We start from the raw sequence: 230,686 nt of genomic DNA, 5'->3' as shown, positions 1-230,686 counted from the left end.
TATATTGAGGCATGTATCTGCCTACTTGCCGTAAAAACCATACAGGTGGACGTGAGGCTTTGGGTTTTATCACGTCGTAAAATTTCGACATTGAGCCTCCTTAACGAGGGGTTTTTAGAGGAAATGCTTTCTTTATAGATTCTAATACTTCGGATACCAGTAGTTCTGGGGTGGGGGATAAAGAATAGGGTAATGTTTTTTTTATTTGCTCGGTTTTTCCATGACATTGTTGAATATACAAAGCATTCCCCGTGCCTTTAATGCTAGAAATGTTGTGTTGTAGAGCAAATAGACGTACGTGAGCTAATGCAAATAACCATAAAACCTCTTCGGGTAGAGGCCCGAAGCGATCGCGCATCTCTTCTTTTATAAAATCTAACTGTTCGGCATCTTCAGCGCCACCTATTTTCTGATAGAATTCTATACGCAGAGACGCCAAATCTATATAAGTATCAGGTATGCGGGATTTATAAGGAAACTCTATTTTTACATCGTCGTTGAATAATAAAGGAGAAGAGTTGTTCTTTAAAGCAGCGACCGTTTTTTTCAATAACTTACAGTAAAGGTTGAATCCAATAGCACTGATATGCCCTGATTGATCGGTTCCTAAAATATTTCCCGCACCACGAATTTCTAAATCATGGAGAGCAATTTTCATTCCGCCTCCATATTCTTGTTTATTCAAAGCTTGTAAACGTTTTGCAGCAGGGCCAGATAATCTATCTAAATGGGAAACTAAAAAATAACAGTAGGCTTTTCTATTCCATCTTCCTACACGACCTTTCATCTGATACAGATCGGCCATGCCAAATTTATCTGCTTGGTCGACTAAAATAGTATTAGCATTAGGAATATCGATACCATTTTCTATAAGTGCTGTTGCTACAAGGATATTAGTTTCTTTATCCTTAAATTTTTGAAAAATAGAAGCTAACTCATCTGAAGACATTTGGCCATGAGCAACAGCAATACGTGCTTCTGGCACTAAGGTCCGTATTGTATTCCCTAATCTAAAAATGCTCTCAATACGATTATGAATTACGTACGCTTGACCACCTCGCAATAATTCGTGCCGTAGGGCTGCAGATACAGTTTCTTCATTGTGTTCTAAAACAAAAGTAGAGACAGGCAGTCTATCTAATGGAGGCATGGTAATCAAAGAGAGGTCTCTGGCTCCCGATAAAGACATGTATAATGTTCTCGGAATAGGTGTAGCTGATACTGTGAGACAGTCTATCGTAGGGTAACGCTCCTTGAGAAAATCTTTAACTTTAACACCAAAACGTTGTTCCTCATCAATAATCAATAAACCAGGATTTTTGAATTCTAAGTTTTTATTTATTAGTTTATGTGTGCCGATTAAAATATCAATATTGCCTTGAGCCGTATCCTCAAAGATTTTTTTTAGTGCTTTCCCTTCAGAAAAGCGTGAAAGAACAGCAATATTTATTGGTAACCCTGCCATACGTTGGGTGAAGGTTTCATAATGTTGATTTGCTAGAATGGTTGTGGGGACCATAACAATAACCTGTCGCTGACCATCACAAACAGCTTTCACAGCGGCTCGCATAATGACTTCCGTCTTTCCGAATCCTGCATCACCGCAAATTAAACGGTCCATTAGCTTATCGGACATCATATCGGAATAAATTTGTTCAATAGCTTTCAATTGATCTGGAGTTTCCTCATAAGGAAAGCTATCTTCGAATTTAATCACCTCTTCTCCGTGGGGAGGATAAATAAATGAAGGAGTCGTAGAGCGCTGTGCTTCGAGCTGAAGGAGTTTCTCAGCATATAATACAAGAGACTTTTCAGAGAGATCTCGAGATCGTTTCCATTTAGAGCCATTTAGATTATGAAGGTCAGGAGTTTTGTCAGAAATTCCTACGTAACGTGAAATCAGATAGGCTTGGTCTGAAGGCACATATAGCCGTGCTTTGTCGGCATATTCAAGAACTAGATAGTCAGTTTCAATATTTAAATGGTTTGGTTTCTTTTCCATTCCGATAAATTTGCCAATACCATTGTGTAAATGAACAACTGTCTCTCCAGGAATAGGTACGAATACTTCTTCAGTAGTTACAGAAAAATAATTTCTCTGTTTTTGTCTTCGCAATACTTTTGTAGAAGCAAATTCCGATAGGGAAATAGCAGCAAATCTTTCGTTTACAAGAGCAAAGCTAGAAGAGAGATTTCCAGATTTTTCATAGATTTGTATAGAGTTCTGGCCTAGAGTTTCTATTAGGGCACGAGCTTCTTTTAAAGATTTTGCTTTTGTATTGTAGAAGGCTACATTAAAAGGTTGTCCTTTGTTAGGAATATATTCTTGAAGCTTTTGTAGAAAACCCAGAAGGGGATTTTCTTGTTCATCGATAATTTCGTTAGGATAGATAAAAGGAGCAACAAGTCGGGAAGCTTGAACATCGCAGTGGAAGACTTCAATATTTACTTTGTTATTTTTAATTGTACGAACATTAGGAAAGTTTTTCTCTTCAAAGAAAATCGTCTGAGATTGAAAGGCGCGTCGACATAAATCTTGGATAGGTAGAAAACGGTTAGGTAGCGAAGATAAAGTCCCTGAAATATCAGAGAAATCATCTTCTAACATTGTTAAATTATCGAAGAGAAATGCTGGGGGTGTATCAAAATAATCTAATAGGCAGTGTGATAAAACTTCTGTTCCCGAATCTTTTGTTGCAGGGGATATAGACAGCTTGGAAACTTTCCCTGTTGAGAGTTGATCAGAAGGATTAAAAGGACGTATTGAGATGATCTTTTCTCCCCAAAATTCTATCCGGAAAGGTTCTTGAGAAGATAGAGGAAAGATGTCGATAATCCCTCCTCTATAAGCAAACTCCCCCTTATCGCTAGCAAGAGTTTCATGGCGATAACCTAAATTTTTACATAGATCGATCATGATATCAGGATCAAGAACATCCCCAACTTGGATATCTAAATGTTGGTGAGCTGTATCTTTTGGTGATCGGGTTTTCTCCAGTAAAGCTTTTAGTGTTGTCACACAAAATATAGGAGCTTTCTTCTCATATAAATCGTAAAGAATCTTATCACGTTTCCCAACAGCATCGATATTAACAAGCTTTGGAGATAAGTCAATTTCTGATGAAGGAAACTCCACAGGAGGGAACCCTAAAAACGAAGCAAGATCTTCAAAAAGATCGTCAATACGAGAGCGCGTGGTGATCATTACCACAGACTCTTTCCTCTCGTAGAAAAACTTAGCAGATAAGAAACTACGAGCTCCAGGAAGGATATTTTCTATTAGTAATGGAACCGAGGTGTTAGTTATTTCAGATAGAATAGATAGGTTTAAATTAACTGGGTCGAAATCCATTGGCATAAAGTGTTATTTAATATGTCTGCTTGTGGGAGACTATCAGCACTACCTTGTGCGAATATATCTTTCCCTCCCCAACGACCACTACAAGGTGTGAGTAATATTTTTAAAAGATCTTTAGCTTGTAATCCTTGTTTAACCAGATCGTCAGAAATTCTTGAAAATATGATATACTTCCCGTTTCTCTGAGTAGTCCATAAAGAAACTAGACGTGCTGGTATTTTTTGATGTAAGCAGTTGGCGTACTGTTGTAAGCGATGACTTTCCGATTCAGGCAAATGATGAATGAAATAAGAAACATCTTTAATTTGCTGACAACGGTCAATAACTTTATCCAATAAAGAATAGATAAGCTTGTTCTCTAAATCAGAAATGAGTTTAGTTTGTTCTTTTTTCTCATCTAAAATGTTTTGTAATTTATTCAGAATTTGATCTCGAGGAGATTGTAAAATAAGCGCAATTTCATTGAGATCTTGATTGTCTTGACGTGCTAAAACTTCAGCTTCTTTTCCTGTTACAGCCTCTATACGACGGATCCCTGTTGCTACAGCATGCTCTTTAAGGATGCGGAAATAACCAAGGTCTCCTGTAAACTCTGCATGAGTACCTCCACAGAGCTCATGAGAAAACCCTGCTGAGACTACGCGAACAACATCGCTATACTTGTCACCAAAAAATTGCTTAATTTCTTTAGAATTCATTACATCAGAGTAAGAAGCTTCTCGGGTCTCCACTCGATGATTTTCGCGGATTTTCTCATTAACTAAAAGCTCAATAGAAGCTAAGTCTTCAGGGGCGATAGCTTTTGGATGTGTAAAATCTAAACGAATCTTTGTATCATCAACAAAAGATCCTGCTTGGCGGATATGATCTCCAAGAGTCATTTCTAAAGCTTTATGTAAAAGATGACAGCCTGTGTGATTGTTGCTGATATTTTTTCTACGTAGACAATGTACTTGTGCGGTTACAGCTTGTGTTGGATAAAGTTGTCCTTGAGAGATTTCACCATGATGAATAACAATCCCTGCTTTCGGAGAGGTCGTGTGACTAACTACAAATGTTCCATCAGAACAGAATATCTCTCCAGAATCACCAACCTGACCTCCTTTTTCTGCATAGAAGGGGGTTTCTTTTAAGATTAAAATACCTTTTTCTTTTTCCTTAAGACAGGGAACTTGTTCACCATTCCTGATAATTGCTTCAATAAATGTATCGCATGAAAGGTCATTATAACCAATAAATGCGGAATTCTCTCCTAAAGAAAGCGAATCGTATACTGTATCTGTAGCATTATGAGATTTAGCTATATTTTTTCTGGAACGCTCTTTAGCTTCTTTCTCTAATTGATAAAAGGTATCTAGATCTACAGAGAAATCATAATCTTTAGCTAACAAGGCGATTTCATCCAGAGGTAATCCATACGTATCTTTTAATTTGAAAGCATCCTCTCCAGAGATGATGGATGAGGAAGAAGAAGATTTAAGGACCTGTTGAAGTAAATTCCCACCACGATGAAGTGATTTGAAATAGTTCTCCTCTTCTATGGTCATGACTTCTTGAATTTGGGACGCGGATAGACGTAATTCAGGATACGCTTCCCCCATAGCATCAACCAAAGCAGGGACGATTTCTGCTAGGAATGGTTTAGTAAACCCAAGACGTTTTCCATAGTTTACAGAACGTCGCAAAATTTTTCTTAACACGTATCCGCGTTCTGTATTTCCAGGGATCAAGCCGTCAGCTATAGCAAAAGATAAGGAACGCACGTGGTCAGCGATTACTCTAAAAGCAGCTCCTAGAGCTTCATCTGCATGGTACTTTTTCCCAGACAATTCTTCTGTTTTTGAAATCAGCAAACGTAATACATCAGCTTCGAAAACAGTGTCTGTTCCAGAGATAATAGAAACCAAACGCTCTAGACCTGCGCCAGTATCCACGTGTTTACTAGGTAGGGCTAGTAAGGAACCTTCTGCTGAGCGATTGAACTCCATAAATACAAGATTCCAGTATTCTAAAAAGCGCTCGCCTTCATTGTCTTCTAGAGGAGAGGCTGCTTTGCCAAATTTCTCACCACGATCGAAAAGAAGCTCAGAACAATATCCACAAGGGCCTGTTTCAGCCATGCTCCAGAAATTGTCTTTATCAGTTAGACGGAAAATACGTTCGGAAGGCAAATGTTGTTCCCACAGAGCAAAGGCTTCATCATCTTTTTCATGTACTGTTGCGTAGATAAGATCCGGATCGAAATTGAAAACAGATAAAGAAACCTCCCAAGCAAAAGCAATAGCCTCCTCTTTAAAGTAATCTCCAAAGGAAAAGTTTCCTAGCATTTCGAAGAAAGTAAGGTGTCGAGATGTGTGTCCAACGTTATCGAGGTCATTATGCTTGCCTCCAGCGCGGATACATTTTTGAGAAGTTGTAGCTCGTGAATAGCTCACGGTTTCTTTGTTTAAAAAAATATCCTTGAATTGATTCATTCCTGCGTTGGTAAAGAGAATGGAGGGGTCGTTATGAGGAAAGACAGGTGAGGAAGAAACAATGGTATGGTGCCGGTTAGCGTAAAATTTTAAAAAATTAGATCGGAGAGTGTTACTTAACATAAGGAATGACTTTGCAATGTCAAAAACGTTGAACTTCCTGTGATTATATGGGAGAGATGTATTTTAGTCTCTAATCCTGTCCTAAGAAAGAATCTTTTTGTCCTTAATTCATAAAAAATGTTCTATACACCTGTGAGAGCCTAAGTAAGAAATCGTCATAAAGACATTGAGGGATCTTATATTGCGAGTAGTCTTGCTTTTTGGTAATGCATGCCCTATAATTTCGGTATTTATATTCTTGTGAAGTGCTTTTAGGTCTGATAAATGGTGAACAGAGAAGTAGATATAGATATCTTGGAAAAGGTCTCAGGAACTCTTAAACAATTGAGTATAGAGATCATTCAAAAAGCTGGTTCTGGTCATCCGGGATTGCCTTTAGGTTGTGCGGAACTTGCCGCTTACCTATACAGTTCTGTTTTAAGACACAACCCAAAAGATCCTTTATGGATTGATAGAGATCGTTTTGTCTTGTCTGCAGGGCATGGTTCAGCTTTGTTATACGCCTGTCTTCATCTTGCTGGGTATGATGTCTCTTTAGAGGATCTTCAGCAATTTCGTCAGCTGCATTCCCGGACTCCCGGTCATCCAGAATTTGGAGAGACGGAGGGTGTTGAAGCAACTACAGGGCCTTTAGGTCAAGGATTAGGTAATGCTGTAGGTATGGCTTTATCTATGAAGATGCTTGGAATCCGCTTTAATCGTCCTGAGCATGAAATTTTTAATGGTAAAGTATACTGCCTGGCTGGTGATGGGTGTATGATGGAAGGCGTTAGCCATGAAGTCTGCAGCTTTGCAGGGACTTTAGGTTTAGACAATCTTGTAGTGATTTATGACTATAACAATATTGTCTTAGATGGTTTTTTAGGAGAAGTTAGTTCAGAAGATGTAAAAAAACGTTTTGAGTCCTACGGTTGGGAAGTTTATGAAGTTGATGGGTACGACTTCTTAGGCATTCATGAAACGTTTGTGAAAGTTAAGCAATCTCAGCAACGTCCTGTATTAATAATAGCACATACAGTCATTGGGCATGGCTCTCCTAAAGAAGGCAGCCATAAGGCGCATGGATCTCCTTTAGGAGAAGCTGGTGTAGAACAGACAAAACGTTTCTGGCATCTGCCTGAAGAGAAGTTTTTCATTTCTCCTGTAGTAAAGTCTTTCTTTTCTAATAAGTTGCATGAAGATCGCAAAGTTCAAGAAGAGTGGCAAGACAATTTTCGTGTTTGGTCTCGTCTATTCCCTGACTTGTATCAAGAGTTTCTTTCATTAAAATCACCCCTCTCCTCAGAGCAACTAGAGGTAATACTCGAAGGTGTAGCAATGCCAGAGAACATAGCTGGACGCGCGGCATCTAACAAGATTATTCAAGATTTAGCTAAGAATATCCCTTCTCTTATTGGAGGATCAGCAGACCTATCGAGTTCTGATGGGACCTGGATAACCGATGCTAAAGATATTAATAGCCATGATTTCTCGGGTAGAAATATTAAGTATGGTGTTCGAGAATTTGGTATGGGAGCTATTATGAATGGCCTCGCTTACTCACAAGTGTTTCGGCCTTTTGGAGGAACATTCTTAGTATTTTCTGATTATCTAAGGAATGCTATTCGCTTGGCTGCTTTAGCAAAATTACCAGTGATTTATCAATTTACCCACGACTCTATTTTTGTTGGTGAGGATGGTCCTACCCATCAGCCTATAGAACAAATTATGTCGTTACGAGCAATTCCAGGTTTACAAGTTATCCGTCCTGGGGATGCTAATGAAGTTAAGGGAGCTTGGCATGCCGCATTGCGTTATGCCGGCCCCACAGCATTGATACTTTCTCGGCAAAATTTGCCTACGCTATCGCAAACAAACAGACCCTTTAAAGAAGGTTTAGGCCGAGGAGCCTACATTGTTTTAAAAGAGACTCAAGGGAAACCAGATTATACTTTATTTGCTACGGGATCGGAGTTACATTTAGCTTTAGCTGTAGCACAAGAGCTGATCCATTTGGATAAAAAAGTTCGTGTAATTTCTTTCCCTTGTTGGGAGTTATTCGAACAGCAAGATTTTGAATACCGAGAAAGTGTGATCGGTGGCGATTTAGGTTTAAGAGTATCTATAGAGGCAGGATCTGCATTGGGTTGGTATAAATATATCGGTTCGAATGGCTTAGCTATTGCTATGGATAGGTTTGGTTATTCCGGAGCTCCCGCCGATGTAGCGGAAGCTTGTGGATTTACTGCAGATTGCATTTTGCAGAGAATTCTTTCTCAATAATCGCTATCTGAAATGCCAGAATCTTTAGGCATGGTATCATCCGCCTCTCCAAGTTCCATATGAGGCAAGCCTTTATTGGCTTTTATAGGGCGGTTTTGCAATACTGTGTCTAATCTTGAAATGACATCAATCCCTGTAGTGATGTGATCTTGTGTATATGTCTTCAACACATGATTCCCACTTTCCTTAGTTTTTATCCCCTCCCTTCTCAGGGGTAAGTCGGAAATAATCAATAAACCTCCTATGGGAAGGTTTCTTCTATAACCTGCAGAAAATAGGGTTGCACACTCCATTTCTATAGTTTGCGCTTTATTTTCATAGAGTTTCTTTCGGAACTCTTTATTGAACTCCCAAAAACGGATATTTGTGGTGTGAGTAATTCCAATATGGTAGCTTGATTTTTTCTCTTCTAATATTTCTGTGATAGTTTTTTGCACTATGAAATTTGCTAAAGCAGGGACTTCGGGAGGGAAATAGACATCAGAGGTTCCTTCTCCTCGAATACTTGCTATGGGGACAAAGTAATCCCCAACCTGATAGTGCGAGCGTAAACCGCCACACATGCCAAGCATAACTGCAGCTTTTAAGTTAGGGAGAAAAGAACATAAATCTACAGTTAAAGCTGCTCCAGGGGATCCTAATTTAAAATCCAAAATGGACGCGTTGACTTGGGGAGCGTGTGCTGCAGAAAACATAGATCCTTTTGAAATAGGTACCTGATAAGCTTCTGCAAATACGTGGGTATAGTGAGCAAAGTTCGTTAAAAGTAGGTAGGAACAAAATTCTTCAATAGACGATCCAGAATATCGCTCTAGTGTATCCTGGGCTATTTTGGCTTCATTAGTTTTCGTTTCTTTGTGCTTAAACATGCTTTTGCTCCCTAGTTTAACTAGATGTTGTCGATGTCAAATAATAACTTTCTTTATACTGCATGTAGGAAAATTGCACGTTTAAACTAAAATCAATAGATATTAATCGCTATATTTATTCTGTCTTATATAAGACATTCTTCTGGACAAAGGAGAAAATCCTAGATAACATAAATAAGAGAATTTTAAGGATAAAAGGCCACATGGTTCGTGTAAGCACTAGTGAATTTCGTGTAGGATTAAGAATAGAAATAGATGGTCAACCCTATTTGATTTTGCAAAATGACTTTGTAAAACCAGGAAAAGGCCAAGCCTTTAATAGGATCAAGGTGAAAAATTTTCTTACAGGAAGAGTCATTGAAAGGACGTTTAAATCTGGAGAATCGGTAGAAACTGCAGATGTGCGAGAACAACAGATGCGTTTCCTGTATTCAGATCAAGAAGGTGCTACCTTCATGGATGATGAAACATTCGAGCAAGAAGTCATCTTCTGGGACAAAATAGAAAATATCCGTCAGTGGTTATTAGAAGATACTATCTATACATTGGTTTTATACAACGGTAATGTTATTGCTGTAGAACCTCCAATTTTTATGGAACTTACTATTGCTGAAACGGCACCAGGTGTGCGTGGAGATACAGCTTCGGGAAGAGTATTAAAACCTGCAGTAACAAATACTGGAGCAAAAATTATGGTCCCCATTTTCATAGAAGAAGGTGAAGTTGTTAAAATAGACACACGTACAGGAAGTTATGAATCTCGTGTTTCCAAGTAGCTTCTGATTATAAGAAGTTCTATTGTGTAAAAAGTACGATTTTCTTAGATTCCGTGGTATGGGAACAAAAAAAATAAAAGAGCTATCTGCGGAAGCAGAGTTGCTGAAAAAACTACGGGATCAAGCTTTAGTTCTCGAAGAACAAAAGAAGAGGCAAGTTTGGATTGAAAAGCTTATAGCTATGCCTGAATCCACCCGTGATCTTTCTCACTGCGAAATACCCAATACTCCGGAGGTATTTCGTGCCATTGCAGAAAAAATTTGTGAAGAAGGTGTGTAGCTATTCTACACAGTTTCTTGTATTTTTAATTTTGTCGTTTGCTTGAAAAATTACCAAGACTCTAAATTGGCTTCTATAGAGACTTCTAGAGGCTCTTGCGTATTTAAGAGATTTGTTATCGCTGCAGTATATACGTGGTATCCTTGAGGATATAGGTCTATAATGTGAAAACGAGCATTAGAAGGTAACGAGACAGAGCCACTGTTTAAAATCATATTTGGTGCGTGATCTTTGAAGTTATAGACAGCAGCCTGATGATTATGGCCATGAAGGTATAAACGTACATTAGGATACTTTTTCAAAACATGTTGTAAAAGCAGATGATTAATTAGATCATGAGAAGGGTCTTTTGTAGGTAAGAGAGGATAGTGATTGGCAATGATAATGTTTTCCTGCGGAGGAAGACTGAGGATAAAGTTCTCTAAAACAGAAATTTGTGATGATTTTATCATGCCATTTGCAGAAAACCATCCGTTTAAACACGAACAATCCAGTAAGACTAACCACCAATGATCCGTGAGTTTGTTAAAGGAAATTTGTTCGTTTTGTAATTGTACATTAGGGAAGTAGTAATAGAAGGTCTGCTGATTCAATGCTTTTTGCGTATAAACGTCATGATTCCCAGGAAGTACATACACAGAGGCATTTTGTGATAGGGTATTCACAAAGTCTTGAGCTAGTAGAAATTCTGTATCTAAAGCTGTAAGAGAAAAGTCACCAGTAATACAAATACTATCGGCTTGCAGTTTTACAGCTAAATCAGGAAAACGTTTTGCTATGGTTGCAGACTGAAAGGTTACACCGCCAAATACTTGGCGTAACGCTCCTTTAAATCTCTTATTGAAACAGGTTAATGGATTTTTAGGGAAAACACAAAAATGCACATCAGAGATATGAATAATACGATGAGCTTGTGAAGGTTTATTATACATATCACCTGTTCCCCAAAAGGCTGGCGTAATTTATCAGCTCAATCAGCTGATAAAAAAGCATTCCTGTTTTCTCTATCTAACTATTCTTAAGATCTTTTACGGATCTTCAACTATTCAAGTTCTTTCTTACTAAGAAAGGCAATACAATAGTACAATTTTTATCTCCGAAAAAAATGGGAAACAGTGTTCTCATTCTAAAATATTTCCGGAATCAGTACTAAAATGGACTTATAGTACTGAGTCGGGATTTTCTTATTAACAGCTTTATTTGCAGATCTTATAGGAAGGGGCTAAAATTTTAGGCTTTTCAGTGTATCAGACGAACTGTTTTCATAAAGAAAAGATAAGAAAGAATAATTTACTTGTTGGCATTGGTAATGATTACTTTTGAGGACAGTATTTTCAATCCTGTTTCCAAGGCTAAGGAGAAAATATCCGCTATTTTGGATAGAGGATCTAGAATGCCTGAGGCAATAAGATCTTCTATTTGTTGAGAAATGACATTCATCCCTAAACTAGGTGTTGATAGAGATAACAGTTTATCTAGAACGACCTGGCTTTCTATTTTCATATTCCTGATTAGTTGTTCTAAAGGAGCTCGACAACACATTTGTAAAATCTTAATGGCGGCTTGTTCTTCTTCTGAGAGTTCTTCCTTATCACACAGATCTAAAGAAGCATAAAATAGACCAGCACCTCCACCAGGAATATAGCCTTTGTTTACGGCAGCAGTTAATGTGGAAAGGGCTAAAGAATAGAAAAGTTTATTTTCTTCGCGTACAGGGACTATAGCAACGGAACTCTGTAAGCGCTGCTTTCTCTTGATTAACATAGTTTTTTTCTCCTGACAGGAGCTCGTGCGAATTTCTTCTTCGAGTTGATGTATTTTTAATGCTAAAACTTCAGAAACACTATGCCCACGAATGATTATTGTTTCTTCTTCGGAAATTTTTATAGAAGCACATGATCCTAAAGATACACGCTCGGGCAACTGTATTGTTGGAGAAAAATCCTGAGAGAACACATTCGTTCCTGTGAATAAGGTGATATCCTCAGACAAGGTAGGGTCAAGATCAGGGTATCTACTCAAATCAACAACAACAATTTCTAGGAGATCTTCAAGTTTATTCACAGTGAATGTAGAAAGGACATCCGGATCTATGCCGTTACAAAAAATCAGTAGATGTTCTCCATTTTCACGTAACTCTTGTAATAGAGGAAGGAAACAGAGGACGGTAGTAATTTTTTTGTCAGTAACGAAAACACGAGGTTGTGAAAGTATGATTATCCTCTGTGTAGATTGAGAAATGAAGTAAGGGAAAATATAGCCACAAGGGACTTTTAATCCTTGCGTGATCTGAATATGAGACATCTCAAGTTGTGATAATGATATAACTCCATCAGAACCTACAGATGAAAAAGCCTCAGCCATTTCTGTGGCAATCGTTAAATCTGGAAGAGCAGAGAAAACAACGCCTTTGGCTTTATTACCATCTTTTAAAGGCCAAGCGTGCTTTTTCAAAGATGTTAAAAGCTTTTCTTTCATTTTTCTTAAAGCAAAGCATAGTTTGTAAAGCGATAACCCTTGATCTAAAAAAAAGTAGCTTTCCTTGAGAAGAGTATAAAGTAAAATGATACTAGTTGTTACACCATCAAGATATTTCTTATGGATTTGCTTAGCCATAGCTTTGGCAAAATCCACACCAATGTTTTCATAGGGATCCACGAGAGTTATGCGAGATAGGACAAGATAGCCCTGATTCTTAAAGAAAGAGCGAGATGAGGTTAGAGGACCATAATGATCCTTGATAGAATGAAAGACTTTATCTATACCATGGAAAAGTGTTTTATCTGTATCGTAAAGGGAATTTTCCTTGTCTAACATTGATAGTCTCCAGGAGAAACCTTAAGGAAAACTCACACTACCAAGTCGCTTTTTAGTGCACAATACATTAGATAAAAAAGGTAAAAAGAAAGGTGGCACCCGGAATCGAACCGGGGATAGAGGCTTTGCAGGCCTCGGCCTTACCGCTTGGCTATGCCACCAAGAAAGCGAAAGGAAACCCTAGTTTAAGCGAAATAGGATTTTATAGTCAGTAGGAAATCTTACCAGCACCTTACAACGTTGCTTGCATTCATGTAGTATATTTATTTATATTAACGAACAGAATATTTGAAATGCTCCAAAGCTTAATCCTAAGAACTTGTAAACGGTATGCTCGTTAGAGCACATTTGCTTGAAGAGTATATGTTTAATAAGAGAAGAAAGGCCAAGGAATGCGATCTATCTTATTAGAAGATTGGGTAACCTTAATGTTATCCAATGTAAAATACCCAAGGTCTGGGAAAAAGATTTCTGGGGTTGCCATTGATAGTCGACAGGTGCGACCAGGCGATTTATTTTTCGCTCTTTCTGGACAGTGTACGGATGGTCATCGTTTTCTCAAACAGGCGGCGCAATCTGGAGCCGTAGCCGCCGTTGTTTCTAAAGATTACCAAGGAGATTCCTTTGGTTTAGAATTAATAGTTGTTAGTGACACTACAGAAGCTTTAAAAGAAGCTGGAGAAAGTCAAAGTCACTTATTTCAAGGAACAATTGTAGGGATTACCGGTTCCATAGGGAAGACAACTACTAAAGCTTTCGCTAAAACGTTTCTTTCTTCCGTGTACCGGGTGTATGCTAGCCCTAAAAGCTATAATTCCCAACTTACAGTCCCTTTAAGTTTGCTGATGGCAGACGGAGACGAAGATTTTGTCATTTTAGAAATGGGAGTTTCTGAACCAAAGAACATGCAGGATTTACTCTCTATAGTAGAACCTGAGGTTGCTGTGATTACTAATATAGCAGATCAACATGTTATGAATTTCCCAGATCAGGGTGTGCAAGGCATTGCTGCAGAAAAAAGCCATATTTTACGCAATAGTCGTGTGCAACTTCTTCCTAAAGACTCTCCTTGGTATTCTCACTTCATAAAACAGTCTGTGTCTGCTGAGAAGTTTTCTTTTGCTTTTTATGATGAGACAGCTGATTTTTATTACAAGGCTATTCGTAAGGATAGCGTAGTTATAAGTACTCCTGAGGGGGATATAGATTTCGCTGTAGCATTCCCATACAAGCCAGCTTACAGTAATTTGTTAATTTCTCTGTCTTTAGCATGGCTGCTTGATGTCCCTGTAGATAGAATTATTCATTCCTGTTGTGATTTACAGCTTCCTCCTATGCGTTTTGAGCAAAGTGTTCGTAATGGTATTCAAATAATCAATGATGCATACAATGCTTGTCCAGAGGCGATGATTGCTGCTTTGGATGCGATTCCTAATCCTTCAGAAGGAGGGAAAGTAATACTTATCTTAGGCCATATGGCAGAATTAGGAAATTATTCTGAGGAAGGCCATACGGTGGTTGCTAATAAAGCTTTATCTAAAGCCAGTATTATTTTCTTTATTGGCGAAAAGTGGTTGCCTATTCGGCATCTATTAAAACACGGCACTTGTGAAGTTTCTTTCTACCCATCTGCTCAGGGAATAGAAGAGATTTTAAAGAAAGTCGTCCAGCAAGGGGATATTGTCTTGCTAAAAGGATCACGATCTTTAGCTTTAGAATCTCTATTGAGCTGTTTTTAATTTTCAATACTTTACTTATGAATTCTGGATTTTATCTTCATGAATCTTTGATTTTTTTTCTGTTAACAGTATTTGCTCTGGCATTTATTCTCGGGATCTTCTTAGGTAAGCCCGTGATACGTTGGCTGAAGAAACGCAATCATTATGATCAAGTACAAAAAGAATACTGTGAAAAATTAGAAGTTCTTCATCAGGATAAAAAACATACACCTACAGCTGGAGGCATTCTTTTCGTTATCGTTTTGTTATCAACAATTTTTTTTTGGTTGCCCTTAGGGAAACTCTCAACATGGTTATTTGTGTTTTTGATAATCAGTTGGAGCAGCCTAGGGTGGTACGATGATATAGTGAAAAAGAGAAAAAAGAAAGGACATGGAATCTCAGCAAAACAGAAATTTGTTTTGCAGCTTTTTATATCCGTAGTGATCACTACGGCAGTGATGTTTATATATAAAGGTACTTCTCTATTTTACACTTTAAGAGTTCCTTTTTTCGGATCTGTTTCTTTCGGGAATTCTGTTTTAGGGCAGTTTTTTTATTTTATTCTAGCAGTACTAGCTATCGTAGGAACCGGTAATGCAGTAAATCTTACTGATGGTCTTGACGGTTTGGCAACAGGCACCACGTGTATGTGTGCTTTTGGTTTGCTGGTTGTTGCTGTTTCAAGCACTACAATACCTCTCGCGACTGATATCTCTATGCTATTAGCTGCATTGCTAGGAGTAAGTCTGGCTTTTCTAAAATACAATTGTTCTCCAGCACAGGTTTTCATGGGAGATACAGGATCCTTATTGATAGGAGGCGTTTTGGGCAGCTGTGCTGTTATGCTTCGTGCGGAATTACTATTGATTGTACTCGGGGGGGTTTTTGTTGCAGAAGCAGGGTCAGTAATTTTACAAATTGCTAGTTGTCGGTTAAGGAAAACACGTATTTTTCTATGCTCCCCACTACATCATCACTACGAGTATAAAGGTATCTCAGAAACTCAAGTGGTCCAGCGTTTTTGGATGGCAGGATTTTTCTGTATGGTTTTAGGGATCATCGCAGCATTATGGAGATAATTTGTGAATAATCGACGTGTCTTAGTCTTGGGATCAGGTGTTACAGGAAAATCTGCAGCAGAGTTTCTCCGTAATCGAGGAGATTACGTTATTGGTATCGATGGATCTTTGGAGGCTCTAAATTCTTGCCACTTCTTTTGTGAACGTTATTTAGATATCGCCGAAGAATTCCCCGAAGATATAGACCTATTTATACGTTCCCCAGGGATCAAAACCTCAAACCCTTTTATAGTAGAAGCAAAACGTAGAGGGATTCCTATTGTTACTGACATACAGTTAGCGTTTCAAGATCCTGAATTTCATCGTTATCCTTCCATTGGAGTTACAGGGTCAGCAGGGAAAACCACAACAGTGTTGTTTTTAGTCCATCTCCTGCGTTCTATTGGGATGTCTGCTTGTGCTATGGGAAATATTGGTTTCCCCATACTTCAAGCAATGTATCAGAAAGGTATCCGTGTTGTGGAAATTAGCTCGTTTCAATTGGCGGAACAAGAAATAGAGATCCCTGTGCTTTCAGCAGCTACTATTTTAAATATTTCAGAAAACCATTTAGATTATCATTACACCCTACAAGCCTATAGCGAAGCAAAAAGTAATATTGTTAAATGTTTGCAATCTCCTGAATCTTTATGGGTTGGCGATGGTGTTTCTTTTGGGAAATCCTATCTAGATTCTACTAGAGAAATCAATTTAGTTTTAGATAAAGGGAGTGCATTAAAACCATTATACTTGCATGATAGGAATAATTATTGCGCTGGCTACGCTTTAGCTAATGAAGTGATTAGAATTCCTTTGGAGTCGTTTTTACAGGCTGTTCTTACGTTTGATAAACCTCTCCATAGGATAGAATATCTGGGAGAAAAAGATGGCGTGCGCTATATCAACGATAGTAAGGCTACAACTATGAGCTCAGTAGAAAAGGCTCTAATAGCTGTAAAAGAAAACATTATTGTTATTTTGGGGGGAAGAAACAAAGGGAGTAACTTTGCTTCTTTGATTCCAGCCCTTACTCAAACTGTAAAACATGTTGTGGCTATGGGGGAGTGTCGGACAGAGATTGCCCAAGCTTTATCTAGTAGTAGTCTTCCTTTAACGCAAGCTCGAGATCTACAAGAAGCGGTCAATGTAGCCCAGAGTATAGCACAGCCTGGTGACGTAATTTTATTATCTCCTGGATGTGCAAGTTTTGATCAATTTCGGAGCTTCGAGGAAAGAGGAGATTGCTTTAAGCAATTAGTAGGTGAGATGGAGGCATTAGAGATATGAACCGTAGAGATACGATTATAATCGCAACTTTAGTGAATGCTGTTTTGGTGCTAGTGCTCTTTACTACAGCAAAGCATGCAGATAAGAAGAACGCAGATGTATTATGCCCTCCCTTGCCTGCGAAACTTGTTGAATTTGTCCCTCCTCCTGCAGAAAAAGTACAAGAAAAAGTCGAGAAGATCGAAAAGCCTGTCGTAGAAGCGGTTCCACAGCGTGTTTCTAAAGAAGAATTAGCTGTGCAATTTGCAGAAAATAAGTCTGTGGTTGTCAAAGTTCATCCAACACCTAATGTTCCTCAAACAACTTCTCCTGTGCCAGTTGCAAGTCCTACACCTCTAGAACCAAACATGCAAGTTGCTAAAGAAACTCCTAAGAAGGAAGTTTACGCAACGGTTGTTGTCAAGAAGGGAGACTTCTTGGAACGTATTGCTAAGGCAAATCATACAACTGTAGCTGTGCTTATGCAGATCAATGATCTATCTTCTACACAATTGAAGATAGGTCAAGTATTGAAAGTACCTATATATGATAAGCAAGAAACAACTAAGAATCCTCAAGTGAAAGTGGCGAGTGCTGAGGATTTTTATACTGTCCAAGAAGGAGATAGCCCTTGGACTATAGCGTTACGTAATCGAATTCGTCTTGAAGATTTATTAAAAATGAATGATCTTGACGAACAAAAAGCTCGTAAACTAAGACCTGGGGATCAGTTGCGTATACGGTAGTTTCTCTCTAGGCCTAATATGAAATGGTTTATAGTTTCTTGTTTGTTGGGGATTTTTTCCCTGGGTCTAGTCATGGTTTTTGATACTTCCTCTGCAGAAATTCTCGATCGTTCGCTTCCTTGTAGTACCCATAAGGCTTTAATCCGTCAGATTACCTACTTAGGATTAGGATTAGGTCTTTCTACTTTAGTTTATATAACCGGTTGGAAAGATTTTCTAAAAATGAGCCCCACGTTATTGTTCATAGCAGGATGCGCGCTTATAGCTGTTTTGATTCCTGGCGTAGGGGTGTGTAGGAATGGAGCAAAGCGGTGGTTAGGTATAGGACAACTTACTTTGCAGCCCTCAGAGTTTGTAAAATATCTTGTTCCCTGTGTAGCTATAGAATATCTTGTATTTCGCCCTCAATATCGAGAAAATTTCAAACTGTTTCTTAAGCTCACTACTACACTGTTTCTTCCTATTTTCTTTATTGCTATAGAGCCTGACAACGGTTCCGCAGCTGTAATAGCTTTTTCTTTGATCCCTGTCTTTATTATGACAGCTGTACGTTTGCGTTATTGGTTACTTCCGTTGTTATGTATTCTTGTTGTTGGCGGTGCTCTTGCTTATAGAATGCCTTATGTGCGACATCGTTTAGATGTTTATCTTCATCCAGAATTAGACATTAAAGGTCGAGGACATCAGCCATATCAAGCAAAAATAGCCGCAGGGTCAGGGGGATTATTTGGTAAGGGCCCAGGAGCTAGCCTGCAAAAGCTTACCTATCTTCCAGAAGCACAAAATGACTATATCGCTGCAATATACGCGGAAGAATTTGGCTTCTTGGGTATGCTGCTTTTGATTTTGTTGTATATGTATTTTGTTTACGGTGGTTACGTAATTGCTATTCGAGCCTCTTCTTTAGAAGGAGCTTCTTTAGCTATAGCCGTAACGGTAATTATTGGCATGCAGGCTTTTATGAATTTGGGCGTTGTGTCAGGATTATTGCCGAGTAAAGGAGTGAATCTCCCTTTTTTTAGTCAGGGAGGGTCCTCTCTGATTGCTAATATGTGTGGTGTTACATTGCTGTTAAGGGTGTGTGATGAAGAAAATCAACAAAATAGCTTTAGCTGTCGGAGGGTCGGGAGGACATATCGTCCCCGCTCTCGCAACAAGAGAAGCATTTTGTAGAGAAGGTGTGGATGTTCTTCTTCTGGGTAAGGGTTTAGATAATCACCCAAGCCTTGGAGAACAGCAGATACTGTATAAAGAAATTCCCTCAGGATTGCCGACATTTGCGAGACCTATCACTGCTATACGGAGAGCATGTTCCCTATATGCAGGATATAAAAAGGCAAAAAAAGAACTCCTTATTTTTGATCCTGATGTTGTTGTAGGTTTCGGTAGTTATCACTCTTTGCCGGTATTGATGGCAGCGTTGAAAAAGAAAATCCCTATATTTTTACACGAGCAAAATGTTGTGCCAGGCAAGGTAAATAAGTTATTTTCACGTTTTGCAAAGGGTGTAGGTGTATCTTTCTCGCCTGTAATTAAGAAATTTGCATGTCCGGCTCAAGAGATTTCATTACCAAAAAGAGCTTTTTCTTCTTTTAATCCTATTGTAGAACGCCTAACTTCCCATTCTCCAACGATTTGTGTTGTGGGAGGATCTCTAGGAGCAAAGACATTAAATGATAATGTCCCACCGGCACTTGTTGATGTTGCCAAGGATTACCCAAATATGTATGTTCATCATGTTGCAGGACCAAAAGGTGATATAGTTTCCATACAGCATGTCTATAGTCGTGGTGGTGTGTCCTTTTGTGTAAAACCCTTTGAGCACGACATGCTTAGCGTCTTACTTTCATCAGATCTTGTAATTAGTCGTGCTGGAGCTACGATTATAGATGAGTTGTTGTGGGCACAAAGTCCTTCTATACTTATCCCATATCCGGGAGCTTATCGACATCAGGAAGAAAATGCAAAATTCCTTGTCTATAAGATAGGAGGAGGATCAATGATCCTTGAAAAACAGCTTTCTAAAGCAGTTTTAACTAAAAATATTTTGCTTGCTCTGGATTCTAAAACTATTAAAAATAGGCGAGAAGCTTTGCGAGCTTATTATCAAAACAAATCTTCTAAGTCTTTTTATCAATTTATATGTGAATGTTTATAGGGTAATCTATGGATAGGAAAATCCATTATCATTTTATAGGTATTGGTGGAATAGGAATGAGTGCACTAGCTCATATTTTATTAGACCGGGGATATTCCGTATCAGGAAGTGATTTAAATCGAGGAGACATTGTCGATAAGCTTGTGGCCAAAGGGGCACGGTATTTACAAGGGCATAATAAAAATCATATTCCTGAAGATTGCACTATCGTTTATGGATCGGGGATTACTAAGGATAACATAGAATATTTAGAAGCTGTAAGGAAACAGTTACCCATACTCCATCGTTCTGAACTTCTAGCTTTTTTGATGCAAGAACAAACAAGTATTTTAGTTTCAGGGAGTCATGGAAAAACTACAGTATCTTCGTTAATCACAGCCATTTTTCAAACAGCAAAAAAGGATCCTTCCTATGCTATTGGAGGGTTGAATTCTCTATCTTTGAATGGTTATGCAGGAAGTTCAGAGTACTTTATAGCTGAAGCTGATGAAAGCGATGGCTCTTTAAAACACTATCTTCCTAAAGTTGCTGTCGTAACCAATTTAGATAATGAACATCTTAGTAATTTTGAAGGGAGTAAGGAGAAGCTTGCTTTAACAATTGAAGAATTCACTCGTAAGGTTGAAAATCCGCGTTTATGTTTTTATAATGGCGATTGCCAAGAACTTAAAGGAAGAATCTCGGGAACATCTTATGGATTTTCTCAAGATTGTAACTTACGTATACATTCCTATTATCAGGATGGCTGGCGCTCGCTATTTTCTCTGTCTTTCTTAGGGAAAGATTACTTAGACATAGATCTTAACCTTATCGGCAAGCACAATATTGCAAACGCTGCTGTAGCTATAGGTATAGCATTAACTTTGGGCATTGATGAGGAAAGTATTCGGGAGGCTCTTAAGAACTTTTCTGGTGTTCAAAGACGTATGGAAAGAAAGAACACTTCAGAGAAATTCTTATTCTTTGAAGACTATGCACACCATCCTTCTGAAATCTCTTGCACTCTAAGAGGATTACGAGATGCTGTTGGCTTGCGTCGTATAGTTGCGATATGTCAACCACATAGATTTTCTAGATTGCAATATTGTCTGGAAGATTTTTATAAAGCTTTTCAAGATGCTGATGAGGTGATTCTTACTGACATCTACAGTTCTGGAGAAACTTCATTAGATTTACCTTCTCCTGAGAAATTAGCAGAGACTATTTCCTTATCCTCTCATGTACATTGTAGCTATGTTCCTTATGACAACATTATCGCATATCTGCAACAAGAAATACGTGTTCATGATGTTTGTATATCGTTAGGAGCTGGAAATATTTATACCGTAGGCAACGCTTTAAAGGATTTTGAACCTAAGAAGCTTTCTGTTGGAGTAGTCTGTGGAGGGAAGTCTTGCGAACACGATATTTCTTTATTGTCTGCGAGAAATGTCGTTCGGTATTTGTCTCCTGAATACTACGATGTGCAATACTTTATTATCGATCGTCAGGGATTATGGTCAAAGGTCTCTACTATTGAATGTGAAGATTATGAAGGGAAAGGTGATCACGTCTTGTCTTCAGAGATAACAGAGGCTCTTATACATTTAGATTTTATCCTCCCAATATTACATGGCCCTTTTGGAGAGGACGGCACGCTTCAAGGATTTTTAGAAATTATCAATAAGCCCTATGCCGGGCCCTCTTTGCTCTTTTCCTCAGTCACTATGGATAAGATTATGACAAAACGTCTTGCAGCTTCTGTGGGTGTCCCCGTGGTTCCTTATCAGCCATTGACTTTACATGCCTGGAAAAGAACGCCGGAGTTATGTATGCATAAGATTGCAGAGGCTTTTACTTTTCCTATGTTTGTTAAAACCGCACATTTGGGATCGAGTATCGGAATTTTTGAAGTGCATAATGAAGAAGAACTAAAAGCAAAAATATCTGAAGCTTTCCTGTATGATACAGATATTTTTATTGAAGAAAGTCGTTTAGGATCTCGCGAAATTGAAGTATCTTGTCTCGGAGACTCTAGTAGCTGTTACTATATTTCTGAACCACATGAACGTTGTGGTGAGAAAAGATTTATTAGTTATGAAGAAAAGTACGGATTAAATGGTAGAGCAAGCGCTCAAATACAATACGATTTGGATCTCTCTGAAGAATCTAAAATAAGAGTAAAGGAGTTAACAGAATGTGTTTATCGTGTTATTCAAGGGCAAGGTTCATGTAGAGTTGATTTCTTTTTAGATGATGAAGGAAATTTTTGGCTTTCTGAAATGAACCCTATTCCAGGAATGACAAAAGCAAGTCCATTTCTTCATGATTTTGTCCGTTTAGGATGGACTCTCGAACAAATCATTCATCAATTGATTATATCAGGGCTACATAAGTTTGATCAGAAGAAAAAGGTCGGCAGGACCTTGAATAAGCAGTGTCTATTAACTGCGAAGAGCTAAAAACTCCGAAAAGGGGTCTTTAGCTATTGCCAAACTCTATTTATTAAGAAGAAAAGTAGTGAATATTATTCAGAATGGTGATGATGACTGCATTCATGATGAACCGAAGATGCTTTTATATCTTCGTCATCCGTTGAACAGCAATTGCCTCGGCCGCAACATTGATGGGCCATCTCTGACTCTCTAGAGTTGTTTGAATCAAGACAAAAACTGCTGGAAACACCCTCACTTTCATCAACAGATCCTCTGCTGTCCTCGGGTTGGATCAAGTCAATTTGTATCTTCTTTTTTAGTCTCGCGCACACACGTCTAAGAATAGTTCTTAATGCGTGTATTGTATTTCCCCGTCTACCTATGATCTTCCCTATATCGTCGGGAGCCACACGTATCTCTAACTTTATAGATTCACCTGACTCATCCTGAATAGAACGAATTTCCACAGCTTCAGGATCAGCAACTAAATTCTTTACGATATATGCTACAAACTCTTCCATAAAATCCAAATTAAATTGAGATGTGGAAAAAAAGGATAAAACACTTATGTATCATTCGAAGTTCCTAAAAAGATTATACCGAATTTTGAAAAAACGTCAAGATTTATTCATTTCCTGAGATGTTTGTGGGGCAGTTTCTAGAGATAACCACTGTAAATATTCTGCATTTCCATCATCAATTTTGATAAAAATGATTTCCGGAACGTCGTAAGAGCACAAAGAACGAATGGTTTTGGATACCACAGGAAATCGTGAAGATAGTGTTTTGATTTGCATGTGGTATTCCTCAGAAACGTAGAGCTGGCCTCTCCATATGTAAGTAGATTTCCCTTTTGGGAAAACATGTACGCAAGCCGCTAACTTTTGAGTTACTAAAGTGTGAGCGATAAGTTCGGCTTCTTCTTGAGAAGGTAGTTGAGTCAAAATGATTATAGGGGTCATAGCTTACTTAATAATAGATGGCAGGGGAATCTTAAATCGTAAATGTGACAGTCTCTAGATTGCATCACAGTACTATATTGAGAGAGGTGATAATTTTTTAATCCTTCATGTATTGTGTAGTATTGAAACCTTAGAAGATTTCCAGAAGATAAGGAAACGGTTATTTCCATAGGGTATATATCCGTAAGAGACAAATCAATAATCACAGGCGGATCTTCTTTGAGTTCTTCAATTAGGAGAGATGCAATGTCTATTTTCCATAAAGGTAAAATAGAAGATTCTACATCTTTTTGTGGGAAAAAAATCTTAGGAAGTTTTTGAGTTTTAAAAAAAGGTTGGCAAGGGAAGCGTTCCCCGGAATGGTTAATTAAAGTATTTGTTTGGTTGCCTAAATAGCCTATAGGGGTGTGTAAAGCATAAAAGATGATGATTCCTTTGTTGTCTGGGACTTTTTTTATAGATACCGAAGAAAATATCCCTAGATCTTTTAACTTCGCTTCTGCTTGCTTAATTGTAAATTGATGTAGGAAAGTAGGATAGTCTGCTGATAATTGTAATGTCTCTGAAAAAATAGCCTCAGGAATTCTAGAAGGAGATGAAGAAATAAGGAAAATATTTTTAATGGGAAGAGCTTTTGTTGTGGGAAATAAAAAAGTCTCGGGAAACAAAAGCCAATGAATGGTAGGAATAAAAATTAGGATGCTAAGGAAAATACATAGGAATGCGTAAGATAGAGAATATCTTGGTCCAGGAGAAAAAAGCATTTTTATAAAGCTTCTTACCATGGGTGCGCATTGTTTTTTATTTTTATCGTAAATAATATCGCTAATATTTGCGAGATACTATTTGGAGTTGCTTTTATGGATTGGTTAACTAAACAGTATGGGGATGTTCTTGTTGTCTCTTTAGAAGGGGCGTTAGATGCTGTTTCTGTGCCTCAAGCAGAAGCATTTCTAGATAAGAAAGTTAAAGAAGGTAAGCATAAAATTGTACTCAACTTCCAATACGTGACTTATATGAGTAGCTCAGGAATCCGCCTTTTATTTTCATTGTCTAAATCTTTACAGTCTTGTCAGGGTCTTCTTTGTATTTGTTGCGTCTCTAATTTGGTTGCAGATGTTATTCGTATAGCAGGCGTCGATCAACTTTTGCCTGTTTGCCAATCAGAACAAGAATGTTTTACTAAGTTTTAACTCCGGTGCATATGCGTGCTCCTGAATTCCAAGCTAATGCGATGACATCTACAGGATGTGATGTCTGCTTAGATCCTCAAAAGTCATTTGCGAAATTGTTTAAGCGTACTGTGATTTTACTTGCGGGACCTACAGGATCCGGGAAAACTGATGTTTCTTTAAGGCTAGCGCCTATGATTGATGGAGAAATTATATCAGTTGATTCCATGCAAGTCTATCGTGGTATGGATATTGGCACAGCTAAAGTGTCTTGGGAGGATAGACAGCGCATTCCTCATTATCTGATCGATATATGCCATGTCCAAGAACTGTTTAATGCTGTGGATTTTTATTATCAGGCAATGCAGGCATGTCAGAATATCCTCTCTAGAAATAAAGTCCCTATTCTTGTCGGTGGCACCGGATTTTATTTTCATACCTTTCTTTCAGGGCCTCCTCAAGGGCCTTCTGCAGACCGCGATTTCCGCGATAAATTAGCTCTTTATATTCAGGAACATGGTTTATCGTTTTTATACGAAAACCTTTACCTGAAAGATCCTGAATACGCGCGTACGATTACTAAGAATGATAGAAACAAAATCGTGCGAGGTTTAGAAATTATCCATTTAACAGGGAAAAAAGTTTCAGACCATAGATGGACCAGGGAAGCTAGAGAATCTACGGAGTATAATTGCCGAGGATGGTTTTTATCATCACCTAAAGAGCTTCTGCGAGACACAATCCAATTGCGTTGTCAGAGAATGCTCGAAGATGACTTAATTGATGAGGTGCATAGATTACTCAAGCAGGGGATAAGAGACAATTCCTCAGCATCAAAAGCTATAGGATATAGAGAATGGATCGAATTTATTGATCAGGGTTCTCCCGCAGAATCTTATGAAGCGGTTAAACAAAAATTCATAGTAAATACTTGCCATTATACTAAAAAACAAAGGACCTGGTTTAAACGCTACCCTATATTTCGAGAATTGCCTACCTTAGGATTAACAGCAGAAACTATAGCAGCAAAGATAGCAGAGGATTATTTTCTTCATGGTTGATAAGATGGCGTTTCTATATGTTCATAGAAAGTATTCCTCTCAACAGGGATAAATCCTTCTGAAGCAATCATAGCTCGAGTTTCCTCTTCGGAACTCTTTAAAGTCCATCCCGTACATTTATGAACGCTCTCATCAATGATAGTCCCTCCAAAATCATTGGCCCCATAATGTAATCCACGAGCTCCGTATTCTTTGCCTTCCCCAAACCATGAAGCAGCGATATGTTCAAAATTGTCTAAGAAGATTCGGGCTAGTGCGAGAATACGATAATACATCTCAGGAGGTGCTTGATTAGGAACCTTGCGTCCTAAGGCGGTATTCCCAGACTTATAGCTCCAAGGAATGAAGCTATAAAACCCCGGGGTTTCGTCCTGAGCATCCCTTAAAGCTTGCAAATGCAAGAGAATATCATGAGCGTTTTCTATATGCCCAAACATCATTGTTGCTGTAGAGTAGAACCCTAAACGATGGGCAAGCTTGTGGAAATTAATCCATCCACCGGGACCCATTTTTTTGGGCGATAAAATTTTGCGCACGCGTTCGGAAAGAATTTCAGCGCCTCCTCCAGGAATAGTTCTCTGTCCTGCATTCCAAAGTCTTATTAAAGCTTCTTCATTGCTGATTCCTGATACAGAGGCCGCATGTGAAATTTCTACTGCAGAGAAGAAATGGGGGTGGATAGAGGGGAATTCTTGCACTGTGATCCGTACGAATTCTTCAAGATAGTCTATCCCTAATTGCGGATGAACCCCTCCCTGAAGAAGTACAGTTTTAACTCCCATAGCTATATATCGTTGCATTAAAGAACGAAATTTGTCAAAAGGAAGAAGAAATGCGTCAGAAGCAAGAGGTTTTCTGTAAAATGCGCAGAAGGTACAATCAATTTTACAAATATTGGTGTAGTTAGGGTTGGCGTCTAGGACATAAGTGACTTTATTATCAGGATGGCGCTGTTTGCGTAAAATATTTGCAGTCTCCTGTAGTTTTTCTAAAGGACTTGTTCTAAATAACTCCAATCCTTCGTCAAAGGAAATTCTAGTAAATAAGTTCATAAAAACGATTGACGATAATGTAGTGCAGGGGCAAACTTTATCTTCTATTCATTATTTCTTTGTCAAGCCCTACACCCTAAGTTGTTATTATGGATACTTCAGACAACAGCTTTTATTCTTCAGAAGCAAAACAAGGTTCTATAGTGGTTTCTAGTGAGGAATTGAAATTCAAAAGTGATGATATTTCTAACGCCGCGATGACTAATGAATCCTTTACCATATTTACTCAAGAGTTAACTGCATTCTCATCGATAGAAGAGCAGGTGACTTTTAGTCTAGAGAAAATGGAACAAGCCTTAAGAAACAACCAAGGAGCAAATTTAAAGCTGTTTTGGGCGATACGAAAGCACTGTCTTCCATTATTCCATCAAGTAGAAAACGTTGGTAAGCGGGCTGAATTTTGGCGGCGCTATATTGATTTAACGAAAGAAGGACGGCATATTAAATCCTTACAAGATGAAGAGGGGACTTTTGTTGTTGGACAGATTGAGTTGGCCATATCTTGTCTAGAGCAAGATATAACTAGTTTCTTAGAAGGAACTAATTCTCTAACAGTACAAGAAGAGCAGTCAGTGTTTTTAGAAACCCAGACGTTAGAGAAGAGGAAGACTTTTTATAAAGAGTTACATACCTCGTTAGTTTGGTTAAGTAGCTTTTCAGCAAGAATCATTGATTTGCGTAAAGAGCTGATGAACGTTGGCATGCGTATGCGATTAAAAAGCAAATTTTTCCAACGTTTATCGTCTCTAGGAAATCAAGTATTCCCGAAAAGAAAAGAACTCATTGAGAAAGTTAGTGACGCTTTTTCAGAAGATGTTGAGTCTTTTGTTGCTAAATATTTTTCTCGTGCAGATAAGGACGCATTAAAGCGTTCCGTTTTTTTTTTACGGAAGGAAATCAAAAATCTACAGCAGGCTGCTAAATGCTTAGCTGTTTCTTCTACTGTCTTTTCTGATACACGTTTGAAGCTCAGTAAATGCTGGGATCAACTCAAAGGTTTAGAAAAAGAAATTCGTCAAGAGCAAAGTCGTCTAAGAGTGGCATCTGCTGAAAACTCTAAAGATGTTCGAGAGCAACTCTCAGGTATAGCTCAAGTATTGGAAGAGGGAGGTGATCTTTTTAGAATTCGTAAGGATTTGGATGTTGCTTCCAAGCGTATACGGTCTCTTGATTTAATTCATGACGATGTTGTTGCCTTGAAGACAGAACTACAAGTTTTGTTTGAGAAGCTCAGAGAAAAACAGGATGCTGCCGAACAGGTATATCAAGAGCAATTAGCTAGAGATAAACAAATTCGACAAGAAGCAATAAAAGAGCTAACTGAAAGGATCAAACTGTTTTCTGAAAGGTGTACTTCCGGAGACATTCACTCAGAAACGCGATCCGAGTGGCAAGAGTTGAAGGAATCTTTAACTAAGGCAACTTTCTTATCTGCTTCAGAACGGATTTCTTTAGATAATCGATTGAATTTAACTTTACAGCATATAACAGCATATTTTGAAGAACAACTGCTGTCTTCTCCTGATTCTCGTGAAAAACTCACAAATATGCGACAAGTTTTATCCCAAAGGCAAGAACGTCGTAAGGAATTAAAAGATAAACTAGAGCAAGGTAAGAAACTTCTGGGATCTTCAGGCCTGGATTTCGATCGCGCTATGCAGTATAGTGCTCTGGTTGAAGAAGACAAACGTGCTTTAGAGGAACTGGATCAAAGTATCCTTGACTTGAAGCGCCAAATTCAGCAGTTAACATGAGACGATCTTGTATATATGCTTTTGACTTAGATGGTACGTTGCTACGAGGAAATAGCAGTATAGGGTTTTATAAATACGCTCTAGAGCGTCGCTTATTCTCTTATAAAACCCTTCCTTCTTGTTTTTTATGTTTTCTTCGTTTTCGATTTTTTTTTTAGACTTGCCTTCATTTTATTCGCAGATAGTCTCTTCATTACTCTCGTCAGTTGCATTTGAGGATCTTTCTGCTACAGCCTTCGATTTTGCACAGACGTTGGTAAAAAAAGATTTTTACGCGCCAGCTTTAGAAAAATTTTATGAAGCTTTGGAGGATTCTTCAGGGGAAGTCATGGTCTTTTCCTCCTCGCCAGATTTCATTGTTAGACCGATAGCGGAAAAGTTAGGAGCAAACATATGTTATGCTTCGGAATTTCAAGCGTTTTCTAGAGGGCAAACGCTTGCAAATCAATGCCTAACTGGAGATAATAAAGCCAGAATACTTAGCCATCTAAAAAAAATAGGACAGGCGAGAAGTCATACTTTCTCAGACCATATTCTTGACTTGCCTTTTCTTCTTCTAGGTGAGGAGAAAACAGTGGTCCGGCCTAGAGGAAGACTTAGAAAAATGGCGAGAAAGTATTATTGGAATATTATTTAACCTAAGAAAAAAAGCTCGACCTTATCTTGGATAATCGAGTATTCTCGTGCCAGTTTCTATGGAATTATTTTGCTTTGATTTATTAAAAGTAATTGCCAAAGTTATTGATAACAAAAAAGGCAATAATCCTGTTGTCTTAGATGTTCGTGCCATTTCTCAGCTCACAGATTACTTTATTTTTGCTGAAGGGAATGTTGGTGTACATGTAAAAGCTTTAGCAGATACGATTGTACAAGAATTAAAAGAACATAATGTTGCTCCTTTACATGTAGAGGGGTTAAGTCATGGTGACTGGGTAGTTATAGATTACGGATTTATTGTCATCCATTTGTTTATCTCATCCATTAGAGAACAGTATCGATTGGAAGAGCTTTGGAAGGACGGTTCCATTATTACATCCAAGCTTCTAGCTTCTTAACAGGGTAGAATAACTTTATGAGTAAAAAACGTGTAGTAGTCACGGGATTGGGCGTTGTTTCTTGTTTAGGTAACGAAATAGACACCTTTTATGATAATTTGCTTGCTGGTGTTAGTGGTGTTCATACAATCACTTCTTTTCCATGCGAGGATTATGCTACTCGTTTCGCCGGTTGGATCCCTGAATTTGATCCCGAACCCTATTTAGATAAAAAGCAAGCACGAAGAGTGGATCGTTTTATTACTTATGCAGTAGTTGCAGCTAAGAAAGCTATTGCTATGTCTAGATGGGATAAAGATAATCTTCCAGCTGATCCTCTTCGTTGCGGTGTTGTCGTTGGTTCTGGTATGGGAGGATTACAGACTCTGGACGATGGTATGGAACGTCTTATTCTTGGTAATAAAAAACTCTCTCCATTTTTCATACCCTACATTATTACTAATATGGCCCCTGCCCTTATTGCTATGGATTTTGGGCTGATGGGTCCGAACTATTCCATATCTACAGCTTGCGCGACTTCAAACTATTGTATAGATGCTGCTTATCAGCACCTTATTTCTGGACGCGCTGATGTTATAGTTTGTGGAGGCACCGAAGCTGCTGTGAATCGTGTTGGATTGGCAGGTTTTATTGCTAATCGTGCCTTATCAGAAAGGAATGATGCCCCTCAAGAAGCCTCTCGTCCTTGGGACAGAGATAGGGATGGTTTTGTCATTGGTGAGGGAGCCGGAATTTTAGTTTTGGAAACTTTAGAAAACGCTTTGAAGCGAGGAGCTCCTATATACGCAGAGATTCTTGGTTCGTATACTACTTGCGACGCTTTTCATATTACAGCTCCTAGAGATGACGGAGAAGGGATCACCTCATGTGTTCTTGGGGCTTTAGAAAGTTCTGGTATTCCTAAAGAACGCGTAAACTATATTAATGCTCATGGTACATCAACGCCTTTAGGAGATATATCGGAAGTTTTAGCATTGAAAAAGGCTTTCGGTAGTCATGTAAAAAAGCTGCGAATGAATTCCACGAAGTCACTTATAGGGCATTGCCTGGGAGCTGCTGGGGGCGTCGAAGCTGTTGCGACAATTCAAGCAATTCAAACGGGGAAATTACATCCTACGATTAATTTAGAAAACCCAATTGCGGAAATTGATGATTTTGACGTAGTTGCGAACAAAGCTCAGGATTGGGATATAGATGTCGCTATGTCGAATTCTTTTGGTTTTGGTGGACATAATTCAACGATATTATTCTCGAGGTATATACCCTAATTATGATAAAGACAAAGTATGAATACTCTTTTGGTATTATTCCCATAAAGTTTTTTGGTACTCCTGATAAAAGTACACTAAAAGCTTGTTTTATCTGCCATACCCAAGGCAAGCATTGGGGATTCCCTAAAGGACATTCTGAAGATAAAGAAGGTCCTCAGGAGGCTGCAGAAAGAGAGTTAGTTGAAGAAACTGGCTTGAGTGTAGTCAACTTTTTCCCAAAAGTTCTTGTAGAACACTATTCTTTTAATGATAACGAGGTATTTGTTCGTAAAGAAGTCACCTACTTCCTAGCAGAAGTTCAAGGGGATGTACATGCAGATCCGAATGAAATTTGTGACACTCAATGGTTAAGCTTTCAAGAAGGTATGCGGTTACTGAGCTTCCCTGAGCTTAAGGAGATTGCTGTAGAAGCAGATAAGTTTATCAACAGCTATCTCTTCTCTTTCTAAGTTGAAGAATGTAAGGAGAGGGGGGCCTCCTCTCCAGAAACATTGGTTATATGGTTGTTTTCTCTCTAACAAATTTATTCAAATAGTCTTCGTGTGCTAGTTGAATTACTTTTTGTGCTTCTTTTTTCCCGTAAATCCCTACAATTTCAATTTTTGCTGGTTTTGCATTGATCAAGTGTTCTGGAGTAGCTTTATAGGTTAGAAAATAATGCTGAATCATGTCGAGAACGGTACAAGGACAGTCAGAGATATCTTGCATCTCTGAAAATACTAAATCGTCTTCAAGAACAGCGATAATTTTATCGTCGGCTTCTCCAGAGTCAATAATGCGCAGACCACCAATAGGACGTGCTTGAAGCAAGATATTTCCGTGAGTGATATTTTTTTCTGTAAGCACGCAAATATCTAAGGGATCATCGTCACCGCGGATATTTGCTTTCAAACTTTGTTCCCCGCTATATTTTCCAGAAAGTTCACCACAATACGTTCTAGGTAATAATCCATATAAACAAGGACAGAAATTGGAAAATTTCTGAGGGCGATCTACTTTCAATAGACCTGTAGCTTTGTCTAGTTCAAACTTTACAGAATCCTGCGGCGTAATTTCTATATAACAACATAGAGATTCGTAGTTATCTTGAGTTAGTATAGGACCGTGCCAAGGATGCATGATCGATAAAGATTGTTTTTCAGACATAAGCGACTCTCGTTATACTCTTTTTTTTATTTACTAGTTTTTCTGCGTACTCTAGAGTAACACGAGAGAAATTTTAAGAGAAGGGAGAGGGTTTGGTTAATTGACTTTTAATTAAATCTATACAATACTTACGTATTGTAATTACAAATACTTCTACTTTAGATTATGAAATATCCTCTGGTGTTTAAAGATCTGCATATAGAAGATTACGAACGTGTAATCGAAGTTACGTGTGAAGATGTCCAGTTACATGCTTTAATTGCTATTCATCAGACACTAGTGGGTCCAGCCTTAGGCGGAGTTCGCGCTTTTAGTTACGATTCTCTTGACGATGCTTTGACGGATGTTTTGCGTTTATCAAAGGGTATGACATATAAGGCTGTTCTTAGTGGGACAGGGACCGGTGGAGGGAAAAGTGTGATTATTCTTCCTAAAGGAATGACGCGTCCTACTGAGGATATACTTAGGGCTTTTGGTCAGGCAGTAGATTCTCTCAGCGGACAGTATATTGCCGCAGAAGATATGGGAGTTTCTGTGAGTGATATTAATATTATCAACCAGGAAACTCCTTGGGTGTGTGGTATAGAAAGTGTGAGTGGTGATCCTTCAATTTATACAGCTCACGGTGTCTTTTTATGTATCAAGGAAACTGCAAAGCAGTTATGGGGAGATCCTTCTTTGAAAGGAAGGAAGATCGGGATTCAAGGTCTTGGTGCTGTCGGTAGAAAGCTTTTACACTCGCTGTTTTTTGCAGGTGCGGAGTTGTATGTTTCTGATGCGAATCAAACCATTCTTGATGAAGTTACCAAATTCTATGGGGTTACTGTTGTCCCTATAAATGCATTCCCCACATTAGAATGTGATATTTTTGTTCCATGTGCATTCGGGGGAGTGATTAATAGAAGTAATGTCTATAACTTGCGTTGTCGTGCTGTTGTAGGGGCTGCAAATAATCAATTGGAGCATCCTGCTTTAGGCGCTGTGCTTCATGCTCAGGGAATATTGTATGCCCCAGATTATCTAGCAAATGCTGGCGGCTTATTGAATGTAGCTCTTGCTGTTGGAAGAGCCTATTGTCCCAAAACAGTCTTACAGAAAGTGAGTCAACTGCCTTTGATTCTTAAAGAAATTTATCAGCAAAGCGAAGATACTGATCAAGATACAGTAGTTTTATCAGACAGTATAGTGGAAGAAAAACTTACAGCCTATATTTAGTAAGCTAGCAAGTTTTCTTCAGAAACAATGTTTAAGTGTTCTTGTAAGGCGTCTAACGTAATTCTGTGAATTTCTGCATTCCCGGAAGCTAGAATTATGGGATGATTTTCTAACATGAAATCTTCTCGGCGATAATTGAGCGAATTTCCAAAAATATCGGAAACTACGCCTCCCGACTCTTCTACTAAAAAAGCTCCTGGAGCATGGTCCCACGCTCTTGCTTGAGAAATAGCAAAGGGGTAGCGGATAAAAAAGTCTACAGCGCCTTCAGCAACCATAGCGTATTTGTATTGACTGTCAACTCGACAAGCTTGGGGTTGCCCTGGCAAGGAGAGGCTTAATAAGCGTGTAGCGTGGTGCTGTTGGTTACGTGCGGCTAGAGATGCTTCACAAAACTTCCCCGTTAGTGTTTCTCCGGATTTTAAATAATGCCTAGTTTCAATTGCAGTACCAAATAAAGAGACCCCATAGTTTTTAGCACCGGAATAGATTTTAAAAGTATGGCGATCTGTGCATGGGCACGCCATAACTGCGAGTATAGGCCTATCCTCATAAATTAAGGATACTGCAGAGGCAAAAAAGCGGTTTTTAATAAATCCTGACGTACCATCAATAGGATCAACGAGCCAGTATAAAGTCGAGGCTGCTCGATTTGGGCTTAGTGTTTCTAAAAGATCTTCAGGTGTTGCCTTCGAATCTAGTCTGTGAATGAATTCTAAAATACTATTAATTTTATGTTTATCGTCTACAGGGTCTAGGATTTCTTCCCCGATAAACGGAATATGTGGAAAAGTTGTTGATAGCTTTTTTTGAAGGCAATATTGGACAGCATAATCTGCAGGTGTCACAAAAGACCCGTCGGGTTTTGTCCAGAAAGGGACTAGAGGAAGGCGTTGTCGATAATGGATTAACTCGGCGATTGTTTTCTCAACTATACTTTCTGCAACTCTTTGATAGTCTAGTAAATGAGATGGCATAGCGATTTTTTTCCTAAGTATTAGTTAACCATATTATCAAAAGATAGGATTATGATAAACTTACTAGAAGGGTTGTAAGCGAATTTGTTATGAGAAAGGGTTACCTATGATACTTAAGGTATGGCGAACTATTTATGAAGCTACATATGCTTTTCTTGTTGGCTTTGCCTTGAAGTTGCGCTACAAGATAAAATTAGAAGGGCTAAAGTCTATAAATCCTAATCCTAATCAAGGGTGTCTATTTTTATCAAATCATGTAGCCGAAATAGATCCTGTAATTCTTGAATATCTATTTTGGCAGCGTTTTCATCTGCGCCCCCTTGCATTGAGTTATTTATTTAAGAATTCTGTAGTTCGTTGGTTCTTAAATTCTGTTGGCGCCATACCTGTTCCCACAGTTATTCCTGGAAGAGAGTGTAAAAAAACTGTCGAACAGATGGAACATTTTTATAATCAAACTATTCATGTCTTGGATAATAAAGGCAGCATATTGCTGTATCCTTCCGGAAGGTTATCAAGAAATGGCAAAGAAGAAATAGTTAATCAGTATTCGGCATACGTGTTATTACATAAATCTAAGGAGTGCAACGTATTTTTGATACGCATTAACGGATTATGGGGGAGCGCTTTCTCAAGATATAAAACTCAATCTACCCCCAAGTTGAGCATGGTATTCAAAGAGGCGATGAAGTCCCTGTTGCGACGGGGGGTATTTTTTATGCCAAAACGCTCTGTGAAAGTGACAATACACCAAATAAATAACGAATTCTTGAAGCAATTCCCCACGAAACAGGATTTGAATGGTTTTCTTTCTTCGTGGTTTAACGAAGATAAAGAAAGTTTTCCTATAGAAGTTCCTTATGCCTAATATAAGGGAAGGATATATGCATAAGCGTTGGAATTATTCTAAAAAGCGTCGTATCGGTTTACGTGATGGACGGACTGTTTTAGAGAAGTTTTTAAAACTCTGTTCGGAAATGGGATCAGCAGCTAGTTGCTGGGATGAGCAATTAGGGATTTTATCTTATGATGATATGCGTAAGGCGATTATTGCGTTGTCTTTACAAGTATCTAAATATACTGGAAAAAATATCGGGATTATGATGCCAGCCTCTGCTGGGGCTTATATTGCTTATTTCTCTGTGTTGTTATCTGGGAAAATTCCTGTTATGATCAATTGGAGTCAGGGACTTCGAGAAATGGAAGCATGCATTGCTCTAGCACATGTAGATCATATCCTAACTTCCAAGCAACTGGTTGAGCACTTACATGAGATTCACGGTGATGGCGTAGAGTATCCAGCAAAGTTAATTTACATGGAAAATATACGTAAACAACTTTCCCTTTGGGATAAGATGCGTATAGCTTTTTATCTATCTCTCCCGCACAACTGGTTTGTGGGTTTGTTCAATCTTTCAGAGCAGGATCAGGAAGATATTGCCGTTATTTTATTTACGTCCGGGACAGAAAAGCTTCCTAAAGGAGTTCCCTTAACCCATGCAAATCTTATAGCGAATCAAAATGCCTGTTTAAGATTTTTTGATCCTGTAGAAAATGATGTTATGATGTCGTTTCTTCCCCCCTTCCATGCTTATGGGTTTAACTGTTGTGCTCTCTTCCCTATGCTTGCGGGATTGTCCATAGTTTTTTCTTATAATCCTTTGCAACCCAAAAAGATTGTGGAGTTTATAGATAAGACGGATGCAACCTTTTTAGGTACTACACCTATCTTTTTTGATTACATTTTGAAAACAGCTAAAAAGCAAGAATCTGCTTTAAGCTCTTTGCGTTTTGTTGTTGTCGGAGGAGACGCTTTTAAAGACTCTTTAAGAGACAAGTCTGAGAGAAATTTTCCTCATATTGTTCTTCGTCAAGGATATGGTACAACCGAGTGTTCTCCTGTTATTACGATTAATGATGAGAATAGTCCCAAAAATGAACGGTGTGTTGGTATCCCTATTGAAGGTATGGACATTATGATTGTTTCGGAAGAGACTTATGCTCCTCTGTCTTGTGGAGAAGTTGGTTTAGTTCTTATTCGAGGTACCTCACTGTTTCCCGGCTATTTGGAAGCAGATCCTGATCAAGGTTTTGTACATCTTGGAGGCGCAAGTTGGTATGTGACAGGAGACCTAGGTTATTTAGATAGAAATGGTCAGTTGTTTTTACAAGGTAGACTTAGTCGTTTCGTAAAAATTGGCAGTGAAATGATTAGTTTGCAGGCTTTAGAAAATTTACTCATTGAAGGTTTTGGGTTGCCTGATGAGCAAGATGATGTTTCTTTGATCGTTTGTGGTATACCTGGAGAGAAAGTCAAACTCTGCTTATTTACGACGTTTTCTACCAATCTCAATGAAGTAAATGATATCCTAAAAAACTTAAAAACAAGTAGCATAATGAAAATATCCTATCAGCATCAGTTGGAATCTATCCCGATGCTGGGCTCAGGAAAACCTGATTACCGAGCTTTAAATTCTCTAGCACTTTCTCTGTTTCATGGGGAATAAAACGACACTTGAATAGTTAAAGATACTAGATTTCAAGGAAAAAATCTTTAATGAGTGAATGCCCAATAGATTTTGTAACTAACGATTTCCTAGGTTTCTCTCGCTCTACAGTATTAGTAAATGAAGTTGAGAGACGCTATCGTTTATATTGTGAACAATTTCCTCAAGCCCAACTTGGAGCAAGTGGTTCTCGTGCTATTGCAGGCCCTTCCCAAACTCTACAAAAACTAGAAGCAAAGATAGCAAAATTCCATCAAGCTGAGGCTGCTTTTGTAGTGCAGAGCGGCTATATGGCTAACTTAGGTTTCTGCTATCACATTTCTAAAGATACTGATATGGTCTTTTGGGATGCGTCTGTACACATATCCGTTGTACAAAGTTTAAAAGTGATATCCGGGAAACATCAATCGTTTCCTCATAATGATTTAAGCGCTCTAGAATCTCTATTAATGTCTCATAGAGCAGTCTCGTCAGGAAGAATTTTCATTTTTGTTTGTTCGGTATACTCTTTCTTAGGAACTTTAGCTCCTCTTGAAGAACTTTTAGCTCTTTCAAGAAAATATCATGCTCACCTTATTGTAGACGAAGCCCATGCCATGGGAATTTTTGGTGAGGAAGGTCGTGGGTTGTGTCACAAATGGGGATATGAGAATTTTTATGCTGTTCTTGTTACCTATAGTAAAGCTATGGGAGCTATGGGAGCAGCTATTCTTTCTTCCTTAGAAGTGAAAACAGAGTTGATGTTAAACTCCCCACCATTACGCTATACTACAGTACTAGCTCCTCACGCACTGATTTCCATAAGTGCTGCATATGATCATTTGTTTGTAGTAGGGGAGTTCGCTCGCAAACAGGTTTTTATCCTTCAAGCGTATTTTCAGAAGTATTTTGGTTTGAGTTCCCAAGGTTGTGGACAACCTATTTTCTTACAGGATTTTAATTTTGATCTTTTAGTTTCACTTCTCAATGAGGCGAACTTACGTGTAGGCTTGATGACTTTTGCCGATAAGCCTTTTATACGAGTAAATTTCCACGCTTTTAATCATCAAGATGAAGTGAATCTCTTAGTTGCCGTTTTGCATAGCTATCTAGAAAAATGTAGTTGTGGGATCGACGTCAATCATGAATTTTACTTTGGGAGACAGTTTTGCAGTTAGTAAGGCTTCATGGAGTTTTTTATTTACAGGAAGAACTTGCTTGCTTTTTATTAAAAATTGATACCGAAATACATCTTTAATTTTGAAGTGTCCACACGGTGTGATTTGCATTAATTGGGTATGAGTATCCAACTTCTCTTTAAGTATAGAGTGGATGCGTTGCGCCTCTTTCCAAGTGAGGTTGGGGCATTTTCCTATGAATATACAGCGAACAAGACGAACAAATGGCGGGTAGCTGCATAATTCCCTGCCAGGGATTTCTTGGTGGTAAAACGCTCGATAGTCCTGTCTGATGGCACAGCGAATGGTGCTATGATCAGGAAGAAACGATTGAATCAAGACTTCACCAGGGAGGTGGCTTCTTCCGGACCTTCCTGTTACTTGTGTGATCAATTGAAATACTTGTTCAGAGGCGCGGAAATCAGGAATGTACAGACCAGAATCACCATTTAAAATGATGGCTAAAGTAACGGCAGGAAAGTGCATCCCTTTAGCTATCATTTGTGTTCCAATGAGTATATCCGCTTTTCCTGTGGCAAATTGTTTTAATAAAGATTCATGACTTCCTTTAAATTTCGTGGTGTCCGAATCAATACGGATAGTGCGAACTTGTGGGAAGATACTATGCAATACCTTTTCTATTTTTTCTGTCCCCGATCCACGATATTGTAAAGTCATAGTTCCATGACATTTTGGACAAGATGTCTGAGGGTCTTTAGGGGAAGAATTACAGAGATGACAGAGGAGGACATTCGCATATTTATGGAAAGTTAATACCATATCGCAGTGGGAACATTTCAACGTATGTTTACATGAAGAACAGGACACATTTGTATGGTAGCCACGTCGATTAAAGAAAACTAAGACTTGTTCTCCAACAGCGAGCCGTTTTTCAATACTTTTAAGTGCAGCTTGAGAGAATAATGTTTTTGTCTTTGTCTTTTCTCTTTCCATATTCATATCGATAAGAGAAATCTTCGCAGGATAGGCAGCAGCAGCTCGTGATGATAATTCTGAAAGAATATACTTCCCTGATAAGGCATTGGCGTAGCTCTCCAGACTTGGAGTAGCACTGCCTAATATTACAGTAGCATTTGCCAGTTTCCCTCGCATAACAGCAACGTCTCGAGCATGATAACAGGGATGGCTTTCACTTTGTTTATAGGCAGGATCGTGTTCTTCATCAACGATGATCAGTCCTAAATTTTGTAGAGGACAAAACAATGCAGATCTTGGACCTATAATGATATGAATATTTCCGTTTGATGCTTCTCTCCAGGTTTTATTTCTATCGCTGTCATTAAGCTTGTGATGAAGAATACCCACTTCTTTTCCAAAATGAGCTTTAAATAATGTAACTGTTTGTATTGTAAGAGCAATCTCAGGAACTAAAAGGATCGCACTTTTCCCTAATTTCCTTGCCTCACGAATAGCCTGGAGATATACTTCCGTTTTTCCACTTCCTGTAACACCAAAAATAAGGTGTGTCTGAAATTTCCCTGAAGATAAGGACAAAGAAATCTTATCCACGGCATCTTGTTGTTGCGGATGTAGCACATGGGCTTCAGGGAGGAAGAAGGTTAGACGATCTTCTTGAATTTCGAGATCTGCAGCACTGGCTATTTCAATAGCCCCAAGTTTTTCTAGAGAATGGATCGGAGATTGTGACACCTTAGCCTTGTCCATGAGTTCTGAAAGACCAGGGGGAGAGCTGCACGATAATAATGTTTTTAGAGTTGCTGCTTGCGCGGGAGATTCTTTTTGAATAGCAAGAATTATCTCCTTAGTCTTCGCTTTGCTTTGCTTGAGTAGGACGCGATAATGTTGTTTTGGTTGTATGATACTAGAAGATATCCCAGGAAGTACTAAACGCAGTGTCTTACCCAAAGGCGCAAAATAATATTGACTCATCCAAAACATAAGTTCTAGAAGATCTTGAGGGAGTATAATTCCTGAATCAATAACACCTAAAACAGGAAGAACTCGTTTACATTCTGTTTGTGTTTTAATCTGATGGACTATTCCATATTTTTTTGCTCCCCGTAAGGAAATGCTAACACCAGTACCTTTAGTAATGTGTTCAAGATGATCAGGGAGTCCGTAGTCTAATACCTTATTGATATTGGAGTTTACTATGACTTCTGCGTATAGGCGAAAGGTAGTTGATTCAATATTACCCATAGATCTCGTTTCAATTGCGGATCATTTTCATAGTATACTGAAGAATAAATAGGAATCCAAGTGCACCCATCTTTCATGAAAGATTGATGATAACGTAGATTGGAGATTTTATAACGTATCATTGTTAAAGGTGCTAGACATAAAGAAAGGCCCGTATTTTTATGAAAAATATCTGTATGACTTGTTGATAAAATGAGTCGAGAAGGGAAAATTTGTTGAGTAAGAATTTTTGACAATCTATTAAAAAATAAAATTTCCTCATCTTTTTCTTCATCTACGAAGATACCACAAGGTATATCCAAAGGTGTTTTCAAACAATGTGCTTGCAAAGTAGAATAGCGAAACTTCAAGATTTCTTCTCTAGAAAGATCAGGAGGGAGAGGAATGCATTCCCAGGAAGATTTTTTTAAGCGCTCGTGAGTAATAGGTAGGGGAGGGCCTTCACTATCTTGAACTGGATTTGATAAATGCTTTTCTAATTTTTTATCAGCAATAAGCGGTTTTGCAATACGTTTTGCTTGTGCCGCAGAAGCTTTTATAGGAGCTGGGTTGTCTTCCCATTTGGGAGTTAGGGGAATAAGTTTTGACAGAGAAGGATAATAGTGCTCTGAATAGCGATCTATTATTTCTTGCAAAATAGAAGAAATATCAGGATGAGTCATATGAATATATAAATAGCAAAGATATCTACGGATTCACTATAGATATAGATGGTTTATTCATCTATGCTCTTTGTTCTCCGATGTGAAAATTTCCTTGCTTTTTGCGCGTAATAGGATAGTACACTCGGTGATTAAGGGAAAATTCTACATTATTTTTAAGAGGATTTGCATGAAACGTTGGTCGCAAGGAAGTTTAATAGCCCTCTGTTTATTACTTACACTGCCTTGTTGTGCAGCAAAAAGACGTTCTCATTACCAAAAAGGGATCGATAAGTCTACTGTGCACGTGGTTAAAACTTCTGGAGTACAGTGGGAAAGTTATGACAATGCTGTCGAACAATCCAAAAAAGATAAAAAATATATTGGTTTATTTTTTACAGGTTCTGATTGGTGTATCTGGTGTATAAAGATGCAAGATCAGATTTTAAATACTCCTGAATTTCAACAGTATGCGAATGGGAATTTACATATGGTAGAGCTAGACTTCCCACAATCTGCTAGCCAACCTGAAGATGTAAAACAACAAAATCAAGCTTTAAAATCAAAATACGGTGTAAACGGATTCCCAACATTAGTTTTCATTGATGCTAATGGAGTTGAGAAAGCTAGAATGGGATTCGAGTACGGTGGTGGTGAGAATTACGTGCAAAAAATCAAAGCTGCTTTACGTACAAAATAGCCAATTTCTTCTTAAAGAATTTTAGAGAGGAGGTCGCCCTCTCTAAAGTTCTTGTTTTCTCTTAATTAAACATTCATCTTTTTTGTTGTTTTTGAGAAAATCTCTATTTTACAATGAACTTTTAACTTTCTTTTCTTTCGATCATATATGATTTTTCATGTTTGGATTACGTGATAATTAGAACGGTCTTTAGAAAAGAAGAAATAGGCAAAAGGATTTAGAAAAACGATGTCCACAGAAGCTGAGTACCTACAACAAGAAGATTTTCTCCATAGAAGTAACAAGCTTCGGGAAATAGCTGATTTAGGTATTAATCCCTATCCTTATGAATTCCCAGGAACAAGTAGTGTTGAGGAAATAAAAAAAGAATATATATCCCAATCTCTTGGGAATAGTGAAGATGCTACTAATAAAAAAACCCCTAAGGTAAAAATCTCAGGTCGTATGGTGCTTTTCCGCTCTATGGGAAAGAACGCTTTTGCGCAGATTTTAGATAATGATCAAAAGATCCAGGTGATGTTTAACAGGGATTTTTCTTCAGTTGCAGGTCTCCCTGTAGATGCAGAGATTTCCCCAATAAAATTTATAGAGAAGAAGCTTGATCTTGGTGATATTTTAGGAATCGAAGGGTACCTATTTTTCACGCATTCCGGAGAGTTAACTATTCTTGTCGAAACCGTCTCACTATTGTGTAAATCTTTAATTTCTCTTCCCGATAAACACGCTGGCCTAAGTGATAAAGAAACTCGTTATAGAAAGCGTTGGTTGGATCTAATTTCTTCTGATGAAGTACGGCAAACTTTCTTAAAAAGAAGTCGGATTATCAAATTAATCCGTCACTACATGGATGCTCAGGGATTCATAGAGGTAGAAACTCCTATACTCCAAAATGTTTATGGTGGCGCTGAGGCAACACCTTTTATAACTACTTTGAATGCTTTGCACTCAGAAGTATTTCTCCGGATTTCTCCAGAGATTTCTTTAAAAAAAATCCTTGTTGGAGGCACTCCACGTATTTACGAAATTGGAAAAGTATTTAGGAACGAAGGGATCGATAGGACCCATAATCCTGAATTTACCATAATAGAAGCCTATGCAACGAACATAGACTATCATAGTGTCATGACCTATGTGGAGAATCTCGTTGAACATCTCGTCTGTGAGTTGAACAATGGTAGTACAGTTTTGACCTATTCACATTTAAAACAAGGGCCTGTATCCATTGATTTTAAAGCTCCTTGGATTCGCATGACTATGAAAGATAGTATCAAGACATATGGAGGTGTCGATGTGGATCTTCATGGAGATCATGAGTTGCGAAAAATTTTGAAAGAATGTTCTTCATTACCTGAGGAATCTTACGTGACAGCTCCCAGAGGCTTATTAATCGCAGCATTATTTGACGAGTTAGTCTGCGATAAATTAATTGCGCCTCATCATATTACAGATCATCCTATAGAGACGACGCCTTTATGTAAATCTTTGCGCTCAGGAGATGTGGATTTTGTCGAGCGTTTTGAAAGTTTTTGCTTAGGTAAAGAGCTTTGTAATGCCTATTCAGAGTTGAATGATCCTTTGCGTCAGAGAGTACTTTTAGAAAAACAACAGGAAAAAAAGGCTTTAAATCCAGATAGTGAATACCATCCTATAGATGAAGAATTTTTAGAAGCCTTGTGCCAAGGTTTGCCTCCCACAGGGGGATTTGGTATCGGTATTGACCGTTTGGTAATGATTCTTACGGATGCTGCTTCTATTCGTGATGTATTATATTTCCCAGCTATGCGTCGTTTAGAATCAGACAAGGGTTAATATTTTTTTACTTTAGGCCCTGATTTTGTATCTTCAATAACATAGCCGAAAGAAGCAATTTGATTTCGAAGAACATCTGCTTGCTTCCAATTTTTCTCCTTGCGGGCAATTTCTCGTTCTTCAACAAGTTGTGCAACTGCACTAGGGATGTCTAAGGATGTAGAGAGGGGAATAACACCAAGTACGGTGTTAATTTTCTTCATAATGTCCAAAACATAGTTACTATCAGCCTGTGTGAAGTTTGACTTATCAATCAGTGAGTTTGTCTGATGGATAAAATCGAAAAGGGACGCGAGCGCTGCCGCTATGTTTAAATCATTTGCAATAGCGTTTGAAAAATCTTGTAGAAACAGTTGCCCGCACTGATCTATATCTTCAGAAATAGTGGCGCTTTCAGGGTAGGGATTTTCTAATCGAGAAATGAAATCACGTAAGCGTTTTAACGCTTGACGGCAAGCAATTAGTCCTTCTTCAGTGAAGTTTAATTGCATTCTATAATGGCTTTGTAAGAGCATGTAGCGGATTTCTACTCCAGAAAATCCACGATCTAGCAAATTCCTTAGTGTGAAAAAATTTCCTAAACTTTTCGACATCTTTTTCCCATCAACAAGAAGATGCTCAGAATGGAGCCAGTAACGAGAAAAAGGCTGGTGAGATAAAGATTCTGACTGGGCAATCTCATTTTCATGGTGAGGGAAAATATTGTCTATACCGCCTGCATGGATATCAATAGAAGACCCGAGAAGTTCCATAGCCATGATAGAACATTCTAAATGCCAACCTGGGCGACCTTTGCCAAATGGGCTTTCCCAATAAATATGACCGTCTCTCTTTTTATCGTATGCTTTCCATAACACGAAATCCGAAAGATTTTCTTTGTCATATTCATCGGAAGCTATCCTAGAGCAACATTGCAAATTTTGTAGCTGTAACTGAGATAACTTTCCATAGGAAGGGAACTCTTTTATAGAAAAATAAACAGAGTTATCTTGGCCTGTATAGGCGATACCATCATCTAGGAGCTTGCGGATAGCTTCGATCATTTGAGGGATATAGTGCGTAGCGTGGGGGTAAACATCAGCGGGTAGGATATTCAGTGTGGCAACGTCTTCAAAAAAGGCTTGTATGAACGGAGCTGTATAGGTATCCAAAGAGATATTTTTTTTACATGCACCAGCCAAAGTCTTATCATCAACATCTGTAATATTCATAACATGCTTTACAGAGTATCCAAAGAACAAAAGAGCACGTTTTAATAAATCTTCAAATATATACGTACGGAAATTTCCGATATGCGCATAGTCATATACTGTAGGACCGCAGGTATACAATTTGACAGGATCGTTAGAGGGAGAAAAAAGTTCTTTTGTTCTCGATGCGGTATTATATAAATAAAGGTTCTGTCTGTTGTAGGATGATTGTCTCATGGGCAGACTCTCAAAGGTTCTAGATTTATACCGGTGAGAGCGTAGATTAGGCTTGTTTCAAGGTGCTAGACTAACGCCTCAATATGAAAAATGAATGTTTTTGTTGAAACTGTAGCACAAGATAGTTTCCCAATCCATGGTTTTCTAAGGAATACAGCAAAGGAACTAGTAAACTAGGATTATTTATAAAAAGAATTATTTTAAGGGTTTTACGCATAAATATTCCTAAGAAATACATGATTATTTAATCCCATAGAATATGTGTTTGATTGTAGAAAGAGATTAAAATTTTTAATTGGTGTTTTTTATTTCGTTTTAATAAAAAAAAGACTATACAACAAGAATAGTTGATAGAATGCCCTGAGAGCATTCTGTGACGCCTAAATAGAACGAGTTGCGTCCTATTGACTAGGAGAAGGAGAGGAAGCCCATGATCCTGTTACAGATTGTGAAGAAATGTTTTTTGAAGCAACTGAAGGTATTAACAACGTTTCTATTAGGTGCAAGTTCTGTAAGTTTGCATGGCGTTGTTCAAGAGAGTTCTTCTAAGATTTTGTGGCATCTAGATTATAACGAGGCTGTGAAAAAAAGCCGCGATTCCGAATTGCCCATGTTAATCTTTTTTTCCGGTTCCGATTGGAATGCTTTATGCATGAAGATTCGTAAAGAGGTTCTTGCTTCTACGGAATTTGCTCAAAAGATAAACGGGAATTTTATATGTTTGGAAGTCGATTTTCCTAGGCATTCTTCTCAAAGTGAAGCCTTGCATACACAAAATACATATCTAAAAACTAAGTTCAAAATTGATGAGTTTCCTTCTCTTCTTTTACTTTCTCATGATGGAAGAGAAATTTATAAAATCGGGTCTTTTGGTAATGAAACTGGAGAAAATCTAGGTGAAAGCTTATGCCATATTGTTGAAAGTGACTGCTTACTCAACAATGCCTATCCAGTTATGCATACATTGTCTATGGAAGAACTCCAGAAGTATTACCGACTTTCTGAAGAGATTTCATGCAAGGATTTCATAGCAAAAGCTTTAGAATTAGGGGTGCGCAATGATGACTACTTCTTCTTATCAGAAAAATATCGTCTTCTTGTTGAAGGCGGTAAAATGGATTCTGAAGAATGTCAAAAAGTAAAGCGTAAATTACTCAATAAAGATCCTAAAAATGAAAAACATACACACTTTACCGTGGCTTTAATTGAGTTCCAAGAATTGGCTAAAAGATCTCAAGAAGGAGTGAGTCAGGACCCTAGTCAAGTAATAGCACCTTTAGAAGCTTATTTAACAGAGTTCGGACACCAGGATCAAGAAAATGTCTGGAGAATAGAGATGATGATAGCTCAGTTTTACCTAGACTCTGATCAATGGAAAAGTGCTTTACAACACGCTGAAGTTGCTTTCGAAACAGCCCCTAAAGAAGTCCGCTCTCATATTTCTCATTCTTTGGACTACATTCGCCTCCAATCGTAGACTTGTTTTTTGAAAATTTGCTGTTGAGTGCTTCTGGAATTTGTTGAGTAAAATCTTGAAGCAACTCTTCAAATTTAGGCTGGTGTTTATTTTTGGGCATGACAACAATTTGACAAGAAGGCAAAGAATGGCGCTTTAAACGAAAGGCCTCGCGCACAATGCGTTTAAAGTAATTTCTTTTATTGGCTTTCCCAAACTTTTTGGACACAGTTATCCCTAACTTGCAACATCCAGAATATTTAGATGGAGCAACATGAAAAATAACCTGACTACCTTGGCAGTGGGATCCTGCTCGTGATATATAAAGAAATTGCCGTCTCTTTAATACACGGGCGCGCTTGGGTAAAGTTGATCGATGCACAAAACAAAATATTTTATAGGTCGATTAGATTGTGTCTGCCATGACGACGACGGCGATTCAGTAAATTTCTTCCATTTTTTGTAGCCATACGAGCACGGAAACCTACAGAATTTCGACGCTTCCTTTTACTAGGCTGATAAGTCCGTTTCACAGTACCTTCCTATTGGTTTCTAAGTTTTCTAGCCCATGGAATGATTACACTAGAAAAAACTACGCGTAAGTTTATAAAATTGGGTTAATAAATTCAAGAGAACTGAAGAGATTATCGCATTTGCGCGCGGAACTTGTAATCAGCTGAAGTCTCCTGTTGTCAAAAAGTACGGAAGGGGTTAAATTAGTCCCTTTTAGCGATATTCCATAATTTAGAGCGTCTTTCTCGGCATTTTAGAGAGGGGCCACGAGGGGATAATTTTCATGAAAGTGAGTTCATCTATTAAAGCAGATCCTTCAAAGGGAGATAAGCTTGTGCGTCGTAAAGGGCGTCTTTATGTTATTAATAAGATAGACCCTAATCGTAAGCAACGTCAAACAGGACCTGCACGTAAAAAATAATTTAATAAGTTTTAGGTAAGAACGCATGGCGAAAAAGTCAGCAGTAGCGAGAGAAAATAAGCGCCGAAAATTAGTAGAGGCGAACTACAAAAAAAGAAGTGAGCTTCGCAAAATTGCAAAAAGCTTAACCGCTAGCGAAGAAGAGAAGGAAAATGCACGTGTTGCACTGAATAAAATGAAAAGAGACACGGCTCCTATTCGTTTACATAATCGATGCTTGTTAACGGGTCGTCCTCGTGGTTATTTGAGAAAGTTCGCTATTTCTAGAATTTGTTTTAGGCAAATGGCTTCTATGGGTGAAATTCCCGGAGTCATCAAAGCAAGCTGGTAGAGAATCCTCATATCGTGCCCACGCTGATAAAAGGGGTGTTGAAGGTTTTTTATTTTACTTAAGAATTTTTAACGCCTCATTTAATTCTGGGATATTTCTTACTCTTTCCCAGTTTTCCATACCTTTTCTCCATACCCAGATGTCTTCGGGATTTGTATTTTCTTTAGCGTGTTTATTTTTGTCTCTTAAGAATACAAGTAAGTCCTCTAAGAACAAAGGACCTACACTTTCTTTTTGTGTATTTAGATAAAACCATTTTTCTGTATCCCTAGGAACTTGCATAACAGGGGGTGGAGATGAAATTACAGAAGAATCCTCTAGAATAGAGTGTAAAATGTTATTAGATGGTTCGTTTTCATCAGAAGAGGGGGTCGAGTTATCGTTCTTTGGAGGGAGATCAGGAAGGATAAGGAGAATAATGATCCCGAAGAATCCGAAACACATTCCCGCAAGAAACCAGCCGATCGGGTTGCGATTTTTTTTCACGGCCAGATAAGCGGATACAAACCCTAACAGAATGTAAATCAGAAAAAAAGAAATAGGTAGCATTGAGGGTAGCATATTAACCGGTTGACCATTAGACTAATCACTAGCGCTTATTATTTCTATAGAGTACATTTCTCGCTAGCGAAATAGGCACATAGGAGGAATATGGATAAGCAGAATTTAAAATTAGATGTGAAAGAAATTGAGTTTCCAGAGACTGTATTTAGCCGTGACATAGAAACTCGTGTAATTCAAGTAATTATTTTGCATTGTTTAGCTAAAATCAATGGAGTTTCTCTTTTAGGGGGTAATTTAATTGATACCTTATTCGGTAGAGATATCGAGAGAATGAAGGGAATCTATGTAGAACAAGATTCTAAAAATCATCTAGTAAAAGTTCGTGTCGAAGTAAACGTTGATTATGGTGTTTCTATACCAGAAAAAACTGAAGAAATACAAGGATGTATAGTTTCTGAAATATCTGAGTATACAGGTCTTCACGTTGCTTCAGTTCATGTGATTATCAAAGGGTTAACTCAACCTAAGGATCGCTCTGAATCAGAGTCAGAGGATGAAATAGAAGAGTTGTGTGTAGCAGACTTACCCTCAGCAGAGGACTTTTTAGAGGAGATAAAAGAAGAAGTTGAAGAGTAAGCCACTTTTCAGTCTTCTAGATACATATCTTCAGCTTGCTTAGCCAGCAAATGTTGAATGTCTTTTTTCGTTAGCCCAGGGATAGCTTCAAGCTCTCCTTGGGAAGCTTTCATAACTTGTTCCCAGCTTTTAAATTTTTGTAATAAACGTTTTCTTTTTATCTCGCCAATTCCGGGAATCTTTTCCTTGGGCAATAAGAAGTCTTTGTGACGTTTTTTTCGATGCCTACTAATTGCAAATCTATGTGCCTCATCCCTGAGTTTCTGGAAAAATTGTAATAGCTTTGATGTGGGAGAGAGTAGCACTCCTTGGGGAAACGTATCACAAAATAGTTTTTCGTTTTTTAATGAGCTGCTGTGGCTGCCAGCTTCTTTAGCTATCGAAACAACTTGAATCCCTGTAAGATTTAGTTCTTTTAATGTTTTCTTTGCTTGTGCGTATTGCGTACGACCTCCATCTATAAGAATCATATCGGGAATAGATGAAGTGAGCGAGATAAATCTTCGAGATAACACCTCACGGAAAGCAGCCAAGTCATTATAAGCAGAGGAGGAAATAGAGAATGTTCTATAGTCTTTGGGAGACAAGGCATCGTTTTCATAGACAATGTATACGCCAACAGCATGAGATCCTCGTAGATGCGCATTATCATAACACTCTATACGGTAAGGATAATCAGGGCATTTCAGAATTTTCTTCATCTCCTCATAAGGTAGTGCCGAGGATTGTATAGTTGTCTCTGCGTGCACCTGAGCATTATTTTTGGCTAAGTTGAGTAATTCTCTACCATAACCTGTTTTTGGAGAACGTAGCTGTGGTGGGCTATCTTTATTTAATAAACATGCAAGATCAGGAATATTTAGGGGAGTAGGAGTAAGAATTTCTTTAGGAGTTTGAGGTTGGTTTGCGTAGTACTGTAATATAAAAGAGGAAAGCAAATCTGAATCTTCTTGAGCATTTTCTGAAAACGGAAAATGACGCGCTCCGAGTAACTTCCCAGAACGTATTGTTAATATAGTGATGACAGTCTTCTGGTATTTTCGATAGAGACCAATAGCATCTATATTTTGAAAATGGAATTTCTCTACATGCTGTTTTACCATAGCTTGTTGGATAAGTTTTAATGTCCGGTAATACATCCCTGCTTGTTCAAATTTTTGTTCCTTAGAGGCTTTCTCGATAGATTTCTCTAAGTCTTGGACGATTTCCGAAATTTGGCCTTTTAAAAATAAAACAGCCTTCTCTAAAGTTTGTTCATATTCCTCATGAGAACATAAGTTCACACAAGGTGCTAAACAACGTTTCATCTCATAAAGAATACACGGACGTTTTCTTGAAGCAAATTCATGGTTAGAACAGGTGCGCAAGGGGAACCACTGACTGATAACTTCTAAAAGAGTTCGACAGGCTTCTGCACTCACATACGGACCAAAAATTATCTGCTTTTTGGAAGAGGTAACAGCTTTAGTACGAACAACATCTATTTTTGGCCAAAGATGAGTTAGAGATATGGCTAGGCAAAAAAAGGTTTTATCGTCTTTTAAAAGAACATTGTATTTCGGATGATACTTTTTTATTAGATTGTTTTCTAAAAGATAAGCTTCTGTTTCGTTAGAAACTAAAATTGTTTCTATGTCTGTTGTTTTTTTCATGAGGAAAGGAATTCTTTCTCTAGAATCCCCTTGTTTTTGAAAGTAGGTGCTTATGCGATTGCGTAAGTTTTTTGCTTTCCCGATATACAATACTTCTCCAGAGCTGTCTTTCATTAGATAAACACCTGGAGATGTTGGAATCAGTTTTGGAGTAAAATCCTTTACACGCATGATTAAAACAACGTGAGCTGCTGCTCTTTTTCTTGAGGTTGTTTAGAAGTCGCTTCCGGGCCTTCTAGTTGACGTAAGATCTGTTGCGCCCTCGATATCACACAAAGAGGAAAGCCAGCAAGTTTCGCAACATGTATTCCAAAACTTTTCTGGGAATGTCCCTTAAGAATCTCATAGAGGAACACAGGTTGACCACCATTTTCCTTCACGCCAGCATGGAAATTTTCTACATGCGGGCAGTGATTTTCTAAATCTGTGAGTTCTTTGTAGTGAGTCGCAAATAGTGTTTTTGCTTTTTTCCCTTCAGTGAATAGCAAATATTCTACGACAGATTGTGCAATTGCTAAACCATCGTAGGTACTTGTCCCACGACCAACTTCATCAAGTATAACTAAAGATCGATCAGTAGCATTATGTAGGATATTGGCGGTTTCTGCCATTTCTACCATAAATGTTGACATCCCTTTAGATAGATTGTCTCCAGCACCTATTCGTGTGAAAATCTTGTCAATCATACCAATATGGGCAGATTTCGCAGGAATAAACGAACCCATTTGTGCCATGATGACAAGTAGGGCTATTTGTCGGATATATGTAGATTTCCCTGCCATATTTGGCCCAGTAATTAAAATCATTCGCGTTCGCGTGCTGTGCATTTTTATATCATTAGGAATAAAAGTCCCCTTATCTAATAGAGTTTGGGCAACAGGATGAATCCCTCCTGATATGGATAGGGAATCGCTAGTGTCTACGATAGGGCGACAGTAATTATACTCTGCTGCAAGATCAGACAGAGAAAGGATGTAGTCGATATCCGCGATCACTTGAGACAGAGACAGAATTTCTTCGCGCTGTTGAAGAATTTGTGCACATAAATCTTTAAATAGTTGCGTTTCTAATGTCTGCAGTTTGTCTGAGATATTTAACATATCGTCTTGAAATTCTTGTAGTTTCTCTGTTGTGAAACGTTCTGCGTGTAGACGTGATTGACGACGGATAAATTCTTTGGGTAATAAAGGAGCAAAATCACTACTTACTTCTATATAGTAGCCAAGCACCTGGGAATAACAAACCTTAAGTTTTTTCACTCCTGTTTGCTTGCGAATTGTTTCCTGATATTGCCATAACCATTCCTTTGAATTTTCTCGGGTATAGCGTAGGCGTTGCAGATCAGGATGATGATTATCACAAAAAATATTACCTTCGGAAGTTCTTAAAGGTAATTCTCCTAAAAGAGCATTAGAGAGTAATTCTAATAGAGAAGTTAAACCTATAGATAAAGTAAATTTCCCTTGGAAAAATTTCGGTAGGGGTAAAGGAGAAAGGATCTCACATACACGTATACTTGCATTTAATGAGTCGCGGAGCATCCCAATATCTTTGGGACCTGCTAAAGAGGTAGTAATTTTCGTAGTTAAACGTTCAAGGTCACGGACTTGAGAAAGAAAAGATCTAAGGTTTTTTCTTAATTCTGAACGATCTAAAAGAAATTCTACAGCATCTTGACGCAGTAGTATTTCTTTTTGGTCATAAAAAGGATTAACTAATGTATTACGTAATAACCTACCTCCCATAGGAGTGCTGGTACGTTCCATAACATGAAGTAGAGAACTTTTCCCTTGAGGATCGTGAATAGGAGTCAATAGCTCAAGGTTTACCTGAGATGCAGTATCTACAAGTAGGTGTTTTTGATTTCCTTGTGTTTTAGGTATGGAAATGTGCTCTACGGGTAAGAGGAGCTTATCTTGGAGATAAGAAAGTAAGGCACCAGCAGAATTGATTGCTGGGACTAGACCTTTAAGACCAAATCCATCTAAAGATGACACATTGAAATGTAGAGACAACTTTTGAGTGGCAAATTGATGTTCAAACGCCCAATCCGCATAAGTAGATAAAGTAAGTTTTAAATGTTGTTGAATTTGTTCGATGATATCAGAATGTTTTTTATAGAACTTGTCGCAACTTAAGATTTCTGTAGGTGCTAAACGACAAATTTCGTCTACAAGATCTTTCATGTTATCATATTCTTGTAGTAGAAAGGATCCTGTAGAAAAATCTAAGCATGCAAATCCAAAAAGTGCTCCAACACGGTTGATAGATATGATGTAGTTGTTGGCTTTTTCAGGAAGTAATGAAGATGAGAGTAGTGTTCCTGGAGTAATAAATCTTTGCAACTCTCTCGATAAGGGTTCGGACTTCCCTTTGCTATCCTGTGCCTCATCAAGTTGCTCAGCAACAGCAACTTTAAATCCTTTACTCACCAAACGATCTATATATCCATTAATTGTAGATACAGGAATCCCACTCATAGGAATTCCTTGTCTTTGTGTGAGAGTAATATCCAGATTTTGAGAAAGCACAATCGCATCATCATAGAAAGCCTCATAAAAATCCCCCATACGAAAGAGAAGGAGCGACTCTCCTGCTTTCTCCTTGCATTGATGCCATTGCTTCATCATAGGTGTAGTTTTTTTTGATGTCATAGTTCTTCTTTGGGGAAAAGTATTACCTAGAGATTAACCTAGCCTAGTGGAAGAGAACGCCTAGCAATTTTGCTATTCCATAAATTAATAACTGCTGGTTAGATTAGCAAACTCTTGTAAAAGACCATAGAGATTTTGCCGGATTTTCCTATGCATTAGCCCGCTAGGTTACTATATTTATTCTTCGGGATCAAGATGGGTTTCTCTTAGAGTTTTGTTGATAGCTGATTCATAAGACGCGCTGCCTTTCTTTTAAAGCGGTGATTATGGCATAACCAAGGAACAATGAAGATTACAACCTATGTACACGGAAGAAAGTTTAGATAATCTTAGACACAGTATTGATATTATCGAAGTGCTTTCGGAACACCTCCATTTAAAAAGAAGTGGGGGTACCTATAAAGCGTGTTGTCCTTTTCATATTGAGAAAACCCCCTCGTTTATTGTTAATCCAACAGGTGCATATTATCACTGTTTTGGCTGTGGAGCTCATGGTGATGCTATTAGCTTTTTAATGAATCATCTTGGGTATTCATTTAGTGAAGCTGTTCTCACTTTATCAAAAAAATTCCATGTTGACCTTGTTATTAAGATTAAAGATGCCCAATCACCGTTTGCTACAGGGGCTAAGGATGAATTACGCCAGATTAACGCTGAGGCAGAAAAACTATTTCGTTTTTGTTTATATCAACTTGCTGAGGGTAGGGAGGCTTTACAATATTTATATCGTCGAGGATTTTCTCCTGATACAGTAGGTCGTTTTCATTTAGGCTATGCCCCAGAACAAACTTTATTTGTTCACGCGATGCGAGAAAAAGATATTTCAGAAAAACAACTGGAAGATGCAGGTTTTATAGGGAATAAGTGGTTTTTATTTTCTCGTAGAATCATCTTCCCTATACACGATTCTCTAGGGCATACTATTGGTTTTTCATCAAGAAAATTTTTGGAAAACACGCGGGGGAGTAAGTATGTAAATACTCCTGAAACAATTATCTTTAAAAAGTCTCGAGCTCTTTTTGGACTGCATCTATCACGAAGACGAATCGCAAAAGAAAAACGCGTTATTTTAGTTGAAGGGCAAGTAGATTGCTTGCAAATGATAGACTCGGGATTCAATTGTACTTTGGCCGCCCAGGGCACTTCATTTACTGAAGATCACGTAAAAGAGTTAAGTAAATTAGGGGTGCTTAAAGCGTATTTGCTTTTTGATGGTGATGATGCTGGCATAAAAGCAGCCGTGCGCGTTGGCGATATGTGTCAGATGGCGGGTATTGCTGCTATGGTATGCCGTCTGCCTCAAGGAGAAGATCCGGATTCTTTTTTGATGCATAAGGGAGCAGGGTTTCTTGGAGAATTATTAGATCAAAGTGAAGACTATCTTACTTTTCTTATCAGTCAAAAAATGCGCGTTTATCCGAATTTCTCCCCAAGAGAAAAGGCTCTAGTCATCGAGGAGACTATTACACAAATTAAAAAATGGGGGAACCCCATTGTTGTTTATGAACATCTCAAGCAATTAGCTTCTTTAATGATGATTCCAGAAAGCATGGTATTTTCTCTAGCGAAACTAGAATCGGGAATTACACCCGCCAAATCTTCTGTAGTTAATAAAGAGAAATTACCGAAAATTCATTCCGATGTGATTATTGAAACAGATGTTTTGCGTTGTATGTTATTTTGTAAAACGCACCACACTAGTATCCCGCACACAGCGAAAAATTATTTTACGGCTATGGATTTCAAACACCCTGAATGTAGGAAACTATTTTCTCGTCTCATCGAATATTACGAAAAACACCAAAGTAATCTTCCTTTTGACGAAGCTCTCTCCTTATTAGAAGATAGGGTAATCATAGAATTACTCATAAAACGCCGTATGAATACCGATTGTCTCGAAACAGTGTTTGTACAATCTTTACAAAAGCTTGCAGATCGCCAATGGAAAGAGCAATGCCACCCCTTATCAAGGCAGTCGAAAAGTGCTCAGGAAGAAAAGCTGTCCATTCTAGAGGATTACGTTCGTTTACGCAAAGATAGAGTCATAATTACTCTTTTAGAGCCACAGGTAGAGCCACAGGAATGTTAGCCTCCTATTTTATTAGTTTTCATAGGCCTAATTAATTATAAACTTTTTGTAAAGATTGAAAAATTAATAAGTTTAATATAAAATTGTGCGTTGTTAATTTGTTAATTTGTTGATTTTTATGAAAACTTTCAAGTTTCTTTTGCCGATTCTATCCTGGACTGTATGTTTTGGAGGGGTGGTCACGGAATCAAATCACACTCGAGGGTTCACTGTTTCAGAAGCTATTGGGTTAGCGGCTGCACGTCGCAGTTCTTTGGCTAGTCGTGCAGGTGAAGTTGCCAAGGTTGCTGGTTTGGGTTATGGTGCTACTGTTTTACTTCAAGAGTGGCAAAATCAGCAGGCAGTCGAGTTAGAAACTTTAATAGCCAGAAATGGGGTTATCTAGAGTTTTTATTCACATTTTGTAATAAAATTTTTACAAATGGTGATTTTATATCTCTGTTGTTTTATCTTTTCTTGAGAAGTTGGCGGGCTGTTGATTGAAAATCGCAGCCTGTTTTGCTTTCATAAATCTTGATAAGTAGGGATAAATTTTATGCGTTTTTGTTGTTTTCTTCTTTTTTTACTAACCTCTTCTTTATCTATGTGGGGGCGAGAGTTGCCTTTAAAGGATCAAGAAGATGTTGTTCCCGATAAGTTTTCCCCACCGCAATATGTGCAACTTTCTAATGGCGAAAGAGTATGTTATTCGTATCACTACGCTTATCAAGATGCTGTGGAAAAGGGCAAGTGCTGTATTTTCGTTTATTTTAACCCTAGTCTTGAAAAGATTTGGTCACCCCTAGTCGATAAGAATTTTTGTTTCCCCAAAGCTTTAGCAGATTTCTGCAATATAGTTGTCCTTCAACGAGGTCTAATTAGTTCTATTGATTATTATCCTAAAATCGATCCCATGGTGTTGTATATGGGGGATTTCCAGGATCGTTTTTGGGAGTTAGATCTTCGAGAACCTTGCGTGATTCTTATTACTATAAGTCCTAAGGGTCATGAAAAAGTACTCAGAGTTGTTCCTGCTTCCGTTTCAACTTTTATGGACCCATAATGCTAATCTGTTATGGTCTAAAATTATCAGGCGAATACCTATAAACGCCTGATAATTAATAATATAATGTTTGTTTTTCATATATTTTAATCGGATAATTGAAGTTATTACCATTTTAAAATTAAAACGCACTATGCTTAAAACTAAGGCTTTGGTATCCTAACCCTTCTTGTTTCACCGAAACTAGCAATGGAGGTGCCTTATGCACATCTTGTTATCAATACTCTCGCTGTTGTTAGTCCTACCAGCCATCGGAGGAGAAACAACCACATCATTGAAAGATGAAGAAAATGACCAACAGGTCGAAGATATTTCAATAAAACACCCTTCTATATTTCACTCTTACCCAGATTGCTTGCAATCGACAAGACAGAAGGGCTTGAGTACTTTAATTGTTCTATACAGTGATGAAAATACGGTTGCTTTCCAACAGCTATTCTCTATGGCTATAAATATGGAAGAATCAGTGCTAAGTAAATATGCTAATTTTACTGTTCTGAGTCCTACAGGCATTAATTTGTTAATCTATCCCCCTGTTCCTGATCCTATGCTTGCAGAAATAGCACGCTTTAAGGAGTTGTTCCCAGAAGTCAAAGATCTTAAGGGAACATACTTAATTACCTTATCAATTTCTGATAGAGATGAAAAAATTATGGATATAGCCCCCATAGATTTGCCTGAGGAGGATTCTGTAAAGCCAATTATTTCTATACGTTAGTGATAAAACATATTTTTCCTAAAAGTATCCCGACATCGAATTTTTAAAATCGGGATATCTTTTTTCTCTATCTCCTGCTATCGTGGTGGGCATTTTAATTATGGAAAGTAGTTTTATGCGTATTTTATTAGCTTTATTATCATGTTTCTTATTGCCTACTCAGATGGTTCAAGCAATAGACGAGCCAACTAGTACAGTGGTTTTAGAGGACTGCTGTAATTGTGTCTTCCAAGATTATGACGCAGCCTTAAAACATGCCCAAGATGAAGGTATTCCTTTAGTCATTGTTGTGATGAGCCATCAGCATAACCGACTTTTAGAAGAGTTGATTGAGGAAGGACTTGATCTCAGTAATTTCTTTGGATGTTCACTAGAGGATCTAGCAGTTATAGCAGTTTTACAACCTGAAAGCGGTGATGAAGAAAATTCATCTAAAGTTCAAGATTTTCAGAATAGATTCTCAGCTACACAATTCCCTGAGACTTCACCTGGAGTATTTTTAGTAACTATCGTTGTCGATGAATCGCAAGAAACACTTCTAGATATTACTCAACTAGAATTGTAAGATCCTATGTATTTAGAATTGAGAAAAGTGGCCATAGATAGGAACCTATCAGGCCACTTTTTTGTTGCTAAAAGCTGCTCTTAATTTTTTAGAGACTCCCAATGATACGAAGAGAATTTCTCTATAGCTACTAGTAACAGATGAATGCGTAAGTTTTGTAATTCTTCGTTGCCACTAGTAACATGAACTTCATTTAAGAACATATTAATGTTGTCTGTAAGTTCTCCAAGACAGAGGAAATAATCTTTTTTATTCTTAATATTTGCCGATGCATCAAATTGGTCGAGAGCAGCTTTTAGCTGTGCTTCCTGTAGATCAAGTTCCATTGACGTCTGTTTATTAGTAGGGAGTTTCAAAGAAGCTAAAATCTTTTTTAAGCGATTATGCGTCATTGTAATTTTTTCTAAAGTAGCTCCTTGATTTGCTTTCATTTCTTGAATGGCTGTCGCGGATTTTATAATTTCTACAGGGTTTTTCTCAGAGGTGTCAGAAAGTACAGTAGCAATTTCATCTTTGCTGAATCCTAGCGAGGCTAAGAAGGTTTTTAGTCTTCCCCATATAAATGTTAGGAGATCTTTGATAACCGCGGGTTTATCCCAGTAAGTCCCTTCAATAGTAGAAGGAAAGTTATCCGCTAAATGATAAAGTAGACTTTCAAGATCCAGAGAAACTTCGGAAGCATGTAACAGTTTAAGAATCTCTAAAGACTGACGGCGTAAGGCGTAAGGATCATGAGATGAAGTCGGTCGAAGATTTAATATAAAACAAGAAAGTAAATTATCGAAACGATCTAGCAGACTTAATAGAGTTCCTGTTTTGGAGACCGTTTGACTATAAGTAATATGACGTAAATGTTCTCCTATAGCTACCGCAGATGCATGAGATAATCCCGCATGTTTCAGGTAATACTCCCCCATGATACCTTGAAGTTCTGCAAACTCATTAACCACAGCAGAAACTAAGTCTGCTTTACAGAACTCTATTGCTGTATTTATGTCTTCTTCAGAAGATAAAGGCATGAGTGGGTAAACTATTTTTTTATGAGCTTTTAACCTTTGTACTTTGTCATAAAGTGAGCCAAGAGCTTCAAAGTAGGTTACCGATTTTAGTTTATCCACAAAAGTTGTTAATGGAGTTTTTAGATCTTGTGCAAAGAGGAAAGCTCCATCGGTGAGACGAGGAGTTAAGGCTTTTTCATTCCCTTGAATAATAATGTCATTCGGACAGTTGTCACAAACTAAAATAAACTGATTGGTAATTTGTTGAGCTATATTTTGTGTAGGGAAGTATTTTTGGTGATTTACCATTTCAGCAATGAGAAGCTCTTTAGGTAGTGAACAAAACTGAGGATCGAATTGTCCACAAGTAACAAAAGGATGCTCTGTAAGGAAAACGGTTTCCTCAAGTAAACGAAGATTGGTTATAGGTGAAACATTATCCGAGCTGTGTGATTTTAACCCTTGTTCAATAATTTCTCTTCGTTCTTTGTGAGACACTATCACACATGCATCACGTAGTGTATCTATATAACGTTCACAAGAAGGAATGCGTACTTCTCTAGGATCCAACTGGCGATGTCCCCAGGAAATATTCGAAGCAGAAACTTTCCCAAAGGAAAAAGGAAGCACAGAGGTCCCATATAGAGAAACTAACCAGCGAATGGGGCGAGCATATTCTACACCACTATCATCATAGGTCATTTTCTTAGGGAATTTCATAGACTGAATTAATTTAGGTAATTCATTGAATAGAATTACAGCGGTGTCTTTACGCACTTCAGGATAGAGAAGGAAGAGATATTGTACACCATTGATTTCACGAATATCGAACAAAGAGTATTGTGGAAGCTCCCTATAATGACGGATATCCACATTATGAGTGGCAAAGAATTGCTCACCCTGCGTAGTCACATCTCCCGAATTACTAAATAAAGAGGATAGGATAGGGCCTTTCTTCTCAATAGCTTTTTGTATGGCTGTCGGCTCTAGGTTATAAATTAATAAAGCAAGTCTTCTTGGAGATCCTAAGACTTCTAAACTGTCATAGCCAATATTGTAATCAGATAAAAGCTTCTTCGCTAAAGATTCTAACTGCTGAATCCCCATGGGGACAAAAGTTGCTGGAAGTTCCTCAGAACCAATCTCTAATAGGAAATTTTCAGGAGTTTCAATTTTAGGACATGGAAGAACTTGTGTATCTACATCCCTATAAGCCTTCCCGTTGCGAAGTAATGGGTAATTTAAAGAGGCGCGCCAATCTACATAGCCATCTGCAACAGCGCGGGCTAATTGACGAATTCTAGTAATGTAGCGGGTACGCTCTGTAACAGAAATCACGCCTCGAGCATCAAGAATATTAAATGCATGAGATGCCTTAATAACAAAGTCGTAAGCAGGAACTGGTAACCCTTTATCTAACGCAGCTAAAGCCTCTTGAGCAAAGTCTTCAAAGTGTTTTAACCACATCTGGGTATTGGCAGCATCGAAATTATATTCACTCCAAGCTTTTTCAGAAGCTCGAGTAACGTCTCCATAGGTGAGTTCATCACTCCAGAGAACATCGAAAATGGAGTTTTTCTTTTGTAGGTACATAGCAATGCGTTCAATGCCATAAGTAATCTCCCCGCTAATTGTATCGAGAGGCTTGCTTCCTATAGCTTGGAAATAGGTCAACTGGGTAATTTCCATACCATTTAGCCATACTTCCCAACCTAAACCCCAGGCGCCAATCGTAGGATTTTCCCAATCATCATGGACAAAACGAATATCATGCTCACGAAGATCCAGACCAATAATTTGCAGTGAATCTTTATATAAAGAGAGAAAATTTGTGGGGACTGGTTTAAGAAGTACCTGAAGTTGGTGGTAGTTTTGAAGGCGGTTGGGATGCGTGCCATAACGACCGTCTTGAGGGCGTCTAGAAGGCTCTACATAAGCAGTTTGATAAGGCTCCGGACCTAGAGCACGCAAAAATGTTGCAGGGTTGAATGTTCCTGCACCTACCTCTAGATCATACCCTTGATGAATCACACACCCCTGTTCACTCCAGAATTGTAAAATTTTAGCAATCATTGCTTGTAAAGTAAGAGGTTGTGACATAGTAAAACTCCAATCAAAAAAAAACGTAGAAAAATCCATGGTTTACACGATAGATAGTGTTAGAAATGAGGATTTTTCTTAAGAATAAGGGCAAAGATATCACTACAAATAAAAACAAACAATACTAAGAAAAGAACTAGGGGATGTCATGTAGCAAAAAATACTATCTTCAAAAAATAGTTTTTTAACATTATAACACTCGATACTTGCGCTCTAATTCTTATCTATTTAATTTGTCTCTTAGGCATTCATTATAGTGCTGAGGTTCTCGTTTAAGCAATTTTTTGATAGAGGTATGGGGTGGGACTGCCTAATTATCTAACTTTTTCCCGGCTATTTATAACGCCAATTTTCATGCTGCTCTATCTTAAAGGAAAGTGGCTGGGGATTACCCCTGTGGTTCTTCCCTATGTTTTACTAGCTCTTTTAGGCCTCTCGGAGCTTACTGATGCTATCGATGGCTATATAGCTAGAAAGTTTTCTCAGGTTACTGATTTGGGGAAACTTCTTGATCCTATGGCCGATAGTATTTATCGAATTTCTCTATATCTCACATTTACTCAACCTCCGGTAAATTTTCCCTTAATTCTTGTGTTCATTTTTCTCGCTAGGGACTCTGTAATTAGTACATTACGTACTGTATGCGCTTTCCGAGGGGTTGTACTAGCTGCTAGAGCGAGTGGGAAATTAAAGGCTATTTTACAGGGTATAAGCTTTTTATTGATTTTGCTCGCTATGATCCCTCATTCGCTGGGAATGATTTCTGAGAGAGATCTAGAGCTTTTTGCTTCGGTAGTTGGGTCTATAGTGGCTATCTATTCCGTATGTTCAGGAGCTGAGTATTTTTGGGTGAATAAGAATCACATGCTACAAAGGGCAAAGTCTAAGACAAACGATCACACCAAGGAATTATAGATCTCTAAGTAATGGGTAGCCATCGTTGTTAGTCCTGATGGTCGTAACATGCCCTCTTCAATAAGTTGAAACCACACGTCAGGTTCATGCCTATAGGTAGAAACTGCTTGGGATAACATATGAAAGAAGTCATTGAAGTTGTCAGTATGGGAAAAAGTAAAACCATTGACCCCCGTAGCAACGGTATCAGCAAGACCCCCAGTAGATCTAACTAGAGGCACGGTTCCATAGCGCATTCCAATAAGTTGTGTAAGTCCACAAGGTTCGAAATGTGAAGGAATGCAGATCATATCCGCAGCACCATAAATTAAGCGTACTAGGGGATCATTATAATCCAAAATAATTCGAATATTCGGAGAAGTTGTTAAAGATTCTTGTAAATTGGTAAATTGTCTTTGCGTTTCTTGATCATAGCATGTGCCTGCAATGACTAGAGCATAGCTGTTTTCCATAGCATGAAGAATAGCAGCTTTCATAAACTCAGGACCTTTTTGTTCAACAATCCTTGAGATTACACACATTAAAGGAGAGTATTCAAGAGACAGCCCTAATTTCTCATATAGGGAGATTCTGTTTTCTTCTTTCTTTGTAAATAGAATATCAGGAGACTCAAGTAAATTCGTACCATAACGCACAACCAAAGCAGGATCTGTTTCTGGATTCCAAATATTTTCATCTATACCATTCAAAATACCACGGAAAACATGACGTCTAGACATAATGGCATCGTGTATTTCATAATCCGAATAATCATTGAGTATATCCTGAGCATATGAAGGAGATACAGTAGTAATAAAATCAGAACAATATAAGGCTCCTTTGAGTAGGACACTCGTGCTCGGATCTCTAAATAATTGGTAATTGCTCAATCCGAAATCACTAATTTCAGATGCTCCAAGCAATTGTGTACTGCAATAGCCTCGATAACTAAAGTTGTGAATTGTGAAAATTCTTTTTGGATAGCTAGGAAGATTAGGTTCTTTTAACAGTCCAGCTAAAAGTCCTACGTGCCAGTCATGCATATGCACAACATCTACTTTATCTAATTTTTGAATATATGCAGCAGCAGCAGCAGAAAAAGCACTGAAACGTAGCGTGTCATCTTCGGTGTAGATAGTCGACGTTGAGAAAAGCTCCGATTGTGAGTCCAGTGTAATCACAGTAAGAGTCATCCCTTCATGTTCATAGGAGGTGGCGGTCGCATTTTGTCTTCCTAAAAAGTTATAAGAAAAAACTTGTTCATCAAGCACTTGAGAAGAAAACACAGGGAATAGAAAAGGATAGAAGGGGAGTAGGATTTCAACGTCATGGTTGATAGATAATGCTTTCGATAAACTATAAACAACATCACCCAGTCCACCAGCTTTAATAAAAGGAGCACATTCTACAGAAGCTTGTATGATTTTCATGGCTTTCTCTTTTTACAGCTTATCTACGCGTCATAGCAAGCTAAGAACAAAAATCACAAGACGAAAAGGTCTATTTTTTGCCATAACCTCTTGATGTTGTAGCAAAATTCTTAGTCACTTTGTAATTTTCTTATTTTCAAAAACTGAAGATTAGATAAACTATAGCCTTATGCTGGGGTGTAGCCAAGCGGTAAGGCAGCGGTTTTTGGTACCGTGCATCGGAGGTTCGAATCCTTTCACCCCAAGGTTTCTGTTATTTCTTTTTTTTATTCCCCTCAGCATGGTTTGTCGTTCTGTTAAGGAAAACTTCATTTTAGGGAAAAGATTGACTTTTTCCGAGATAGGGCTATAATTTTGCCTCGAAAACTGTTCAGATATATGTTCCAGACATGACAGTCAATGGTCCCTGGGAAAGCATGTTTTAACTCTGAGAAGAGGTGTTTTGCAGAGGATTCTTTTAGCTCAAGATTATGGAGAATAGCACATTATGGAGCTCGTAGTTACAAGTCGCGAGACTGATAAAAAATCTTTGCTTAAAAAAATTCGTCAAACAGGAGGTATCCCTGCTGTTATTTACTCTGGCGGAAAGAGCCTAGCAAATATTGTTGTTGATGCTCACGTGTTTAGCAAATTTTTATCTAGCCTAGAAAGCGGTGCGCTATCTTCTACAATTTTTTCTTTATCTTACGAAGGTCGTACGATTAAGGCCTTGGTTAAAGATATTCAATATCAAGTGACCTCATATAGAGTGATCCACCTAGATTTTGAAGAACTTATAGAAGATCGTGATGTGAAATTAAATATTCCAATTCGCTGTGTGAATGCCGTGGATTGTGTTGGCGTAAAATTAGGCGGATCTTTAAGACAGGTTATCCGTGCTTTACGTGTCGTATGTAAACCTAAAGATATTGTTCCCTACTTAGAATTGGATGTCCGTTCACTAGGGTTGTCTCAGACAAGAAAGCTTTCGGATATTCAAATCCCTGCAGGGCTTCGACCTATTACTCCTCTTAAGGAAGTTGTTGTAACAGTATCTAGAAGATAATTTATTTATGACTAGTCTGATTGTTGCCATAGGGAATCCGGGGCGTCAATATATATGGACGCGTCATAATATAGGATTCCTATGTGTGGATAGGCTAGTTCAACAGTTTCCCGGAGTACATTTTAAAGAAGCTCCGAAATTATTTTCTGATATTGCCAAGGTAGAATCGTCCCAAGGGTCTATGGTGTTTATAAAGCCTAGGACTTATGTTAATTTAAGTGGTAAGGCTGTTTTAGCAGTTAAGGGATATTACAATATTGCAACAGACCGCATTCTAATTATCGCTGATGATGTGAACCAACCATTTGGTAACGTTCGTCTTCGCCAAAGTGCTGGTGGAGGCGGTCACAAAGGGATAAAAAGTATCACACAAAGCCTAGGTTCGAATAACTATTGGCAGTTGCGTTTGGGTATAGGTCGACCTCAAAGAGAAAATGTAGAGTTGTCGGACTTTGTTCTCGGGCAGTTTACTGAAGAAGAACAGATTGGAATACAATCCTTATTTATCGAGGCCAGTGCGTTATTTTCTCAATGGTGTTCTGGGGCTCAAACAGCCTAGGAGGTCCCTTAAGTAATTTTTGTAGACGGGGATATCTTAGGGAAATAAACTACTCTAGCTATGTTTAGGAGTTTTTAATGAAAGAAAAAACAACCCAACTGTACGAAGGGGCGTATGTATTTAGTGTTACTCTCAGTGAGGAAGCTAGACGTAAGGCTTTGGAGAAGGTAACTTCAGGCATCACAAATTATGGTGGCGAGATTCTAAAAATTCATGATCAAGGACGCAAAAAATTAGCGTATACTATTCGTGGAGCTAGAGAAGGTTACTACTATCTTATTTATTTTACGGTAGTTCCTGGAGTGATAGCCGAGTTATGGAAAGAGTATCATCTTAACGAAGATCTTCTCAGATTCTTAACCCTTAAAACTGATGCAGTTAAAGAAGTTTTAGAATTCGCATCATTACCAGAATAATTTTTTAAGGAGAAAATATGAATAAGCCTGTTCATAATAATGAACACAGAAGGAAGCGTTTTAACAAGAAATGCCCTTTTGTTTCCGCAGGTTGGAAAACAATCGATTACAAAGATACGGAAACTTTAAAAAAATTTATTACGGAAAGAGGTAAGATCTTACCTAGAAGAATTACAGGTGTCTCTTCCCGCTTCCAAGGTATTCTTACCCTAGCTATTAAGAGAGCGCGTCATATAGGGTTTCTACCTTTTGTAGGAGAAGATTAATTTAGAGGAAAAGAGACAAAATGAAACAACAACTACTTTTACTAGAGGATGTTGAGGGTTTAGGCCGTAGTGGCGATATTGTAACTGCACGTCCTGGGTATGTTCGTAACTATCTTCTGCCTAAACAGAAAGCTGTTATAGCAGGAGCTGGAACTTTAAGGTTGCAGGCTAAATTGAAAGAAGAACGGTTGCTCCGTGCAGCTGCAGATAGAGTAGAATCTGAAAAATTAGCAGAAATTCTTAAAGGTATCGTTCTTGAGTTTCAGGTTCGTGTAGATCCGGATAATAATATGTATGGTTCCGTCACAATAAGTGATATTATTGCCGAGGCGGCTAAGAAAAATATTGTTCTTACACGTAAGAATTTCCCTCACGCTCATTATGCGATTAAAAATCTTGGAAGGAAAAATGTGCCTTTAAAACTAAAGGAAGACATAACCGCAACTTTAATAGTTGAAGTGTCTTCTGAAAGTTCGTACGTTGCCGTTCTTAATCCGCAACCGTCTCAAGAACAGACAGCTGCTGAAGAATTAAATTAGGCAAGGTGGGGAGTCTGCTCCTCGCCTATATAAAAATTGGTTTTATGGATCTTTTTTCTCCAGCAAAACTCAATCTCTTTTTAAAGCTTCACGGCAAAACATCTCATGGCTTTCACGAGATGACTACCCTATATCAAGTCATCGATTTTGGAGATAACCTGAGTTTAGAGAGTAGTAGTGAAGATTCTCTTATTTGTAATCTACCAGAATTAAATACTCCTCAAAATCTCATATGGAAAAGTGTTCAGGTTTTCAGAGACTACACTAAAATCTATAGTCCTGTTGCTTGGCGATTGTATAAGTGTATTCCTGTAGGATCTGGTATGGGAGGTGGCAGTAGCAATGCTGCTACAGCACTCTATGCTTTAAATCAACATTTCCAAACGCAACTATCTAATGATGTTCTGCGAGAGTTAGGGAAAAAGATTGGAATGGATGTCCCTCTGTTCTTCTCATTAGGATCTGCTTTAGGCATAGGATGTGGCGAGGAAATCCTTCCTTACGAAAATGATCGTGGTGATGAAAGGTATGTCCTATATTTCTCAGATCAAGCTATTTTGACTAAAGACGCTTTTTCTTATGTACGCCCTGAAGATTTTTCTAACAGGGAAGAATGCTTATCTTTATACGAGAGAAACAATGATTTAGAAAAGCCCGTATTTCGTTTTCGTAGGGATCTCGAAGAGAAAAAACACATGCTAAAAAGGATATGGAGTCCTTTTCATGCTCACGTTAGTATGTCTGGAGCTGGGGCAACGCTATTTGTAAGTTATCCCAGGGAAATCGAAACAAACCCTTCCATAGCCAGAGCTATTCATGCAACTATCCACAATAGCCAAGGTTTGCTTGTAAATAGCCTACGCAAATACGATGGATGGTTTCATTGTGATAATCTATTTACAACAACAAGACAATAAGGTTCCTTCAGCAACGGAAACTATCTTACTTGCCTCAACAGAAAGCGTACTTTCAGCTTGGCAAACTTCGTAAAGCTGATCAGCATTTTCTTGTTCATGTGAAGATCCAAGAACACATGAATAAGCTGTGGTAATCCTTTGAAGAGCTTGTTTAAGTTCTTCAGTATTGTTGTCAGTAGTCAATAGTGTAATTGTATGCGTCATAATCAGACCCTCATCTCTTTCTCTTACTTATAGAAATAAAAAATTTTTTACAATTTCTTTCCCACATTCTATTTTCAAAAGAGAGTGATTTTTTAATTACCGCCCCTCTTAGTTAGGAAAATGTTTTTGAATCTTTATTTTTACTCAAGATATCTCTATTGATAATTATAAGAATTGTCGTCTCCTAGGTTGTTTATGATTTTACCTCAATATTCTTCGTCATTGAAGACAGGAGCGGCTCTACTTTTTTTCTTTTCTATACTGCATACATTTCTTACGCCTTGGTTGTTCAGACAATGTCAACTTTATCAACATAAAAAAATGGTATTCCCAGAAAGGTGGAAGAAATATCTTTGGTTGAGTGAATTTTATCGATTAGTGAGTAGGGTAGAGCTAGTTTTCGTTCTCTGGGCAGCTCCGCTATTTTTATGGTTTCTCTATTCTGAAGGATATAGAGTGACTATGAGTTATTTCAATAGTAGGAATTACGTATTTTCCCTATTTATTGTGATTATGCTCATTCTTCTTGAATCTCGACCTATAGTATACTTCTCAGAACGTGTTTTCTCAAACATTGCAAAAATAGGTAAGCAGTCCCCACGGTGTTGGTGGTGGACGCTGATGATCGCCTCGCCATTGTCTTCCGTCCTTCTGAAAGAGACAGGAGCTATGATTATTGCTGCGACTTTGCTAGTTAGGAATTTTTACAAGTTTTCTCCAACCCCACGTTTTGCTTATGCAACAATGGGATTGTTATTTGCTAACATCTCTATCGGAGGATTAACTTCAGCATTATCTTCTAGAGCTTTGTTTATTATTTTACCCTCAGTGAAATGGGGAAATAGCTTTGTTCTAAAATATTTCTGTTGGAAAGCGATAATCGCTATCCTGTTGTCGACAACTATCTATTATCTCATTTTCAGAAAGGAATTTAATAACTTCCCTAAGGTAGTGAGAAATCCCTCTATGATGAATGAACGTGTGCCAAAATGGATTATTTGTGTGCATATCATTCTTGTGGGCTCTGTTATTCTTGCAAGATCGGTTCCACTGTTAATGGCAGCTATCCTAATCTTTTATTTGGGATTTCAGAAATTTACAATTTTCTATCAACATGCGATTAACCTTTCTAAGGTATGCTTTGTAGGATTATTTTATGCAGGTCTGGTGATTTTTGGAGAACTCCAAGAGTGGTGGGTGTTAGAGCTCATGCATAGAATGTCAGATTTTGGTTATATGATCACTTCATATACCTTATCCATATTCTTAGATAATGCCTTAGTGAATTACCTTGTGCACAATCTTCCGGTGGCTACAGATTGCTTCCTGTACCTCGTTATCGCTGGGTGTATGTCTGCGGGCGGATTGACGATTGTTTCTAATATGCCAAACATCGTGGGATATCTTATTCTGCGGCCTTCATTTTCATCGTCATCATTATCTTTAGGATGGCTATTCTTATTTGCCCTAGGCCCATCCATTATTTCTTTAATGACTTTTTGGTTTTTAAGAGATATCCCTGAATTTATTTATTGTTTCTTTAGATGAAAATCTAACACTCTTTTCCATGAATATATACAGGAATTTCTGATCCTAATTTCTGATTGAGAAATTCCTGGCAGTAAACTTTAAAATTCGTGTAGTTCATATTTTTAGCGGCGGCAATTTTTTCGTTAGGTAGTGAAAATTGTACAGACGCTTTTTCAAAGGCTAACGAAAATAATGCCGATCCCATAGATTCTAAGGAATAGGTAGGATTAGTGATATTTTTTATATAGGCGTCTTTTAAGTCAGAAAAATATGACTCTGACATACCAAAGTCCTCTACAGAGGCAGCAACATTTTGGATGAAAGCCTTTGTTTTCATTACCAACTCTTGAGGAGTATAAGCACTAGAACGGATGTACAATATCCCTGCAGGACATAGTAGAGGTTCGTGGTAACATGCCCCTATAACGTAGCCTAATTGTTGTTCTGTACGCAAATGAGAGAAGGCTATGTGATTTAGCCATTTAAACATCATTTCTGTAGCAACAACGTGATCTATGGAAGAGGAATGTCTATCTTGAAGAACTAACAACATAGCGTTTCCTGATAAGGGATAATCTATTTTTATATTGGAGATTTCTTGCTCCTGCCTTTGATAGTAAAAACAGTCGGCATCATATTGTGGATAGCAAGACGAAAAATCCTTAACTATAGATATTAGTTCCTGTTCTTGTTTTTTTGATGGCGGTCCAAGAACTAAAGCATCAACATGTAGTTGGTTAAATAGACTTTTTACGAAGTTTTCTACTTCTTCAAAATCCATTGTTTTTAGAGAGGCAAGCTTTTCTTGATAAGAGTACACATCGTGTAGTGTATAAGACCACAGTTGATCCACCCCTGCACGTATAGGACATTCTGAAATCTTTCTCTGATACATTTCTAGAAGTTGTTGCTTCTGCATATCAAACTTGTCTTTATCTATAGAAGGTTTGAAAGAAGATAAAATAGACTTCAGTAAGATAGGGGCCGTAGTATTATATCCAGTAATTTCTAAATTCAACCCATCTCCATGTAAAGAAGTAGAGAAAGAAAGGCCAGCTTGAGCTGCTAGGTAGTATTGTTTAACAAGATTTTCGTTAATAGCAAGAGAACATAAATCCGTAGCTATTAAGGAGCGGATATTTTTTCTAGAAATCTTGGGAGAACGCATTCGTAAATTTATGGTGAGCTTAGGTGTGGTATAAAAGTTGTCCTCGCAATAGTAGAAGGTAAGACCCTTATCTTGATAAGCTAATCTAGGTAAGAAAGGAAATTCTTCTGTGTCTGTTTTAGATACGTTCGCGACCTCAATATTTTTCGGAATATAAATATTCGGTTGCGGCAAAGCCATACATCCTTTTGAATCAGCCTGTTGGTAGGCTATTAGATCTGGTAAGGACTTTTCATAATAGACCATATCAAAAATCATATCATGGTGTTGTAGGGCTTCTTGCCAATTTTTAGGATTTTTTGTTGATAGCACATAACGCGCTTGGCTGGGATCTGAAAGCGTTTTTAAAATACTCTGCTCTTCTTCAGAGGAATATTTGGGATAAACAAGCGAGTGATAGGGATATGTGATTAAATCTTCGTCAATAAGATCTGAAATTTGTTCCTGAAGAGTTTTGAAAAGATTAGTTTTTGAGCTGTAGCAATACTCTAGAGTATTAATAGTAGTAATGTCTTTTAGACAGTGTTCAGGAATACCCTGTTTTTGGATTTGATGTAAGTATTCAAAAGTGTGGAGCAGTACTTTAGAGTATTCTTGTTCACCTTTCTCAGTGAGCTGATAGTATATTGTGAAACTCACTGTGTTGTCTGAGGTTTTATAAAATCCAGAATCCAACTCTGTAATGAGTTTTTCCTCTTTTAATAGATAGACAAGACTATCAGTTGCTTCATGATTTAAGATATAAGAAAGGGCGGCATAACAGCCTGTAGGAGCTTGAGAGGTATTATATAGATGCCAGTAGACCTGCATACTTGCTGTAGGCTCCACCGCAGCATTTATGTAAAGTTTCCCTGATGAGAGGTGGTCATCACCAGAAGACCGAGTATAATTTTGATAGTTTTTCTTAGAGGGAATTCGCGCAAAGATTTTGGGGAAGACTTTGATCGCCTTTTCTATAGGTTCTGCTGTATGGATGACTGCTATCATATTTTCAGGGTGATAATGCTGATTAAACCATTTGTGCATGTCCTGAGATTGAACTTGCGCTAACGTGGAAGCGTTTCCACATCCAAATCTTTGTAGAGGATGTCCTTTAGGAGCAATAAGTTGTTGAATGCGGTGTACACGACGAAGATCCTGATTGAGATGCATAGAAAATTCCTGGTGTACAGCATTTTTCTCTCTGTCAATGTCCTCTTGACGGAAAAGAGGGTGGATAAATAAATGCACAAATTGATCAATAGCTTCAATAAATGCTGAATTTTTTATAGAAAATAGGAAACTTGTTGTATAGGAACTAGTATAGGCGTTGTATACTCCATTGTTGTTACTTAGGAAGTGAGAAAACCCGTCGCTATCAGGATATTTTACATTTCCTAGAAAGATACAGTGTTCTGTTAAATGTGCTAGTCCAGGAAAACCTTGTGGATCTGAGGAATTCCCCGTTTTCACTGCTAAAGCAGCTCCTGAGTTAGAAATCCCTGGATGAGAAATTATTAGCAACTGAAGTCCGTTTGGACAGATGATTTTTGCTGTTTTTTGATTTGCTATGGAGGGGGTAAAAACTTTTAGTGGGCAATGATCAGGAAGTATCTTTGAAGATTGTTTGCACGACGTTACTGATACAGATATAAGTAAGGTAACGAATAGTGCCTTCCACTTCATTCTTATAATTCCTCGTACAACTGTGTTAGAATAGAAAATGCCTTTTTTGATCTCAATGCTCGTTGGCTATGCTTATCACTTTGGCTAAGCTCGTCTTCAGAGCATAAATGGTCTAATAAAATCTCTTCACCAAAGCTAAAACGAATCGGAGCAAAGAAAATGGCTCTGTATTCTCCAATAGTATCTTCTACTGTTGGTGGAGGTGGAAGAATGTCATAAGTTTTTAATGCAAATGGATAGAAATGAGAAGGTCTCCCTGATGCCTTGGTGAGTAATCGAAACATTTCTACACTTTCAGGTTGAAATTCGGCAGGATAAAGAAGATTGTCTCTCGTTTTCCTATCTCTACCTCCTGCAGGGGCTACATAAATAAATTTGCCTCCTTCATTGAGTAGAGTTTTCAATGTTTTCATGCTTTTCTGGTTATGATGAAGTTTCTCTTCTTTTTGCTCTGGAGGATTGTTGATATGGCGTTTGGAGTAAATGCATAATAAATCGCAGCCCATACTAAAAGGACGAGCTAAAGGATCGGAGGTTACACGATCTCCTGCTACAAAAATCATATTTTCTAGCAGTTCAGGATGGGTCTTCCCTAAGGCATAATACATCAGTTGGGGGTCGCATTCTGTTTGGTGATTGGCAAGCAAAATTACATTATCTTTACGCTTGATGAATTCTTGAATGTGATCTAAATGATGAAGGTTATAAATTTTAGATTGCTCATCATCCACAAGTACTGAAAAAAATTGTTTGCCGAAATCAAATAGGTCTACCGGTGAACGAATTTTCTTATGGTATGGAGGGAAAATAAAAGGCTCTTTGAGATCTTCGATGACAATTTTTAGCCATTGCAAACACAATTCCTCTGCTTTTTCTAAAGAACATTTCCTTGTCGCTGCATCGATATAGTTTTGATGATAAATCTGAAACTGCTGATACAAGGACTCAGGTAAGGATTGGTTGCCAAAGGCTTCTAATAAATAGGTAGAAAAATGCATAACCATGCCTATAACTCAATACTCTCTCCTGTAACTAATGAAAAGAATTGGTAGTGATTGAGGTGAAGCGAGTCTGAGGTATTGATTTGTAATTTAGCTTTTAAATGTTTGGCCAATCGGATGAGTTCATCGTCGTCTTGTTCTTGTTTCATAAAACTGGCAATTTCAGGATGAACAACTAAACAAAGGTGTGTATGCTCCTTATGATTGATGACTTTTTTGAGATCTCGTTCAATTTCAATTACCACGCTTTCTGGGGTTTTGATAATCGCATTACCACTGCAGTAAGGACACGTAGTGAATAGTGTCTGCATTAAAGATTCGCGATTTCTCTGACGGGTCATCTCGACAAGACCGAATTCACTCATACTTAAAATAGTACAGCGAGCAGCATCGTATTTCATATGTTCTTTTAGACGTTCTAAAACACGACGTTGGTTTTTACGTGACTTCATATCTATGAAATCAATAATTACCAAGCCTCCAACATTGCGTAAGCGGAGTTGTCTAGCAATTTCCTCAGCAGCCTCTAGGTTGATTTGAACCAGGGTTTCTTCAACACCACTTTCTAATTGTGTGCTTCTCCCTGAGTTTACATCAATTGTATGCATCGCTTCTGTTTTATCGAAAAATAGATAACCACCGCTTGAGAGCCAGATTTTTCTTTTCGTTGCTTTATCTATCTCTTTTTCAATGTTAAAACGTTCAAACATAGGGATGGAGTCACGATAGTATTCAATCTTTACAGAAGAATTAGGGGAGTATTTTTTGAGCATACGCTTACATTTTTGATAAGTAGAGTAATCATCTATCAATAAGCGTTTATAATTCTTATCTATACAGGTGATAACAGCTTTTTTCAAGATATCGGTCTCTTCATAAAGTAGACAGGGCTGATCGGTAGAGTGGAATTTCTCTAGGATGCCTTTCCATGTTGTAAGTAGGTCGTGAGCTTCATTTATTAAAGCGTCTGTAGAAGCAAGTACACTAGCAGTTCGACAAATTAAACCCATATCCTGAGGCATTTCAAAGGAGCGGATTAGCTGTTTCAATTGATCTCTCATATGCGGATCTTCTATTTTTCTAGACACACCACGATGAGGGGAGTTAGGAAGTAAAACTAAATAACGTCCAGGAATAGAAATGTTAGAGGTGAGACGTGCTCCTTTAGTGCCTATAGGTTCTTTAACCACTTGAACTAGTACAGGACTGTCTAATTTCAATAACTCTTCTATGGGGGCTTCTGGTTTTTCATTGTTTTCTTTGTGGAGAACATCGAAATCCATGTCAAACATTTGTTCGAACTTCTTAGAGTTTTCTAATACGTCTGAAATGTGAATGAAGCCGTTTTCTCTTTCGTCAATATTGATGAAAGCGGATTGAATGTTTCTTAAGATATTAGTTACGCGACCTCGATAGATGTTGCCCTTGAGCTGGCGAATTTTTTTTCTTTCAATGATGAGGTCGAAAAGCTGGCCGTTTTTTAGATGAGCGTAGCGAATTTCTTTGGACTCTATATTTAATAAGATGTCGTTTTCCATTGTCTTCCTTGATGCCTAGTCCGTGCTTCCCTGCTTTTTTCTGGGATGTGATTCTGGAATAGGTTTGTTTGTAGAGGCGTAGTCTTAAACTTCCTAGATATTTGTCTACTTGCTGAGGGGAAAATTATAAAAAAATTAGGTAAAAAATTCTACAGAAATGGTTTATTGATTCTTTTAATTTAAAATGATAGTTTTATTTATTGTCTCAATAGATTTAAAGCATGTCTTTGTTTTCTATAATTACCCTGTTTGGTAAACTCCTGTCTTCAAACTCGCAGAAGCTCTAAACATAGCTTTGAGATTTTTTCTTATGGGAAACATAGACGATCTAAAATTATACATTTGCCGACTAAAACTTCCCGGAGAAAGAGAGGTAATAAAATATTCTTTAAGCCCAGCAAGTATACGTGAGTTTGGTGAAGAAGAACTTTTTTCCAGCACCATTGATGTATCCGGAAGCTTAGAAAAAATAGATAACGAACAATGGATTTTGTCTTTAAACATAGCTACGGACTTAGGGTTGCGTTGTTGTATTTGTGACAAAAGTTTTTTATACTCTGTTAGTTTAATGGATGTATCTCACCTGATTTGCCATGAAGACGCGAAATCAGGTGTATTTGATTGCAAAGATTTAATTAGGCAAGAACTCCTCTTAGAGAGCGACCATTTTCAAGAATGTAATAAAGAAGGCTGCCCTGAAAGAGGAAATATCGTACAATTTTTAGAAGATAGAAAGAAAATCAAAGGGGAAACCCCTTTCGATAATTTATAAAAGGTGAGAGAGATATGGCAGTACCACGCAATCGACATAGCAATGCGCGAAAAAATATCCGAAGAAGTCATCATGCAAAACAAGCACGTCATGCGGCTGTCTGTAACAACTGCAAACAAGCTTTTATTCCTCATACAGTCTGTACTTCTTGTGGTTTTTATAACGGGAAAGCCGTTATGACTGTAGAAAAAAAATAACAAAATATTTCTGCTATGAACGTGCAAATTGGCATAGATCTGATGGGAGGAGACCACTCTCCTCTCGTTATTTGGGAAGTGCTAATCGATGTACTCAACTCTAGAGCTTCGAACTCGCACATTTCTTTTACTGCTTTTGCTTCTAATGAAGTGAAAGAGCAGATACTCAGTAATAGTACTTATAGGGGATATCCGGAGGTAATAGCTTCAGAAAGCTTTATCACTATGGAAGATTCTCCCTTGTCCGCTATTCGCAAAAAGTCTTCATCCATGGCTCTGGGTTTAGACTATCTCAAAGAGGATAAGATAGACGCGTTTATTTCCACAGGAAACACTGCGGCATTGGTTACCTTATCAAGAACTAAAATTCCTGTGTTCCCTACAGTTCGTCGTCCTGCTTTACTTGTTCGTGTTCCTACTATGCAGGGATGTGCAGTTATATTAGATGTTGGTGCTAATGTTTCTGTGAATCCTGAAGAGATGTTGGGTTTTGCTCGTATGGGTTTAGCCTACAAGCAGTGTCTTGGGGGTACAGAGCATCCGACTATAGGTTTGTTAAATATTGGTTCAGAAGAACGTAAAGGGACAGAAGCACACAGACTGACATTTCGTTTGTTGAGGGAAACATTTCAGCATGCCTTTCTAGGGAACATTGAAAGTGGTGATGTCTTTAGTGGTGGTGTGGATGTTATTGTTTCAGATGGGTTTACAGGAAACATTTTTCTGAAAACAGCAGAAGGCGTTTTTGATTTTCTAAGTCATATCTTGGGGGATAAATTAGAGTCTGATGTGAAACGTCAATTAGACTATACGATTTATCCAGGTTCCATGGTATGTGGGCTATCTAAACTTGTAATAAAATGCCACGGGAAGGCTTGTGGCAGGTCTTTGTTTAACGGAATTTCTGGATCTATAGATTTAGTTCGAGCACGTGTTTGCGAGCGGATTTTATCTAGTCTTTCTTAGTTTTTAAGTTTATCTATTTGCTATCTTTCTTTATTGACGGGATCGTGTTGATAGTGATAAACCTTTTGAAAACGAATACTGAAACATCTCTGAATTAGGTTTACGATGATCGCAAAAAAGGTATCAAGGTTTCAAAAGTCTACATTTTCCCATTCCGTAGTTTTAGCAATACTAGTTTCCACTGGGATGATCACCAATAATTACAAATTATATGGTTATGAACCAGCTTCAGAGGTGATTCTCGATACACTTTCTATGCCCAAAGTACAGTTAGAAGTGCTTTCTGCAGGTATTTTTAGGAAAGAAAAACCCATCAATGCGCAAGAACTTAGAAAAGAAGAAACAGATGTAGAGACTTCTCTTTTAGATAATACATCTACATGTGTTTACAAAGTTTTAGTTGCAGAGGATGAACAGAGACAACATTTAGAAAATACGAGCACCATATTTCAAACATTACATGTTTTATCTTGGGAAAATGTAGATGCCAGGTCTACAAATGCTGAGTCTGAGAAAGAGAAAACCTATCCACAATACGATTTAGAGGATCCTAAGCAGGGATTAGCATTTTGCTATAAAAACGCACCGGAGCATCTTGTAGATGTAAATACTCCTGGATTTTTAGGCATAGCCCTAAAGGGAACAGGGATGAAGTCTGGCCTATCTTTTACTAACTTAAAATCTACAGCTGAAGGAGCAGCTGTTTATTCTGATGAAGACGTTGTTTTCGAGAGCTTTAAGGAAAAACTCATTTTTGATAGTTGCGAGTCTCAGGCAGGTGGCGGGGCTGTTTCTGGGCGTAGTATCGCTATAAATGGTTGTCATGCTGTTACTATAGCTAATTCCAGGACAGATTTAGATCTTTCAACTGCTGCTGGAGAGACTACAGATTTTTCTATAGGGGGCGGTGCTTTTAACGCTAATCAAGTACATCAAGTTCATAAGTCTCGATGTTCTAGTGGAGAAGTTTTATTTTTAGATAATAAGGGGTCTTTTCTCTTAAATGGGAATCATGCTGACAAGGCTAACGGTGGGGCTGTAGCTTGTGGAAATTTTATTTGTTCTATAAACCATGGTGATATCCATTACATTGGTAATTATGCTTTATCTGGAGGCGCTGTATCTTCTTCAAAATCTATGGATTTTTGCGGAAATTTAGGATCCATAGAGTTTCTAAATAATCAGGCCTTGGCTTTTTCTGAAGGCTCTCAGTTTTTGGGAGGAGGAGCTTTAGCTTCTGGAGAGAGAATTATTTTTTTAAATAATCATGGAGTGCTTTGTTCTAAAAACACTGCGAAGTGCTGCGGAGGAGCTCTTTTATCTAGAAATGTAAGAATAGTAGAGAACGTTGGAAGCTCTTTGTTTAAGGAAAATTCAGCCGAAGTAACTGGTGGTGCTATTAGTTCTCAGAATCAAGTAGAAATTGGTCAAAATTTTGGAGACGTTGCCTTTGAGTGTAATACCTCTAAGTTAGGCGGTGGTGCTATTTATTGTTTGCTCCCTGAGCAACCTTATACAGATGCTAAAGAGCCATTGATTGGATCTGGTGATATTAAAATAGTGGATAATACTGGAGGGGTTCGCTTTGAATCTAATGAGAACCTTTTAGATTCTCAAGAGACCCATAGCTATCTCGGTGGTGGTGCTCTTTATGGATCCAATGTGTTGATTTCTGGAAATATCGGAGAGATTACTTTTTCTAAGAATAAAGCTGGTCAATGTGAGTCCTCTAGTACGCACATTGGTGGAGGAGCGATTTTTGCTAATGAGATGGTTACACTTTCCGGTAACTCAGGAGCAATCACCTTCTCTTACAATAAAGGGCACATTCTTCCTTTGCCTTTATCTTCAACATCTGCCGAAGAGCCAAGTGCATCGAATACTCCTATAGAATCTTCTACACCAGCAAATTTAGGGGTCCGTGGTGGAGGAGCGATTTTTGCTAAGAGTATAAGTATAGAAGATAACTCTGCATCTGTATCTTTCTCTGAAAACTCTATGGAAATTAGAGATAACAAAGCTCAAAAAGAAAATTCTTTAGGAGGGGGAGCTTTGTTTGGGCTTGATTCTGTTGGTTTGAAAAATAACGTAGATCTTGCCTTTAGCAATAACCGAGTTTTTGGGGGAAATAGTAGTGGAGGAGCTATTCTATCTAAAGAGGTTGCCATTTCTCACAACGCGAAGGTTCAGTTTATTCATAACTGTGCGAAATTTCTTGGCGGTGCTGTTTGTGCTTTAGGGGATACATTAAGTATTGAGAATAACGAATCTACTGTATCTTTTATTGGAAATAGAACAATTGCTGCTGGTGGAGCACTGGCTAGTGCCGCAGGCGATGTATCCATTTCTAAAAACTTAGGGAAAGTGGAGTTTAAGGATAACTTTGTTTTTGGGGATCCTTATATTGAAGATCTTGAAGAAGGACATATCAATTCAGAAGGGCATCATAGCGGAGGAGGAGCTATCTTTGCTAAGACATCAGTAGTTATTCGAGAAAATGGCAATAAGGTGCTTTTCTCAGGGAATTCTGCAGGAGGTTTTGGAGGGGCAATTTTAACAGGTTCATTAACTTCAACCGAATCTCAAGAGCGTTTTGCTTCTAAAGTAGAGAGCGATAATACAAAAGTCGTGATTACCGAGAATACCGGAGATGTGATTTTTGCAGGAAATAGTACTACGGCTCCCAAACACCCTGAGCATAATTTATTTGGTGGTGGCGCCATTCACACTCAAGATCTGATCATTAATAAAAATGAAGGTTCCGTAGCTTTTTATAATAACTGTGCTCCTACAGGAGGGGCTGTTCGTATTAGTGAAAAAGGTATCGTGGTTTTAGAGGCTTTAGGAGGAGATATAGTTTTCCAAGGCAATAGGAATTCTGAAGATACCTCTAATGGGCTGTACTTTTCAGGAAAAGAGTCGAAATTAGTTGAGGTTTCTGCGACTGGAGAGACTTCTGTAATTTTTTCCGATGCTATTGTTTTTGAAGATTTGACTTTAAGAAAAGGCGCAAAAGATCATGAGGATACGTTAAATAATCCTACGTTGATATTTAATTCTAAAGCTAAAGATGATTCGGGAATTACTCATTCTGGAAATATTCGTTTTTCTCATGCAACATCTAAAATCCCTCAGGTTGCTTTGTTAGAATCAGGAACCCTGATCTTATCTAATAAAGCTCAGTTATGGCTATGCGGCTTAAAACAAGAAAGAGGTAGTGAGATCTTACTTTCTGCAGGAACAGTTTTGCGTATTTTTGATCCGAAAGCAAAACCTACTGAGAAGATTGAAAGCCCTACATCTAAAGTTTATTACAGTGCTTACGAGTCTGTTAAAAATCCTGAAAAAAAGACTTTGGCAGATATCAATTCTATTGGAATTGACCTAGCTTCATTTGTTTCTAGTGATGACGAGACTCCTTTACCTCCTCAGATTATTGTGCCTCAGGGTATGACAATTGGTTCTGGATCTCTAGATTTAAATCTCTTAGATTCGGCCGGTTCTGGTTATGAAAACCATGCCTTACTAGGTAAAGAAACGGATATTACTTTACTTTCGTTTAAGAGTGCTTCCTCGGTATCAGATACTCCTGATTTGGATCAGGCTTTAGAAGAATTATGTGTTAAAGTTTCTGTTCCAGCAATAACAGAAGACACTTATGGACATATGGGCAGGTGGTCTGATCCACAAGTAGTTAATGGAAAATTAATGATCAATTGGAAGCCTACTAGTTATAAGTTAAATCCTGAGAAGAGTGGGGCTATAGTATTAAATTCCTTATGGGGACATTACGGAGACTTACGATCTTTAAAACAACAACAGTTGGCTCACAATATTACTGCACAAAGAATGGAGTTAGATTTCTCAACCAATATCTGGGGATCTGGGATGGGAACTTTTACTAATTGTGCAACAATTGGTAAGGTGGACGGCTTTACTCACCGTGCTGGTGGCTATGCTTTAGGATTGGATACACAATTAATAGAAGATTTTTTAATTGGAGGAAGCTTCGCGCAATTCTTCGGTTACACCGATAGTCAATCTTATTCATCACGTAGTGATCAAAGTGGTTATTTAGGTTCAGGATATTTGGGTATCTTTACTGGGTCGTGGTTATTTAAAGGTATGTTGATTTATAGTAACATTCATAATGACTTAAACACGCAATATCCTAAGCCGAATTTAGGTGGATCCAAAGGATCTTGGAATAGTCGCGGTATCTTGGCAGATGCTCACGTAGATTATCGTTATATTGTAAATTCACGTAAGTTTATTTCTTCTATTGTTTCTGCAGTTGTGCCTTTCGTGGAAGCTGAATACGTCTATGTGAATTTTCCTAAATTTACAGAGATAGGTAGTGAGGCAAGAACATTTGATGAAGGACATTTACAAAATGTAGCAATTCCCTTTGGTGTGACCTTCGAACATAACTATTCTCGAGGGCAGCGTTCAGAGGTTAATAGCTTTAGTTTCTCTTATGCTATTGATGTCTATCGTCAGGAATCTACTGTTCTTATTAACTTGCCAGAAGCATCTTATTCATGGAATGGCGTCGGTTCTAATCTTTCTAGAAAGTCTATAAAATCTCAGTTTAGTAATGATACCGAGTGGAATTCTTATTTCAGTACTTTCTTAGGATTTACCTATGAATGGAGAGAGCATACTATAGCCTATGATTTGAATTGTGGTATGCGTTTGATATTCTAAGGAATATTTGTTTAAGACCTGTGAAATCAAAAAAGCGTTGTGAAAGCCTCATACAGCGCTTTTTTACTGTTTAGTCTGACTGTTCTAGGTACGCTTAGGAACTATGATCTCCATGATATAGAGTAGGTAGATTATTCCTTCGGGTTTGAGTTCATAATTTTCATTATAGAAACAATCAATTACGACATCAATGTGTGCTCCTGTTTCAGGAAGATCGATAGTGCTGGCTACTATATCCAGTAGGTAGTTATAAATATAAGCTTGTATTTCTGGTGTTGATGTTACAAATGCATTGTGAAGATAGGATACAAGTTGAGAATAAGATGCTGTATAGGCTTGTTCGAAACTCTTTTTAAGAGCCTTGTATTTTTCTATATTCTGAGGAAGCCCCGAGGTTTGTCTTAGGGTTAGACCAGAAAGATTCTGATTTAGATGATGAGTGATCAAGCCAAGTTGTTTCCCATAGATATGTTTTAAGCCATTAATTTGATGCCATTCCTCTTCATGTGCAACGAGTTGTTGTTGGGTGAGCAAGTGTTCTTTAAACATTTGCAGCCACAAGAGTATCTGGTCTCTTCCAGAATTTCTTGTATTATAAAGATGATTTATAGACCTGAAAATTGCTTCGCCCCAAGTAGGTCGGCACATATTTGCATACGAAGAGATGTCATTAAGAGCAGAGCGTTTTTTTTCTGCAGAAATATTACGATCTTCTAGAGCTAGAATGAGGTGGTGCATCATGATAGGAAATGTTTGAGCATCGGGATGAGATGGATCTTCGGATAACTCAATAGTAAGATAATTCATGATGTTTCTCCAACCAGAATCCCAGCAATTCAAGTTATTAATTAGTCTTATTAACTTTTTGTAGTTACACGAAATTTTTTCACAAGATGCTGTCTCTAATGAAGTTAAAAATGGAGAAGGAATAGGAGTTAGGGATAAGATATCCTCGGATGTATTAATTTCAAATTCATTGGTTAGATTTTGGAGGATGGATTGTTTTACCTCTTCAACGAAGGCCTCTTGGGTTTCCGTTAAGGGTATAAGGACCTTTGGGGTTTCGATAAGTAAAGAGGTTTCCTGGGTCTTTCTACAGCAGGGAAGAGTTATTGCGGCAACTACTAATTTAACTGGAATAAGTAGTACGTAAAGTACTAGAGAAATAAGAGCAGATGTAAGGCATGCTAGAGCAGAAATGGCGAGGTAACCCAAGAAAGATTCTACGTGTTCGATAACCCAGTTAGAGACTATTTTTGAAAAGATGGTTGAAAATAAGGAACAGAGGCTCGCCTCTTTTATGCAAGTAGTGATATGTTGGCAACACGAGAGGGGGGAAGAATAAGATGGTGTTAGCTGTGCGTTGCTTGGGTTAAGGAACACGCTCATGGGGGTATTCTCTAAATGTAAAAAATAATTTAAGGTTTTTAATATTCTATCATCGTATTAATTTGATGCTAAACCAAATTTTGTTAGTAAAGTACTTTGACTCTGGTTTTAGATATTAATTAAAATACATGGTTCATCCACTCAGTATCGGCCTTAAAGAAGGGACTTTGGCGATTCAAGCCAAGAGAACAACTGCTCTGTATTGTAGGTTTTAAACGTGAATCGAGAACATATGAGCAACAATAGCGGGATTATGTTTTTCTAAAATATACAATAGTACTATTTTTTGTTTGGGGTAAAAGATGAAGGCAACACAACAGTGTGGTTATGTTGCCTTAGCTTCAAGGGGATATGTATTAAATTATTTCAATATTTACCGGTTATAGTTTTGAGTGGTAATAACACCTTCTTTAAGTAGTAAATAACAGATAGCCTCTCTAGAAGGTTTGTAGTCATTTTCATCAGAGAAGAAGATCTCCTCCATAATTTGAGCGCGATATGCTTCAGGAATACCGGCAGCCACTAAGTCTGCTAGGATGGTATTGGTGAGAGCTTGTATCTGATCTTCAGAGCCTCCAAGAGCCTGTTCTAGAGCAGAGTTAATCAAGTTTTCACCACTATTTCGGTAAACATCTAGGAATTGTGAGAAATAGTGGTTATGCTGATTAGCGTATTGACGACTAGTTAGTATGTTTGTATATGGATCTAGAATAATACCCACATTGTCTAATCCCAATTCAGAACCGCGAATGATCTTGAAGGCTGTCATCATGTGCCATTCGCGTTGGTTTCTGAAGATTTCTGATAAAAGCCCTTCCTTAAACATTTGTGTCCAAACAAGCACAATATTTGTTGTCTCATCGTTAGTATTAAAGACAGCTTGTAACTCCTGGCCGGCAACTCGGACCCAAGTAGGAGGACACCTATCACTGTATGAGGCTACGTTGCTTATGATGGATAATTTTTTTTCGTGCGGTATGTTAGGACTACTTATAAGTTTAAGCATATTATACATTGTAGAACGGGAAAGAGCTTGGGCCTCGTTTGAAGAAACCGACCCCGAGCTACTAATGGATAGATCACGCAATATGCTATTCCAATTCTCGAGCATCTGTTGGCTATGTGCCAATCGTGCAGTTCGAGATGCGTGGTTTTGTACTTGTTGAAGAATATGATTGTTCTCAACTTCTAGAACTTGTCTGATCTGATCTTCTAACGGTTGACGGATTGGTTCCCAGGTGTCGGGTACCTCTCTCATCAATGACTCTAGATAGAGATCATTAGCTGGAGCAAGGTGGATATTATCCTCATTTGTGAACATTGGGCCTGATAGAAGGCTTCTTAACAGTTGGATATACCCGTCTACTTCTTCAGGAGTTGCTTGAGGGGCTAAAGGAGGAAGAATTCGATTAGTAGGTGAGCTGACCCAACTGGCCGCACCCTCGGTATCGGTATCAACAAGAGTTAACTGAGGGGCTATCTCATTTTGTAAAGCGATTTCTTGTTGCATTGCTACTAAACACATTGCCACAGAGTTTGGATCATAATGAGAGGCTATGTATTTTAATATGTCTACTTTTCTTTCAATAGGAATCGCATTATTTTTTAAAATACAGTGAATTCTGAACAGGTATGCACGAGCAGTATTGTATACATCTTCTATTTCCAGTTCCTGACTGGTCTTATTAACAATCATGTCTATTATTGAGAACCACTGTCTACGCAAGTCTGCGCTTTGAGTAGAGTTAGTGATATTGGTTCTTAGTCTATTTAGAAAAGTCCAGCGCTCGGGCGTATTTGCTAGGAGATTCTGAATAAACTCGTTATTTCTTCTTACATATTCTTCGGGAGAAGTATCCCCCAACGTTTCTTGCAAATGCTCTGAAGAAATCGGCTCGTAATCTAGAGTGGGTGTCCTATAAATAAATGCTTCTAAAGGTAATTCAAGAAGATTGAAGCTTTCTTCGTCCACACCAGAAAGTGAAGCTAGTAAACGAATGTGTCTGCTGTAGTATATGGGGTCTAGTTCAGGAAAGTGGTTCTGTAGGAAAGTATATCGAGGGTCGCTGGGTGAAATTAATTCTTCACTAGGAGGGGGCGCAACAGGTTCTTCTTGTGGAGAAGCAAGGGGTGCTGGTGTGTCAGTGAGAGTTAAGGAGGAAGGACGTTCGGGCTGTCCAGCAAATAGATCTGGGAAAGCAGTGACTGCGGGAAGATTAAGAATATCATCGTCACTGTAAGGTCCAAGAATGCCTTGAAGTCTTAGGTTTACACGAGCACTGTTAATGAATCTTGCGTGATCCGTATTAGGATACAACATATTTAACAATTCTCTACCAGAGAGATGGTGGTTAACTTCTGCAACAGGAGCAGCTTCAGACGTATCAATAACTAGAGAAGTTGGTTCGGCAGCTCCGCCACCCTGATTTTGAAAATCTTCTAGATCGTCTTCTGAGTGTTCTAGAAGTGAAGGTAAAGAACCAGTTAAAGATACAGGAACCGAGTCAGCCTCGTGACCGTGACCTTGGAACAGGGGGAGTTCAGATAGGTCGCAACTACCCTCTCCGAAAAGTAGAGACACGGGGAGATCAAGAAGCGTAGTTCCTGTAGGGAGATCTGCTAATGTTAAAATGGTGATTCCTAAACTGTCTAGGGTAACGGTGTTTAAGTCGACTGTGGGGTAGTTTGTTTCCAAGAACTCTCTAAGAGTTATTTCTTGAGAAACTACTCCTCCTAAGGATTGAATTGAGGGTGGACTGGGCGGGGGAACAGGAATAAAGGAAACTGGAGAAAATCTAGATGCATATAGTCCTACAGGAGGTTGAGAAAAAGCACTTGCCTCTCTTGCTGGGGGAACTGGAGGTCTTGGGGAAGATGTAACTTGGTTTGCCTCAACCCCAGTTGTAGGTTTAGATAAGTAAGGGCAGCAACTTAATCCTAGAAGGATTAATTTCAAAGGGAGAAGGATAATACAGAGAAGAACCGTAATAATAGCAGATAAAACAAAGGCAAAGACCCATCCGGCTTTAGAATCATGCTCTGGATTTAAACAAAGACAAGAACTGATTTTATTGCCCAACGCATTAAATATGGATAGAAAAGAAATCTTTTGATTAATGGTTTTTATTAAAGAGGTTCCGAGCAATGCTGAAGAAGGTTGTGGGTGTGCAAAAGCATCCCGGAAATTATTGTTGTCTAGTGACATAGAAATTTACCTGAATGAAAAATAAGCTAAAAATTCTCCCTAAAAGGGTCTATTTTCGTGCCTTTTTGTGAAAAGCTAAAGCATTTTAGAAGAACTTGTGATTAATAGCAACTTTTTACTGGCTATGTAATTGAAGTTTAAAGATTTTTAACTCAAGGATTGTTCGTGTCTTTTGTGAAGATTTTTTTACAATTCTGCTTATTAACAGAATGTTGAACAAAGTCGTTTTTTTATTTTTTGGGTGGTTGTCCCTGGATTTGTCGTCAGGATCCCCAGCATGAGTAAAATGAACGCAACCCCAGAAGTATTCAGATCAAACTTGTCATCATAAAATAGAGAGGATAGGATAGAGGAAATTTCGTTTTCAGGGACCCTTAATGTCCTCATGGTTTCACATAGATATAGTGAAAGGGAGTTTTTTAGATCTTGAGAAGCTTCGGAGATTTGATAACGGATGTATTCGATGAGGTCTGATACGGAATCTCTATAGCTAGAAATGAATCTCTTATAGACGCGGTCATATAGGCCTTGTTTTTTCAAGATAAGGTAGCCTGTAAATTGAATCCGTGCGAGGGAATCCGTGTTCAGCCCTAGAGAATGCCCGTAATAGTGTTTAAAGCTTGCTATGTGGTGCCATTCTTGTGAAGAACGGTTCGTAATAAGCTGCAACAAATTTTCTTTGAACATTTGTACACACAATAGGATGTAGTTTACACTAGTGTCTTGTTTATTATAGATCTCGGTCAGTTCTCTAAATATGACTTCAATCCATGTGGGGGGGGGCATGCAAATGCATAAGATCCAATATAGTTTAAAAGTTGTTGTTTCCTTTGTTGTGTGATAGATGGGTCTTGTAATGCTTCTGTAAGTTTTTGTAGAACGGAATAATACAGCGATTCTTCTAAGGAGTCGTGTTGGCTAGCAAAGGAGTCGTCTTTTTTTAAAAACTTGATGTTTACATAGTTAATAATTTTGAATAGGGGATCAGGTATACCAGAATATATTTTGCATATCTCACTTTCCAAGTGGCGCAACTTCCAAGAGCGTTTCCCCGGGATTAAAAAGGATTTTAAAAAGGGAGAGGACTCAGGGGTTACATGAAGGGTATCGGAATTGATATAAAGCGTTTCATTACATATGTCCTGTAAATTACGAGAAAAAATCTTTAAGGGGGATATTGTGGTTGTTTTAGAATCTTTTAAACATAGGCTGACCCCTAAGAGAGCGAGTTTTAAAGGGTAGAGAAATAAGAAAAGAACAATACTGATAACTGCAGCAAGAATAACAGTAAGAATTATACGTAAATTTGCTGGATTTGCAGTATGCGGTGACTGCCTCAATAAGGTAGTTGTTATGAAAAGATAAAAGACGTGGTAATGGATATTTCTTGCACATGTCTGTAAGCGCTGTTTTAAAGATAGTTTAGTAACAATACTTGTGGAGTAGTTAGGAAAACAATTCAGGGTGATATTAGCCATAGAGGTAGCTCAGTCTTACAAAATTCATCAAGTCGTTATTCAATGTTGTATTAACATACGTGTGGTTAAGATTAGATGTGTTGCTCATACATAAGCAATGTATGATTCGCGAGTAAAAAGTGTTTCTGAGATTCTGTGTTTAATTACACATCTCGGATGTAGAAAGAGAGCGTCTAAGCAATAAATGTATAGATAATGGAAGTTGACATAACCATAAAAAGAAGTAATTCTAATCAAAAAAACGTCTTAATGACAAATGATGAAAATAAGCAAAACAGCAGGTAAACAAAGGAATCTCCTCAGGATTAGTGAGATAATGTTTTTTTCTGAAAATATCTTCTGCTGTTCTTTTTTATACTTAGTTTGTTTACCTCTCTAAATTTCGCATTTTCCTTCAAAAAACACACTTTTCTCAATAATTTTGCTTTTTCTTTTGATTTTAAATGAGTTAGCATAAGTTCATCTAGTAGTCAGACCAGATTTCCTAATAAGAGCTTGAAATAAAATAAAATAGAAAATACCATTTTTCAGCCGTTTATAATTTGGTTTGATTTTATATGAAATGTGTTTCTCCCTGTTTCTATTTGAAATTGGAGAACTCTGAAGATCGCTGTTGTAATTTTCCTGATTCTCGAGTTCATTTTCTTACGACTATTGTATCATTAATAGCAAGTTTATTGATTATTACCGGGGCTATAGCTGCTGTGATTCTATTTGGAGCGCAGTTAGGAGTATTGTGTTCTACCGTAATTATGGGTATATCTGTTGCTATTGGAGTATTACTCTTCAGCGCTAGTTTAAAATGTTTTTCCTGCCACGCTGTAATATCTCAGTCGCAGCGTTTTTCTGAAAATATTCCAAGATCTTATGTCAATGATTCTAGATTCTCAGAAGCCACTGCGCTCACAGAGGAAAGTGTAGAAGCCATAGAAAGAGAATTACGTACTTTGTTGTCAGAACATGAGCAAGAGCGCCTCGCCTACCAATGTTTTATAAGTCAGAGAGATCTAGCAAAAATCAGCATGGATAGTGCTAGGGAGGAGTTTGACAACGCATATACAGATTTCCAAAGGTTCCAAGGGCTTCTTATAGTCGAGGACGGTAGTAATCTAAGTAACGAATGTCAAGAGAGCTTGTCTAGATTCAGAGAAAAAAGTATGGACTATGGGCGTTCTATACGGCGTTATGAAGATCTTCTTCAGCAAATTCAATCTCATCAGGATCTTATTGATTTTCGGAAAATTGCCCCTGTATATGAGCAAGTTCGTGTTTTACTGCACGCGAGGGATGAGGCACAAACGCGTATACGTTCTTTAGAAGATGCGTTAAGTCTACGCAATAGGGAGTTCGCTATCTTGTCTAGTATGGGAAGAGATTTGCAAAGTTCAATAGAAAAGCTACAGAATACCCAAACAGTGAATCAAGGGACAATACGTGCTTTGCAAATGCGTTTAGAAGAAGTAGGGAAAAATAGAAATAGTCTTGAAGAAGCTCCATTTTTAATAATAGGCGGAGGAGCTGAAGAGCATATCAGAGAAACATTATTATCTGACAACGCCCTAAACATACATCCCCTTGAAGAGGAGAATCAGAAGCTCAAGCGGACACTAGCTCTTTATTATAGGATGATTGAAAGGATGGAAACACGTTTTGGACAGCAAGGCCATTCAATGCTTGTTGAGACTTCAACTAGTCAGGGTTTTTTGAGGAAATTTGTAGGGAATTCCGAGGAATATACTCGAGAACAAGTAGGAGCCTTGATAGCGAGTCATTTCGAAGATGAAAGAGAAAATCAACAAAGAGAAGTCATGCGATTAAGAGAACTAACTTCTCAGCAAGCTCAAGAGATAGCGGATTTGAGAAGTGAGTTTTTAAGATTAGGGGATACTGTTTTTGAAGCTACTAATCTAAATATTATCGATATGAATTTAGAAGAAGATACAGTTCACAATATAGTGATTGTTGAGGATCATTTTGCAGATCGCCGTGAATCTAGAGAATAATAAGTTAGAAGTGTCATGCACTAATTAAAATGTAAACAAAGACAAGGAGAAATTAGTACTTATCATAAATGAGCGTGTTAGATTTTGACAGAGAAACTTTTCACACTTTTTCATCGTGTTTTCTTTGGAATCTAAGGGGGAGAATACTCTGTGATGAATACTTGGCGCACTAAACAAGACTATTCTTGATTTTCTTTTCTAGTTAATCTGTGCAGCCATTCCTATCAGACGCTTGACAATATACAATTCGTAAAATACGAGCGTGTGCAAGTTATCTATTTTATTATGGGTTTCTTTATGAAATGTATGCAGACGAACTTGTTTTCTAGATTAGAGGGACAAGAGATAGTGTCTACACGTGTAGACAGAACTCGCTCTCATATTATTATCAATACGATTGCTATAGTGTCAGGGATTTTGATAATTGTTTCTAGCATAGCAGCTTGCGTTTTTCTGAGGGCGGATCTGGGCTTGTTAAGCGCTATTCTTCTAGGTATGGCTATTATCGCAGGGCTGTTACTTATAGTCGTGGGTGTTTATTTTTGTTATCAGAGCAGTTCTAAACAACAGTCAACTTCTAGTGTCATAGAACAGGAGAGAGTTTTTGAATTATCACAACAACTAGCTATCGCTAATAACGAACTAGTTTCTTTACGTTTGTTCAAGCAGGAAAATCAGAAGGGAATAGAGACAAGTCTGGTCTCTATGTCTGGGGAACAAAGAGCTCTCTTACAAGAGAGGTGTGAGCGTGTAGTACAATTAGACAGTATTATTCATCAATTAAGAAAAGAACACGCACTATTGTTAGAAAGTAAGGACAAAGAATGTTACAGAGAAATGGTAAGACAGACGGATCTACGTCTTCGACTTGATCACAAGCATCAACAAGAGATGGAATCTAAAGAAAGGTCCACAAGAGAAAGAATGCAATGTTTAGAATTAGAGTTGACGAATCAAGAAAGAGAAAAGGCTACACTATTGACCAGGTTGCGACAAACTCTATTACAAAATCAAGAAAGGTTTAGTCAAGAATTGCAAGAAAAAGATCAACAGATTAGTGATTTACGACACACTGTAAGTCAACAACAAGAAGTAGATGCGGATCATATTCAGCAGTTGGAAGACTTATTAAAAGGAAAAGAAGAGGCCATAGCGCATCTACAATCTACTGTAAATTATTATGAGAACTTAGAAACAGATATGGGAATCAGTTCTCTTACCGGCGCCTTAGTTCGTATTCGACAGCAAGAAGAACGCATAGCTTTGTTAGAAACTTTAAATTTACAACCGATTGTAAGAACACGAAACCGATCTTCAAGTATATAGACTATCCCCATCTTGTTCTAATAAATAGGCTTTGCTCCTAGTTGTGAAGCTTATTCTATTTCGTATTTCCTATTTTAATGTGCAAAGAGTGTTTCAAATCGCTCTTTTTCTCAATACAAGATCTAAACACATTTTAGGTCTTGTTGTTTTAATCGTGATATTTGTTTGTGAGATAATTATGAGATATATTTCTGCGTGTTTAACGCCAACTTTAGAAACCAACATGTGTTTAGTCAAGACTAATTCCTCAAGGGGTTGTTTGGCCATTTATGTGCTTTCCATATTCTTATCTGTATTAGTTCTTATTTCTAGTATAACCGCTCTTGTTCTTTTCAGTGTTGAATTGGGGGTTATTCCAAGTATTGTTTTAGGTATGAGCGTTTTAGTAGCATTGTTTTTTCTAGCCACGAGCTTTTATCATATAGTAAATAGAAAGCAGAATATGCAGATGGAGTCTCCACAGAATGAAAGGCTATCTCATGATTCACTTGTGCACACAGCAAATGATCAGCTTCCTGATGATAGTGTTAGCACTTTACAATGTGAAAATCAGCAAATACAGGAGTTAGAAAGAGAACGTGTACATATGTTTAAGAGAATTTCAGAGTTGGAGTCTGAGGTTTTGAGACATGAAGAAAATCAGATCAGAGAGAGTAGTTTCGAAACGAGAATGCAAGATTTAGAGAGAACTTTGGCTTCTAGTGAATCTCAATTTAGAGAACGTGTTTTTTATTTAGAAGGTCAGTTAGAGGAATTAGCACAACAAAAATTTGAGATGGAGAATCGTGTACTCTTATTGGAAGGAACATTACAACAGAGAGATAGAAATCATAGTATTGTTGTTAAAAACCAAGAGGAACTCCGAGTTAAGTTAGAAAAGCAAAGAGATGATTTGCTTATAAGATGCTTAGAATTAGGAGACAATGTTGTGCAATTGGAAGTTGTTGCAGAGAAACTGTCTGACTTATCAGAAGATCAAGCATGTTATGAATCAAAAATAACGGAATTGAATCGATCTCAAAAAGATTCTAAAGATAATATTCTCAGGTTAAAAGAAAAGATACGTCGTAAAGAAGAAGAGCTTCTTGCTAATATAACAGCAAGTCAAGAAAGACAAAGGCGTTATGAAGAGGAAATCTCACAGGTGCAACAAAACGAACCCGAGGGTTTAGCAAGAATACGCTCACTAGAACAGGAACTCGCAAATTCTGCTAAAGAGCAAGCATCTCGTGTTCAAGCTTTCTTTGAGAAACGTAGGAAATATGAGCAAGAAATAGAAGAACTAAAGAAGAAGTGCAGAGATTTTGCAAATAGAGTTAGTGATTTGCAAATAGGAAATACAGCATCTGTAGTTCAAGGAGAAGATAAGGAAGAAATAGAAGCTAAGATAGCAGACTTACAACAAGACAATCATGAAAAAGAGGTAGAGTTAACTGAAAGTAAGTCCAAGACAGAAGAATTAGCAACACAGGTCCTACGGTTACAAAATACAACAGCGGTAAATCTTTTTAATCTGCAACAAGAAGTACAAACACTGAACCAACAGATAAGCGAAAATAGGGCAACTATCAGAGAATTAGAGATGTGTAATGGCAGATTACGAGCAACTATCTTAACATACACAAATGAAAGAAGTCTGCAGTTGCAATCGGACCCTCAGAGATTAAACAGTATAGCTAAGTTAGAGGAAGCAAGAAAAGATATAAGAACAAAAATAAGTTTTGACTCTAGAGAACGTATACAGATGGCACGCCACAGAATTAGCAGAATGGAAGAACTCAGTAAGGATTCTGTACTAGAAGGCCAAGTTCAAGAACTAAGTGTGGCTTCTGAAAGCAGCATCAACCATAAAAGAATATTTGACTTAGAGACTCAGTTGTTTAATCTTTTCCGCGCGCATAACTCTGTTCCAGGAAGAAATAATGTGGATAATTTGAGGGCAATGCGTTTGCAGCAATATTGTGATGGGAATGAAGAACTCGAAGCAAAAGTACGCGAATTTAATTTCCCTCCAAATGCTCCGATTGATTCTTCAGCACTTTATGAATTGGAACAGGAAATTTTTGACATCAGAGAAGATAAGCTATTTATATTGCGAGAAAATCTAGAAGAAGCAAACGAACGTATTTCTACATTAGAAACGAAAATTCATGAGCTTACAGAAGCTCTAAGAGCTCATGAAGAAATATTCAGCCCCGCGAATGTAGAGACACGATTATTAGCAGAGCAACAACATTTACTACAAACTAATAATGATCTTCATAGGCAACTAGATGAAGCTTATGTTCAATTAGAAGATTATAAAAACCGTTTCTTTGATGTTCAAAAACAGCTGGTAGAGGCATCAAAGGAAATTCAATCGAGAGACTTAGCTCTTAGCGTTGCTCAAAATCAATTAAAACATTCTCAAGAAGAAAGTTAAAATTTCATATTTTAATTAAGGATTTTCCACAAATAGTTGAGAGTCCTTAATTTCCCTATGGCTTATGTAATGAAATACATCAAACACGCCGTTGCTATACTTGCTGAAGACATTAAGATTGCCCCCTATGTAGAACAGTAGGAGAATATTGTGTGCTTGTGGCTGCTTCTAAGGCTTGATGTGTATAGGAAACCCGCCCATGTCGGTAAATATTAGTCCCGAGGTTATTTGTCTATATTTTCACTTAAGTTTTTTTACTTATCGTTGGACATAAAGTTCTTGCATTTAAAACATTATGACCGCTTCAATGTTCTAAGTTTATGTTATTAAAAATGAGTGGTTTATGACAACTAACCCTGTGAACACTAATCCTATTGCGACATTTGCACCTACAACGCAACACACACTCTCTAACATATTATCGAGTAAATATCAACGAATTGCAACTGTTATTGCTTTATTAGCAGGCATGGTTCTTATCGGGACCTTAATAGGTGCTTTGGTTTTCTTTGCTTTACCTACATCTGTAACTCTAGTTGCTCTTGTATCTATTGCTTTACTAGCTAGCGTTATTCTGCTCTCCATGGCTATGTATAATTTAATTTCTCAATCTCGAAAAGTTCCTAGTGATGCCCAACTTGGTGAAGAGAACACACGTCTACAGGCAGAAATGATTGAGCTAAGAGAGCAGCTTATACGTTCTGAATCGAAGTTTGAGGAAGAACAGGGACGTTGTAGTGAGTTGTCAATGAAGTTGATGAGTGCCATAGGTGATTTAGAACAAGTAAATCAAGAAAAAGTTTCTTTAGAATCTAAAGTTCACGCACTGCAGGAATTAGCAGCAGGCCATCCAGCAATATCTGTAGAAGCACAAAAAATTCAAAAAGAGCTAAGAGAGAAGGTCTCAGAGCTTGCTTTGGCTAATCAAAATATAAGTATTTTAGAGGGACAAGTACAAAGTTTAGAAACACAATTAACAAAATCGTCACAACAACTTGAAGCACTTTCAAAGCAAAATAAAGAGTTAGAAACTCATTTGCAACAATTACAAGAAGAAGGAGTTAGCTCAGTAGTCGCGTTGCAAGGTAAAGTAGCAGATCTTGTCGAGAAGAGTGAAATAAAAGACAAAGATCTTGAATTGCGGAATGAGCGTATTGTTTCCCTTCTGAATCAAAATACAACTCTTTTTGGCAAGGTTGCAAGTCTTGAAAGAGAACTAGAGCAAGATCAAGAAGTTATAGACAAACTTGAAAGTCGAATTACTTTGTTAGCTCATACGAGAAATGAATTAACGGAGCAGATTAAAAATTTCCGCTGTGATCTGGAGGCCAAAGCTGAAACCATACTACGTTTAGAAGATAGAGTTCAAGAGCTGGAAAAGGAAAAGAAAGAAGTAGAAGACGAATTACATAAGGCGCAAATTCAAATCACGACATTAGAGGCTTCTATATCACATAAAGATAGTGTATCACTAAGCGATTCGGCACGTCTTTTAGGTAAGGTTGCAAAATTACAGGAGCAGCTCGAAGAGAAAAGCAAAGAGATCAGCTCTCTACTAAATGAAAAAGCAAGTCTGACAGTTGAAAGGAACAAATTACAGGAGGATTTAGCCGCATTACAAGAACAACTAGCATCAAGTGCTTCTAGTGTAAGTTCTGTAGAGCTTGCTGAGGCAGATCCAGACAGTAGTGAAGCACCAGATCCAGCTGATCATTTAGGCGGTTCTGGCAATTCGAACGATTTTGAGGGCTAATCATTAGAAAAGACTATAAACTCAGGTCAGTAGTCTATTTAAAATAGTATAACCTCGACCCTATTGGGCAAATAGGGTCGAGGTTTTTTTAGCCATTCTTTTGATTCATTCATAACCTTGCTTACGTCTCTAAGTCTACGTTTATTTGTATAGCTCATATGTATAGATGAGAATACGATGTCTTACCTCATATCATGAGTTGGATTACTTTTTTATCAGTAATAAGCTCTTTATTCCGCGGAGAAAAATGTGGAAGAATTAGAGGGTAAAGTGCAGTCTCGATAATCCTTATATTTACTGAGTGATCATATCGGGATAAAAGTTAGCCAATATATACCGGGGTTTTTTATTAAGCATCAGCAAAGGCCTTGCGTTACCTACATACGAAACTTTTGTGTTTCTCAATACATATGTATTTTTCATTTTGTTTTAGGTGAAGTTTGGACGTGGTTTCTAATTATATAGGTATGAATTTAAACAGGACTTCTGTTTGTTTGCCTGTTGGTGGATCCCAAGGCCATCGCATTATGAATGTTTCTGCGATAGCCTTGAGTGTAATTATCATTGCGGCGCAAATTATTGTTCGCGCGGCCTCTCATATTAAGGTGGGATCTCTTTACATCATTTTTCTGACTTTGACCTTAATCGCTTCTATTCTAATTATTTGTGTGGCTGTTTATAACCTTTTTCATCTTCGTGCTACTGCGCAGCATAGCCGCGAAGAACAAGAGAGATTATGTCAGCATATACATAATCTAGAAGCGGTGGAGACAGAGCTGAATAGACAATTACAAGAACAGAGAATAGAGTTGGATTGTCTTAGAGAGGAAGTGGTCTCTCAATTGGAGAGGACTCAACATATTGAAGGAAGGTGTATAGAAGATCTTAATCGATTCGAAGCAGAAAAAGAAGATCTAGAACAACAATTACTCGTTATGAAAGGTGAAGTAGTTAATCTTTCTCGAGAATTAGAGTCTCGACTAGCAGACGCTAGTATGGATATAGAAATGCCTTCGAGTAATGAAGAAGATGATGATAATGCGGATTGGTTTGAATCTAATAATCTTATAGGATCCCCATATCAGGAATCGGGGATGGTTTATATGGTGGTAGAAGATAATAATGCTGATGATGAGGAAAGTATATCTTCTGAACATGAATTTTCTAGATAATTTTATAGTTATTAAAAATGTCAAAAAAGGCTCCTTACTTATGTGTGGGGCGTTTTTTTTATGTTATCTCCGGTCAGTGTTCCATTTTCTCAACTCTAGAAATAATTAACTTGCTAATAAATACATTACATATATTGAATACTCGTAACTTATTCTATTTAGGATTAGTTGTTTATCACACTATGTTTAGGCGAGTAACTTATGAAACTTCCCCATCGCTTAGAACTTGCGGATACGCAGCCATTAGGTTCTAGTCGTTATAATATTAATAAACCGCACGTTGTTCTTATCACTTCTATAATCGCAGTTATTTTGGGTTTAGCTGTTATTGCAGCTGGGATAGCGTTACTTGTGATATTCCATGCTCAATCTTCTGCAATTTTTAACGGGATTCTTATTAGTGTAGTTCTTGGAGTTATATTGATTCTCTGCATAGGAGGAGGGCACTCCTGTATTATTTTGCAGTTAGCTCGTCTTCATAGTCCAGATGTTTCAGGATCTGAAAGTGTCATGCGGAAGTTGCAAGCGTATCCACAGGATTCACAGAACCATTTATCAGAAGAAGACAATCCTCTCCAAAGTCAACAGAATCAGGAGATTGAAGATGCTTTGCAAATGCAAGCTCTCTTAAAGAGCAAACAAGATGAACTAAACAGCCTCACACATAGGTATGCTGCGATGGCCCAAGAGCGCTCTGATTTAGAGAACATGGTTTCTCGTTTACGTGAGGAATTAGTAGAGTTGAGGCATATTCTAGAGGAAAATCAAGCTACTTCTCATGTAGTTATAGAGAGACTCCAGGCTAGTAATGAATTGCTTAATAAAGAGTCTATAATTGCTCGTCAGTCTGAACGGGCGGAAAAACTTGTATCTGGTAATCTTAGGTTTTGCTTCCTTAAGCAGAAATCCGAGCTCCAAGAACAATCCGCGTTAATTTTTCTGAAAGATCAGACAATTGAAGAATTAACGAACAAAGTCGCTGAATTAAGGGGAGAGATTTCTAGCTTACAGCTATTTCTTACAGATAATCTAGAGTACAGAGAACAAAAGCAGAGATTTGTTCGAGAGTTAAATCAAAAACTGATCACATTGAAAAGTAAGTTAAAAGATCTCGTGTTATTGATTACTGATAGCACAAAAAAAGATGAAACAACAACTCCTACAGGCAATAGATTAATAGAATTTGCTAATGAATTGTATGTCTATGCCTCTACTATTCAAGAATTTGTGGGTATTAATATAATGCCTTGTTCTGAGAATAGAAAAGAGTAAGACCTACCTATATTTTTTATTTGGAGTGTTTGAGATTATGAATGATGTAACTCTTCTTAAGAATTTAGAACAAACGTGCGTGGATATCTTGCCCACATATTCTTTTGAAAAGCAGTTATTAGTTCATACTACTTTGATAGCTATAAATGTTGTTTTCATTCTTTCTAATGTCATTGCAGTAACTGCTTTTGCTTCTCTACTCCCCTCTTTTGTTGTTGTGCTTTCTGTAACTTCAATAATTTTAGGGTTGGTTTTATTGGCGTTAGGAGTGAAGCATATTTTTGCTTATTTTGGGAAAGTCAAAACTGTAGATTTTGGTAAACGTAATGAGTATCGTTCCGCAATACAGAAATTACTTTTAGAAATTCAAGGTCTTCAAAATAAAGTTCTTAATTATAAACGCGATGCACTTGAGATAAAAAAGGAATATGATTCTCTTCTACAAACTTGTATAAAAGACAAGGCTACCTACATCGATAGTGAAGAAACTTGGCGCTTTGCAAATGATGAACTAGAATCCTGTATCGACAGGCTTAATGTGCGTATAACTGATTTGCAACAAATAAACGAAGATTGTAAGAATCGACTTCAAGAAGAACAGCAAATGCATTTTGAAAGTAGGCTAGCTTATGAAACAGAGCTTCGTAAGATGTCTGTAAGGCTCAAAGAATCTAATAACATAATTGAACGGCAACGATTACGCATAAAGGAGATAAACAGGAAATTAATGCAATCAAAAACAAGATCAAAAATATAGCCTTAAGATGGCATAGATGTGAATTTCATTAAATCGTTGCAGATTTTCATGTTTTTCCGTCACCCTGTTCCAATCTAGTTAGGAAGAAAAGCAATACCCTTTTTAGTCAACACAAATCATTGAAAGAGTTAGAAACTAGGCCTGACATCCTTCTGGACGTAGTTTTCCAAGCAATCATTTTCTGTATGAAAACGACTTTTTAATGAGTATATAGTTTGTAAACATTCTTGAATCGTCACAACATTTGTTTTCATTGTTTCAAGTAGTGTCTGACACGCACGTTTTTGCTTTTCTCTAGATTTAGGATTAGCAAGGATATCTATAGCTGCTGCTACTTCTTCAGGAGTAAAGTCAGATTTACCTCCTATAAATTCTGGGAAGATAATTGATTTTGTAATGATATTTGGGAGGGAATATGCAGAAATAAAGATCTTAAAGATATACTTTGCTAAAAAGATATCAAAAGGCCTAAGAAGACAGGTGACAATTGTAGGTGTTTGATTTAAAGCGGCTTCTAGGACAATAGTTCCACATTTTGCTAAGGCGCAATCGCAATCTCGCATAAGGTGATAACGGAACATAGCCGGGACAGTTTTACCATAACAACCTTCCTTTTCTAAGAGATCGAGGATGGTCTGATCGTGTTTTGGGTTGTAAGAAGATATCAGAAGCTGATGTGATTCTGCTAATGATGATGCAAGAAATGCACGAATTTGTACTTGTAAATTTCTGAGAATATCTCCAGGTCGGCTACCTGGAAATAGCGCAACAATAGGTTGATCAGAAATAGCGAGTGCTTGTTTCCAGGATTTACAGTGTTGGAAATTCGATATCGTCTTTACTAAAGGATGTCCTAGATAGATCGTTTTTAAAGGAGAGTTTGTGAAAAGCTCATTTTCAAAAGGAAGTATGAGCAGAAGTGTATCTAAATACTTTTCTAGGATCTTTTTTCTTTTAGGTCGCCATGCCCAAATACTCGGACAGACATAGTGAACAATTTTTCCTGTATAACCGCATTTTCTTAACTTTTTAATAAGGAAAAAATGAAAGTCTGGGAAATCTACGCAGAAGACTATCTCAGGATTTTCTTTAAGAATGGCTTTGTATAGCTTTCGGTATTTCTTAACCAGAGTAAAGACAGAGGTTAGAATTTCTAAGAATCCTGACACCTGAAACTCTTCCATGTGGATTAAAGGTTCAAGACCTTCTTTGCGCATTAAAGGTCCTCCAACACCAAAACAACGCTTATCGGGATTAAGAGCTTTGATATGGCGAAGAAGGTCACTGCCTAAAGTGTCGCCACTAGCTTCTCCAGCAGATATGAAGTAGCTTGGGTTGTGACATTCCGAAAGATGAGATTTCTTATATATAATGCGTAAATTTGCTATGGAGGGAAACAATCCACAACCATAACTAAGGATATTTACAGGATCTCCTGTGCGTATAAAATAAAGAAAGGCCAGGAAACCTCCTACAAAACCTACCTGCCAGAATAGCGCCGGTAATGTAGATTGATTACTCATTTCTAAGTGGCACCATTGAATAAAGAACCTACACGAAAAAGTGAACAATCCTAAACAACCAATAATATGCCAATAAACATTAGGTGGAGGTAGAGGAAGGTGAAAGATATTAGGAGAAGCCATCCACTGCATGTTAGGATGATAGTAAGCTTCTAAGGCAAAAGGGAATGTAGTCAGAAGCAACGTGACAGCAAGAGTGATCAAAGTTGTTTTTAAAGAGAGCTTACGGGAAGAGCTGATATTTAGATTTCTAAAATAGATAACCAGATTTGCACCGTGGAGAAGTGCTATAGGAAATTGACTTTGAATAAAGCCATGGGCAATCATCAAAACCGCCCCTATTGAAGAAAAGATCCAAAAAGCCTTAGGGACACAAGCTTTCTTGTGTCTTTCACTTAGGAACCACTGGATGGTAAATGCAAAGCCAAAAAATATATTAGCTATTAGTCCTATGGGATATAGTACACGAACCAGATAAAGAGGAAACATGGCTAGTTTAAACTCAAGAAGGAAGTTCCTTTTTAAATTGTAATGCTTGGTAATGCCTTATCCAAGCAGCAAGTATTTTATCTAGCTTAGGATAAACTAAGCTACGTATTTCTAATAGGGAAAGAGCTTCAGAAAAACGTACATGGTTTAAAAACTTACGGTTAAAGAAGTGGATTTTTTTCGTTGGCACTAATGGGGTTAACCGATATTGCATCTGCAAAATAAGAGCTGTTAAAATAAAATTTTTTTTAGAGCAACTAGTGAATGAATCTGCAAAAAATTTTCCTAAAAAATTTTTAATGTAATCAAAGACAGATGTTAGTGAAAGGCTCGGGTACTGGCGGTGCTTATAACGTACATTAAAATTTACAATAGGAAATAAAAATATTGCCATGAGCTGATGGCGGTCATAGTTATGTTTTTTGTTTAATATGTTCCTATCCAAGATATCTAAACAGGCAAAGGTTTGTTCTTGTAGGGTCTTATTTAGACGAAAAGCTTTGTCCATATAAGGGAAAAGAATTTCTAGAATCTGATATTTTGCCGTTAATTTAAAAAACTGGGAGGAAACACCCGAACCTAGCATCTTTATGAGTTCTTCAAAAACACGTGCTTGAGAACTCTTAATTAACTCATAACGGCACTCTTGAAGAGCTTCTAATGTTTTAGGATCTACGGTGAAATGAGCTCTTGCGAGTATTTTTAATAAACGCAACATTCTTACGGGATCTTGTTTAAAACGAACAAAAGGGTCGCCAATAGTCCTTAAGTATCGATTCTCTAAATCGCTCACACCTCCAGTATAATCTATGATGGTTTCTTCTGTAGGATCGTAGAACAGACCATTGATAGTAAAATCCCTCCTTAAAACATCTTCTTCGGCTGTCCCCCAAAGGTTATCTTTGGTAATGAGACAGTCTTCATCAGCACTTCCCGAACGGAATGTAGATACTTCAATGATTTGATTTGAGAAGCGAATATGCGCTAAGCGGAAGCGTTTCCCAACGAGTATACAATTCTTAAAAACGGCTTTGATTTCCTCAGGTTTAGCTGATGTAGAAATGTCAAAGTCTTTGGGAATTGTGTTGAGTAGCAAGTCGCGGATACATCCGCCAACAATATAAGCTTTATGTCCAGCTTTTCGTAAGGTCTTTACTACGGAAAGTGCGTGTGGAGAAAAGTCTTTAAGTTTTATGTTGTGGTCGGAAGCTGAGTAAATAATTGGGGTGGGTGCAGATTTAGAAATTTCTCTAAACAATTCTAAGCCTCTACGCAAGAGAGTTTTGTTGTCACAGACCATTTATTATAGATATCAGGTGTTAAAAAGTCTTGGAAGAAAAAGGGTTTATATGAGCACTCTTTTTTCTAGGGGAATTTCACCATAACAAAAACATTGAAGTTTGCAAGAACAAAATGCCTAGCAGAAAGACTCACATTTATACCTCATACAAGGATTTTTATGATTATTTATCTACGTTTCTTTATAGAATTTTCATTTTACTTTTCTGTGATTTCTAAACTACGCCGATTTTCAGATATTTAGACTAGAATGTATCTTAAGAAAAAAATAAGTGTTTTAATCGAGAACGAGGACAATTTTATAAAAATTCATAAAGAACAAGATCATAATTTTTAGAAAAATTTTACACATGTCGACAATTCCACTTAGGATGAGAGTTTGTAAGGCTCAAAAATAATTGAACAACATGATTTTTCTAATAACAATTCTAATTTTTATGATAGAAAATTTAAAAAGTATGAGGAAGAGATGAAAAGAACTTCAAATTCAATAATTGCAAACAGTTGCTGTTTAAGAATATCCTAAAAGTGTTTCTAGAGCATCTTGCCTGTTATAAACCGAAAGAGTGAATCACTCTTAATCTGTTGAGAACGAATCTTTAAGGGAATAAATGACTAAGGAAGTAAAGCAACTTTTTGGCACGGATGGGGTGCGTGGGAAAGCAAATTATGAACCTATGACTGTAGAGCTTTCTGTATTATTAGGAAAAGCTGTTGCAGGTGTTTTACAAGAAAGTAAATCTGGGAAACATCGTGTTGTCGTAGGTAAGGATACTCGTTTGTCGGGATATATGTTTGAGAATGCCCTTGTTGCGGGTTTGACTTCTATGGGGATAGAAACTTTAGTATTGGGTCCCATTCCAACTCCAGGAGTAGCGTTTATTACCCGTGCTTATCGTGCGGATGCCGGCATTATGATTTCCGCATCTCATAATCCTTATTGGGATAATGGGATCAAGATTTTCTCGTCTGAAGGATTTAAAATTAGTGATGTCATAGAACGACGTATTGAGCAAATGGTAGCGCTTAGAGAGTTTGGAAATCTCCCCGATGATTGTGCTGTAGGGAAGAACAAACGTGTCGTTGATGCTATGGGGAGGTACATAGAGTTTGCTAAAGCTACTTTCCCCAGAGGAAGAACACTAAAGGGATTGAAGATAGTTTTAGATTGTGCTCATGGGGCAGCCTATAAAGTAGCTCCTTCTGTTTTTGAAGAACTTGATGCTGAAGTGATTTGTTATGGTTGTGAACCTACGGGAAGTAATATTAATGATAGCTGTGGGGCTCTTTTCCCTTCTGTGATTCAAAAAGCTGTGATTGAGCATAAGGCAGATGTAGGTATTGCCTTAGACGGTGACGGTGATCGCGTTATCATGGTGGATGAGAAGGGGCATATTGTTGATGGAGATATGATTTTAAGTATCTGCGCTAATGATTTAAAGAAAAAGGATCTCTTGCGAGGTAATCGTGTTATAGCTACCGTTATGACCAATTTTGGTGTATTGAAATATCTTGAAAGTGTAGGAATAGATGCATTAATTTCTCCCGTGGGCGATCGCCATGTCTTGCAGAATATGTTAGAGTATGAGGTCAACCTTGGTGGTGAGCAAAGTGGGCATATGATCTTTCTGGATTATAATACTACAGGAGATGGTATTGTTTCTGCTTTGCAGGTTTTGCGGATTATGATTGAAAGCGAATCTACGTTATCAGATTTAACATCCCCGATTGTAAAAAGCCCTCAAGCACTTATCAATGTTTCAATAAAAGAAAAAATCCCCTTAGATACCCTGCCTTTAGTTCAAGAAGCACTGAGAGATGTTAGATCATCTTTAGGTGATTCTGGTCGCGTTTTATTAAGATATTCTGGAACTGAAAATATTTGTAGGGTTATGGTTGAGGGTTTAAAGAAGCATCAAGTGGACTCTCTCGCTAAGACTATCGCGGATATCGTTGATTCTGAGTTGGGAGTGGGCGTGGTAGAGTAAGGTAATGTATGTGCGGAATATTCGGATATCTAGGTTCTAAATTAGCTATTCCTGTGGTTTTAGATGGTTTGGCTAAGCTAGAGTACCGTGGATATGATTCCGCAGGATTAGCGTCTATTAATCTTGGACGCCTGTTTGTGAGAAAGACGATAGGACGTGTCGATGAGCTTAGACATTCTTTAGAACAAGAAAACATACAATCTTTATTGGCTATAGGCCATACGCGTTGGGCAACGCACGGCGTGCCTACAGTAAGTAATGCTCATCCCCACGTAGATGAGAATAGTACTTGTGCTGTTGTTCACAACGGGATTATTGAAAACTTTAAAGAATTAAAATCCTTCCTTCTTTCTGAGGGGGTTTCTTTTTCTTCAGATACAGATTCTGAGGTGATCGCCCAGCTTTTTGCATTTCATTATCAAACTACAGCAGATTTAATCCATAGCTTCTCGTGGACCTTATCTCAACTTCAGGGGAGTTTTTCGTGTGGCCTCCTTCATAAAGATCATCCTGATGTTTTGCTTTGTGCAGCTCAAGAGAGCCCATTAATTATTGGGTTGGGAGAGGGAGAAAATTTTATAGCTTCAGATAGTCGGGCATTCTTAAAACACACGCAGCGTATTCAGACTTTAGCTTCTGGAGAATTAGCGATCGTTGGTCTTGGTAATGAAGTCGAGACGTATAATTTTGCATTAAAGCGTATTTGTAAACAAGTTCGTCAGGTCACTTATACCGATGCAGGCTCGGATAAGCAAGGATATAGCTATTATATGCTTAAGGAAATCTATGAGCAGCCGGAAGTATTGGAACGTCTTGTTCATAAATATTTAGATCCTCAAGGATACATTAGTGAGAAATTCTTACAAGGTTTTCCTTTAGAAGACTTTGATGAGATTTCTATAGTTGCTTGTGGTTCTTCTTATCATGCGGGGTTTTTAGCGAAGTACATTATAGAATCTTTAGTCTCGATTCGTGTTCACGTTGAAGTGGCTTCAGAATTTCGGTATCGCAGAGCGTATATTGGACAGAAGACATTAGCGATTTTAATTAGCCAATCTGGGGAAACAGCTGATACTTTAGCAGCTTTAAAAGAGTTTCGTCGTAGACAAGTAGCTTGTGTTCTAGGGATCTGTAACGTTCAAGAATCCGCGTTAGCTACAGGTGTGGATCATTGCTTATTTCTAGAAGCGGGTATTGAAATTGGTGTAGCTTCCACAAAAGCTTTTACTGCCCAATTACTTTTACTTATCTTATTAGGATTAAAATTAACAGTTTCAAAACATACGCTAAGTTTAGCAGAACATTGTGCTTGTGGGAAAGGGTTGCTGGAACTTCCAGAGTTATGCAATCGCTTATTAGCAAATGAAAATTTGCATTCATGGGCGGATACTTATTGCAATGAGGATAGCTTCATATTTTTAGGGCGTCGCCTAATGTACCCTATTTGTATGGAAGCAGCGTTAAAGTTGAAAGAAATTGCATATGTTGAAGCAAACTGTTATCCTGCAGGTGAAATGAAGCATGGACCTATTGCTTTAATTAGAAAAGGATCTCCGGTGATTACCTTCTGTGGTGACTCTACTGTCTATGAAAAGATGGTTGGATGTATTATGGAAGTGAAAGCTCGGCAAGCACACGTGATAGCTGTGGCTTCAGAAGCACAAGAAGACATTGCTGCTGTTTCAGATTTCCAAATATATGTTCCTAATAGTCATTCTTTAGTATCTCCTATTCTTTATACGATTGTGGGACAAATTATGGCCTACACGATGGCTTTGAAAAAAGGCAATGAGATAGATTGCCCTAGGAATTTGGCGAAATCTGTAACTGTTGAATAAAGTAAAAGCTTGGTGTTTTTATTCTAATTATCGTTAATTCTAAAGTATAATACAAAATTCTAAAGGTTTTTCTATGTCTAGCAAGGTCTTAGGGGGTTCCCTTATTATTTCGGGGACAGCCATAGGTGCTGGTGTGTTAGCAGTTCCTGTATTAACAGCATATGCAGGATTTCTTCCTACAACTCTTCTTTATGTCCTCTCTTGGCTGTTTTCTATGGGGTCTGGACTTTGCCTTCTTGAAGTTATGACTTGGTTTAAGGATAAGCAACAGGTCAACATGTTATCTATGGCACAATATACCCTAGGGGATATTGGGAAGATTTTGATGTGGCTTCTTTATCTATTCCTCTTTTACTCTCTCTTGATTGCTTACTTTTGTGAGGGAGGAAATATTTTATTTCGTATTTTTGGCTGTCAAGGATTAGATATTCCCTGGATACGTCATGCGGCTCCTTTAGCATTTGCAATTTTGATTTGTCCTACTTTAATGATGGGTACAAAAGTTATCGATTATTGTAACCGGTTTTTTGTTTTTGGATTAGCTATTGCTTTTGCAGTATTTTGTATTTTAGGTGTTCTAGCATTGCAACCAGAGTTACTTTTACGTAGTTCATGGGTACGCTCCTTAGATGGGTTATCCATCCTTTTCCTTTCCTTTGGTTTCCAAAGTGTGGTCCCTTCGTTGTACTACTACATGGATAGAAAAGTTAAAGATGTTAAAAAAGCAATCGTTATCGGTAGTTTGATACCCTTAATCTTATACGTAATTTGGGAAGGACTGGTTTTAGGAGTCATCCCTTTAGATTTTCTTATGAAAGCTCAAGAAAATGGATTCACAGCTGTAGAAGCTATGAAAAATTCATTACAGTGTTCTATTTTTTATATTGCAGGGGAATTCTTTGGTTTCTTTGCTTTGGTTTCTTCATTTTTAGGTGTAGCTTTAGGAGTTATGGATTTCCTATTTGACGCTTTTCAATGGAACAAAAACAAACATGGTTTCTCTATTTTCTTTTTAACTTTTATTGTCCCTCTAGCATGGTCGATGTGCTATCCTGAGATTGTTCTCAAATGTCTCAATTATGCCGGAGGTATAGGCGCTGCTTTAATTATAGGAGTATTTCCCATACTTATGGTCTGGAAGGGGCGCTATGGGAAAAGACATTACCAAGGAAAGCATTTAGTCCCAGGAGGGAAGTTTATTTTATTGTTAATGCTCTTGGTAATAGTAATTAATTTGGCTAGCCTTTATTATAAATTTTAAATAAATAATAGCAAGTCTGTTAATTTTAAATTATATGTGAGTATAGGAGGTTAAATGGGACTATACGATCGTGATTATGCACAAGAATCTCGTTTGCCGGGAACGTTTGCATCCAGAGTATATGGTTGGATGACCGCGGGTCTCGCTGTGACGACTTTTGTATCATTAGGATTATACTTTTCTGGAATGTATAGAAGTTTATTTTCATTCTGGTGGGTTTGGTGCATCGCTACTCTTGGAGTATCGTTCTATATCAACGCTAAGATCCACAAGCTTTCTGTTCCTGCAGTTATGGGACTTTTCTTAGCATATTCTGCTTTGGAAGGATTATTTTTTGGAACTTTAGTTCCTGTATATGCCGCGCAATATGGTGGGGGTATCGTTTGGGCTGCTTTTGGATCCGCCGGTTTGATTTTCGGTTTGTCGGCAGCTTACGGAGCTTTTACTAAAAGTGATCTCACGCAGATGAGTAGCATTTTGATGTTTGCTCTGATCGGTTTGATGTTGGTTTCAGTTATATTCGCGTTGGTTTCTATATTTGTTTATATGCCGCTGTTCTACCTATTAATTTGCTATTTAGGATTAGCCATTTTTGTAGGATTAACTGTCGTGGACGCGCAAGCTATCCGTAAAGTGGCTCAAAATGTAGGCAATGATGGTGATTTAAGTTATAAGCTATCTTTAATCATGGCATTAAAGATGTATTGCAATGTGATTATGATATTTTGGTACCTTCTGCAAATTTTTTCCTCCTCAGGAAAAAGAAACTAAAATACTTTTTTGGATTAGGAAGAAGGGAAAAGCTTTTCTAAGAACCTATCTATGTGAAATTCTTCAAGATCCCCTATAAGTTCACCGTAGCCGACGAATTTTGTAGGGATCTTTAATTGTTTTGCTACACGAAATAACGTCCCACCTTTAGCAGAACCATCAACTTTAGTTAGGATGAGTCCCGATAGAGGAATGGTGTCATGGAAAACACGTACCTGCTCAATAACATTTCCTCCCAAAGTCGCATCTATAGTCATGAGTCGTTCGTGCGGAGACCCTGGATGTACTTTATTACATACCGAAACAATTTTCGATAATTCATTGAGTAGGTTAGTATGCGTGTGTAAACGACCTGAAGTATCAATAAGTACACGGTCGTAACCTCGAGACATAGCAGAAGCAATGCCGTCATAAGCAATAGCGGCAGGGTCGCCGCCAGGCTTCCCTGATACGAATCCACAACCTAGTTTTTCAGCCCAACAACGCATCTGATCCATGCCAGCACTACGGAAAGTATCTGTGGCAACGATCATAACTTTCTTGGATCGAGACAGGTAGTAGTGGGCAAGTTTAGCCACAGTTGTGGTTTTCCCGGACCCATTTGTTCCTAATATCAAAGAAACAATAGGGGCTTGTCCTTGACAAGATTCTGCAAGAGGTAAGTTGTCTAGAGTTTCACGAAGTAATGAGGAAACTAGATCTTTAACAGTAGACTCATCCGGCTTACGGCATTTGCGCAAACGAGAACACAACTCTTCAGTAAGATCTGATCCGAAATCTGCTTCGTAAAACAAACTTTCTGTAAATTCTAAAAGATCTGTGGAGAGAGTTTTTTTAAATAGAGATTGAATCTTGCTGCTAAAGAACTTGAACACGGATTAGAGCAAAGTTAGTTGAAGTAAAAGGAATGATACAAGATAAGGAGGAAAATTCAAAGGGTTATTTATGCACCTTCATGAATACCAAGCTAAAGACCTTTTAGCCTCTTATGATATAGCTATTCCTCCTTATCGTGTAGCCTCGTCTGTTGAAGAAGGTAGGCATACGCTCAATGAATTAGGAATAAGCGCAGGTGTGATTAAAGTACAAGTACATGCTGGAGGTAGGGGGAAAAACGGTGGTGTAATTGTTGCTAAATCTCCTGATGAGATTCTTGCAGCTGTTGATAAATTGTTACACATGCGTTTTATCAGTAATCAAACTTCTGGAGAAGCTTTACCTGTAGAGAAAGTTCTGATCACACCCTTAGTGAATATTGCTACCGAGTATTACCTAGCAGTAATCATGGATAGGAAAAGTCGCTGCCCAGCTATTATGCTATCGAAAGCCGGAGGTGTTGATATTGAAGAGGTAGCTCAAAAATATCCTAACCAATTGCTTACTATACCTCTGACTCCTTTTGCTCGCATATACAATTATCAACTGAGACAGATGATTAAATTTATGGGCTGGGAAGGCGATGCGGGGAAACAAGGCGTGCAGCTTATTAAAAATCTTGTCCAATGTTTCTATGACAATGATGCTTCTTTACTGGAAATTAATCCTTTAGTCCTTACTCAAGAAGGAGATCTTCTTGTGCTAGATGCTAAAGTAACTATTGATGATAATGCCCTATACCGTCATCCAAAACTTGAAGTATTGTACGACCCTTCTCAAGAAAATGTTCGTGATGTACTTGCTAAGCAGATAGGACTTTCCTACATTGCCCTAGATGGAAATATTGGTTGCTTAGTTAATGGCGCCGGATTAGCTATGAGCACATTAGACATTCTTAAGATTCATGGAGGATCTGCAGCAAATTTCCTTGATGTTGGCGGGAGTGCCACGGAACAACAAATTCAGGAAGCTGTATCTTTAGTGCTATCGGACGAAAATGTAGAGGTTCTTTTTATCAATATTTTTGGTGGAATTATGGATTGTTCTGCGGTTGCCTCAGGACTTGTTGCTGTGATGCAAACTAGAGAAAATCTCATTCCTACAGTAGTGCGTTTAGAAGGAACAAATGTAGAACTTGGCAAAGAAATTGTACAGCGTTCGGGAATCCCCTGTAAATTTACCGATTCCTTAAATACAGGCGCACAGCTTGCTGTAGCATTAAGTAAATAAGGTTAAGGAGCTCTATGTTTTGCTCATTAAGTAAAAAAATCCCGATTATCACTCAAGGAATCACAGGAAAAGCCGGCTCATTTCATACAGAGCAATGCCTTGCATATGGATCAAATTTCGTGGGAGGAGTAACTCCTGGGAAAGGAGGGACAAAGCATCTAAATCTTCATGTATATGATTCTGTATTAGAAGCAAAACAAGCAACAAATTGTCGCGCAACAATGATATTTGTCCCCCCTGCTTATGCTGCAGAAGCGATAATTGAAGCCGAGGACGCAGGCATTGACCTGATTGTTTGCATTACAGAAGGTATCCCTGTCAGAGATATGCTCGAAGTTAGCCATGTGATGCAACATAGCACTTCCCGATTGATAGGTCCTAACTGCCCAGGCATTATAAAGCCCGGTGTATGTAAAATTGGTATCATGCCAGGATATATCCACCTTCCTGGTAGTGTAGGTGTGGTTTCAAGATCAGGAACATTGACTTATGAAGCTGTTTGGCAACTAACTCAAAGGAGTATAGGACAAAGCGTATGCATAGGTATAGGGGGAGACCCTTTAAATGGGACTTCGTTTATCGATGTTCTAGAAGAATTTCAAAATGATCCTCAAACAGAACTTATATTGATGATTGGAGAAATAGGAGGTAGCGCTGAAGAAGAGGCTGCTGAATGGATCCAAGCTTACTGTACCAAACCTGTTATAGCGTTTATTGCTGGAGAAACAGCTCCTAAAGGAAAGCGTATGGGTCACGCTGGAGCTATCATTTCTGGAAATTCTGGAGATGCCAAAAGTAAAAAAGAAGCTTTGAGAAGAGGAGGGGTCTGTGTTGTTGAATCTCCAGCTTTAATTGGAGAAACTGTAGAAACCTTATTACGCCCTCTATAATTCACAAACACCTTAGCTATAATCATTTGATAATAAACCTGTTTCTATGTTTGGAAAGAGTATAGAAGTTTGTAAGTCGAGAATATGACTCTGTATTTCTTCTTGCTTTCAAATTCTTTTTAAGAAGATATAAATTCTTTCAGAAAGTTCTTAAGATAAAAATTCTTTGTAGTAATACCTTGCTACAATATAATCCGCTTTTCGTGATTATATCCGAAGCGGCATGTGAATCACTGTCCTTTAAAATATCAATTTAAAAAGTATTAGAATTCATAAGCTTTCACAAACATGAGCACGAGATCTAGACAAAATCTAGAGCCTATAGGGAAAAAGGTATGACGAAGAAGCCAGTATATTTATTATTAGCCACAGCAATGTTTTTAAGTATTTCTACGCTTTCTCCTTTAGGATTTGCTGCTGTGAAAAAAGATTCGCGGATAGCAGAAGTCCCTCAAGAGGTGCTGTTGAAGGAGATTTCTGGAGGTTTTTCTAAGGTTGCTGAACAAGCAACGCCAGGAGTTGTTTATATCGAAAGCTTTCCTAAGTGTAACCGTCCTGTACATCCTGCCCCTGGGCGTAGGGGACCTTACGATAATCCTTTTGATTATTTCAATGATGAGTTCTTCAATCGTTTCTTCGGTTTGCCTACGCAAAAAGAGCGCCCGATGTCGAAAGAAGCTGTTCGTGGTACAGGATTTATAGTTTCTCCGGATGGTTATGTAGTCACTAATAATCACGTAGTTGAAGATGCCGGAAAAATTCATGTTACCCTGCATGACGGTCAGAAATACCCTGCTAAGGTCATAGGCCTAGATCCTAAAACTGATTTAGCAGTGATTAAAATCAATGCGGAAAAGCTTCCACATCTTACTTTTGGAAATTCTGATAATTTGAAAGTAGGTGATTGGGCAATAGCGATTGGGAATCCTTTCGGCTTACAAGCCACGGTTACCGTAGGGGTGATTAGTGCTAAAGGAAGAAATCAGCTGCATATAGCCGATTTCGAAGATTTTATTCAGACAGATGCAGCTATTAATCCCGGAAATTCTGGAGGTCCTCTTCTTAATATCGATGGGAAGGTGATTGGAGTTAACACTGCTATTGTTAGCGGTAGTGGAGGTTACATTGGTATTGGTTTTGCTATCCCTAGTTTAATGGTTAAGAAGATCATCGATCAGTTAATTAGCGACGGTCAGGTAATTCGTGGGTTTCTGGGAGTTACTCTACAACCTATAGATGCTGAATTGGCAGCTTGCTATAAACTAGATAAAGTTTATGGAGCTTTGATTACAGATGTAGTTAAAGGGTCACCAGCAGATAAGGCAGGATTAAAGCAAGAAGATGTAATCATTGCTTACAATGGTAGAGAAGTAGAATCTCTTAGTGCATTCCGCAATGCCATTTCCCTCATGAATCCTGATACAAGAGTATTATTAAAAGTAGTTCGTGAAGGACAGGTTTTGGAAATTCCTGTTATAGTTTCTCAAGCTCCTCAGGACGATGGTGTCTCTGCTTTAAATCGTGTGGGTATCCGAGTTCAGAATCTCAACCCAGAAAATGCTAAGAAATTGGGAATGACTCCTGATAGTAAAGGTGTGCTGATTATTTCTGTTGAAGCAGGTTCTGTCGCTAGTTCTTCAGGTATAGCTCCGGGCCAGCTTATCCTAGCTGTAAACAGACAAAAAGTTTCTTCAGTAGAAGAACTGAATACTGTTTTAAAGGATGGAAATAATGAGAGCATCCTCCTGATGGTTTCACAAGGAGAGGTAATTCGCTTCATAGTATTAAAACCAGAAGAATAGACCTAAGTTTTTCCATCACGCAACTTTAATGAAAGCACTCTCTTAGAGAGTGCTTTTTTGTGCTTTTGCTAATTTATCTAAAAGAAGACAAATAGAAAGGAAACCGTTGCGCATTTGCTCTAGGGAGAAGTTTTCTTCTGCAGCATGAATGGCATCACTTAAATAAGATGTGCCGCAAATAATCGGTTCTGTTTTTGAGATGGAACCTAATAATGAGGCTATAGGAATAGTAGCTTCCATAAATACTCTCAGACACGGCTGGTGATAAAGTTGGGAGTAAATCTCTTGTAAAGCTAAAACAATTGGTAAATTGGGAGAGCTTCTCCATCCCGGTGAACCCTCAAAGATCTCATAGGAAAATTTTAAGGTAGGGGGAACGAGTTTTTCTAAATGCTGGATAACTTGCTTTACTGTTTTCTGAGGATCTTGTTTAGGAACTAACCTGCAAGAAAGATAAGCAGTAGCTTTATAAGGAATGACTGTTTTAAATCCCGGTCCTGTATAACCTCCGGAGATACCATTGATATCTAAAGTAGGATACACACTCAAAGCTTCTTCTACAGTTGTTGCCGGAGAATATAGAGTAGGACGAAATCCTAAACTTTTTTCCCCATCTTTTAAAAGATTGCTTTTAGGATAGTCACCGCGCTCACTCTCTTTAGGAAGAGAAACATCATCATAAAAGCCTTCTACAGCGATAGAATTATCATTGTGGTGTAGTGATGCTAGCATTTCTGCTAAAGCCCTATTTACGTTATAGGCAATACCACCAAAAATTCCTGAGTGCATATCTTTCTGGCCTTCTTCTAAGGCGATTTTCATAATTGCTAAACCTCGAGCGCCTATGCTAACAGCAGGAGCTTTTGCAGAAGAAAAACCTCCGTCAACAATTAGGAAGTAATCGGCTTGTAATTGCTCTTTCTTTTCTTGAACAAACGCCTTTAATGCTGTGCTGTCGCTTTCTTCTTCTCCCTCAATAATCCAGGTAATATTTACTGGGAATCCTTTTCTGGATTGATAATAGTGTTCAAGAGCCTTCCAGGTATAGAAACACTGCCCTTTATTATCGGAAGCCCCTCGAGCAATCAGATGCTCTCCTTTTTTTCTCATGGTAAAAGGATCGGCTAACCACCCATCTGACATATCAGCAGGTTGTACATCGTAATGATTGTAGAGAAGTAGGGTAGGGGCTGTTGAACCTGCTTCACGGTAAGTAGCATAAATTATAGGAGGGTGGCACGGTTTTTCCCATAATTCTATTGAGAATATATCTTTAAGATTGTCAACTAAGAAAGCAGCGCAGCTTTCGCAGTTGACCAGACAACTAGGATCTGCAGATATAGAACGAAAGTGAAGAAAATCTGAAAATTCCTTGAGCAATTTTTGATAATGACTTTCAAAATAATTGAGATCATTGTTCATAACTTCCCCTAGGAATTATTGAAAATAATACCCAAGGTAACTTAACTTTGTTTTGCTGAAAAGCAAGAACATTATAGTGTAATTAATTCTACAAAATTAAAAAAAGATGGAGAACACCTGATGTGTCACATTAGGTATTTGGACAGAGTATGAAAGCTGGAGATACATATAGAAATTTCGTCGTTAAGTTAAGTCAAGATCTGCCTGAGATAGAAAGCAAATTACTTGAGGTGGAACATAAACCTTCGGGCGTTTCTATTATGATGATCGTCAATAATGACGATGAAAATGTTTTCAATATCTGCTTCAGGACTTGCCCATCAACTTCTAATGGAGTGGCTCACGTTTTAGAGCACATGGTGCTTTGCGGTTCCAATAATTATCCGGTGCGAGATCCTTTTTTCTCCATGACACGACGTAGTTTAAATACGTTTATGAACGCCTTTACAGGTGCAGATTTTACCTGTTATCCTGCGGCATCACAAATCCCAGAAGATTTTTATAATTTACTTAGCGTATATATAGATGCCGTCTTTCATCCTTTACTGACTGAAAATAGCTTTTTACAAGAAGGATGGAGATACGAACTTAATCCTGAAAATGCCCTAACTTATACCGGTGTGGTTTTTAATGAGATGAAAGGCGCGATGATGTCAGGAGAGTCTCGGTTGTCAGAGGCATTAAATGCAGCTTTATTCCCTTCGGTTACCTACGGTGTGAATTCTGGAGGCGAACCTAAAGAAATTCTTACCCTCTCTCATCAAGGTGTTGTAGCGTTTCATCAGAGCCAGTACACTCTTGGACGTTGCTTATTTTATTTTTATGGAAATATTAAACCTTCTAGACATTTGGATTTTCTCGAGGAAAAGTTATTACGTCATGTAGGTAAGCTAGAAAAACAAACAATTACTGTTCCTCTGCAAAAAAGATTTAAAGAACCTGTAAGGAATATCCTTAAATATCCTTCGGATACGCAAGATGAAGACAAGGTTCTTTTTGGATTATCGTGGTTGACGTGTTCTATATTAGACCAACAAGAATTATTAGCTTTGCATGTTCTTGATGTTGTTTTAATGGGCACTGATGCGGCTCCTTTGAAATCCCGCTTATTAAAATCAGGATTTTGTAAACAAGCCGATATGGGAATTGACAGTGAGATTCGAGAGATTCCTATTACCATCGTGTGTAAAGGATGTTCTCATGGAGGAGCTCAGAAATTAGAATCATGGATTTTTGCTTGTTTAGAAGAGATCATAAGAGAAGGTATCCCGAATCATTTGGTTGAAGCTGCTGTACATCAATTAGAGTTGGCAAGAAAAGAAATAACAGGGTATTCCCTCCCATATGGCTTATCTTTATTTTTCCGTTCGGGATTGTTGCGACAGCATGGAGGACATGCTGAAGATGGGTTAAGAATTCACAGTTTATTCGCTGATCTTCGAGAAAAGCTCAAACAACCAGATTATCTTCCAAAACTTATCAGGAAGCATTTTCTAGATAATACTCACTTTGCTCGTGTGATACTTCTTCCTGATTCTGATTTGATTGCTATAGAAAATCAAGAAGAACAAGCTCTTCTTAAAGAAATTCAACAGAAGCTTTCTCCTGAAGATATTGAAAAAATTCGTCTAACTTCTAAAACTTTGGAAGAATATCAAGCTCAGAATGAAAATTTAGATAAGATTCTTCCGAACTTTTCTTTGGATAAAGTGCCCAATTCAGGAAAAGAATTTAACCTTGTTAAGGAGAATGTATCTTGTGGGGAAGTTCTCCATCATGATTGCTTTACCAATGACTTGATCTTTGCAGAATTGGTAATGGATCTTCCTCCTTTGTCTGTTGAAGAACTGCCCTGGTTACGTCTGCTTGTTTTCCTAATGTTACAATTGGGTTGTGGAGGAAGATCTTATAAAGAGCAGTTAGAATTTCTCCTAGAGCATACAGGAGGTGTCGATGTTTCATATGAGTTCTCTCCACATGCCAATAACAACACTTTGTTATCACCATCAATAGGTGTGCGTGGGAAAGCTTTAGTATCGAAAGCTGATAAGTTGTTTCAAGTTATGGGAGATACTCTCATCAGTATTGATTTTACAGACATAGAGAGAATTAAGGAATTACTGATGCAGCATAACGAGGCGTTGACAAATAGTGTGCGTAATAGCCCTATGAGTTATGCTGTCAGCATGGCTTGCATGGATAAATCTATAACAGCAACTATGTCTTATTTAGCTTCAGGTCTGCCTTACGTAGGTAAAATTCGTGATCTTACGAATAATTTTGATAAGGAAATAGACAATGTAGTCGGTATTTTACAATCCTTATATAAAAAGTGTTTCTTTGGTAAGCGTCAACTCGTTCTTAGTGGCAGCAAGGCAAATTACCAACACTTATATGAGAATAATTTCTATGGAATTTTAGATATAGAAGGTCAATCGTGTGAACCTTGGGTGAATCCTTCTATAGATAGTCTCCTAGCATCACAGGGTTTGTATATTCCTGCTCGTGCAGCCTTTAATGCTCTAGCTTTCTCTATAGGAGATTTGCCTTATGATCATCCTGATGCTGCTGCCCTTACCGTAGCGGCAGAAGTTCTTGATAACACTGTGTTGCATACAAAAATTCGTGAACAAGGTGGGGCCTATGGATCAGGAGCAGCGGTGAATCTTGGTAGGGGAGCATTTTATTGTTACAGTTATCGCGATCCTGAAATTTTTGATTCCCATCAAGCATTCCTCTATGGTATTGAGGAAGTTTCTAAAGGAAATTTCTCAAATGATGATATTCATGAAGGAGTACTTGGAGTTATCCAACATTTAGATTCGCCAATTGCTCCTGGCACTCGTGCTTCTACAGGATATTATAGATTACGATGTGGAAAAATTCCTGCTTTACGGCAAGCATTCCGTAGAGCTGTCCTGGCTGTAACTAAAGAACATATCTGTTCTGTTATGAAGAAGTACCTCCAGGATCACAAAGATAACGCAACATTCATTTCCTTTGCTGGGAAAGAAATGCTACAAGATAACGCCAGTCGCTTTGATCAAGAGTTGTTAATAAAATCAGCTTTATAGGTATTACAGCTTATCTTCTTGGAGTAAGCGATCTTCTGAAGCGATATCATTTTCTTCGCAGCCTGGAAGAAAGGATATTGCGGGATTATGAATAGGAGATGGATCCTCTACCCTGTTTAGAGAAGATGTTATCTCTAAATCTTCGAATTTCCGTAGTGTTGGTAATATCCTATGCTGCAAGCTAGACGACATATCATTATAGCTTTGTACAGTATTATTAAGATTTTTCCCAATCTTGTGAAAATAGTTAAAGACCACATGTAAACGATGGTGTAACTCTTTCCCTAATTGTCCTATTTCCTGGATTTGTGCTCTTAAGTTTTCCTGTTTCCATGTATGGGCAACAGTTTTCAATAAAGCCAGTAGTGTTAAAGGTCCGGATAGAATGACATTAGAAGTTGCTGCGATATCGATAAGTTCAGGAGCAATACGTAGAGCATCATTAAAAATACTCTCGCCAGGAAGGAAAAGAATTACAAATTCTGGGGAATAATGAAATTTTTCCCAGTAGCTTTTTGATTTTAGTGTTTTGATATGATCCTTGATTTTCCCTACCAGGTCAGATTTATCAGAAGTATCTTGGGACAAATATGTTTCTGAAAATGGAGCCTTGGAATCAATAATCAAACAGCGTTCGTGCGGGAGACGGATGATCATATCAGCTCGTACTGAACCCTCAGCATCTGTGGCTTGTGTTTCATAATCGCAATATTTAAGCATGCCTGAAAGCTCTAAGATTCTTTCTAACTGAATCTCTCCCCAACGGCCTCGTGATCCTGGATGTTTTAAGATATCCGTTAAAGCTTGAGCTTCTTTTTCAAGTTTTTTTTCTGCAGCAAGAAGATGGGAAATTTGTTCTTTTAAGGAACCACGATCTTCAGCATGCTTAGTCTCGAAAGTTTCTAAGTTTTGCTTAAAGGCAGTCAGCGTAGCTTGAACGGGCGTTAATATAGACTCAATAGTTTTAGATTTTTCAGAGAAGTAGCTCTCTGTTTCTTCTTTCATCTCTTTAATAAGAGATTGTGAAGATGCGGCAAGTTTATTGCTGAAATCTTCCATCAGTTGTTCTTGACGACGTGATAACTCTAAAGAACTTTTAAGGAGTTCATTTTCATGCTCCAAGTTTCTTCTTGCTTCGCAATGCGAAGATTCTCTCTTGCGATAATAATAAGAAGATAAAGAAATCCCTAAGCTGAGGCCGAGGAAAGCAACAATAATATGTGTTATTGAAAAGTCTATCATAACCGTTTTGTCTTTCTTTGATATGTGATCGCAAAAATAGGGAAAGCTACCAAAACATATAACCAAGAAACTAGGAAAAATACTTCGGTAAAATGATCAACAAGACCTAGGAAAAACAAACATGCTACTAAACCAGTAGTAACGACAAGTAAAAAAGAAGAAACTTTAAAACGTAGGTTTTTGAGCCCTGGGAATTTCCAAGGGGAGATCATAAGACTTCCAATAAATAGTAGACCTAAAGAAATCAAAGTAACACGTACTTGTACCGGAAGTACTGTACCAAAGTCAGAGGCTATGAATAAAGCTAAAGATACAACACATGCAGCAGCAGCAGGAATCGGCAAACCGATAAAGCATGGAAGTCGTGTTGTTTCGTTAGGTTTTTTAGAGAATAAATTGTAACGGACTAGACGTAAAACTCCACACAGGGAGTAAATTATAGAGGTTACTAAAAGTAGAGAAGAAAAAAATCCTCCAGCGTACACACCATCAAGACTCTTAATTGCAATGAGTGGAGGGGCTATACCGAATGTTACAGCGTCAGACAGAGAATCAAATTGTGCGCCGAAAGCACTTTCAGCTTTCATAATGCGAGCAATAGCACCATCAGAAAAATCTGCGATCATTGCACTGATTAACAAAAGCGAAAGCCCCTGTAAACGATGCAATAGTTCTACGGAAGATGATGTCTTTAAAACACTCTTAAAAATAATAAAAAGTCCACAACAGAGACCGAAGGCTGTGATAGCGTTAGGAGTCACGACTCGACGCTTACCTCGGATTTCTGGTTCCAATTCTGCCATGAGAATTCCGGAAGTTCGTTACAGGCGTAGCATAATATATTCATCAAAAATCAACAAGTTTTTGCCAAAAAGATCATCGTATATCTAAGTTAAAAAATGTTCCTCAGAAGGATATTTTTTTCCGGAGAATGATAGTACTTTTCAATTGCACGAAACGTTGTCTATTCCTATATATGGTATACAAGTGCATAATGTTTCACTACATATTGGGTTTTCTAGAAGAAACGTCTTCTAGGAAAGGGAGGCTTTTCTCTAAGTTTTTTGATGTTCAACTATGAGAGATCTTCCGGAATTTCCCTAAGTGTTTAGTCGAATTCCGTTATTGCTTAGAAATACTTATTTGAATCGAAAATACAGCTTTTAGGGGATGATATATGGTCGAGGTAAAAGAGAAACATTATACTATTGTAAAACGTAATGGCATGTTTGTTCCCTTTAATCAGGAACGGATCTTCCAAGCTTTGGAAGCTGCTTTTCGTGATACACGTAGTCTGGAAAATGATTCTCCCTTACCCAAAGATTTAGAAAATGCTATTTCCGATATCACTCATAGAGTTGTAAATGAAGTCGTTCAAAAAATTAGAGAAGGTCAGGTTATTACTGTTGAACGTATTCAGGATATGGTAGAGAATCAGTTGTACGTGAATGGTTTGCAAGATGTTGCTAGAGATTATATTATCTACAGAGACCATCACAAGGAACAACGGGAGGGGTCTTGGCATTGTGTTTCTGTCATACGTAGGGATGGAAGTACTGTAAAATTCAATCCTATGAAGATTTCTGCAGCCTTAGAAAAAGCCTTTAGGGCCACACAGAAAATGACAGATATTCCTGTTCAAGAGATTCTTTCTGAGATAAATGGGCTGACAAATAAAATTGTAGAAGAAATCTTAGCAGTTTGTTCTCCAGAAAAAACCATTGATATAGAAGTTATACAAGATATTGTTGAAAAACAATTAATGATAGTTGGCCATTATGACGTTGCTAAAAATTATATTTTGTATAGGGAAGCACGTTCTAGAATTCGTGAAAACAAGCAACACATAAGTGCCCAGAAAGAGCCTGTTGAAGAAGTGTATGACGTCATTAAAAGTGACGGAACTACATATTCAGTAAATAAATCTCAGCTAATTGATAAATTTACTTGGGCATGTCAAAGATTTCCTGCAACAACAGATCCCCACGTACTTGCTGATATGGCATTTGCCAATTTCTATTCTGGAATTAAAGAATCGGAAATTGTTTTGGCCTGCATTATGGCAGCGCGAGCCAATATTGAAAAAGAGCCTGATTACGCATATGTAGCAGCCGAGCTGCTCACTGATGTAGTTTATCAAGAGACTATGGGGAAAACCGCAACGGATTCTGATCTTGCTGAAGCACAAAAACAATGTTTTAAAAACTATATTCTTAATGGAGAAAAGTATCGGTTAAATCCTCGTTTGAAAGAGTATGACCTTGATGCTTTGGCCGAAGCTTTAGATATATCTAGAGACCGACAGTTCTCTTACATGGGAGTGCAAAATCTTTATGATCGTTATTTCAATCAACATGAAGGGCGTAGATTAGAAACTGCTCAAATTTTTTGGATGCGTGTTTCTATGGGGCTTGCGTTGAACGAGGGTGATAATAAAACTTTCTGGGCAATTACTTTCTACAATCTGTTGTCTACATTCCGTTATACTCCAGCAACACCTACCCTGTTTAACTCTGGAATGCGTCATTCACAATTAAGTTCTTGCTACTTGTCTACAGTACAGGATGACCTCGCGCATATTTATAAGGTTATATCAGATAATGCTATGCTTTCTAAATGGGCTGGAGGTATCGGTAATGACTGGACTGGAGTACGTGCTACAGGCTCTTTGATTAAAGGAACTAACGGAAAAAGCCAAGGTGTCATTCCTTTCATTAAAGTAGCGAATGATACAGCAATTGCTGTGAATCAGGGAGGTAAACGCAAAGGCGCTATGTGCGTATATCTAGAGATATGGCATCTAGATTACGAAGATTTCTTAGAGTTAAGAAAGAATACTGGTGATGAGCGTCGACGTACTCATGATATCAATACTGCAAGCTGGATTCCCGATTTGTTTTTCAAGCGTTTAGAGCAGAAGGGTATGTGGACTCTATTTAGTCCCGATGATGTTCCTGGATTGCATGAGGCTTATGGTGTCGAATTTGATAGGCTTTATGAAGAATATGAAAGCAAAGTAGATACAGGAGAAATCAAATTATATAAGAAGATGCCGGCTGCGGATTTGTGGCGTAAGATGTTAAGTATGCTCTATGAAACAGGGCATCCATGGATGACGTTCAAAGATCCTTCTAATATCCGTGCTGTGCAGGATCATGTTGGTGTTATACGTTGTTCGAACTTGTGCACAGAAATTTTGTTAAACTCCTCAGCGAATGAAACAGCAGTTTGTAACTTAGGTTCTGTAAACTTGGTAGAGCATATTGAAAATGGTGATATCAATGAAAAGAAACTCGAGGAAACTATCTCAATAGCTATTCGTATCTTAGATAACATCATAGATCTTAATTTTTATCCAACTCAAGAAGCGGCTAACGCTAACTTGTCTCATAGGGCTGTTGGTTTAGGAATTATGGGTTTCCAAGATGCCCTTTATAAACTGAATATTAGCTATGCATCTCCAGAAGCTGTAGAGTTTGCTGATAAGAGTTCAGAACTGGTTGCGTATTATGCCATACTATCTTCAAGTTTATTAGCTAAAGAACGCGGAACATATAGCTCTTACAAAGGTTCTAAATGGGATCGAGGTTATCTCCCACTAGATACCATAGAGTTATTGAAAGAATATCGTGGAGAAGAAAATGTTTTGATGGATACATCGTGTCGCAAGGATTGGGCTCCTGTGCGTGAAGCAATCAAGTCTTATGGAATGAGAAACAGTCATACTATGGCAATTGCTCCAACAGCAACTATATCAAATATTATCGGGGTTACTCAATCAATAGAACCAACATATAAGCACCTATTTGTGAAATCAAATCTTTCTGGAGAGTTTACAATTCCCAATGTGTATTTGATCGATAAGCTCAAACAATTAGGATTATGGGATGCCGACATGTTAGATGATTTAAAGTACTTTGACGGCTCTCTATTGGAAATAGACCGGATCCCCGATGATTTGAAAAAGATCTTCCTTACAGCCTTTGAAATTGAGCCTGAATGGTTAATCGAATGCGCTTCTAGGAGACAAAAATGGATAGACATGGGTCAATCCCTTAATTTATATTTATCGGAACCTAACGGTAAAAAACTTTCTGCTATGTATCTCACAGCATGGAAAAAAGGACTGAAAACTACCTATTACTTAAGGTCCTCAGCAGCTACCTCTGTAGAGAAATCGTTTACTGATATCAATAAACGAGGAATTCAGCCTCGATGGATGAAAAATAAGTCTGCTTCTACCAGTATAGTCGTAGACAGAGCTAAGACAACACCCGTCTGTTCTCTCGAGGAAGGTTGTGAATCTTGCCAGTAATATAAAAGAGGAGGATGGAAACAATGGAAGCAGATATTTTAGAAGGTAAATTAAAACGCGTCCAATTAAATAGCAAGCGCTTGGTTAATTGTAATCAGGTGGATGTGAATCAGTTAGTCCCTATTAAGTATAAATGGGCTTGGGAACACTATTTAAATGGATGCGCGAATAACTGGCTCCCAACAGAAGTCCCAATGGCTCGCGATATCGAATTATGGAAATCAGACAATCTTTCCGAAGACGAACGTCGAGTCATTCTTTTAAACCTGGGGTTTTTCAGTACAGCAGAAAGTTTAGTAGGGAACAACATTGTCTTGGCTATTTTTAAGCACATTACAAACCCTGAAGCACGCCAATATTTATTGAGACAAGCATTTGAAGAAGCTGTGCATACTCATACGTTTCTTTACATTTGTGAGTCTTTGGGGCTAGACGAAGCAGAGGTTTTCAATGCTTATAACGAACGCGCAACGATTAAGGCTAAGGATGATTTCCAAATGACCTTGACTGGGGATGTTTTAGACCCTAATTTTTCCACGGATTCACTAGAAGGATTACGCCAGTTTATTAAAAACTTGGTCGGCTACTACATCATTATGGAAGGGATTTTTTTCTACAGTGGTTTTGTAATGATCCTTTCTTTCCATCGTCAAAATAAGATGACTGGAATCGGGGAGCAATACCAGTATATTTTACGAGATGAAACTATCCATTTGAATTTCGGTATCGATCTTATCAACGGAATTAAAGAAGAAAACCCTGAGGTATGGTCTCAAGAACTTCAAAGTGAAATTATCGCGCTTATTGAAAAGGCTGTAGATTTGGAAATCGAATATGCTCGTGATTGCTTGCCACGTGGTATTTTAGGATTAAAATCTTCAATGTTTATTGACTATGTGCGTCATATTGCTGATCGTCGTTTAGAAAGAATTGGTTTGAAGCCTATTTATAATTCTAAAAATCCTTTCCCATGGATGAGTGAAACTATCGATCTTAATAAAGAGAAAAACTTTTTTGAAACTCGTGTAACGGAATACCAGACTTCTGCGAGTTTAAGTTGGTAGTTTTTGAAATCATTTTATACACGTACTTTAACGACTTTTGGGAATCCCAAAAGTCGTTTTTTTCTGACATAAGTCGTATTTTCTATCTTTTTTTTCTTGAAAAGAAAATTCTTAAAGAAAACCTAAAGAGCTTTTATAATTTCTTAAGTTGTAATCTCTTATTATTATTTCTAAATGAAACCACAAGATTTAAAAGCTCCTTTTTTTTGGGAAGAACGTAAAACCCAAATCAAGGATGATGTCCTTTACATTCCTGAACATTATTTCAAACATGATCAGTTTGAGATGCCTAGATGGGAAGAATTTTTCGGGAATAATCACCCCATTTTCTGCGAACTCTGTTCAGGGAATGGTGATTGGGTGGTTGCGCAAGCTAACAAAAACCCTAATATGAATTGGATAGCAGTTGAAAAACGCTTTGATCGGGTAAGGAAAATCTGGTCTAAAATGCATAATTCTCAAGTGAGAAACTTGAGGATTGTTTGCGGTGAAGCTCAAACCTTTTTCCGTCATTATATGCAGAATGAGGTTATACAACGTATTGTTGTTAACTTTCCTGATCCATGGCCAAAGTCTCGTCATCGTAAACATCGTTTATTTCAAGATGAGTTTATGAATGATATTGTTAGGGTTCTAGTAGACTCTGGCATTATTATTCTCGCTACAGATGATAAAAATTATCTTCTTCAGGCTATCAAGATTATGAAACAACGCTTACTTCCTAAATTGGAAGAGCCTTATTATTGTAAGATGCTAGAGAATTACGGAGATTCTTGGTTTGAAAGGTTGTGGAGATCTAAAGGACAGGAAATTTTTTACACAGAATTTGTAAAGAAAGTTGGGATATAGCTGACTTGAACAGCTGACCTTCACGATGTCAACGTGACGCTCTAACCAACTGAGCTAATACCCCAAAAACTAGGTCATAATGTTATCGAGAAAAGAGTATCTTTGCAATAGGCTTATTGATGTTTAAAGGAATAGGATTGCTTCAAGGAAATGTTGTCCGGTTATCTCATGAAATCTTTCAACATGTTCTTACTCCTGGAGATACTGTTGTGGATGCGACTTGTGGGAACGGTAAAGACTGCTTGATTTTAGCCCGTATACTGCAAGGAAAAGGGAAACTGGTAGCCTATGATGTGCAACGAGAAGCTTTGATGAGGGCTTCTCTTTTGTGTTCTATATCTTTGTCCAATGAAGAAAAATCTATTATAGAATTTAAAAAGATGTCTCATGAACATATTAGTGAGTCAGGAGCTAAACTATTTCATTATAATTTAGGTTACCTTCCCAATGGCGATAAGAGTATTACTACTTTAGAAAAAACAACTATTATGAGTATTCAAAAAGCGCTTGCCTTAGTAGCGCCTCAAGGAGTGGTTACCGTAGTATGCTATCCAGGTCATGCAGAGGGAGCAAATGAGATGTGTTCTGTAGAGGGATTAGCACGTAGATTAGATCCTAAGCTTTGGGAAGTGGGCTCTTTCTATATTATGAATAGATATAAGGCTCCAAGGCTTTTTGTGTTCCGTTCTCTTAGGGTAGTTGGTAAGGAATAATGCGTACTTCTTCTTCTAAGTTTATTCCCTGTGATTTTAACTTGTCTCGAACCATTTGAATAAGCTGTTTAACTTCTTGAGATGTTGCTCTGCCTGTATTCACAATGAAATTAGCATGCTTTGGAGATATTTGAGCTCCTCCTAGAGAAAAGCCTTTGAAACCAGCTTCATCGATGAGCTTCCCCGCAGAATTTCCTGGGGGATTACGGAAAATGCATCCTGCAGAAGGTTGTTGGTAGGGTTGAGAAAGTAATCTACTTCGGAGCAGGTCTTTTGCAATTTTTACGGATGAAGAATTTCTAGATAGGCGGAAAGTTGCGGAAAGAATAAACTCAGTGCAATGTTGAAAACGCGATGTCCGGTAACCAAATGCTAGTTCTTCAGCATTATATGAAAGGATTTCTCCTTTAGAATTAATGACTTCAACGCTTTCAATTACAGCGGCCGTATCTTGACTGCCGATGCCAGCATTCATAAATACAGCCCCACCAACTGATCCTGGAATGCCTACTGCAAATTCTAAACCTGAATATCCTGAAGAAGAAAGAGTTTTCCCTAAAAAAGAAAAAGAAGTTCCCGAATAGACTTTGATAGTAGTTTCAGAGACAAATTCTTTTCCTTGTATACCATTACACAAAACAAAACCATCAAACCCTCGATCATCGAATAAGCAATTCGAACCTTTCCCGACGATAATAAATGGGTAGTTGTGACTGTGTAAGAACTGAATCACTTGCTGTGCTTCGCTGGCTGAATGCACTTCTTTAAAGTAATTCGCAGGCCCCCCGATACGAAACGTAGAATACTTATTCAACCAAACACTACGGCGAACTGAAAAGGGGAAACGAATGGCAGTAGATGCTTTCACATTTAGAATTCCAGATAAGTTTAAAATAACATTAGGTCTAACAACATATTAGAGAAGTATCATGGTGTGCTATTGGCGTAGCTAAACGAAAAATATCATTTAAAACTGCATGAACAAAAGAGCAAGCTTCAATATAACTAAATTTCTTAACCAGCCTTGTGGCTTCCGCAATCAAAATAGCAGTATTGATAGGCTGCCCATGAAAGTGTTCATATAATGTTAAACGTAAAACGTTTTTCTCCATTAAAGTCAGCTTCTCAAAAGAGGTATTTTTAACTGTTTGAGCAATTAATAAATCCAATTCAGAAGACTTTGCAAGGATTTCTTTTGAAAAATGTAAGGCAGAAGAAGCGTGTTTTTGAGTAACGGCGGTCTCTGACATTAAGAGAGGGACAAGGCTCTCTTCAGACATAGGATCCATATCCAAGGCATAAAGCATTTGCAGTACAATCTCCCGCATTTTTTGTTTGGGGAGAGGACGAGGAAGTTTGACATAAGACCCTAAGGAGCTTTCGGGGGTCAGAGTAGACATTATGACACCAAAACAACAATGATTTATTAGTTACAAAAATACATTTTCAGTTTGCTAAATTAGGAACTTAGTATAGAAAGACGCGAAATGAGAAACATTGAGGTTATATTTTATAAAGTTTTAAATGCAACAAAAAATCATAAACCTCAGGATGACTTTCAACCATTTTCTATATTAGAGTATTATAAAAATAAGTTTTGAAAAGATGGGATTTCCCTATGTTAGGAGATGAAAAGTTCTCAAACAAGCTATTGGACAATGGGATTTCAATTGCTTTTCTTTTAAGGATTCTCTAAGATTCTATCTTTCTTTGTCTAGATGAAGGGAAGATTGTTTCTATAGGTTTTCTCCAGGGCAAAGTACTGGCCTCTGATCATTTAAAGAATCGTGTTAACGAGCAACTGGGATAGAGTGTGGCATTAAATTTAAAAATTAACAGACAGATACGAGCTCCTAAAGTCCGTCTTATAGGTTCTGCTGGCGAGCAGTTGGGCATATTGAATACCAAAGATGCTCTAGACTTAGCCAGGGAGTCCGATTTAGATCTTGTGGAAGTTGCTTCAAACAGCGAGCCACCTGTATGTAAAATTATGGATTATGGCAAATATCGCTATAATCTAACAAAGAAAGAGAAAGACTCTAAAAAAGCTCAACACCAAGTCCGTGTTAAAGAAGTCAAATTAAAGCCAAATATTGATGACAATGACTTCGCTACAAAGTTAAAACAAGCACGAGGCTTTATTGAGAAAGGGAATAAAGTAAAAATTACGTGTATGTTCCGAGGTCGTGAACTTGCTTACCCAGAACATGGGCACAAAGTTGTGCAAAAGATGAGTCAAGGTCTCGAAGACGTAGGATTCATAGAATCTGAGCCAAAATTAAATGGCCGTTCCTTAATTTGCGTAGTCGCTCCGGGAACGGTAAAAACTAAGAAAAAGCAGGACAAAATCAATGCCCAAGATGAAAAGCAATAAGTCCGTTGCGGCGCGTTTTAAGTTGACAGGTTCTGGCCAGTTAAAGAGAACTCGCCCAGGCAAGAGGCATAAATTATCAAAAAAATCTTCGCAGGAAAAACGCAACCTATCTAAGCAGCCTTTAGTAGATAAGGGACAGGTGGGTATGTATAAGCGAATGATGCTTGTTTAAAGATAAGGGAATTTTATTATGGTGAGAGCAACAGGTTCAGTAGCTTCCAGGCGCCGTCGTAAGCGTATATTAAAACAAGCTAAAGGCTTTTGGGGAGATAGAAAAGGCCATTTTCGTCAAAGCCGATCCTCAGTCATGAGAGCTATGGCGTTCAATTACATGCATAGAAAAGATCGTAAAGGTGACTTCCGTAGTCTTTGGATTGCTCGTCTTAACGTCGCTTCTAGAATAAACGGTCTATCCTATAGTCGTTTAATTAATGGCTTAAAGTGCGCTGGAATCGATTTAAATAGAAAAATGCTATCAGAAATGGCTATTCATAACCCCACGGGTTTTGCAGAAGTGGCTAATCAAGCTAAAAAAGCTTTAGAGGCAAATCTTTAGGAAATAAATCTCATGGCGATTCAAGAGGAGCTTGAAGCTACAAAGCAACAATTTTGTGCAGAACTAAATCAAGTTAACTCTTCAAAAGATCTTTTTGATCTAAAGGTTCGTTATTTAGGGAAGAAAGGTCTTTTCCGTTGTTTTGCAGATAAGTTAAGGGAGTGTCCTGCAGACCAAAAGGCTCTAATGGGTGCTTCCATAAATAACTGTAAAACCTATATCGAAAACCTAATCCGTGATAAAAATAATGCTATTCTTTTAGCAGAAGAAGCAGCGGAATTCTTAAGAGAAAAGATTGATATTACCTTGCCAGGAGAACCGCATTGTCCTGGAGGGAGGCACATCGTAAAAAAAGTTTTAGACGATGTTGTGGATATCTTTGTTCATTTAGGTTTTTGTGTTCGCGAAGCTCCAAACATTGAAAATGAAGAAAATAATTTTTCTTTGCTGAATTTTGAGGAGGATCATCCCGCGAGACAAATGCACGATACTTTTTACTTAGATGCTAAAACAGTATTACGCACACATACATCTAATGTTCAGGTTAGAGAACTACGAAAAGGGCAACCTCCTATAAAAGTAGTTGCTCCAGGTCTATGTTTCCGTAACGAGGATATTTCAGCGCGTTCCCATGTGATTTTCCATCAAGTAGAGGCATTTTATCTTGATCGTCGTGTAACACTTTCTGACTTGACAGAGATGCTTACTGAGTTTTACCATACGTTTTTTGAAAGGAAAATAGAGTTACGTTTACGTCACAGCTACTTTCCTTTTGTTGAACCGGGAATAGAGGTCGATGTTTCTTGTGAATGTCGACAAGCAGGATGTTCCTTATGTAAACATACTGGTTGGCTAGAAGTAGCTGGAGCTGGTATGATACACCCTCAAGTTTTGCGTAACAGCGGAGTTGATCCTGAAATCTATACAGGCTACGCTGTTGGCATGGGTATCGAGAGGTTAGCTATGTTAAAACATGGTATCTCCGATATTCGTCTTTTCTGTGAGAACGACTTAAGGTTTTTACAGCAGTTTTCTTAAGGAAGAATGGCAGAGCGGTTTAATGCACCTGTCTTGAAAACAGGAGACCTGAAAGGGTCCGGGGGTTCGAATCCCTCTTCTTCCGTTTCTTTTTAGATACTAATCTTTTAGTGTATTCCAAGCTTTTCCCCTGTTTTTATCTTCTCTTATTTTTTTGTCAGTTTTTAATTTCTTTAATTCAACACTTTATTAATTATAGTTTCATTTTCTTTTTAAATTAGTTTGATGGTTAAATTATTTTTATAATAAACTAATATAACGATTGTAAGATAATAATCTAATTTTTTGATTCGTTTAAGAGTAAATATGCGAAAGTCTTGTTATAGTTTTGAAAAAGCATTGCAGCATTTAGAGAAGTTAAAAAAGATTTCTTATAATTCGCCATCGTCTTTTATTAATAACACTAGGCCTGATGATATATTTTCTGAAGATCATTATGTTAGTGAGATGAAACAGGCGATCAAGAATATAGAGGATTATCTTAAGAAAGCGGGTTCTCTACCTAAGAGCGAAGCAAATAAGGCTTTACAAGAGTCTAATTTCCTTATAGCCGGGGTGCAGAACGTATTTTCTTTCCTAGAAAGTAGAGAGCGAGAGTTGTATCAGAGTTTAGTTCATGATTATTCTGAGCTAAGTAGGGTTTACAATAAAACGCAAGCCAATCTCAGCCGAAAGATTATTAAGGAAGAAGAGGAAGAAAACGAAGAACTCGTCGAACGGGAATTAGAAGAAATGCATGAGGAAGAGCATTTCTTAAATAACTTAGTAGAAGTGAAACGAGACCGTTCCTATGAGCTTTTCTACATGTCTGACGAGGAGAATAAGCGTTTTTATACAGATACACTCACTCAGATTATCTGCAAACAGGGGAAGATTCATGAAACAGCTCATGAAGGTGATCCTTTAATAAAAACATCGGTTTGGAATAGCGAAGAGCTTCATAATTTAGCGTCTTCGTTAGTGTTCACGAACGATATGCCTATACGGTTATTTTATCAGAAGGCTTTGAGTAATCTAAAGATCACATCTACAGAAAAAATACACAATGCTGTCATGGGGCTATTCTTATCTAGATATCAAACCACCATGGTTTCTAATAATCCTAAGAAAGATAACCTTCAATACTTTAATGATTTTCTCTATTTCTTGAGAGATGCGTGGAAAACTCAAAACAATGTTCCTGATAATCAGACGCATTATCAACATACGCACACACTAATGTCTTCTTTAAGTAGTGGGATTTTTGAAACTAAACTTACATTTACAGAAGCAGCTCGATATTTATATTTTCATATACACTCAAAAATCCAATCCGAGGAAGATAAGAAACCCCTATCATCGGGACAATACGTTTCTGAGGTGTACGAAGAATTATATCGGTTGTTTTCTAAATATCCGAATGGTCCTTTATTTAAAGCTATAGACAGAATATTAGACTCTAACTCCACAGTATTTGATCCTATTGTTTTAGGAGTATTTCCGGGATTAGAAGGAACATTGAAGTTGGGAGATAAATCAATAAATATCATAAGATCCCCAAGCCCTATAACACAAAGCTCTATACTCTATGCGAATTGTAATGAGGAATTTATAGGGTTTCTCAATGCTAAGGAAGACCTCGGAGATATCACACTAATTTTAAACATACAGAATCGTTTATCTAGGAAAGATCGTGCAAGAAGCCGTGTTATAGAAGAAAGCCTAGATAGAATTGATAAGGCACATATATTTTCATTCCCAGAACCAGAGGATCTATTAAAATATATTGAAAAAGTGTATGGAGAACAAGAAACCTTTTTTGGATTCTTTTCCATTTTCAAAGAAGAATTCAGTAAATCCGGATCTTTATCATTGTTTTCTGTTCCGAGTATATCCAAAGGCCAAATTTATGATTTTCTTGATGCTAGCCTCTCAGTTTTAAAAGAGACTTTCTTTTCGAAGAAAAAGATTTTATTTAAAAACGATAAACTCTTGCTATTGCATATTATTTCCTACCTAACAGTCTTTAAGCTTATAGAAATTATAGATCCAAATAACCTTGTAGTCATGTCTAAGGATGGGTTGGACTACGCATCGATATTCATTGCAGGATTTACTTTCTTTACTAGTGAAGAAGCTTGGGATGAGCACAGATTAAAATTGCTTATGACAAAGGTTCTTGCACCTACTTTAGTAGCTAGAGACCGGCTCATATTTGCACATCATATTGAATTGATGAGTAAATTTTTAAATTGTTTGAGGAAAAATAGACACAACCTTTCTAAACTTAAACCGTTCTACAATTATGATTTAGAAAAATGGCAGTTCTCAGGTTATCTCAATGAAATTACTGAAGCTTAGCATAAGCATAGTTTGTGAATATAGCTAAGATAATTAATGGGAATAACATTACAGGTAATATCGGTAAAACACTACTGTTAGACAGGACCATACCTGCTTTTAAGAAGATAAAAAAGGTATTTATCGTTCCTAAAGGCACAAGGTAGGCAAGAGTCACTGTAGGAACACGACTGAATCTTAAACAAAGATACGCAGAGATAATCATAGAGGATATGCAAGCTAAAGGAGAAATTAGCATATAGTAAAATGTAGACAATAAAGACAAGATTCGCTGAGGAATAGTTGTAGACAACCCTAAGCCTGTAGCATTCCAAGGAATAGCTCGGAACGACTCCGAAAGGCGATTTTTGCCTCCTGCTGTGAAAATTTTAGAAAAAGGATTATCGTAGAATCCAAATTCAATTTCAGGGAACTCTTTCATATCAGAGTATTCACTAAGCTCTATACTTCCAGATTCTGTTTCGGAAAAGCGTATAACATCAAGTCCTATAGGAAGAGATGGTGTTGTAAATGCTAGTTTTCCCATGGTATAGATAGTTTTAGGATTTTTAATCCAAAACACCTGATTAAGGGTTAATGTTTTCTGCTCAATAGAAGAATAAAGTAGAACTGTTTGATCTTTAAGGTAGAGAGCGGGGACTTTGTCTTGAACTTTATCTAGAGTGCCTCTGTCCATATGTTCTTTAGTTGTGGATATTTGTTCACATATAGGATGTAGCCATTGGAAATTCGCATATAAAAGTAGTGTAATAATAAAACTCGAGCGAATCAAAGGAGCTGTTAAAGATTTCAAAGAGAGTCCGGAGGCTTGTAGGAGAAGGACTTCACGTTTATTTTGCATTGAAAACAGAGTGATAGTAGTTGCTACAGCAACTAGCTGGGGAATGAGAAATTCTGCTTTAAGAGCTATCTGTGATAGGTAATAGAGAATAGAAAGCTTTAACGATGCCCCTGAGGCTAGAGAGGTAGTATTCCCTTTGATAGTATGAAGAGAGTGATGAATAGAGGCATAAAAAACAAAAGCTAATACAATTAATGATACTAAGGAAAACCAAAACTTGGTTAATACATAACGTTTCCAAATATACATGACTTATGCATAACCCCTATTTTCTCGATATGCTTTGATAGCAAAAACAATCCAAGAAACTACCTGAGGGAAAATAAACAACATAAGAGCAGGAAATAGAGAGGACGTGTTTTTGCCAACTATTAATAAAATCAAATCTATAACGGGGAAAATACAATAAAGAGTTATTGATTTGCGAAATCTTGGCTTATAGGTTCCTAAAACCATGCCAGAATAGGTAAGAGTAATACAGAGCAAACCTATACCGATTCTTCTTAAGGTTTCGGGTAGATATGTACGACTAAATGATTGTTTTACAAGTTGCTTCCAGGGTAAATAATCAGTCCGTGTTTTCATGTAAGATTTTCCAGCAAATAACGTTGAAGTTATCTTAGGAATTAACATTTCATCTAAGGTCTCTATATAGTATTCTTTAGAATTCGAAGAGCGTTGATCTGTCAATGTGGAGGGTAGCTTTGAGATCATAACAACACCCCGTGCTTGTACAGTATCATTAGCAACATCGGGAATGATAGTTTTAATAAGCCCAACATTAGCAATTTCTTTATCTCTTTTTAAAGCAATAATTACATTATCAAATTTACTTTTGGCACAATGATCCACAGTAATAAAAATACGATTGCTTTCTTTCTTCTGTAGTGTCTGGAGTAATAATGTCGGAGAAGTCATGGCCATATTGGCAATTTCTTTACAGGTTTGAAAACGACAAATAGAAGCTAATTCAGAACACGTGTAAAAATTTACACAACAAATGGCGCAAGAAACCATAAGAACCGGAAAAGTGATGATCACTTGGGAAGCTCCAGATGCTTTAAGGAAGGTGATTTGGTTATTATCAGACAGTCCTCGAAAAAGCGTAAAAGCAGAAATAAAGCAAGAAATAGGAAGAATAAAGGGCAATAAGTAGGGAATCTGGTAAGCTGTTAGTCGCAAAACTGTTGGATAAGGAACATCTTTTGCTATGTAACTAACGATTTCTTGAAGAGAACTAATAATAGAAATACAGATAAGGCTCAGTGTGCAAAAAGTCATAGTTTTTAAATAACGGAAAATTAAGACTTTCCATAAAATGGGCATAGCGTACCTGGTATCAGGAGTTCTTCAAGGTTAAGGACAAAGTAAGCATATATCTGTAAGTCGATAAGCCTTAAAGTATTTGTAATGAATTTATACGGACATGTATTTAGATTATGTTATCTTGTCTACTCAGAAATGATAAGCGATTAGAAGTTTTTTTTTCTGCTTTAGATATGAAAAAAAGCTATCTACTCGCTTTATCAGGAGGAAGTGATTCATTATTTCTCCTATATCTTCTTAAATCTCGCGGAGTCTCTTTTACTGCTGTTCATGTAGATTATGGATGGAGAGAGTCCTCTTATCGTGAAGCTGAGGAGCTTAAGCTTAGATGTCAAGAAGAAGGTGTTCCCCTTATAGTCAAGCATGTTCCTCCCGAATATAAAACATCAAAAGATCCAGAAAATACTGCAAGGCATTATCGCTATGTATTATTTTGTAAAATTTGTCGGGAAGACAATCTTGCAGGGATCTTTTTAGCTCATCATGCTAATGATCAAGCAGAAACCGTTTTAAAACGAGTGCTAGAGGGAGCGAATTTAGGAAATTTAAAAGGGATGACGAGAGAAGCATCTTATAATGGAATCCCTCTTTTAAGGCCTTTATTACATATCCCCAAACAGGTTTTAATTAATACTTTAGATGCTGAAAATATTTCCTATGTTCATGATGTAACAAATACTGATGAACGGTATCTACGTGCTAGAATGCGTAATAAGATATTTCCTTGGTTAGAAGAAATTTTTGCTAAAAACATCACGCAACCTTTACTAACACTCGCTCAAGATTCTGAGGAACTTGCCTGTTATATGAGACAACAAGCGCAACCCTTTCTTGAAAATATACGGCAAGAACATACAACTTGGTCTATTGAAATTCCTAAACCATTGATAGAACAAGTTTTTCTTGCTAAGTGGGTGTTTAAGGAGTTCTTTTATAAGGTTGGTATTGTTGCCTCAAGGCATTTTTTACAAATGGTTTATGATCATTTGAGCCGTAATTTGCCAGCAGAAATGCGACTTCGAGATAAAAGAGTCATCGTAAAAGCTGGGGTAGTAATGATAGAATAGAAAGTATATAATGATGGTTCTTATACTGTATTTGAAGATGATGAGTAGTAGGTCATTGTATAAGCAGATTTTCATATTTTTTATTTTATAACTTGGTTTTATAAACAAAATAATAAAAAATATGCTACATTAAATAATTACCTGTCTGATTGATTAGCTTAGTTGTGTAGTTTATGTCTAAAGATAAAAAAATGAAGCCCGAATCGAAAAAAAATTTTCCTACGGTATTTTTTTTCCTTCTATTTGGTGTAATTTTCGGCGTGATTGCTGTTCAAAATTTTCTAGTTGCCAAGAAAGCCCGGGTTAGTTTTAGCCATCAGCTAGAGCATTTAGTAAATTTAAAATTGATTTATCCTGAAGATAGTAGAAAAATTGCCCTAAATGATAATTTAGTGTCGTTTAGTGGGCGTTTTCGTGAATCTCCAACAGCTGAAAGTCAGCTGCGCTATCATTACTTAGAGTTGATAGATCAAAAACATCAATTAGAGTTTGATCTTCAGGAAGCGAGTAAGAATGTCGATCATCTTGCAAAAGAGGTGGAGAGCTCTGTTTTGTGGTTTTCTGCAATTTCTGGGTTCCCAATTCCTGAAACAGGTTATTTGATATCTCCTAGTGTGGAATTAGGAAAATCTTCTTTAGGAGCTCTTGTTATTCATGGTTCGAATAATTTCCAAATTATCAATTTGCGTTCTTTAGAGCAACGTTATCAAACACTTCCTCGATCTAGTGAAACTTTACGTACGTTTGGTTCCGATTTATATGAGCTTATTGGGAAATATCTATCCCCTGCTTTGGGCATAGGTTCTGAGAGTGTAAAGCGTGAACTAAAAGATTTTTATCAACAGGTTGAGCTTTCTCTGACTCAGTTAATAGATGCTGAACAACTAAGTGTTCTTTATGAGAAAGTTTTATCTTCTCTACAGAGGATTTCTACATCACTAGTTTTATCTGATAGAGGAGACCATTTTGGACAATTGCGTTCTGTACGTTTATATCGTGAAGAACGTAGTAAATATGAGAAACTTATAGAAGATAGTCAAATTAATCAAGCACAGTTAGATAAGCTTCGTGGCGAGCTTAGCCAGGTTGTTTGGTATTTTAATAACCAAGAGCTATCTTCTCGAGCATTGGAAAAACAAGACCCTGAGGTATTTGCTCATTGGTTTTCTGGAGCTAAACAAGAGTGGGAAGGATTCTCTAGCAACCGTGCTTTAACTTTCAAGGCTCCGGATCAGCCACGGAATTTAGTATTAGAGAAAACATTTAAGAGTGAAGAGCCTGCACCGCATTACATAGGATACCTGTTTACTTTCTTACCTATTATACTTGTGCTTGTCTTTGTCTATTTTGTCTTTTCGAGACAAATGCGTGGTATGAACGGTTCAGCAATGTCTTTCGGGAAATCTCCAGCGCGCTTGTTAATGAAGGGGCAGAACAAAGTCACTTTTGCTGATGTTGCTGGTATAGAAGAGGCAAAAGAAGAATTAATAGAAATCGTAGACTTCCTTAAGAACCCTACGAAATTTACCAGTTTAGGGGGAAGAATCCCTAAAGGCGTGTTGTTAATAGGGCCTCCAGGAACAGGAAAAACTTTAATAGCTAAAGCTGTTTCTGGAGAAGCTGACCGACCATTTTTTTCTATAGCCGGATCTGATTTTGTAGAGATGTTTGTTGGTGTTGGAGCTAGTCGTATTCGTGATATGTTCGAACAGGCTAAGAGAAACGCTCCTTGCATTATTTTCATTGATGAGATCGATGCTGTAGGTCGTCATCGAGGCGCTGGTATAGGCGGCGGCCATGATGAACGTGAGCAAACATTAAACCAATTACTTGTAGAAATGGATGGCTTCGGCACTAATGAGGGTGTTATCCTTATGGCTGCAACTAATCGTCCTGATGTTTTAGATAAGGCCTTATTACGTCCTGGACGTTTTGATCGTCGTGTGGTTATGAATTTACCTGATATTAAGGGTAGATTTGAAATTCTTTCCGTACATGCTAAGAGAATCAAATTGGATCCTACAGTAGATCTTATGGCAGTAGCACGAAGCACTCCCGGAGCTTCAGGAGCGGATTTAGAGAATTTATTAAATGAGGCCGCTCTTCTTGCTGCGCGTAAGGATCGTACTGCAGTGACTGCTGTAGATGTTGCCGAAGCTCGTGATAAGGTTCTTTATGGTAAAGAGCGTCGTAGCTTAGAAATGGATGCTGAAGAACGAAAGACAACAGCCTATCATGAATCAGGTCATGCGGTTGTGGGACTTTGTGTTCAACATGCAGATCCTGTGGACAAAGTTACTATTATCCCTAGAGGTTTATCTTTAGGAGCTACGCATTTTCTTCCCGAGAAGAATAAACTTAGCTATTGGAAAAAAGAGTTGTTTGATCAATTGGCTGTTCTTATGGGAGGCCGAGCCGCAGAAGATATCTTTTTAGGGGATATTTCTAGTGGTGCTCAGCAAGATATTTCTCAAGCTACGAAATTGGTTCGTAGTATGGTCTGCGAGTGGGGAATGAGTGAGCAATTAGGTACTGTAACTTATGATGAGCGTTCAGATACCTCTACGGGTTATGGCTCTTATCATGAGAAAAGTTATTCAGAGGAAACTGCAAAAGCTATTGACAGTGAGTTGCGTTCCTTATTGGATGCTGCATACCAGCGCGCGTTAACAATCATCAGAGAACATCGTGATGAAGTTGAATTGATGACTCAGATGTTAATAGAGTTTGAAACTTTAGACGCTAAAGATGTTAAAGAGATCATGGATCACACTTGGGATCCAGAGAAAAAACGAACACGTTTAAAAGAAGAGGGTATGATGTTTAAGAAAGTTTCTGACGATTTACCTCCTCCTCCTCCTCAAGAAGATGCTATGAAAGATGGTACGTTAAAACTAAATAACACCACTACATAATCTATAGATTAGGTAATGATATGAAAAGAAAAGCCCCTTAATTAGGGGCTTTTTTTATCTTTTCAAAAAGATCTAAAGAAAAACAACAAAGGAAAAGATGGAAATTACTCACTGAGAGTAGCTTTATGGCTGAGTTTGTACTGTCCTTTTTCGTTGATGCTTAACAGCTTAACAGTTAGGGTGTCTCCCTGTTTAACGAAATCACCAACGTTGTCTATACGTTGTTTAGAAAATTCAGAAATATGGCAAAGACCTTCTTTACCAGGGAGGATTTCAACAAAGGCTCCAAAAGGGACAATAGATGTTACGCGACCTTCGTAAATCTTACCAACTTCAACTTCACCAACTAAGCCTTCAATAATAGATTTAGCTTTCTCTATTGCTTGCGGTGAAGAAGCAGAAATACTGACAAGACCCGAGTCATTAATATCAATTTGTACTCCAGCTTCTTCAATAATTTGACGAATCTGCTTACCCCCGGGTCCAATAACAGTAGCGATCTTATTAGGCTTAATTTGCATTGTTTCAATGCGAGGAGCGTATTGGGATAAGTCTGTTTTAGGAGCCGCAAGAGCTTGTTTCATGGTTTCAAGAATATCTTGACGACCATCTTTAGCTTGGGCTAGGGCAGCTCGCATAATAGCAGGAGTAATGCCTTCTACTTTAATATCCATTTGAAATGCTGTAATTCCTTCGGTATTTCCAGCAACTTTGAAATCCATATCGCCTAAATGATCTTCTAATCCGGAAATATCTGAGAGAATAGTTACATGGTCATCATCTAACATTAATCCCATGGCTATACCAGCTATAGGAGTTTTAATAGGAACTCCGGCATCCATTAAAGCTAAACAACCTCCGCAAACAGATGCCATAGATGAAGAACCATTAGATTCAGTAATATTGGATTCTATTCGGATAGTATAGGGGAACTTCATAGGATCGGGTAGGGTGTGACTTAATGCTTTTTCAGCAAGTTTACCGTGACCGATTTCCCTTCTTCCTGGGGAGCCGATCCTTCCTACTTCTCCAACAGAGAAGGGGGGGAAGAAGTATTGTAAATAAAATTTGGCTAGTCCTTCACCATTTAAGTCTTCATAACGTTGGGCCATGGCTTCACTACCTAAAGTACAGACGGCCATAGTTTGAGTTTCTCCCCGAGTAAATAAACAACTGCCGTGAGTTCTTGGGAGGAAAGATGTATCAATAGAGATAGGACGAATAGTAGTTACAGAACGTCCATCAGAACGTACGCCTTGTTCACGTATCAAACTACGCATGAAGTCAGATTTTGCTTGCTTAAAAGCAATTTTAATATTGAACGCAGTGAAAACTTCATTTTCTTCTTGGAGTTGTTCTATGATTTCATTTTCTAATTGTTTTGAAGCAGCTTCAAAAGCTTTCTTTTCCTTAATTTTCAGGAGGTCAACAAACTTTCCTTCCACAAGTGTGTTTACAGCAGATAGGACTTCCTCTGGAAGAGAAACAATTGGACTTGTATTCTTTTCTTTACCTATTTGTTTTTGCCAATCCTTTAATGCTTTGCATATAGTGACAATGTGTTTGTGACCAAACTCAATAGCTTCGATAACCTGATCTTCTGTAAAGAAGTCACAGTGTCCCTCGATCATTAGAATAGCATTTTCTGTTCCTGCTAACACGAGTTCCATTCTGGAAATATCCATTTCAGCCTTTGTTGGGTTAACTACCCAACGATTGTTCACAAAGCCAACACGAACACCAGCTACAATACTAGTCTGAGGAACATCAGAAATTGCTAAGGCTGCAGAAACACCACAAATTGCTATAGGGTCGGGAAGAGTTACTCCGTCGTATGACCACACGTAAGATAAAATTTGAATATCCTGCATTAACCGGTTAGGTAACGAAGGACGCATGGAGCGATCTATTAGGCGAGAAGTTAAAATTTCTCTTTCTGTTGGGCGGCCTTCCCTTTTAATAAACCCACCTAAAGTTTTTCCTATAGAAGAAAACTTTTCTTGATAGTCAACTCTTAAAGGTAGAAAGTCGACAGCTTCCTCAAGGTTAGCCGCACAAACAGATGAAAAGACCCATGTTTCTTGCATGCGAGCAAGAACTGCGCCGTTAGCCTGACGAGCTATTTTCCCCGTTTCAAATACTAATGTCTTGCCTTCTTCAAGGGTAACAGAAATAGTTTCAAATGTCATGAAGGTCTCCTAATTAGATTTTTTTGTCGGGGAAAATAAATAAAAGATTATTTTCTTAGATTTAATCTTGAAATTAAATTTTTATATCTTTCGGTGTCTGTAGAGTTAAGATACTCTAAGAGCTTTCGTCTTTGTCCTACCAACTTAAGCAGGGCTAGTCGAGAATTTTGGTCTTTAGGAGATCTCTTGAGGTGTTCTTTTAGTTCTGTAATGTGTTCTGTTAATATGGCGATTTGCACATCTGCTGAACCGGTATCCTTTTCATGAAGTTGAAATTTTTTTGTAATTTCTTCTTTAGTTCCCTTATCCAAAGACATTGGATGTCTCCTTAAAATAAAATAATTGCCGCAAAAGCCAATTATACTTGAGAAGTTTGTTAATGTACACCTTTTGGTATAGTGAGACGGGTTTTTTTGATTTGAAAATAAAAATTCTACGTTTTTGATCTGATTGAAAAATGGTCGTTAAACTAATATGACGACTTTTTACTATTTCTTATTAGGGAATTTTTTTCTTATAATCCGATGCAAAAAGTAGTTTTGAGTTATCTAATATAAAGTCTATGAATATAGAAAAAGATATATTTTTTATGAATCAGGCTCTTAAAGAGGCTCGCCAGGCTTATGATGAGGACGAGGTTCCTGTGGGCTGTGTGATTGTAAAAGATAATAAAATCATTGCTCGAGGTCATAACACGACGGAAAAACTTCAAGATTCGACAGCTCATGCTGAAATTTTATGCATTGGAGCTGCGGCGCAATATTTAGAGAACTGGCGTTTAGTTGATACTGTGCTCTATTGTACTCTTGAGCCTTGTTTGATGTGTGCCGGAGCTATACAACTGGCTCGCATTCGTAGAATAGTTTGGGCAGCCCCTGATTTGCGTTTGGGAGCAGGGGGGAGTTGGCTCAATGTTTTTAAAGAAAAACACCCATTTCATCAGGTGGAGTGTTTCTCCGGAATTTGTTGTGAAGAGGCTGAGCAATTAATGAAACAATTTTTTATAGGGAAGCGAAAAGAGAAAAATGAAAAATAAAATTCATGAGTTGTTGAATCGGCTTTATGAAAATCAAAAATCTCGTTTACAAAACGTGGGGGAACAAATCATTCCTAATTTAACTTCGGATGATGTGTTGCAACCCATGGATTTTTCTTTATTGGAAGAAAACCCTTTTTTCCGTTTTGAAGAGGGGGTTCTTTCCGGATTAGGTGAAGCTAGAGCAGCAATTTTAGCTTTATTTTCTGATGAAGCTTAAAAGATTCGAGATATTCTGTAGGGGTTAGGAATTTTTTCTTTATAGCAAAACAGAATGCCCAGCATTAATGAGAGCATAGATCCGAAGAATAATGCAAAGGCTCCAGAAAATAGTAGGATCAGGAAGTAAAATGCTGCCAAAACTACAAATCCCCATTTACGCGATAGGGTAATTGGGAAGGGGTGAAGTCCAAGGCGTTTTTCAGGATCTAGGAAAACCCAAATGAGCACAAGCGCGCTAATTAAACATTCAGGTCCGAATAGGGCTTGCGAACTATGAAATAATTTGAGACATGCCCACACCACTACTCCTGTTATTAGGATTTGACTGGTAACAAGAATAAGAAAAGTTATCGATCCTAGTTTTCGAATAATGTGGTTAGTTGCTTTATAGAAAAAGGTAAAACCTAATACATTTCTCACAAGTAAACGTTGTGTTATGTCCATGCAGCCCTCTTTATCGATGCATAGAGAGTCGGCTGTAATAAGGGGATAGGTAATAAACTGCCAAAAATTATGTTTATGAATCCCTGCAGTGGACAGAGCTAGAGTTTCGATGATTCCTGGAATACCGAAAAACCTTTTCATCAGGTATGAAAGTAGAGGAGATATACACGAAGTTATTAAGATAAACGAAGGAAGCTGTCTAAGTACCTGAGTGAGAAACGGGTTTTTATTATGTTTATCTGGGAAGATAACCCTCATGGAGGTTTGACCTGATTCTTTTCTTTTTAGTAATGCCTTATATTAGATTATGGATTGTTTTATTAGAAGTCATTAAATAATTAATCAGATGGAGATGTCGTTAGATTTGCTTTAATAGTATATTCTTTTAATGAAGATAGGAGAGCTGTAGTTGCTTGCAATAACTTCATAGACTCTGTAGAAGTTGCATTCACTGCCTTTTGATTTGCTTGGGCTCTTTGTTGTGCTGCGGAAAGCTCTTGTTGGATAAGCTGTCGGTTGGCAGAGATTTGTTGGTTTGAAGTTTGGTATGCTTGGATTTCAGTTTGGTTTTTATACTCAGGCTTATCCTCATTAAAATTATCAGCTTTTTGAAGATCGGGGACTTTTAATAAGGGTAGGTTGATTAGCTCTTTTGTTTTCTTTTGTTGAGCTATCGTATTATCTTGTAACACTGCCATGATCGATTTTCCGAATTCTGTAGTCGATGTAGATAACTGTAGCATAACGGAAATACAGAAGTAGATGGCTGAGGGTTTATTAATTACAATGCTATCAGAAACAACTTTGGTCGATGGGGGAACTACTGTAGGGATTTTATCCACATCTGGTGCTATAGAATAGACGTTCATTATGCTAAGTTCCTTATAATTAAATGTTAGCTATCAAGCTCACAATTTGTGAGAATGTTTGAATTAAAGCCTGACCAACTTGTAGAGACTGTTGGATAATGTTATTATTGGTATTCAAGTTACTTGAAATCACTTGGGAGCTATTTCCTAGTCCTGAAATTTGGTTTTGTAGTGCTTGTCTAGAAGCTCCAACAGCTTGGTTCGTTGCTTGAACATCTTGCAAGAATGCTGATGAGTTATCGTTTAATTTATTTTTAGGGATAGTTGTGTATTGGTATAAAGCTTCTTGGTTGTTTAAAAAAGTTTGAGCAGAAGCATTAGATTGAAGTTCTTGAGCGATAATAGATAAGTTGTCTTGAGCGACCAATACAGATTGGTATACATAGTACACGGTAATAATCAGTGGATTGGAATCTTTAGCAAATTTTGCAATAATTTCGTCAGCTGTTGCTGTATTGGGACCGCCTGTGATAGATGTTCCTGGAATATTGATAGCGGCTCTTGGGTTAGCTTGCAGTGGTGTAGAAGATAACCACATAATTTCCTACCTATATTATCTTTAATTAACTTTAAGTTGTTTTCCTACTTGCTTATGAAGGAGGTTTATTTAATTGGTTTACTGTACTTCCAATAGAACTGGTTGTCTTTAAGAAGGAAGAATCTTGTGAGGCTAATTGTTGGATGATGTTGATATTCGTAGATGCATGTGAGAGAATAATTTGTCCATTTTGTCTAGCAGTAACCAATTCATCTTGAATATTTGATCTTTGAGCAGAGTAGTTTTGGTTTTGGTTTTGTACACGAGTAATTTCGTCTTCTTTAGCCCCAGCGCTTACCACAGCAAATTTGATTTGATTAGTTGCTTGGTTTAATTGTTGTTGGATATTAGTATTATCATTTAATTGTTGTGATTGAGTCAGAACTGTTTGTTGTCGAATTTCAATTGCTTGTAAAAGAAGCTCGTAAATGCTAAAAAGCAAAGCTCCAATAGGAGGTGTGTTTAATGGATCCAAGGGGGGAAGTTGAGTAGCCTGCGTCGCTTCTCCAGATGCTATTGAAGCTGTAGATGTAGTGCTAATGGGTTGTATTGCCATAATGGAAAATTTTTTTGTTTTGTTTAGTTTTATTTTACCAATAAACAAAACGTTTTATTAAATAATAAATTCAACAAACGCTTAGTTTGTTTATTAAGTTGTTTTCCTTTAGCGACAAATAAAATTAAAAAATTTTGCGAGGAAAGTAAAAAAGTTTTTATCTCTAAAATTTAGAGTTTCTAAAGAAAATGAAGGACTTGCTATCAATCGGTGAACACTAGGTTGCTTGATTGAGAATAGCGGCCTTTAGCTAGCGAGGAGAAGGAAGTGTCTGGAAACGAACGTGATGACGGTGCAGGAACTTTCGATGAGGATGTGAGTGCTTATGTACTGGTGACTTGCGCGCATGCGTCTTCAGACGGCAAGATGAAAGTGGAGATGACCTATGAAGGAGATCCCGCTGTAATTAGCTATTTATTAACTAAAGCTCATGACTCTTTAGAAGAGTCCTAGGCGTATTCTTGTATGGGATTTGAGGCCATGCACGTTTTTAATAAGCGTCTTTATCGAAAAGTGTACCAAGGATTTAGGTGGGGAACTTTGTTGGGAAGGTGTAGATCTTTCTCAATAGAATGGGTGTTTCTATCGTCTATGATTTTGATTTTCAGTGGATTAGGTTGTGCTTCTATAGTTGATGCCACTTTATTTCTACTGACTATGTTTTTTTCTGCTCTAGCATTAGTTGCGTCTGTATATTTTCGTTTTTGGGGATACGGTATCGTGTCCTGTTTATTTTTATCAGTATATTACTACAAATATATCAACGTAAGTTCTTCATTATTATGGGATTTAGGATTGTTTTTATCCTTTTTATTATCTTGGGGAATTTTTGTTTTTGGTATTTCCTTTGTTGATGAAGAAAATAACGAACAACAACAGAAATATGATCAACTAGCGAATGAGTATAGTGAGATACAAATATCTTATGATAAAGCAGTTCATGATAAATCTATAGCGTGTGAATTTTTAGAAAAACGTGCATATGCTTTAGAATCTGAGCTTAAAGAGTGCCGAGCTTTGCTAGATGATTCTTGTAAGAGACAAGAACATATGGCTTTGGATTTGCAAATTCTTGCTGATCAGAAAAACAGTTGGCTAGAAGATTATGCTGTTTTGCATAATGAATATGTACGTCTGGTAGCTGGAGATGAGACTACTTCTGTATTTTCTTGGGTATCTGGGAAAGACACAGTTTCAGATAGAGAGGACCAGGGAACTGAGTTATGGTTACGTGCTTTACAAGAAAAAGACGAAAAAATGACGTCTCTGGAAAATGAGCTTATCGAAGAAAAACTATTGAGGAAGAGTTTAGAAGATCGATGTGACGGTTTTAAAGCATATGTTCAGGAAGTAGAGCAATTACGATTAAAGTTAGAAGAACTGCAGAATCTTTTAAATCAAAAGGATGAAGAAATTATAAAGTTGCATGCTTTTATAAAAGAACAAGAAACTGCTATTAAAATACCGGCTGCTAACCATGAAATTAAGTCCTACAAGAATAAATACATTCAATTGCGGGGACAGTTTGCAGAAAAAACTGAAATTTTAACAGAAGTTCGTAAAGAGCTTTTCTTAGTTCGAGAAAAGTATCTTGCCCTACAAAAACAAGAGGAAAATGTCTCTAGCTTTACAGACATGAGAGACATTGAGATAATTCAGAATCTTCTAGAGCATATAGAATCTCTGGAAGAAGAGATTATTTCTCTAGAAGAGTTAGTATCTCGTAACCTGTCTCAGTAATAAGTAGGGTGTGTTCCCACTGTGCGCTAGGTTGATTGTCGCAAGTTCTTGCTTCCCAATGGTTTTTAGGATCTATAACCCCTTCTTTTTTCCCTACGTTGATCATCGGTTCTATGGTAAATATCATACCAGGAGCTAAGGGTATAGCACTACGGTTCCTGTAATGCGGGACATAAGGGTTTTCATGGAATTTTATACCCACACCGTGACCTACAAACTGATCTACTACAGAAAATCCATAACTATCCGCACAAGCTTCTATGGCTTCGCCGATTTCGTATAGAGGTACATTGGGCTTTAACCTGGCAATTGCTGCGTTCAAACAATCTAAAGATGCTTGACAGACGCGTTTTTTTATCTCGGAGACCTCTCCAATCATTACCATATTGCTACAGTCTCCGTAATACCCATCAACAATACAAGAAACATCGATATTCATGATATCGCCGTTTTTTAAGGGGGTATTGTTAGGAATGCCGTGGCAGATCACTTCATTAAGTGAAGTGCAAATCGTTTTCGGGAAAGGAGGAGAACCGTAATTTAGAGGTGCTGGAATTGCGTCACATTCTTTATGTAATTGACGGGAGAGTTGGTCCAGGTCCTCTGTAGTCACGCCTTCTTTAGATGCTTTGCAAAGAGCATCAAGTATATGCGCAGTTACTTGACAGGCATAGCGGATTTTTTCGATTTGTTTTGGAGTCTTTAAAATAATATCGTATTGCGAAGCGTAATATTGTTTTTGTTGTTCCCAAGATATTTGAGGGGTCTGGGGATGGCAATATTTCCATTTGCGTTTGCTTCCACGCCAGTAGGGATCAGTTCTTTTCATTTATCTACACTACTTAATATAAAATCCTATGTTAAATGCTATTGAAATACCCTTAAGCATGAGGTTTGCAGACATTAATAATAACGCAATGCTGAATAATCTTTCTAAGGCTACTAAGCCGGAAGATCCCAGAATGCGATTAAAAAAGCTCGAACTTAGTAAAGTAAATACTGAAAGTATCCAAGCAATTATCATAGCACTGAAAATAATTTCTTTAGATAACAAAGCTTCTTCCATATAGCTGAGTAAAGACGTGATTACAGCAGGGCCAGTGATTACAGGAAAAGCCAGGGGAAAGAAGATAGGCTCTGATTGTGGTTCAGATGAGTCTGATTCTACTGGTGGGGGTACAAGCATCATTTTCAATGAAACGGAGAATAGTAGAACCCCTCCAATAAACTGAAATGCGTACAGGGAAATGTCAAGAAATTGGAAAAATTTTCTTCCGAAAGTGACAAAAAGTAGTAGGGTAACAAGAGCAAAAATACATTCTCGGAGAATGATACGCTGTTGCCTTTTGGCAGAGAAGCGCTTTAACAGAGATACGAAAACAGGAACAGATCCAGGAGAATCAAAAAGTACGTAAAATAACAAGCTAAGATTAATCAGAGTTAGCATAAAATGTCTCTTTTATAAGAAGGCGAGTTGTAATCCGGACATGAGTAGCTGAGTACCCACGATCGTTGCGAACAGACCAAGTACTGTTTGGGTAGCAAGGAGTACCTTTGCCTTATCTTTTCCTCCGCTGACAAAAACTTGTAAGATTATAGTGGTTAGAGAAATAAAGACCCAAGAAAGAATGAGAATAAGAGAAATTGAAGCGAAGCTGTAACGTTTCCCTACCAAAATACAACAAGCTGCTAGCCAAGAAGGACCGATCATTAGAGGTAAAGCGATGGGTGTTACCATAGATAGGGCGGAGGGAGTAGTAAAGCCTTTCCAACTATTTTCTCTACTTAGATTTAAAATAGCCCTCATTCCCGTCAACGTGACGGCAAGACCTCCTACAACTTGTATTGCACATAGGGGAGTTTTCAATACATACAAGGTGCCCAAGGCTGCTTCATATAAAGCAAACATGCTAAAAAGGGCGAATATGCTTTCTCGTACTAGCAGTGACAAGCGTTCCTTTCTTGAGTAACGCGCCAGTATGTGATTTAACACTAAAACATTAGTTAAGGCATCGGCTGCTAACAATAATACACAAGCTTGAGGTAATAAAAAATAAAAAGTGTCCATGGGGAGAATTTTTATATGCTAGGGCTATTATTTTTCAAGGTAATCAACTAAAGTGTGGAGAAACATGAAAAATAGGATCGATAGCTAAAATATCTTATGATCGATAAATCGATAGTTGAAAGCATAAAACTCTATACTAAACCTTTTTCCTCCATTCTTTTATTTGGTCCTCCGGGTGCTGGTAAAGATTTATTAGGAAATTTTATAGCACACGGTGGTAGCCAAGTTTATGTTTCTTTAGGAGATATTTTCCGTTGTTATCCTATAGAGTCTCCTATTCGCCAACTTTTTCATAAATATGCAGTTTCCGGATCTTTGATCCCCGATGAAGATGTTGTTGCTGTTTGGAACTACTATGTTCAGGGGTTGATAGCTACTGGGAAATTCCTTCCAGATCGTCAGGATTTACTTATTAGTGGGCTTCCGAGAACGGTAGATCAAGCAAAGTTTCTCGATTCCTATATTAATGTACGTCATGTAATTATTTTAGAAGTGCATGAAGAAGCTAAGTTACTCGAACGCACTCAAAATTCTCTCTATAGTAAGGGAAGAATTAATGAAGTTGGTATTGAAGTATTGCAAAAGCGTTTGCAGTCCTATCAAAAAGACATAGATGCGATTATTCAACATTATCCCATTCACAAGGTGTCGCGCATTAGTGCTGAGCAGAAGCCAATGGAAGTTCTTCGAGATGTTTTATCTCGTCTTGCTCACGTTTTTTCTCATCCTGGCAGACCTGTGAATTAGATGGGTATATCTGATCTGGAGAGAAACTGACCATTTTATCCGCCAAGTTTGGATAGCGCTTTAGGATAGCTTGTAACAAGGTGTCGATTAGATTTTTATTTAATGGCTCTTGAGATTTCGACAATAGAGGGAGTGTGATTTTCCATTGAAGAAATTCGTCTTTAATGATTTTAGGTGTGTCGTGTGTAGCTTTAATATACGCTTGGAAGGATTTTTTAGGGTTTTTTTGGCAATAGTTAATGCTTCTTTGAAGAGCTATTTGTATGGCCTCAACAACTTCTGGAGATGTGGCTTTCGTATTTTTTTTTCCACATAGAAGGAGCTGAGGCCCTGTAGGAAGACCGTAGGAATCAGAGAGGAAGCAGCCTACAGGCATTCCCAATGTTTCTAGTTTCACGCCTTCTATATTGTAAAAAGCTCCATAGAGGAAATCTATTTTTTTCAATAACATTGGAGAGATTAAATCTGAGCTTATATTTCGTACTTCCGAGGGAACAACACCGTGTAGACGTAATGTCTCTAGTAAACAGGCAAGATCGCGTGAGTTGTTTAAACAGAATCCTAAAACTTTATTATTTAAATCTTCTATTTTTGAAATATTACTTTCTTTCCTATAGATAAACCCTTGTAGTGTAGAGTCGATTAAAGACCCGACTATTTGTATAGGAGCTCCTTTTAGAGAAGTTTTTATTATTCCAAGAGCGTGGTATAGGGTAAGATCTACCTGTTCAAATAGAACATGGGGAATAACAGCACCTGCATCTGTACTTTTTTGAATATGTAAATCTATACCTTGATCTCGGAAAAATCCTTTGGATACTCCTACATATAGAGGGATATGGTTAGGGTTAGGAGTCCAGTCTAAAAGTAAAGTTATAGGGGTGAGATTACTGTGGTGTACTTGCTTAGTTTTAAGCTTCCATAGAGGTAGAATGAGTAATGGGATGAGTAAACAAGCGAATTTTTTATTAGGCAGTCTATATTTCTTTGTTGTTTTTTCTATGCGAAAGAGAGCAAAGGTCAGTTTCTCAATTAGTAAAATGCTTTGAAAGAGAGTAAATGTGAGAAGGGTTAAAGCAAACAATCCTGCAAAGGTCATTTCCATATCATAGTTTCTTCGACTTTCTAGAATAAGAATCCCTAAACCAGATTGTGAAGCTACCCACTCTCCAGCTATTGCTGCAAATCCTGCAGATCCCATAGCAATTTTGAGTCCTGAAAATATATGAGGAAGAGCATGGGGGAGACGTAGCTTAGTGAAAATTTGTTGTTTTGTTGCTTGATGTAAAATAAATTGCTCTAGAAGTTCTTCAGGAGTTGATGTTATCCCTTGATAAATCGTGATTGTTAATGGGAAAAATACTGTAAGCGCTGTTGGAACAATCACGGCATTCAATCCCCAGCCAAACCATAGTACGATTAGAGGTGCTAGGGTAAACATGGGTGTACATTGCACAAATATGAAGAATGGGTTCAGGAGATCTTTTGCTGGTTTATAGGCTAGCATAAGGATTACGAGTCCTATAGACAATAATAGGGCTAAAAAGAATCCCCCTAAAATCCCTTGGAGAGTATACCAGGAGGAAGAAAAAATAAGATTTATAGAATTTAAAAAATTAACAGCTATTTTCGATGGTGGAGGGCATAAAAAGGAAAAGGAGGGATTATTTTTAGCAAAATACTCCCAAAACAAAAGTAAAAATGAAGTAGTTAGACAATAACATAAAAGTTTTTTTTTCATTTTGTAAATGTAGAGGGGAAAATAAAAGGGAATCATAGGGGAATAGAATATATGCGGCAAGAAAATGATAGTTTAGGAATCATAGAAGTCCCTGAAGACAAGTTGTATGGAGCACAAACAGCGCGTTCTCAGAAGTATTTTTCCTGGGCTCCTGAGGTTATGCCTCAAGAAGTTATTCGAGCGTTAGTATGGATTAAAAAATGTGCTGCTAAGGCAAATCGTGATTTAGGTTTTCTAGATTCAAAATATTGTGACATGATTGTTTCTGCTTCTGATGAGATTATAGCAGGAAATTTTGATGAGCATTTTCCTCTAAAAGTTTGGCAGACAGGTAGTGGAACGCAATCAAATATGAATGTGAACGAGGTGATTGCGAATCTAGCTATTCAACGTCACGGTGGTGTTTTAGGTAGCAAAACACCAATACATCCTAATGATCATGTAAATAAATCCCAATCTTCCAATGATGTGTTCCCAACAGCTATGCATATTGCTGCAGTGATTAGTTTGAAGAAGAAATTAATTCCCGCTCTGGATCATTTACAGCGAGCGTTAGATGCTAAGGTTGCGGAATTTCGAGACTGTGTCAAGATCGGCAGAACACATTTAATGGATGCTGTTCCTATGACATTAGGGCAGGAATTTTCTGGTTACAGTAGCCAAATACGTCAATGTTTAGAGAGAGTGGCTTTTTCTCTTACACACATGTATGAATTGGCCATAGGAGGAACAGCAGTAGGAACAGGATTAAATGTTCCTGAAGGTTTCATAGATAAGATGATTTACTATTTGCGTCAAGAAACAGGAGAGCCTTTTATTGTCTCATCGAATTATTTTTCAGCATTATCGAATCACGATATTTTAGTACATGCTCATGGTGTTTTAGCTACTTTATCATGTGCTTTAACCAAGATTGCTACAGATTTAAGTTTTTTGGGATCAGGTCCTCGATGCGGTTTAGGAGAATTATTATTTCCTGAGAATGAACCGGGATCTTCGATAATGCCTGGGAAGATCAACCCGACGCAATGCGAAGCTTTGCAAATGGTGTGTGCTCAGGTTATTGGTAATAACCAGGCAATAATTGTTGGCGGAAGTCGAGGAAACTTCGAACTTAATGTAATGAAACCTTTGATAATTTATAACTTTTTACAATCTGTAGATATACTCTCAGGTGGTATGCAAGCCTTTTCTGATTATTTTGTTTCGGGTTTGCGAGTGAATAAGCTTCGACTTAAAGAATACTTAGATAACTCTTTGATGCTCGTTACTGCCTTAACTCCTGTTTTAGGTTATGATAAATGCTCTAAAATCGCTTTGAAAGCCTTTCATGAAAATCTAAGTTTAAAAGAAGCCTGTATGCAGATGGGCTACTTATCAGCAGAAGAGTTCGATCGTCTTGTTGTTCCCGAATCTATGGTGGGGAAACATTAATGAGACGACTTGCTCTCTAAATTAATTAGGGCTTGAGCGAATAAGAGAGCACTCTTCGTATTCGAAAAGATGTGATCAACACCAATAAGTTCATCTAAATGATAACGTTTAAGATCACTTAGCGGTGTTTTTTTTACTCCTGCTAAAAGTAAAAGCGTTCCCTGACGATCACACTCAAGGAAGAATTCTTCTAGAGCATGCATAGCAGATGCGTCAATTGTAGGTACGCGACTCATGCATAATATGAAGATTTTAGGAGGTTTCTCTATTTCATTTAGAAGATTTTTCAATCTATCGGCAATTCCAAAGAAAAATGGGCCGTTGATTTCATAAATTTCTGTATGAGCAGGAACTTCAGATTTAGAAAAGAGATCATCATCTTTTGTCTGCTTATTTTCATCAAAGAACTTTGCTGTGGATATCACGTCAGAAAGATCACTCATTTGTTTCATAAATAGAAACGCGGCTAACATCATACCTACCTGCACTGCAGAAGTGATTGTCGTCATAACCGTAAGAATAAAAACGGTTAGGAGAACAACAACGTCTTTTTTAGGTGCGGTAAATAAATGAATGAAGTGATGAATTTCACTCATATTCCAGGCAATAAGAATAAGGACAGCTGCTAAACAGGTAAGGGGGATTTTTACTGTTAAGGGTGCTAAGGCTAAAAGAATCACGCAAATAAAAGCGGAGTGAATTAATCCTGCAATAGGAGTAGTAGCTCCAGATTTAATACTTGCAGCTGTTCTTGATAAAGAACCCGTTACAGGCATTCCTGCAAAGAAAGATGTCGCGATATTAGCAATGCCTTGAGCTACGAGTTGGCAGTTAGATTGATGTCTCCATCCAGTCATACCGTCAGCTACTACAGCAGAAAGCAAGGTTTCTATTCCTGAAAGAACAGCAATGGTTAATGCATCTGGCATGAGTTGTAAAATCTTTGTCAGACTGAGATGAGGAAATGCAGGTAAAGGTATGGATTGTGGTAGAGCCCCATAACGACTGCCAATCGTTGGAATGTCAATTTTTAGTAACCAAACTAGTGTTGAAGCTACGATAATTGCTATCATAACTCCCGGGTATCGTGGTTTGTAATTACGGAAGTAAATCATGATGAGTAGAGTGAACAGCCCTACAGCAAAAGCTTTGCTATCCCACGTCCATAGGTAATCCCAATAAGCTATCCATTTAGCAATAAAATCTGTAGGGATAGTATCCCCCATTTGTAGACCTAAAAAGTCTCTAATTTGAGAGGAGAAAATGATAACAGCTAATCCCGTTGTTAGTCCTGTGACGACGGGATAGGGCATATATTTAATAAAGGTTCCTAGTCCAGTAAGTCCAAAGGCTACTAGGAATACCCCTCCCATTAGGGTGATTGTAAATAACCCTTCAACGCCGTATTTTGCTGAAATGCAATAAAGTATAGAAATGAAAGCACTAGTTGGTCCTGATATAAGAACACGGCTACCACCTAACGCTGAGGCTATAAATCCTCCGATGATGGATGCTAATAAACCTTGTATGGGGGATACGCCGACACCGATAGCGATGGCAATGGCAAAAGGAAATGCTAATACACCTACAGTAAGTCCGGCTATGAAGTCTTTTTTAAATGTATTAAAGGTATAACCATCCTTAATACAAGTATAGAGTTTGGGGATAAGATGTTTAAACGATAAGGCGACTTTCACTAGACTCCTAATGTAGATTCAGAACTAGAGAACTTTATTATTGTTCGGTTCTTTTGTATCTTTGTCAAATAGTTCGTTATATTTATAAACGTTTTGTTGCTTCAAATCTAAGCTACAAGAATATAGAATTGTTCTATAAAACGGTGCTAAATAACAAATTTTGATTTTAGTGTGTAAAAAAACAAAAGTTTTTCTTAATCATAGAAGAATTTTTCCTACTTTACCTAACCTGTAAATAGGAGTACACTAGTTCGTAGTATTATTTTTGAGGTCATTATGTTGAAATTCCAATTGTGTGCTCTGTTTTTATTTGGATACATCGCGATTGTTTTCGAGCATATTGTGCGAGTCAATAAGTCTGCTGTAGCACTTGCTATGGGAGGTTTGATGTGGCTGGTTTGTTTTTCTCATATGCAACATGCTGATCATATGATTCTAGCTGAAGAAATTGCTGACATGGCTCAGGTCATTTTTTTCTTATTCGCGGCGATGGCCATAGTTGAACTTATAGATGCACACAAAGGGTTTTCTCTTATAGTGCGGTGTTGTTACATACAATCTAGAACTCTATTGCTTTGGGTACTTATAGGGCTTTCTTTCTTTTTATCAGCTGCTCTAGATAATTTAACTTCTATCATCATTATTATCTCTATTTTGAAACGTTTGGTTAAATCCAGAGAAGATCGGTTACTTTTAGGTGCTATTTGTGTGATTAGTGTGAATGCTGGGGGTGCTTGGACACCTTTAGGAGATGTAACAACAACAATGTTGTGGATTAATAATAAAGTGACCTCTTGGGGAATTATTCGTGCTCTATTTGTGCCTAGCTTGGTGTGTGTGCTTATTGCTGGAATTTGTGCTCAGTTCCTGCTTAAAAAACGCTCTTCGGGAATTATTTCTAAGGATGTTGAGATAGAAGGATCACCTAAAAAAAGTGGTTTAATCATTTGTATTGGTTTAGGTTCATTGTTAATGGTCCCGGTGTGGAAAGCATGTTTAGGGGTTCCTCCGTTTATCGGTGCTTTGTTAGGTCTTGGGCTTGTTTGGTTAGCTAGTGATTGGATTCACTCTCCTCATGGTGAGGATCGCTATCATCTGCGTATCCCTCATATTTTGACGAAGATTGATATTTCCTCAATTACTTTCTTTATAGGTATCTTATTGGCCGTCAATGCTCTAACTTTTTCAAATGTTCTCTCTGAACTTTCTATGAGTATGGATAGAATATTTTCTAGGAACGTAGTTGCTATTTTTATTGGTCTTCTTTCAAGTGTATTGGATAATGTTCCTCTTGTTGCTGCGACTATGGGTATGTATCAAGTCCCAATTGATGATACTTTGTGGAAATTAATCGCTTATGCGGCAGGTACTGGAGGAAGTATTTTAATCATTGGATCAGCTGCTGGAGTTGCTTTTATGGGTATCGAGAAAGTTGATTTCCTATGGTATCTTAAGAAAATTTCTTGGGTTGCCTTGGCCAGTTATTTTGGCGGCCTGTTTTCATATTTTATGCTCGAGCGCATCGCTATGTTTTTTTGATGTGGTTGTTTTTGAGTAAAAAAATTTTTTTAAAACTTTGTTTTAATAAAATCTTTGTACCTCTATCATACCACCTCCTTATAAATATTCTCTATTTGGAAGAGAGGTAAATATGAAAATAAAACAAATTACAGGCTTGATTTGTTCCCTGTTACTAGGTTTTCACTTTTCGGGTTCTGCGAAGACCTTAGTTCACCAAAGCGCATTTGCGGATTTGTGTTTTTTAGAACACTTATTGGATATTAAATACGCTCCTAAAGATTGGAAGCATAAGCTTTTCCGTTGGGATCTTAAAGATGTAACAGATCAAACACGCTTAAAGTTAAAATTAGAAGAAAATCCCTCGATAAAGTATTGCCAAGGGGTTCTTTCTGAGTATATTTCTAGTTTAAATGACTTCCACGCAGGGATAACATTCTTTGCTACAGAGAGTTCTTATTTACCCTATACACTAAAGTTAAGTAGCAGTAATAGGTGTTTTGTTGTCGACGTACATACATACCACTCCGATATATCTATAGGTGATGAAATTTTGGAGATGGATGGTGTACCAATTTTGGAAGCGATTGAAAGTATACGTACTGGTAGAGGGGCTCCTTCTGACTATGCTGCAGCTACGCGCACACTCTTTTCGCGTTCGGCTGCTTTGGGGCATCAGATTCCTGTGGGGATAGCTACGTTAAAAATTCGTCGTCCTAGTGGTTTAACGCGTACTTTAAAAGTTAAATGGCGTCATACTCCTGAGCATATTCGGGATTTATCTTTGATATCTCCTTTGGTAAGAAATCCTGTAATAGAGATGAAATCACCACGTGCTTTACCTTTACTATCCAGTGTTTCTGACAAATGTTTATTTACAAATGAAATGGTCCCTTATTTCTGGAGCGAATTACGTGAGCAATATAGACGTGGTTTCTACAGTGATTATAATATTGGAAGTAAAAAAGGCTTTCTTCCTGATTTTGGGAAAGTGATATGGAGAGCAAAAAGTGGGCCATATCATGCTTACATATTTACAGCTACAGATGACTGTGGGCAATCTCATGAAATCGGATTCCTTAGAATTTCTACATATTCTTGGACCGATATGGAAGATCGTAATGTTGAGAATATGAATTCCCCATGGGAAGACTTAAACGAGATCATCGACGTTCTTGAAGCTAAGTCAGAGGCTTTAATTATCGATCAAACAAATAATCCTGGTGGTAGTGTTTTCTATCTTTATGGGTTATTGAGTAGATTAACGGATAGGCCTTTAGAAACACCCAAACATAGAATGATACTAACTCAAAGTGAAGTTCAAGCAGCAATAAAATGGTTAGAGATGCTTGAGGGTGTTGAAACGGATGAGCAAGCAAGAAATGCTCTTGGTCAAGATATGGAAGGTTATCCAATTGATATGCATGCTGTGGGGTATCTACAAAAATTCTCACACACTATTTTAAAGTGCTGGGAAAGTGGAGATATCAATCTCACTACTCCTATACCTTTATTAGGATTTGCTCATGTACACCCGCATCCTGAGCATCGTTACTCACATCCTATTTGTGTATTGATCAATGAAGAGGATTTCTCCTGTGGAGATTTATTGCCTGCAATTATGAAAGATAATGGTAGAGCTCTCATTGTAGGAACGACTACAGCAGGAGCTGGGGGTTTTGTCTTTACTGTAGATTTTCCTAGTAGAACAGGAATTAAAAGTTGTTCTTTAACAGGATCTCTAGCAGTAAGATCAGATGGTTCATACATAGAGAACTTAGGAGTGTCTCCTCACATATTTTTAGGCTTTACAGATGCTGATGTGCAAACAGGAAAATATGGGGATTACATTAGTAGTGTAAAACATACGGTTCTTCAGCTTATTGAAAAAGAAGAAAATGCGACAGCCTCTCATATGGAAGAAAGTGGGGGCAAAATAACTGAGTCGTAATAGGTATTACAATATAAAAAATCTTCAGTTATATTAAAAAACCTTTAGAAACAAGTGCGAATGTTTTTCTAAAGGTTTTTTTATTAAGCATCACACTCATTTTGGGAGGATGTATGCGTAGAGTGATTTTAAGTAATCCTAGGGGATTTTGCGCTGGAGTAGTTCGTGCTATCCAAGTTGTGGAATCTGCTTTAGAGAAATGGGGAGCTCCTATTTATGTAAAACATGAAATTGTTCACAACCGTCATGTAGTTGATGATCTTAAGAGACGCGGGGCAATTTTTGTAGAAGATCTTAAGGAAGTTCCTTGTGGAGAAAGGGTTATTTATTCTGCTCATGGTATCCCGCCAGAGGTTCGTGAGGAGGCAAAGACTCGGAATCTTTTTGCTATAGACGCGACTTGTGTCTTGGTAACTAAGATTCATTCTGCGGTTAAGCTTTATGCGAACAAAGGTTATCAAATTATTTTGATAGGCAAGAACAAGCACGTGGAAGTCATAGGGATTCGAGGTGAAGCGCCTGAGAGTGTCACCGTAGTAGAAAAAGTAGAAGATGTTGAAAACTTACCCTTCGATGTTAATGTGCCTTTATTTTTTGTAACTCAAACCACTTTGAGTTTGGACGATGTTGCGGAGATTACCCAAGCATTGAAGGTGCGTTATCCTAATATTATTACTTTACCGAGTTCTTCAGTGTGTTATGCTACACAAAATCGTCAAGAAGCATTACGTGCGGTGCTTTCTAAGGTGAATTTTGTTTATGTTATTGGAGATGTTCAAAGTTCTAACTCTAACCGTTTACGTGAGATTGCTGAAAAAAGAAATATCCCCGCACGTCTAGTGAATAGTCCCGATCATATTTCTGATGAAATTTTAAATTATTCTGGTGATATTGCAATAACAGCAGGAGCATCAACTCCTGAGCATATTGTTCAATCTTGTATTTCTAGATTGAAAGAATTAATACCTGATTTACAAGTTGAAGAAGATATATTTGCTATAGAAGATGTTGTATTCCAACCGCCTAAAGAGCTTCGTACTTAAGAAGTCTTCATTCATATATGTATTACGGGTATTGATTTATAGAATACGGTTTTCTATTAGAGAATATATTTGTTTATCCTTATCGCTCTATATTCAATATCCAAAATTACTTTTATATGATTTAGTGAAGTTTGTTTATTCCTTATTAAAGAATCCTTACCGAAAGTTGCATCGTTCTCCACAATCTTCGTTATTAAGAGAAGGGAATGTATATGGAGAAACTCCTTGGTTGGCTTTGAATAAAGTAAGTAGGGAATTTGGGGTTACTTCTCAAGATGTTGTTTATGATTTAGGTTGTGGATTAGGAAAAGTCTGTTTTTGGTTTTCCCATATTCTTAGATGTCAGGTTGTCGGTGTGGATAATCAGCCCACTTTTATAAACTTTTCCTCTTATCTACATCGTCTCTTATCTGTACAACCTGCGGTATTTTTGAAAGAACATTTCCATGAAACACTGTTGTCTCAAGCCTCTTGTGTTTACTTCTATGGTTCTTCATATTCTTTAAAGGTATTAAAAAGTGTTTTAAAGGCTTTGGAAGAGCTTAAACCTGGAAATATGGTTATCAGCATTTCCTTTCCTTTGGATTCTTTACCTGGAGGGGATCAGTTGTTTTTCACTGAGAAAAGCTGCAATGTCATTTTCCCTTGGGGGAAGACGAAAGCATATAAAAATATAAGGAAATAAATGCTGTCTATTGGTAGAGGCTGCGAACGGCATCATGCTCTGTTTGTAGTATTTGCAAGAGAAAATTATCCATATTTTTCCAATGGTCTTTTACCTCTTCAATAGATCGGGTGATTTCATCATGTTCCATGCGGAATATCTCTTTATAGTTTTCTGAGAATGTTCTTGATGCCGTTTCTTTTAATTCATAGATTTTAGACGAGGTTTCTGTAAGTTGTGATAGGGAGGAACAAATTTTGCCAGCACCTTTGAAGAAAGTATGTGCTGTTGCTTTTTTCCACAATCCCGTATGCCGCTGGATGAGTCCAAGAATCTGTTTGCCAGAGATTTCTCCGATGATAGGAGCAGCAGCACCTATAATTCCTAAAGTTGCTGTAGCAATTCCTAACCATTGAGAAATCTTAGCTTGACTTTCATAACTTTCAATAAGTTCTTTGGCTTTTTCTAAAAGATGTTTTCTAGCTTCTAAACGGGCGAGATTTTCCTGTTCTCTGCTGTTCAACATAAGCTTCATAATTTCTGCACAGATTCTGAGAATATCTAGATTCGATACCCGCATATGCATCAATGAGCTTAGCTGAGCTTCTGTAAGGGCGAATTCAACAATCTCATTAGGTAAACTGCAAGATTGCGTATAATGAAGAGACATTTGATTAGGAAGCTCTTCAATAGCAAAGTCTTTTTTCTGTTTATGATGATGTTGCTCTTGCTCTTGATGTTCTTGTTGTCCTTTTTCTCCCTGGCTTTCTTCTTTTTCTTGAGATTTGGTATCGAGACGTGTTTCCGTAATTTCTTTTTGTACATGGCTGAATAGAGCCAGAGGACTGAGAGAAGACGTAGAAGGTTTTGGCAAAGAAGGTGAGGATTTTGCAGATTCTTCTGAAGTTTTAGTAGAGTTTTTAGAGCTATGTGATTTTATTGTTTCCTTGTCGTAGGTGTGAACTTTAACTTTTGTTGAACACAGATTAAGAGAAGACTTATCTCGAATACCTCCATCTTCTTTAGATTCTGGCAGGTTTAAGAGTAATATTGTTGTTTTTGCTATCAGACTTGCATCTTTAGGAGCTGGGCAAGAAAAAAATACTGAGCTCGATTGAGTTTTTTCTTCTTTTGCTGAGGTAAAACTAGAATACAGGCTAGCTTGTTGTAAAGAGGGGTTTCTCTCAGTTGAAGAAAATGTATCCAGTGATTCTTGTGACGATAGATTTGGTAGAGATGAAGACTTCATCAACACACCATTTTTTGCCATTAGAGTTTCTAAAGGTGCAGGTTTGTTTTGAGGGGAAAATTGCGAAAATACCGAACCTGATTGGTTTAATAAGCTTAGACAGGCATCCGACATCGAACGCAAGATAGCCATCTGGCAGCAATCAGGAACACTAACCTCAGCGTCTGTTGTTGAAGATGCTTCAGTTGCCGATTCTGTAGCTAGTAAATCGACTTCCGCACTCTCTGAAGTTGTACCGGTTGTTGCTGAACAAGATGCTGTCATAACATTCCTTACAAAAGAATTTACCTTAGAGATTCCAGAAACATTCTGTCGATTTCTCTGCACAACTGTAACACGCGCGCGAGATTTTCGAAAGAATCATGAAGACTTTCTAAGATTTCTTGAGTACGAGAGAGGTAATCATCCCTTTCTAAGTTGAGCAGTTCGATTTTTGTTTCAAGAAATACATAGTGGGACTTCATTTTGAATAATCTTGAGCGCATCCACAGCATAGCCCCGCGTAGCAGGCTTAAAGCTCCTTCTAAAGCGGGGCCTATCCCACGCAAGGCTCCTTCAGTAAGTTGAGATAGACCGAGATTTTCTATCTTTAAAGTGGCAAGGGATAATACAACTGCAATTACATAAAGAACAATTTGTACAATTTTCAGTATTTTTTGTTTTATTTGCCTATCTTTTCCTGGGATTAATTTTTCAATAGCTTCCCAACCGTTTAAAGCATCCAATAAGGTGAGTGTTAGTGTGATAAGACCGGATAGCAAACTTACCCAAGAGAAAATCCCTCCACCCATAACTATAGCAACAGTAGCGATTCCCAAGGTTGTCCAAGGCACAATCCATTCTACAATAGTTGCTAAAGAGCCCCAGCGTTGCGCTTGCTGTTCCTTTTCGATAGATTTTTGGATTTGTTGAATACGCTCTATATGTGTTGCTTCAAGTTCTTTTTGCATAGTTTCTACACAATCTTTATAGGATGCATAAGCTGAAAAATCAGAGAGTATCCCTTGTTTTGTTAGTAGGTAACCTAAGGTAAATATACCAACAGAAGGAGGATTAATAATAGGAACAACAGAAGCTGCTCGCGTTTTTTTATTTTTTTGGGATTTTTTAAAGAAACATTTTTGAGGATGCTGTTTTCCTGGATGCTCATCCTGTGATAATCCTTTGCTATATTTTTCTAGAGGCGATTTTAGAGTTAGTCGATGTTCTTCTTTATTACGCAAATCAGAATCCCGAGAAGAAAGAAATGTCTCCTCGGATAGTATTTTATATTCTGTATCTTCTGTAGATTCACAGCACGTTTTAGATCTTTCTAAATCATGTTGAGTTTTTGGTTGTTGTTTATATTGTATATGCGTGCCCGTGTAGGGAGTTTTTTCAGAAAAGACTCTCTTCTCGACAGTTGCTTCTTCAAATTTTGGCATCATTAAATCTTTGAGAAGAGCTGACATCGATTCTTTAGAATTTTTTTGTGAAAAGAGATTCCAAGGAGAAGACGATGAAGTCTGTTCTTTTTTAGGCAATTGTGATGCTAGAGAACTTCCAAATTGTAGGATTTTTTCTCTAGGACTTACTGGGGTAAGAGGTTTATTTGTGACAACTTTCTCTTCATCTTTTGTAAGCAATCTCTCACATTGCTTGTTGATAAAAATTTTTGTTAAGGATTTCCCAGAAGATTCTGTAGCTTGAGTAATCGAATACTTTATGCTCGAAGTGGCTTCAGATTGTTTAGGAGTATCTGGGATATACGGCTGTTGGTTTAAGAGGATTTCTGTAGATTGTGCGAGCCAGGAAGACATAGTCAATTCCCCATAGTTATGGGATTATGCATGGTTTTTTATATCCAAGATTTCTGCTTTTAGTTCTTGGTAAGCGCTATGATGTTTGGCGCGTTCCCATGCAAGCTCTAAAGCTTTATTTGCGTTCTCGTGCTCATCCATGAGTGTATAGCAAATGTAAGCATAGTAATGAGGATAGGGATCTTTATCTCTTAATAATGCAGTTACTGCGTAGGCATGTAAAGCTTGAGGGTAGAGCTTGCTCATATGTAAAGAAGCTCCTAAAGAAAACCAAAACTTCGAGACGAAAGGATTAAAGAACACTAGCCAACGGAAGGTTTCACTACTTACTTGATATTCTCTATTTAAGTAGGCGTTATAGCCTTCTTTATAAACACGTTCCAGTTCTTCTGAAGAGATTTTGAATAGCTTTTGGTACGTATCTAAAGGAAGATCTTGATTTGGGAAATATCCTGCAAGATAACTTTCCAAATCATCAGGAAAAGGAAAATCTTCTTTGCTAGAGGCTGCTATTTTTTCTAATAAATACGATAAATATGACATTACGGACGCAAGTTGTAAATAAAGGTATCCATGAGTTCTTTGAGGAGTTTCAATACATTGGAGCGTGCCTGGTGACATTGCGAGACTTCTTGAAGATGCCTTTGCATGTCTGTTCTTTCGAGTTGGGTGATTTTCTCCATGTTTTCTTTGCGCATCTGAATATTTTCTTTCAGAAGCTTTTTCTCTTCTTCAGTCCATTGTAACGTATCTGATATCGTGACATCGAGTTTTCTAGCTTGGTCAACAAGAGCTTTCATTTCTGAGTTATCTCTCCAATCAATGGCACCTTTCTCAGAATTAATTTTAGAAATTAATAGAGTTAAAGTGTCAACATTATCTGTACGTTCTTTAACACGAAGATAGAGTTCTTGAGCCTCGGCTTCCGCCTGTCCAAGGATCCTTGCCATCAGTTTCATAAAACGTATGAACACGTTTTCGATTTTTGGCGTTTGAATGGGAGCATACCCTTGAGTAGGAGTTGCTGAAGCAAACAACGACATCGGAGATTGTACTTTTTTCTTAAAGGTTTTTTCTTTCTCAATGTTAATTTCTCGAGATTGACGTACGTCATCGAAATACCGAAGTTGCGCTATAGATAATTGAGAAGATGTCTTTTTACTTTTGTCGACGTTAAACTGCGACTTGAATTTTTTTTCTTTCTGTTTTTCTTGATTATTCTCTTCTTGATGCTGCCCGTCACGTTGTTGATCTTGTTTTTGATCTCGGTTTTCTCGGTCTTGTTTGGACTCTTGAGATTTCGTTGTAAAGATCTGTTGTTCTTTTTTTTCTGTGGTGCAAGCAGTGTAAGATTGATAAGAAATGAGATCACTATCTTTTTCTGTTCGAGGTTGCTGAGATGGTGTAGAAGAATGAGAAGCTCGTGATGTAAATTGTTCTAAGGTATGTGGAATCTTTGAAGAGTTTGCCCAAGATCGGGAATCGGAAGTTTTTGCAGCAGCATGTCCAGAAAACGCTTTTGAGGGCTGTTGTAATGTTTTAGATGAGCCTTGGATATCTTTTGCTGATCTTGGTGCTACTTTCTGAGGTTCATATCCTTTTTGGAGTAAGTTCTGCTCTTGTTTCTGACAACTCGTTTTTTCTTCGCTAGTTGTTTGAAGATTTATCGTTTCTAAAGTTTGTAGGAGTTCGGCGATTTGTATTTCAACTTCAATTGTTTCAGGAGATAAGAATACAACATTATGAGCACAATCTTGAAATAGGTTAGCATTGTTGCTAGCAATCGCAGAAATTTGTGCTAAAGCAAGTGTAGCGAGGGAACTTAACGAAGCTGGTGTTGCTCCTTCTGAAGAAAATATAGAAAGTACAACGTCGCCAGCTGCAGTTTTTAAAATACTGCAAGATGTTGAGGCAGCGGACGAAGAAGTGGCGTCTTCCTTTAGGGTTACATTGGTAGACGGGACTGCTGAAGGCAGGGGTGTATTCATACTAATTTTCGCACGAGTAATTTATGGGGAATAGAAGCGATGAAAATTATATAAAACGTAATTTTCCTGCAAGTTTGATTATAAAAGGGTTAGACTATAAGAGAGAATAATCGAGAATCTAGGGTTTTCTGTTTACAAAAACAGTCAGAGGAATCAAAATGATTCTGCTAGTCATCATAGAGTGTTTTTCTGCCCAGGTGGTGAAATTGGTAGACACGCTGGATTTAGGATCCAGTGCTTCGCGGCATGTAGGTTCAAGTCCTATCCTGGGCATTTCAATGCTTTTTCTTTATAGACACGTCATTAAATTCCCATCCGTAGTAAAATAAAATCTAGAGTTTTAGATTTTTTTGAGGAAGTTTATGAAGAAAAAGCTTCTAGCCCTAGCATGTTTCCTAAGTGCTTGTTTTTCTTCAGCTTTTGGGGGAAATTCCTTTGCATCAGGGTCTGCATTCTTAGTAAAAGTAGTTACTGTTGCAGGATTGCAGTTCCGGGAGCAGAATGGTCATGTGCCCTACAGCTTTTACTATCCATATGAATACGGATATTATTATCCTGAGACTTATGGAGGATATACTGGAACATCACAAGGAAATGAAGATTGTTATTCTCACCTAGAGAACGGTATGTTTTTCTATCAATGTGATTAGGAGAGATTTCTCGGATGATAGGAAAGAAAGTTTTCCATTAGGGTATCCGCTGCTACATGTGTATAGACTTCCGTAGAGGCAATGCGTGCATGACCGAGCATTTCTTGAATTACTCTGAGGTCGGCCTTATTGTCTAATAAATGTGTAGCAAAGGCATGTCTTAGAGAGTGTGGTGAGACGCGTTTATGGGTGAATTGCTTTGCGTAATAATGGATTCTTTTCCATACGCAAGAACGCTCGAGTTTATGTCCGCGTATAGAGAGAAATAGGTGGTGTTCCTCAGGTTGTTTTTTTTGGAGGTTTTCTCGAAAAGGACATAGATAGGCGTCAATTGCTTCGCTCGCAAGTTTCCCTAAGGGAACAAGTCGTGTTTTAGCACCTTTTCCTGTAACGCGAAGAAAGTCATCGCTAACATCTCCTATATGTAAACCACAGAGCTCAGATACACGTATACCTGTAGAGTATAGCGTGTGAAGAATAGCCGTATCTCTAGTAGAGATTATAGAGGAGGTTTTAGTTTGCTTAGGAAGCGCTAAAAGAGTATCCACTTCTTTTGGTGTGAGTACAGTCGGTAGTCGTTTCCAAATTTTAGGATGTTCGATAAGAGGAGGGTGTTCAAGAAGTTTCGCCTCTTTGAGAAATCGAAAAAATACTTTTAAGGCGATCAGACGACGTGCTAAAGTAGCTTCAGCTTCTTTGCGTTTATGTAGCTGATGAACAAACAGATGCACACTGTCTTGAGAGATTTCTGCAATTGATGTAATGGCGTTTATTTTTAGGAATAGGGTAATGTCCTGACAATATGCGGAAATCGAATTGCAGCTAAGACCGCGATCTACTGATAGAAAAAGAGTAAATTGTTCAAGGATGGCATCGCAAAACTGGGCTGAGGTCATAAAATCTAACTTCGGCTGGTATAGTTTTTAGTATAGGTATTTAGGTAGATTTTAAGCTAGGATGAGGTAGACGATGGATAGAAAAGGCTTTTTGGATAGCCCCTCAACAAAGATATTACAAGATTTGGCTGTCGCGCCTATAGATTTAACTGCCCCTGGAATAATTTCACAAGAGCGTGTAGAAAGATTTTCGTTATCTATTGAAGGTTTCACCCTAAGTTATGCTACAGAACGAGTTGATGAAGGTGTTTTATCAGCATTGACGGATTTAGCTTCTGAACGTGGTCTTGTGTCTTCTATGCAGGCGATGCAAAGCGGGGAGGTTGTAAACTATATTGATAATTTCCCCAGTGAGTCTCGCCCTGCCTTGCACACAGCAACACGTGCTTGGGTTAAGGAAATTCCTTTAACAGAGAATGCGGAGGATATTGCTTTAAGATCTAAAATTGAAGCACAACGTTTAAAAGATTTCTTACGTCAGTATAGAGATGCTTTTACTACTATTGTGCAGATTGGTATAGGGGGTTCGGAGCTTGGTCCTAAAGCTTTGCATCGTGCCTTAAAAGGTTGTTGTCCTTCGGATAAGAAAGTCTATTTTGTTTCTAATATCGACCCTGATAATGCAGCAGAAGTTTTACAGGAGATAGATTGTTCTAAAACTTTAGTTGTGACTGTATCGAAATCAGGAACTACACTAGAAACTACTGTTAATGAAGAATTAATAGCTGATTATTTCTTAAAACAGGGGCTACACTTTCGCGACCACTTCATTGCTGTTACTTGTGAGGGTAGTCCTATGGATGACACAAGTAAGTATCTTGAAGTTTTCCATATTTGGGATAGCATCGGAGGGAGGTATTCCTCTACATCTATGGTAGGCGGTGTTGTTTTAGGCTTTGCTTATGGATTTGATGTTTTTTTTCAGCTCCTTGAAGGAGCTGCAGCTATGGATTTAGCTGCTTTGGAACCGCAAATGATTGAAAACCTTCCTATGCTAGCAGCGATGTTGGGAATTTGGAACCGTAATTTCTTGCGTTGCTCTACCTCCGTGATTGTTCCCTATTCTGCGGGTTTAGAGTATTTCCCCGCTCACTTGCAGCAATGTGGTATGGAATCAAACGGAAAAAGTATTGCTCAAACTGGGGAGATAATAGGATTTGCTACAAGTCCAATTATTTGGGGAGAAGTCGGTACCAATAGCCAACATTCCTTTTTTCAATGTCTACACCAAGGTAGCGATATTATTCCTATAGAATTTATTGGTTTTCTTGAAAATCAGAGGGGAACAGATATAGTCATTTCTGGATCTACCTCTTCCCAGAAACTTTTTGCTAATATGGTCGCGCAATCTATAGCTTTAGCAAAGGGGCGAGAAAATACTAACCCGAATAAGAGCTTTAGAGGAAATCGTCCCTCTTCTCTTCTTGTTTCCGAGAGACTTACTCCTTACACTTTGGGAGCTCTTTTGGCTTTCTATGAGCATAAGATAGTCTTTCAAGGTTTTTGCTGGGGCATTAACTCTTTCGATCAGGAAGGAGTTACTCTAGGAAAAGATCTAGCAAACCAGGTACTGCGAATTATGCAGGGGCAGGCTAAAGAGGGGGCTTGTCTTGAGGCAGAAGCATTGTTAAAGCTTTTTAACAGTGCACAGAAGAAAAACTCCTAAGGCTTTTTACCGGAGGGAAACTCATTTTCACTCAGTGTTTTAATAGTTTTTATGATATAATAGCGTCTTCATTTTTAAGCGATGGATGGAAACGCTATGTTTTTTATTCGTGTGCGTTCATTAGGTTTTTTAGATATTCACGGTGTTTTATCTACGCGTAAGGGAGAACAGGTGATGAAATCTCGTTCAGGGGTTTGGGTAGGCGCGCGAGGAGCAATTTTCTATCGTATAGCTTCCTGATCGCATTTCTTAATTTTCAACAGTTCTCAAGACACAAACGTTTTTCTTTTTATCTTTTTCTCAGCAATATTTTTTTCAGCATACTACCTTAATTTTACTCAGATATCTTTGGTATTTACCGGGTTTATGATGACAACTAGGGTTTGACAGAAACGTTAGTAAAGCATAAGTCTTGGTATAGAATTCAGATGCGGAGTATTGTGGATAGGAGCGTAACGCTTGTATTTATTTCGCCTCTTGACATGGTTTTAGCTTAGGAATTGGTTTCTCCTAGCTATCACAAAATAGACGTACTTGATTTTGTTTTTATTTAAGGATTATAGTGTTTTTTTTAGGGAGGCGTGGTTATGAAACTAACGCGTACGGTTAGCGTTGCTGTTACAGGGGGGACAGGGCAAATTGCTTATAGTTTTTTATTTGCTCTAGCTCACGGTGATGTTTTTGGTAGTGATTGTGGGATAGATTTACGTGTATATGACCTCCCTGGGTTAGAGAGAGTGCTTTCAGGTGTTCGTATGGAACTTGATGACGGTGCTTATCCTCTTTTGCAGTCTTTGCGTGTTACAACTTCCCTAGAAGATGCGTTTGATGGTATTGACGCTGCTTTTCTTATAGGAGCGGCACCGCGAGGTCCTGGTATGGAACGATCAGATCTTTTAAAGCGTAATGGAGAGATCTTTTCTCTTCAGGGATCTGTTTTAAATACTTCTGCAAAGCGTGACGCAAAAATTTTTGTGGTTGGTAATCCTGTAAATACTAATTGTTGGATTGCTATGAGCCAAGCTCCAAGATTGAATAGACGGAATTTCCATTCCATGTTGCGGTTAGATCAGAACCGTATGCATACAATGTTGGCACATCGTGCGGAAGTGCCTTTGGATGAAGTTTCCCACGTTGTCATTTGGGGCAATCATTCTGCAAAACAAGTTCCCGATTTTACTCAGGCGTTAATCTCAGGAAAACCTGCTGTAGAGGTTATTAGTGACCGCGATTGGCTTGAGAATATTATGTTACCCTCTATTCAAAATCGAGGAAGTGCCGTTATAGAAGCTCGCGGGAAATCCTCAGCAGGATCTGCTGCTCGTGCTTTAGCAGAGGCGGCACGCTCTATTTTTCTCCCTAAAGATGGAGAGTGGTTTTCTACTGGAGTATGCTCTGACTATAATCCCTATGGTATTCCTGAAGATTTAATTTTCGGTTTTCCGTGTCGTATGCTGCCATCTGGGGATTATGAGATTGTTCCTGGATTGCTTTGGGATACCTTTATAAAAAATAAGATTCAAATTTCCTTGGATGAAATTTCTCAGGAAAAAGCCAATGTATCTTTGTTATAGCACAAGTTAATGGGGTGATTTATGACTCAATCTTTTGACGTATTAAGTCAAAATGCTTTTAAAAAGATTTTTAACAAACAGCGATTTCTTTTTATTTTTTCTAGTCTGTGCTGTTTTGGTTTTGTTTTTTCTATATTTTTAAAATTATGCTCACAATTTGTTCTTAGTTTTTCGCTATCAACATTAGGTTTGGGAGCGTTTTTCTCTTCTTTTAGTATTGTGTGTGCTTCTGCTGTGGTTGTACAGGCGTTATTAAAACAAGAATCTGTTGGTAATGTAGAAAAAATCACAGCGACATTTCATAAGAATTGGAAATCTCTGTGGTTATCTTTACTTGTTTCTATGCCATTTTTTATTGCTATGGTTGTAGTAAGTACAATAATTTTGTTATCGATGTTTTTAAGCTCTTTGCCTTGGATTGGTAGAGTTTTCCATACGTTGTTAATTTTTGTTCCCTATCTTTCAGCAACAACTTTGATCTTACTATTTCTAGGTGCTTTCATATCTTTATTTTTTTGCATACCTGTGCTTAGCGATCATGAAAGTGTTGATTATATGCAGTTATTAAGTTGTTTTAAAGGTAACGTGTTGAAACAGTCTATTGGATTTATCATAGCAGCGACACCTTTAGCATTGTGCAGCTGGCTCGCCTTAGATTCGTTTTATTTGATGTCACATCTTGTGTGTTTATCAGATATGAATACAGGGTCGTTTTTAATGGAAGTCTTGGTATTGGTCATGCCCATAGCTCTTATTCTTACTCCAGCTCTTTCTTTTTTCTTTAATTTCTCTTTTGATTTTTACTTAATGAAGCAAACCTCTCAAGACAATCTGATTAAAGAGTAAATAGGAACTCTTTAGCTATATAAGCTGTAGATTGTTTTAAAACAGCTTGAGCTAGCATGTCTCCGGTAAGGCCATGATAAAGTAGACCTTTGGATCCTAGACCTCCTAGGAACCAAAGGTTTTCTTTTATCCTGCTAATCAATGGTAAACGTGTAGAGCTTGATGAACGCATGCCCGCATAATAATTTAGGATAGTAGCATCTTTAAGAGCTGGAAATAGGGAGAGAACAGGGGGCATGATTTCGTTATAGGCAACATTTTCATCAGGAACAATTTCGGGTTGATTATGTTCGAAAGTAGATCCTAAAATACAGGTATTGTTTTCTGTGTTTGCTACCATATACTTATGGCCATTGATGCTGAATTGTGGCATAGCCAGATCCTTAGGCCAGGAAATTTCTACAAGCTGGCCTTTTACATTGGATAAGGGAAGTTTTTGTAATTCGGGAAGGAAATGGGCATTAGCTCCTGGTGTAACGATAATATGCTCATAAAACTCTTCAATATCAGAGATGTTTTCTATAAGCTCATCGTAAAACTGGGTGCCAAGATTAGCGCAAGCATCCCAAAGACCATTAATATAAGCGTTATTATTTATGGTTACACCGTTCTTTATGAACAAAGCTCCGAGATTAGAAACAATACCAGGGACAGTCATCTCACAACGTGCTTTCTCCCACCACTCGAGTTCATTAGGAAATTCCTCGACACGCTTCATAAAAATCTCCGCCTGTTCATCATCTACTGCTGGGCGGATGATCCCACGGGAAAGAACAATAGGGGTATGTAATGCTTTGCTAGCTTCTGTGATTAAGCTATGAGTAGAGGTAATTCCTAAATCGGCTAGGGGTGGTTTAATGGCTTTCTTCCCAGTAAATCCGTGAAGAAGACCTGAAGACAATCCCGAAGCCCCATGACCTAGAGGAACAGGATCAAAAAGATCAATAGTTGCTGTTCCCTGAGAATGCAGTAGTAAATGCCAAGTTACAGAAAGCCCGGCATACCCTGCTCCTAAAACTGCTATACGCATAAGTTTACCTTGAAATCTAGGATCTGAATTTAGAAATTCACTCTATATCTCTCCTGAGGATAAGCAAATAATGCATTAAATAACAGAGAGGAATGTGGAAGGGAATGGAACTTAAAAAAAATGAGAGAGGCACAAAGGCCTCTCCCAAAGGGTGATTGGATCATTTGGTTATAAACGGATTTTCTCCGTTGAAAAGAGGAATATAGCTAGTAATGCTAAAAAAGCAATTAATACAATTTCTGTAACCTCTTTTTTTGCAAAAAAAGTTTTTGCATTTTTGCCTTTTTTCCCAGCATCGATGTAAAAGGGAATACCTAAAGCCAAGAGAATGATAGCCATGAGTAGATATTTTAGCCCTCCTGCATAGATGAGCCAAATAGCATAAACAGCACCAAGGAGTCCTGTAGTTTTTGCAGTACAGGCTTTGATTGGCCCCTTATTTGGGTATTTTTTGTCTTTACTAAACTTCACAAGAAAAGCAGCACTTGCGAAATAGGCAGGTAAAACCATTACTCCTGTAATGCTCAACATCGTATTCCATGCGTCGGTTGAAAAGTATACCAGAAGCATAGCGATTTGCATAAGAGCGCTAGTGATATATAACGAGACTTTAGGAGAGTGCTCAGCATTTTCGATAGTGAAAATCTCTGGGAATGTACCATTTTTTGCTGCAGAATAGGGGATTTCAGCAACGATTATAGTCCAGGATAACCAACTAGAGAGTATGGCAACAAGTAGACCTACATTCATTAAAACTTCGCCCCATTTTCCTACGAGAATACCTAATACTCCCGCGGTTGAAGGGTTGGCAATACCTGCGAGTTGATGTTGAAATAAGGAGCCAAAAGGTAAGATAGATAAAAGTATGTAAACAGTGAGACAACCAGTAAAACCTAAAATCGTAGCTTTTCCAACAGCACTAGGACTTTTTGCACGTGCGGACATAACTACAGCTCCTTCGATTCCTATGAAAGCCCATAAGGTAACTAACATTGTGCTTTTTAGCTGACTAGTCACAGATCCTAATAACGGTTGTGTTTTTGTAACCGTATCCCCCCAAAAATCTGTTTTGAAAATAGCAAGTTTGAAAAGAAAGGCTGTAATGATAATGAATACAATAAGAGGAACAAGTTTGCATACTGTTCCGATTACGTTAATGAACGATGCCTGACGGATTCCTTTCAAGACGATGAAATTGAAAACCCATATGAGTATGGAGCCTCCTATAATTGCGGGTATAGTATTTCCTCCTTGAAAGTAGGGTGGGAAGAAATAGTTTAATGCATCCATGGTCATCACGGCATAACCGACATTACCAAAGATCTGGCATAACCAATATCCCCAACCAATAGTAAACCCTATGTAGGGGCCAAATCCTTCTCGGCTGTACATATAGATCCCTGTCGTTAAGTCAGGGCGTACTAATGAGAGAATTTTAAAAGTATTGGCAATGAAAAACATGCCTACGCCTGTTAGGATCCATGCTAAGATAATTGCTCCTACTCCTGCAGATGCTGCCATATTTTGGGGAAGGCTGAAAATTCCTCCCCCAATCATGGAGCTAATTACCATACCTGCTAAAGCTATGGCTCCGAGATTTTTCCCGGATTTACTCCCATTAGAAATCATGTATTCTCCTTACTTAATTGTTGCCGGATCGGCATTTTCAAAGTTGAGAAACCCTAATGCGGTTAATGAGAAACCATATTTTTGCTTAATGTTAATGTAGTTATGGAAATATTGAAATTCACTATGTTTTACAACTGAACGAAGATCCAGTTCATGTTGAAGGGATTTCTTCAACCACATTTTAGCATGAGATTCTGCGATTTCGTCGTTAATCCATGTAGGGAAAAACTCTACGTATTCTGCTGCCCATCCACCGATAAGCTCGCCATTTTTGTCTTGCCCCCAGCAAATACCTATACCAGTAGCAATTGCATGAGTGCCTTCTGCTGTGGAAGCTCCGCGTCCAGCCATAATGACTTCTAAAACAGCACCATGTTTGAAGAATTTTACACATTGATCTACAGGAAGAATATTTCCAAAGAGTTCTTTAGGTAGCACTGATGTGTAAGGGACGATATTAAAATTCTCTATTTTCGCTTGTAATAGAGCTGAGTCATAACAGAAAGTTTCAAAAGGTTGAGGAGGCATTCCATCATCGGATTCACCGACTCCTCCGGTATGGAAAGCCAATGTGGGGTAGCGCGTTCCGTAAGGCATGTACAAACTCCTAAGAATATCAAGTTATAGGATGTTAGGTAGAGAAATTAGCTCGGACGCCGTAAACTTTAGCAGAACGTTTATCAGGTCTCCGTGCAGGATGAATATAGATTTGTAGATCTGGAGTTAGCGATATGTGAGGTCCAAATCCTATGGTTGCGAATGTTTCTATTACAGTTTCGTATTTGCGAATTTTCTTTTCTGTAACTACTTTAGGGTTGACTTTGCTCATGGAGCACGCAGCCCCTAAAAGATCTTGAGGATTGCGATTTATTGGATTTGCTGATGCTAATCCAAGAACATAAGAACGGTTGAGGTTCATCGCTGTTCCCGTGGCACCATTCCATCTTCCAAATACGTAAAGTTTCTCGCTTAAGTGCTGTCCGAAGTTTAGCGACCATCCTGTTGTTTGCGTAGGTTGTTCTGGCACCTTTCTTGTAGAATAGATTAATGCAGAATATTGCCCACTACCTAAAGTACTTTGAGGTGCCCAAGAGAAATATCCATAGAAGTTATAGCGATTTCTTGTAAGGTTATAAAGGTCGAAAGAAGAGCCTAAAACATCGTAAGCATCTTGGAAACCAACTTGAATATTTATAGAGGGGGTAGGTGTAAATTGTAGATAGGCGCCAACACTTCCTAATGAATACGTAGCACTAGCATTTTGTGATAACGCGTAACTTAGGAATCCTGATTGTTGATCGTTATCGTACAACGTCCCATCTATAGAGTATAGGCTGTATTGTCCAAATGAAATTGTAAGAATATTCCCCGGGAATGTCTGAGAAAACGTTAGCTGAGATAACGTATTAGCTCGGGTACTATAATCATTAATTCCACCCGCAAGTCCTGTAGCGTTGTTAGCATTTTGTGCGTTGTTCCTCCAGTAACGTATTAAGGTGTAGGAGAAATCGATACTCCCTATACCTGCAGTAGGGCTGTTATAGAGTTGCCAAGAAACGCTAGGACTCATGTAAAATTGCCAAGTCGGCTGCTTTTCATCAATTGCCGTTAGAGCACCTTTTTTAGGATAAAACCATTGAGGAAGAATGGTAAAATCCACAGAAATTTGAGAGTTGGTCTCTTTTTCTATTGAGTTGAACAATTTGGAGATCGACAATCCCTCGTCGCAAGGGCGATCTTCTAATACGTTACGTATTGGGGTAAGTATGTTACGACGAGGTTCTTGGCTTAAGGTTTCAGAGGATTCTAGTATCGAGGAAGAGGAAACATTGGAATCTTCCGTGTGCCTTTTTTTCAATCTTTCAGAGTATTTGTGATGGTGAAGCTTAGGGTGATTCGGATCAATAGCATAGGCAGGCATTATCATCATGCCGTAGGCACATAGAGCGGTTAATAGAGAGGAACGAAAAGACGCCATGAACTACCAAAAGAAAAGATACGCGGTTCTTTTTTGTGACTCTAAAAAAAAAAGTTTTTTTTATGCCATCATTTTTGGTGAAAATAGAGGAATTATCATCTTAATGTTATTCTATCATTTGGTGCCTTAGTAATAAAGCAGCAGCCTCGTTGCTGAGAAGTTTTTGTGTGTATGTGTATTGGATCTTAGAGATTTCAGGATGATATATTGGTGGCAAGAATTTTTTAGCTGAGTAAGTAATTCCAAGATAAGAAATTTTTTTTAATTTACATAACTCACCAACACGTACCACGTTTTCTTTGGAATTATCCACATAGATAATTTTTTCAGGACGGGCTGCGATAGTATCTAAGAAGATTTGGAGTCCTGGTCCTTTATGGAGTTCTTCTCCAAATAATACCCCAGAAGAAAAAAGGATACTTTTTGGAAGTTCATGAGTTATAACGGGGGCTGTACTTTCTAAAGATAGACCCAAGCTTTTTAGCTGTTGTAGAGTAATAGCTTTTGAAGAATGTTTACGCTCTGTATAAACAAATAGTGTTTTCTGTTTTTCCTGGACTTTTGTGATGAGGATCTGCATGGCATTTTCTATGGTTTTTACAGATCCTTTTTCTAGAAACCCTTCCCAATAAGGGTAGACAGTTTCCCAGGCTTCACTTTCAGAGAGGCCGAGTTGTTGAAATCCTTCTATTGTTTTCTGGAGCCACAATGTCTGTGTTAGGGCCTGAGCTCCTTCTAGTAACGTGTCATCAAGATCGAATATTAACCAAAAATCCTTATCATCATACAGGATATCACCTGCAATCTCGTGAATAGATTTTACCTCTACATAACGCGTGGTTTCTGTACAGTCACTAAGCGTAGGAAAAAGAAAGAAGAAAAATAGCCAGTACTTTTGCATGGGAGGAAGAATAAAAAATATCGAAAATTATAACGCAAAATAGGAATTTTTTACATAGTGTTAACAATATTCTCTACACTCAGACGGAATCTTTCTCTATTCTCTTGAGAGAGTTTATCTGGAAACCATAAGGAAAATTGCAGGAGAGCTTGCTCAGCAAACATTTCATAGCCGTAAAGAATCTGACAACCTCGATCTTTAGCTTTTTTCGTATAGAGAGATTCTTTAGGTAGTGTATTAATATCGATAATCACAGGAGGGTAGATTTCAGGTATTTCTACATCGGGAGGAAGACATAAAATTAGAATATCGATGTTGTGGTTTTCTGATAAGGAATTTAAGGGAAAAGCTTGACCATGACATAGCACAGAGAGTTTTTCTGCGTGAGTTTCCGTACGGTTAAAAATGCTAATCTGTGCTCCTGAATAAGCGAATGTAGTGGCTATTGCTTTTGCTGCACCTCCAGATCCCACTATACCCACATGCTTGTTGTGTAGAAGGATGTTCTTGCGTTTTAAAAGGTTTAATAGCCCTAAACCATCTGTGTTGTATCCTGCGATCTTATTATCATGGAAAACTAAGGTATTGCAAGACTGACACTGTTGTACAGAGGGATCAAAAATATCGATATATTCAAGAACATCGGTTTTAAAGGGCATAGTAACACTCAGACCACCAAAAGGCAGATCACGAGTTAAAGAGAAAAATTCGTTAAGTTCATAGGGGGATAGTAGCATTTTTATGTAGCTCATGTTGAGCTGTAGCTCTGAAAATAATTTATTATGGGAAAGATGACTGATGCTACGGTCTACAGGGTTACCAATCAGACCATAGATACGGGCTTCTGAAGAGAGATTAGTATAGTTGTATGCTAGTAACTCTTCTATAGAGAGCTGTCCTGGGGCTACTTTCGGAGCATTGATGCCAGAGGCATAATTAATGGCATTTTTCATTAATGGTGAAAGAATGCGCGAGGCTATGCCTGCATTTCCCATACAAAGTAATGTGGTATTTTCGGGAAGGTGTTTTTTTATTTGTATGCAGCGGAGGGTGTCTATAGACTTTGTTGACGTCATAGCAATTTTATAATGATGTGCTTGTTGCCTAAGCATTTCATTACAGAGATTAGGAATGTGTTCGGAAGTTTCGCTATGATAAGAGAGAATAATTTTTATTTTAGGATAATTCTTTTGGATTTTTGCTAAAGCTTCTTTGGGGAAGTCTTTATCAATATCTAGGTATTCAGGCTGTAACTCTGCAAGTTGTATAGTACGTTCTATCCATGCTATTTCAGAAAGGCTCTTGTGCTTTCTTAATGTAAGAATAGGTTTTTTTGCTAAGGTTATGAGATGTTTGAGTTCATTTGAAGACAGGGATAAAAGACAATCAATGCGTAACTCTATACTATCGACTAGAGGTAAGGAGTGTAAAAGTTGCTGTTTAGCTTCAGCAAAAGTAGGCCCACTAATTGTTGCACACAGCATAGCATTCACTTTTTAGAATTTCATAAAGGATATCCATTTTTGGTACTGTACAATAGACGCCATTACATGAAGCTGCTCTGCCCAAATGTTCTATCATAACCATCCTGATAGCTTTTTTGGAGAGATTTTTTTTGTCATAGCCAAGAGCATGGATGATATTTTCAGGATTGTAAAATTCATTATGAAGATGTTGAGGAATAAGATCGCGTAGTTCTTCAAGAGTTGTAGGCAAATGGAAGCGTTTAAATAGATGGTGTAATTGCTCTGGCAGAGAAAGATTTTTCATAATTCCTGATTCTAGGGAAATTTTTGTTTCTATCATCATGCCTACGCTTACCGCCAATCCGTGGGGGAGATAGCCTTGGGATAATGTTTCTATAGCGTGTGCAATTGTATGACCGAAATTGAGTATTTTTCTTAGATGTTTATCATAAGGGTCTTTAGAAACAATGGCAGCTTTAATGAGGCAGTTTCTTTTGATAAATTCACTAAGAATTTCCCGAGAAGAAAATAGCATCTCACTGTAGTTATGCAGAAACTCCCAGATATAGGCATCAGCGATACATCCGTGTTTTATGGCTTCGGAAATTCCGTAGAACCACTCTTTCTTAGGTAATGTTGATAAGAACTCAGGGCATATCCAGACATCTTTCGGGGGATAGAAAGTACCCAAGCGATTTTTTAATCCACGTAGATTAATACCATTTTTTCCTCCTATACAAGCATCTATCATTGCCGTCATTGTTGTGGGGACTAAGAATAGCGGAATGCCCCTGCAATATGTAGAGGCGAGAAATCCTGCCATATCCAAAACTACACCACCCCCAATACCTATAATGGTAGAACCTAAAGGAATATCTTGATCTACAAGTTGATTTTGCAGAGAAATGAAAATTTCCCATGTTTTATTTTTCTCTCCGGGAGGAAAGGACAAAGGAATTACCTTATAGTCTAAAGAATTTATAAAATCTAAAATAGGAGGAAGAATTTCTTTTGCAACTTGAAAATCGGTAATGATAACAATTGGATAATCTGTAGATATAGAAGAAAATAACTTTTTATTGAAGAAGTCACCTATAAGCTTGATGTTATGAGGATTGGAAATAAAGTTTTTGATCATAATCTCGCACATCGTTGTTGTAATAACAAATCAGCTAGGACAAGATTTACCATAGCTTCTACAACACCTACAGCTCTTATAGCAACACAGGGATCATTACGACTGTCTTTTTGCGTAGCATAGCTCGTAGGCTCCCCAGTTTTCGTTACTGTGCAACAGGGTTTTTTAATAGAAGATGTAGGTTTAAACACTATTCGACCATTAAGGGGCATTCCTATAGTAATCCCTCCTAAAGATCCGCCACAATTATTAGATCCCATGGAAACTATCCCGTCTTCGATGATAATAGGATCAATATATTCCGATCCATACCTATCAGCAGAAGCGAATCCTAACCCTATTTCAAATCCTTTAGCTGCCGGAATGCTCATCAGCGCGGAAGCTAACATTGCTTGTACTTTACTGAATACTGGCTCGCCAAGGCTTTCATGAATAGGAGAAGTAATAAAAGATACCACGCCTCCTAGCGAGTCTTGTTTATTTTGTAGGTCTGTTATTATTTGAAAGATGGAGTCATAGTTTAGCGGAGAAAGAAAGGGGGAGTTGTAAATACTTTGCGCAAATTCTTTAGAATATTTTGGATATTCCTCAATAGATGCCTCTCCTAATTTAGATAAGAAAGCTAAGCAATGAATATCATAATGGGCAAGAAATTTTGCTGCGATTACACCGGCAGCCACGCGGCATGCAGTTTCTCTTGCGGATGATCTTCCTCCTCCTAGAGGGTCTACAATGCCATATTTTTTCTCATAAGCAAATTGTCCATGTCCTGGACGGTAGCGATCGTCTTGTTCGCGATATGGATCGCTTTTTACATCAGTATTAAAAATTTGCAGAGCAATGGGTGTCCCTGTTGTCTTGCCTTGATAGATTCCGGAAAGAATATGAACAATATCAGCTTCTTTACGTGGAGATGTTCCAGGTCGTCCTGGGCATCTGCGCGACATGGCAGGAATAAAATCTTCAGGGGCAAGTTGTAGCCCTGCAGGACACCCGTCGATGACAACCCCAATACAAGATCCGTGAGATTCTCCCCATGTCGTTAGAGAAAATAAAGAACCAAAGCGATTTCTCATTGATTTAGTAAAGTATTAAAAGATTCACACGCAGATAATAAAGAACATTCATCTAAAAGATTTACATCATCAAGAGGGAAATGATAATCACAGATGCGTTGCATACGCCCTACACGTTGTTGTAAGATTTCTTCCATATTTGGAGCTCGTTTTAATCTTTCAGGAAGACCACGCTTTAAGAGCCTTTCACGAATCTGAGCTATAGGAAGGGATAGATAAACCAGTGGTCCTCTATTTTTAATTATATCACATGCTTTTTGATGCATGATGGTGCCTCCACCTAAAGCTGTAACACTATTATCTAGAGAGAGAGAATGGAGAGCTTCAATTTCTAATTTTGTAAACTCTTGTTCTCCAATAGCTTGGAATATTCCACAGACCGAGGAATGTAGCTTGTTGCCGTAGTTACTTACAATTAAATCATCAACATCGAAGAAAGAGATCGAAAAATATTTAGCGAGAGCCTTGCCGAACAATGTCTTGCCCACTGTGGGCAGGCCGCAGAGAAATACATTCATAATGTTCCTGGATGTTCGCATGTAAAGAATTTAGAATCTGGATGAAATTTGGGAAAGTTTTTTTTACACAACCAGTATCATAAATGATACTATCCCCAGAAGCATGCATCGCTGCTATAGACAGGGCCATAGCAATTCTATGATCGTTATGAGAATGCATGGAAGCTCCATATAATGGGCTTGGATTGATTAGTAAACCATCGTGGCACGGTTGGATACAAGCTCCCATTTTCTGTAGTTCTTGAGTGATTGCAATAATGCGGTCGCTTTCTTTATCTTTAGCGCCTTGAGCATTATATAGATATGAGGAGGATGTAGCAAAACAGCAGAGAACAGCGAGAATAGGAAGAGCATCAATAAAAAGATCCATATCAATATTTCCTCCTGAAAATGTGGAAGGGAAAATAATAATGGTGTTGTTTTCAAAAGTAATATTTGCTCCAAGTTTTTTAAGAAGGAAGAAGAGTTCCTTGTCTCCTTGGATATCGTCGATATTGAGATTTTCTAAGTAGGTGGGATGAGGGGATTGAGAGAGTAGGGCAGCAGCTGCAAGGAACGCTGCACTGCTAAAATCACCCCCCACAGTATAGGAAAATGCTTGGGGGCGAGTTTTCCCTTCAAACGAGTAAGTGTTCTCAGATTGCGAATAGGGAATAGCGAGGAAATCAAGCCACCACAATGTAAGAGCAAACCAAGGTCGTTCTTTGGGATTGATGATAGTAAATGAAAAAGGTCCTTCTGCTAAAGAACATGCTATAGCAAGAGCAGAGGCGTATTGGGAGTCATCGCCTATAACTTCTGTATATCCGGAAGAAATTGGCCCTAAAACAGAGAAGGGCAGAGAATGGGGATCTCCTTCATAGAAAAAGGTAGCCCCAAAATTTTCTAGAGCTCGGATTAAGGGAGCTATGGGACGCCGTTGTAATTGTGAAGATCCTGTAATTGTGATCTTCTCAGAAAAGATCGCTGCAAGTGCTGTAAAGAAACGAAAAACGATTCCAGAACTGCCTGCATTGATGGAGGTATTTTTGGGAAGTGTTAGCTGGGATGTTCCCGTAATTTCAAGATGTGTAGATTTTTTAAGAATTTTTGCCCCAAGCTGCTCGCAGGCTTGGATCATAGCTTCTGAGTCTGGAGAGGCGAGAGCATTATGTATTATAGAAGTACCTTGTGCTACCGAAGCCCAAAAGATAGCTCGTAGAGTATGAGACTTCGACGGAGGAACGGAAACTCTTCCAGATATAGAGGATTGAGAAATCTTATAAGCAAGCATTTTGGCTAACTTATTTTTGTTTTCCAAAAAGCTTGCCTGAACACTAATTTATCTTCCAAGAAAATATAATCTATTCTGGAAGACTAAATCATACATGTTTTCTCTACAAGTTTCTCTAAGTAAGTGACTAACTGCAAGCATAGCGTGCTTTCAATTTTGCAAGCATATGAAAGAAGTTCTTTTGCATGTGGTAATGTTGCTAACTCTGATTCCATTTCTTCTAGGTGTTCTTGTTCTTCCAAGATAATGGATTTTATTGTGACCTTGCTCCCTGCCTGTTTTAAAATGTCATGGTAGATAGGGTAGAGCTCAGCAGCGCGCATTTCTATAGCAGAGGTCACAAGTACGTAGGCCGTAGTTTTCAATGTTTGTCCAGAAAGGTGGTAGTGGTTTTTAAGTATTTTACATGTGCGCAAATCTAGAAGATGTAGGTAATACTTAACGCCATAGGAGCCGAGCATTTTTTCTAGAGAATAATCAAGAAAAGGTTGATCTGAGATTCTTGAAATTTGAGTTTTTAGATAAAACGCATGACGGAATTCTTCTGCAGCGTGTTTTAATACCTCTTTTTTTACTTGTGTAGGGTGCTCGCTAATTGAGATTTTTTTTGCCCCACAGTTTTCTAAAAACGATAATGTATTGACCCACTTGCTATGTAACTCGTTATCCGCAACGATATTTTTAAGGACTGATGACCAACGTGATGCGTAAGATACAAAGGTTGTTATTGTATTCGTAAGCATAGAATCTCCTGGAGGTAATGATAAATTCGATGCAGGTCTTCCTTGTGGATACAGTAGGGAGGAAGGACATAAATAGTATTTCCTAAAGGGCGTAGAATGAGGTGATTTTCTATAAAAAAGTTATAAAGGGTATCACGTAAATTAGAGAAATATCCTAAAGATTTGGTTGGATAATCTACAGCAAGTACCGTTCCTAAGACATCACAGCGTTGCCATTGTGCTCCGTATTGTGATTGGAATTGCTTATGACAAGTCTCTATCATTTCACGTTGCTGTCTGCACTGAGGGGATAATGTGAGATCCAAAGATGCTAAGGCTGCAGCACACCCTAAGGGATTCCCTGTATAGGTATGGCCATGTAAAAAAGATAATCTACGATCTTTAGCTACAAAAGCTTGGTAAATTTCTTCGCGCACTACAGTGACAGCAAGGGGAAGAAATCCACCTGTTAATCCCTTAGAAAGACAAAGGATATCTGGGTTAGTTTGCATGTATTCTGAAGCAAACAGTGGTCCTGTGCGTCCGAACCCTGTAAGAATTTCATCGGCTATGCAAAACACATCATAGTGTTTGGCGAGTGCTAAAATGGCATCTAATCCTTCAGGATTGTACACACGCATGCCTCCTGTACCTTGTAAGATCGGCTCGTAAATAAATCCTGCAATTTCTCCTGTGGAAAATAGAGCTTTTGCTTGCTGTAAAGAGATATCTTCTTTTCCATAGTAGGGAGGGTCTATAGTGTCCGCAGAGAAAAATAGAGATTGGAAAGGTTTATTAATATCCGCCGGGCCTGCTATGGACATAGCTCCGAAAGTATCCCCATGGTAGCCATGTTTTAAAGATACAAAACGAGTTTTTGGTCTTCCCTGATTATAAAAATATTGCAGTGTGATTTTTAAAGCGATTTCTATAGAACAGGCACCATTATCAGAGAAGAAACAACGTTCTAAACCGTCCGGAAGTAGTTCCGTAAGCCTTTGAGAAAGTTCTTCAGCAGGACTATGTGTGATATTAGAAAAAATTACATGCTCAAGTTGACATGCTTGTTCTGAGATTTTTTGCGCAATATAGGGATGAGCGTGACCGTGAAGATTACACCACCATGAAGAAATGGCGTCCAGATAAGCAGCTCCCGATTTTGTATAAAGATAAGCACCTTCTCCACGTGCAATGTGGATAGGTTCGTGATCTAAACCGGGTTGAGCAAAGGGATGCCATATTTTAGATTTTTTTTTCCCATTTTTTAGCTCTGTCAACATAACTGTATTTCTCTATATTTCCAGGTTTCTTTCCATAGATTTGCGTAGTTTTGTACTATAGCTTTGGAAATCATCTTTTCATAATTCAAACGTCCCAAAAAAGGCAGACCGGTCATATTAAGCAGCCAATCTTCTTCTTCCTTAGAGTATTGATTGAGAATTATTCCTAAGATGCTGAGGTTTCTTGCTTGCATAGCCTCAATTGTTAAACAAGTGTGATTGATACTTCCTAAATAGGCTTTGCTAACAAGCACCCAATGGCATGGCCATTTCGCAAAAACATCACCCTGTAAAGAATTATATGTGCAGGGAGAGAGGAATCCTCCTGAAGTTTCAATAATGAGAGAAGAATCTGTTTTTGGAAGAGTGATAGTTTCTTGATTAATAGTGATATTATCGATTTGAGCTGCTTGGTGGGCTGCTAGGGAATGAGAAAGTCGGTAAGATTCTGGGTGGCAGCGAGCTCCTGAGAGTTCATGAACTATGGCACTGTCAGAGTGGTTTAAGGAGCCAGATTGTATGGGCTTCCAATATTCTGCTTGAAATAGGATAGTTAAGATGGCGCTAACGAATGTCTTGCCGACTTCTGTATCAATTCCTGCTATGATAATATGCATAAGCTTTCTTGGATTTCGTATAATTTATTCAAGAATTCTGTGATTTCACTTTTGGTATTAAACGAGTGAAGACATATCCGTAATAATTCTTCTTTTTGTTTTACAGTTGGACTGACAATAGGGCGGACATCAAATCCAAAATCCTGAAGTGTTTTTGCTGCTTTGCGTACTTGAGTGCTTCCTGGTATACATAAGGACTGAATAGGCGTATTGCCATTGTCTTTAAAAATAGGTAAACGCATGTCTTGTGCTTTTTCTCGGAAATAAGAGATCAGTTGTTGGAGATTTTCTCTAAGGACATTCGCTTTTTCGTTATATTGATAGGCCAATTGGATCAATGCAAACGCATGGGGAGGTAGAGCCGTGGTATAAATAAAAGGACGGGAGAAATTAATTAGGTAGTCTTTAAGAATAGCTTTTCCTCCAACTGCTGCACCATGAATCCCTAAAGCTTTTCCAAAAGCATATACAGTTGCAGATACGTCATTTTGAAGCCCTAAAGAAGCTACGTATCCCTCCCCTATATTTCCAAAGACTCCTAGAGCATGTGCCTCGTCAACAATAAGATGCGCAGAGTATTTTTTACATAAAGCACAGATGGCTTTTAGGGGAGATACTGAACCATGAAGCGAATATACAGATTCCACGCAAACAAAGGTTTGTCCACAGTGTGGTTGTGATAAACGCTTTTCTAAATGTTGAATGTCATTATGACGGAAGGGGATCCCCTGGGCTTTCGCAAGGCGAATGCCGTCATGGATAGAAGCGTGGATATAGATATCGTAGATTACACGGTCTTCTTTAGAAACCAGTGCTGAAATTAATCCGAGATTTGCCATGTATCCAGAATTAAAAATTAAAGCGCTTTCCATATTATGATAGGCAGCAATGTATTGTTCTACACGATCTGCTAGAAGAGATTGCCCTGTGAGGAGACGTGATCCTGTAGAACCCAGGGAATGCATATAATCCCATGCGTTAGAAAATCTTTGTTTCAACTCTAAAGATCTAGCAAAGCCAAGATAATCATTAGACGTGAAATCTATAGAAGTAGAGACAGTTTTTAATGTTCGGTGAATCTTTCTATGTTTTTGTTTTTCTAATCTTTGTTCTAACAGGTTACAGATTGGCATGGTTGCCCTCTTTTCATTGAAAATGCTGGACGATGACGCATTCCAAGTAAATTCAGCATGGCGGTGTCTTCATCCATATCGTTGTTATCTACAGTGAGGAGTTTCTCACCATAGAAAATCGAATTTGCTCCGGCAATGAAACATAGAGTTTGTTGTTCCACAGAAAGGAAAGCACGTCCTGCGGCCAGGCGCACCATAGAGTGGGGAAACACAATGCGTGCTGTAGCTATCGTACGTAAGATTTCCCAAAAAGATATCGATTTCTGATTGTGTAGGGGAGTCCCTTCTATCGGCCAAAGCACATTGACAGGCACCGATTCTGGCATGCGTTCTCTACTTGCTAGGTTATGAAGCATCTCGATACGATCTTCAACAGTTTCTCCCATACCAACAATCCCACCACAACAGACATTAATTCCAGATTTTTCAACGATATCCAAAGTTCGTAAACGATCTTCATATTTGCGTGTGGTAATGATTGTCTTGTAAAAACCTTCAGAAGAATCCAAGTTGTGATTATAAGCATAGAGACCGGCCTTAAAGAGCTTTTCAGCTTGATTTGGGGTGAGCATGCCAAGAGCACAACATACCTCAGCGCCCATATTGGTAATGCCTTTGATCATTTCTAAAGTGCGATCAAATTGATGGTTATCTTTTACTTCTCTCCAAGCAGCTCCGAGGCACACGCGAGTGGCTCCAGAATTTATAGCATGTTTTGCCTTATCCAAGACTTCTGTGATTTTCATCATTGGTTCTGGTTTGACATTTGTTTGGTAACGTGAAGACTGTGCGCAATAAGCGCAATCTTCAGTACAACCACCTGTTTTTATCGAAACAAGATAACATGTCTGTAATTCGGAGTGGGGAAAATTACTTCTTAATATAGCGTTCGCCCTATGGATTAACTCAAAAACAGGAGTGTTATATACTTCTTTAATTGCGTCTAATGACCATAACTCAGAGCGTGCTTCCATAAATGATGCTTTCCTAGAAAAAGGTTGACAATGTAGACAAAGGGAAGAATTGTTAACATAGAATCCCTAGAAAGTCAATAACAACGGATTTGTGAAAGTCTACACGAATTAATAAGATACGCTTATCTTTTGTTGAAAAATGGGATGAATTTTTTAAACAGAAAGTTGAGTGATACGGTTTGGGATACCTTCCTATCACTCTATTTGATTTAGATGGATTGAATCAGTTTAAAGTCGGAAAACTTTAGTTAGTTCAGAGAGGAGGTAAAACCCCCATCCAAAAGTAGATTGACCCCTGAAATAAAAGAGGAGGATGGTGTTAGGAGAAACTCTATGGTTTTTGCTAGCTCTTCAGATTCGCAATGACGACGTAAAGGTATTTCTTCAGTCTCCTTATTATATTCTTCCATATAGCTAGATTGGTTTACTCTAGCTTTTTCTTGAATTCTATTTTTATGAAAAGGAGTGAGTACAACTCCTGGAGAGACAACGTTTACACGAATTCCTTTAGGGCCCAATTCATAAGCAAGAGCTTTAGCATACGTTGTCCACATACGACGAATAACACAGGATAGACCGTAAGCGGGTAGGCGTTGTATAGATGTCGTTCCTCCTATGATCACAATAGAACTTTGAGAACTCATATAGGGGAGAGTCGCTTGAATTAGAGCTGTCTGTGCTATAAAAGTTGTTTGTAATGTGGATTCCCAAGATTCCGGGGATTGTAAAACGCTTCCCCAAATAGGGCGAGGTGTTAAAATGATCAGCCCTTGAATAGGGCGATTGAGCTCTTTAAGAGTTTTTTTATAATCTGCAAGATATCCGGGGAAAGAATAGTCTATAGCTAGAGTTGAAGAATTGGGGTTTTGTTCGTGTAGTGTCCGAAGTTTATCGTGTTGTCTGCCTATAAGTAGTAGATAGTAATCTCGTTCGTGAAGATACAAGGTGACTGCTGAACCTAGTTGTCCTGAAGCTCCTGTAAGTACGACACACGGATGGTTTTCCTTTGTTGTTGCTAACGCAAAAGTGGAGGAAAACAAAGTGAGGATGATTATAGCGTACTGGATGAGTTTTCTGCTTGATCGCATGTAATTCCTAGCAAGTTAAGAGTGTAATCGGAAGCTTGAGTTATTGGGCGTTGGTGAATAGTTTCTAAGAATTCCTGTAAGAAATACTGAGCTTGTGTGTATCCCATTACGGGGGGCACGTAGTCGGGGTCGTCTAAGTATTTATCAAGGAATAGAGAAAGCCAAATTCCGCAAGACGAACTGTCTTGTTGTATGGGGGTTTTTATAACTTTTTTGACAACAAACGGAGAACACGCTCCATTGGCATCGGGATGAACATTTCCTAATCTAGTAGCTATCGAGTTTAGTGCTGGGTCAATTATCCGATTATCTATAAAATTCGCTAGACTATCAAAGAAAACAACCTCCCTTCTGTCTAAGTTGACGATTACCAGTGTCCAATGAGATACCCCCGCAAAACCCCTTTGTGCTGTTGATAACATCAAGGAGTTCAGTTCCTCCGCATTATTCGCACAGGGGTGGTGCCATAATGGGTAAGCGTAGATTCGGAAATTTTGACAACCCCTTTCCACTAAATGAGGATAGTCTTGGTAATTGTCTTGGTGATGACATTGAGTGCTGTCAGGGTGGTCTAAAATGCTTTGAGTAGAGAAGTCAAACATGTGTAGGTCTTCTAACACCACGCGTTCTATAGAAAAACAAGTTGACGGTGTATAAAGAGAGGACACGAATAGATTAGTATGCTTCTCAGACAGCCTGATAAGATGAGTTGAGATTTCTAGATGATCCCAGCTGCCAAATGAAATTTCCGGTTTTGAACTAAATACAGACGCGTCATACAGGTAGGGTGGGTAATAATATTCTGCGCCATCTACACAAGAACAGCGGATATCAAAGTCCAAGAGATTCTGTGTAGACATAAAACATAGAATCAACCCTAGAGTAATAATAATAAATACAGAAGCTAGTATGACTCTAGCTAATTTACTTAAAAATGAAGCGTTATCAAAGGAGCCTGGTCCGGTAATAGGTGTTTTTTTACGCATAAAACCAACCGTTCTTTCTCCGGAAGAATAAGTATTATAGGGATTATACGATGTATAAATAGATCTTTGGTAAGTAGTTGGCGGAGAAAGAAGAAAGTTAGCCATAAAACTGTTATTTTATTTTTTTGCAACGATTATAGTTTTTTTAAAGAAAAAAATCATTTTAATTTTTTATTAATGACTTACTAACTTCTTATTATTTTACATTATCTTTGCAGACGCATAAGATTTTCTTACCCCGATATAAAAGATGGGTGTGGTGAGAATGTTAAAGAAAGCTTTATAAAAATAAGAGCACATCATGATTTGTAGGGTTTTTGTAAAAGGGAGGCGCATTCCTAGGTAAATGACGCCAAAATCCACAATAAACGTGTCTATCATTTGAGAGAGCAGTGTGGAGGTATTGTTACGTAGCCAAGCAGGAGTGTTAGGAAAGTGTTGTTTGAGGAAGTGAAAGGAGACAATCTCTAGCTGCTGAGAGACTGAAAAAGAGACAAAGGACGCTATAAATACTATCGGGCTAATGTCAAAAAGGGTGTGCCATGCATACTCTACATCTGGAGAAGATGCCGGAAGAAAAGAGACAATATGAAGGAATACCAATGCGAATATGTTTCCAGCAAATGCAGACAAAACCATACGCCGGGTTTTCTCAGGGCCAAAGACCTCATTAACAATATTAGAGATTACAAAGGTTGCGGGATAGAGTATCAGCCCTCCAGGGATCGTGAAGTAGGAGGTAATAACAAGCCTAGAAGCTGCCACGAGATTTGATAGGATCAAAATCAATGAAAATGTGAGTGATAGGTTAAAAAGCACCCTATTTTTATGAAAAGACATGTTCATTTAAAAAATAGATAATATCTTGATAGTATACATCGTGTGGACCAAAGACAATAAAATCAAGTCGTCCTTGCTCTAGAAATAGGTGCATTTTTTCTGCAACGTCATTTAATTCGCTAAAATCACGAATGATGAAGAAAGTGGTTTGTAGGGATTTTGGATTGCAGGGGCGTTGTATAATGTGTTCGGTTTTAAACGGAGAAATGAATACGTTGTTGTTAAAGGTATAGGATAACTGATCTGTGGAGCTTAATATAGCAGCTCCGTATGCTTTTCTCTTTCCCTGTTTTTCAATAAGACCGTTTTCTACTGTAAACCAGAAACACCGCGAGATTGCTAGAACATTGCTGTTAAGTATTCGAGGCTGGTCTTCTATAGAATAGATTTCTTTTGCTCGTTCTACAGCTTTTATAAAGAGCTTCCCCATAGAAGAAAAAAATTTTACGAATTCTTGATGCAGTAACCATGGGACATGGCAAAATAAATCGTGAATGAGATCAGGAAGAGGCGAAAAACTTTCATCCTCCATTTTGCGTATGTGTTTAGCTATAGGAAACCGTTGCTGACTTAACTCAAATAAATAATCGTGTGGCGGGAGATAATCTTTTGTTGAGGATAATGTAAGACCTGTTTGTGACAGGATAGTATGGTTAATGTGATCAATATCTATCACTGATCCTGCAGTTAGATTTAGAGCATCTAAATACTCAAAAAAAACTTGGGGACAATAAGCCTTCCATAAAGCAAGTCGAGAATTTAACAGTGCATCTGAATAACTTTCAGAGTTGGAAAGTATTGCAGCGATGTGACGAGTCATGAATAAATAGAAGTTTATAGTTTAGGATCTACTTAAAAAAGCTTTCTACTTGTATAGACTATTACGGATTATAAAGAACAATTCGTGTTGAAAGAATCAAAGAGATTTAAATTCTAGGGTCATTTAGGATTTTTGTCGAGAGAAAGCTAATCCCTTTTAGGGATATAAAAAGTAGTGTTTTGTCTGCATTTTTAGAAGGTTGTATGCGTGTTGGTATTATCGGATGTTCGGGAAGAATGGGAACGTTATTGAGTTCTTTGTTGAGATCATCAAACCGTTTTATTTTAGGCCCAGGGTTCTCTAGACAGAGCTCTTATTCTTTAGACTCCGTTATAGAAAGTAATGACGTTCTTGTAGATTTTTCTTCCTCATCTTTTTCAGATGAACTCCTCGTTGCCTTGCTTTCTAACCCTAAACCCCTGATTTTTGCTACGACAAAGCCTGAGCCCTCTTGCTCTGTAGATGAGAAATTACAACGTTTAGCTGCTTATGTTCCTGTTGTTGTCTGCCCTAACACAAGTCTAGGAGCATATGTGCAAAAACGTTTGGCAGGTCTACTTGCTCGGGTATTTGATGATAGGTACGATATCCGAATTTCTGAAGTGCATCATCGAGGAAAAAGGGATCCAGTTTCTGGAACGGCTAAAGAACTAGCCTCTATTCTTCGCAATACTAAGCAAGAGGCCTGGCAACAGGAATATAGTATCGGGTCTCGTTGTCATAGTGTAAAAAATATTGAACTGCATGCATCGCGTGTAGGGAATATTGCTGGCGAACATGAAGTCGCCTTTATTAGTGATAAAGAACAAATCATTATACACCATAAGGTCTTTTCTAGGGCAGTGTTTGCAGAGGGGGCTTTAAGAATTTTAGATTGGTTAATCGATGAGTCTCCATCCCCTGGATGTTATGGACCTGAAGTAGGGCTAAAGGTTTCTATGTGAACGAACAGTTCTTGCTTAAAAAACAAAACGGTTATTACAATGCGGCCTCTAAGATTCTTTGATTTTTGAATAAGAAGCACGTGTTTTGGATTATCACCAACCTAAATTTCATGGCGGTTTATTGGCCTGCTTTTTTTATTCGTAATCAAGGATGATATAGTATGATTTCAGGAGGCAACACATGCGTGTGGCTGTTTTGGGAGCTACTGGACTTGTTGGACAAAAGTTTGTAGCTCTCTTGCATAAATGGTTTCCTTGGCATATTTGTGAAGTTGTTGCCTCCGAGACAAAATGTAGTCAAACTTATGGTTCTGTATGTGTGTGGCAAGAGTCGTTAGGCCCTATGCCAGCCAGCATGAGATACGTACCTGTTCGTAGGATTGAAGAAGTCGAGTCAGATGTTGTCGTGTCTTTTTTGCCAGAGATTGTAGCAGAATCATTAGAGTCCTACTGCTTGTCTAAGGGGAAGTTGATCTTTTCTAATGCATCAGCTTATAGGATGCACCCTGCTGTTCCTATAGTTATCCCTGAGGTAAATCCGGAGCATTTTCAACTTGTGAATAAGCAACCTTTTCCAGGAAGAATCATAACAAACTCTAATTGCTGTGTGTCAGGTATTGCCTTGGCCTTAGCTCCTTTAACGGAGTTGAGTATAGGTCATGTACATATTGTTACTTTGCAGTCAGTGAGTGGAGCTGGGTATCCTGGGATTTCTTCTATGGATATTTTAGGAAATACAATTCCTCACATAGTAAAGGAAGAGGAAAAGATCCTGAGAGAAACGTTAAAGATTTTAGGAAGTAGTGAAGAACCTGCGGATTTCCCTATAACGGTTACTGTGCACCGTGTTCCTGTAATTTATGGGCATACATTGACCTTACACGTGACTTTTCATAATACTGTAGCTATAGAAGACATTCTTCATATTTATCACCGTAAGAATGCAGAATTTCCCGAAACGTATAAACTTTACGATTCTCCTTGGCATCCACAGGCAAGAAAAGATCTCACAGATGATGATATGCGTGTGCATATAGGTCCCGTTACTTATGGAGGAGATTCCCGAACAATAAAGATGAATGTATTGATACATAATCTTGTTCGAGGTGCTGCGGGAGCTTTATTGATGAATATGCAGAACTACTGTTTTCAGAATGCTGGAGAATATGCATGCCCCCAGTAGTCTATAAATTTGGTGGGACGAGTTTAGGAACTGCGGAAAGTATCAGAAAAGTTTATGATATTGTTCATAAGAATACGCCGTGGTTTATTGTTGTCAGTGCTGTAGCCGGTATTACGGATCTTTTGGATATGTTTTGTTCCGTTTCTAGTGAATATCGGGAACACATCATTTTGGACATAGCAAACAAACATAATGAAATTATTCATGATCTACAACTCACATTCTCTATATCTCCCTGGATAGAGAAGTTACAAAGTTGTATGGATAAGGAAAAAATATCACCGCGTGATCGCGCAGAAATTCTTGCTATAGGAGAGGATATATCAGCCTCTCTATTTCATGCTTTTTGCTGTAGTAATGATTTCTCTTTAGAGTTTTTGGAAGCTAGAACCGTTATATTAACAGACGGTGAGTATAGTCGAGCAACTCCTGACATTTTGCGTATGCGTGAGAATTGGCATGCTCTCGATTTTCGGAGTGATGTTTGTTACATTACCCAGGGATTCATAGGAGCAAATGCTTCTGGGGAAACAACACTATTAGGTAGAGGGGGTAGTGATTATTCTGGAGCTTTAATTGCTGAAATGAGTCACGCTAAGGAAGTGCGTATTTATACGGATGTTAACGGTATTTATACCATGGATCCTAGAATTATTGAAGATGCTCAACTTATTCCCGAGTTGAGTTTTGAAGAAATGCAGAATCTTGCCACATTTGGTGCCAAGATTCTTTATCCACCTATGCTTTCTCCTTGTGTGCGCGCTGGTATCCCTATTTTTGTAACCTCAACTTTTGATTTGTCTAAAGGGGGCACGTGGATCTATGCTATGGATAAAATTATGAGTCATGAGCCACGTGTAAAAGCATTGTCTTTACGTCAGCATCAGCGTTTATGGTCGATAGACTGCAGCGGTTCAAGTACTGTGGGCTTGGATAAGATTTTACCTATACTAGAAATCCATCATGTTCTTCCTGGATTAATAACTTCTCAAGACAGCACGGTATCCTTTACAACTGATGATGATGACGTTTCTGACGATGTTATTCGAGAGCTGTATGATAAATTATCGAGCATTGGCACAGTGCATATGCTCTATGATCTGGCGTTAATCACGATGATCGGTTCCGGATTAGCTTCAACAAAGGTTGTAACGACTGTGACGGAAAAATTACGGCATTATCCTTCCCCAATCTTTTGCTGTTGCCAAAGCTGTATGGCATTAAGCTTAGTTGTTCCTGAAAATCTTGCAGGAAATGTTGTAGAACAACTCCATAATGATTATGTTAAGCAGAAGTTTTCTGTAGTATAACCGCTGATTACTATGAAATTACTCACGGCTTCTGTCACGCCTTTCTTACCTAATAATTCTATAGATTTTTTAAGCTTTGAAAATCTCTTGCGTTTTCAAGAGAGAGAAGGCAATGGCGTTGTTCTTCTTGGTAGTACAGGAGAAAGCCTATCCATGACAGCAAAGGAAAAAGAATCCTTAGTTTCCTATGCATGTTCTTTAAACTTGAAGGTTCCCATAATTGTTGGTGTACCAGGGACATCACTACACGAAGCTTCAGAGTGGATCCATACATGTCAGTCGTATCCTATTTACGGTTTTTTAATCACTACCCCTATTTATACTAAGCCTGGTATACATGGTCAGACCCTTTGGTTTGAATCTCTGTTAAACAAAACAAACAAGCCTGCAATTCTATATAACATTCCTTCTAGATCAGGAACAACGTTATATTTAGACACAGTACGAGCTCTTGCTACTCACCCTTTTTTCTATGGTTTGAAAGACTCCGGAGGGTCTATTAAAAATTGTCTAGAATACGCGCAGATTAGTTCTAACGTAGTTCTTTATTGTGGTGACGATGGCTTGTGGCCACAAATGTATGAGTGCGGGGCACAGGGGTTAATTTCAGTTCTATCTAATATCTGGCCAAAAGAGGCACGTGAGTGTGTTGAGGATCCTCGTAACAAGTATCGTGCGGGCTTGTGGCGAGAAGTTTCTTCTTGGCTTAATCAGACGACTAACCCTATTGCTATTAAAGCGCTACTTGCTTACGAGCAAGTTATAGCACATAACACTTTGCGCTTGCCTTTATCTATTAAGGACTTACAATGCGCTGAATCTGTGCCACGAATTATAAAAAAAATGTCACAATGGGAATACCCAAGTGCTCACGTATAGCTAGTGAAAAAGCACATATTTTCAGTGATTTATATAGCAGAAAATAATGGTTCTTTCTTGTTGATTTTAAATGGCTTGTGTTGCATTTTTCCTGCTTGCTGGTGCTTTCTAAATTGATTACAGATGCATCGATACACTAAAGTTCCTCTACTCCCTATTCAATCTGCGCAACGGATATGCCCACTGAAAATAGAGCATAGTTTGGTAACTTGCAAATCAGATTTTTTGAATTTCATTTTAGAAATGCTCAAGTTAGATCGATGGAATAAGTTGTTATTTAGAATAGGACTAACGCGGACGTTTACTTTCGTTTATCACGCTATGCTAATGTTTATCACGGTAGTATATATATCGGTTTCTTGTATTCTACATATTTTATGTATGTGTAGTCCCATAGAACAAAATAGTAAAAGCAGAGAAAATATATTAATTTAGAAATGTGAAAAGAAGGTGTTCTTAAGCGTTTTACCTATAAGGTAGATTGATTCATTCATATTCGTGTTAACTTCTGTAGTCTTATTTATAATAAATTTCGGGTTGGCTGTTTCGTTTTTTATTTCCTATGCTGCGCGTGAGTTTGAGTGAATTAGTTCAGATTAAAGAAGAATAAGAGTAGGTATGATTAAAAGATTGTTTATTTATAGTTTAGTCTTCGCATTTTTCCCTACATTATCCTACAGTAATACAACAGCTGAAGGTGTAGAGACTATTGCGGAAGAATCTGTTGAACATCAGAACTCTAGTATAGATAGTTGTTTTGATTCTATGACTGATGAAGATAGAGAAACTCTAGCAAGTCAGCTCGATCCTTTATTTCAAGTATTGGTAGAAGAGAGCCAAGAGTTATACCACGATCTCGTTCTTATATGTAAAAACGAGAATATAGAATTAGAAAATAGTAAACAGGCCATAAAACTAATAAAAGAGTTGCCCTCAGGTAAGAGAATTCTACAAGCATGTAGCGATATTTTTTCCTCCTTACGTGTACCTACTGATGATTTGAATAGTGAGAACCTTTCGTTTGATGCTTTACTACAAAAGCTTGATGAGATAGCTCATGTTTGGCACGCCTATCGACATTCTAAAGATATAGAATATGCTTACAAAGATCTCGAAATGCGAGAAAAAGAACTAGAATTTAAAAAAGATCTCCTTTCGTGGCAGAAAGAGAAAACAGATAGAGAACTTGCATGGAAACGCGAAAGATACGCGAGGGAGATGGTAACGCATAAAAGATAACACATACCACAGTTTGCCAAATTCATAAGAGTTTTTGGATTTTTGTTCAGATATTTTTTTATTTTGTGAATAGAGACATTTTTTAAAAAGCTCTAGATAAAATAGTTGGAATAGATCAAAACCCTGGGCTAATTGTTTTCACAGATGCGAATTACTATAATATCATGCTTATAAGTTCCTTTGTGTTAATTATCTCTTAAGAATGCGGTGCTATGTGTATGGAAGACTAAGATATTGACATGGCAACATTTCTAGGTTTGATTTACAGAATAAAGTGCGAGTCTCGGCACAGACGAAATCTGGAGAATATGACTATCTTTTTCTCTGGATGTAAGTTTATGAATACCTAATACCACTATATTGTAGTCGAATGTTTTTATGGTTGTGACTGTCAATCTTGAGAGCAGTTCGAGTTTAGAAAATATCAGTTTAGGAGATTATCACTCACCTTCTGTTAATGTTGAGGCATCATTGTCTCAACAGACTTCTGAACGAGTAAATTGTTTTATTCATGGAGGACTTGGAGCTTTTGTAACAGGACATGCAGACGTTTTTGAAGCTGTGAGTATTTTTGATCCGGATGCAGAGATACCAAGAGCTCATGAGGTTGGTGTTACCTACATTAATGGGAGTGCCCAAACTTTACTAGAGGCTCAACAAGAGTCCTTGTACCTTAGTGAGGTCCGAGGTGAGCCTGTACGTATGTTTTACAATTCTGGATGGGGAGGGTGGAGTTCTCGATTATTACGAAGACCTGTTGTTACAGGTTCTAGTTCCATATGTCAGGCAGTGATCGAATCCTTGGAACACTTCTTCTCTAATTCTGCAAACGAGAATAGAAATCATATAATTATATTTTACGGTGATGGCGGTGCTATAGTTGAGGAGGTATTGCGTCACACACAGTATGGTGACCGGATTAGGGTAATTGGGATTGCCCCTACGATATATGTTACAGGAAGTAACACAAACCATTTTAGGTTGCCAGGAGATTTTACTACTCTGTTTGACTGGGAAGGATTTACGCGTTCTAACGTTACAACTCTTAATTACTCTTCAGGGGCTGAAGGATTGTTTTTGCCAGGTATCCGTTGTCCTAGCTATCTTTGGGCGTTACGTCTAACACAATACCCTTCTTCCCATGAATCGACCTCAGAAAGCATGTTTCAACATGCTTCTAATCAGGTTTCTTTGGTAGAAATTGGTCATGGTCACGGGGCTTTTGAGAGATTAATCGAGTTATTGCAATTGGGAGAAACATCTTCTGAGGCAGAGTTTAATTTCGCTCCACGATCCCGGACTGATATTGTTTTATCGAGTATATTCAGTATATTTAGAGTTAGTGGTTTAACGCAAGAGTATATCGTTGTTTCTGTGACAGACTCTCCTGATGTTTATGTTTCTTACGTGATCATTATCGGCTATAGTATGAATCTCTTGCGCTACTTTCTTTTGTTGTTTACCAATCGTCGTTCTGTTCGCGATTCGTATAGGTCATTACGTCTTATGGCTCATGGATTAGTACCGCTGGTTTTTCTAGTAACTGTTTTGGATAATGTCAATTGTTTAAGAAGATTCGGCAATCCAAATCCGATTTTGCAAGCTATATTTGTTGTAGCATCTACATTAAGTGGTAGTGTTATCTTTATGGAGATATTAAGAAATTTTTGCTGAGGATTGCGAGGACGTATCCAAAGTACTATTTTACAAAGATTGACAGGTTCACCTCAAGAATCTAACGTCGTTGTGCGCTCTGTAGATGGGAACAGAATTGGTGCTATGCAGATGATCATTGGGGTAGCTCATGGAATATTTTTATCTACTACTGTTGGAATTCTTAATAGTATAGTTATGCAGGTCCCTAGCACATTAGGCAGAAATTCTACAACAGACGCAAATGATACAGGATTTTATTCTAATTATTTACACAATGCTTCTTTAGTATGGCAGAGCGGAGACGTTTTAGCAGTATCACAGACAATAAACTTATTTATATGCTTGATTGTGTTGATCGCTAATATCATTGTTATGGTGGATTTGGTAAGAAGAAATCGACGCCGGTAAAAAACAAAAGCTGCATAGTCTTTTTTTTAAAGTTAAGATAAACTGTGTTTCGCAAAATCTAAAGAAGATGATGGTTATGGCGACAGTAATTCCTACAGGTTTCTGTTTGCAAAATCAGGAACCGATCAATCTATGGGAAGAGTTCCCTTTGGCTGAGAGAGTATGCGTAATACTTTCTATCGTGTTTGTTATTTTTGGTGTAATTTGTAGTGTAATAGGTATGGTACTTAGTTCCATAACCACAGGTGTCATAGGTTTTAGTCTCTACATTATTAGTATCTTTTTACTTTTGCGTGGAGTTGTTATTTACAACCATTTTTCTTTGAACTACTTAGTCTATGGTTCATTAGATAAAAATTATCGTTCAAGTGAAGTTTGGGGGAATGTCTATGAAAGTCCCCGTCGACTTGTCTGTGATTAAAACATCTGGTTTTAAATTAGCAACTCAGTTTCTTCAGACAGGCGCTTCTGTTTTCTAGCTACCTTTGCCTGAGGAGTCATGATTTTCTTCACCTTCCCTAGAAAGGTGAACAGCTTGATTTTCAGAAGAATCTGGTTTTTCTTACTCTTCACTATCAACAGAATATGCAGTTAGAGAAAAAGATCATTAGGTAAATCTGTCCCCTATTTTTCTAATAGACAATCTGCAGTTTTTCTTGGCGCTATAATAAGATCGAATTTTTTAGTGAGGGAATAGATCATTCGAGATCGAATTGAGTAGTCTAGGAACGGGAGTGAGATTATTTTCAGTGTAAAGGTAAGGCGATAAATATTATGGATCCCATCGGTGAATATTTACTAGGTGAGGAGTTGAGGGAGTTAATGGCGGAGCGTCTGGTAGGGGGGATGGGTTTATGTCAAATGTGTGGTTATTTTCACCATAATGGGGGGGAGGTGATAAGTATTGTGGGGAGCAGCCTGGAGAGGGAGTTAATGGCGGAGCGTCTGGTAAGGGGGATGGATTGAGAACAGCCGAAGATATTAGGAGCAGCGTTTCAGCTGTATGTGGTGTTATGTCTTCCTCTTCTTCTCTTGGAAAATCATCGAATTTGTCTTCTTGAATAGTAGATAAACGTGGTTGACTCCATGGATTGCTATCTTTGTTTGCTCTAGGGAATTCCATGGGTTTGGTTTCCGAAACTCCTTCTTCGTCTTTGTTTAATATTATTTTCCCTAAGACTTGTTCTCGGAAGATATTCGATGCAAGAGTAATGATGTTGATTTCTCTTTGTTCAAAGAGAGTTTCTGGTTTTACCCTTCTAGCATAGGGTTGAGTATTTCTTGCGACCAAGGACAGTAGGATAATTATTTGAACTAATATACTAGGAGCTGTGTAGATTTCCTCACCATTACCCAAAGTCTCTTTTTCAAGTAGCCAATTTCTGAAACGGATATGTTTGAACATAGCTCCCAGGGTATATGTTACACTTGCAGCAAGAATGCTAGCTTGATTTTCGTCGAGTAAAAAGCTTCCTCTAAGTGGGTCGCTTGTTCTATAACAACGAATTGTTCTAGCGTAATTTAAACATTTCGCATAGCAAAATGGAGATTTACGGCCGTTTTGGGTTTGTATCCAAATGTTTTGAGCATCCTTAGGGTTTGTATCTGTCGGAGCTACATGCCAAAGGTCTAAAACTGCTCCACATCTATGTTCAAAAATATTTTGTCTTCGAATATGCTCTGCTATAACTAACATTTCTCCTGTTCTTCTGGCGATCGTATCAGCTTGTCTATCTAACCTATCTATTGAAGTAGGGCAGAATCGTTGCATTTTTTGTTTTGTTGCTCCTGGTATTATTGGGAGGCGACGTTTTAAAGTGGAACGCATATCCGATTTTAATAAAGAAAGAGCTGCACAAACGGTGCCATGGACTTGAGTGTATTCCGATACATCAATATAAAAATTATCAGCACTACTTCTAATAAATGGTACCTGAGAACGGTAGTTTTGTTGGCAAAGTGTCGCCGTTACTTCTTTGTTACACGATTTCTCTCCAGTTTCTTGAGAAAGTGAGGAGCTTTTAGGATTAGCTAAATAGCATGTGCTTGTTGGAGGAGTATGCTTGTCTAAAAAGTTCTGGATGCGTCGAGATAATTTAATAACTTTTTTCGGACCAGGATGGGAATTATCTCGAGCCTGATTTTGCTGCGGAACCGCTGTCTGCAATTCTGGTGTATTACAGGCTGAACGTAAAGATAACATATAGACTACTCCCAAAGAAAAATCAATAGGACACCTACGAACGTCTCTTAGTTATATAAAAATATTTTTATGGTTAATTTTAAAAGCGTTCGAAAGCATTTTAATATAAATTATAATTAAATATCATAGTTTTTATATTTAATTTATAATTTGTAATTAGTTAATTTTTTTATTTTCTTATTAACGATGTGTTTTCGAATTCAAAAATTGACAAGAGAGGAGGGAAACTTCAAAATAACTACGCAACCATATCTATATAGAGTTAGGAGAAGAATATGGGTTATAGCTTAGCTACAAAGTTTCATTTTTTAAGGATTTTGAATAGTCCAATAGTAAAAATATTGGAGGGATCGTTTTTCCTCGCCTTGCTAGCGAAGATTGCCCTACCCCTACCCTTTACTCCTGTTCTAGTAACTTTTCAGACATTAGGGATTTTTTGTATTGGTGTTGCATGCTCTCCATGGATAGCTGTTGGTAGCGTTCTCTCTTATCTTATTGAAGGCATGTTTTTGCCAGTATTTTATGGTTCGGGATATGGCTTAACTGCGTTTTTCGGACCAACAGCAGGATATCTTTATGCTTTTCCTATAGCTGTTCTATTTATCTCCTCATTCTATCGTCGATTTAAATCTCCCGGCGGATACGTCTTGGCCTCTATCCTTACTATCGCAGCCCTTATAATACTAGTAATGGGATCTCTCTGGCTTGCCTACTATTTTTATACGATGTCTATCACTGAATCCATAGATATTGTAAAAGGTTTCCGATTAGGCGCTGTGCCATTTATTTTCGGAGAGGCCTTAAAAATTCTTCTCGTAGTTAAAGGCAAATCTGCGGTGCAATTTTTTCAGACGCGCTATTTTTAATTAAAATTTTTTAACGTTTCTTCCCCTTGCACTTCAGAGGTTAGATGTTGGCTCTGAGATTCTAGAAGTGGATCGGTTAGATGCCTGCAAATAGTTTAACTAGGAGGTGTGCTTTTGCTAAGAGTCATTTACTATAGTCCCTATTGTAACAACTGTGCATGAGAGGATGATTACTCAGTCCCACATAGGCTTAAAGTAATACATTAGGTTTGTTTTGAGAGCTTCTAGAAAATACCAAGCTATTCATTGGTTTTAAAATAAGTTTCTTTACATTTTAGAAGTTGAGCTCCAGTGTCTTGATAAGTTAAATACTATGATTAAGCTACTGCTCTGTTGCTCAATGATGAGATTTCAGAAAGGTTTGAACAAAGACGATTGTTAATAGGAAAGAGAGCTTGGGGCAGACAGGATTCGAACCTGTGACCAACGGGTTATGAGTCCGTGGCTCTAACCGCTGAGCTACTGCCCCGTGATTAAGAGAACAGATATTAACATATAAGCTTCTGACAAGCAAGTGATATCCATCTCTAATCTGAAGATTTGAGATACTGCACAGAAATTTGTTTCATCCGCATGTACAGAGACTCACCTCCATTCACTCTTCCAAAAGATAGGTATTGACTGAGTTGATCAAAAAATACTGGCTTACAGGTTAGTATGGTAACCGGGGTTTCCCCAGAATACACTTCAGCAAATAATACTGCTATCCCAGAAGAAATCAAAGCTTCCGTATGCGTAAAAAAGAATAAACGTCCCTCTTGATATACTTCATAAAGATATAAATCACTCTGACAACCCAACACAAGGTTCTCTCTTGAAATTTTACTTTTATCAAAGTTTTTAGATTGTGATCCGAAATCTAAAAGAGTGTTATACAACATGTCTTTATGAAATTTTTCGGGAAACAGAGTTTGTAAAATGCGGTGCTGTTTTTTCAAGCATCCAGCATGCTGTAGGGGACATACGGAGGGATTCAAAATTACTCCTCAACAACACGATTAGGCTCTTGTCTTAGATGGGTTAGAGTTTGTGATAGAGCTAAAATTCTTTGATTCGCAGAGGCGATAACATAATCAGGATCACTAAAATGTAGGTGATCGCTAAATTGTGTTTTAGGTGCATCAAATACGTATGGTAAGGGCATATTCATTTGTAGTTGCAAGGTATGCAACGTATTGGTCATTTGAGGATTATTTTGTTGAGCGACAATTTCAGAAATTTGCTTCTGAATGATCATTTGATTTTTAATTAATTGGTACTGATTAATCGCTTTCTGAATGTGCGCTACCTTTTTATCAAAAGCTTGCCGATCGGCGACATAATTGTCGTCATCGCCCAAGCGGAGACCGTAGGAAATTAGAATACTGATTTGGTTGCCTATGCATGCACCAATCGTAAATCCAACAGCTTCAGGAATAGCGTAAATTAGAGAAGAAATAGAAGCAATGATTGTTGCTAAAAGAATTTGGCGGGTTCCATTGGGATCAAGCTGCTGTAACCCATAATTCATCAGATTCCACAGGCTGTTTGTATTTTTATATTTATTTTTCCTATCCAAAACATTGGCGGTAAAAATGCCAAAAAGAACACCAACACCTAATCCTATACCCAGCCAAATTGTTAATGTTACTGCCATAGTATGATGACAGGCCAATATTAATGCCCAAGCAAGGATATACAATAAAATATACTTCCAATTATCTCTTAAAAACGTACTAATTTTTTCCCCTACAGAGCGGGCATGGTCCATGCATGTTCTTGGAGCTGGTCGGTAGGGTAGAATACGCATCAAAGAGAGGGGGGGGCGAGAAGATATAGTTATTCCCTTAAGTTCGCTATTAGGTGGTTGTGAGCTCTCTATACTCGTGTCCACAGATTCACTATCGGATCCGTCGTGATCTTGCATGGCTGTCATGCTCTCCAAACCACTAGGATGAGGAGTGCTAAAAGTAACAGAAGATATCATTATATTTTATTAAAAATAACTAAACTAACACATTGTAAAGTAAATTGATTTTAATTGTAAATATTGTAGTAAAATTTCCCACTTATTCCTAAAGCAATCAATAATTTTTTTATGATATTTAGGCTATCTATGAAAGGGATTTGACTTTTTCTACATACCGAATATAATGCTGCTGCATTTATGGATAGAGCGGAAAGGGATAAGCTCTATTCTTTAAAAAGACCAAATCTGCCCGTCTGGCCAGTCTTTAATTGAGATGCCTTTGGCCGAGAGGATTTTGTTTAAGGATAATTAATACATGGCAAAAAAAGAAGACACTATCGTGCTTGAGGGTAGAGTGCAAGAGCTCCTTCCCGGGATGCATTTCAAAATATTACTAGAGAATGGCATGCCGGTCACAGCTCATTTATGCGGTAAAATGCGTATGAGCAATATTCGTTTGCTTGTTGGAGATCGAGTCACTGTTGAAATGTCAGCCTATGACCTAACGAAAGCTAGGGTTGTATACAGGCATCGTTAATTGTTTTCTATTGATGTTTTAAAATAAGTGACATAGACTAGGCAATTCTCTGAGCCGTTATGAAACGTTAAGTATAGGCCCAGATAGCTCAGTGGTAGAGCACTTGCATGGTAAGCAAGCGGTCGTAGGTTCAATTCCTATTCTGGGCAGAAGTAATGGTTGGAGTAAAACTAATTTAATGAGGATTCTGAAATGTCAAAAGAAACTTTTCAACGTACTAAACCCCATATCAACATAGGGACCATTGGACACGTTGACCACGGTAAAACTACGCTAACAGCTGCAATTACACGCGCACTGTCAGCAGAGGGGTTAGCTAATTTTTGTGATTACAGTTCTATTGACAATACTCCTGAAGAAAAAGCTAGAGGAATTACTATCAACGCTTCTCACGTTGAATATGAAACCCCTAACCGGCACTATGCTCACGTAGACTGTCCTGGTCACGCCGACTATGTTAAAAACATGATTACAGGTGCTGCTCAGATGGACGGAGCGATTCTCGTTGTTTCCGCTACTGACGGTGCTATGCCTCAGACAAAGGAGCATATTCTGTTGGCAAGACAGGTCGGGGTTCCTTACATTGTTGTTTTCCTTAATAAAATCGATATGATTTCTCAAGAGGATGCTGAGCTTGTAGACTTGGTTGAAATGGAATTATCCGAGCTTCTAGAAGAAAAAGGTTACAAGGGTTGCCCCATCATTCGTGGTTCTGCTTTAAAAGCTTTAGAAGGCGATGCAAGTTATGTTGAAAAGATTCGCGAGCTAATGCAAGCAGTGGATGATAACATCCCTACCCCAGAACGTGAAGTTGATAAACCTTTCTTAATGCCTATCGAAGACGTATTTTCTATTTCTGGTCGTGGTACAGTAGTAACAGGGCGTATTGAACGAGGAGTCGTTAAAGTTGGTGATAAGGTACAAATTGTTGGTTTGAGAGATACTCGAGAAACAATTGTTACCGGTGTGGAAATGTTCAGAAAAGAACTTCCAGAAGGTCAAGCAGGAGAAAATGTGGGCCTACTTCTTAGAGGTGTTGGGAAAAATGATGTTGAGCGCGGTATGGTTATTTGCCAACCTAACAGCGTAAAGTCCCATACACAATTTAAAGGTACTGTTTACATCTTGCAAAAAGAAGAAGGTGGACGTCACAAGCCTTTCTTCACTGGATATAGACCGCAGTTCTTCTTCCGTACAACAGATGTAACAGGTGTTGTGACTCTTCCTGAGGGTGTAGAGATGGTTATGCCAGGCGATAACGTTGAATTTGATGTTCAATTGATTAGTCCTGTAGCCCTAGAAGAAGGTATGAGATTTGCCATTCGTGAAGGTGGTCGTACAATCGGTGCTGGAACGATTTCAAAAATCATTGCCTAAATCCAGGTGGTTTTATAAGCATGATTAAGATGACGAGTCTTAATCATGCTTTTTTGGGTGTGTAGCTTAGCTGGTAGAGCAGTGGCCTCCAAAGCCGCCGGTCGGGGGTTCGACTCCCTTCGCACCCGTATAGACTTAATTTTTGATCTAGAAATTTGCTTATGAAACAACGCAATCACCAAGAGACACTCTCTAAGAAAATCGCTAAAGCTAAAAAGCAAGCTGGTGCTGGCTTTCTAGATGAAATTAAAAAAATTGAATGGGTCAGTAAACGAGATCTAAAAAGATATGTTAAAATCGTAATAGCTAGTATTTTTGGCTTAGGCTTTTCTATATATTGTGTAGATCTGGTGTTTCGTAAGCTACTTACATTGCTAAGTGGTATAACAAGCTTTTTGTTTGGTTAGTTGCATGTTTAAATGGTATGTCGTTCAAGTTTTTACGGCTCAAGAGAAAAAAGTAAAAAAAGCTTTAGAAGATTTTAAGGAATCTTCCGGAATGACGGATTTTATACAAGAGATTGTCTTGCCTATAGAAAACGTGATGGAAGTAAAGAAGGGTGAGCATAAAGTAGTTGAGAAGTTCATCTGGCCGGGGTACCTGTTAATTAAAATGCATCTAACTGATGAGTCTTGGTTGTATGTAAAAAATAATCCTGGTGTTGTTGAATTTTTAGGTGGAGGAGTGCCTCTAGCTTTATCCGAAGATGAAGTAAGGAATATTTTAAAAGACATTGAAGAGAAAAAAGCTGGTGTTGTGCAAAAACATAAGTTCGATGTTGGCTCCAGAGTTAAAATTAACGATGGTGTTTTTGTAAACTTTATCGGTGTTGTTTCTGAAGTGTTCCATGATAAAGGGCGTCTTAGTGTCATGGTATCCATCTTTGGAAGGGAAACTCGTGTTGATGATTTAGAGTTTTGGCAAGTGGAAGAGGTAGCCCTAGAACAAGAAAGTGAATAAGAGTAAGAAAATCTGTGTATTCTTATTCTCTATCTTCTTATAATTTTAGTTTTTCGTTTCTTCCTCTTTATTCATAGAGGGACGTCAAGATAGAGTAAGGTTTAGTATGTCGAATAAAAAGGTGATTAAGTTAATTAAACTACAAATTCCTGGTGGTAAAGCCAACCCAGCCCCCCCAATAGGACCAGCTTTAGGTGCTGCTGGTGTAAATATTATGGGTTTTTGTAAAGAGTTTAATGCTGTAACGCAAGATCGTCCTGGAGACCTGTTGCCAGTAGTCATTACTGTTTATTCGGATAAAACTTTCACTTTTATAACCAAACAACCTCCCGTATCTTCTTTGATCAAAAAGGCATTAAATCTAGAATCTGGGTCTAAAATTCCGAACAGGAATAAAGTTGGAAAATTGACCCAAGCGCAAGTTACAGCTATTGCCGAACAGAAAATGAAAGATATGGACGTCGTTCTTCTTGACTCTGCAAAACGTATGGTAGAAGGAACTGCCCGAAGTATGGGTATAGACGTCGAGTAAATTGTAATAGGGCTGCATAATTATGACAAAACATGGAAAACGTATACGAGGCATCTTAAAAAGCTATGATTTTTCAAAGTCATATTCTCTGCAAGAAGCTATAGATATTTTAAAACAATGTCCCACAGTGCGCTTTGATCAAACTGTCGATGTATCTATTAAATTAGGCATAGATCCAAAGAAAAGCGACCAACAAATTCGAGGGTCTGTTTCCTTGCCCAATGGCACAGGGAAAACTTTAAAAATTCTTGTGTTTGCTGCTGGAGAAAAAGCTAAAGAAGCTTTAGACGCTGGAGCTGATTTTGTAGGTAGTGACGATCTTGTTGAAAAAATTAGGGGCGGCTGGGTTGATTTTGATGTTGCAGTTGCTACTCCAGATATGATGCGTGAAGTTGGGAAGTTAGGAAAAGTTCTAGGACCTAGAAACCTTATGCCTACACCTAAGGCTGGAACAGTAACCATGGAGGTTACTAAAGCTATTGCCGAGTTGCGCAAGGGGAAAATTGAATTTAAAGCAGACCGTGCTGGGGTATGTAATGCTGGTGTAGGTAAGCTATCATTTGATGGACACCTTCTTAAGGAAAACATCGAAACTCTATGCTCTGCTTTAATTAAAGCTAAGCCGCCTGCAGCGAAGGGGCAATATCTGGTATCATTTACAGTTTCCTCTACTATGGGGCCTGGTATTTCTGTGGATACTAGAGAGTTAATGGCGTCTTAATTCAAGAGGGAAAATGAAAGAAGAAAAGAAATTACTCCTTCAAGAGGTGGAAGAGAAGATCTCCGCATCCCAAGGTTTTATTTTATTGAGATATCTTGGATTTACGGCAGCGCACTCTAGAGAGTTTCGTAATTCACTCTCCGGAGTTTCTGCAGAATTTGAAGTGTTAAAAAAGAGAATTTTTTTCAAAGCTATACAGAGCGCTGGTTTTGATATAGATTCTTCGGATACAAGCGGACACCTGGGTGTAGTCTTTGCTTACGATGATGCTGTTTCTGCAGCAAAACAAGTATTAGATTTTAATAAACAATATAACGATTCACTAGTTTTTCTTGCCGGACGAATTGATAGCGCTAACTTGTCTGGTAAAGAAGTAGAGGCTGTTGCCAAATTGCCTTCAATGAAAGAACTGAGGCAGCAAATTGTTGGACTATTAGCTGCTCCGATGTCTCAGGTCGTTGGAATTATGGGCTCAGCTCTTTCCGGTGTTATTTCCTGTATCGACCAGAAAACGCAAAAAAACTAAGAAGAATGTTAAAACTCTCAAATTAAGTAAGGGTGACAAAAGTGACGACACAAAGCTTGGAAACTTTAGTAGAGACATTAAGCAGTTTAACAGTATTAGAACTGTCCGCTTTAAAAAAATTATTAGAAGAAAAATGGGATGTCACTGCCGCTGCTCCTATGATGACAGTTGCTGCTGGTGCTGCTGGCGCTGGTGCTGAAGCTGCTCCTGCTGAATCTACGGAGTTTGCAGTGACTTTAGAGGAAGTTCCTGCAGATAAGAAAATAGGCGTTTTAAAAGTAGTTCGAGAAGTTACAGGATTGGCTTTAAAAGAAGCTAAGGAAATGACAGAAGGCTTGCCTAAAACTGTTAAAGAAAAGACTTCTAAGTCTGATGCTGAGGATACAGTTAAGAAATTACAAGAAGCTGGAGCAAAGGCTTCCTTTAAAGGCTTGTAATTTATAGGAAAGAAAAATCTGTAAGATTTTTCTTTTCTTTTTTTATCATGTATACAATTGTAGTACTCCCTTAATACGGCATACGTAGGCTTGTTTAAGGGAAGTCTTTTGGCATCACAATAGTCTTAGGAGAGCTCGCATGTTCAAATGCCCGGAGCGGGTTAGCGTCAAAAAAAAGGAAGATATCTTAGATCTTCCAAATCTTATTGAAATTCAAATTAAGTCATATAAGCAATTTCTTCAGATTGGTAAGCTTGCAGAAGAGCGCGATAATATCGGCTTAGAAGAGGTTTTCAGAGAGATTTTTCCAATTAAATCTTATAACGAAGCTACCATTTTAGAGTATTTATCTTATAACTTAGGTGTGCCGAAGTATTCTCCCGACGAGTGTATCCGTCGCGGGATCACCTATAGTGTTACTTTAAAAGTTCGCTTCCGTTTGACTGATGAAACAGGAATTAAGGAAGAAGAAGTCTACATGGGTACCATACCCATTATGACAGATAAAGGAACCTTTATTATTAATGGGGCTGAAAGAGTTGTTGTTTCTCAAGTACACCGTTCTCCTGGGATTAATTTCGAACAGGAAAAACATTCTAAGGGAAATATTTTGTTTTCTTTCAGAATTATTCCTTATCGAGGTAGTTGGTTAGAGGCTATTTTTGATATAAATGATTTAATTTATATCCATATTGATAGAAAAAAACGTCGCCGCAAGATTTTAGCTATAACGTTTATCCGCGCTCTGGGGTATTCATCTGATGCTGACATTATTGAAGAGTTTTTCCAAATAGAAGAACATTCTTTAAAAAGTGAAAAAGATTTTTCTTTCTTAGTTGGTAAAATCTTGGCTGATAATGTTTTAGATGAAGCTTCTTCTTTGGTTTACGGAAAGGCTGGAGAAAAACTCAGCACAGCTATGTTAAAACGTATGCTAGATGCTAATATCTCAACTTTAAAAATAGCTGTAGAGGCTGATGAAAATCACCCTATCATCAAAATGTTGGCTAAAGATCCAACAGACTCTTATGAAGCTGCTTTAAAGGATTTCTATAGAAGATTGCGTCCCGGTGAGCCTGCGACCTTGGCAAATGCTCGTTCTACAATTATGCGTCTGTTCTTTGACCCTAAACGCTATAACTTGGGAAGAGTAGGTCGTTATAAATTAAATAGAAAACTTGGATTCTCTATGGATGAAGAGTCTCTAGCACAAGTTACCTTAAGAAAAGAAGATGTTATTGGTGCTTTGAAGTATCTTATCCGTTTAAAAATGGGTGATGAAAAAGCTTCGATTGATGATATCGACCATTTAGCTAACCGTCGTGTACGCTCTGTAGGAGAACTTATCCAAAACCAATGCCGTTCCGGATTGGCTAGAATGGAAAAAATTATTCGAGAAAGAATGAATTTATTTGATTTTTCTTCCGATACATTGATTCCAGGAAAAATTATCTCTGCAAAAGGCCTTGCAAGCGTTTTAAAGGACTTTTTCGGTCGTTCTCAGCTTTCTCAATTCATGGATCAAACCAACCCTGTGGCCGAATTAACGCATAAGCGGCGCTTGTCAGCTTTAGGCCCTGGAGGTTTGAATAGAGAAAGAGCTGGATTTGAAGTCCGTGACGTGCATGCGAGCCATTACGGACGTATATGTCCAATTGAGACTCCAGAAGGACCAAATATTGGTTTGATTACTTCTCTATCTTCTTTTGCAAAAATCAACGAATTCGGATTCATTGAAACTCCTTACCGCATTGTTCGAGATGGAGTGGTTACTGATGAAATCGAATACATGACTGCCGATGTTGAAGAAGAATGTGTGATTGCTCAGGCTTCAGCGAATTTAGATGAATATAATATGTTTGTAGATCCTGTATGCTGGGCAAGATGTCGTGGAGAGGCTTTTGAAGCAGACACAAGTACTGTTACGCATATGGACGTGTCTCCAAAGCAATTGGTATCGATTGTTACAGGTTTAATTCCATTTTTAGAACATGACGACGCTAACCGTGCTCTTATGGGATCAAACATGCAACGTCAAGCTGTTCCTTTATTAAAAACTGAAGCTCCTATTGTTGGAACAGGTTTAGAAGCGCGTGCTGCTAAAGATTCTGGTGCTATTGTTGTTGCTGAAGAAGATGGGGTCGTGGAATATGTTGACGGTTACAAAGTAGTTATTGCAGCTAAACATAACCCAACACTTAAACGCACTTACGATCTTAAAAAGTTCTTAAGATCAAATTCTGGTACCTGCATTAATCAACGGCCTTTATGTAGTGTGGGAGATGTTATAGTCAAAGGCGATGTTATAGCTGACGGTCCTGCTACAGATAAGGGAGAACTTGCTTTAGGAAAGAACATCTTGGTTGCCTTCATGCCTTGGTATGGATATAACTTCGAAGATGCGATTATTATTTCTGAAAAGTTGATTAAGCAAGACGCCTACACCTCAATTTATATTGAAGAGTTCGAATTAACGGCTAGAGACACAAAATTAGGAAAAGAAGAGATTACTCGTGACATTCCTAACGTTTCTGAAGAAGTCTTGGCTAACTTAGGTGAAGATGGAATTATTCGTATTGGTGCTGAAGTAAAGCCTGGGGACATTCTTGTTGGTAAAATTACTCCAAAATCAGAAACGGAATTAGCTCCTGAAGAACGTTTATTACGAGCAATCTTTGGAGAGAAAGCTGCTGATGTTAAAGATGCTTCTTTGACTGTACCTCCAGGAACAGAGGGAGTTGTCATGGATGTGAAAGTCTTCAGTAGAAAAGATAGGCTTTCTAAGAGTGACGACGAGCTTGTAGAAGAAGCTGTTCATTTAAAAGACCTACAGAGAGGTTATAAGAATCAGATTTCAGTATTAAAAACGGAGTATCGTGAAAAATTAGGTGCTCTATTGCTAAATGAAAAAGCTCCAGCTTCCATTATACATCGTCGTACCGCCGATATTTTGGTTCAAGAAGGTACTGTGTTCGATCAAGAGACAATAGAACTACTTGAGCAAGAGTCTTTGGTCGATCTCCTTATGCCTCCCTGCGATATGTATGATGTTTTAAAATCTCTACTTTCTGATTACGAGACATCTTTGCAACGCTTGGAAGTCAATTATAAAACAGAAGTTGAACATATTCGTGAAGGCGATGCTGATCTTGATCATGGTGTGATCCGCCAGGTTAAGGTATATGTCGCTTCAAAAAGAAAACTGCAAGTTGGGGATAAAATGGCTGGACGTCACGGAAACAAAGGAGTTGTTTCTAAGATTGTTCCTGAAGCTGATATGCCATACCTTGCTAATGGTGAAACTGTACAGATGATCTTAAACCCTCTGGGTGTGCCTTCTAGGATGAACTTAGGCCAGGTATTGGAAACTCATCTTGGTTATGCTGCAAAAACTGCCGGTATTCACGTAAAAACTCCAGTATTTGAAGGCTTCCCAGAATCTCGTATCTGGGACATGATGATTGAACAAGGTTTACCTGCAGATGGTAAGTCTTACTTATATGATGGAAAGACTGGAGAGAGATTTGACAATACTGTGGTGATTGGCTACATTTACATGTTGAAGCTTAGCCATTTAATTGCAGATAAAATTCACGCTAGATCTATAGGTCCTTATTCCTTGGTCACTCAGCAGCCTCTCGGAGGTAAAGCTCAAATGGGGGGTCAAAGATTCGGAGAGATGGAAGTTTGGGCTTTAGAAGCTTATGGAGTAGCTCATATGCTCCAAGAGATTCTTACAGTGAAATCGGATGACGTTACTGGTCGAACAAGGATTTATGAATCCATTGTTAAGGGAGAAAACCTCCTTAAGTCAGGAACGCCCGAGTCGTTTAATGTTTTAATTAAGGAAATGCAAGGTCTAGGACTTGATGTTCGTCCTATGGTAGTAGATGCTTAAAAAATCACTTATTGGAGAAAAACAATAATGTTCGGAGAAGGTTCTCGAGACAATGTCGCTCTATCTAAAGAGGGGCTATTTGATAAATTAGAAATTGGAATTGCCTCAGATATTACTATTCGCGATAAGTGGTCCTGTGGGGAAATCAAGAAACCTGAAACAATCAATTACCGTACGTTTAAACCTGAAAAAGGTGGACTATTTTGCGAAAAGATTTTTGGTCCCACAAAGGACTGGGAATGCTGTTGTGGTAAATACAAGAAGATTAAGCATAAAGGTATTGTTTGTGATCGCTGCGGAGTAGAGGTTACTCTTTCTAAGGTTCGTCGTGAACGTATGGCTCATATTGAGTTGGCAGTGCCTATCGTACATATATGGTTTTTTAAGACTACACCTTCAAGAATAGGTAACGTCTTAGGCATGACCGCTTCTGATCTTGAAAGGATTATTTATTACGAAGAATATGTAGTTATCGATCCAGGTAAAACAGATTTAAATAAAAAGCAGCTTTTAAATGATGCTCAATATCGAGAGGTCATCGAGAAGTGGGGAAAAGATTCTTTTGTAGCCAAAATGGGTGGAGAGGCTATCTATGATTTATTGAAATCAGAAGATCTTCAAAGTCTATTAAAAGAGCTTAAGGATCGTTTGCGAAAAACGAAATCTCAGCAAGCTAGAATGAAACTTGCTAAGCGGTTGAAAATTATCGAAGGTTTTGTCTCTTCTTCGAATCACGCTGAGTGGATGGTTTTAAAAAGTGTTCCTGTTGTTCCACCTGATCTGCGTCCTCTAGTTCCATTAGATGGTGGAAGGTTTGCAACTTCTGATTTAAATGATTTATACCGTCGTGTAATTAACCGAAATAATCGTCTAAAAGCTATTTTAAGGCTAAAAACTCCTGAAGTGATCGTTCGTAATGAAAAACGTATGCTGCAGGAAGCTGTGGATGCTCTATTTGATAACGGTCGTCATGGACACCCTGTCATGGGAGCTGGGAATCGTCCGTTAAAGTCCCTTTCTGAAATGTTGAAAGGGAAAAATGGACGTTTCCGACAAAATCTTTTAGGTAAGCGTGTTGATTATTCTGGACGTTCTGTCATTATCGTCGGTCCTGAATTGAAGTTTAATCAATGCGGTTTGCCTAAAGAAATGGCTCTTGAGTTGTTTGAACCATTCATTATTAAAAGATTAAAAGATCAGGGTAGTGTCTATACTATTCGTTCTGCTAAGAAAATGATTCAACGCGGAGCTCCGGAAGTTTGGGATGTTTTAGAAGAAATTATTAAAGGTCATCCAGTATTGCTTAACCGAGCCCCCACACTCCACCGTTTAGGGATACAGGCGTTTGAACCTGTATTAATCGAGGGTAAAGCGATTCGCGTGCATCCCCTAGTCTGTGCGGCATTTAACGCGGACTTCGATGGAGACCAAATGGCTGTTCATGTGCCGCTGTCTATAGAAGCGCAATTAGAAGCCAAAGTTTTGATGATGGCTCCTGATAACATCTTCTTGCCGTCTTCTGGAAAGCCTGTCGCTACACCTTCTAAGGATATGACCTTAGGTATTTACTATCTTATGGCAGACCCGACATATTTCCCGGAAGATCATGGAGGAAAAATCAAAATCTTTAGGGATGTTACGGAAGTCTTGCGAGCATTGTATTCTGGAGGATTCCTGGATGAGCGTACGAATGGTCGTCGCGATGAAACAGGCCGTGGTATTCATATTCACGAGAAAATTAAAGTGCGCATCGATGGGCAAGTTATTGAAACTACTCCAGGAAGAGTTCTGTTTAATAGAATTGTTCCTAAAGAGTTAGGGTTTCAAAACTATAGCATGCCAAGTAAGCGTATCAGTGAATTGATTTTACAGTGCTATAAAAAAGTGGGGCTTGAAGCTACTGTACGCTTCTTAGATGATCTTAAGGACCTAGGATTTATCCAAGCTACAAAAGCTGCGATCTCTATGGGATTGAAAGATGTAAAAATTCCTGAGATTAAAAGTGAAATTCTTAAAGAAGCTTATGACAAGGTTGCTATTGTTAAGAAACAATACGATGATGGTATTATCACCGATGGCGAACGTCATTCTAAAACTATTAGTATTTGGACAGAGGTTTCGGAACTCTTGTCGGATGCTCTTTATGTTGAAATTAGTAAGCAAACCAAAAGCAAGCACAACCCTCTGTTCTTGATGATAGATTCAGGAGCTCGAGGTAATAAGTCTCAGTTGAAGCAGTTGGGAGCTTTACGAGGTTTAATGGCCAAGCCGAACGGTGCGATTATCGAATCTCCGATTACCTCTAATTTCCGCGAAGGATTAACTGTTCTTGAGTACTCCATTTCTTCCCACGGTGCTAGAAAAGGTTTAGCTGATACTGCATTGAAAACAGCTGATTCTGGGTATTTAACTCGAAGACTTGTTGACGTAGCTCAAGATGTAATCATTACGGAAAAAGATTGCGGAACATTGAATCATATCGAAATTGCTGCAATTCGGCAGGGTTCAGAAGAACTTTTACCTTTAAAAGATCGTATTTATGGTCGTACGGTATCAGAAGACATTTATCAACCCGGTGATAAAAGTAAGCTTCTGGCTAAAAATGGAGATGTTATTACATCTGCTCAGGCTGAACTTATTGATGACGCAGGAATTGAAAGTATTAAAATTCGCTCCACACTTACTTGTGAAAGTCGGCGTGGTGTTTGTGCTAAGTGTTATGGGTTAAACCTTGCTAATGGTCGCCTTATTGGTTTAGGAGAGGCTGTGGGTATTATAGCCGCTCAATCAATTGGTGAACCCGGAACACAGCTAACAATGAGAACGTTCCACCTTGGAGGTATCGCAGCTACATCTTCAACTCCAGAAATTGTTACAGATTGTGATGGTATCCTAGTATATATGGATCTACGTGTCGTTGTGGGGCAAGATGGAAATCACTTGGTCTTGAATAAGAAAGGCGCTATCCATGTTGTCCGTGATGAAGGACGTAGTTTAGAAGAGTACAAGAAACTTCTAAGCACTAAGTCTATAGAAAGTTTAGAGACTTATCCAGTAGAACTCGGTGTTAAGATTTTAGTAGGTGATGGGGAGAAGGTAACTGCAGGCCAAAGAATTGCTGAGGTCGAATTACATAATATTCCAATTATTTGTGATAAGCCTGGTTTTGTAAAATACGAAGACTTAGTAGAGGGTATTTCTACAGAAAAAGTAGTTAATAAAAACACAGGTTTAGTTGAGCTTATTGTTAAACAGCATCGTGGAGAACTACATCCTCAAATTGCTATTTATTCCGATCCCGGTTTAACAGAGTTGGTTGGAACATATGCTATTCCTTCTGGAGCAATTATTTCCGTCGAAGAAAATCAACAAGTTGACCCTGGAATGTTATTAGCAAGATTACCTCGAGGGGCAATTAAAACTAAGGATATTACCGGAGGTCTACCTAGGGTTGCTGAATTAGTTGAAGCTCGTAAGCCTGAAGATGCTGCAGATATTGCAAAGATTGATGGTGTTGTAGACTTTAAAGGAATTCAGAAAAATAAACGTATTCTTGTTGTTCGTGACGAAATAACAGGAATGGAAGAAGAACATTTGATTCCGTTGACCAAGCACTTAATTGTTCAACGTGGAGATCATGTGATGAAAGGACAGCAGCTAACAGATGGCTTGGTTGTTCCACACGAAATCCTAGAAATTTGTGGCGTTCGCGAATTGCAAAAGTATTTAGTAAATGAGGTTCAAGAAGTTTATCGTCTGCAGGGTGTGGATATCAATGATAAGCATGTGGAAATCATTGTTCGTCAAATGTTGCAGAAGGTTCGCATTACTGATCCAGGTGACACTACTTTACTCTTCGGAGAAGAAGTGAATAAAAAAGAGTTCTACGAAGAAAATAAACGTACAGAAGAGGAAGGTGGAAAACCAGCACAAGCTGTTCCAGTATTATTGGGAATTACCAAAGCTTCGTTGGGTACAGAATCCTTCATTTCTGCTGCATCCTTCCAAGATACGACGCGGGTATTAACTGATGCAGCGTGTAGTAGTAAAACTGACTACCTATTAGGATTCAAAGAGAATGTCATTATGGGGCACATGATTCCTGGAGGTACAGGATTTGATACACACAAGCGTATTAAGCAATACTTAGAAAAGGAACAAGAGGAACTTGTCTTTGACTTTGTAAGCGAATCAGAATGCGCTTGTTAGCTAGGCTTTAATGATCAAAATAGGAGGTTAAGATTAGACCTATAACCTCCTTGATAGTAATATTTTTTTTTGGTAGTCTCAGCAAAAGACGAATAGTGATAACAGGGTGCGTATGTCCAGCCAATTCGAGCAACTCAAACTCTTGAGCGTTCTTGTTTGTGACACTGGTGATCCAGAGTTAGTTAAGTCTTCAGAGTCTCAAGATGCAACGACAAATCCGTCTCTTATTCTCAAAGTTGCGCAAGAACCAAAGTATCAAGAATTGCTAACAGAAGCTATTGCTTGGGGAATTCGACAGAACGGTGATGATATTCAAACCCTTACTTTTGTGTTAGACAAGATACAGGTAAATTTTGGTTTAGAAATTCTAAAATACATTCCGGGTAGAGTTTCTTTAGAAATAGATGCTCGTCTTTCGTTTAATACAGAAGCTATGGTACAACGGGCTATTTTCTTAAGCGAGTTGTTTGCAGCCTCTGGAGGAGATAAAAAGCGTCTTTTAGTTAAGATTCCGGGTACTTGGGAGGGTATACAAGCAGTAGAATTATTAGAGAAACAAGGTATTGCTTGTAATGTCACTCTTATTTTTAATTTAATTCAATCTATCGCTGCTGCAAAAGCAAAAGCAACTTTAATTTCGCCATTTGTTGGGCGTATTTATGATTGGTGGATAGCAGCTTATGGAGATGAAGGGTACTCTATAGATGCAGATCCTGGTGTGGCTTCTGTATCGAATATCTATACATATTATAAGAAGTTTGATATCACTACGCAAATTATGGCTGCTTCTTTTCGTTCTAAAGAACAGGTATTAGCTTTGGCTGGATGTGATTTATTAACAGTTTCTCCTAAATTGTTAGACGAACTAAAGAAGGATCAGTCTCCAGTTGAAAGAAAGTTAGATCCAGCTGAAGCTAAGAAACTCGACGTTCAGCCTGTTGAATTAACAGAAAGCATATTCCGTTTCTTAATGAATGAAGACGCTATGGCTACCGAGAAACTCGCTGAGGGAATCCGTATATTTTCTGGTGATACCCAGATTCTTGAAGCTGCTGTTACAGAATTTATTAAGCAAATAGCTGCACAAGATGTGTAAGAAAAACTGCCTTAAAGTTTCAATAATCCTGTAAGGCAAATTAAAGAAGATAAGATGAACCATAACTCGTTACTTGTTTTTTCCTGCCCCTGCTGTTGCGAAGGAGAAGTTTCTTTTTCTGTATTTAGCTTGAAGGAAGTCCTAGCCTGTAGTTGTTGTTCTTCTACATATACTTTCGACCCAGCAACTCGCAACTCTATTCGTCAATTCTCAGCGTTATGTCTAAGGATTTACGAAGCCTCTCCTATACTAGGAAATGCTGCGGTTTCTGTATCCGTAAAAGATAATGCTGTAGAAATACCCTTCCAGCTACTCTTTTCTAGATTCCCCGTGGTGTTTAATTTAACCCTTGAAGGGAAACAGATAGCTGTTCGTTTTATTTTTGATGCTCTCAAAAGAGAAGTTTTACATAAAGAAAGAGCATCTTTAGTCTGAATAACTTTAGAACTTTATTCTATTTCTTCTTGTAAGGCTTGGAGAGCTTCTTTAAGGATAGTATCCCCAGAAGTAGCTTCTTTTTCTGAAAGCTTAAAGGAAGACACCGTCTTTAAGAAAATCAAAGATACATTGGGATAGTCATCCAAGGTAGCTGTGCTTGTAAAAATAAAGGCCTTGTGGTTGATGACTGCAACGCCTTGAAGGCAAAAAACCTTGCCCCACGAAGAATTCTTTTCTGTTTTGATAATTGTGAATTCCCCATTAAGAGATTGAATATGAGTGAATACAGAAGATTCTAGAGTCATGTCATTGGCTTTATGATAAGCAAGTATCTCTTCAATGTATTCAGGTTGATTCTTAGATATAATTTCTTGAGAAATATTGATAGTAGGTGTTAGAGATCCTGTCCCTTGGCCAATAAATACGACATCAAGTTTTTCAGGAAGTTGTGTTTTATCATTTATGCACTGCCAGTTATTCGGGATGCGAATAGTATACTCATCTGTAGAGTAGGCAACCCAAGAAATTAATGATTTTTCTTTTGTTTGTTGTGTTGTTCTTCGACTTTTATACGCTCTTTTTGCAACGTAGCGAGAAGCAGTTGCATTAGAAATACCAGATTGTGATTTTTTCAATGCTCTTCGTTGAGAAACGCTCAAGGGGCGTCTTTGGGCTGGTTTTTCTGTATTTTGCGTTTGAGGATTCGCGCTTATTGTAAGAGACAAACTAGTAACCAGAAAAGAAACAAGAGCGTGAAGTTTCATGAAAATCTTTTATTTAGTTTTATTTAAATGATCAAATGCTATAACCTGTTGGGTTAATTGAATTATAATCGAATTTTTTTTTAAGATAAACTCTGTTTTCTTAACGGTAGCAATAATATGGCAGATCTCGGTGCAGAAGATAAATTAAAGCAAATCTGCGATGCTCTACGAATAGAAACTTTAAAGCCTGCTGAAGATGAAGCAGACGCTATTGTGCGTAACGCAAAGGAACAGGCAAAAAGGATAATAGACGAGGCTCAAGAAGAAGCCAGTCGCATTATTGCTTCGGCTAAAGAAGAAGCTGATCACAAACTAAAACAAGGAGCATCTGCTTTAGCTCAAGCAGGCAAGCGTTCCTTAGAAAGTTTGAAACAAGCTGTAGAAAATAAAGTTTTTAAAGAGTCCTTAGCGGAGTGGCTAGACAATACTTTAGCTGATCCAGAGGTTTCTGCTAAACTTGTTGCAGCGTTGATACAGGCCATAGAAGACAAAGGCATTTCCGGGGATCTTACAGCCTATATCGGTAAACACGTGGCAACAAGAGCCGTTAATGAACTCCTAGGGAAAACCGTTTTGTCGAAACTTAAAGGTAAAGGAGTAGCAATCGGGAAGTTTGTCGGTGGTGTTCAATTAAGAGTAGAAGATAAGAATTGGGTTTTAGACCTTAGTTCAGATACCTTGCTTGATCTTTTGATGCGTTATTTGCAAAAAGATTTTCGTGAAATGATATTTCAGGGTTCCTAGTTTGTTCTCATAAACAGGATCCTAACCAATTTTAGAGTTATTGCCATGACTCAATACTACTTTTTGTCGTCGTTTTTTCTTCCTCAGCTTCCTGAGTCTCGCCCCGTTTATTCTTTTGATGATCTTGATGCTCTTCTACATTTAAACTTATCTGAAGAAGATCTAGGGTATTACGTTATCTTAAAACGTTTCTTTGATTTTGAAAATTTTGCGTTTTTCTGGTCAGGGAAGCCATTGCCTCATTCCTATGGTGTAGTAACACAAGAGAATGTTGAAAGTATGGTCAATCTCCAACAATGGTCTGATGATTGTGAATTTGAGGATTTTTTCAAGGATTTCTTGTTGCAATATAAGACTTCTCAAGAACGTGTTGAGAACTTTTCCTCATTAGTTAGGGAATTGCTATCTTATTATCAACAAAGTTCTTCTGAGTTTCTTCGTACGTATTTTACTTTTAAACAAAACTTACGTGTGATTTTAGCAGGCTTTCGTTCTCGGGTTATGAAGCTTGATGTTTCTTATGTATTAAGAGATGAAGATAGTTCTAATCCTGTTGTGCTTCAAGTGTTGATGCAAAAAGATGCACCTAATTATGAATTACCCGAAGAATTCTCAGATTTGAGTGATGTGTTACAAGACTATGGACGTTTACCTCATACATTGAATCGTACATTATCTTTGTATGAATTTCATAAGATTGAAGAGATGTGCCGAGACAAATATTTTGATACAAATGCAGTTTTGGCAAGGGTTACTGCGTATTTATTTGCTATTCGCAATAGCATGGTAGATTTAGAGAAAGGCAAAAACATTATTAATTCTATGGAAAAGGCAATCACATGGTAACAACTTCGGGACAAATGACTCAGGGATATGTTGTAGAGGCCTATGGCAATTTATTGCGTGTGCGTTTTGATGGGCACGTACGCCAAGGTGAAGTTGCTTACGTTAATGTTAATGATGCGTGGTTAAAAGCTGAAGTTATTGAGGTTGTCGGTCACGAGGTTAAGATTCAAGTCTTTGAAGACACGCAAGATGTTTGTCGAGGGGCTTTGGTCACTTTCTCTGGACATTTGCTAGAAGCGGAATTAGGGCCGGGATTATTACAAGGGATTTTTGACGGATTGCAAAATCGTCTGCAGGTGTTGGCAGAGAGTAGTTTTTTCTTAAAAAGAGGAGAATATGTCAATGCTCTTTGTAAGAACACATTGTGGGAATACACTCCCAAAGCTATTGTTGGAGATGTTCTTGTTCGTGGAGATGCTCTAGGGTTTGTTAAAGAAGGGTACTTTAATCATAAAATTATGGTGCCATTTTCCTGTTTCAAAGAGGTAACGATTACCTGGGTAATCTCAGAAGGTGCATATAGTGTTGACACCGTAGTTGCTAAAGCTCGAGATGCTGATGGTCAGGAATATAGCTTTACCATGGTTCAGAAATGGCCGATTAAGCAAGCATTTATTCAAGGAGATAAAGTTCCTTGCCATGAAATTATGGACGTGGGTGTTAGGATTTTAGATACCCAAATTCCTGTATTGAAAGGAGGAACATTCTGTACTCCGGGTCCTTTCGGAGCAGGGAAAACCGTTCTGCAGCACCATTTATCTAAATATGCTGCTGTGGATATTGTTATTCTCTGTGCTTGTGGAGAGCGTGCCGGTGAGGTAGTAGAGGTATTGCAAGAATTTCCTCACCTTACAGATCCACATACTGGAGAATCTTTAATGCATAGGACATGCATTATCTGTAATACATCCTCAATGCCTGTGGCTGCTAGGGAATCCTCTATCTATTTAGGTATTACTATAGCTGAATATTACAGGCAAATGGGTCTGCACGTACTTTTACTAGCAGATTCAACATCACGATGGGCTCAAGCTTTAAGAGAAATTTCCGGAAGATTAGAAGAAATCCCTGGGGAAGAGGCTTTCCCAGCTTACCTGGCGTCGAGAATAGCAGCATTTTACGAGCGTGGTGGTGCTGTGCGTATGAAAGATGGTTCCGAAGGTTCTTTAACGATATGTGGAGCTGTATCTCCTGCGGGAGGAAATTTTGAAGAACCTGTAACTCAGGCTACTTTATCAGTAGTGGGCGCCTTTTGTGGTCTTTCTAAGTCTCGTGCTGATGCGAGACGTTATCCTTCAATTGACCCTATGATTTCATGGTCAAAATACTTAGATCAAGTTGGAGAGATACTAGAAGATAAGGTCCAAGGGTGGGGAGAAGCAGTAAAAAAAGCTAATTACTTTCTTCGTGAAGGATCTGAAATTGGCAAACGCATGGAAGTGGTTGGGGAAGAAGGGATTCCAATGGAGGATATGGAAATTTACTTAAAATCTGAGTTATACGATTTCTGCTACCTTCAACAAAATGCTTTCGATGCTGTGGATTGTTATTGCCCCTTTGATCGGCAAATTGAGTTATTTTCATTAATGAGTCGTATTTTTGATGCGAGATTTAATTTCGATAGCCCCGACAATGCGAGAAGTTTTTTCCTTGAATTGCAAAGTAAAATCAAAACCTTAAATGGACATAAGTTTCTTTCTGATGAATATAAGGAAGGAATGGAATTAGTTCTTAGGTTGTTAGAGACGAAGATGGTATAAACAGCGTAAAAGGTTATGCAGACAATATATACAAAAATTACCGATATCAAAGGAAACTTGATAACCGTAGAAGCTGAGGGAGCACGTTTAGGCGAATTAGCAGAAATAGAAAGAGTAGATGGAAGATCTTCGTATGCCTCGGTTTTGCGTTTCGATGTTAAGAAGGTGACTCTACAAGTCTTTGGAGGGACTTCTGGATTATCAACAGGAGACCGAGTGGTGTTTTTAGGACGTTCTATGGAGGTTACTTACGGAGAATCTTTAATAGGTAGACGTTTGAACGGGGTAGGTAAACCTATTGACGGTGAGGGAGAGTGTTTTGGTGATCCGATTGAAATATCAACGCCTACATTCAATCCTGTTTGCCGTGTTGTTCCTAGAGATATGGTGCGCACCAATATTCCTATGATTGATGTATTCAATTGTTTAGTAAAATCACAAAAAATTCCTATTTTCTCGTCTTCAGGTGAGAATCACAACGCCTTGTTGATGCGTATAGCGGCACAAACAGATGCGGATATCGTAATTATTGGAGGCATGGGATTAACCTTTGTTGATTATAGCTTTTTTGTCGAGGAGTCTAAGAGGTTAGGCTTTGCTGATAAAAGTGTAATGTTTATTCATAAGGCTGTAGATGCTCCTGTAGAATGTGTATTGATTCCTGATATGGCCTTAGCATGCGCTGAAAAATTTGCCGTAGATCAAAATAAAAATGTTTTGGTCTTACTTACAGATATGACGGCATTTGCAGATGCTTTAAAAGAAATTGCTATTACCATGGACCAAATTCCTGCAAACCGTGGGTATCCTGGGTCTTTGTATTCTGATCTTGCTTTGCGCTATGAAAAGGCTGTGGATATAGCCCAGGGTGGATCGATTACCTTAATTAGTGTAACTACTATGCCTGGTGATGATATTACGCATCCTGTTCCTGATAATACAGGATTCATTACAGAAGGGCAATTTTACCTTAAAAATAATCGTATTGATCCTTTCGGTTCCTTATCTCGTTTGAAACAATTGGTCATTGGTAAGGTGACTAGAGAAGATCATGGAGATCTAGCGAATTCATTAATACGGCTTTATGCAGATTCTAGGAAGGCTAATGAAAGAATGTCCATGGGCTTTAAGTTATCCAATTGGGATAAAAAGTTATTAGCATTTGCAGAGCTTTTCGAAACACGATTAATGAGTTTAGAAGTAAATATTCCTTTAGAAGAAGCTTTGGATATTGGTTGGAAAATTCTTGCTCAAAGTTTCCATTCCGAAGAAGTAGGAATAAAGGAACAGTTGATCAATAAGTATTGGCCCAAGTCATGTCTTCACAGGTAAAGCTAACAAAGAACGCCTATCGTTTAGAAAAGGTAAAACTTTCTCGTCTGGAAACATATTTACCAACGTTAAAATTAAAAAAAGCCTTGTTACAAGTAGAAGTGACCAATGCTATTCGAGAGGCCAGTGAAAGTATACAAGCATATGAAGAATCTAGAGAAAGCATATATGCCTTTGCTGAGCTCTATAGTGTCCCTCTCTATGTTGATGCTATAGTAAATAGCTTTAAGATCGAGAGAGTTGAAAAAGAATACGAAAACATTACAGGGGTCGAAGTTCCTGTAATAAAGAATATCGTTTTAACAGAATCTTCTTATTCTGTTTTAGATACCCCAATTTGGGTAGACACTCTTGTAGCTTACTCTAGAGAGTTTGTAGTTAATAAAGTGCGCTCTGAAGTAGCTGTGGAAAAGCAAAGAATTTTAGAGGATGAGTTAAGAAATGTCTCTATTCGTGTAAATCTTTTTGAGAAAAAGCTGATTCCAGAGACAACACGTATGATTAAGAAAATAGCAATTTTCTTGAGTGATCGTAGTATTACAGATGTTGGCCAAGTGAAGATGGCTAAGAAAAAGATACAGCAGCGTAAGGAGGAATCCGAATGCGCGTAAATGTAGATAAGTATCTTTTTATTGGAAGAAATAGCTCAGAATTTCTTACTGCTTGCAGGGAACTTGGAGTTGTCGAGTTTATTTCCGATAAGAGATTCGTTACTTCAGAAAAAATGCGCCGTTTTTCTGAGTGTTTGAAAATTTTAAATAGTTTGAAAAGAGAATATCCTGCATCTGATTTGTCATTGTCAAAATCTGAGGACTTAACCGTTGAACAGATATTAGATGAGGTATTTTCTCTACACAAAGAAATCCTTGCTTCTACGGAAACTACAAAAGCTTTAAGGAAAGAGATTCTTAGGGTGAAACCTCTAGGCGCATTTTCTTCTAGTGATATTACTGAATTCACAAGAAAAACAGGATTAACCATAAGGTTTTTCTATCGAAAACATGTTGATGGGCAAGAGATAGAAGTTGATCAATCGAATGTTTTCTACTTATCTACGGCGTATAATTTCGATTATTATGCTGTAATTGGTGTGGTGGGCTTATCAAAGGACCAATTTACGGAGATTGATGCCCCACACTCTATTAACGAGTTGCAATCGAAAGAAGCTGTCCTTTTAAGGGCTATTCACCATAAAAAATCAAGAATATGCGAGCTTTATGCTTATCGTCAGGATATTCTTGAAGGACTTTGCAATTATACTAATGATCAGCAACTAAAGCATGCCGAAGATAGTGTTGAAGAGCTTTTTGATGGTAGGATGTTCGCTATTTCGGGGTGGGTAATCTCTGATCGCATGACAGAATTAGAAAAACTTTGCGAAGAATTTGATGTTTGTCTATACGAGGTAGCCCCAAATCCAGATGAGATTGTTCCTACCTATTTAGAAAATAGTGGTTTGGGGCGCATTGGGGAAGATCTAGTAAATATTTATGATACACCAGCATCTTCGGATAAAGATCCTTCGTTATGGGTATTTGTCTCCTTTTTCTTCTTCTTCTCTATGATTGTCAATGATGGTGGTTACGGACTTGTTTTTCTAGCAACCTCGTTGTTTATAACATTTAAAGCACGTCGTGCGCTTAAAGTTTCCAAGCCATTAGCGCGTTTCCTGAAGATGTTTGCTATTTTAGGATTAGGATGTGTTTGTTGGGGATTTGCTACCACTTCCTTTTTTGGCATTTCTATCAGTCCTTCAAATCCTTTGCGCGAGTACTCTCTTACGCATATATTAGCATTGAAAAAGGCAGAATATTATTTAGAAAAGCATCCTAAGGGATATAAAGAGTTAGTTAATGAACATCCTTTATTGAAAGATAAGCATACGCCAGAAGAGTTTCTCCTTGCTACTGAAGTCGCTAATGGCGATGTAGGTCAACGCGCTGTTGTCTACGATAAGTTTACAGACAATATTCTCATGGAATTAGCTTTATTTGTCGGAGTGATTCATATGACTCTGGGCATGTTGCGTTATATACGTCAGCGCTATTCAGGGCTTGGATGGATCATTTTTATGTGCGGTGCCTATCTTTATATTCCCTTATATTTACAGTCTGTATCTTTAATTCATTACCTATTCCATGTCCCCTATGATTTTGGAGGAGTTCTAGGTTATTATGGCATATTTGTAGGTATAGGTCTTGCAGTCTCTGGTGCGGTGTTACAACGTGGTATTGGTGGTATAGATGAGATTACAGCGATTATTCAGGTATTCTCAGATGTTTTATCTTATTTGCGTATATACGCATTAGGCTTGGCAGGTGCCATGGTAGGAACAACTATAGTACAGATTAGCAATCGGTTTTCTCCTGCTATAGCTTTCATTATTATTTTGTTTGGTCATTCGGTGAACATATCACTCTCTATTATGGGGGGAGTGATTCACGGTCTAAGATTAAACTTTATTGAGTGGTATCACTATAGTTTTGATGGAGGAGGAAAGCTCCTACATCCCTTAAAAAAAGTAGTATGTCATAAGGTTGTGGATTCCTAGGGATAGATTTAGGTAATAATTCTATGGTTTGGTAGAATTCGGGACCTTTGGAAAAATGAAGTTATAAGTAAGAGAATTAAAGAATTCATTCTCGGATTTTCTTGCAGTATTATTATGAGGTATAGAGGTACATAATGATTGATTTATCGGTTGTTGGTCCTGTTTTTGCCATGGGCTTAGCAATGATAGGCAGTGCCCTTGGTTGTGGTATGGCAGGGGTGGCTTCACATGCTGTGATGTCTCGAATTGATGAGGGGCATGGAAAGATTATAGGCTTGTCTGCAATGCCTTCTTCGCAATCTATCTATGGATTGATTTTTATGCTTTTGCTTAGAGATGGTATAAAAGATGGTAAAGTCAGTGCTATAGGTGGGGTTGCTGTAGGGATTTCTGTGGGGGTCGCACTATTAATATCGGCTGTAATGCAGGGGAAATGTTGTGTAAGTGCTATCCAAGCTTATGCACGCTCTTCAGCTATTTATGGTAAGTCTTTTGCATCTATTGGGATAGTTGAATCGTTTGCACTCTTTGCTTTTGTTTTTGCGTTACTATTGTTCTAGAAGCTTATGGATTCTACTATTCCCTATGGGATCTATACTGTGTTTGTCTGGATGTTCGCAGCCGTGCCTGTCCGCGTTCACGGAATTTATAGATAATGATTACACAGCTGCAGCACACCTGGGTATAGAACAAACCTGTCTGCGTGAGACTTTGGGCCAGCAGATTGTTGTTACCTGGAGTTTACCTTATCGGATGCAGTATATCCTTCCAGCGACTTTGCATCTTTGGGTTTACTATGGTGATGGGAAAATAGAAAAATTGACGTATGAGGTACGTCAGCTTTCTGGTTACCGTATTTACTGTCTAAAGGGTGAAGATTTCAAAGAGCGCCAGGGGATTGTTTCCTACAAGGTTTCTTTATCTAGTAGGGATAAGGAAATAGTCAGTAGGCGACATCATCTTTGGATGGAAGTTATTTCCATGGATGCTTCTTAAGCCAACGAATTTTAACATGACATCTAAAATATTATAATGATTTGGATAGAAAATTATGGAAGAGGATGCATTTCCTAAAGCTTATGATCCTAAAGGATTAGAAGAGAAATTATATGCTTTTTGGGAAGAGTCTAAAATGTTTGCGGCACAAGCGGCGAGTGACAAGCCTCCCTATGCTATTATTATGCCTCCTCCGAATGTTACTGGCATTTTGCATATGGGGCATGCCCTTGTAAATACTCTTCAAGATGTTCTTATTCGTTATAAGCGTATGTCAGGGTTTGAGGTGTGTTGGGTTCCTGGTACCGATCATGCCGGTATCGCTACTCAGACAGTCGTGGAAAGGCACTTATATTCTTCCTTAGGGAAGCGTCGTGTGGATTTCTCTAGAGAAGAATTTCTCGAGCATGTGTGGCAGTGGAAAGAAAAAAGTGAGGGCGTAATTCTTTCTCAATTACGTCAGTTAGGATGTTCTTGCGATTGGTCGCGCTTGCGTTTTACCATGGAACCTTTAGCCAACCGTGCTGTGAAAAAAGCGTTTAAAATACTTTTTGATAAGGGACATATTTATAGGGGGAATTATCTTGTTAACTGGGATCCTGTTTTACAGACAGCGCTTGCTGATGATGAAGTAGAGTATGAAGAAAAAGACGGTTGGCTTTACTACATCCGTTATCGCGTAGTGAATAGTTCTGAAGAAATTGTAGTAGCAACAACACGTCCAGAAACATTGTTAGGCGATACAGCGATTGCTATTTCTCCTGATGATGAGCGTTACAGCCATCTATTAGGAGCAAAGGTGCATTTACCTTTTGTTGATCGCGAGATTCCTATTATTGCGGATATGTCTGTAGATCCCTTATTCGGTACTGGAGCTGTAAAGATTACGCCTGCTCATGACAAAGATGATTATCGCACCGGAATTAATCATAACCTCCCTATGGTAAACATTCTTACTCCTTCCGGAGAAATTAACGAGAATGGAGGCATATTTGCAGGCTTAAGTAAAGAAAAAGCTCGTGAAAGTATAATTACTGCTTTAGAGACCATGGGGTTATTTGTTAAGAAAGAACCCTATAAGCTTAGAGTGGGTGTCTCATATCGTTCAGGTGCAGTTATAGAACCATATTTATCAAAACAATGGTTTGTTTCTGTAGATAGCTTCCGCGACTCATTGGGAGAGTTTATAGCTAGTGATGCAATAAAGATTTTCCCCCCAGAATTTACAAAAAACTATCTCTCTTGGGTAAATAACCTCCGAGATTGGTGTATTAGCCGGCAATTGTGGTGGGGGCATCGTATCCCTGTATGGTATCATAAAAGCGATGCGAATCGTATGTTATGCTACGACGGTGAAGGCATTCCTGAAGAGGTAGCTAAAGATCCTGAATCTTGGGATCAAGATCCTGATGTATTAGATACTTGGTTTTCTTCTGGATTGTGGCCATTAACCTGTTTAGGTTGGCCCGATATCGAATGCGGGGATTTAGAAAAGTTTTACCCCACAGCTGTTCTTATTACCGGGCATGATATTCTATTTTTCTGGGTGACGCGCATGGTATTGCTTTGCAGTGCTATGGTTGGAGAAAAGCCTTTTAGTGATGTTTTTTTACATGGATTAATTTTTGGAAAATCGTACAAGCGTTATAACGATCTTGGAGAATGGACATACGTTACTGGAGAAGAAAAATATGCTTATGATATGGGGAAAGCTCTTCCTAAAGGTGTTATAGCAAAATGGGAAAAACTTTCTAAGTCTAAAGGTAATGTTATTGATCCTTTGGAGATGATAGCTAAGTATGGTGCTGATGCCGTTCGTATGGCGTTGTGTTCATGCGCGAATCGTGGTGAGCAAATCGATCTTGACTATCGTTTATTTGAGGAATACAAGAACTTCGCGAATAAAATATGGAATGGCGCAAGATTTATCTTTAGTCATATTTCTAATTTGACAAGTCAGGATCTTGCTCGTGGTATAGATACGACTCTTTTAGGATTAGAAGATTATTATATTCTTGATGGGTTCAATCGTTTGTTAAAAGAGTTGCACTCTGCGCATCAAAATTATGCGTTTGATAAGATAACCACGATGGCATATGAATTCTTCAGGAATAATTTTTGTTCCACATATATAGAGATTATCAAGCCTACTTTATACGGTAAGCAGGGGAGCAAGGAAGATCGACTAACAAAACAGAAATTGTTAGCTGTTTTACTAGTCAATATTTTAGGTATTTTACATCCTATAGCACCTTTTGTTACTGAAACACTATTTTTAAAGTTAAAAGAAGTTATAGGAGAAGTTAAGGAAGAATGCTCTGACGCTATTACAGGACATGCTTTAGCTATGTTGCGAGCAGATTCTTATGTAGTAGCTCCTTATCCTCAGTCTATAAATATCGTTATTCCTGAACATCTTCATGAATCTTTTGCTCTCGCAGAAAGGCTAGTGTACACAGTTAGGAATATTCGTGGGGAAATGCAATTAGATTCTAGGGCTTCTTTAGAAGTGTTTGTTATTTGCCCTGAAGGAATATCTATAGAGACTTATATGCCTATGGTGTGCGCTCTTGGAGGTATATCTTCTATAGAAAATCTTACAGAAGAACCTAAAGATCGTGTATATAGCTTAGGAGTAGTTGAGGGTATTCGTCTTGGGGTATTTGTTCCCATAGAACAAATTGCTAAAGAAAAAACACGCCTAGAAAAAGAGAAAACACGTTTGGAGAAAGCTATCGAAAGTGCCTCACGTTTATTGAGTAGTGAGAGTTTCCGTGCGAAAGCTAATCCAGATCTTGTATGTGCTAAGGAAGAAGCTTTAAAAAATAATCGTATCGAATTACAAAGTATTCTTGATAAGCTAGCGTCGTTTTCTTAGAACTAAAGGACTAAGCACTTTTGCAGCGTTACGATATTATCAGAATGATTGGTAAAGGGGGAATGGGTGAGGTTTATTTAGCCTATGATCCTATATGTTCGCGTAAGGTTGCACTTAAAAGAATCCGCGAAGATCTTTCTGATAATGAGTTATTAAAGAAGCGTTTTCTTAGGGAAGCTAAAATTGCTGCGGATCTTGTGCATCCCGGGGTTGTTCCTGTTTTTACGATTTGTAGTGACAGTGATCTTGTTTACTATACTATGCCTTATATAGAGGGTTATACTCTTAAGAGTTTGCTCAAAAGTGTTTGGCAATGCGATTCTCTCCCTAAGGAGCTTGCGGAACAGACATCGGTAGGGACCTTTCTTTCTATTTTTCATAAAATTTGTTCTACTATAGAATATGTGCATTCCCGAGGGATTCTCCATAGAGATCTTAAACCTGACAATATTTTACTCGGGCTATTTAGTGAGGTTGTGATTTTAGATTGGGGAGCAGCCCTATCTAAGGAAATGAAAGAAGATTTTCTTTTAGATCTTGATATTCCTATGCCGGGATCTATGTTTTCCAATATGACTGTCCCTGGTAAGATTGTAGGTACTCCGGATTATATGGCTCCTGAACGTCTGCGAGGAGCTCCAGCTTCAGAAAGTACTGATATCTATGCTTTAGGGGTAATTCTTTATCAGATGTTGACGTTATCTTTCCCTTATCGTAATAAGAAAGGGAAAAAAATTAGTATCCCCAACCACATTCTTTCTCCTGAAGAAGTAGCGCCTCATCGAGAAATTCCTTCTTTTCTTTCCCAAGTGGTTAAGCGGGCTTTAGCGACAGACCCTAAAGAGCGCTATACATCTGTGCAGGCATTAAAAGCTGATATAGAACAGCATTTACAAGGTAGCCCGAAATGGACGCCTAAGATAGCCCTCCATACTCAGGACGCAGAATGTTGGAAATTCCACGAATCTATTTTACTATCTAAATACTTCCCTATGTTAGAGGTGTCCCCAGCATTATGGTATAGCTTGGCGATTTCTAAGATAGAAAGCTTTTCTGAAGTACGTTTGGAATATACGTTATTACGTAAAGGATTAGAAGAGGGTTTTGGAATTTTATTACCTCCTTCTGAAAACGTGGATCATGGGGATTTCTACCGAGGTTATGGTTTCTGGTTACATATTAAGAAGAATATTCTTTCAGTTTCTTTAGTGAGAAATGGCTTAGAGATACAGAAAACCTCTGGAAATATAGATGTAAATAAAGAGAAGTTTTTTATAGCTTTTGAAAAGCAAAATCATCGGTTATCTTTGAATATCGATCATGCAGTCTGGATGATTCATATGGATTATCTCCCTGGACGTGGAGGACGTATTGGGGTGATTATTCAAGATATAACCGATGTTTGTGGAAATATTGTTGTTTTAGAGAGTAGCGGATCACTTCAAGTCAGTTGTTTAGCAGTTCCTGATGCCTTTCTTAATGAAAAGCTTTATGATCGTGCTATTACGTTTTACCGGAGGATAGTCGAATCTTTCCCTGGTCGTAAGGAGGGATACGAAGCACAATTTCGTATAGGCATTGCTGTATTAGAAAAAGCTGCTGAAGAAGGTGATAAAGAAGGATTCTCCCAAGCACTTAGAGAGTTTGCTGTTTTACATAATAGTGTTGCAGCACCATTAGAATATCTTGGCAAAGCTTTAGTATACCAACGACTAGGAGAGTATAACGAAGAGGTAAAAAGTCTATTATTAGCATTGAAGCGTTATAGTCAGCGTCCAGAAATTTCTCGAGTTCGCGATCATGTTGTCTATCGTTTGCATGAAGCTTTATACAGTAATCATCGCGTCTCCTTAGTTTTTATGCTGCTTGCTCTTCATGTTGCTCCTGAATCTATAAATTCCTCAGAAGAAGAGCATTTCTTGAAAAATTTACAAGGGAAAATTCAAGACACTTTGTTTTGTAGTTTGGATATTTCCCCTATAGATTTCCGTTCATCGAAAATGGAATTGCTATTGAGCTATTGGTCAGGATTTACCCCCTTTCTCCCAGGCTTATTTCAACGATCTTGGGATTTAAAAGATTACCGTGCTCTTGCCGACATTTTTTATACCGCAGCTGATTTAGGAAATCGAGAATTTATCGATGTATATGGGAACATTTTGCGCAAGAATATCCAGGCAACAACATTTACTGAAGATATCGTAGAAATTCTTCCTCATCAGCTTGTACATTTCCTTTCGGGATTAGAAGCCATTTTCCTTCATGCACCTGTAGAAAAGGTTTTTTCTGATATCGAAATCTTGGATCCTGTTTTGATTATTTACTTGTTCGATTTATTTGCTAAAGACGTTTTAATTCATGGCAAGGGTGAGCTGATCCTTAATGCTATCCATTTACTAGAAACATATGTTTCTCCTGAGCAACGGTACACATATCTTTTGCCTTATGAAATACTTGCCTACCTTTGGATGAAAGAGGAGAAAAAAGTACATGAGCTCTTATCTGATAATTATGACGAGTCTTTCTGGATAGAGGACAGTCATTGCGCTTTTGTTCTTTATGGTTATTGGTTAGCTCTCACCGAAGAGAGTTCTTTAGCTTATTTACATCTTTCGGGATGTAGAGAAGATGGTGTAGCTCCAAAAGCATTAATAGGATTATTTTGTAGTCCTTTAGGAATTTGTGAAAACCAATTGAGTTATCAAGAAAGAAGAAATTTACTCTTGCAAAAGTTTATCTTTTTCCATTGTTTAGGAGATGATGTGGAGCGTGACAATTGTCGAGTTGCCTACGATCTTCTTGCTAAAGAGCGTCTTTTATAACCGACACATGTACGTTTTCAATACAGATGATTCTGAAGCTAAGATATCTTTTGGTCTTCCTGTAAAGATCAGTTTCCCCCCATATTTCCCGGAACCAGGCCCCAATTCTATGATATAATCTGCTTGTTTCAGCAAATGCACATCATGATCAACATAAATAACCGAATGTCCTTGAGATATCAGGCTACGGAATAGTTTTTGTAGTTGGAATTTCTGATTTCTATCTAAGGAAGCAGATATCTCATCGAGTAGAAACAATGTTGGTTCTTTTGGAGGTAAGTAGAGGAACTTCGCTATTTTAACCGAGATCTTTTCACCAAGCGATAGGGAAGAGAGGTTTTGGCCTAAAGGTAAATAGCCCAGTCCTGCTTGTATAAGCGCTTGTAAAGGAGCTTGGATCCTTTGAAGAAAAGGGAAGAGTATAGGGAGTTCTTCAATAGGGGTTTGTAGTAATTTCCCAAAGTGCTTCCCTTCATAAACAACTTCTTGAGCTAGGGGTTGGATCCGGTATCCTGAGCACGTTGGACATACACGTTTCTCTAATGCATAGAAAGCCCTGTCTATTAGATGGTAACCTAATCCTAAACAATCTGCACACTGTCCTTGCTTAGTATTTGTACTGAACATACTTGCTGTAATGCTTAAGGCTTTAGCCTGTGTGAGCGATGCATAGAAGTTCCTTAAACTTGGAGCAATATCGAAATAAGTACTGATATCCGAACGTTGTGAAGAAGAAAGAGGATGAGAATCTAAAAATATTACATTAGAAAATAGCTCATAACCATTGTTTATAAGCTTTTGAGCCTGTTTATAAAAACCTTCAGTTAGCAATGAGGTCTTTCCTGATCCTGATACACCAGCAATCGCAACCAGGTTACGGAGAGGAGCTTGTACACTGAGATCAGTGATATTATGAACCGTGAGACATACATCTAAAGTATTTTTAAAGGGAGTTTGAGGATACTCCTCATTTTCGAGAGATACGGATGTATCAGTTGTGAGGTACCCTCCCTGAGGTCCGGATCCTGGTCCTAAATGAATTGTATGCTCTGCGTAATGCTTTAATATATTGCTGCGGTCAGTAGCAATAACGGTATTGTTGTTAGCAATGAGCTCTTTAATAAGTTGTATTAGAGTGGGAACATCCTTAGGATGGAGCCCTGATAAAGGATCTTCAAGAAGATAAATGATGTCCGTAAGATTTGTAGAGATTTTTTTTGCTAAGTTTAGTCGGTAATATTCACCGTCGCTAAGAGTATTTTGTTGTTGTCCTAAGGTAATGTAGCTTAGACCTACCTTATCAATGAATGTTAAACGATTTTGTAAATCTTGTATAATCGGCTGAGCTTGATCATCATGAAGAGTTTTTAAGAAGTCTTTCAGAAAATGGGTGTCTTGTTGATAGATATCTACAATGGAGGTTTTTCCTATGCGTACTTGTTGAGCATATGTGTGAATTCCCCATCCAGAGCATGTTGGGCAGATGTCATAGACGAGCAAAGGTTGTAAAAGAGGACATAAGGGAACTCGGTTACAATGGTCAAGAAGGATTTTTTCTAATCCTGGATGTCTGTTGGTTCCTTTAAATAATAGTTCTTGAGTGTGAATATCAAGATTTTTGATGGGCGTTGTTTTTGCAATTTTTAGTTCTTTAATCAGATCGAGAATAGGTTTTATGGGGTTTTCAGGGAAGAAGAGTTCAAAGAGAGCTGTAGGGGAGTAATTAAGAATTTTATCTTTATGATCCATTAAAGAAAGTTTTAAAATATTCCCTGATCCACAACATTGTTGACATTGCCCTTCAATATGCTCTCGAGATAAAAGCTTGCGTGTAATATTGGGGTAGCTATTTCCTAAAGAATCTTGCCATCCTAGATTAAAGGCTAGTGAATGAACGATCCCCTCATGATTATGAATATGTAATTTTGGAGTGGGGGATAAGGAGAAGGCTAAAGTTAGAGAAGATAAGAGAGAGGACTCGTGGTTTTTGGAGATTTTTGTGTGTTGGATAACGATAGCAGGGTCTTCTAAAACATCAGGGAGAGGTTCTTCAAGATCATAAACTTCCTTATTGGCAAATAATTTTAGATACCCTTCTTTTTTCTTTGCTTCTAAAGCAATAGAGAGATCTTCATCTGAGGATATAGGCGCAGTTATTGTTACATAAGAATTTGCATACTCTTGAAGAAGTTTCGCAACAAGAGTTTGTGGAGTGATTTTTTCTAAGAGAGTTCCTGATAATGGGCAGT

The 230,686-nt window shown here is 38.1% G+C and carries 191 protein-coding genes, 8 tRNA genes and 3 pseudogenes (2 of these 202 only partly in view); 120 read left to right on the top strand and 82 right to left on the bottom strand.

Features of this window, described 5'->3' with window-relative positions:
• The 3 genes in view from hemE to alaS are tightly spaced (at most 9 nt apart) and all read right to left on the bottom strand, a layout consistent with a single transcriptional unit that may run on beyond the window.
• A protein-coding gene (hemE, locus tag E1N70_RS01265; RefSeq protein ID WP_131743772.1) for a uroporphyrinogen decarboxylase crosses the window boundary here: on the bottom strand, nt 1-91 show its 5' end (the start). It extends 911 nt beyond the left edge of the window; the window shows 91 of its 1,002 coding nt (coding positions 1-91); it begins with the start codon at nt 89-91; its stop codon lies beyond the left edge, outside the window.
• 9 nt (nt 92-100) lie between these two features.
• Nucleotides 101-3,358 carry a transcription-repair coupling factor gene (gene mfd / locus E1N70_RS01260; protein WP_131743771.1) on the bottom strand — a complete coding sequence of 1,086 codons (3,258 nt, stop codon included), beginning with the start codon at nt 3,356-3,358 and terminating at the stop codon, nt 101-103.
• Complete coding sequence (gene alaS, locus E1N70_RS01255; RefSeq protein WP_131743770.1) at nt 3,328-5,955, bottom strand: alanine--tRNA ligase; 2,628 nt, start codon at nt 5,953-5,955, stop codon at nt 3,328-3,330. Before alaS ends, mfd begins: the two co-directional genes overlap by 31 nt.
• 264 nt (nt 5,956-6,219) lie before the next feature.
• On the opposite strand from alaS, the gene tkt reads away from it, so the two are divergent.
• Nucleotides 6,220-8,217: a transketolase gene (gene tkt, locus E1N70_RS01250; protein ID WP_131743769.1), complete on the top strand. Its 1,998-nt coding sequence runs from the start codon at nt 6,220-6,222 to the stop codon at nt 8,215-8,217.
• Here tkt and E1N70_RS01245 read toward each other — a convergent pair.
• Entirely contained in the window at nt 8,211-9,086 is an 876-nt protein-coding gene (locus E1N70_RS01245) for an AMP nucleosidase (RefSeq protein WP_131743768.1), read from the bottom strand. The genes tkt and E1N70_RS01245 overlap by 7 nt on opposite strands.
• Nucleotides 9,087-9,289: 203 nt before the next feature.
• On the opposite strand from E1N70_RS01245, the gene efp reads away from it, so the two are divergent.
• Together efp and E1N70_RS01235 are read left to right on the top strand one after the other, a co-directional pair.
• A complete protein-coding gene (efp, locus tag E1N70_RS01240) occupies nt 9,290-9,862 on the top strand; it encodes an elongation factor P (protein ID WP_131743767.1) in 573 nt (190 codons plus the stop codon).
• 58 nt (nt 9,863-9,920) lie between these two features.
• The gene (locus tag E1N70_RS01235; protein ID WP_131743766.1) at nt 9,921-10,142 is read left to right on the top strand and encodes a hypothetical protein; all 222 of its coding nucleotides are present in this window, start codon (nt 9,921-9,923) and stop codon (nt 10,140-10,142) included.
• 50 nt (nt 10,143-10,192) lie between these two features.
• Here the strand turns inward: E1N70_RS01235 and E1N70_RS01230 are convergent, their stop codons facing one another.
• The 3 genes from E1N70_RS01230 to E1N70_RS01220 all read right to left on the bottom strand — a co-directional run bounded on the left by E1N70_RS01230 (nt 10,193) and on the right by E1N70_RS01220 (nt 13,120).
• Nucleotides 10,193-11,074 (bottom strand): metallophosphoesterase family protein, encoded by an 882-nt coding sequence (locus E1N70_RS01230; RefSeq protein ID WP_131743765.1) that lies wholly within the window; start codon nt 11,072-11,074, stop codon nt 10,193-10,195.
• A 358-nt stretch (nt 11,075-11,432) separates the two neighbouring features.
• Nucleotides 11,433-12,959 carry a variant chaperonin GroEL3 gene (groEL3, locus tag E1N70_RS01225; protein WP_131743764.1) on the bottom strand — a complete coding sequence of 509 codons (1,527 nt, stop codon included), beginning with the start codon at nt 12,957-12,959 and terminating at the stop codon, nt 11,433-11,435.
• A gap of 90 nt (nt 12,960-13,049) precedes the next feature.
• Nucleotides 13,050-13,120: transfer RNA gene (locus E1N70_RS01220), tRNA-Cys, on the bottom strand.
• Between the two features lie 231 nt (nt 13,121-13,351).
• Between E1N70_RS01220 and E1N70_RS01215 the strand changes: the two genes are divergently transcribed.
• The 7 genes from E1N70_RS01215 to E1N70_RS01185 are packed head-to-tail and all read left to right on the top strand — an operon-like array spanning nt 13,352 to nt 22,349.
• On the top strand, nt 13,352-14,698 hold the full coding sequence (locus E1N70_RS01215; RefSeq protein ID WP_131743763.1) for a UDP-N-acetylmuramoyl-tripeptide--D-alanyl-D-alanine ligase: 1,347 nt from the start codon (nt 13,352-13,354) through the stop codon (nt 14,696-14,698).
• Between the two features lie 17 nt (nt 14,699-14,715).
• Nucleotides 14,716-15,759: a phospho-N-acetylmuramoyl-pentapeptide-transferase gene (mraY, locus tag E1N70_RS01210; RefSeq protein WP_131743762.1), complete on the top strand. Its 1,044-nt coding sequence runs from the start codon at nt 14,716-14,718 to the stop codon at nt 15,757-15,759.
• A gap of 3 nt (nt 15,760-15,762) precedes the next feature.
• Nucleotides 15,763-17,025, top strand: coding sequence for a UDP-N-acetylmuramoyl-L-alanine--D-glutamate ligase (murD, locus tag E1N70_RS01205; protein WP_131743761.1), 1,263 nt, complete (start codon nt 15,763-15,765; stop codon nt 17,023-17,025).
• On the top strand, nt 17,022-17,750 hold the full coding sequence (locus E1N70_RS01200; RefSeq protein ID WP_131743760.1) for a LysM peptidoglycan-binding domain-containing protein: 729 nt from the start codon (nt 17,022-17,024) through the stop codon (nt 17,748-17,750). Before murD ends, E1N70_RS01200 begins: the two co-directional genes overlap by 4 nt.
• Nucleotides 17,751-17,768: 18 nt before the next feature.
• A complete protein-coding gene (ftsW, locus tag E1N70_RS01195; protein WP_131743759.1) occupies nt 17,769-18,923 on the top strand; it encodes a putative lipid II flippase FtsW in 1,155 nt (384 codons plus the stop codon).
• Nucleotides 18,832-19,908 (top strand): undecaprenyldiphospho-muramoylpentapeptide beta-N-acetylglucosaminyltransferase, encoded by a 1,077-nt coding sequence (murG, locus tag E1N70_RS01190; RefSeq protein ID WP_131743758.1) that lies wholly within the window; start codon nt 18,832-18,834, stop codon nt 19,906-19,908. Before ftsW ends, murG begins: the two co-directional genes overlap by 92 nt.
• 8 nt (nt 19,909-19,916) lie before the next feature.
• The gene (locus tag E1N70_RS01185; RefSeq protein ID WP_131743757.1) at nt 19,917-22,349 is read left to right on the top strand and encodes a bifunctional UDP-N-acetylmuramate--L-alanine ligase/D-alanine--D-alanine ligase; all 2,433 of its coding nucleotides are present in this window, start codon (nt 19,917-19,919) and stop codon (nt 22,347-22,349) included.
• 65 nt (nt 22,350-22,414) lie between these two features.
• Here E1N70_RS01185 and E1N70_RS01180 read toward each other — a convergent pair whose 3' ends face one another.
• From E1N70_RS01180 to E1N70_RS01170, 3 genes are all read right to left on the bottom strand, one after another.
• A complete protein-coding gene (locus E1N70_RS01180) occupies nt 22,415-22,843 on the bottom strand; it encodes a KH domain-containing protein (protein WP_131743756.1) in 429 nt (142 codons plus the stop codon).
• Nucleotides 22,844-22,939: 96 nt separating this feature from the next.
• Nucleotides 22,940-23,284, bottom strand: coding sequence for a divalent-cation tolerance protein CutA (gene cutA / locus E1N70_RS01175; protein ID WP_131743755.1), 345 nt, complete (start codon nt 23,282-23,284; stop codon nt 22,940-22,942).
• The gene (locus tag E1N70_RS01170; RefSeq protein ID WP_131743754.1) at nt 23,281-24,069 is read right to left on the bottom strand and encodes a cell division protein FtsQ/DivIB; all 789 of its coding nucleotides are present in this window, start codon (nt 24,067-24,069) and stop codon (nt 23,281-23,283) included. Before E1N70_RS01170 ends, cutA begins: the two co-directional genes overlap by 4 nt.
• A 75-nt stretch (nt 24,070-24,144) precedes the next feature.
• Here E1N70_RS01170 and E1N70_RS01165 point away from each other — a divergent pair, with 75 nt between their 5' ends.
• Both E1N70_RS01165 and miaA read left to right on the top strand, forming a co-directional pair.
• Entirely contained in the window at nt 24,145-24,477 is a 333-nt protein-coding gene (locus tag E1N70_RS01165) for an STAS domain-containing protein (protein ID WP_131743753.1), read from the top strand.
• Between the two features lie 11 nt (nt 24,478-24,488).
• Complete coding sequence (gene miaA, locus E1N70_RS01160; RefSeq protein ID WP_131743752.1) at nt 24,489-25,517, top strand: tRNA (adenosine(37)-N6)-dimethylallyltransferase MiaA; 1,029 nt, start codon at nt 24,489-24,491, stop codon at nt 25,515-25,517.
• On the opposite strand, the gene mqnC is transcribed toward miaA, so the two are convergent.
• Nucleotides 25,508-26,569, bottom strand: a complete 1,062-nt coding sequence (gene mqnC, locus E1N70_RS01155; protein WP_131743751.1) for a cyclic dehypoxanthinyl futalosine synthase — start codon at nt 26,567-26,569, stop codon at nt 25,508-25,510. The two genes, miaA and mqnC, sit on opposite strands and share 10 nt — an antisense overlap.
• A gap of 89 nt (nt 26,570-26,658) precedes the next feature.
• Between mqnC and E1N70_RS01150 the strand changes: the two genes are divergently transcribed.
• From E1N70_RS01150 to E1N70_RS01130, 5 genes are all read left to right on the top strand, one after another.
• Nucleotides 26,659-28,323, top strand: a complete 1,665-nt coding sequence (locus E1N70_RS01150; RefSeq protein WP_131743750.1) for a coiled-coil domain-containing protein — start codon at nt 26,659-26,661, stop codon at nt 28,321-28,323.
• Between the two features lie 127 nt (nt 28,324-28,450).
• Entirely contained in the window at nt 28,451-28,960 is a 510-nt protein-coding gene (locus E1N70_RS01145; RefSeq protein ID WP_244201093.1) for a haloacid dehalogenase-like hydrolase, read from the top strand.
• Nucleotides 28,961-29,018: 58 nt separating this feature from the next.
• Nucleotides 29,019-29,378 (top strand): ribosome silencing factor, encoded by a 360-nt coding sequence (gene rsfS / locus E1N70_RS01140; protein ID WP_131743749.1) that lies wholly within the window; start codon nt 29,019-29,021, stop codon nt 29,376-29,378.
• Between the two features lie 17 nt (nt 29,379-29,395).
• Nucleotides 29,396-30,646, top strand: a complete 1,251-nt coding sequence (fabF, locus tag E1N70_RS01135) for a beta-ketoacyl-ACP synthase II (protein WP_131743748.1) — start codon at nt 29,396-29,398, stop codon at nt 30,644-30,646.
• Nucleotides 30,647-30,648: 2 nt separating this feature from the next.
• Nucleotides 30,649-31,098 (top strand): bis(5'-nucleosyl)-tetraphosphatase, encoded by a 450-nt coding sequence (locus E1N70_RS01130; protein ID WP_131743747.1) that lies wholly within the window; start codon nt 30,649-30,651, stop codon nt 31,096-31,098.
• 46 nt (nt 31,099-31,144) lie between these two features.
• Here E1N70_RS01130 and E1N70_RS01125 read toward each other — a convergent pair whose 3' ends face one another.
• Nucleotides 31,145-31,795, bottom strand: coding sequence for an inorganic pyrophosphatase (locus E1N70_RS01125; RefSeq protein WP_131743746.1), 651 nt, complete (start codon nt 31,793-31,795; stop codon nt 31,145-31,147).
• A gap of 165 nt (nt 31,796-31,960) precedes the next feature.
• Here E1N70_RS01125 and E1N70_RS01120 point away from each other — a divergent pair, with 165 nt between their 5' ends.
• Nucleotides 31,961-33,010, top strand: coding sequence for a Glu/Leu/Phe/Val dehydrogenase family protein (locus tag E1N70_RS01120; protein WP_131743745.1), 1,050 nt, complete (start codon nt 31,961-31,963; stop codon nt 33,008-33,010).
• On the opposite strand, the gene E1N70_RS01115 is transcribed toward E1N70_RS01120, so the two are convergent.
• Complete coding sequence (locus E1N70_RS01115; RefSeq protein WP_131743744.1) at nt 33,007-33,987, bottom strand: inositol monophosphatase family protein; 981 nt, start codon at nt 33,985-33,987, stop codon at nt 33,007-33,009. The two genes, E1N70_RS01120 and E1N70_RS01115, sit on opposite strands and share 4 nt — an antisense overlap.
• 106 nt (nt 33,988-34,093) lie before the next feature.
• Between E1N70_RS01115 and E1N70_RS01110 the strand changes: the two genes are divergently transcribed.
• Genes E1N70_RS01110 through E1N70_RS01100 form a run of 3 tightly spaced genes read left to right on the top strand, consistent with a single transcriptional unit; the run spans nt 34,094 to nt 37,651 of the window.
• The gene (locus tag E1N70_RS01110; protein ID WP_131743743.1) at nt 34,094-34,855 is read left to right on the top strand and encodes a lysophospholipid acyltransferase family protein; all 762 of its coding nucleotides are present in this window, start codon (nt 34,094-34,096) and stop codon (nt 34,853-34,855) included.
• Nucleotides 34,856-34,871: 16 nt separating this feature from the next.
• The gene (locus E1N70_RS01105; protein ID WP_208638289.1) at nt 34,872-36,494 is read left to right on the top strand and encodes an AMP-binding protein; all 1,623 of its coding nucleotides are present in this window, start codon (nt 34,872-34,874) and stop codon (nt 36,492-36,494) included.
• Between the two features lie 50 nt (nt 36,495-36,544).
• Nucleotides 36,545-37,651 (top strand): aminotransferase class I/II-fold pyridoxal phosphate-dependent enzyme, encoded by a 1,107-nt coding sequence (locus tag E1N70_RS01100; protein ID WP_131743741.1) that lies wholly within the window; start codon nt 36,545-36,547, stop codon nt 37,649-37,651.
• Here E1N70_RS01100 and priA read toward each other — a convergent pair.
• Both priA and E1N70_RS01090 read right to left on the bottom strand, forming a co-directional pair.
• The gene (gene priA, locus E1N70_RS01095; RefSeq protein WP_131743740.1) at nt 37,583-39,832 is read right to left on the bottom strand and encodes a primosomal protein N'; all 2,250 of its coding nucleotides are present in this window, start codon (nt 39,830-39,832) and stop codon (nt 37,583-37,585) included. The two genes, E1N70_RS01100 and priA, sit on opposite strands and share 69 nt — an antisense overlap.
• Nucleotides 39,784-40,494 carry a hypothetical protein gene (locus E1N70_RS01090; RefSeq protein ID WP_131743739.1) on the bottom strand — a complete coding sequence of 237 codons (711 nt, stop codon included), beginning with the start codon at nt 40,492-40,494 and terminating at the stop codon, nt 39,784-39,786. The genes priA and E1N70_RS01090 overlap by 49 nt, the downstream gene beginning before the upstream one ends.
• Nucleotides 40,495-40,663: 169 nt before the next feature.
• Here E1N70_RS01090 and dsbH point away from each other — a divergent pair, with 169 nt between their 5' ends.
• Together dsbH and lysS are read left to right on the top strand one after the other, a co-directional pair.
• Nucleotides 40,664-41,173 (top strand): disulfide reductase DsbH, encoded by a 510-nt coding sequence (gene dsbH / locus E1N70_RS01085; protein WP_208638288.1) that lies wholly within the window; start codon nt 40,664-40,666, stop codon nt 41,171-41,173.
• Nucleotides 41,174-41,401: 228 nt separating this feature from the next.
• Nucleotides 41,402-42,982, top strand: a complete 1,581-nt coding sequence (gene lysS, locus E1N70_RS01080) for a lysine--tRNA ligase (protein ID WP_131743738.1) — start codon at nt 41,402-41,404, stop codon at nt 42,980-42,982.
• Here lysS and cysS read toward each other — a convergent pair.
• Nucleotides 42,979-44,409, bottom strand: a complete 1,431-nt coding sequence (gene cysS / locus E1N70_RS01075; protein WP_131743737.1) for a cysteine--tRNA ligase — start codon at nt 44,407-44,409, stop codon at nt 42,979-42,981. The genes lysS and cysS overlap by 4 nt on opposite strands.
• A 430-nt stretch (nt 44,410-44,839) precedes the next feature.
• On the opposite strand from cysS, the gene E1N70_RS01070 reads away from it, so the two are divergent.
• Entirely contained in the window at nt 44,840-45,886 is a 1,047-nt protein-coding gene (locus E1N70_RS01070) for a thioredoxin family protein (protein ID WP_131743736.1), read from the top strand.
• On the opposite strand, the gene rnpA is transcribed toward E1N70_RS01070, so the two are convergent.
• Both rnpA and rpmH read right to left on the bottom strand, forming a co-directional pair.
• Entirely contained in the window at nt 45,828-46,247 is a 420-nt protein-coding gene (gene rnpA, locus E1N70_RS01065; protein WP_131743735.1) for a ribonuclease P protein component, read from the bottom strand. The two genes, E1N70_RS01070 and rnpA, sit on opposite strands and share 59 nt — an antisense overlap.
• A gap of 13 nt (nt 46,248-46,260) precedes the next feature.
• Complete coding sequence (rpmH, locus tag E1N70_RS01060; RefSeq protein WP_006344410.1) at nt 46,261-46,398, bottom strand: 50S ribosomal protein L34; 138 nt, start codon at nt 46,396-46,398, stop codon at nt 46,261-46,263.
• A gap of 263 nt (nt 46,399-46,661) precedes the next feature.
• On the opposite strand from rpmH, the gene rpmJ reads away from it, so the two are divergent.
• Nucleotides 46,662-46,799 (top strand): 50S ribosomal protein L36, encoded by a 138-nt coding sequence (gene rpmJ / locus E1N70_RS01055; protein WP_006343495.1) that lies wholly within the window; start codon nt 46,662-46,664, stop codon nt 46,797-46,799.
• 25 nt (nt 46,800-46,824) lie between these two features.
• A complete protein-coding gene (rpsN, locus tag E1N70_RS01050; RefSeq protein WP_006343494.1) occupies nt 46,825-47,130 on the top strand; it encodes a 30S ribosomal protein S14 in 306 nt (101 codons plus the stop codon).
• 54 nt (nt 47,131-47,184) lie between these two features.
• Here rpsN and E1N70_RS01045 read toward each other — a convergent pair whose 3' ends face one another.
• On the bottom strand, nt 47,185-47,691 hold the full coding sequence (locus E1N70_RS01045) for a DUF4339 domain-containing protein (protein WP_131743734.1): 507 nt from the start codon (nt 47,689-47,691) through the stop codon (nt 47,185-47,187).
• 90 nt (nt 47,692-47,781) lie between these two features.
• On the opposite strand from E1N70_RS01045, the gene E1N70_RS01040 reads away from it, so the two are divergent.
• Nucleotides 47,782-48,270: an Asp23/Gls24 family envelope stress response protein gene (locus E1N70_RS01040; RefSeq protein WP_006344406.1), complete on the top strand. Its 489-nt coding sequence runs from the start codon at nt 47,782-47,784 to the stop codon at nt 48,268-48,270.
• An 8-nt stretch (nt 48,271-48,278) separates the two neighbouring features.
• On the opposite strand, the gene uvrC is transcribed toward E1N70_RS01040, so the two are convergent.
• Both uvrC and mutS read right to left on the bottom strand, forming a co-directional pair.
• On the bottom strand, nt 48,279-50,093 hold the full coding sequence (gene uvrC / locus E1N70_RS01035) for an excinuclease ABC subunit UvrC (protein WP_131743733.1): 1,815 nt from the start codon (nt 50,091-50,093) through the stop codon (nt 48,279-48,281).
• Between the two features lie 2 nt (nt 50,094-50,095).
• The gene (gene mutS, locus E1N70_RS01030) at nt 50,096-52,576 is read right to left on the bottom strand and encodes a DNA mismatch repair protein MutS (RefSeq protein WP_131743732.1); all 2,481 of its coding nucleotides are present in this window, start codon (nt 52,574-52,576) and stop codon (nt 50,096-50,098) included.
• 301 nt (nt 52,577-52,877) lie between these two features.
• On the opposite strand from mutS, the gene dnaG reads away from it, so the two are divergent.
• The 5 genes from dnaG (at nt 52,878) to E1N70_RS01005 (ending at nt 56,990) form a co-directional block, all read left to right on the top strand.
• Entirely contained in the window at nt 52,878-54,665 is a 1,788-nt protein-coding gene (dnaG, locus tag E1N70_RS01025) for a DNA primase (RefSeq protein WP_131743731.1), read from the top strand.
• A 118-nt stretch (nt 54,666-54,783) separates the two neighbouring features.
• The gene (locus E1N70_RS01020; protein ID WP_208638287.1) at nt 54,784-55,050 is read left to right on the top strand and encodes a hypothetical protein; all 267 of its coding nucleotides are present in this window, start codon (nt 54,784-54,786) and stop codon (nt 55,048-55,050) included.
• Nucleotides 55,051-55,200: 150 nt separating this feature from the next.
• Nucleotides 55,201-55,707 (top strand): CT795 family Sec-dependent secreted effector, encoded by a 507-nt coding sequence (locus E1N70_RS01015; RefSeq protein WP_131743730.1) that lies wholly within the window; start codon nt 55,201-55,203, stop codon nt 55,705-55,707.
• Nucleotides 55,708-55,909: 202 nt separating this feature from the next.
• Complete coding sequence (locus tag E1N70_RS01010) at nt 55,910-56,425, top strand: CT795 family Sec-dependent secreted effector (RefSeq protein WP_131743729.1); 516 nt, start codon at nt 55,910-55,912, stop codon at nt 56,423-56,425.
• A 115-nt stretch (nt 56,426-56,540) separates the two neighbouring features.
• Nucleotides 56,541-56,990 (top strand): CT795 family Sec-dependent secreted effector, encoded by a 450-nt coding sequence (locus E1N70_RS01005; RefSeq protein ID WP_208638298.1) that lies wholly within the window; start codon nt 56,541-56,543, stop codon nt 56,988-56,990.
• An 80-nt stretch (nt 56,991-57,070) separates the two neighbouring features.
• On the opposite strand, the gene E1N70_RS01000 is transcribed toward E1N70_RS01005, so the two are convergent.
• Nucleotides 57,071-60,088: a glycine--tRNA ligase gene (locus E1N70_RS01000; protein WP_131743728.1), complete on the bottom strand. Its 3,018-nt coding sequence runs from the start codon at nt 60,086-60,088 to the stop codon at nt 57,071-57,073.
• A gap of 300 nt (nt 60,089-60,388) precedes the next feature.
• Here E1N70_RS01000 and pgsA point away from each other — a divergent pair, with 300 nt between their 5' ends.
• Complete coding sequence (gene pgsA, locus E1N70_RS00995) at nt 60,389-61,003, top strand: CDP-diacylglycerol--glycerol-3-phosphate 3-phosphatidyltransferase (protein WP_131743727.1); 615 nt, start codon at nt 60,389-60,391, stop codon at nt 61,001-61,003.
• Here pgsA and glgA read toward each other — a convergent pair.
• On the bottom strand, nt 60,985-62,412 hold the full coding sequence (gene glgA / locus E1N70_RS00990) for a glycogen synthase GlgA (protein ID WP_131743726.1): 1,428 nt from the start codon (nt 62,410-62,412) through the stop codon (nt 60,985-60,987). The two genes, pgsA and glgA, sit on opposite strands and share 19 nt — an antisense overlap.
• Before the next feature lie 173 nt (nt 62,413-62,585).
• Here glgA and E1N70_RS00985 point away from each other — a divergent pair.
• The 7 genes from E1N70_RS00985 to ispE all read left to right on the top strand — a co-directional run bounded on the left by E1N70_RS00985 (nt 62,586) and on the right by ispE (nt 66,154).
• Nucleotides 62,586-62,657 (top strand) — tRNA-Gln (locus E1N70_RS00985).
• A gap of 242 nt (nt 62,658-62,899) precedes the next feature.
• The gene (locus tag E1N70_RS00980) at nt 62,900-63,457 is read left to right on the top strand and encodes a 50S ribosomal protein L25/general stress protein Ctc (RefSeq protein WP_131743725.1); all 558 of its coding nucleotides are present in this window, start codon (nt 62,900-62,902) and stop codon (nt 63,455-63,457) included.
• A 7-nt stretch (nt 63,458-63,464) separates the two neighbouring features.
• Nucleotides 63,465-64,016, top strand: coding sequence for an aminoacyl-tRNA hydrolase (gene pth, locus E1N70_RS00975; protein WP_131743724.1), 552 nt, complete (start codon nt 63,465-63,467; stop codon nt 64,014-64,016).
• A gap of 77 nt (nt 64,017-64,093) precedes the next feature.
• A complete protein-coding gene (gene rpsF, locus E1N70_RS00970) occupies nt 64,094-64,432 on the top strand; it encodes a 30S ribosomal protein S6 (protein WP_006343479.1) in 339 nt (112 codons plus the stop codon).
• Between the two features lie 17 nt (nt 64,433-64,449).
• Nucleotides 64,450-64,698: a 30S ribosomal protein S18 gene (rpsR, locus tag E1N70_RS00965; protein ID WP_006343478.1), complete on the top strand. Its 249-nt coding sequence runs from the start codon at nt 64,450-64,452 to the stop codon at nt 64,696-64,698.
• A gap of 20 nt (nt 64,699-64,718) precedes the next feature.
• Nucleotides 64,719-65,237, top strand: a complete 519-nt coding sequence (gene rplI, locus E1N70_RS00960) for a 50S ribosomal protein L9 (protein ID WP_131743723.1) — start codon at nt 64,719-64,721, stop codon at nt 65,235-65,237.
• Nucleotides 65,238-65,281: 44 nt separating this feature from the next.
• Entirely contained in the window at nt 65,282-66,154 is an 873-nt protein-coding gene (ispE, locus tag E1N70_RS00955) for a 4-(cytidine 5'-diphospho)-2-C-methyl-D-erythritol kinase (protein ID WP_131743722.1), read from the top strand.
• Here the strand turns inward: ispE and rbp7 are convergent.
• On the bottom strand, nt 66,131-66,358 hold the full coding sequence (gene rbp7, locus E1N70_RS00950; RefSeq protein WP_131743721.1) for a reticulate body protein Rbp-7: 228 nt from the start codon (nt 66,356-66,358) through the stop codon (nt 66,131-66,133). The two genes, ispE and rbp7, sit on opposite strands and share 24 nt — an antisense overlap.
• 195 nt (nt 66,359-66,553) lie before the next feature.
• Between rbp7 and E1N70_RS00945 the strand changes: the two genes are divergently transcribed.
• A complete protein-coding gene (locus E1N70_RS00945; RefSeq protein ID WP_131743720.1) occupies nt 66,554-67,906 on the top strand; it encodes a putative Na+/H+ antiporter in 1,353 nt (450 codons plus the stop codon).
• Between the two features lie 4 nt (nt 67,907-67,910).
• On the opposite strand, the gene E1N70_RS00940 is transcribed toward E1N70_RS00945, so the two are convergent.
• From E1N70_RS00940 to E1N70_RS00930, 3 genes are read right to left on the bottom strand one after another with little or no spacing between them, the layout of a single operon-like run.
• Nucleotides 67,911-70,721 (bottom strand): insulinase family protein, encoded by a 2,811-nt coding sequence (locus E1N70_RS00940; protein WP_131743719.1) that lies wholly within the window; start codon nt 70,719-70,721, stop codon nt 67,911-67,913.
• A gap of 2 nt (nt 70,722-70,723) precedes the next feature.
• Nucleotides 70,724-71,719 (bottom strand): 1-acyl-sn-glycerol-3-phosphate acyltransferase, encoded by a 996-nt coding sequence (locus E1N70_RS00935; protein WP_208638286.1) that lies wholly within the window; start codon nt 71,717-71,719, stop codon nt 70,724-70,726.
• A gap of 8 nt (nt 71,720-71,727) precedes the next feature.
• Nucleotides 71,728-73,260 (bottom strand): Rne/Rng family ribonuclease, encoded by a 1,533-nt coding sequence (locus E1N70_RS00930; protein ID WP_131743717.1) that lies wholly within the window; start codon nt 73,258-73,260, stop codon nt 71,728-71,730.
• A 310-nt stretch (nt 73,261-73,570) separates the two neighbouring features.
• On the opposite strand from E1N70_RS00930, the gene E1N70_RS00925 reads away from it, so the two are divergent.
• From E1N70_RS00925 to pmp18D, 4 genes are all read left to right on the top strand, one after another.
• Nucleotides 73,571-74,032: a DUF177 domain-containing protein gene (locus E1N70_RS00925; RefSeq protein WP_131743716.1), complete on the top strand. Its 462-nt coding sequence runs from the start codon at nt 73,571-73,573 to the stop codon at nt 74,030-74,032.
• Between the two features lie 14 nt (nt 74,033-74,046).
• Nucleotides 74,047-74,229 (top strand): 50S ribosomal protein L32, encoded by a 183-nt coding sequence (gene rpmF, locus E1N70_RS00920; protein WP_006344383.1) that lies wholly within the window; start codon nt 74,047-74,049, stop codon nt 74,227-74,229.
• A gap of 15 nt (nt 74,230-74,244) precedes the next feature.
• Nucleotides 74,245-75,195, top strand: coding sequence for a phosphate acyltransferase PlsX (plsX, locus tag E1N70_RS00915; RefSeq protein ID WP_131743715.1), 951 nt, complete (start codon nt 74,245-74,247; stop codon nt 75,193-75,195).
• A gap of 105 nt (nt 75,196-75,300) precedes the next feature.
• Nucleotides 75,301-79,902 carry a polymorphic outer membrane protein Pmp18D gene (gene pmp18D / locus E1N70_RS00910; protein WP_131743714.1) on the top strand — a complete coding sequence of 1,534 codons (4,602 nt, stop codon included), beginning with the start codon at nt 75,301-75,303 and terminating at the stop codon, nt 79,900-79,902.
• Between the two features lie 84 nt (nt 79,903-79,986).
• Here pmp18D and E1N70_RS00905 read toward each other — a convergent pair whose 3' ends face one another.
• The 3 genes and pseudogenes from E1N70_RS00905 to E1N70_RS05255 all read right to left on the bottom strand — a co-directional run bounded on the left by E1N70_RS00905 (nt 79,987) and on the right by E1N70_RS05255 (nt 85,974).
• A complete protein-coding gene (locus E1N70_RS00905) occupies nt 79,987-81,291 on the bottom strand; it encodes a DUF1548 domain-containing protein (RefSeq protein ID WP_131743713.1) in 1,305 nt (434 codons plus the stop codon).
• A 373-nt stretch (nt 81,292-81,664) separates the two neighbouring features.
• Nucleotides 81,665-84,496: a DUF1539 domain-containing protein gene (locus tag E1N70_RS00900; protein ID WP_131743712.1), complete on the bottom strand. Its 2,832-nt coding sequence runs from the start codon at nt 84,494-84,496 to the stop codon at nt 81,665-81,667.
• 201 nt (nt 84,497-84,697) lie between these two features.
• Nucleotides 84,698-85,974: pseudogene (locus E1N70_RS05255) on the bottom strand (DUF1548 domain-containing protein).
• 557 nt (nt 85,975-86,531) lie between these two features.
• On the opposite strand from E1N70_RS05255, the gene E1N70_RS00885 reads away from it, so the two are divergent.
• The 7 genes from E1N70_RS00885 (at nt 86,532) to E1N70_RS00855 (ending at nt 96,679) form a co-directional block, all read left to right on the top strand.
• Nucleotides 86,532-87,977, top strand: coding sequence for an IncA family protein (locus tag E1N70_RS00885; RefSeq protein ID WP_131743711.1), 1,446 nt, complete (start codon nt 86,532-86,534; stop codon nt 87,975-87,977).
• A 297-nt stretch (nt 87,978-88,274) separates the two neighbouring features.
• On the top strand, nt 88,275-89,303 hold the full coding sequence (locus E1N70_RS00880; RefSeq protein WP_208638285.1) for an IncA family protein: 1,029 nt from the start codon (nt 88,275-88,277) through the stop codon (nt 89,301-89,303).
• A 178-nt stretch (nt 89,304-89,481) separates the two neighbouring features.
• Nucleotides 89,482-91,725 (top strand): IncA family protein, encoded by a 2,244-nt coding sequence (locus E1N70_RS00875; protein ID WP_244201090.1) that lies wholly within the window; start codon nt 89,482-89,484, stop codon nt 91,723-91,725.
• Between the two features lie 343 nt (nt 91,726-92,068).
• On the top strand, nt 92,069-93,478 hold the full coding sequence (locus E1N70_RS00870) for a coiled-coil domain-containing protein (RefSeq protein ID WP_131743709.1): 1,410 nt from the start codon (nt 92,069-92,071) through the stop codon (nt 93,476-93,478).
• Between the two features lie 440 nt (nt 93,479-93,918).
• Complete coding sequence (locus E1N70_RS00865) at nt 93,919-94,650, top strand: hypothetical protein (protein ID WP_131743708.1); 732 nt, start codon at nt 93,919-93,921, stop codon at nt 94,648-94,650.
• Nucleotides 94,651-94,851: 201 nt separating this feature from the next.
• Nucleotides 94,852-95,922, top strand: a complete 1,071-nt coding sequence (locus tag E1N70_RS00860; protein ID WP_131743707.1) for an IncA family protein — start codon at nt 94,852-94,854, stop codon at nt 95,920-95,922.
• 37 nt (nt 95,923-95,959) lie between these two features.
• Nucleotides 95,960-96,679, top strand: coding sequence for a hypothetical protein (locus E1N70_RS00855; RefSeq protein WP_131743706.1), 720 nt, complete (start codon nt 95,960-95,962; stop codon nt 96,677-96,679).
• A 128-nt stretch (nt 96,680-96,807) separates the two neighbouring features.
• On the opposite strand, the gene lpxB is transcribed toward E1N70_RS00855, so the two are convergent.
• The gene (gene lpxB / locus E1N70_RS00850) at nt 96,808-98,691 is read right to left on the bottom strand and encodes a lipid-A-disaccharide synthase (RefSeq protein ID WP_131743705.1); all 1,884 of its coding nucleotides are present in this window, start codon (nt 98,689-98,691) and stop codon (nt 96,808-96,810) included.
• A gap of 13 nt (nt 98,692-98,704) precedes the next feature.
• Nucleotides 98,705-99,991 (bottom strand): polynucleotide adenylyltransferase PcnB, encoded by a 1,287-nt coding sequence (pcnB, locus tag E1N70_RS00845; RefSeq protein WP_131743704.1) that lies wholly within the window; start codon nt 99,989-99,991, stop codon nt 98,705-98,707.
• A 610-nt stretch (nt 99,992-100,601) separates the two neighbouring features.
• Between pcnB and glmM the strand changes: the two genes are divergently transcribed.
• From glmM to E1N70_RS00825, 4 genes are all read left to right on the top strand, one after another.
• On the top strand, nt 100,602-101,978 hold the full coding sequence (gene glmM / locus E1N70_RS00840; RefSeq protein ID WP_131743703.1) for a phosphoglucosamine mutase: 1,377 nt from the start codon (nt 100,602-100,604) through the stop codon (nt 101,976-101,978).
• A gap of 8 nt (nt 101,979-101,986) precedes the next feature.
• Nucleotides 101,987-103,816, top strand: coding sequence for a glutamine--fructose-6-phosphate transaminase (isomerizing) (glmS, locus tag E1N70_RS00835; protein ID WP_131743702.1), 1,830 nt, complete (start codon nt 101,987-101,989; stop codon nt 103,814-103,816).
• Nucleotides 103,817-103,889: 73 nt separating this feature from the next.
• Nucleotides 103,890-105,077 (top strand): aromatic amino acid transport family protein, encoded by a 1,188-nt coding sequence (locus E1N70_RS00830; protein ID WP_131743701.1) that lies wholly within the window; start codon nt 103,890-103,892, stop codon nt 105,075-105,077.
• 54 nt (nt 105,078-105,131) lie between these two features.
• Nucleotides 105,132-105,848: a Bax inhibitor-1/YccA family protein gene (locus E1N70_RS00825; RefSeq protein WP_131743700.1), complete on the top strand. Its 717-nt coding sequence runs from the start codon at nt 105,132-105,134 to the stop codon at nt 105,846-105,848.
• Nucleotides 105,849-105,862: 14 nt separating this feature from the next.
• Here the strand turns inward: E1N70_RS00825 and ftsY are convergent, their stop codons facing one another.
• Complete coding sequence (gene ftsY / locus E1N70_RS00820; RefSeq protein WP_131743699.1) at nt 105,863-106,723, bottom strand: signal recognition particle-docking protein FtsY; 861 nt, start codon at nt 106,721-106,723, stop codon at nt 105,863-105,865.
• Nucleotides 106,724-106,793: 70 nt separating this feature from the next.
• Here ftsY and sucC point away from each other — a divergent pair, with 70 nt between their 5' ends.
• The 3 genes from sucC to htrA all read left to right on the top strand — a co-directional run bounded on the left by sucC (nt 106,794) and on the right by htrA (nt 110,646).
• Entirely contained in the window at nt 106,794-107,954 is a 1,161-nt protein-coding gene (gene sucC / locus E1N70_RS00815) for an ADP-forming succinate--CoA ligase subunit beta (RefSeq protein ID WP_131743698.1), read from the top strand.
• A gap of 14 nt (nt 107,955-107,968) precedes the next feature.
• Entirely contained in the window at nt 107,969-108,844 is an 876-nt protein-coding gene (gene sucD, locus E1N70_RS00810) for a succinate--CoA ligase subunit alpha (RefSeq protein ID WP_131743697.1), read from the top strand.
• A 335-nt stretch (nt 108,845-109,179) separates the two neighbouring features.
• A complete protein-coding gene (htrA, locus tag E1N70_RS00805) occupies nt 109,180-110,646 on the top strand; it encodes a serine protease HtrA (protein ID WP_131743696.1) in 1,467 nt (488 codons plus the stop codon).
• 42 nt (nt 110,647-110,688) lie between these two features.
• Here the strand turns inward: htrA and E1N70_RS00800 are convergent, their stop codons facing one another.
• On the bottom strand, nt 110,689-112,068 hold the full coding sequence (locus tag E1N70_RS00800) for a M20/M25/M40 family metallo-hydrolase (protein ID WP_131743695.1): 1,380 nt from the start codon (nt 112,066-112,068) through the stop codon (nt 110,689-110,691).
• 149 nt (nt 112,069-112,217) lie between these two features.
• On the opposite strand from E1N70_RS00800, the gene E1N70_RS00795 reads away from it, so the two are divergent.
• Nucleotides 112,218-115,142 (top strand): insulinase family protein, encoded by a 2,925-nt coding sequence (locus E1N70_RS00795; protein WP_131743694.1) that lies wholly within the window; start codon nt 112,218-112,220, stop codon nt 115,140-115,142.
• Nucleotides 115,143-115,145: 3 nt separating this feature from the next.
• Here the strand turns inward: E1N70_RS00795 and E1N70_RS00790 are convergent, their stop codons facing one another.
• Together E1N70_RS00790 and E1N70_RS00785 are read right to left on the bottom strand one after the other, a co-directional pair.
• Nucleotides 115,146-116,384, bottom strand: coding sequence for a DNA recombination protein RmuC (locus tag E1N70_RS00790; RefSeq protein WP_131743693.1), 1,239 nt, complete (start codon nt 116,382-116,384; stop codon nt 115,146-115,148).
• On the bottom strand, nt 116,381-117,187 hold the full coding sequence (locus E1N70_RS00785) for a CDP-alcohol phosphatidyltransferase family protein (protein WP_014943964.1): 807 nt from the start codon (nt 117,185-117,187) through the stop codon (nt 116,381-116,383). Before E1N70_RS00785 ends, E1N70_RS00790 begins: the two co-directional genes overlap by 4 nt.
• 374 nt (nt 117,188-117,561) lie before the next feature.
• Between E1N70_RS00785 and E1N70_RS00780 the strand changes: the two genes are divergently transcribed.
• The 3 genes from E1N70_RS00780 (at nt 117,562) to trmB (ending at nt 122,612) form a co-directional block, all read left to right on the top strand.
• Nucleotides 117,562-120,699: a ribonucleoside-diphosphate reductase subunit alpha gene (locus tag E1N70_RS00780; RefSeq protein ID WP_131743692.1), complete on the top strand. Its 3,138-nt coding sequence runs from the start codon at nt 117,562-117,564 to the stop codon at nt 120,697-120,699.
• Nucleotides 120,700-120,722: 23 nt separating this feature from the next.
• Nucleotides 120,723-121,763 carry a ribonucleotide-diphosphate reductase subunit beta gene (locus E1N70_RS00775; RefSeq protein WP_131744146.1) on the top strand — a complete coding sequence of 347 codons (1,041 nt, stop codon included), beginning with the start codon at nt 120,723-120,725 and terminating at the stop codon, nt 121,761-121,763.
• A gap of 174 nt (nt 121,764-121,937) precedes the next feature.
• On the top strand, nt 121,938-122,612 hold the full coding sequence (trmB, locus tag E1N70_RS00770) for a tRNA (guanosine(46)-N7)-methyltransferase TrmB (protein WP_131743691.1): 675 nt from the start codon (nt 121,938-121,940) through the stop codon (nt 122,610-122,612).
• Here the strand turns inward: trmB and E1N70_RS00765 are convergent.
• Nucleotides 122,603-122,676, bottom strand: a tRNA-Val gene (locus E1N70_RS00765). The genes trmB and E1N70_RS00765 overlap by 10 nt on opposite strands.
• A gap of 55 nt (nt 122,677-122,731) precedes the next feature.
• On the opposite strand from E1N70_RS00765, the gene mnmM reads away from it, so the two are divergent.
• A complete protein-coding gene (gene mnmM / locus E1N70_RS00760) occupies nt 122,732-123,325 on the top strand; it encodes a tRNA 5-(aminomethyl)-2-thiouridylate-methyltransferase MnmM (RefSeq protein ID WP_131743690.1) in 594 nt (197 codons plus the stop codon).
• On the opposite strand, the gene murB is transcribed toward mnmM, so the two are convergent.
• Both murB and nusB read right to left on the bottom strand, forming a co-directional pair.
• Nucleotides 123,303-124,193 carry a UDP-N-acetylmuramate dehydrogenase gene (gene murB / locus E1N70_RS00755; RefSeq protein WP_131743689.1) on the bottom strand — a complete coding sequence of 297 codons (891 nt, stop codon included), beginning with the start codon at nt 124,191-124,193 and terminating at the stop codon, nt 123,303-123,305. The genes mnmM and murB overlap by 23 nt on opposite strands.
• A 37-nt stretch (nt 124,194-124,230) precedes the next feature.
• Nucleotides 124,231-124,725 carry a transcription antitermination factor NusB gene (gene nusB / locus E1N70_RS00750; RefSeq protein WP_131743688.1) on the bottom strand — a complete coding sequence of 165 codons (495 nt, stop codon included), beginning with the start codon at nt 124,723-124,725 and terminating at the stop codon, nt 124,231-124,233.
• 413 nt (nt 124,726-125,138) lie between these two features.
• On the opposite strand from nusB, the gene infC reads away from it, so the two are divergent.
• From infC to E1N70_RS00720, 6 genes are all read left to right on the top strand, one after another.
• Nucleotides 125,139-125,699: a translation initiation factor IF-3 gene (gene infC / locus E1N70_RS00745; protein WP_131743687.1), complete on the top strand. Its 561-nt coding sequence runs from the start codon at nt 125,139-125,141 to the stop codon at nt 125,697-125,699.
• The gene (gene rpmI, locus E1N70_RS00740) at nt 125,677-125,871 is read left to right on the top strand and encodes a 50S ribosomal protein L35 (RefSeq protein ID WP_011006725.1); all 195 of its coding nucleotides are present in this window, start codon (nt 125,677-125,679) and stop codon (nt 125,869-125,871) included. Before infC ends, rpmI begins: the two co-directional genes overlap by 23 nt.
• 18 nt (nt 125,872-125,889) lie before the next feature.
• Nucleotides 125,890-126,255, top strand: coding sequence for a 50S ribosomal protein L20 (rplT, locus tag E1N70_RS00735; protein ID WP_006344349.1), 366 nt, complete (start codon nt 125,890-125,892; stop codon nt 126,253-126,255).
• Nucleotides 126,256-126,267: 12 nt separating this feature from the next.
• Nucleotides 126,268-127,293, top strand: coding sequence for a phenylalanine--tRNA ligase subunit alpha (gene pheS, locus E1N70_RS00730; RefSeq protein WP_131743686.1), 1,026 nt, complete (start codon nt 126,268-126,270; stop codon nt 127,291-127,293).
• Nucleotides 127,294-127,378 (top strand) — tRNA-Ser (locus tag E1N70_RS00725). It begins immediately after the preceding gene.
• 221 nt (nt 127,379-127,599) lie between these two features.
• A complete protein-coding gene (locus tag E1N70_RS00720) occupies nt 127,600-129,633 on the top strand; it encodes a calcium-binding protein (RefSeq protein ID WP_131743685.1) in 2,034 nt (677 codons plus the stop codon).
• On the opposite strand, the gene E1N70_RS00715 is transcribed toward E1N70_RS00720, so the two are convergent.
• On the bottom strand, nt 129,620-130,723 hold the full coding sequence (locus tag E1N70_RS00715) for an LptF/LptG family permease (protein ID WP_131743684.1): 1,104 nt from the start codon (nt 130,721-130,723) through the stop codon (nt 129,620-129,622). The two genes, E1N70_RS00720 and E1N70_RS00715, sit on opposite strands and share 14 nt — an antisense overlap.
• Before the next feature lie 3 nt (nt 130,724-130,726).
• On the bottom strand, nt 130,727-131,800 hold the full coding sequence (locus E1N70_RS00710) for an LptF/LptG family permease (RefSeq protein WP_131743683.1): 1,074 nt from the start codon (nt 131,798-131,800) through the stop codon (nt 130,727-130,729).
• Nucleotides 131,801-131,913: 113 nt separating this feature from the next.
• Between E1N70_RS00710 and tilS the strand changes: the two genes are divergently transcribed.
• Both tilS and ftsH read left to right on the top strand, forming a co-directional pair.
• On the top strand, nt 131,914-132,867 hold the full coding sequence (tilS, locus tag E1N70_RS00705; RefSeq protein ID WP_131743682.1) for a tRNA lysidine(34) synthetase TilS: 954 nt from the start codon (nt 131,914-131,916) through the stop codon (nt 132,865-132,867).
• Nucleotides 132,868-133,040: 173 nt separating this feature from the next.
• Entirely contained in the window at nt 133,041-135,782 is a 2,742-nt protein-coding gene (ftsH, locus tag E1N70_RS00700; protein WP_131743681.1) for an ATP-dependent zinc metalloprotease FtsH, read from the top strand.
• 104 nt (nt 135,783-135,886) lie between these two features.
• Here the strand turns inward: ftsH and pnp are convergent, their stop codons facing one another.
• Nucleotides 135,887-137,971, bottom strand: a complete 2,085-nt coding sequence (pnp, locus tag E1N70_RS00695) for a polyribonucleotide nucleotidyltransferase (protein WP_131743680.1) — start codon at nt 137,969-137,971, stop codon at nt 135,887-135,889.
• 47 nt (nt 137,972-138,018) lie between these two features.
• Nucleotides 138,019-138,288: a 30S ribosomal protein S15 gene (gene rpsO / locus E1N70_RS00690; protein ID WP_006343425.1), complete on the bottom strand. Its 270-nt coding sequence runs from the start codon at nt 138,286-138,288 to the stop codon at nt 138,019-138,021.
• Between the two features lie 245 nt (nt 138,289-138,533).
• Here rpsO and tadA point away from each other — a divergent pair, with 245 nt between their 5' ends.
• Together tadA and E1N70_RS00680 are read left to right on the top strand one after the other, a co-directional pair.
• Nucleotides 138,534-139,007: a tRNA adenosine(34) deaminase TadA gene (gene tadA / locus E1N70_RS00685; RefSeq protein ID WP_131743679.1), complete on the top strand. Its 474-nt coding sequence runs from the start codon at nt 138,534-138,536 to the stop codon at nt 139,005-139,007.
• On the top strand, nt 138,997-139,227 hold the full coding sequence (locus tag E1N70_RS00680) for a hypothetical protein (RefSeq protein WP_131743678.1): 231 nt from the start codon (nt 138,997-138,999) through the stop codon (nt 139,225-139,227). Before tadA ends, E1N70_RS00680 begins: the two co-directional genes overlap by 11 nt.
• On the opposite strand, the gene E1N70_RS00675 is transcribed toward E1N70_RS00680, so the two are convergent.
• From E1N70_RS00675 to E1N70_RS00660, 4 genes are all read right to left on the bottom strand, one after another.
• Nucleotides 139,224-139,931 carry a hypothetical protein gene (locus tag E1N70_RS00675; protein ID WP_131743677.1) on the bottom strand — a complete coding sequence of 236 codons (708 nt, stop codon included), beginning with the start codon at nt 139,929-139,931 and terminating at the stop codon, nt 139,224-139,226. The genes E1N70_RS00680 and E1N70_RS00675 overlap by 4 nt on opposite strands.
• An 80-nt stretch (nt 139,932-140,011) precedes the next feature.
• Nucleotides 140,012-140,542, bottom strand: a complete 531-nt coding sequence (locus tag E1N70_RS00670; protein ID WP_131743676.1) for a CT847 family type III secretion system effector protein — start codon at nt 140,540-140,542, stop codon at nt 140,012-140,014.
• A 19-nt stretch (nt 140,543-140,561) separates the two neighbouring features.
• Nucleotides 140,562-141,080 carry a DUF720 domain-containing protein gene (locus E1N70_RS00665; protein ID WP_131743675.1) on the bottom strand — a complete coding sequence of 173 codons (519 nt, stop codon included), beginning with the start codon at nt 141,078-141,080 and terminating at the stop codon, nt 140,562-140,564.
• Between the two features lie 52 nt (nt 141,081-141,132).
• Entirely contained in the window at nt 141,133-141,636 is a 504-nt protein-coding gene (locus E1N70_RS00660; RefSeq protein WP_244201089.1) for a DUF720 domain-containing protein, read from the bottom strand.
• A 267-nt stretch (nt 141,637-141,903) separates the two neighbouring features.
• Between E1N70_RS00660 and E1N70_RS00655 the strand changes: the two genes are divergently transcribed.
• Both E1N70_RS00655 and E1N70_RS00650 read left to right on the top strand, forming a co-directional pair.
• The gene (locus tag E1N70_RS00655) at nt 141,904-142,089 is read left to right on the top strand and encodes a hypothetical protein (protein ID WP_131743674.1); all 186 of its coding nucleotides are present in this window, start codon (nt 141,904-141,906) and stop codon (nt 142,087-142,089) included.
• Nucleotides 142,090-142,227: 138 nt separating this feature from the next.
• A complete protein-coding gene (locus tag E1N70_RS00650) occupies nt 142,228-143,376 on the top strand; it encodes a hypothetical protein (protein WP_208638297.1) in 1,149 nt (382 codons plus the stop codon).
• On the opposite strand, the gene E1N70_RS00645 is transcribed toward E1N70_RS00650, so the two are convergent.
• Genes E1N70_RS00645 through E1N70_RS00635 form a run of 3 tightly spaced genes read right to left on the bottom strand, consistent with a single transcriptional unit; the run spans nt 143,333 to nt 145,444 of the window.
• Nucleotides 143,333-144,205, bottom strand: coding sequence for a methionyl aminopeptidase (locus E1N70_RS00645; protein ID WP_131743672.1), 873 nt, complete (start codon nt 144,203-144,205; stop codon nt 143,333-143,335). The genes E1N70_RS00650 and E1N70_RS00645 overlap by 44 nt on opposite strands.
• 9 nt (nt 144,206-144,214) lie before the next feature.
• On the bottom strand, nt 144,215-144,823 hold the full coding sequence (locus E1N70_RS00640) for a MarC family protein (protein WP_131743671.1): 609 nt from the start codon (nt 144,821-144,823) through the stop codon (nt 144,215-144,217).
• 12 nt (nt 144,824-144,835) lie between these two features.
• Nucleotides 144,836-145,444, bottom strand: a complete 609-nt coding sequence (locus tag E1N70_RS00635) for a MarC family protein (protein WP_131743670.1) — start codon at nt 145,442-145,444, stop codon at nt 144,836-144,838.
• A 96-nt stretch (nt 145,445-145,540) separates the two neighbouring features.
• Between E1N70_RS00635 and E1N70_RS00630 the strand changes: the two genes are divergently transcribed.
• Nucleotides 145,541-146,191 carry a nucleoside monophosphate kinase gene (locus E1N70_RS00630; RefSeq protein WP_131743669.1) on the top strand — a complete coding sequence of 217 codons (651 nt, stop codon included), beginning with the start codon at nt 145,541-145,543 and terminating at the stop codon, nt 146,189-146,191.
• On the opposite strand, the gene E1N70_RS00625 is transcribed toward E1N70_RS00630, so the two are convergent.
• On the bottom strand, nt 146,100-147,932 hold the full coding sequence (locus tag E1N70_RS00625) for an ABC transporter substrate-binding protein (protein ID WP_131743668.1): 1,833 nt from the start codon (nt 147,930-147,932) through the stop codon (nt 146,100-146,102). The genes E1N70_RS00630 and E1N70_RS00625 overlap by 92 nt on opposite strands.
• Nucleotides 147,933-147,983: 51 nt before the next feature.
• On the opposite strand from E1N70_RS00625, the gene fumC reads away from it, so the two are divergent.
• The gene (fumC, locus tag E1N70_RS00620) at nt 147,984-149,366 is read left to right on the top strand and encodes a class II fumarate hydratase (RefSeq protein WP_131743667.1); all 1,383 of its coding nucleotides are present in this window, start codon (nt 147,984-147,986) and stop codon (nt 149,364-149,366) included.
• Here fumC and E1N70_RS00615 read toward each other — a convergent pair.
• Nucleotides 149,363-151,063: an SLC26/SulP family anion transporter gene (locus E1N70_RS00615; protein ID WP_131743666.1), complete on the bottom strand. Its 1,701-nt coding sequence runs from the start codon at nt 151,061-151,063 to the stop codon at nt 149,363-149,365. The genes fumC and E1N70_RS00615 overlap by 4 nt on opposite strands.
• Before the next feature lie 276 nt (nt 151,064-151,339).
• Here E1N70_RS00615 and E1N70_RS00610 point away from each other — a divergent pair, with 276 nt between their 5' ends.
• From E1N70_RS00610 to E1N70_RS00595, 4 genes are all read left to right on the top strand, one after another.
• On the top strand, nt 151,340-152,602 hold the full coding sequence (locus E1N70_RS00610) for an NhaD family Na+:H+ antiporter (protein WP_131743665.1): 1,263 nt from the start codon (nt 151,340-151,342) through the stop codon (nt 152,600-152,602).
• A gap of 112 nt (nt 152,603-152,714) precedes the next feature.
• Nucleotides 152,715-154,532 carry a protease-like activity factor CPAF gene (locus tag E1N70_RS00605; RefSeq protein WP_131743664.1) on the top strand — a complete coding sequence of 606 codons (1,818 nt, stop codon included), beginning with the start codon at nt 152,715-152,717 and terminating at the stop codon, nt 154,530-154,532.
• Between the two features lie 113 nt (nt 154,533-154,645).
• Nucleotides 154,646-155,575, top strand: coding sequence for a 4-hydroxy-3-methylbut-2-enyl diphosphate reductase (ispH, locus tag E1N70_RS00600; protein WP_131743663.1), 930 nt, complete (start codon nt 154,646-154,648; stop codon nt 155,573-155,575).
• Nucleotides 155,538-156,260, top strand: coding sequence for a class I SAM-dependent methyltransferase (locus E1N70_RS00595; protein ID WP_131743662.1), 723 nt, complete (start codon nt 155,538-155,540; stop codon nt 156,258-156,260). The genes ispH and E1N70_RS00595 overlap by 38 nt, the downstream gene beginning before the upstream one ends.
• A 7-nt stretch (nt 156,261-156,267) precedes the next feature.
• Here E1N70_RS00595 and E1N70_RS00590 read toward each other — a convergent pair whose 3' ends face one another.
• The 4 genes from E1N70_RS00590 to E1N70_RS00575 are packed head-to-tail and all read right to left on the bottom strand — an operon-like array spanning nt 156,268 to nt 161,275.
• Entirely contained in the window at nt 156,268-157,752 is a 1,485-nt protein-coding gene (locus E1N70_RS00590) for a hypothetical protein (RefSeq protein ID WP_131743661.1), read from the bottom strand.
• A 20-nt stretch (nt 157,753-157,772) separates the two neighbouring features.
• On the bottom strand, nt 157,773-159,287 hold the full coding sequence (locus tag E1N70_RS00585) for a hypothetical protein (protein WP_165478206.1): 1,515 nt from the start codon (nt 159,285-159,287) through the stop codon (nt 157,773-157,775).
• Between the two features lie 24 nt (nt 159,288-159,311).
• A complete protein-coding gene (locus E1N70_RS00580) occupies nt 159,312-159,830 on the bottom strand; it encodes a SycD/LcrH family type III secretion system chaperone (RefSeq protein WP_131743659.1) in 519 nt (172 codons plus the stop codon).
• Nucleotides 159,830-161,275, bottom strand: a complete 1,446-nt coding sequence (locus tag E1N70_RS00575; protein WP_131743658.1) for a hypothetical protein — start codon at nt 161,273-161,275, stop codon at nt 159,830-159,832. The genes E1N70_RS00580 and E1N70_RS00575 overlap by 1 nt, the downstream gene beginning before the upstream one ends.
• Before the next feature lie 191 nt (nt 161,276-161,466).
• Between E1N70_RS00575 and E1N70_RS00570 the strand changes: the two genes are divergently transcribed.
• Nucleotides 161,467-161,548: transfer RNA gene (locus E1N70_RS00570), tRNA-Leu, on the top strand.
• An 89-nt stretch (nt 161,549-161,637) separates the two neighbouring features.
• Complete coding sequence (locus E1N70_RS00565; RefSeq protein WP_165478205.1) at nt 161,638-161,925, top strand: hypothetical protein; 288 nt, start codon at nt 161,638-161,640, stop codon at nt 161,923-161,925.
• Here E1N70_RS00565 and E1N70_RS00560 read toward each other — a convergent pair.
• Nucleotides 161,922-162,821, bottom strand: coding sequence for a site-specific tyrosine recombinase XerD (locus E1N70_RS00560; protein WP_131743656.1), 900 nt, complete (start codon nt 162,819-162,821; stop codon nt 161,922-161,924). The genes E1N70_RS00565 and E1N70_RS00560 overlap by 4 nt on opposite strands.
• A 73-nt stretch (nt 162,822-162,894) precedes the next feature.
• Between E1N70_RS00560 and E1N70_RS00555 the strand changes: the two genes are divergently transcribed.
• The 4 genes from E1N70_RS00555 to E1N70_RS00540 all read left to right on the top strand — a co-directional run bounded on the left by E1N70_RS00555 (nt 162,895) and on the right by E1N70_RS00540 (nt 166,907).
• Nucleotides 162,895-164,487 (top strand): glucose-6-phosphate isomerase, encoded by a 1,593-nt coding sequence (locus tag E1N70_RS00555; RefSeq protein ID WP_131743655.1) that lies wholly within the window; start codon nt 162,895-162,897, stop codon nt 164,485-164,487.
• A 96-nt stretch (nt 164,488-164,583) separates the two neighbouring features.
• Nucleotides 164,584-164,727 carry a protein LtuA gene (gene ltuA, locus E1N70_RS00550; RefSeq protein WP_006344315.1) on the top strand — a complete coding sequence of 48 codons (144 nt, stop codon included), beginning with the start codon at nt 164,584-164,586 and terminating at the stop codon, nt 164,725-164,727.
• 347 nt (nt 164,728-165,074) lie between these two features.
• Nucleotides 165,075-166,061, top strand: coding sequence for a malate dehydrogenase (locus E1N70_RS00545; RefSeq protein ID WP_131743654.1), 987 nt, complete (start codon nt 165,075-165,077; stop codon nt 166,059-166,061).
• 21 nt (nt 166,062-166,082) lie between these two features.
• Nucleotides 166,083-166,907 carry a hypothetical protein gene (locus E1N70_RS00540; RefSeq protein WP_131743653.1) on the top strand — a complete coding sequence of 275 codons (825 nt, stop codon included), beginning with the start codon at nt 166,083-166,085 and terminating at the stop codon, nt 166,905-166,907.
• Here E1N70_RS00540 and E1N70_RS00535 read toward each other — a convergent pair.
• From E1N70_RS00535 to E1N70_RS00445, 19 genes are all read right to left on the bottom strand, one after another.
• Nucleotides 166,897-167,937, bottom strand: a complete 1,041-nt coding sequence (locus E1N70_RS00535; RefSeq protein ID WP_131743652.1) for an FAD-dependent oxidoreductase — start codon at nt 167,935-167,937, stop codon at nt 166,897-166,899. The genes E1N70_RS00540 and E1N70_RS00535 overlap by 11 nt on opposite strands.
• 168 nt (nt 167,938-168,105) lie before the next feature.
• Nucleotides 168,106-169,566 carry an arginine/agmatine antiporter AaxC gene (gene aaxC / locus E1N70_RS00530; RefSeq protein ID WP_131743651.1) on the bottom strand — a complete coding sequence of 487 codons (1,461 nt, stop codon included), beginning with the start codon at nt 169,564-169,566 and terminating at the stop codon, nt 168,106-168,108.
• A gap of 9 nt (nt 169,567-169,575) precedes the next feature.
• Nucleotides 169,576-170,163 carry a pyruvoyl-dependent arginine decarboxylase AaxB gene (gene aaxB, locus E1N70_RS00525; protein WP_131743650.1) on the bottom strand — a complete coding sequence of 196 codons (588 nt, stop codon included), beginning with the start codon at nt 170,161-170,163 and terminating at the stop codon, nt 169,576-169,578.
• A 34-nt stretch (nt 170,164-170,197) separates the two neighbouring features.
• Entirely contained in the window at nt 170,198-171,544 is a 1,347-nt protein-coding gene (gene aaxA, locus E1N70_RS00520; RefSeq protein WP_131743649.1) for a porin AaxA, read from the bottom strand.
• 106 nt (nt 171,545-171,650) lie between these two features.
• Nucleotides 171,651-172,445 carry a DUF2608 domain-containing protein gene (locus E1N70_RS00515; protein ID WP_131743648.1) on the bottom strand — a complete coding sequence of 265 codons (795 nt, stop codon included), beginning with the start codon at nt 172,443-172,445 and terminating at the stop codon, nt 171,651-171,653.
• A 50-nt stretch (nt 172,446-172,495) separates the two neighbouring features.
• Entirely contained in the window at nt 172,496-173,929 is a 1,434-nt protein-coding gene (locus E1N70_RS00510) for a bifunctional 3-dehydroquinate dehydratase/shikimate dehydrogenase (protein WP_131743647.1), read from the bottom strand.
• On the bottom strand, nt 173,910-175,049 hold the full coding sequence (aroB, locus tag E1N70_RS00505; RefSeq protein WP_131743646.1) for a 3-dehydroquinate synthase: 1,140 nt from the start codon (nt 175,047-175,049) through the stop codon (nt 173,910-173,912). Before aroB ends, E1N70_RS00510 begins: the two co-directional genes overlap by 20 nt.
• Entirely contained in the window at nt 175,046-176,125 is a 1,080-nt protein-coding gene (aroC, locus tag E1N70_RS00500) for a chorismate synthase (protein WP_131743645.1), read from the bottom strand. The genes aroB and aroC overlap by 4 nt, the downstream gene beginning before the upstream one ends.
• Nucleotides 176,122-176,643: a shikimate kinase gene (locus tag E1N70_RS00495; RefSeq protein WP_131743644.1), complete on the bottom strand. Its 522-nt coding sequence runs from the start codon at nt 176,641-176,643 to the stop codon at nt 176,122-176,124. The genes aroC and E1N70_RS00495 overlap by 4 nt, the downstream gene beginning before the upstream one ends.
• The gene (aroA, locus tag E1N70_RS00490) at nt 176,579-177,916 is read right to left on the bottom strand and encodes a 3-phosphoshikimate 1-carboxyvinyltransferase (RefSeq protein ID WP_131744145.1); all 1,338 of its coding nucleotides are present in this window, start codon (nt 177,914-177,916) and stop codon (nt 176,579-176,581) included. Before aroA ends, E1N70_RS00495 begins: the two co-directional genes overlap by 65 nt.
• 83 nt (nt 177,917-177,999) lie before the next feature.
• On the bottom strand, nt 178,000-178,659 hold the full coding sequence (locus tag E1N70_RS00485) for a hypothetical protein (RefSeq protein WP_131743643.1): 660 nt from the start codon (nt 178,657-178,659) through the stop codon (nt 178,000-178,002).
• Entirely contained in the window at nt 178,641-179,918 is a 1,278-nt protein-coding gene (gene bioA / locus E1N70_RS00480; RefSeq protein ID WP_131743642.1) for an adenosylmethionine--8-amino-7-oxononanoate transaminase, read from the bottom strand. Before bioA ends, E1N70_RS00485 begins: the two co-directional genes overlap by 19 nt.
• The gene (gene bioD / locus E1N70_RS00475) at nt 179,912-180,535 is read right to left on the bottom strand and encodes a dethiobiotin synthase (RefSeq protein ID WP_131743641.1); all 624 of its coding nucleotides are present in this window, start codon (nt 180,533-180,535) and stop codon (nt 179,912-179,914) included. The genes bioA and bioD overlap by 7 nt, the downstream gene beginning before the upstream one ends.
• Nucleotides 180,520-181,668, bottom strand: coding sequence for an aminotransferase class I/II-fold pyridoxal phosphate-dependent enzyme (locus E1N70_RS00470; protein ID WP_006343382.1), 1,149 nt, complete (start codon nt 181,666-181,668; stop codon nt 180,520-180,522). The genes bioD and E1N70_RS00470 overlap by 16 nt, the downstream gene beginning before the upstream one ends.
• Nucleotides 181,647-182,642 carry a biotin synthase BioB gene (gene bioB, locus E1N70_RS00465; protein WP_131743640.1) on the bottom strand — a complete coding sequence of 332 codons (996 nt, stop codon included), beginning with the start codon at nt 182,640-182,642 and terminating at the stop codon, nt 181,647-181,649. The genes E1N70_RS00470 and bioB overlap by 22 nt, the downstream gene beginning before the upstream one ends.
• A 248-nt stretch (nt 182,643-182,890) precedes the next feature.
• A complete protein-coding gene (locus E1N70_RS00460; protein ID WP_006343380.1) occupies nt 182,891-183,730 on the bottom strand; it encodes an SDR family oxidoreductase in 840 nt (279 codons plus the stop codon).
• A complete protein-coding gene (locus tag E1N70_RS00455) occupies nt 183,694-184,821 on the bottom strand; it encodes a Ulp1 family isopeptidase (protein WP_131743639.1) in 1,128 nt (375 codons plus the stop codon). Before E1N70_RS00455 ends, E1N70_RS00460 begins: the two co-directional genes overlap by 37 nt.
• Before the next feature lie 96 nt (nt 184,822-184,917).
• On the bottom strand, nt 184,918-185,556 hold the full coding sequence (locus tag E1N70_RS00450) for a queuosine precursor transporter (RefSeq protein ID WP_006343378.1): 639 nt from the start codon (nt 185,554-185,556) through the stop codon (nt 184,918-184,920).
• Entirely contained in the window at nt 185,543-186,376 is an 834-nt protein-coding gene (locus tag E1N70_RS00445) for a phenylalanine 4-monooxygenase (RefSeq protein ID WP_006343377.1), read from the bottom strand. Before E1N70_RS00445 ends, E1N70_RS00450 begins: the two co-directional genes overlap by 14 nt.
• A 203-nt stretch (nt 186,377-186,579) precedes the next feature.
• Here E1N70_RS00445 and E1N70_RS00440 point away from each other — a divergent pair, with 203 nt between their 5' ends.
• The 7 genes and pseudogenes from E1N70_RS00440 (at nt 186,580) to E1N70_RS00405 (ending at nt 194,416) form a co-directional block, all read left to right on the top strand.
• Nucleotides 186,580-187,320, top strand: a complete 741-nt coding sequence (locus tag E1N70_RS00440) for a 4-hydroxy-tetrahydrodipicolinate reductase (RefSeq protein ID WP_006343376.1) — start codon at nt 186,580-186,582, stop codon at nt 187,318-187,320.
• A gap of 181 nt (nt 187,321-187,501) precedes the next feature.
• Nucleotides 187,502-188,503, top strand: coding sequence for an aspartate-semialdehyde dehydrogenase (gene asd / locus E1N70_RS00435; protein WP_006343375.1), 1,002 nt, complete (start codon nt 187,502-187,504; stop codon nt 188,501-188,503).
• On the top strand, nt 188,491-189,813 hold the full coding sequence (locus E1N70_RS00430) for an aspartate kinase (protein ID WP_006343374.1): 1,323 nt from the start codon (nt 188,491-188,493) through the stop codon (nt 189,811-189,813). Before asd ends, E1N70_RS00430 begins: the two co-directional genes overlap by 13 nt.
• Before the next feature lie 12 nt (nt 189,814-189,825).
• Nucleotides 189,826-190,692 carry a 4-hydroxy-tetrahydrodipicolinate synthase gene (dapA, locus tag E1N70_RS00425; protein ID WP_006343373.1) on the top strand — a complete coding sequence of 289 codons (867 nt, stop codon included), beginning with the start codon at nt 189,826-189,828 and terminating at the stop codon, nt 190,690-190,692.
• Nucleotides 190,693-191,310: 618 nt separating this feature from the next.
• Nucleotides 191,311-191,931, top strand: coding sequence for a hypothetical protein (locus E1N70_RS00415; RefSeq protein WP_208638283.1), 621 nt, complete (start codon nt 191,311-191,313; stop codon nt 191,929-191,931).
• 378 nt (nt 191,932-192,309) lie between these two features.
• Nucleotides 192,310-193,995: pseudogene (locus E1N70_RS00410) on the top strand (DUF687 domain-containing protein).
• 76 nt (nt 193,996-194,071) lie between these two features.
• Complete coding sequence (locus E1N70_RS00405) at nt 194,072-194,416, top strand: hypothetical protein (RefSeq protein WP_208638282.1); 345 nt, start codon at nt 194,072-194,074, stop codon at nt 194,414-194,416.
• Between the two features lie 393 nt (nt 194,417-194,809).
• On the opposite strand, the pseudogene E1N70_RS00400 reads toward E1N70_RS00405, so the two are convergent.
• Nucleotides 194,810-196,198 (bottom strand): annotated as a pseudogene (locus tag E1N70_RS00400) (hypothetical protein); the annotation flags it as partial.
• 275 nt (nt 196,199-196,473) lie between these two features.
• Between E1N70_RS00400 and E1N70_RS00395 the strand changes: the two are divergent.
• Entirely contained in the window at nt 196,474-197,064 is a 591-nt protein-coding gene (locus E1N70_RS00395) for a biotin transporter BioY (RefSeq protein WP_131743636.1), read from the top strand.
• 396 nt (nt 197,065-197,460) lie between these two features.
• Here E1N70_RS00395 and E1N70_RS00390 read toward each other — a convergent pair.
• The 3 genes from E1N70_RS00390 to E1N70_RS00380 form a co-directional block, all read right to left on the bottom strand.
• Nucleotides 197,461-197,533 (bottom strand) — tRNA-Ile (locus E1N70_RS00390).
• Nucleotides 197,534-197,591: 58 nt separating this feature from the next.
• Nucleotides 197,592-198,041: a SufE family protein gene (locus E1N70_RS00385; RefSeq protein WP_131743635.1), complete on the bottom strand. Its 450-nt coding sequence runs from the start codon at nt 198,039-198,041 to the stop codon at nt 197,592-197,594.
• 2 nt (nt 198,042-198,043) lie between these two features.
• The gene (locus tag E1N70_RS00380; RefSeq protein WP_131743634.1) at nt 198,044-199,030 is read right to left on the bottom strand and encodes a hypothetical protein; all 987 of its coding nucleotides are present in this window, start codon (nt 199,028-199,030) and stop codon (nt 198,044-198,046) included.
• Nucleotides 199,031-199,328: 298 nt separating this feature from the next.
• On the opposite strand from E1N70_RS00380, the gene infA reads away from it, so the two are divergent.
• The 14 genes from infA (at nt 199,329) to E1N70_RS00310 (ending at nt 213,741) form a co-directional block, all read left to right on the top strand.
• On the top strand, nt 199,329-199,550 hold the full coding sequence (gene infA / locus E1N70_RS00375; protein ID WP_006343365.1) for a translation initiation factor IF-1: 222 nt from the start codon (nt 199,329-199,331) through the stop codon (nt 199,548-199,550).
• Between the two features lie 77 nt (nt 199,551-199,627).
• Nucleotides 199,628-199,699, top strand: a tRNA-Thr gene (locus E1N70_RS00370).
• A gap of 43 nt (nt 199,700-199,742) precedes the next feature.
• Entirely contained in the window at nt 199,743-200,927 is a 1,185-nt protein-coding gene (gene tuf / locus E1N70_RS00365; RefSeq protein ID WP_131743633.1) for an elongation factor Tu, read from the top strand.
• Between the two features lie 55 nt (nt 200,928-200,982).
• Nucleotides 200,983-201,055 (top strand) — tRNA-Trp (locus tag E1N70_RS00360).
• 33 nt (nt 201,056-201,088) lie between these two features.
• Nucleotides 201,089-201,334, top strand: a complete 246-nt coding sequence (secE, locus tag E1N70_RS00355; RefSeq protein ID WP_006343363.1) for a preprotein translocase subunit SecE — start codon at nt 201,089-201,091, stop codon at nt 201,332-201,334.
• A gap of 4 nt (nt 201,335-201,338) precedes the next feature.
• Nucleotides 201,339-201,887: a transcription termination/antitermination protein NusG gene (gene nusG / locus E1N70_RS00350; protein WP_014943925.1), complete on the top strand. Its 549-nt coding sequence runs from the start codon at nt 201,339-201,341 to the stop codon at nt 201,885-201,887.
• A 106-nt stretch (nt 201,888-201,993) separates the two neighbouring features.
• Nucleotides 201,994-202,419 carry a 50S ribosomal protein L11 gene (rplK, locus tag E1N70_RS00345; protein ID WP_131743632.1) on the top strand — a complete coding sequence of 142 codons (426 nt, stop codon included), beginning with the start codon at nt 201,994-201,996 and terminating at the stop codon, nt 202,417-202,419.
• Between the two features lie 22 nt (nt 202,420-202,441).
• Entirely contained in the window at nt 202,442-203,140 is a 699-nt protein-coding gene (gene rplA / locus E1N70_RS00340) for a 50S ribosomal protein L1 (protein WP_131743631.1), read from the top strand.
• A 13-nt stretch (nt 203,141-203,153) separates the two neighbouring features.
• Nucleotides 203,154-203,666, top strand: coding sequence for a 50S ribosomal protein L10 (gene rplJ / locus E1N70_RS00335; RefSeq protein WP_131743630.1), 513 nt, complete (start codon nt 203,154-203,156; stop codon nt 203,664-203,666).
• Nucleotides 203,667-203,707: 41 nt separating this feature from the next.
• Nucleotides 203,708-204,103 (top strand): 50S ribosomal protein L7/L12, encoded by a 396-nt coding sequence (gene rplL, locus E1N70_RS00330; RefSeq protein ID WP_131743629.1) that lies wholly within the window; start codon nt 203,708-203,710, stop codon nt 204,101-204,103.
• A gap of 139 nt (nt 204,104-204,242) precedes the next feature.
• Nucleotides 204,243-208,001: a DNA-directed RNA polymerase subunit beta gene (gene rpoB / locus E1N70_RS00325; protein ID WP_131743628.1), complete on the top strand. Its 3,759-nt coding sequence runs from the start codon at nt 204,243-204,245 to the stop codon at nt 207,999-208,001.
• A 27-nt stretch (nt 208,002-208,028) separates the two neighbouring features.
• Nucleotides 208,029-212,210, top strand: coding sequence for a DNA-directed RNA polymerase subunit beta' (rpoC, locus tag E1N70_RS00320; protein ID WP_131743627.1), 4,182 nt, complete (start codon nt 208,029-208,031; stop codon nt 212,208-212,210).
• A gap of 112 nt (nt 212,211-212,322) precedes the next feature.
• Nucleotides 212,323-213,306 carry a transaldolase gene (tal, locus tag E1N70_RS00315; protein ID WP_131743626.1) on the top strand — a complete coding sequence of 328 codons (984 nt, stop codon included), beginning with the start codon at nt 212,323-212,325 and terminating at the stop codon, nt 213,304-213,306.
• Between the two features lie 54 nt (nt 213,307-213,360).
• Nucleotides 213,361-213,741, top strand: coding sequence for a ferredoxin (locus E1N70_RS00310; protein ID WP_131743625.1), 381 nt, complete (start codon nt 213,361-213,363; stop codon nt 213,739-213,741).
• 14 nt (nt 213,742-213,755) lie between these two features.
• Here E1N70_RS00310 and E1N70_RS00305 read toward each other — a convergent pair whose 3' ends face one another.
• The gene (locus E1N70_RS00305; protein WP_131743624.1) at nt 213,756-214,508 is read right to left on the bottom strand and encodes a hypothetical protein; all 753 of its coding nucleotides are present in this window, start codon (nt 214,506-214,508) and stop codon (nt 213,756-213,758) included.
• 117 nt (nt 214,509-214,625) lie between these two features.
• Here E1N70_RS00305 and E1N70_RS00300 point away from each other — a divergent pair, with 117 nt between their 5' ends.
• The 10 genes from E1N70_RS00300 to pknD all read left to right on the top strand — a co-directional run bounded on the left by E1N70_RS00300 (nt 214,626) and on the right by pknD (nt 228,437).
• Nucleotides 214,626-215,252 carry a V-type ATP synthase subunit E gene (locus E1N70_RS00300; RefSeq protein ID WP_131743623.1) on the top strand — a complete coding sequence of 209 codons (627 nt, stop codon included), beginning with the start codon at nt 214,626-214,628 and terminating at the stop codon, nt 215,250-215,252.
• Nucleotides 215,253-215,297: 45 nt separating this feature from the next.
• Nucleotides 215,298-216,098 (top strand): DUF2764 family protein, encoded by an 801-nt coding sequence (locus E1N70_RS00295; RefSeq protein ID WP_131743622.1) that lies wholly within the window; start codon nt 215,298-215,300, stop codon nt 216,096-216,098.
• Nucleotides 216,092-217,858 carry a V-type ATP synthase subunit A gene (locus E1N70_RS00290; RefSeq protein WP_131743621.1) on the top strand — a complete coding sequence of 589 codons (1,767 nt, stop codon included), beginning with the start codon at nt 216,092-216,094 and terminating at the stop codon, nt 217,856-217,858. The genes E1N70_RS00295 and E1N70_RS00290 overlap by 7 nt, the downstream gene beginning before the upstream one ends.
• Before the next feature lie 15 nt (nt 217,859-217,873).
• Nucleotides 217,874-219,190 carry a V-type ATP synthase subunit B gene (locus tag E1N70_RS00285; RefSeq protein WP_131743620.1) on the top strand — a complete coding sequence of 439 codons (1,317 nt, stop codon included), beginning with the start codon at nt 217,874-217,876 and terminating at the stop codon, nt 219,188-219,190.
• Nucleotides 219,175-219,801 carry a V-type ATP synthase subunit D gene (locus E1N70_RS00280; protein ID WP_131743619.1) on the top strand — a complete coding sequence of 209 codons (627 nt, stop codon included), beginning with the start codon at nt 219,175-219,177 and terminating at the stop codon, nt 219,799-219,801. Before E1N70_RS00285 ends, E1N70_RS00280 begins: the two co-directional genes overlap by 16 nt.
• Nucleotides 219,792-221,741, top strand: coding sequence for a V-type ATP synthase subunit I (locus E1N70_RS00275; protein ID WP_131743618.1), 1,950 nt, complete (start codon nt 219,792-219,794; stop codon nt 221,739-221,741). Before E1N70_RS00280 ends, E1N70_RS00275 begins: the two co-directional genes overlap by 10 nt.
• A 134-nt stretch (nt 221,742-221,875) precedes the next feature.
• The gene (locus E1N70_RS00270; RefSeq protein WP_131743617.1) at nt 221,876-222,301 is read left to right on the top strand and encodes an ATP synthase subunit C; all 426 of its coding nucleotides are present in this window, start codon (nt 221,876-221,878) and stop codon (nt 222,299-222,301) included.
• Complete coding sequence (locus tag E1N70_RS00265) at nt 222,261-222,737, top strand: hypothetical protein (RefSeq protein ID WP_131743616.1); 477 nt, start codon at nt 222,261-222,263, stop codon at nt 222,735-222,737. The genes E1N70_RS00270 and E1N70_RS00265 overlap by 41 nt, the downstream gene beginning before the upstream one ends.
• A gap of 55 nt (nt 222,738-222,792) precedes the next feature.
• On the top strand, nt 222,793-225,615 hold the full coding sequence (locus tag E1N70_RS00260) for a valine--tRNA ligase (protein ID WP_131743615.1): 2,823 nt from the start codon (nt 222,793-222,795) through the stop codon (nt 225,613-225,615).
• A gap of 20 nt (nt 225,616-225,635) precedes the next feature.
• The gene (pknD, locus tag E1N70_RS00255) at nt 225,636-228,437 is read left to right on the top strand and encodes a serine/threonine-protein kinase PknD (protein ID WP_131743614.1); all 2,802 of its coding nucleotides are present in this window, start codon (nt 225,636-225,638) and stop codon (nt 228,435-228,437) included.
• On the opposite strand, the gene uvrA is transcribed toward pknD, so the two are convergent.
• Nucleotides 228,432-230,686, bottom strand: the 3' portion of a protein-coding gene (gene uvrA, locus E1N70_RS00250) for an excinuclease ABC subunit UvrA (RefSeq protein WP_131743613.1). Its footprint extends 3,166 nt past the window's final position; the window shows 2,255 of its 5,421 coding nt (coding positions 3,167-5,421); the start codon falls outside the window, past its right edge; its stop codon occupies nt 228,432-228,434. The genes pknD and uvrA overlap by 6 nt on opposite strands.

Origin of the sequence: Chlamydia buteonis, assembly GCF_900634605.1 — a bacterium.
Taxonomy (GTDB): domain Bacteria; phylum Chlamydiota; class Chlamydiia; order Chlamydiales; family Chlamydiaceae; genus Chlamydia; species Chlamydia buteonis.
The sequence above is the reverse complement of the archived record's forward strand: the minus strand, read 5'-3'. Positions and strand labels throughout refer to the sequence as shown.

Excerpts from the sequence above, each read along its gene's own strand:
- mfd (WP_131743771.1), bottom strand. The coding sequence starts at position 3,358 with ATGCCAATGGATTTCGACCCAGTTAATTTAAACCTATCTATTCTATCT.
- alaS (WP_131743770.1), bottom strand. The coding sequence starts at position 5,955 with ATGTTAAGTAACACTCTCCGATCTAATTTTTTAAAATTTTACGCTAAC.
- tkt (WP_131743769.1), top strand. The coding sequence starts at position 6,220 with ATGGTGAACAGAGAAGTAGATATAGATATCTTGGAAAAGGTCTCAGGA.
- E1N70_RS01245 (WP_131743768.1), bottom strand. The coding sequence starts at position 9,086 with ATGTTTAAGCACAAAGAAACGAAAACTAATGAAGCCAAAATAGCCCAG.
- efp (WP_131743767.1), top strand. The coding sequence starts at position 9,290 with ATGGTTCGTGTAAGCACTAGTGAATTTCGTGTAGGATTAAGAATAGAA.
- E1N70_RS01235 (WP_131743766.1), top strand. The coding sequence starts at position 9,921 with ATGGGAACAAAAAAAATAAAAGAGCTATCTGCGGAAGCAGAGTTGCTG.
- E1N70_RS01230 (WP_131743765.1), bottom strand. The coding sequence starts at position 11,074 with ATGTATAATAAACCTTCACAAGCTCATCGTATTATTCATATCTCTGAT.
- groEL3 (WP_131743764.1), bottom strand. The coding sequence starts at position 12,959 with ATGTTAGACAAGGAAAATTCCCTTTACGATACAGATAAAACACTTTTC.
- E1N70_RS01215 (WP_131743763.1), top strand. The coding sequence starts at position 13,352 with ATGCGATCTATCTTATTAGAAGATTGGGTAACCTTAATGTTATCCAAT.
- mraY (WP_131743762.1), top strand. The coding sequence starts at position 14,716 with ATGAATTCTGGATTTTATCTTCATGAATCTTTGATTTTTTTTCTGTTA.
- E1N70_RS01200 (WP_131743760.1), top strand. The coding sequence starts at position 17,022 with ATGAACCGTAGAGATACGATTATAATCGCAACTTTAGTGAATGCTGTT.
- ftsW (WP_131743759.1), top strand. The coding sequence starts at position 17,769 with ATGAAATGGTTTATAGTTTCTTGTTTGTTGGGGATTTTTTCCCTGGGT.
- E1N70_RS01185 (WP_131743757.1), top strand. The coding sequence starts at position 19,917 with ATGGATAGGAAAATCCATTATCATTTTATAGGTATTGGTGGAATAGGA.
- E1N70_RS01180 (WP_131743756.1), bottom strand. The coding sequence starts at position 22,843 with ATGGAAGAGTTTGTAGCATATATCGTAAAGAATTTAGTTGCTGATCCT.
- cutA (WP_131743755.1), bottom strand. The coding sequence starts at position 23,284 with ATGACCCCTATAATCATTTTGACTCAACTACCTTCTCAAGAAGAAGCC.
- E1N70_RS01170 (WP_131743754.1), bottom strand. The coding sequence starts at position 24,069 with ATGGTAAGAAGCTTTATAAAAATGCTTTTTTCTCCTGGACCAAGATAT.
- E1N70_RS01165 (WP_131743753.1), top strand. The coding sequence starts at position 24,145 with ATGGATTGGTTAACTAAACAGTATGGGGATGTTCTTGTTGTCTCTTTA.
- miaA (WP_131743752.1), top strand. The coding sequence starts at position 24,489 with ATGCGTGCTCCTGAATTCCAAGCTAATGCGATGACATCTACAGGATGT.
- mqnC (WP_131743751.1), bottom strand. The coding sequence starts at position 26,569 with ATGAACTTATTTACTAGAATTTCCTTTGACGAAGGATTGGAGTTATTT.
- E1N70_RS01150 (WP_131743750.1), top strand. The coding sequence starts at position 26,659 with ATGGATACTTCAGACAACAGCTTTTATTCTTCAGAAGCAAAACAAGGT.
- E1N70_RS01145 (WP_244201093.1), top strand. The coding sequence starts at position 28,451 with ATGTTTTCTTCGTTTTCGATTTTTTTTTTAGACTTGCCTTCATTTTAT.
- rsfS (WP_131743749.1), top strand. The coding sequence starts at position 29,019 with ATGGAATTATTTTGCTTTGATTTATTAAAAGTAATTGCCAAAGTTATT.
- fabF (WP_131743748.1), top strand. The coding sequence starts at position 29,396 with ATGAGTAAAAAACGTGTAGTAGTCACGGGATTGGGCGTTGTTTCTTGT.
- E1N70_RS01130 (WP_131743747.1), top strand. The coding sequence starts at position 30,649 with ATGATAAAGACAAAGTATGAATACTCTTTTGGTATTATTCCCATAAAG.
- E1N70_RS01125 (WP_131743746.1), bottom strand. The coding sequence starts at position 31,795 with ATGTCTGAAAAACAATCTTTATCGATCATGCATCCTTGGCACGGTCCT.
- E1N70_RS01120 (WP_131743745.1), top strand. The coding sequence starts at position 31,961 with ATGAAATATCCTCTGGTGTTTAAAGATCTGCATATAGAAGATTACGAA.
- E1N70_RS01115 (WP_131743744.1), bottom strand. The coding sequence starts at position 33,987 with ATGCCATCTCATTTACTAGACTATCAAAGAGTTGCAGAAAGTATAGTT.
- E1N70_RS01110 (WP_131743743.1), top strand. The coding sequence starts at position 34,094 with ATGATACTTAAGGTATGGCGAACTATTTATGAAGCTACATATGCTTTT.
- E1N70_RS01105 (WP_208638289.1), top strand. The coding sequence starts at position 34,872 with ATGCATAAGCGTTGGAATTATTCTAAAAAGCGTCGTATCGGTTTACGT.
- E1N70_RS01100 (WP_131743741.1), top strand. The coding sequence starts at position 36,545 with ATGAGTGAATGCCCAATAGATTTTGTAACTAACGATTTCCTAGGTTTC.
- priA (WP_131743740.1), bottom strand. The coding sequence starts at position 39,832 with ATGGGTAATATTGAATCAACTACCTTTCGCCTATACGCAGAAGTCATA.
- E1N70_RS01090 (WP_131743739.1), bottom strand. The coding sequence starts at position 40,494 with ATGACTCATCCTGATATTTCTTCTATTTTGCAAGAAATAATAGATCGC.
- dsbH (WP_208638288.1), top strand. The coding sequence starts at position 40,664 with ATGAAACGTTGGTCGCAAGGAAGTTTAATAGCCCTCTGTTTATTACTT.
- lysS (WP_131743738.1), top strand. The coding sequence starts at position 41,402 with ATGTCCACAGAAGCTGAGTACCTACAACAAGAAGATTTTCTCCATAGA.
- cysS (WP_131743737.1), bottom strand. The coding sequence starts at position 44,409 with ATGAGACAATCATCCTACAACAGACAGAACCTTTATTTATATAATACC.
- E1N70_RS01070 (WP_131743736.1), top strand. The coding sequence starts at position 44,840 with ATGATCCTGTTACAGATTGTGAAGAAATGTTTTTTGAAGCAACTGAAG.
- rpmJ (WP_006343495.1), top strand. The coding sequence starts at position 46,662 with ATGAAAGTGAGTTCATCTATTAAAGCAGATCCTTCAAAGGGAGATAAG.
- rpsN (WP_006343494.1), top strand. The coding sequence starts at position 46,825 with ATGGCGAAAAAGTCAGCAGTAGCGAGAGAAAATAAGCGCCGAAAATTA.
- E1N70_RS01045 (WP_131743734.1), bottom strand. The coding sequence starts at position 47,691 with ATGCTACCCTCAATGCTACCTATTTCTTTTTTTCTGATTTACATTCTG.
- E1N70_RS01040 (WP_006344406.1), top strand. The coding sequence starts at position 47,782 with ATGGATAAGCAGAATTTAAAATTAGATGTGAAAGAAATTGAGTTTCCA.
- uvrC (WP_131743733.1), bottom strand. The coding sequence starts at position 50,093 with ATGCGTGTAAAGGATTTTACTCCAAAACTGATTCCAACATCTCCAGGT.
- mutS (WP_131743732.1), bottom strand. The coding sequence starts at position 52,576 with ATGACATCAAAAAAAACTACACCTATGATGAAGCAATGGCATCAATGC.
- dnaG (WP_131743731.1), top strand. The coding sequence starts at position 52,878 with ATGTACACGGAAGAAAGTTTAGATAATCTTAGACACAGTATTGATATT.
- E1N70_RS01020 (WP_208638287.1), top strand. The coding sequence starts at position 54,784 with ATGAAAACTTTCAAGTTTCTTTTGCCGATTCTATCCTGGACTGTATGT.
- E1N70_RS01015 (WP_131743730.1), top strand. The coding sequence starts at position 55,201 with ATGCGTTTTTGTTGTTTTCTTCTTTTTTTACTAACCTCTTCTTTATCT.
- E1N70_RS01010 (WP_131743729.1), top strand. The coding sequence starts at position 55,910 with ATGCACATCTTGTTATCAATACTCTCGCTGTTGTTAGTCCTACCAGCC.
- E1N70_RS01005 (WP_208638298.1), top strand. The coding sequence starts at position 56,541 with ATGCGTATTTTATTAGCTTTATTATCATGTTTCTTATTGCCTACTCAG.
- E1N70_RS01000 (WP_131743728.1), bottom strand. The coding sequence starts at position 60,088 with ATGTCACAACCTCTTACTTTACAAGCAATGATTGCTAAAATTTTACAA.
- glgA (WP_131743726.1), bottom strand. The coding sequence starts at position 62,412 with ATGAAAATCATACAAGCTTCTGTAGAATGTGCTCCTTTTATTAAAGCT.
- E1N70_RS00980 (WP_131743725.1), top strand. The coding sequence starts at position 62,900 with ATGGAGCTCGTAGTTACAAGTCGCGAGACTGATAAAAAATCTTTGCTT.
- pth (WP_131743724.1), top strand. The coding sequence starts at position 63,465 with ATGACTAGTCTGATTGTTGCCATAGGGAATCCGGGGCGTCAATATATA.
- rpsF (WP_006343479.1), top strand. The coding sequence starts at position 64,094 with ATGAAAGAAAAAACAACCCAACTGTACGAAGGGGCGTATGTATTTAGT.
- rpsR (WP_006343478.1), top strand. The coding sequence starts at position 64,450 with ATGAATAAGCCTGTTCATAATAATGAACACAGAAGGAAGCGTTTTAAC.
- rplI (WP_131743723.1), top strand. The coding sequence starts at position 64,719 with ATGAAACAACAACTACTTTTACTAGAGGATGTTGAGGGTTTAGGCCGT.
- ispE (WP_131743722.1), top strand. The coding sequence starts at position 65,282 with ATGGATCTTTTTTCTCCAGCAAAACTCAATCTCTTTTTAAAGCTTCAC.
- rbp7 (WP_131743721.1), bottom strand. The coding sequence starts at position 66,358 with ATGACGCATACAATTACACTATTGACTACTGACAACAATACTGAAGAA.
- E1N70_RS00945 (WP_131743720.1), top strand. The coding sequence starts at position 66,554 with ATGATTTTACCTCAATATTCTTCGTCATTGAAGACAGGAGCGGCTCTA.
- E1N70_RS00940 (WP_131743719.1), bottom strand. The coding sequence starts at position 70,721 with ATGAAGTGGAAGGCACTATTCGTTACCTTACTTATATCTGTATCAGTA.
- E1N70_RS00935 (WP_208638286.1), bottom strand. The coding sequence starts at position 71,719 with ATGCATTTTTCTACCTATTTATTAGAAGCCTTTGGCAACCAATCCTTA.
- E1N70_RS00930 (WP_131743717.1), bottom strand. The coding sequence starts at position 73,260 with ATGGAAAACGACATCTTATTAAATATAGAGTCCAAAGAAATTCGCTAC.
- E1N70_RS00925 (WP_131743716.1), top strand. The coding sequence starts at position 73,571 with ATGGGAAACATAGACGATCTAAAATTATACATTTGCCGACTAAAACTT.
- rpmF (WP_006344383.1), top strand. The coding sequence starts at position 74,047 with ATGGCAGTACCACGCAATCGACATAGCAATGCGCGAAAAAATATCCGA.
- plsX (WP_131743715.1), top strand. The coding sequence starts at position 74,245 with ATGAACGTGCAAATTGGCATAGATCTGATGGGAGGAGACCACTCTCCT.
- pmp18D (WP_131743714.1), top strand. The coding sequence starts at position 75,301 with ATGATCGCAAAAAAGGTATCAAGGTTTCAAAAGTCTACATTTTCCCAT.
- E1N70_RS00905 (WP_131743713.1), bottom strand. The coding sequence starts at position 81,291 with ATGAGCGTGTTCCTTAACCCAAGCAACGCACAGCTAACACCATCTTAT.
- E1N70_RS00900 (WP_131743712.1), bottom strand. The coding sequence starts at position 84,496 with ATGTCACTAGACAACAATAATTTCCGGGATGCTTTTGCACACCCACAA.
- E1N70_RS00885 (WP_131743711.1), top strand. The coding sequence starts at position 86,532 with ATGAAATGTGTTTCTCCCTGTTTCTATTTGAAATTGGAGAACTCTGAA.
- E1N70_RS00880 (WP_208638285.1), top strand. The coding sequence starts at position 88,275 with ATGAAATGTATGCAGACGAACTTGTTTTCTAGATTAGAGGGACAAGAG.
- E1N70_RS00875 (WP_244201090.1), top strand. The coding sequence starts at position 89,482 with ATGAGATATATTTCTGCGTGTTTAACGCCAACTTTAGAAACCAACATG.
- E1N70_RS00870 (WP_131743709.1), top strand. The coding sequence starts at position 92,069 with ATGACAACTAACCCTGTGAACACTAATCCTATTGCGACATTTGCACCT.
- E1N70_RS00860 (WP_131743707.1), top strand. The coding sequence starts at position 94,852 with ATGAAACTTCCCCATCGCTTAGAACTTGCGGATACGCAGCCATTAGGT.
- E1N70_RS00855 (WP_131743706.1), top strand. The coding sequence starts at position 95,960 with ATGAATGATGTAACTCTTCTTAAGAATTTAGAACAAACGTGCGTGGAT.
- lpxB (WP_131743705.1), bottom strand. The coding sequence starts at position 98,691 with ATGTTTCCTCTTTATCTGGTTCGTGTACTATATCCCATAGGACTAATA.
- pcnB (WP_131743704.1), bottom strand. The coding sequence starts at position 99,991 with ATGGTCTGTGACAACAAAACTCTCTTGCGTAGAGGCTTAGAATTGTTT.
- glmM (WP_131743703.1), top strand. The coding sequence starts at position 100,602 with ATGACTAAGGAAGTAAAGCAACTTTTTGGCACGGATGGGGTGCGTGGG.
- glmS (WP_131743702.1), top strand. The coding sequence starts at position 101,987 with ATGTGCGGAATATTCGGATATCTAGGTTCTAAATTAGCTATTCCTGTG.
- E1N70_RS00830 (WP_131743701.1), top strand. The coding sequence starts at position 103,890 with ATGTCTAGCAAGGTCTTAGGGGGTTCCCTTATTATTTCGGGGACAGCC.
- E1N70_RS00825 (WP_131743700.1), top strand. The coding sequence starts at position 105,132 with ATGGGACTATACGATCGTGATTATGCACAAGAATCTCGTTTGCCGGGA.
- sucC (WP_131743698.1), top strand. The coding sequence starts at position 106,794 with ATGCACCTTCATGAATACCAAGCTAAAGACCTTTTAGCCTCTTATGAT.
- sucD (WP_131743697.1), top strand. The coding sequence starts at position 107,969 with ATGTTTTGCTCATTAAGTAAAAAAATCCCGATTATCACTCAAGGAATC.
- htrA (WP_131743696.1), top strand. The coding sequence starts at position 109,180 with ATGACGAAGAAGCCAGTATATTTATTATTAGCCACAGCAATGTTTTTA.
- E1N70_RS00800 (WP_131743695.1), bottom strand. The coding sequence starts at position 112,068 with ATGAACAATGATCTCAATTATTTTGAAAGTCATTATCAAAAATTGCTC.
- E1N70_RS00795 (WP_131743694.1), top strand. The coding sequence starts at position 112,218 with ATGAAAGCTGGAGATACATATAGAAATTTCGTCGTTAAGTTAAGTCAA.
- E1N70_RS00790 (WP_131743693.1), bottom strand. The coding sequence starts at position 116,384 with ATGATAGACTTTTCAATAACACATATTATTGTTGCTTTCCTCGGCCTC.
- E1N70_RS00785 (WP_014943964.1), bottom strand. The coding sequence starts at position 117,187 with ATGGCAGAATTGGAACCAGAAATCCGAGGTAAGCGTCGAGTCGTGACT.
- E1N70_RS00780 (WP_131743692.1), top strand. The coding sequence starts at position 117,562 with ATGGTCGAGGTAAAAGAGAAACATTATACTATTGTAAAACGTAATGGC.
- E1N70_RS00775 (WP_131744146.1), top strand. The coding sequence starts at position 120,723 with ATGGAAGCAGATATTTTAGAAGGTAAATTAAAACGCGTCCAATTAAAT.
- trmB (WP_131743691.1), top strand. The coding sequence starts at position 121,938 with ATGAAACCACAAGATTTAAAAGCTCCTTTTTTTTGGGAAGAACGTAAA.
- mnmM (WP_131743690.1), top strand. The coding sequence starts at position 122,732 with ATGTTTAAAGGAATAGGATTGCTTCAAGGAAATGTTGTCCGGTTATCT.
- nusB (WP_131743688.1), bottom strand. The coding sequence starts at position 124,725 with ATGTCTACTCTGACCCCCGAAAGCTCCTTAGGGTCTTATGTCAAACTT.
- rpmI (WP_011006725.1), top strand. The coding sequence starts at position 125,677 with ATGCCCAAGATGAAAAGCAATAAGTCCGTTGCGGCGCGTTTTAAGTTG.
- rplT (WP_006344349.1), top strand. The coding sequence starts at position 125,890 with ATGGTGAGAGCAACAGGTTCAGTAGCTTCCAGGCGCCGTCGTAAGCGT.
- pheS (WP_131743686.1), top strand. The coding sequence starts at position 126,268 with ATGGCGATTCAAGAGGAGCTTGAAGCTACAAAGCAACAATTTTGTGCA.
- E1N70_RS00720 (WP_131743685.1), top strand. The coding sequence starts at position 127,600 with ATGCGAAAGTCTTGTTATAGTTTTGAAAAAGCATTGCAGCATTTAGAG.
- E1N70_RS00715 (WP_131743684.1), bottom strand. The coding sequence starts at position 130,723 with ATGTATATTTGGAAACGTTATGTATTAACCAAGTTTTGGTTTTCCTTA.
- E1N70_RS00710 (WP_131743683.1), bottom strand. The coding sequence starts at position 131,800 with ATGCCCATTTTATGGAAAGTCTTAATTTTCCGTTATTTAAAAACTATG.
- tilS (WP_131743682.1), top strand. The coding sequence starts at position 131,914 with ATGTTATCTTGTCTACTCAGAAATGATAAGCGATTAGAAGTTTTTTTT.
- ftsH (WP_131743681.1), top strand. The coding sequence starts at position 133,041 with ATGTCTAAAGATAAAAAAATGAAGCCCGAATCGAAAAAAAATTTTCCT.
- pnp (WP_131743680.1), bottom strand. The coding sequence starts at position 137,971 with ATGACATTTGAAACTATTTCTGTTACCCTTGAAGAAGGCAAGACATTA.
- rpsO (WP_006343425.1), bottom strand. The coding sequence starts at position 138,288 with ATGTCTTTGGATAAGGGAACTAAAGAAGAAATTACAAAAAAATTTCAA.
- tadA (WP_131743679.1), top strand. The coding sequence starts at position 138,534 with ATGAATATAGAAAAAGATATATTTTTTATGAATCAGGCTCTTAAAGAG.
- E1N70_RS00680 (WP_131743678.1), top strand. The coding sequence starts at position 138,997 with ATGAAAAATAAAATTCATGAGTTGTTGAATCGGCTTTATGAAAATCAA.
- E1N70_RS00675 (WP_131743677.1), bottom strand. The coding sequence starts at position 139,931 with ATGAGGGTTATCTTCCCAGATAAACATAATAAAAACCCGTTTCTCACT.
- E1N70_RS00670 (WP_131743676.1), bottom strand. The coding sequence starts at position 140,542 with ATGAACGTCTATTCTATAGCACCAGATGTGGATAAAATCCCTACAGTA.
- E1N70_RS00665 (WP_131743675.1), bottom strand. The coding sequence starts at position 141,080 with ATGTGGTTATCTTCTACACCACTGCAAGCTAACCCAAGAGCCGCTATC.
- E1N70_RS00660 (WP_244201089.1), bottom strand. The coding sequence starts at position 141,636 with ATGGCAATACAACCCATTAGCACTACATCTACAGCTTCAATAGCATCT.
- E1N70_RS00650 (WP_208638297.1), top strand. The coding sequence starts at position 142,228 with ATGATTTTGATTTTCAGTGGATTAGGTTGTGCTTCTATAGTTGATGCC.
- E1N70_RS00645 (WP_131743672.1), bottom strand. The coding sequence starts at position 144,205 with ATGAAAAGAACTGATCCCTACTGGCGTGGAAGCAAACGCAAATGGAAA.
- E1N70_RS00640 (WP_131743671.1), bottom strand. The coding sequence starts at position 144,823 with ATGCTAACTCTGATTAATCTTAGCTTGTTATTTTACGTACTTTTTGAT.
- E1N70_RS00635 (WP_131743670.1), bottom strand. The coding sequence starts at position 145,444 with ATGGACACTTTTTATTTTTTATTACCTCAAGCTTGTGTATTATTGTTA.
- E1N70_RS00630 (WP_131743669.1), top strand. The coding sequence starts at position 145,541 with ATGATCGATAAATCGATAGTTGAAAGCATAAAACTCTATACTAAACCT.
- E1N70_RS00625 (WP_131743668.1), bottom strand. The coding sequence starts at position 147,932 with ATGAAAAAAAAACTTTTATGTTATTGTCTAACTACTTCATTTTTACTT.
- fumC (WP_131743667.1), top strand. The coding sequence starts at position 147,984 with ATGCGGCAAGAAAATGATAGTTTAGGAATCATAGAAGTCCCTGAAGAC.
- E1N70_RS00610 (WP_131743665.1), top strand. The coding sequence starts at position 151,340 with ATGTTGAAATTCCAATTGTGTGCTCTGTTTTTATTTGGATACATCGCG.
- E1N70_RS00605 (WP_131743664.1), top strand. The coding sequence starts at position 152,715 with ATGAAAATAAAACAAATTACAGGCTTGATTTGTTCCCTGTTACTAGGT.
- ispH (WP_131743663.1), top strand. The coding sequence starts at position 154,646 with ATGCGTAGAGTGATTTTAAGTAATCCTAGGGGATTTTGCGCTGGAGTA.
- E1N70_RS00595 (WP_131743662.1), top strand. The coding sequence starts at position 155,538 with ATGTTGTATTCCAACCGCCTAAAGAGCTTCGTACTTAAGAAGTCTTCA.
- E1N70_RS00590 (WP_131743661.1), bottom strand. The coding sequence starts at position 157,752 with ATGACAGCATCTTGTTCAGCAACAACCGGTACAACTTCAGAGAGTGCG.
- E1N70_RS00585 (WP_165478206.1), bottom strand. The coding sequence starts at position 159,287 with ATGTCTTCCTGGCTCGCACAATCTACAGAAATCCTCTTAAACCAACAG.
- E1N70_RS00580 (WP_131743659.1), bottom strand. The coding sequence starts at position 159,830 with ATGTCATATTTATCGTATTTATTAGAAAAAATAGCAGCCTCTAGCAAA.
- E1N70_RS00575 (WP_131743658.1), bottom strand. The coding sequence starts at position 161,275 with ATGAATACACCCCTGCCTTCAGCAGTCCCGTCTACCAATGTAACCCTA.
- E1N70_RS00565 (WP_165478205.1), top strand. The coding sequence starts at position 161,638 with ATGAAGAAAAAGCTTCTAGCCCTAGCATGTTTCCTAAGTGCTTGTTTT.
- E1N70_RS00560 (WP_131743656.1), bottom strand. The coding sequence starts at position 162,821 with ATGACCTCAGCCCAGTTTTGCGATGCCATCCTTGAACAATTTACTCTT.
- E1N70_RS00555 (WP_131743655.1), top strand. The coding sequence starts at position 162,895 with ATGGATAGAAAAGGCTTTTTGGATAGCCCCTCAACAAAGATATTACAA.
- ltuA (WP_006344315.1), top strand. The coding sequence starts at position 164,584 with ATGTTTTTTATTCGTGTGCGTTCATTAGGTTTTTTAGATATTCACGGT.
- E1N70_RS00545 (WP_131743654.1), top strand. The coding sequence starts at position 165,075 with ATGAAACTAACGCGTACGGTTAGCGTTGCTGTTACAGGGGGGACAGGG.
- E1N70_RS00540 (WP_131743653.1), top strand. The coding sequence starts at position 166,083 with ATGACTCAATCTTTTGACGTATTAAGTCAAAATGCTTTTAAAAAGATT.
- E1N70_RS00535 (WP_131743652.1), bottom strand. The coding sequence starts at position 167,937 with ATGCGTATAGCAGTTTTAGGAGCAGGGTATGCCGGGCTTTCTGTAACT.
- aaxC (WP_131743651.1), bottom strand. The coding sequence starts at position 169,566 with ATGATTTCTAATGGGAGTAAATCCGGGAAAAATCTCGGAGCCATAGCT.
- aaxB (WP_131743650.1), bottom strand. The coding sequence starts at position 170,163 with ATGCCTTACGGAACGCGCTACCCCACATTGGCTTTCCATACCGGAGGA.
- aaxA (WP_131743649.1), bottom strand. The coding sequence starts at position 171,544 with ATGGCGTCTTTTCGTTCCTCTCTATTAACCGCTCTATGTGCCTACGGC.
- E1N70_RS00515 (WP_131743648.1), bottom strand. The coding sequence starts at position 172,445 with ATGCAAAAGTACTGGCTATTTTTCTTCTTTCTTTTTCCTACGCTTAGT.
- E1N70_RS00510 (WP_131743647.1), bottom strand. The coding sequence starts at position 173,929 with ATGCTGTGTGCAACAATTAGTGGGCCTACTTTTGCTGAAGCTAAACAG.
- aroB (WP_131743646.1), bottom strand. The coding sequence starts at position 175,049 with ATGATCAAAAACTTTATTTCCAATCCTCATAACATCAAGCTTATAGGT.
- aroC (WP_131743645.1), bottom strand. The coding sequence starts at position 176,125 with ATGAGAAATCGCTTTGGTTCTTTATTTTCTCTAACGACATGGGGAGAA.
- E1N70_RS00495 (WP_131743644.1), bottom strand. The coding sequence starts at position 176,643 with ATGAATGTATTTCTCTGCGGCCTGCCCACAGTGGGCAAGACATTGTTC.
- aroA (WP_131744145.1), bottom strand. The coding sequence starts at position 177,916 with ATGCTTGCTTATAAGATTTCTCAATCCTCTATATCTGGAAGAGTTTCC.
- E1N70_RS00485 (WP_131743643.1), bottom strand. The coding sequence starts at position 178,659 with ATGCTTACGAATACAATAACAACCTTTGTATCTTACGCATCACGTTGG.
- bioA (WP_131743642.1), bottom strand. The coding sequence starts at position 179,918 with ATGTTGACAGAGCTAAAAAATGGGAAAAAAAAATCTAAAATATGGCAT.
- bioD (WP_131743641.1), bottom strand. The coding sequence starts at position 180,535 with ATGCATATTATCATAGCAGGAATTGATACAGAAGTCGGCAAGACATTC.
- E1N70_RS00470 (WP_006343382.1), bottom strand. The coding sequence starts at position 181,668 with ATGCCAATCTGTAACCTGTTAGAACAAAGATTAGAAAAACAAAAACAT.
- bioB (WP_131743640.1), bottom strand. The coding sequence starts at position 182,642 with ATGGAAGCACGCTCTGAGTTATGGTCATTAGACGCAATTAAAGAAGTA.
- E1N70_RS00460 (WP_006343380.1), bottom strand. The coding sequence starts at position 183,730 with ATGCGATCAAGCAGAAAACTCATCCAGTACGCTATAATCATCCTCACT.
- E1N70_RS00455 (WP_131743639.1), bottom strand. The coding sequence starts at position 184,821 with ATGGCTAACTTTCTTCTTTCTCCGCCAACTACTTACCAAAGATCTATT.
- E1N70_RS00450 (WP_006343378.1), bottom strand. The coding sequence starts at position 185,556 with ATGTCTTTTCATAAAAATAGGGTGCTTTTTAACCTATCACTCACATTT.
- E1N70_RS00445 (WP_006343377.1), bottom strand. The coding sequence starts at position 186,376 with ATGACTCGTCACATCGCTGCAATACTTTCCAACTCTGAAAGTTATTCA.
- E1N70_RS00440 (WP_006343376.1), top strand. The coding sequence starts at position 186,580 with ATGCGTGTTGGTATTATCGGATGTTCGGGAAGAATGGGAACGTTATTG.
- asd (WP_006343375.1), top strand. The coding sequence starts at position 187,502 with ATGCGTGTGGCTGTTTTGGGAGCTACTGGACTTGTTGGACAAAAGTTT.
- E1N70_RS00430 (WP_006343374.1), top strand. The coding sequence starts at position 188,491 with ATGCCCCCAGTAGTCTATAAATTTGGTGGGACGAGTTTAGGAACTGCG.
- dapA (WP_006343373.1), top strand. The coding sequence starts at position 189,826 with ATGAAATTACTCACGGCTTCTGTCACGCCTTTCTTACCTAATAATTCT.
- E1N70_RS00415 (WP_208638283.1), top strand. The coding sequence starts at position 191,311 with ATGATTAAAAGATTGTTTATTTATAGTTTAGTCTTCGCATTTTTCCCT.
- E1N70_RS00405 (WP_208638282.1), top strand. The coding sequence starts at position 194,072 with ATGGCGACAGTAATTCCTACAGGTTTCTGTTTGCAAAATCAGGAACCG.
- E1N70_RS00395 (WP_131743636.1), top strand. The coding sequence starts at position 196,474 with ATGGGTTATAGCTTAGCTACAAAGTTTCATTTTTTAAGGATTTTGAAT.
- E1N70_RS00380 (WP_131743634.1), bottom strand. The coding sequence starts at position 199,030 with ATGATATCTTCTGTTACTTTTAGCACTCCTCATCCTAGTGGTTTGGAG.
- infA (WP_006343365.1), top strand. The coding sequence starts at position 199,329 with ATGGCAAAAAAAGAAGACACTATCGTGCTTGAGGGTAGAGTGCAAGAG.
- tuf (WP_131743633.1), top strand. The coding sequence starts at position 199,743 with ATGTCAAAAGAAACTTTTCAACGTACTAAACCCCATATCAACATAGGG.
- secE (WP_006343363.1), top strand. The coding sequence starts at position 201,089 with ATGAAACAACGCAATCACCAAGAGACACTCTCTAAGAAAATCGCTAAA.
- nusG (WP_014943925.1), top strand. The coding sequence starts at position 201,339 with ATGTTTAAATGGTATGTCGTTCAAGTTTTTACGGCTCAAGAGAAAAAA.
- rplK (WP_131743632.1), top strand. The coding sequence starts at position 201,994 with ATGTCGAATAAAAAGGTGATTAAGTTAATTAAACTACAAATTCCTGGT.
- rplA (WP_131743631.1), top strand. The coding sequence starts at position 202,442 with ATGACAAAACATGGAAAACGTATACGAGGCATCTTAAAAAGCTATGAT.
- rplJ (WP_131743630.1), top strand. The coding sequence starts at position 203,154 with ATGAAAGAAGAAAAGAAATTACTCCTTCAAGAGGTGGAAGAGAAGATC.
- rpoB (WP_131743628.1), top strand. The coding sequence starts at position 204,243 with ATGTTCAAATGCCCGGAGCGGGTTAGCGTCAAAAAAAAGGAAGATATC.
- rpoC (WP_131743627.1), top strand. The coding sequence starts at position 208,029 with ATGTTCGGAGAAGGTTCTCGAGACAATGTCGCTCTATCTAAAGAGGGG.
- tal (WP_131743626.1), top strand. The coding sequence starts at position 212,323 with ATGTCCAGCCAATTCGAGCAACTCAAACTCTTGAGCGTTCTTGTTTGT.
- E1N70_RS00310 (WP_131743625.1), top strand. The coding sequence starts at position 213,361 with ATGAACCATAACTCGTTACTTGTTTTTTCCTGCCCCTGCTGTTGCGAA.
- E1N70_RS00305 (WP_131743624.1), bottom strand. The coding sequence starts at position 214,508 with ATGAAACTTCACGCTCTTGTTTCTTTTCTGGTTACTAGTTTGTCTCTT.
- E1N70_RS00300 (WP_131743623.1), top strand. The coding sequence starts at position 214,626 with ATGGCAGATCTCGGTGCAGAAGATAAATTAAAGCAAATCTGCGATGCT.
- E1N70_RS00295 (WP_131743622.1), top strand. The coding sequence starts at position 215,298 with ATGACTCAATACTACTTTTTGTCGTCGTTTTTTCTTCCTCAGCTTCCT.
- E1N70_RS00290 (WP_131743621.1), top strand. The coding sequence starts at position 216,092 with ATGGTAACAACTTCGGGACAAATGACTCAGGGATATGTTGTAGAGGCC.
- E1N70_RS00285 (WP_131743620.1), top strand. The coding sequence starts at position 217,874 with ATGCAGACAATATATACAAAAATTACCGATATCAAAGGAAACTTGATA.
- E1N70_RS00280 (WP_131743619.1), top strand. The coding sequence starts at position 219,175 with ATGTCTTCACAGGTAAAGCTAACAAAGAACGCCTATCGTTTAGAAAAG.
- E1N70_RS00275 (WP_131743618.1), top strand. The coding sequence starts at position 219,792 with ATGCGCGTAAATGTAGATAAGTATCTTTTTATTGGAAGAAATAGCTCA.
- E1N70_RS00270 (WP_131743617.1), top strand. The coding sequence starts at position 221,876 with ATGATTGATTTATCGGTTGTTGGTCCTGTTTTTGCCATGGGCTTAGCA.
- E1N70_RS00260 (WP_131743615.1), top strand. The coding sequence starts at position 222,793 with ATGGAAGAGGATGCATTTCCTAAAGCTTATGATCCTAAAGGATTAGAA.